This is a genomic window from Pseudomonas faucium (assembly GCF_021602585.1).
Classification (GTDB): Bacteria; Pseudomonadota; Gammaproteobacteria; order Pseudomonadales; family Pseudomonadaceae; genus Aquipseudomonas; species Aquipseudomonas faucium.
Genome location: NZ_BQIP01000002.1, coordinates 224404 through 447438, shown reverse-complemented (window position 1 = coordinate 447438; position 223035 = coordinate 224404). Strand labels below are relative to the sequence as shown.

The window sequence follows — 223035 nt, the reverse complement described above, 5'->3', positions numbered from 1 at the left end:
CCGATCCCCACCGGCAACCGCCTGGAACTGTTCCTTGGCGCGGCCATCGGTGCCATCACCTTCTCCGGTTCGGTGATCGCCTTCGGCAAGCTGTCGGGCAAGTACAAGTTCCGCCTGTTCCAGGGCGCACCGGTACAGTTTGCCGGCCAGCACAAGCTGAACCTGATCCTCGGCCTGACCACCATCGCCCTGGGCCTGCTGTTCACCTTCACCGGCCACTACAGCGCCTTCACCCTGATGCTGATCCTGGCCTTCGTCATGGGCGTGCTGATCATTATTCCGATCGGTGGCGCCGACATGCCGGTGGTGGTGTCGATGCTCAACAGCTACTCGGGCTGGGCGGCGGCCGGTATCGGCTTCTCGCTGAACAACTCGATGCTGATCATCGCCGGCTCCCTGGTGGGCTCCAGCGGTGCGATCCTCTCGTACATCATGTGCAAGGCGATGAACCGCTCGTTCTTCAACGTCATCCTCGGCGGCTTCGGCGGCGATACCGATACCGGCGCGGCGCAAGGCGCCAAGGAGCAGCGCCCGGTGAAATCCGGCTCGGCCGACGATGCCACCTTCCTGCTCAGCAACGCCGACAGCGTGATCATCGTGCCGGGCTACGGCCTGGCGGTGGCCCGCGCCCAGCACGCGCTCAAGGAACTGACCGAGAAGCTGACCCACAACGGCGTGACCGTGAAGTATGCGATCCACCCGGTGGCGGGGCGCATGCCCGGGCACATGAACGTGCTGCTGGCCGAGGCCGAAGTGCCGTATGACCAGGTGTTCGAGATGGAGGACATCAACGCCGAGTTCGGCCAGGCCGACGTGGTCCTGGTGCTGGGCGCCAACGACGTGGTCAACCCCGCGGCGAAGAACGATCCCAAGTCGCCGATCGCCGGCATGCCGATCCTCGAGGCGTTCAAGGCCAAGACCATCATCGTCAACAAGCGCTCCATGGCCAGCGGCTATGCCGGCCTGGACAACGAACTGTTCTACCTGGACAAGACCATGATGGTGTTCGGTGACGCGAAGAAGGTCATCGAGGATATGGTCAAAGCGGTCGAGTAGGTTGCGATCGAACGTTGCGGATATGAAAACCCCGGCGGATATTCCCCGGGGTTTTCATTTCACTGATCCAGATCAACGGCTCTATTTCCAGGCTTCTCATACGACCATGGTCGTGGGACGGCGACGGGCGAAATCTCTAGACTGCGCTGCAGTAGCCTCTGTAGCCCGAGATAACAATCCATGTACCGTGATCGTATCCGCTTGTCCTCCCTGCACAGCAAGGTAATGAGTGCGGCTGATGCCGCTGGCCTGATCGAGGACGGCATGACCGTCGGCATGAGCGGTTTCACCCGCGCCGGCGAAGCCAAGGCTGTGCCCCACGCCCTGGCCGAACGCGCCAAGCTGTCGCCGTTGAAAATCAGCCTGATGACCGGCGCCAGCCTGGGCAACGACCTCGACAAGCAGCTGACCGAAGCCGGCGTGCTGGCGCGTCGCATGCCATTCCAGGTCGACAGCACCCTGCGCAAGGCCATCAACGACGGCCAGGTCATGTTCATCGACCAGCACCTGTCGGAAACCGTCGAGCAACTGCGCAACCAGCAGCTCAAGCTGCCGGACATCGCGGTCATCGAAGCCGTGGCCATCACCGAACAAGGCCACATCGTGCCGACCACCTCGGTGGGCAACTCGGCCAGCTTCGCGATCTTCGCCAAGCAAGTGATCGTCGAGATCAACCTGTCGCACAACGCCAACCTCGAAGGCCTGCACGACATCTATATCCCGACCTACCGCCCGACCCGCACGCCGATCCCGTTGGTGAAAGTCGATGACCGCATCGGCAGCACCGCCATCCCGATCGACCCGGCCAAGATCGTCGGTATCGTCATCAGCGACCAACCCGACTCGCCGTCCACCGTGCTGCCGCCGGACGACGAAACCCAGGGTATCGCCGACCACCTGATCAACTTCCTCAAGAACGAAGTGCAGGCTGGCCGCATGACCAACAAGCTCGGCCCGCTGCAAGCTGGTATCGGCAGCATTGCCAACGCGGTGATGTGCGGCCTGATCGAGTCGCCGTTCGAAGACCTGACCATGTACTCCGAAGTGCTGCAGGATTCGACCTTCGACCTGATCGACGCCGGCAAGCTGAGCTTCGCCTCGGGCAGCTCGATCACCCTGTCGAGCCGCCGCAATGCGGACGTGTTCGGCAACCTCGAGCGCTACAAGGACAAGCTGGTACTGCGCCCGCAGGAAATCTCCAACCACCCTGAAGTGGTACGCCGCCTGGGCATCATCGGCATCAACACGGCGCTGGAGTTCGACATCTACGGTAACGTCAACTCCACGCACGTGTGCGGCACCCGGATGATGAACGGCATCGGCGGCTCCGGCGACTTCGCTCGCAACGCTCACCTGGCGGTGTTCGTCACCAAATCGATCGCCAAGGGCGGCGCGATTTCCAGCGTGGTGCCGATGGTCAGCCACGTCGACCACACCGAGCACGACGTGGACATCCTCGTCACCGAGCAAGGCCTGGCCGACCTGCGTGGCCTGGCGCCTCGCGAGCGGGCCCGGGCGATCATCGACAACTGCGTGCACCCAGACTACCGCGCAGCGCTGAACGACTACTTCGAGCGCGCCTGCCAACGTGGCGGCCACACCCCGCACATCCTGCGCGAGGCGTTGAGCTGGCACGAAAATCTGGAAGAAAGCGGCCGCATGCTGGCTAGCTGATCCACGCGGTACTTTTCGCCGGCAAGCCGGCTCTCACAAGGACAAAGCTGTACCTGTGGGAGCCGGCTTGCCGGCGATAAGCTTCCACCAGAAAAAACTGTTCTACTGTACTGGTATCAATCCCAGTCTCCCCTAGAAAAATCCCCTCACCCCCACAAAATGCACTACAACAGTGCAGACCAGTACAGTTGCGCCAATTTCGAGTGCAACAGTAGGTTTACACAGTTAACTGAGCCATCGTCTTTCACATGAACTGTATCTACTGTTATGGACAACACAGGAGGATCATGGGCACCAGTTAAATCACTACCTAATCCCGCCACAAGCGGAAGGATGAAGCATCATGGAACGTACCCTCAGTTCCGGTCTGGTTTTTGAAAGCAACGCCCAGCAATCCAACGCCTCGCTGCCGCTGCGCGCCCTGTCGACCCTGCTCCTGTGGCAGCGCCGCATGGCCAGCCGCCGCCAACTGGCTCGCCTGGACTCCCGCCTGCTGGCCGACGCCGGTATCAGCGAGTCGCAGCGCTACGAAGAGCTCAGCAAGCCGTTCTGGCGCTAAGCTCCGGTTCGCCGGCTTCGGCTGGCACCGCGAAATTCCAAACCCGTTGCAGGACGCTGCAACGGGTTTTTTATTGCCCGGCCCCCGTGCTAGAGCGCCGCAAATCTTGATAGGTACAGTTTTAGAAAAATCTAAAACAACCAATACAGTTGCTTTGAGCGTCGTTCGCCGACCTCCGCACCTACTGCCGCGTGATACGCTTGGCTTAAACAGTCTGGTGAAAACCAGTTGTCCCTGTACCGTGACGAACCGTGTGAACGTCCGATAAGCAGATTCACTCGACCCTTTTCCAGGAGTCCACGACCATGTCCCGCAAACACCTGATCGGCGCCGCCCTGTTGCTAGGCCTGGCCGGCACCGCCCACGCCAGCAGCTTCGTCGTCACCACCGATGCCGTAGTGCGCGCCTTTGCAGCATCCACCGACGCCACTTCCGACCTGACCTCGTCGTTCCGTGACGACAAGATCGTCCAGGCCGCCCGCGACGACGCCGCCAGCTTCGTCGGCAGCGAAGGCGCCATCCGCGGCGCCAAGCTGGAAAGCGCCTTCATGCACATCCGCTCGACGCTGCCGGCCCTGCAGGCCAGCGATGCGCAGCTGGCCCAGGCCATCCTGGTTATCTGACAAGCCATCTGATAAACAGGCTGTAAAACGAATGCGCTGGCTGCGGCCGGCGCATTCGTTTTAGCCTTAGCAGCCCAGTCGCAGTCGTTAAGTAGCCCCATGCGTTATCTGTTGCCGATGCTGTTCGCCGCCGTTGCCATGGGCAATGCCCATGCCATGGACACCACTACCCAAGGCCTGGTCATCACAGGCTACGTCACCAGCCAGGTGACGACCGCGCCCTTCGACCGAAAGCTGCTTCGCCAAGCCCGCGACGATGCCGCCGCATTCGTGGCCACCGATGGCCTGATCCGCGGTGCGCGCCTGGAGGCGGCACTCGATGCGCTGCGCCACAACTGTGCCCGGCACTCCGTCGGCGACCTTGAACTGGCGCAAGCAATTCTCGTCCAATGACCACACCTGACTCCCTGTATTTTTCGGAGATGCTCCATGCGTAAACCGCTGATCGCCGCTTCCCTCGGCATGCTGTTGCTGGCCGACCTGGCCCATGCACAGACCTTGGTGGCCACCAGCAACATCATCGTGCGTGCCTTTGGTCGCTCGATCGATTTCACGTCCGACACCACCACCTCCATCCGCGATTCGAAAGTGGTGCGCGAAGCCCATGACGATGCCGCCAGCTTCGTCGCCAGCAACGGCGACATCCGCGGCGCGCAACTGGAAGCGGCCTTCGACACCCTGCGCGAGCGCGTGCCTGAAGCGCGTGGCGCCAGCGACCAAGTGCTGGCCGAAGCCATCCTGGCGCTGTGACCCGCGTGCGTGCCTGGCTGCTCGGCTGCGTGCTCACGCTGCTGGGCACGCCCGCCCTGGCCGACCTGCAGCTCGATCTGCAGGCGTCCGGCCTCGCCCCACGACAGGTGCAAGCCTCCCAGGCCCTGCTCGACGAGGCCATGAGCAAGCTGCCGCCGCGTTTCAAGCAGCAGCTGGATCGGCGCATCCAGGTCAGCTGGACCGACAAGATGCCCGCCGACGCCTATGGCCAAGCGTCGCTGGTCTCGACCCTTGAGCTCAACCGCCGCCTGCTGCCGAGCCTGGCTGACGGCAGCGCAGCGACGCAGGCCACCGGCCGCCCCCACGGCACCGTCCGCCAGGAGCTGCTGGCCACCGTGCTGCACGAACTCACCCACATCTACGACCGCGCACGGCTGTGGCCCGGCGCCGAACGCTCGAAGATCACCCGCTGCATGCGCCAGCAGGGCACCCTGGGCAGGGTCGGCCTGCCGGAAGACTGCCGCGGCCAGGCCGAGCGGCGCTTCACCCTCAGCGATGACCCACGCCTGCTCGACCTGGCCGGATGGCAGCAATACGTCGGCCGCCGCGGCGAGCGCGAGCAGCACAATGGCCAGTTCGTGCGCAGCCCCGACAGCTACGAGCTGAGCAGCCCCAAGGAATTCATCGCGGTCAACATGGAGTATTTCCTCCTCGACCCGAGCTACGGCTGCCGCCGCCCGGCCTTGAACCAGTACCTGCGCGACCACTTCGGCTGGGAGCCCACGCAAGACAGCTGCACCAAGGGCCTGCCATTTCTCAACGCCGGCAGTGATTTCGCCCGCCAGCCGCTGGGCGAGATCGACCCCGAGCGGGTCTATGAAGTGGACTACCTGCTGGCCGAGGCCAACCAAAACTGGGTCAGCCGCTGGGGCCACAGCATGCTGCGCCTGGTCATCTGCAAGCCCGGCCGGCCACGCGGGCCGGACTGTCGCCTGGACCTCGACCAGCACCTGGTGCTGTCGTACCGCGCCTTCGTCAACGATGTGCAGCTCTCCAGCTGGGACGGCCTGGTCGGCTCCTACCCGTCGCGGTTGTTCGTGTTGCCCCTCAACCAGGTCATCGATGAATACACCAAGACCGAACTGCGCAGCCTCGCCTCGGTTCCATTGAAACTCGACCGCCGCGAGATCGAGAACCTGGTGCGCCAGGCCGCTGAGATGCACTGGAGCTACGACGGCAACTACTACTTCCTGTCCAACAACTGCGCGGTGGAGTCGTTGAAGCTGTTGCGCAGCGGCACCGGCAACCCGCGCCTGAACGACCTCGACAGCATCATGCCCAATGGCCTGCTCGAGGTGCTCAAGGCCAGGGGGCTGGCCGACACCAGCGTGCTCGACAACCCGCGCGAGGCCTTGCGCCTGGGCTACCGCTTCGACTCCTACCGTGACCGTTACCAGGCCATGTTCGAGGTGCTCAAGCAGCAGCTGCCGATCAAGCAGGACAAGGTCGAGGACTGGCTGGAGCAGGGCGCCGAACAGCGCCGCAACTGGTTCTCCCAGGCCAACCTGCGCACCAGCGCGGCGTTGCTGCTGCTGGAGCAGGCGAGCCTGCGCAGGCAGTTGCTGCTGGCCCAGGACGAAGTGAAGCAGCGTTACCTGAATGCCGCCGCGCTCAAGGACGGCACCATAGACAAGGCCAACGACACCCTGCAGCAGATGCTCGCCAACAGCGGCTTCCTCAGTCGCCCGGCAGAGTTGCTCGATGCTGGCGGCTATGGGCTGCCGCAGCCGGATGAGCGCAAGCACCTGGAGAAGGTCAGCAGCGAGCGCCAGGCGCAGTTGCTGAGGCTGAGCACCGACCTGGACAAAGAGGTGAGGGCGCTGCTGGAGCCATCGCGGGCCAAGGAAATCGCTGCCGTCGAGGCCAATGTGAAGATGGTCGGCGAGCACCTGCGGGCACTGCACAAGGCAGCTGGAGGCCTGGAGCTGCCGTAGTACCTGTTCTGGCCCCATCGCTGGCAAGCCAGCTCCCACAGGTGCCTTGATCGTGGGAGCCGGCTTGCCGGCGATGGAGCCCGAGAGCACACCACAAGGCTTACAGCTGCTCCTCGGCCTCTCCCGGCAACTGCTCATCCAGATGCACCCAGGGCAACCGGCTGCTGGTCCAGATATGCCGCGCCGCCCGCACCTGCTCAGGATGATCCAGCGTCCCCACCGTCACATCGATGCTGCCCGGGCTGTGCTCGGTCACCAACGCCACATGCGCCCCGCATTCCCCGCAGAAATAGCGCTTGCAGCTGGCCGGCGCCACATAGCATTGCGGCCGCCCAGCCATCCAGCGAAACCCCGAGCGGGGCAGGGTGAGCCAGGTCACCACCAGCCCTCCACTGACCCGCCGGCAGATCGAACAATGGCAATGGGCGATGTCCGTCAACTCGCCCTGGAGCCGATAGCGCAAGGCGCCGCAATGGCAGCCTCCCTCGGTTACATCCGGCATCACTACCTCCTGTCGCCCTTTTTGCGGCGAAAGCTGGCTGAAAGCTTGCCCCCCTAGGATAGCCGCCACCACCGGCAGCAGACCGGTCAGCCAGGGCACCCGGATTTTTCCGCGCCCGGCCCAATCAACAACAACAATGGTGATTCCGATGTTCTTCTGTGCCCGCCTTTTCGCAGCCTCCCTCCGCGTGCTCCCTGCGCAGCGCCCTTCGCGCTGACTCGCCCGAACAGCCTTTTCTTTCGCCGCGCCACGCCTGGAGTACTGCCATGCTGACCTTCCTCGGCTTTGCCATGGTCATCACCTTCATGTACCTGATCATGACCAAGCGCCTGTCGGCCTTGATCGCGCTGATCCTGGTACCGATCCTGTTCGCCCTGTTCGGTGGTTTTTCCGCCAAGATCGGCCCAATGATGCTCGAAGGCATCAGCAAGCTCGCGCCCACCGGCGTGATGCTGATGTTCGCCATTCTGTATTTCGCCCTGATGATCGACTCCGGCCTGTTCGACCCGGCCGTGCGCAAGATCCTCAAGCTGGTCAAGGGTGACCCGCTGAAAGTCTCGGTCGGCACCGCCGTGCTGGCCCTGGTGGTGTCGCTCGACGGCGATGGCGCCACCACCTACATGATCTGCTGCGCCGCCATGCTGCCGCTGTACAGCCGCCTGGGCATGAGCCCGCGGATCATGGCCGGCCTGATCATCCTGGCCGGCGGAGTGATGAACATGACCCCCTGGGGCGGCCCGACCGCCCGCGCCGCCAGCGCCCTGCACGTGGACCCGTCGGACATCTTCGTGCCGATGATCCCGGCCATGCTGTTCGGCGTCGTCGCAATCCTGGCCATCGCCTACCTGTACGGCAAGCGCGAGCGTGCCCGCCTGGGCGAGCTGCACCTGCCCACCGACGACATCGACCACAGTGAAATCAGCGTCTCGCAGTTCCCCGAAGCGCGCCGGCCCAAGCTGCTGTGGTTCAACGGCGCACTGACCGCGGTGCTGATGGTCGCGCTGATCGCCGGCCTGCTGCCGCTGCCGGTACTGTTCATGATCGCCTTCAGTATCGCCATGATCGTCAACTACCCCTGCCTGCAACAGCAGAAAGACCGCATCGCCGCCCATGCCGGCAGCGTACTGGCAGTGACCGGGCTGATCTTTGCGGCCGGTATCTTCACTGGGATCCTGTCGGGTACCGGCATGGTCGAAGCCATGTCCAAGAGCTTGCTGGCAGTCATCCCGGAAGCCCTGGGCCCTTACCTGGCGGTGATTACCGCGATCGTGAGCATGCCGTTCACCTTCTTCATGTCCAACGATGCGTTCTACTACGGCGTGCTGCCGGTGCTGTCGGAAGCGGCCAGCCACTACGGCATCAGCCCGGTGGAAATGGCCCGCGCGTCGATCGTCGGGCAGCCGGTACACCTGCTGAGCCCGCTGGTACCCTCCACCTACCTGCTGGTAGCCCTGGCCGGAATCGAGTTCGGCGACCACCAGCGCTTCACCCTCAAGTGGGCAGTGCTGGTCTGCCTGTGCATAATGGCCGCCGCGCTGATGATGGGCATTTTCCCGCTGTTCAGTAGTCTTTAATCAAGTACGCACCACCCCAACGCGAAACGCCCGTTCCTGGGCGTTTCGCCATTACCGTTCGAAGGAAGTACACATGGAATGGCTGACCAGCCCGGAAATCTGGGTTGCCTTTTTTACCCTTACAGCGCTTGAGATCGTTCTCGGTATCGACAACATCATCATGATCTCGATCCTGGTCAGCCGCATGCCCAAGCACATGCAGCCGCGCACGCGGATCTTCGGCCTGGCGCTGGCGATGGTCACCCGCATCATGCTGCTGCTGTCGATCACCTGGGTCATGCGCCTGACCGCCGACCTGTTCGTGGTCTTCGGCCAGGGCATTTCCGGGCGTGACCTGATCCTGTTCTTCGGCGGCCTGTTCCTGCTGTGGAAAAGCTCCCAGGAGATCTACCACGGCCTGGAAGGCGAGGACGAAAGCAGCGATGCGCCAAAGGGCGCGGGCGGCAAGTTCTTCTACACCATCATCCAGATCGCCATCATCGACATCGTGTTCTCGCTGGACTCGGTGATCACCGCGGTGGGCATGGTTTCGCACGTGCCGGTGATGATTGCCGCGATCGTCGTGGCGGTGCTGGTGATGATGCTGTGCGCCGGCGCCATCAGCAATTTCATCGACAAGCACCCGTCGCTGAAGATGCTCGCGCTGTCGTTCCTGATCGTCGTCGGCACCGTGCTGATCGCCGAAGCCTTCGACGTGCATGTGCCCAAGGGCTACGTGTACTTCGCCATGGCGTTCTCGCTGGCGGTGGAGGCGATCAACATCAAGATGCGCACGGCCATGGCGCGTAAAGCGGGCAAGGACCACGACCCGGTGAAACTGCGCAAGGACATTCCAGGTCAATAAGCCCTGGAAGCGCTGCAGAAAAAGGCCCTTCGGGGCCTTTTTTCATGCCCGGGTTTTCATCACAAGCTTCATGACGGAAATATTTCAAATAGCTGCAGAGCGTGCCAAGCTGGCGCGAGGTCCGCAAAACAACTAAAGCTTGAGTGAGCACTGGATAAAAACGCCCACCCCCGGGCCAGGCTCACGGCTTCACCCATTTGGCTCCGCTTCTGGAGCCCGGATAAAAAGGGGGGCTCGACCATGCTGACCCTGCTCAACCTGCTCTCCGCCGTGGCTTTGCTGGTGTGGGGCACTCATATCGTGCGTACCGGCATCCTGCGGGTGTTCGGCTCCAACCTGCGCCGGGTGCTCGGCCAGAACATGAACCGGCGGCCACTGGCGTTCATCGCCGGCATCGTGGTCACGGCCGTGGTGCAGAGCAGCAACGCCACCGCGATGCTGGTGACCTCCTTCGTCGGCCAGGGCCTGATGGCCATGACCCCGGCCCTGGCGATCATGCTCGGCGCCGACGTGGGTACCGCGCTGATGGCGCGGGTGCTCACCCTGGACTTGTCGTGGCTGTCGCCGCTGCTGGTGTTCCTTGGCGTGATCTTCTTCCTCTCGCGCAAGCAGACGCGTGCCGGCCAGCTGGGGCGGGTGGCCATCGGCCTGGGCCTGATCATCCTGGCCCTGCAGCTGATCGTGCAGGCCGCCGCGCCCATCACCCATGCCCAGGGCGTGAAAGTGCTGTTCGCCTCGCTGACCGGCGACATCCTGCTCGATGCCCTGGTCGGCGCGCTGTTCGCCATGATTTCCTACTCGAGCCTTGCCGCAGTGCTGCTGACCGCGACCCTGGCCGGCGCCGAGGTGATCAGCCTGCCGGTGGCCATCGGCCTGGTGGTCGGCGCCAACATCGGCAGCGGCCTGCTGGCATTTCTCAGCACCAGCATGCAGAACGCCGCCGGCCGCCGCGTGGCCCTGGGCAGCCTACTGTACAAGCTGATCGGGCTGCTTTTGATCATCCCGGTGCTGCACCCGCTGGTGGAGTGGATGGATTCGCTGAGCTTCAGCCCGCAGGAGCTGGTGATCGGCTTCCACTTGCTCTACAACACCTTGCGCTGCCTGATCATGCTGCCCACGGTCAACCCCATGGGCCGCCTGTGCAACCGCCTGCTGCCCGAGCGCGAGGTCGGCAACGGCCAGGTGCGCCCGCGCCACCTCGATGCCTCGGCGCTCACCACCCCGAGCCTGGCCCTGGCCAACGCGGCGCGCGAAACGCTGCGCCTGGGCGATATCGTCGACAGCCTGCTCGAAGCCATGCTCGGCGCCCTGCGCGGCACCCACACCGCCATGCCGCAGCAGGTACGCGCCCTGGGCGAGGACGGCGAGGCTTTGTACAGCGCGATCAAGCTGTACTTGGCGCAGATGCCCCGGGAAGACCTCAGCGACCAGGACAACCGGCGCTGGGCCGAGATCATCGAGCTGGCGATCAACCTCAAGCTCGCCTGCGACCTGATCGAGCGCATGCTGCGCAAGGTGCAGCAGCAGAAGACCAGCCAGCGCCGGGAGTTTTCCCAGGTCGGCCTGGAGGAGCTCACCGGCCTGCAGGAGCAATTGCTGGCCAACCTGCGCCTGGGCCTGTCGGTGTTCCTCAGCGCCGACCCCGAGAGCGCGCAGCTGCTGTTGCGCGAAAAACGCCGCTTCCGCGCCCAGGAGCGGCGCCTGGCGCACGCCCATGTCAGCCGCCTGCAACGCAAGGTGGTGCAAAGTATCGAGACCAGTTCGCTACACTTGGAGCTGATCGCCGACATGAAGCGGTTGAACTCTTTGTTCTGCAGCAGTGCCTATGTGGTACTGGGTGGCTCGGACACCGGCGGGCTGATGCTCGACGCGGTACCGGACGAAGCCCGCCTGTCCTGACCCTGCCTACCCGGAGACACACGCTCGCCCATGCGTTGCCTGATGTTCGTTTGCCTGCTGATCTGCAGCCTGCCCACGCTTGCCCTCGATCGTTCGCGGGTCGAGGGCTACCTGTTGCCCAATGGCCTGCAGGTGATCCTCAAGTCCGGCTACGAGCGCGACCATGTCGCCATCCGCCTGGTGGTGGGGGTTGGCCTGGACGACTTCGACTGCGAGCAGAAAGAACTGCCGCACCTGCTCGAACACCTGCTGTTCAGCGGCATCGACGAAACCGGCGAGGGCGGCCTCGAAGAGCGCCTGCAGTCGCTGGGCGGGGAGTGGAACGCCTACACCAGCAGCGCCGACACCACCTTCGTCATCGAAGCGCCGGCGCGCAACCAGCGCAAGGTCCTCGACCTGCTGCTGGCGGTGCTTCGCGATACCCGCATCGACGCCAAGAGCCTGGCCACCGCCAAGCGCATCATCGAGCGCGAGGATGGCGGCCACTACGGCCACCTGCAACGCTGGCTCGACCGCCAGGACATCGGCCACCCCGCCAGCGACCAGCTGGCCACCGAGCTGGGCCTGAAATGCCCCGAGCGCTCCAACCTCGACGACATGACCCTGGAGCAGGTGCAGGCCCTGCGTGACCGCTGGTATGCCGCCAACAACATGACCCTGATCATGGTCGGCGGCCTCGACCGCCTGCTGCCGGCCTACCTGGAGCGCACCTATGGCGAACTGCCAGCCACCGAGCCTGAAGAGCGGCGCAATCTCGAAAGCATCAGCCAGCAGGCCGAACAGCGTCGCGACCTGAGCCGTGGCGTGCTGGGCGACAGCGCCAAGCTGCACTGGCTGTTCATCGAGCCGGTGCTGGACAACGACCACCAGCAGACCCTCGACCTGCTCTCGCGCTACCTGGACTGGGCGCTGTACGACCAGCTGCGGCTGCGCAACGGCCTGTCCTATGGCCCCTCGGTGCAGCGCGAGAGCTTTGGCGACAGCGGCATGCTCAGTTTCAATGCCGACCTCGAACGCGACGACATCGACGCAGCGGTCAAGGTGATGCAGCAACTGTTCGACCACTTGCGCGAGCAAGGCCTCGACCCGGAGACCTTCGCCCGCATCAAGGATGCTGCCGTGGCCAAGGAGAGCTGGAGCAGCCAGGGCAACAGTGCGCTGGCCGACTATTACTGGGGCGCGCTGAACGACTACAGCAACGGGCGCTTTACCGACCCGGCGCGCAAGCTGCGCCAGGTGACCCTGGCCCAGGCCAACGATGCGCTCAAGCAATTGCTCAAGGACCAGGGCTACCTGCGGATCGAGAAGCCGTTGCTGGGGTATGACGAGTTGTACGGGCTGATTGCGCTGCTGGTGGGGGTGATCCTCGCGGCCGGGCTGCTGCGCTGGCGGCATCACACGCCCCGACGGCCGAGTGGTGCTACACGGGAGCGGTAGTTCGGCGGTATCCTTTTGCCAGTACCGGCCCTATCGCCGGCAAGCTGGCTCCCACAGGAAAAACCACAGGCAGTGGCGTTCTGTGGGAGCTGGCTTGCCAGCGATAGGGCCGGCAGCCTTTCCCTAAAATCGTTGCAGCCCCAATGCCCCCTATCCCCCATTTCGTCCAGCGCGTCATCGAACTGCTCAAACGCTACCCCGGCGTCATCGCCCTCGGCGGTTTTCTCTCCGGCATCGGCAGCTTCATCCTCGTCGACCGCCAGGCCGGCCTGGCCAGCTGGGTCGCCATCCTGTTGCTGGTCAGCTGGGTCTGGCTGATGCTGGAGAACGCCCTCACCGGCCTGTTCGCCCGCACCTTCAAACGCGAGATCCCCCAGCCGCTGCTGCGCTATGCGACGCAGATGATCCACCAGGAAAGCCTGTTCTTCGTCTTGCCGTTCTTCTTCATCACCACCACCTGGAACAGCCTGCAGCTGGTGTTCACCGGCCTGCTCGGTGCTGCCGGGCTGGTGTCGATCATCGACCCGCTGTACTACAAGTGGCTGGCGCCGCGGCGCTGGCTGTTCATGGCGTTTCACACCCTGACGCTGTTCGCGGCGCTGCTGACCGCGCTGCCGATCATCCTGCACCTGACCACCGCGCAAAGCTTCAAGCTGGCGTTGATCGCGGCGATGGCGCTGTCGTTCCCCAGCCTGATCAGCAGCTTCCCGATCAGTACCTGGCGCCGTGGCGTGGCGCTGGTGCTGGTGACCCTGGCCGTGGGCGGCGGCGGCTGGCTGTTGCGCTCGTGGGTGCCGCCGGCAACCTTGTGGATGACCGAGGTGGCGGTCAGCACCGAAGTGCTCAATCGCCAGCCCGGCGAGTCGCTGGAAGAAATCGCCGCCAGCCGCATCCGCAGCGCCGGCCTGTATGCCTATACCGCCATCAACGCACCGCGCGGGCTCAACGAGCGCATCTACCACGTGTGGCAGAAGGACGGCCAGGAGGTCGACCGCATTGCCCTGGATATCCACGGCGGGCGCAAGGAAGGCTACCGGGCCTGGACCCACAAGCAGAACTTCCCGCCCAACCCGGTGGGCAAGTGGCAGGTGCGGGTGCTGACCGAGGATGGCCAGGTGATCGGCGTGCTGCGCTTCAAGGTGGTCGACGACGCCCCGGCGGGCTGATGCAAAAGGGCTGCTTTGCAGCCCCATCGCCGGCAAGCCGGCTCCCACAGGCAAGTGCAGTGAGGTCCCTGTGGGAGCCGGCTTGCCGGCGATGGGGCCAAGACAGGCACGCTGCGCTATGATCAGCCTCTACGCCCCCACGGGCTGTCAGATGCATGGAGCCTATGACCACTCCCAGCGCCTCCCTGGACACCAGCTGCCAACCGGCCTGCCTGCGTATCGCCGGTGACTGGACCCTGGCCCACTACGCCAGCCTCAGGCGCGACAGCGAACAGCTGCGCGCGCAGGCCACAGGCGACGCCATCGCCGACCTCAGCCAACTGGGCCGCCTGGACACCGCCGGGGCCGCGCTGCTGGCCGAGCTGCTCGGCACCGAGCGCCTGAACCACTGCACCAACGAGCTGCCCGAGGCCAGCCGCGCCCTGCTCAAGACCGTCTACACCTCGGTGCAGGACTATTGCATCCCGGTCAAGGCGCCCGAACGCAACGTGCTGCTGCAACTGCTGGAGCGCATCGGTTGCGCGGTCGGCACGCTGTGGCAAGACAGCATGCAGCTGCTCGGCTTCGTCGGCCTGATCCTCGAAACCCTGCTGCGCCGGCTGTTCCAGCCCCACCGCTGGCGCGTCACCCCGGTGGTCGCGCACATCGAGCAGACCGGCCTCGACGCCGCCCCCATCGTCGCCTTGCTGACCTTTCTGGTGGGCGCGGTGGTGGCCTTTCTCGGCGCCACGGTGCTCGCCGCTTTCGGCGCGACCATCTTCACCGTCGACCTGGTGGCCTTCTCGTTCCTGCGCGAATTCGCCGTGCTGCTGACCGCCATCCTCATGGCCGGGCGCACCGCCAGCTCGTTCACCGCGCAGATCGGCTCGATGAAGGCCAACGAAGAAATCGACGCCATCCGCACCCTGGGCCTGAACCCCATCGAATTGCTGGTGGTGCCGCGGGTGCTGGCGCTGCTGATTTCGCTGCCGCTCTTGACCTTCGTGGCGATGATCTGCGGCATCGTCGGCGGCGCGGTGGTGTGCGCCCTGACCCTGGATATTTCACCGGCGATGTTCCTTTCGCTGCTGCAGAGCGACATCGGCGTGCAGCACTTTCTGGTCGGCCTGGCCAAGGCCCCGTTCTTCGCCTTCCTGATCGCCGCCATCGGCTGCCTGGAAGGCTTCAAGGTCAGCGGCAGCGCCGAGTCGGTCGGCGCCCACACCACCTCCAGCGTGGTGCAATCGATTTTCGTGGTCATCGTGCTGGATGCCGTGGCCGCGCTGTTCTGCATGGAGATGGGCTGGTGACGGGCCAACAAGCGGTGATCGAGGCGCGTGGCATCTGCAACCGCTTCGGCAGCCAGGTCGTGCACGAGCACCTGGACCTGGACCTGTACCGTGGCGAAATCCTCGCCGTGGTCGGTGGCTCGGGCAGCGGCAAGTCGGTGCTGCTACGCAGCATCATCGGCCTGCGCCGGCCCAACGAGGGGCTGATCAAGGTGTTCGGCGAAGACCTGGCGAGCCTGGGCGAGGAGCAACGTTCGCTGGTCGAGCGGCGCTTTGGCGTGCTGTTTCAGAAGGGCGCGCTGTTCTCCTCGCTGACCGTCACCGAGAACGTGGCCCTGCCGCTGATCGAGCATGCCGGGTTGTCGCGCGACGATGCCGAGCACCTGGCCGGGGTCAAGCTGGCCCTGGCCGGCCTGCCGCTGTCGGCTGCCGACAAGTACCCGTCGTCGCTTTCCGGCGGCATGATCAAGCGCGCCGCACTGGCCCGGGCGCTGGCCCTGGACCCGGACATCCTGTTCCTCGACGAACCTACCGCCGGCCTCGACCCGATCGGCGCCGCCGCTTTCGACCAGTTGATCCTGACCTTGCGCGACGCCCTGGGCCTGAGCGTGTTCCTCATCACCCACGACCTGGACACCCTCTACACCATCACCGACCGCGTCGCCGTGCTGTCGCAGAAAAAAGTGCTGGTCGCCGGCCCCTTGGCCGAGGTCGAGCAAACCAACGACCCGTGGATTCACGAATACTTTCACGGCCCACGCGGGCGCGCTGCCGAACAGGCCGCCGCCAGCGCCGGGCAGGAGCGCTGAACGATGGAAACCCGAGCTCATCACGTTCTCATCGGCCTGGTCACCGTGGTGGTGGTGGTCGGTGCCATGCTGTTCGGCCTGTGGCTGACCAAGTCCAGTGTCGACGACGCCTTCAAGGACTACGAAGTGGTCTTCAACGAGGCCGTCTCCGGCCTGTCGCGCGGCAGCCCGGTGCAGTACAACGGCATCAAGGTGGGCGATGTGACCAGCCTGCGCCTGGACCCCAAGGACCCGCGCCGGGTGCTGGCGCGTGTGCGCCTGAGCGGCGACACCCCGGTGAAGGAAGATACCCAGGCCAAGCTGACCCTGGCCGGGGTTACCGGCAACTCGTTCATCCAGCTCAGCGGCGGCACCCCGCAAAGCCCGGAGCTCAAGAGCAAGGATGGGCACCTGCCGGTGATCGTCGCCTCGCCCTCGCCGATCTCGCGCCTGCTCAATGACAGCAGCGACCTGGTGACCAACATCAACCTGCTGCTGCACAACGCCAACCTGATGTTCTCCGAGCGCAATATCGAGCGCCTGAGCAACACCCTGGCCAACCTCGAGCAAACCACCGGCGCCTTCGCCAACCAGAAGGGCGGCATTGGCGCGGCCATCGAGCAACTGGCCCAGGTCGGCAAGCAGGCCAATGCCACCCTGGCCGAAACCCAGGCACTGATGCGCAACGCCAACGGCCTGCTCGGCAACGAGGGCAAGCAGGCCATCGGCAGCGCCGAGCAGGCCATGCAGTCACTGGCGCAAAGCACGGCAACCATCAACAGCCTGCTGCAGGACAACCGCCAGTCGATCGACGACGGCGCGCAAGGGCTGAACCAGCTGACCCCCGCCATCCGCGAGCTGCGCGAGACACTCAATTCGCTCAAGGGCATTTCCCGGCGCCTGGAGGCCGACCCGAGCGGCTACCTGCTCGGCCGCGACAACAACAAGGAGTTCCAGCCATGAATCCGTCGCTGCGCCTGCTGGCCCTGGCGGCCACCCTGAGCCTGGCCGCCGCCTGCTCGATCCTGCCGCAGCCGGCGCCGGTGGACATGTACCGGCTGCCGGTCAACCAGGCCAGCCGCAACGCAGCGCCGTTGGACTGGTCGCTGCGCCTGAACAAGCCGCTGGCCAGCGAAGCACTGAGCGGCCCGCGCATCGCGGTGGTGCCCGAGGGTGACGTGATCAGCAACTACAAAGGCGCGCGCTGGAGCGACCCGGTGCCCTTGCTGGTGCGCAACCGCCTGCTCGATGGGTTCCAGCGCGATGGCCGGGTGCAGCGCCTGAGCGCCGACGACAGCAACCTGCAGGCCGACTACGAACTGGTGGGCGAGCTGCAGGCGTTCCAGAGCGAGTACCGCTCAGGCGGCGCGGTGGAAGTGGTGGTCCGCTATGACGCGCGCCTGGTCCAGGGGCGCAGCCAGCGCATTCTCGCCAGCAAGCGCTTCGAAGTGCACCAGCCGCTGGCCGACCGCCAGGTGGCCGCGGTGGTGGCGGGCTTTGGGGCGGCCAGCGACAGGCTGGCCGGGCAGGTCATCGACTGGACCGTGGCCCAGGGAACCCAGGCTCAGGCGAAGAACCAGTAGCAGATGCAGATGGCCGCGATCACGCCCGACAGCTCGGCCAGCAAGGCGCAGCCCACGGCGTGGCGCACCCGCTGGATGCCCACCGCGCCGAAGTACACCGCCAGCACGTAGAAGGTGGTTTCGGTACTGCCCTGGATGGTCGCTGCCACCAGCGCCGGGAAGCTGTCGACACCGTGGGTCTGCATGGTCTCGATCAGCATCGCCCGGGCGGCGCTGCCGGAGAACGGCTTGACCAGCGCCGTCGGCAGGCCTTCGACGAAACGGGTGTCCATGCCTAGCCAGTTGACCGCGTGGCGAATGCCGTCCAGCAGCAGCTCCAGCGCCCCGGAGGCACGCAGCACGCCCACCGCCACCAGCATCGCCACCAGGTAGGGCAACAGGCTCTTGGCCACGTCGAAGCCTTCCTTGGCGCCGTCCACGAACGCTTCGTAGACCTTCACCCGTTTCAGCGCGCCGATCACCAGGAACAGCACGATCACACCGAACAGCGTGAGGTTGCCGAGGATCGACGACAGGCTGGCCAGCGCCGCCGCCGACAGGGTGCCGAGAAAAGCCATGAAACCGCCCAGCAGCAGCGCGCCCGGGATCATGTAGGCGAGCACCACCGGGTCCCACAGGCGCAGGCGCTGCATCACCGCCACCGACAGCAGGCCGACCAGGGTCGACACGCTGGTGGCCAGCAGGATGGGCAGGAACACCAGGGTGGGGTCGGTGGCGCCTTGCTGCGCCCGGTACATGAAGATGGTCACCGGCAGCAGGGTCAGCGACGAGGCGTTGAGCACCAGGAACAGGATCTGCGCGTTGCTTGCCGTGGTGCTGCTGGGGTTGAGCTCCTGCAGGGCACGCATGGCCTTGAGGCCAATCGGCGTGGCGGCGTTGTCCAGGCCCAGGCCGTTGGCGGCGAAGTTCATGGTGATCAGGCCCAGGGCCGGGTGGCCGGGCGGCACCTCGGGCATCAGCCGGGCGAACAGCGGGCCGAGCACCTTGGCCAGCCATTCGACGATGCCGGCCTGTTCGGCGATCTTCAGAAAGCCCAGCCACAGGGTCAGGGTGCCGAACAGCAGGACCATCACCTCCACCGACAGCTTGGCCATGGCGAAGATGCTCTCGACCATCGCGGCGAAGATGCCGGCGTTGCCGCCGACCAGCCATTGGGCCAGGGCGGAGACGGCCGCCACCAGGAAAAAGCCGAGCCAAAGGCCGTTTAGCATCCGTGTGATCCCCCTGAAAAATGCTCGAATGATAACTGGTTTGGGCTGTACCGGCCTCATCGCCGGCAAGCCGGCTCCCACAGGTATAGCGCTGGGCTTCAGCCGAAAACAAAAAGCCCCGACAGGTCGGGGCTCTTCGTTCAATACGTCAGGCTCAGCGCTTGGCGTGCTCGCCTACCGCTGCAGTTTCCTGCTTGTCGGCCATCAGCGAGGCATAGTACTGCTCGCCCTTGGCCGCGTCGTACATGCCTTCCCAACGGGCGATCACCAGGGCCGCCAGGGCGTTGCCGATCACGTTCAAAGCGGTACGCGCCATGTCCATGATGCGGTCGACACCGGCAATGAAGGCCAGGCCTTCCAGCGGGATGCCCACGCTGCCCAGGGTGGCCAGCAGTACCACGAAGGACACGCCCGGCACGCCGGCGATGCCTTTGGAGGTGACCATCAGGGTCAGCACCAGCAGCAGCTGCTGGCTCCAGGACAGGTCGATGCCGTAGAGCTGGGCGATGAAGATGGCCGCGATGCTCTGGTACAGGGTCGAACCGTCGAGGTTGAACGAGTAGCCGGTCGGTACCACGAACGAGCAGATCGACTTCGGCGCACCGTACTTCTCCATCTTCTCGATCACGCGCGGCAGCACGGTTTCGGAGCTGGAGGTGGAGTAGGCGAGGATCAGCTCATCTTTCATGATGCGCATGATCTTGATCACCGAGAAGCCGAACAGGCGCGCCACCAGGCCCAGCACCATGAAGGCGAAGAAGGCGATGGCGAAGTATACCAGCAGCACCAGCTTGGCCAGCGGCAGCAGCGAGCTGAAGCCGAAGTTGGCGACCGTCACGGCGATCAGGGCGAACACGCCGATCGGGGCGTAGTTCATGATCATGTGGGTGACCTTGAACATGGTCTCCGACACGCCCTGGAAGGTACGTACCAGCGGCTCGCGCAGGTCTGCCTGCAGGCTGGAGAGGCCCAGGCCGAACAGCACCGAGAAGAAGATGATCGGCAGCATTTCGCCACGCATCAGCGCCGCGAAGATGTTCGACGGGATCAGGTTGAGCAGGGTCTCGATGAACGCATGCTCATGCTGCACCTCGGCCGCGGTGGCCTGGTACTTGGAGATGTCCACGGTGCCCAGGGTGCTCATGTCGATGCCGGCACCTGGGTGGAACACGTTGGCCAACACCAGGCCGACGACGATGGCGATGGTGGTCACCACCTCGAAGTAGATGATGGTCTTCAGGCCGATACTGCCCAGTTTCTTCGCGTCGCCAACCCCGGCGATGCCCACGATCAGCGACGAAATCACGATCGGGACGACGATCATCTTGATCAGGCGAATGAAGATGTCACCGGCAGGCTGGAGAACGTTGCTGATCCACCATGCCTTTTCCGCACTGAAGTGGTTCAGCAGCGCGCCGATTGCAACGCCCAGGACCAGACCGATGACGATCTGCCAGGCGAGGCTCAGTTTTGCCTTCTTCATGTCTTTACCCTTTGTTCTAGTGGTCACGGGCACCGACCGGAAAAGCGCGTAACAGAGCCGTTGGCAACGTCACGGGCAGCATGCAGCTTCCGTCCGGAGACCCCATGTAGGGATACCGCGAGCGAGCGACTGAGCGCTCGGGCCAGCGAAAAGGCGGCAACTATTGCGATGGGAAAGGATGAAATCTAATGCCGGAAGCGTATACCCCATACCGATTATGCATACTGATCTGCGTCAAAATGAGGCACTCGCAAGCCCTTGATTTATAACGTTCGGATTCCCGAACAGGGCCAAAGCGCCATTTTTAGGCATATATGGCAGGGCAGAAAGGGTGGCAGAGATGGCTTGTTCGACAATCCGAATGGCGTAAATGCCGCTTGCGCGGCCACTCGATTGGACGAAAAAAAATTGATGTACGGTCAAGACAAAATGTGTCCTGACAGCAAATTCCTGAAAGGAGGATGGAAAGATGGACATGGCGCCTCGGAAGCCAGGCCTCAATAGTGTGGGATCACCCGCACCTGACCTGAAGCTTCCGATTCTGCCTTTTCCTGACCCGGCCCAATCCTGGAGGCACTCCCTGTACCCCTAGGCCACTCCGATCCTGCAACAATCAGAACAGCCCGGCCCCTTGGTCATGTGTCGCCCCTCCTCGGGGCGGCGCATCATAGAAGCGAGAACGATAGAAAGGTTCCGCTTCTATTACATGACAGCGCGCGACCGCTGGTCAGTAACGCTCAATACCACTTCGGATCGCGCTTGAGTTGCTCCTGCAGCATGGCCTTCATGCCATCGTCCGGCTTGCCCAGCCAGCGGTACTGGGCGTGGCGGGTCGGCGACTTGTCGCTGGGCAGGCCTTCGGGCACTTCCACGAGCATCCCGTAGGCATCGTCCTTGTCCCAGCTGAAAGCCACGATCAGGCGCTTGTAGGTGCAGTTGTCCTGGGACTCGCAGAGCGGGCCGACCAGGTACTTGTCGCCGTCTTCGGTGACTGCCGACATCTGCTCCTGGGCGCTGCCGGTGAGGTTGATCACCCACTCGGGCAGGCGCTCTTCGCCTTTGATCGTGTGCTGCCAGGTTTCCCGGTATTCGGGGTCCGAGCCGAGCAACTGGTCGACCCGGACCTGGCCGTCATTGGCCGCCATGGCCCCTGCGCTAGCGCCCAACAGCAGGGCGGTAGCCAGGGCGGTACGTAGCATCCTGCTCATCGTCAACCTCGATTGCGTCCAAAGAAGAAGGAGGCTACGAACAGGACCAGGAAGACAATGAACAGGATCTTCGCGATACCCGTGGCGGCGCCAGCGATACCACCGAAGCCCAGTACGGCAGCGACAATGGCGATGATGAGGAAAGTGATAGCCCAGCTCAGCATGATGCTTCTCCTTTCTTTTTTGAGATCAGTCCGGCCTTGCCGTCAGAACACCCAGCGTTCTTGCGGCACGACATTTTCAACGGTGGCCGGCGAGGTATTGGCAGTCGGCAGCGGTTGGGCTGCCTTCACCAAGGTATTGGCACGTGTTGCCTGCATATGGGTCAGCAGTGCGGTCTGCGCGGCGACCTGATCGGCCAGCCGGGCGGTCTGCACGCTGTAGTAGAAGAGGCCGGCGGCCAAGGTCAGCAGCATCGCCATCCCAAGTAACAGGACCTGGCGCAGGGGGAGTGCGACATTTTGCGAGCGGTTGACGTGTTGGCGGTTCATGCCGGTTCTCCTGCTGTAATTTTTCTTCAAACCTGAAGGGGTAATTGCAGCCTGCGTGCCAGCCATTTACATCAAATAAAATCCTTTAAAATCATGTAGTTACGTAATCTCCGCATAGCACTTGAGGACGTATCCTGCACGATGACCGATTTGGCGTCGTGCGAATTGCACGATTCAACCCTCGACCTTGGTAGCCACTTTCAGCAGGTCGGCATCCACACCGCGCACGCCGATGATCTGCCGGGCGATTTCCACCGCGATGGTTTTCTGCTCGCTGCTGACCACCTCGCCAGACAGCCGCACCATGCCTTCTTCACTGGCCACCTTGATGTTCAGGCCGTCCAGGTTGCGGCTGAAACGGAAGCTGCTCTGGATCTTGTCGACCACCCAGCCATCACTGGGCTGCGGCCCCGTGGGGGCATCGACCGGGGTTTCGCGGGCCTTGGCCATGGCCACGGTATCCAGGCTCACCAGGTTGTTGACCAGGTGCACGCCATCGGTGGTGCGCGCCAGCACACCGGCCAGCTCCTTGGCTTCGGCGCTGTCGACCTTGCCGCGCAAGGTCACCACGCCCTCGCTGCTCTGCACTTCGATGGCCGCCTTTTCGGTGATCCGGCTCCACAGCAGCCGCGCACGGATCACCGCAGCCAAGGTGGCATCGCTCAAGCGCTGGGCGTAGGCCCGCGACTCCAGCGGCCGCTCGACCAGCTGGGCATTGACCCGCAGCTGGTTGTCGACCTGCTCGATGCCACGGGTGGCCAGCGCGACCTGTTCAGCCAGGTGGCGCTCGACCTCATTCTCCACCTCGCCCGACAGGCGCGCCGTCGGCCCCTCGACCGCCACCTGGATTCGAAACGGGTTGAGCATCTGGTTCAGGGAAAGCGCCGTTTGCAACGAACCCTCCAGGCGCGCGTCCTTGACCGGGTCGGCCATGGCAGTGGTGCAAATGGACAGGAGGCCGACCGTCAATGCGGCCGTTCGGATGGAAAAGGGCATGGTTGCACTCCTTTTGTGGGCAAAATCCATAAATCGTCGCAACCAATGTGCCATCGCCAAGCTCTAACAAAATCATCGAGATATCGGGGCTTGCGGGGGCTGTTTGGCCATTGGCTAGCATGCAAAGGACAGAATCCTTCAGAATTGACCATGCAACTTGCCCGATTTTCCCCACACTAATTGAAGACCTACCCTAAGGAGCTCAGGAAAATGGAATCCGCCCAGGACAACCAAGGCCGCATTCTGCTGGTGGACGACGAGTCCGCGATCCTGCGCACCTTCCGCTACTGCCTGGAAGACGAAGGCTACAGCGTGGCCACCGCCAACAGTGCGGCGCAGGCCGAAGCCTTGTTGCAGCGCCAGGTGTTCGACCTGTGCTTCCTCGACCTGCGCCTGGGCGAGGACAACGGCCTGGATGTACTGGCGCAGATGCGCGTCCAGGCGCCCTGGATGCGCGTGGTGATCGTTACCGCGCATTCGGCGATCGACACCGCGGTCGACGCCATCCAGGCGGGCGCCGCCGATTACCTGGTCAAGCCTTGCAGCCCCGACCAACTGCGCCTGGCCACGGCCAAGCAGCTGGAAGTGCGCCAGCTGTCGGCGCGCCTGGAAGCCCTCGAAGGCGAGGTGCGCAAACCCAAGGACGGCCTCGACTCGCACAGCCCGGCGATGATGGCGGTGCTGGAAACCGCCCGGCAGGTGGCCACCACCGATGCCAACATCCTCATTCTCGGCGAGTCGGGTACCGGTAAGGGCGAACTGGCCCGGGCCATCCATGGCTGGAGCAAGCGCGCGCGCAAAGCCTGCGTGACCATCAACTGCCCATCGCTCAATGCCGAGCTGATGGAAAGCGAACTGTTCGGCCACACCCGCGGCGCCTTCACCGGCGCCAGCGAGAGCACCCTTGGCCGGGTCAGCCAGGCCGACGGCGGCACGCTGTTCCTCGATGAAATCGGCGACTTCCCGCTGGCGTTGCAGCCCAAACTGCTGCGTTTCATCCAGGACAAGGAGTACGAGCGGGTCGGTGACCCGGTGACCCGCCGCGCCGATGTGCGCATCCTCGCGGCGACCAACCTGAACCTCGAGGAAATGGTGCGCGAAAGCCGCTTCCGCGAAGACCTGCTGTACCGCCTCAACGTCATCACCCTGCACCTGCCGCCCCTGCGCGAGCGCAGCGAAGACATCCTGACCCTGGCCGACCGCTTCCTCGCCCGCTTCGTCAAGGAGTACTCGCGCCCGGCCCGAGGCTTCAGCGATGAGGCCCGCGCCGCGCTGCTCAACTACCGCTGGCCGGGCAACATCCGCGAGCTGCGCAACGTGATCGAGCGGGCCAGCATCATCTGCCCGCAGGAGCGGGTCGAGATCAGCCACCTGGGCATGGGCGAGCAGCCCGCCAGCAATGCCCCGCGCGTGGGCGCGGCGCTGAGCCTGGATGAGCTGGAGCGCGCCCACATCGGCGCGGTGCTGGCGGCCAGCGATACCCTCGACCAGGCGGCCAAGACCTTGGGCATCGACGCCTCGACCCTCTATCGCAAACGCAAGCAGTACAACTTATGAGATGGCCGATGAAGCTGCGCACGCGGCTTTTCCTGAGCATTTCGGCACTGGTCACGGTGGCCTTGCTGGGCTTGCTGCTGGGCCTGGTGAGCGTACTGCAGATGGCCACGATGCAGCAGCAGTCGGTGCGCGATACTACCCAGGCGCTGGAAACCGGCCTGAAGCTGCGCCAGAACCTGGGTGAACAGCTGACCCTGATGCTCGACCAGGACACGGCCCCGCAAAGCCTGCAAACCTTGCAGCAGAACTTTCAGAGCCTGCTTCACCAAGGGCTGGAGCAAGGGGGCGAGCGCACCGGTTTCAGCAAGGCCAGCAGCAACTACCAGGCCTTCCTCCAGGCCTACCGCGACAGCCCGGCGCCGGCCGTCAGCCTGGGCGTCGACCAACCACTGGGCGCCGCTTTCAACCAGGTCCGCACCGACCTGATCGATTCCCACAAGCAGGCCCTCGACCAGATTACCCGCAGCGAAGAAATCAGCCGCGACCGGGCCATGCTGGTCAGCGGTGTGCTCGGCCTGATGGGCCTGGTGGTGCTGGTGCTGGGCTTCATTACTGCGCACAACATCGCCCGGCGCTTCGGCCAGCCGATCGAAGCCCTGGCCAAGGCGGCCGACCAGCTTGGCCAGGGCAACTTCGATGTCACCCTGCCGGTGACCCAGGCCGTCGAGCTCAACCAGCTGACGCGGCGCTTTGGCCTGATGGCCGATGCCCTGCGCAAGCACCAGGCCACCAATGTCGATGAACTGCTGGCCGGCCAGCAGCGCCTGCAGGCGGTGCTCGACAGCATCGACGATGGCTTGCTGATCATCGACCGCCAAGGCCGCCTGGAACACCTCAACCCGGTTGCCCAGCGCCAGCTGGGCTGGAGCGACAGCCGTGTCGGCACAGGCCTGGCCCAGGCCCTGCAGCGCCCGGAGCTGGAGCAGCAGCTGCGCCAGGTGCTGCGTGGCGGCAACCTGGACCGGCCGCCGGACGACTTGAGCATCGAAGTCGATGAAGAATCGCGCCTGCTGACCTACAGCCTGACCCCGGTCAGCCACCCGCAGGGGCCGATCCTGGGCGCGGTGATGGTGCTGCACGATGTCACCGAGCAGCGCGCCTTCGAGCGCGTGCGCAGCGAGTTCGTGCTGCGCGCCTCCCATGAACTGCGCACGCCGGTCACCGGCATGCACATGGCCTTCGGCCTGCTGCGCGAGCGCATCAAGTTCCCGCCCGAGGCCCGCGAGAGCGACCTTCTGGACACCATTGGCGAGGAAATGCAGCGCCTGACCCAGCTGATCAACGACCTGCTCAACTTCTCGCGCTACCAGAGCGGGCTACAAAAGCTGGAGCTTGCGCCCTGCGCCATCGACGAGCTGCTGGCACATGCCCAGGCCCGCTTCAGCGAGCAGGCGGCGGCCAAGCAGATCGAGCTGGTCAAGGAGCTGGACCTGCCGCTGCCACGGATTCAGGCCGATGTCGCCCAGCTCGACCGGGTGCTCGACAACCTGCTGCACAACGCCATCCGCCATACCGCCAGCGGCGGGCGCATCCGCCTGCATGCCCGGCGCCATGCCGAGCGGGTGATCGTCAGCGTCGAGGACAATGGCGAAGGCATCGCCTATGGGCAACAGGGGCGGATCTTCGAGCCGTTCGTACAGGTCGGGCGCAAAAAGGGCGGGGCCGGGCTTGGCCTGGCGCTGTGCAAGGAAATCGTGCAACTGCATGGCGGGCGCATGGGGGTGTTTTCGCGCCCGGGCCAGGGCACGCAGTTCTATATGGCCTTGCCGGTCTGAGGGCCGCCCTCAGGGCTCGTCATCCAGGCGCTGGCGCCCGACTTGCCGGCCGCGGGTGACCAGCTCGGCGAATTGCCGGGCATTGAGCGGGTGGGCGAACAGCCACCCCTGCCCGTAATTGACCCCTTCGCTGTTGAGCAGCACTGCCTGGGCCTCGCATTCGATGCCCTCGGCAATCACCCGCAGGTGCAGGTCATGGGCCATGCGGATGATGTGCGGGGCCACGCCGCTGCTGGCGGCATCGTGCCCGAGGGCATCGATGAAGGCCTTGTCGATCTTCAGGCAGTCCACCGGCAAGGTCTGCAGGTAGGCCAGGCTGCAATAGCCGGTGCCGAAATCGTCGATCAGCACCTGATGCCCGACGGCGCGCAGGGCTTGCAGGTTGTCACGGGCCACCACCACATCGATCAGCCCGCGCTCGGTCACCTCGAAGGCGATCTGGCTGGCCGCTACCCGGTGCAGTGCCAGCAAGCGTGCCGCCACCCGGCCGATGCGCGGCGCCATCACATCGCAGGCGGCGAGGTTCACCGAGATATAAAGGTTGCGGTGCGAGCGCAGCAACTGGCCCAACTGCTCCAGCACCCGCTGCAGGACAAAATCGGTGATCTGGCGAATCTGGCCGGTGTTTTCGGCCAGCGGGATGAACAGATCCGGGCTGGTCAGGGTGCCGTCCGGCCTTCGCCAGCGCACCAGCGCTTCGGCGCCCACGCAGCGGCGGCTGTCGAGTTCGATGATGGGCTGGTAGAGCACCTGTAATTCGCCGCGGCGCAACGCGGTCTGCAATTCCGAACTCATCGAGCGGCGCTGCTGGATCAGCTGCAGCACCAGCCAGCCAATGCAGCAGGCTGCCAGCACACTGCCGGGGAACAGCAGCCAGAGCATGCCGTTCATCCTCAGCGGCAGACTGGCCCGTGGCGCGATCAACACCAGCTGGTAGTCCGGGGATTTGGTCGGCATGCGATAAACCAGGCGGTCATGCAGCTCGAACAGCGCGTTGTTGCTGGGCGGCGGCCAGGTGCTTGCCGGAGGCCAGACCTGCGGCGGGCCCAGCACCGGGATCGCCCGGGTGCCATTGTCGAGCACCACCAGCAGGCTGCCACCCGGCGGCAGGTCGACCACATCGGTGAGGTGCCCGCGTGAGGTGGACACCAGGAAATTGCCCCGCGCGAGCATCAGCGCGGCGAGGTTCTCGTTGGGTTCGGTGGTGGTGTTGAGCCAGTAGCTGTAGGTCGGGCCCTGGATATCCGGCGCCCGCGTGGGCACGAAGGCCCTGGCGCCGCCGCGGTTGGAGCAGGCGACATTGCTGTCGACATAAGCCGCCTCATAGATGAAGCGTGACCCCAAGCCCACCTGTTGCAGCAATGCCAGCATGGCCGGGCTGCATCCACGCAGTGGCTGCGACTGAAGCTCGTCGACGCCTTCGCGCAGTTGGCCGAACACCTGCTCGAGGCGGTCGAGAAAGCGCTCGCCCTGGGCGTTCATCTGCGCGCTCTCGCTTTCCTTCATCTGTTGCAGGGCAATGGCGATGCTGGCGGTGAGCAAGACTGCGGCGCTGGCCACCGCTGCCAAGGTGGCCAGCATCCAGGGTTGGTAAAAAAATTGGCGCAGTGCAGTTATCAGGGCCGACATGGGCAGCATCCAGTTGATATACAAGGTATAGCAACTGGATGGAGGATTGCCCTGGCCGTTGGGCGGAGGAGTCAGCGGGTGCGGTTGAGCACTTGCAGCATCGCTGCCGTCTGGGCATCAGGCGTGCCATCGAAGCGCTGTGGGCGGAAGCGCATCTGGAAGGCCGCGATGACGTGACGGGTGGCGACATCGAGCACCCCGGTCTGCTCGATCGCGTAGCCAAAGCGCGCCAGCTCCTGCTGGAACCAGCCGATGCTCGGCGGGTTGGCGCTGAAATAGGCCTGCTGGCGGGCCACGGCATTGGCCTCGGGCCATACCCCAAGCCCCTCGTCGGCCAGGCGCTTCCAGGGGAACAGCGGCCCCGGGTCGAGCTTGCGCAGCGGCGCGATGTCACTGTGGCCGATGATGTGCCGTGGCTCGATGTTGTTGCGCTTGACGATGTCCTTGAGCAGGGCGATCAGCGACTGGATCTGCGCCTCGCTGTAGGGGTACCACACGCGGCCGTTGGGGGTATCGTCGAACCCGGGGTTGACGATCTCGATGCCGATGGAGCTGGAGTTGAGCCAGGTGCGCCCCTGCCATTGGCTGTCGCCGGCGTGCCAGGCGCGGCGGTTTTCGTCGACCAGCTGATAGACCGTGGCCGGGCCGTCGCCGATCAGGTAGTGGGCGCTGACTTCACCCTGGGTCAGCAGCGCCAGCGAACGCTCCAGCGACGCATTGGTGTAATGCAGGACGACGAACTGGATGCGGTTGTCCTGGTTGGCCGAAGGGTGGCTGCGATCGATCCGCAGGCCTGTGGAGCAGCCCGTCAGGATCAGCAGAGCGAGCGCGGTGAAAAGCGTTTTCATCAGGAGGGGCACGTCGATTTGAAGTAAGCGTGCCCATCAGTATAACGAGCCCCTGCCCGGCGTTCTGGATATCCTTGTATCAGCGCGTGCACATCAGCAGGAATTCCATCGAATTGTCGCCACTGGGGCCGTCGACATCGACCAGCTGCGTATTGACCGTAACGCTCTCGTAGGTTGGCTTGCCGACTACCTTGGCGTGGCCATGCACAAGGCGTTGCTCGGAGCTGGCGTCAATTGCAGACACCGCGCAGAAGCCGGGGTCCTGGTGCACGATGCGCTTGTTGAAATGCAGCTTGTACTGGCTGAAATAGTTGTCTTGAGGGGTGTGCTCCACCCGCTCGATCCATGCAGGCCATGCCCGCACCACCTCGCCAGCGGCATTGATGTGCGCGGTCCAGAGCACGTCCCTGGCCATCGCAGCGGAGTGAAAGGCGAAACCTGACAGCAACACCAAAAACCATTTTTTCATCATGAGTCTCCTGAAGCAGTGGGTAGATAACCGGGGCATCGAAGCCTCGACACCCGGCCAGCCAGTCTCGGCTCACCACTGCTCAGGAAGGTGCTACATGTCTACCACCCGATTACGCCCCAGGTCCTTGGCCTTGTAGAGCGCCGCATCGGCACGCTTGAGCACCTGGTCGCCGCGCTCGCCGGAGCGGAAGGCGCTCACGCCGATGGACGTGGTGATGACCACGCGCTCGCCTTTGAAATGGAACGGGCAGGCCTCGATCGCGGCGCGCAGCACTTCGGCGACCTGGGCAGCGGCGGCAGGCGAGGTCTGCGGCAGCAGCACGACGAACTCCTCGCCGCCGAAACGGGCGATGAAGTCGCGTGCCCGCAGGCGCTTGCGCAGCTGATCGGCGACGATCTTCAGCACCTTGTCGCCGGCCAGGTGGCCGTAGCTGTCGTTGATGCGCTTGAAGTGGTCGAGGTCGAGAATCGCCATCGCCAGGTGGCCGCCATGCTCCTGCCAGTCGAGCATCTCGCGCTCGACCTGCTCGCTCCAGGCGGCGCGGTTGGGCAGGCCGGTCAGGGGGTCGATCAGGGCCTTCTGGCGCTGCTCTTCGAGGTGCTCGCGATAGCCCAGGGCTTCCTGCTCCATGCTCGCCACGCGTTCGGCCAAACCTTGCAGGCGCCCGGCCAGTTCCTGCTCGCGGCGGTCGCGTTCCTGCTGGTGGTCGTCCATGGTGACCAGCAGGCCTTCCAGGCGGTTTTCCAGAATGTGCTTGAGGCTGTCGACGTCGGCCGCGCCCTGCACGCTGCTCTGCAGGCCATCGACCTGCTCGCGCAGCTGGCTGTCCAGTTCACGCGCGGCGGTGCTGTTGTCGGCATGGCCGGCGCTGGCTTCGTGCAGGTGGCTCTGGAAGGTTTCCAGGCGCTCGTTGAGCTGCTGCAGATAGGTTTCGAACTCGTGCTGGCCGCTGTCGGTGATGGCCAGCATGAGCACGGCCAGGTCATCGAGCACCGGAATCAGTTCGTACCAGTTCAGCCCGCGCGCCACCCGCTCGCGCATCGCCAGGGCCTGGGCCTTGTGGCGCTCGGGCAGGCTGAGGTCATCCAGCAGGCCGATCAGCGTCTGCTCGATATGCGCGGCCACCTGGCTGTAAGGCGGCTCGACCGCGTCCGGGAGCGAGTAGGGGCCGTCTTCGTCGAAGGTTTCCTCGAGGCTCGCCAGGACCTCAGGTTCGGCTGTCGCGTCCTCAGGCGATGCCTGCTCATCTGCCGCAGGCTCGGCGATGGCTGCCTGCTCCACGACGGCTGCCTCGGGCTCTGGCTGTGCAGGCTCTTCTGGCGGCGGCGGTGCAAGCGGGCTCAGCTCATCGGCATCCCTTGGCGGCAGGTCCACCAGCACGGGGCCGTCAGGCAATGGCCGCTGCGGCGCTTCAGCCGGCGCATCGGCAACCACGGGCGCCGGGTGGGTATCGCTCGGTTCCTGCGGCTCGTCTTCGCGGTTACCGAACAGGCGCTGCAAAAGCCCAGGCTTGGCTTGATCGTCCGGCTTGCCCAGCGACGCCAACGCGCGCCCTTGCAGGCCGCTGAGTTCACCCAACAGCGGGGGCAGCTCGCGTGACTGGCTGACACCCCCATCGAGTTTTTTCGCCAGCTTCTTCAGCGGCCTGGAAACCTCACCGGGCAGCGGCAGGCCTTGAAGTTGGGTCACCAGCGCGGTCAGCGCATCGCTGACCTGGTTCATGCGCGTTTCGCGGCGTTGCTCGGAGTCGAGCACGGCCTTTTCCAGGCGTGGAATCAGCCCGGCAAGCCCGGCGTCCATGTTGTCGGTGCGGATGACCTCGCGCATTTCCTTCATGCACTGGTCAACGACCTTGTCGCTGCCTTCTGCGGCAAGGGAGCTGCGCACCAGGCCACGGCGCAGCAAGTCGAGGCGGGCAGCCCAGCGGCGCTCGAGCTTTTCCTGCTGTTCGATGCTTTTTAGGTATTTTTCTTTCCAGCGCTCGGCTTCTTCGGTCATGCCTGGATCCGCAACGGGTAATGCATCTGGGGGACGTGATGACACGCTGTCGGCGCGCGCCCGGAACACTTGAGGGTTCAGGCGGCTTTTGCTGATCTAGCGCAAGACCGGCAGCGTATCCACAGTCAGTGCATCAGGCAATCGGATCTCCACGGCGACCGGGAGGTGGTCGGATATCGGCTGCGCCAGCACCTCGACCCGCTCCAGGGTCAGGCTCGAGCTGAGCAGGATATGGTCCAGGCAGCGCTGCGGGCGCCAGCTGGGGAAGGTTGCTTCGACCTGCGGGGCAATCAGGCCCAGGTCGCGCAAGGGGGAATGGTCGAGCAGGTCGGTGGCATGGGTATTCATGTCGCCCATCAGCACCTGATGGCGGTAGCCGCCGATCAGCTCGCGGATGTAGGCCAGCTGGCGGGCGCGGGTCTTGGCACCCAGGGCCAGGTGCATCATCACCACGATCAGCGCATCTTCACCTTCGCCGAAGCGCACCAGAATCGCACCACGGCCGGCCGGGCCGGGCAGGGGGTGGTCTTCGAGCAGTTGTGGCTTGAGGCGGCTGAGCACGCCGTTGCTGTGCTGGGCGAAGCGCCCGAGGTTGCGGTTGAGCTGCTGGTACCAATAGGGGAAGGCCCCCAGGTGGGCGAGATGTTCGACCTGGTTGACGTAGCCTGAACGCAGGCTGCCGCCGTCGGCTTCCTGCAGGGCCACCAGGTCGAACTCGCCAAGCAGCTCGCCAATCTTCTGCAGGTTGCCGGCACGCCCGTTGTGCGGCAGCAGGTGCTGCCAGCTGCGGGTCAGGTAATGGCGATAACGCTCGGTGCTGATGCCCACCTGGATATTGAAGCTGAGCAGCCGCAGGCGACCATCCTCAGGCAGGCCGGGAGCCTGCAGGTGATGCTCGTTGACCTGCGGCTGGTGCAGGCCAATGCCACGCGCGGATCGGAAACGGCGCATGGGGTTCGCCGCTTACTTAGCGGCGCGCTCCTTGGCGATCAGCTGGTCGGCGACGTTCAGCACGCCGTCCGGGCCACCGGCGGTGCCCAGGTCGAAGCGGTACTTGCCGTTGACCACCATGCTCGGTACACCGGTGATTTCATACTTCTTCGCCAGTTCCTTGGCCTGGGCGACCTGGCCCTTGATGGCGAAGGAGTTGAAGGTCGCGAGGAACTTGTCCTTGTCGACACCCTGGGTGGCGAGGAAGTCGGCCATGTCTTTAGGGTCGGTCAGGCGCTTGTGCTGGTTCTGGATGGCGTCGAAGACGGCAGCGTGAACCTTCTGCTCGACGCCCATGGCTTCGAGGGTCAGGAACATCTGGCCGTGGGCGTCCCAAGGGCCGCCGAACATGGCTGGTACGCGCTTGAAGTTGACGTCCTTGGGCAGTTTTTCCGCCCATGGGTTGATGGTCGGCTCGAAGTGGTAGCAGTGGGGGCAGCCATACCAGAACAGCTCGACCACTTCGATCTTGCCGGGCACGGATACCGGAACAGGGTTGCTCAGCTCGATGTATTCCTTGCCGGCCGTGGCAGGTTCTGCTGCCTGTACGGCGGCCATACCGAATACGCTGGCAGCGACCAGCGCAGCGCTGAGAATCAGTTTACGCATGCTTTACTCCTGAGCAGTCATTGGTCGCCTCGACGCGACCTGTGGTTCAGACAGGTCGGGAAGGGCCCGAGTTCTGTAGTGTACCGGCTGCGGACAGAAAAAAGGGCGGCCCGCGCCGCCCTTTCATCTTTACAGTTGGCGCATTAACCGAATGTTAATGCAGGCCCTGGATGTAGCTGGACAGCGCCTGGATGTCCTTGTTGCTCAGCTTGCTGGAGATGGAGCGCATGATGGCCGCATCGCCATCGTTGGTGCGCTCGCCTTCGCGGAAGTCGGTCAGCTGCTTGGCCACGTACTGGGAATGCTGGCCACCCAGGTGGGGGAAGCCTGCCAGGGCGATGCCCGCGCCATTGGGCGAGTGGCAACCGATACAGGCCGGCATGCCTTTCTCCAGGTCGCCCCCGTTGAACAAGGCCTTGCCGCGCTCGACCAGTGCCGGGTCGGCGGCGCCCACGCTGCCTTTCTGGCTGGAGAAGTAGGCGGCGATGTCGGCCAGGTCCTGATCGCTGAAATTGGCCAGCATGCCGGTCATTTCCAGCACGGTGCGCTTGCCCGACTTGATGTCGTGCAGCTGTTTCTCCAGGTAGCGCTGGCCCTGGCCGGCCAGTTTCGGGAAGTTCGGCGCCAGGCTGTTGCCGTCGGGGTTGTGGCAGGCCCCACAAACGGCCGTTTTGGCCTGGCCGGCGGCGGCATCGCCTTTGATGGGGTCAGCAGCAGTGGCTGCACCGGCGACACCCATGGTCAACAGCAGACTCACGACTAGTTTGTTCATCAGCTAATCCAACACGGCTAAGGGTGAAATGTTATGTATCGGGACTGCCGCTCATCCAAAGGATGACCAAACGGTAGTCCTCGGCACTGCAGTCCATGCACAATCCACGCGGCGGCATAGCCTTGAAACCCTGTGTAACATGCGCCTGAAGTACCTCCATGCCTTTCGCCAGCCTTGGCTCCCATGCTGCCCGGTCACCCCGCTTGGGTGCCTGTGGCAACTGCCCGGCGTGACAGGCCGCACATGTGCGGTTGTACAACGCCTCGGGATCCTGTGTAGCCTGTGCGCTGAAAAACGGCAGGAACATACCGACAGCTAGCAGCCATTTCGCCATGCGAAACGACCTGACAGGGTTGGGGGACGCGCTGCGTTCTGATGCGCGAGCTATTGTTCGACACCCCATGCCCGTTCTCCTTCGCTGGGAGAATGAGCACACAAAAACTGGGGCATTATATACTTCCGCCATCCAAACGGAAACGACACCGCTTGCCGGCCTAGGCTTTGGCAACACCCACATCGGAAATCCCATGCAAGTCAAGAACCCCATCCTCGGCCTCTGCCAGAAAGCCAAATTCGCCCTCAGTGCTGCCAAGGTCGAACAATGCCCGGACGACCAGGGTTACGAGGTGGCTTTCGCCGGCCGTTCCAACGCCGGCAAATCCAGCGCCCTCAATACCCTGACTCATGCCAGCCTGGCGCGTACCTCGAAAACTCCAGGGCGCACCCAGCTGTTGAATTTCTTCAGTCTGGACGATGAACGGCGTTTGGTCGACCTGCCGGGCTACGGATATGCAAAAGTCCCGATTCCGCTCAAGCAGCACTGGCAGCGTCACCTGGAAGCCTACCTGGGCAGCCGCGAGTGCCTGCGCGGCGTGATCCTGATGATGGACGTGCGCCATCCGATGACCGACTTCGACAAGATGATGCTCGACTGGGCCAAGGCCAGCGGCATGCCGATGCACATCCTGCTGACCAAGGCCGACAAGCTGACCCACGGCGCCGGCAAGAACACCCTGCTCAAGGTGCAGTCGGAAATTCGCAAGGGCTGGGGCGATGGCGTGACCATCCAGCTGTTCTCGGCACCCAAGCGCCTGGGCCTGGAAGAGGCCTACAAGGTGCTGGCGGACTGGATGGAGCTGGAAGACAAGCCGGTGGCCTGAAGGCGCCCTTTTTGTAGGAGCGGCCTTGTGTCGCGACAGGGGCGCGAAGCGGCCCCTGCAACCTGTGCAGCGCTGCTGAAATCCTGGGGCTGCTTTGCAGCCCTTTCGCGACACGAGGCCGCTCCTACCAGGGACTGCGCAGGGCCCTTTAATCAAATTCCGGGCAAAAAAAACCCCGGACTTCGTATGGGGAGGGGGAAGTTCGGGGTTCAAGTCCGGACCGCTAGGGCGGGGCCCGGGTATCTGCCAACACTTAACACAACATAGGAGCATCGAAAGGCTTCACCAGCCGTTCAGTTACTCTGAGTGGCGCTTCACCACTTTAGTTCCGAAGCCCTCAAAACTATTTGCGATAGTTTCATGAAACCTCCGAACTAATGGCATCGAGCCATGCCAGGATCCGCGTCACTACGTCGCAGATCCTACACAGCTTTCCCGGCTCAATCAGTGAGCTTCGTCCCAATTCGCGCCAATACCCACTTCGACCAGCAGCGGAACATCCAGTTGCGCCGCACGGCTCATGTGCCCGCGAATTTCATCTTTGACCTGCTCGACCAAATTCTCACGCACCTCCAGCACCAGTTCATCGTGCACCTGCAGGATCACGCGCGCATCCAGGCCGCTCTCGCTAAGCCAGTTGTCGACGTTGACCATCGCCCGCTTGATGATGTCGGCCGCCGTGCCCTGCATCGGCGCGTTGATCGCCGTGCGCTCGGCGCCTTTGCGCAGGGCCGGGTTCTTGGCATTGATATCGGGCAGGTACAGGCGCCGGCCGAACAGGGTTTCGACGAAACCTTGCTCGGCGGCCTGGGCGCGGGTGCGCTCCATGTAGGCCAGCACGCCCGGGTAGCGGGCGAAGTAGCGGTCGATGTAGTCCTGGGACTGCTTGCGATCGACGCCGATCTGCTTGGCCAGGCCAAACGCGCTCATGCCGTAGATCAGGCCGAAGTTGATGGCCTTGGCGCTGCGCCGCTGGTCGGTGGTCACCGCTTCCAGGGCGACGCCGAACACTTCCGCCGCAGTGGCGCGATGCACGTCCAGGTCGTTGCGGAAGGCGTGCAGCAAGCCTTCATCCTTGGCCAGGTGGGCCATGATGCGCAGCTCGATCTGCGAATAGTCCGCCGCCAGCAGCTTGTAGCCCGGGCTGGCGACGAAGGCCTGGCGAATGCGCCGGCCTTCGGCGGTGCGGATCGGGATGTTCTGCAGGTTCGGGTCGCTGGACGACAGCCGCCCGGTGGCGGCCACGGCCTGCTGGTACGAGGTGTGGATACGCCCGGTGCGCGGGTTGATCTGCCCCGGCAGCTTGTCGGTGTAGGTGCTCTTGAGCTTGCTTAAGCTGCGGTACTGCATCAGCACTTCAGGCAGCGGGTAGCCTTGTTCGGCCAGCTCGTCGAGCACCGCTTCGGCAGTCGATGGCTGGCCCTTGGCGGTCTTGCTCAGCACCGGCATGCCCAGCTTGTCGTAGAGGATCGAGCCCAGCTGCTTGGGCGAACCCAGGTTGAATTCCTCACCGGCCAGCTCGAAGGCGCGGCGCTCCAGCTCGGCCATCTTCACCCCAAGCTCGCCACTTTGCACCTGCAGCAGCGCGGCATCGACCAGCGCCCCCTGGCGCTCGATCTTGGCCAGCACCGGCACCAGCGGCATCTCGATGTCCATCAACACCGGCTGCACGCTCGGCGTCTTGGCCAGGCGCGCCTGCAGGGCCTGGTGCAGGCGCAGGGTGATGTCGGCGTCTTCGGCGGCGTAGGGGCCGGCCTTTTCCAGGTCGATCTGGTTGAAAGTCAGCTGCTTGGCGCCCTTGCCGGCGATGTCCTCGAAGGCGATGGTGGTGTGGTCGAGGTACTTCTGCGCCAGGCTGTCCATGTCGTGGCGGGTGGCGGTGGAGTTGAGCACGTAGGACTCGAGCATGGTGTCGTAGGCCACGCCGCGCATCTCGATGGCCGGGCTGCCATTGGCCAGGATGTTGATGTCGTACTTGGCGTTCTGCCCGACCTTGGCCTTGGCCGGGTCTTCCAGCAGCGGTTTCAACGCCAGCAGCACGGCCTCGCGGTCCAGCTGTGCGGGAGCCCCCTCGTAGTCGTGGCCCAGCGGCACGTAGGCGGCTTCATGGGCATCGACCGCGAACGACAGGCCGACCAGTTGCGCCTGTTGTGCATCGAGGCTGGTGGTTTCGGTGTCGAAGGCGAACAGCGGCGCCTGGCGCAGTTTCTCCAGCCAGGCGTCGAAGCGGGCCTGGTCGAGAATGGTCTCGTACTTGGGCTCGACCTTGGCCGCCGGCTCCTCGGCCGGGGCGATGTCATCGCCGGCCCTGGCCGCGTCGCGCTGCACGTCGGCGATCCAGCTCTTGAACTCCATATCGGTGTACAGCGCCAGCAGGGCCTCGCGGTCCGGCTCGCCGCACACCAGCGCGTCCACTTCGATATCCAGCGGCACATCGACCTTGATGGTCGCCAGTTCGTAGGACAAGAACGCCGCGTCGCGGTGTTCCTGCAGCTTGGCGGGCAGGGTCTTGGCACCCCGGATGGCCAGCGTCGGCACCTTGTCGAGGTTGGCGTAGAGGTCGCTGAGGCCGCCGCCGATACCGGTCAGCAGGCCGACCGCGGTCTTCTCGCCCACGCCAGGCACGCCAGGGATGTTGTCGACCTTGTCGCCCATCAGGGCGAGGAAATCGATGATGTGCTCCGGGCCCACGCCGAATTTTTCGTGCACGCCGGCAACGTCCAGCACGCTGCCGGTCATGGTGTTGACCAGGGTCACGTGGCCGTCCACCAGCTGCGCCATGTCCTTGTCGCCGGTCGAGATGATCACCGGCCGGCCCATGGCTGCGCTGCTGCGCGCCAGGGTGCCGATCACGTCGTCCGCCTCCACGCCCTCGACGCACAGCAGCGGGTAGCCCAGCGCCTTGACGCTGGCGTGCAAAGGCTCGACCTGGACCCGCAAGTCGTCGGGCATGCTCGGGCGGTTGGCCTTGTATTCGGCGAACATGGCGTCGCGGAAGGTGCCGCCCTTGGCGTCGAACACCACGGCGAACAGGCTGTCGGGGTACTGTTTGCGCAAGCTCTTGAGCATGTTCAGCACACCCTTGACCGCGCCGGTGGGCATGCCCTTGGAGGTGGTCAGCGGCGGCAGCGCGTGGAAGGCGCGATAAAGGTAGGAGGAACCGTCCACCAGGACGAGGGGCGCTTGGCTCATGAGCAGAATCAACCTTTTCGGCGGGTCCGGAGCTAGAATAGCCGGATCAATGACGACAAAGGGACAAGGTTATCATGCGTACACTCAATCGCCTGTTACTGCTCGGCCTGTTGGCAACCATGCCAGTCGTCACCCTGGCGGCGGACGACGCCCCCTCGGCAGATCCCGAGGTGACCATTCGCACGGAAGGCGACAAAACCATCCAGGAATACCGGCAGAACGGCTTCCTGTATGCGATCAAGATCACGCCGAAAAACGGCAAGCCTTATTTTCTGGTACGCGCCGATGGCTCTGATGGCAATTTCATTCGTTCCGACCAGCCGGACATGCTGATCCCGTCCTGGAAGATCTTCGAGTGGTAATCTGACGCGTATCGTTCACATCAACCCGGCACTTCCCGGCGGAAGTGCCCGTATGGGCATTTTTTCATCATGTCAGTCTTCACCCCCGTGACCCGGCCTGAGCTGGAAACCTTTCTGGCGCCTTACGAGCTGGGCCGTCTGCTCGACTTCCAGGGCATTGCCGCCGGCACCGAAAACAGCAACTTCTTCGTCAGCCTCGAACAGGGGGAGTTCGTCCTGACGCTGATCGAACGCGGCCCCAGCGAGGACATGCCGTTCTTCATCGAGCTGCTCGACACCCTGCACGGCGCCGACATGCCGGTGCCCTATGCCATCCGCGACCGCGACGGCAACGGCCTGCGCGAGCTGTGCGGCAAGCCGGCGCTGCTGCAGCCGCGGCTGTCGGGCAAGCACATCAAGGCGCCGAACAACCAGCACTGCGCCCAGGTTGGCGAGCTGCTGGCGCACATCCACCTGGCCACCCGCGACCACGTCATCGAACGCAAGACCGACCGTGGCCTGGACTGGATGCTGGCATCCGGCGCCGAGCTGATGCCGCGCCTGAGCGCCGAACAGGTGGCGCTGCTGCAGCCGGCACTGGCTGAAATCACCGCGCACAAGGCGCAGATCCTGGCCCTGCCACGGGCCAACCTGCATGCCGACCTGTTCCGCGACAACGTGATGTTCGAGGGCACCCACCTGACCGGTGTGATCGACTTCTACAACGCCTGCTCGGGCCCGATGCTGTATGACATCGCCATCACCGTGAACGACTGGTGCCTGGATGAGCAGGGCGCGATCGACCTGCCACGCGCCCAGGCGCTGCTGGCGGCCTACGCGGCGCTGCGGCCGTTCACGGCAGCCGAGGCCGAGCTGTGGCCGGAAATGTTGCGGGTAGGCTGTGTGCGCTTCTGGCTGTCGCGCCTGATTGCCGCGGAATCGTTTGCCGGGATGGATGTGATGATCCATGACCCGAGCGAGTTCGAGGTGCGCCTGGCGCAGCGTCAGCAGGTGGCCTTGAAGCTGCCGATCGCGCTCTGAGCGTAGCGGCCCTATCGCCGGCAAGCCGGCTCCCACAGGTTGATCACCGCCCGCAATGACGGTGCAGTACCTGTGGGAGCCGGTTTGCCGGCGATAGGGCCAGCCCAGCCATCACAACTGCTCCAGGCACCCCGCCAAATCGCTGCCCAGTTTTTCCAGCAAGCGCTCATAGCCCTTGGCATCCACCGGGTCGGTACCGCCCAGGGCATCCAGCTCCGCCAAGCGCACCGGCAACCCGGCCGTCAGCGTCTCGGCCAAGCGCGGACGCAGCGGCGGCTCACTGAACACACAGGTCTTGCCCACTTCCTGCAGGCGCTTGCGCATGGCCGCCACATGCTGCGCGCCAGGCTGCACTTCCGCCGCCACGCTGAACACGCCGGTGTGCTTCAGGCCATAGGCAGACTCGAAGTAGTCGAACGCTTCGTGGAACACGAAATAAGGCTTGTCGGCGATGCCGGCCACTCGCGCTTTGATGCGCGCATCCAGGCCATCGAGGCGCTCGGTGAAGGCCTTCAGGTTGCTCTGGTAACGCGCCGCGTTGGCCGGGTCGGCCGCCGCCAGGTCCGCCGCCATCTTCGCCGCGATCACCCGCGCGTTGAGCGACGACAGCCACAGGTGCGCATCCAGGCTGCCCGGGCGGTGGTCGTGGTCATGCTCGTCTGCGTCGTCCGCCTCGTGGGAATGGCTGTCCTCGCCGAAATGGCGCAGATGCAGGCCAGGCAACGCCTGCACGGCGACCGTTGGCTTGCTGCGGCTGCCCAGCACCCGCGGCAGGAAGTTCTCCATGTCGGGGCCGATCCAGTACAGCAGGTCGGCCTCGCCCACCTTGCGCACATCGGAGGGGCGCAGCGCATAGTGGTGCGGCGAGGCGCCCGGCGGTAGCAGCACGTCAGGGCTGCCGACACCGTCCTGCACCGCGGCGGCGATCTGCTGCAACGGCTTGATACTGGTCAGCACGCGCACGTCGGCCTGCGCCGAGCAGGCGATGAATGCGACAAAAAGCACAAGGAATCGGGACACGATGAATACTCGACTCGTCAGAAACAGGTAACATAATAACGTCTCCATCCAGAACCGTCGCTGCCCATGTCCATCACGCCGCTGGCTCACCGTCCCCACGATCACTCCCATTGCGTGCACAGCGCCCTGGCCGAAGCCGACGCCTTGTGCGCCCGCCAGGGCCTGCGCCTGACCGCGCTGCGCCGCCGCGTGCTGGAACTGGTGTGGCAGAGCCACAAGCCGCTGGGCGCCTACGACATCCTCGCCGTGCTCAGCGAGCAGGATGGCCGCCGCGCCGCGCCGCCCACGGTGTACCGCGCCCTCGACTTCCTTCTGGAAAACGGCCTGGTGCACCGCATCGCCTCGCTCAACGCCTTCATCGGCTGCAGCCACCCGGAGCACGCCCACCATGGCCAGTTCCTGATCTGCCGCGTGTGCCACGTGGCCATCGAGCTGGAGCAGGACAGCATCAGCGATGCCATCGTCACCAGCGCCAAGGGCGTGGGCTTCACGGTCGAGACGCAGACGGTGGAAATCGTCGGCCTGTGCGGCAACTGCCGGAGCGCGGCATGAGCGACGCCCTGATCCGCCTCGAGCAGGTCGGCGTCACCTTTGGCGGCGAGGCGGTGCTCGACAGCATCGACCTGGCGGTCGCTCCCGGCCAGATCGTGACCCTGATCGGCCCCAACGGCGCCGGCAAGACCACCCTGGTGCGTGCCGTGCTCGGGCTGCTCAAGCCGCACCGCGGCAGCGTGTGGCGCAAGCCGAAGCTGCGCATCGGCTACATGCCGCAGAAGATTCAGGTAGACCCGACCCTGCCGCTCTCGGTGCTGCGCTTTCTGCGCCTGGTGCCCGGCGTAGACCGCGCGGCAGCCTTGTCGGCGCTGCAGGAAGTGGGGGCCGAGCAGGTGATCGACAACCCGATCCAGACCATTTCCGGTGGCGAGATGCAGCGTGTGCTGCTGGCCCGGGCGCTGCTGCGTGAACCGCAGTTGCTGGTGCTGGACGAGCCCGTGCAGGGCGTCGACGTGGTCGGCCAGACCGAGCTGTACAACCTCATCACCCGCCTGCGCGACCGCCACGGCTGCGGCGTGCTGATGGTCTCGCACGACCTGCACCTGGTGATGAGCGCCACCGACCAGGTGGTGTGCCTCAACCGCCATGTGTGCTGCTCGGGCCACCCCGAGCAGGTCAGCAACGACCCGGCCTTCGTCGAGCTGTTCGGCCAGAACGCCCCGAGCCTGGCCATCTATCACCACCATCACGACCACAGCCACGACCTGCACGGCTCGGTCGTCGCCCCTGGCGCCCATGTTCACGGAGAGCACTGCAAGCATGGCTGATTTTCTTCTCTACGCCTTGCTTGCAGGCCTTTCCCTGGCGCTGGTGGCGGGCCCGCTGGGCTCCTTCGTGGTGTGGCGGCGCATGGCCTATTTTGGCGACACCCTGTCCCACGCCGCCCTGCTGGGCGTGGCCCTGGGCTTCGTGCTGGATGTCAGCCCGGCGCTGGCGGTCACCGTCGGCTGCCTGTTGCTGGCCATCCTCCTGGTGACCTTGCAGCAGCGCCAGCCACTGGCCTCGGACACGCTGCTCGGCATCCTCGCGCCCAGCACCCTGTCGCTGGGCCTGGTGGTGCTGAGCTTCATGAAGGACGTGCGCATCGACCTGATGGCCTACCTGTTCGGCGACCTGCTGGCGATCAGCCCTGGCGACCTGGGCTGGATCCTCGGCGGCAGCGCCCTGGTGCTGCTGTTGCTGGCCGCATTGTGGCGGCCGCTGCTGGCAATCACCGTGCACGAAGAGCTGGCCATGGTCGAAGGCCTGCCAGTGGCCGCCCTGCGCATGGCATTGATGCTGCTGATTGCCGTGGTGATCGCCGTGGCCATGAAGATCGTCGGCGTGCTGCTGATCACCTCGCTGCTGATCATCCCGGCGGCTGCGGCGCAGCGCCACGCCCGCTCGCCCGAGCAGATGGCACTGGGTGCCAGCCTGCTGGGCGTGACCGCGGTTTGCGGGGGCCTGGCCATGTCCTGGTTCAAGGACACCCCGGCCGGCCCGTCGATCGTGGTCTGCGCGGCAGTGCTATTCTTGCTGAGCCTGGCCCTGCCAAAACGCTGAAAAGCGGGGTGCGCATCGGCGTGCCCTGCAACCTTTTCGCGGGTAAAGGGTCTGTAAGACCTGTTTTCGAGCGTGCGCACCTGGGTGTAGACTTGCTCGCTTTTTGCGCAAATAGAGAGTCGCAGGAATGAAGCCGTTCGCATCCCGTTATCTGCTTGTTGCCGCGTTTTCCCTGTTCCTGGCCGCCTGTTCCAGTGCGCCGGTGGAGCAGGCCAGTGCACCTGCCCAAGCCGATGCCTGGCAGCAGCTGCAGCAGAATATCGCCAGCAATGAGCTGGCCACCGCCGAAGACCAGCTGGCTGCCTTGCAGGCCCAGTCGCCGAACGACGCGCGCCTGGAGCAATACCAGCGCCAGTTGGCCGAGGCCTACCTCAAACGCAGCCAGATCGTGCTGCAAAAAGGCGATGTCAACGCCGCCGCAACCGCGCTGGCGCGCGCCCGTGCGCTGATGCCGCAGGCCCCGGCAGTCACCGGTGGCGACGCCGTTGGCCAGGCCCGCAAGGCCGAGCTGGAGAAAGCCGAGGCGGCCTTGAAAGCTGCCGAGGCCAAGCCCCAGGCGCGGGTGATCGACCCAACGGCGCCGAGCACGGTAATCGCGCTGAAGACCACCGACATCGCCGCGATGCGCCGTCAGCTCGATGAAATTGCCAAGGATGTGGTGAATTACCAGTGCGAGGTGGTGTTCCAGGTGCCGCGCACCGAGGACGCGCCGTGGCTGAAGAACCTGCTGGAGAAGCGGGTGCACAAGATCGACAGTGGCTTCAAGCTGAAGCAGAAGCATGAGATTCAGCGCAAGATGCCGGCTCAGGTGGTATTGGTCCCGCATCAGCGGTGACGTTTCAGGGCCTCATCGCCGGCAAGCCGGCTCCCACAGAGAGCTCCACAGGCCCTCGAGACCTGTGGTTGGCCCTGTGGGAGCCGGCTTGCCGGCGATGAAGGCGCCGCCGATCAGGCAGGCACACCCTCTGCAGCCGCCTCCCGCTCCCACACCCGATGCCCTTCCACTGCTTTGACAAAGGCCTCCACGGCCTTCTGCTCATCCCCCAGCAGCAACCCCTTGTCTTCCTTGAGCCCCAGGCCGGCGAGCAATGCCTTGGCATCCTTGGCCAGCATGATCGCCTTCAGGTGCTTGTAGCCCTCGAGCAGGAAATGCTTGGCCACGCCGCTGGCGCTCAACGCATCGATCGAGGCCTTGCCGCCCGCGACGACGATCCCGTCGAACATCACCGAAGGCATCCCTTCGATCGAGGCATCCACTTTCAACGGCTTGCCATCGGCCATCTTCACAGGCGCCGAAGTAGGCCCCAGCAGCATCGGCCGCGCGCTCTTGGCCTCGAGCGCCTTGACCAGCCTGTCGACGCTGGCCGCATCCACGCCATCGGCCACCAGCACGGCAATCTTGCGCCCCTTGATGCCCACGTCGCCGGGGTGGTTCATCTGGCTCAAAGCCTTGGACTGCGCGGGTTTGCTGCCTTTTACCTGGACCGTGCCCTGCTTGGGCGCCGGTAGCCCCAGGTTGGCCGCCACCGCCGCCGCCAGCTTCAGGTCGATGTTGGCCAGGATCTCGTTCACCTGGCGAGCCCGGATCGCCTCGCGCTCCACCTTGCCCAGCTCGAAGCTGTAGGCCTTGATGATGTGCTGCTGCTCGGTCGGGCTCATGCTCTGGAAGAACAGCCGCGCCTGGGAGAAGTGGTCGCCGAACGACTCGCTGCGCTGGCGGATCTTGTGCGCCTCGATGCGCTCCTGGTAGCTCTCGAAGCCGCCATCCTGCGCGGCGGGTGGGGTTTCTTTCGGCCAGCCGCCATCGATCGAATTGGGCTCGTAAGACGCGCGGCCCTTGTCGATGGTCATGCGGTGCATGGCATCACGCTGGCTGCTGTGGTTGGGCGCCACCGGCCGGTTGATCGGGATTTCATGGAAGTTCGGCCCGCCCAGGCGGCTGATCTGGGTATCGGTGTAGGAGAACAGCCGGCCCTGCAGCAGCGGGTCGTTGCTGAAATCGATGCCCGGCACGATATGCCCGGGGCAGAAGGCCACCTGCTCGGTTTCGGCGAAGAAGTTGTCCGGGTTGCGGTTTAGCACCATCTTGCCCAGCGGCGTCACCGGCACCAGCTCTTCGGGGATGAGCTTGGTGGGGTCGAGCAGGTCGAAGTCGAACTTGTGCTCGTCGGCCTCCGGCACGATCTGCACGCCCAGCTCCCATTCCGGGTAGTCGCCGGTCTCGATCGCGTCCCACAGGTCGCGGCGGTGGTAGTCGGTGTCCTTGCCGGCCAGCTTCTGGGCTTCGTCCCAGAGCACCGAATGCACGCCCTGGCGCGGCTTCCAGTGGAACTTGACGAAGCTGGCCACGCCTTGGGCGTTGATCAGGCGGAAAGTGTGCACGCCAAAGCCCTCCATCATCCGCAGGCTGCGCGGGATGGCGCGGTCGGACATGGCCCAGATGACCATGTGCGCCGATTCCGGCACCAGCGAGACGAAGTCCCAGAAGGTGTCGTGGGCCGAGCCGCCGGTGGGCATCTCGTTGTGCGGCTCGGGTTTGACCGCATGCACGAAGTCGGGGAACTTGATCGCATCCTGGATGAAGAACACCGGCATGTTGTTGCCCACCAGGTCGAAATTGCCCTCATCGGTGTAGAACTTCACGGCAAAACCGCGCACATCGCGCACCGTGTCACCCGAGCCGCGCGGCCCCTGCACGGTGGAAAAGCGCACGAACACCGGGGTGATCTTCTGCGGGTCCTGCAGGAAACCGGCCTTGGTCAGCTCGGCATGGTTGCCGTAGCTCTGGAAGTAGCCATGGGCCCCGGTGCCGCGGGCGTGGACGATGCGTTCGGGGATGCGCTCGTGGTCGAAGTGGGTGATCTTCTCGCGCATGATGAAGTCTTCGAGCAACGATGGCCCGCGCGCTCCGGCCTTCAGGCTGTTCTGGTTGTCGGCGACCTTCACCCCCTGGTTGGTGCGCAGCGCCTGGCCGGTGGCATCGCTGCGAAACGCCTCCAGGCTCTGCAGCTTGGCGTTGGTATTGGCCCGGTCGGGGGTCTGGGTGCCGGCGGCCTCGCTGTGCTTGGGCGCATCCGTTTTCTTGCTGGGCATGGTCGGCTCTCCTCGTCAGTCATCAGGCGTGCCCTTGGTCGGGCTTGTTCAAGTAGTGACTGGAGGGCTTTGCCGAGCGTTCAATCGGGATTACCAGTTGTCGTGTTATGCCCGATGGATTGGTCCGTTACGAAATAAATGCTAAGAACAACTATGGGAAAAGGCTAAAATGCGCCACCCCAGCCAACCGCTGACCCCAAATTCCATGCGCCCCACAAGGTTCGCTACGTGATCGAGTTCCAACATGTACACAAGACCTACCGCGTCGCCGGTAGGGAAATCCCCGCCCTGAACCCGACCAGCCTGGCCATCGAAGACGGCCAGGTGTTCGGCCTGATCGGCCATTCCGGCGCCGGCAAGAGCACCCTGCTGCGCCTGATCAACCGCCTGGAAGAGCCTTCCGGCGGCAAGATCATCGTCGACGGCGAAGACGTCACCGCGTTCAACGCCAACCAGCTGCGCGGCTTCCGCCAGCAGGTGGGCATGATCTTCCAGCACTTCAACCTGCTGGCGTCCAAGACCGTGGCCGACAACGTGGCCCTGCCGCTGACCCTTGCCGGCGAGCTGTCGCGCAGCGCAATCGACAAGCGTGTCAGCGAGCTGCTGGCCCGTGTCGGCCTGCAGGACCACGCCAAGAAGTACCCGGCGCAGTTGTCCGGCGGCCAGAAACAGCGCGTCGGCATCGCCCGCGCCCTGTCCACCAACCCCAAGATCCTGCTGTGCGACGAGGCCACCAGCGCCCTCGACCCACAGACCACGGCCTCGGTGCTGCAATTGCTGGCCGAGATCAACCGCGAGCTGAAGCTGACCATCGTGCTGATCACCCACGAGATGGACGTGATCCGCCGGGTCTGCGACCGCGTGGCGGTGATGGATGCCGGGCAGATCGTCGAGCAAGGCTCGGTGGCCGAGGTGTTCCTGCACCCGCAGCACCCGACCACCAAGCGTTTCGTCCAGGAAGACGAACAGGTCGACGAAGGCGAGCAGCGTGATGACTTCGCCCACGTGCCAGGGCGCATCATCCGCCTGACCTTCCAGGGCGACGCCACCTACGCGCCGCTGCTGGGCACCGTGGCCCGCGAAACCGGCGTGGACTACAGCATCCTCGCCGGGCGTATCGACCGCATCAAGGATGTGCCCTATGGGCAGCTGACCCTGGCCGTGACTGGCGGCGACATGGAAGCGGCGTTCGACCGCTTCAAGGCAGCTGACGTACATATGGAGGTACTGCGTTGATGGACGCCCTGAATTTCTTTGCCAACGTCGACTGGGCCGAAATCTGGCTGGCGACCATCGACACCATGATCATGCTGTTCGGCTCGCTGTTCTTCACCGTGCTGCTGGGCCTGCCGCTGGGCGTGCTGCTGTTCCTCTGCGGGCCGCGCCAGATGTTCGAGCAGAAGGGCGTGTACGCGCTGCTGTCGCTGGTGGTCAACATCCTGCGCTCGCTGCCGTTCATCATCCTGTTGATCGTGATGATCCCGATCACCGTGCTGATCACCGGCACCTCGCTGGGCGTGGCCGGTGCCATCCCGCCGCTGGTGGTGGGCGCCACGCCGTTCTTCGCGCGCCTGGTGGAAACCGCCCTGCGTGAAGTGGACCGCGGCATCATCGAGGCCACCCAGTCGATGGGCGCCACCACCCGCCAGATCATCACCAACGCACTGCTGCCGGAAGCCCGCCCGGGCATCTTCGCCGCCATCACCGTCACCGCCATCACCCTGGTGTCGTACACCGCCATGGCCGGCGTGGTCGGCGCCGGCGGCCTGGGCGACCTGGCCATCCGCTTCGGCTACCAGCGCTTCCAGACCGACGTCATGGTGGTCACCGTGGTGCTGTTGCTGGTACTGGTTCAAGTCCTGCAGAGCGTGGGCGACAAACTGGTGGTGCATTTTTCCCGTAAGTAACCCCAATGGGGTCGGCCCGGCCGACCCGTTCGGGGGCCGTCGCGGCCCTCACAAGGAGTGATTCATGAAGAAGCTGCTTGCTGTTGCTGCCGCTGTCGCGGCCTTCTCGGTCCATGCCGGTGACCTGACCGTCGCCGCCACCCCGGTGCCGCACGCCGAGATCCTCAACTTCGTCAAACCCCAGCTGGAAAAAGAGGGTGTGAACCTGAAGGTGAAGGAATTCACCGATTACATCCAGCCGAACGTGCAAGTGGCCGAAAAGCGCCTGGACGCCAACTTCTTCCAGCACCAGCCGTACCTGGATGAGTTCAACAAGGCCAAGGGCACCCACCTGGTCAGCGTGACCGGCGTGCACATCGAGCCGCTGGGCGTGTACTCGTCCAAGATCAAGAAGCTCGACGAGCTGCCGTCCGGCGCCACCGTGGTCATCCCCAACGACGCCACCAACGGCGGCCGCGCCCTGCTGCTGCTGGACAAGGCCGGGGTGATCAAGCTCAAGGACAACAGCAACATCCTGTCGACCGTGAAGGACGTTGCCCAGAACCCGAAGAACGTGAAGTTCCGCGAGCTGGAAGCGGCCACCATCCCGCGCGTGCTGACCCAGGTCGATATCGCCCTGATCAACACCAACTACGCGCTGGAAGCCAAGCTGAACCCGGAGCAGGACGCGCTGGCCATCGAAGGCAGCGACTCGCCTTACGTCAACATCCTGGTTGCCCGTCCAGACAACAAGGACTCCGAAGACATGAAGAAACTGGCAGCAGCGCTGCACTCGCCTGAGGTGAAGCAGTTCATCACCGAGAAGTACAAGGGCGCTGTGGTACCGGCGTTCTAAGCCTCAGCATTTCGTTGCCCCCATCGCCGGCAAGCCGGCTCCCACAGGCACGTGTGGGAGCCGGCTTGCCGGCGATGCTTTTTGCGGCTTGCATCAATCGCGCTTGACCAGCCCCGGCAACTGCGCCACCAGCTTCTGGTTGTTGAACGGCGCGCGAATGAAGCCGCGCTGGCGCCCATCCGGCCCCACGACGGCCAGGTTGCCGCTGTGATCCACGGTATACCCAGGCTTGCTGGTATCGGCCGGAATGAACGGAATGCTCAAGGCATTGGCGAGCTTCTGGGTATCCTCGATCGACCCCGCCACCCCCACGAAATCCTTGTCGAAGTAGCCCAGGTACTGCTTGAGCTGGTTGGGCGTATCGCGATTCGGGTCCACGCTCACCAGCACCACCTGCAGGCGGTCGACGGCTTCCTTGGGCAGCTCGCTCTTCACTTGGCGCAGCTGCGCCAGGGTGGTCGGGCAGATGTCCGGGCAGTAGGTGTAGCCGAAGAACAGCAGCGACCATTTGCCCTTGAGGTCGTCCAGCTTCACCGGCTGGCCGTCCTGGTTGGTCATGGTCACATCCGCCACCGTGCGGCTTTGCGGCAGCAGGATGATGCCGGCGTCGATCAGCTCGGCAGGGTTGGGCTGGTTGCGGCCATTGAGCACCTTGTTGACGGTCAGGCCCATGATCAAGGCGACCACGGCAACGAGGATGAAGACGGTTTTCTGGGTTCGGGTCATAAGCTCAGCAACAAGTAGTGGTCAACGAGCAACGCGATGAACAGCGCGAACAGGTAGCCGATAGAGTACTTGAAGGTGCCGATCGCCGCGTGCGGCCGGCTGCCACGGTACAACACCCAGGCCCATTGCAGGAAGCGCAGGCCCAGGGCGAGGGCGCAGGCCAGGTACAGCGGGCCGCTCATGTGGATGGCATAGGGCAGCAGCGTCACGGCCAGCAGAATCAGGCTGTAGAGCAGGATATGCAGCTTGGTGTAGCGCTCGCCGTGGGTCACCGGCAGCATCGGGATATCGGCCTTGGCGTACTCCGCCTTGCGGTGGATGGCCAGGGCCCAGAAGTGCGGGGGCGTCCAGGCGAAGATGATCAGCACCAGCAGCAACGGCTCGGCGCTGATGTGGCCGCTCACCGCCACCCAGCCGAGCAGCGGCGGGGCGGCCCCGGCCAGGCCGCCGATGACGATGTTCTGCGGCGTGGCGCGCTTGAGAAAGCCGGTGTAGAGCACCGCATAGCCGAGCAGCGAGGCCAGGGTGAGCCAGGCGGTGAGGGCATTGGTGAACACCAGCAGCAGGGTCATGCCCAGCAGCGCCAGGGCCAGCGCGAACAGCAGCGCCGGCAGCGGCTCCACCCGGCCCTCGGCCAGCGGGCGTTTGTGGGTGCGCGCCATCAGCGCGTCGATACGCCGGTCCACCACATGGTTGACCACCGCCGCGCCGCCCGCGCACAGGCCAATGCCCAGGTTGCCGAACAGCAGCACGTTCCAGCTCACCCCCGCGCGGGTGGCGAGCAGCATGCCCACCAGCGAGGTGATCAGCATCAGCACCACGACCTTGGGCTTGGTCAGTTCCAGGTAGTCGCGCCAGCCGGCACGCCGGGCACTCAGAAGCGTCGCCACGAGCCATTCCTCATGTGTTGGGAGACGGCCACGCCAGCAACCGGCCGCAGGCGCCAACCCTGGCCGACGCCGACGCGCACCTTGTCGACCACGCGGATGCGGTAGTTGACCAGCACCATGCTCAGCAGCAGCAGTGCGCCGCCGGCGTTGTGCGCCACGGCCACCGCCAACGGCAGGTGCAGCAGCACGTTGCTGATGCCCAGCCCGACCTGCAGCGTCAAGGCGCCCAGCACCAGCCGCGACAGGCCCGGCAGGCCGCAGCGGTACAGCTTCCAGCTGAGCATCAGCAGCACCGCAGTGACCATCAGCGCACCCAGGCGGTGGCTGATATGGATGGCGGTACGTGCATCGCTGTCCAGTTGCCCGCCCAGGTAGTTGGGGCCCACGTGCTGGGTCAGGTGGAAGCCGTTGCTGAAGTCTGCCGCCGGCCACCACTGGCCATGGCAGGTGGGCAGATCGATACAGGCGACCGCTGCGTAGTTGGCGCTGACCCAGCCGCCCAGGGCGATCTGGCCGATCACCACCAACAGGGCCAGGGCAGCGATGCGGCGCAGGCTCAGGGGCAGTTTCGGCAAGGGCGCAAAGGCCCGGGATAGACGCAGGGATAACAGGAACAGCAAGCTCAGGGTGGTGAAGCCGCCAAGCAGGTGCGCGGTGACCACCTGCGGCCACAGCTTCAGCGTCACTGTCCACATGCCGAAGGCCGCCTGGGCCAGTACCACCCCCAGCAACAGCACCGGCAGGCGATAGGGTTGCCCCTCCCGGGCATGCCGGCGCAGCGCCTGGAAGGCCAGCAAGGCGATCACCACGGCCAGCGTGCCGGCGAAATAGCGGTGCACCATCTCGGCCCAGCCCTTGGCCGCTTCCACCGGGTGCTCGGGGAAGTTCAGCTCGGCATGGGCCAGCTGGGCGTCGGTCTTGGGCACGCTGATGAAGCCGTAGCAACCTGGCCAGTCCGGGCAGCCGAGGCCGGCGTGGGTCAGGCGGGTGTAGGCCCCGAGCATGACGACCAGCAAGGCCAGCAGGGTGGCGAACACAGCAAGGCGAAATCCAGGTCTGGCCATGGCAGGCTCCTAGCCGATGTTGGACAGCTTGAGCAGGTGGCGCAGGTCGTCCAGCACATGCTTGCCGTTGACCTTGGCGTCGTAGCGCAGCACCAGGTTGCCGTGGGGGTCGACGATCCACAGCTGCGGGCCGGGCTCGGCGACTTTCTGTGCATAACGCTGGGCGTCCATGGGGTAACGCTGCAGCTGCGGGTATTCACGCCCCAGCAGCGCCTGGTAGTCCGCGCTCAACGGCTGGGCAGCGGCCAGGGCATGGCTGGCCCGGCTGGCGTCGCGGCCCAGGCCGACCTGGATCTGCCGGGCCAGGTACACCAGTTGCTGGCAGTCCGCGGCGCACCCGGCAGGCGCGCTGACCAGCAATTGCCAGCGCGCATCCTCGCCGGCGATGCCGATGTCGGCCCGGCTCTGGCCATTGCCGATCATCGCGCCGTGGTAGCTGCGCCCGTCCGGCACCCAGAATTTGAGCTTGTACATGCTGGTGGCCAGGATCATCGGGCCAAGCACCACCAGGAGAATCAAAATCAGCTGCAAACGCCCGCGGGCTGTGGGTTTTCGACGTTCAGGCGGGTCCAGTGGAGTGGTGGCGGCGGCCATGGTTGTTCTCCTTTTTCCTGTTGTGCCAGCCGAAGTAGAGGTAGAGCAGCACCAGCGCCGTGGCCAGGGCAAACCACTGCACGGCATAGCCCAGGTGCTTTTCCGGGCCCAGGGCAACCACCGGCCAGTCCAGGCGGTAGCTGGCCGGGCCAGGCTCAAGGCGCAGTTCATGGGCAAAACCTTCGCGGTCGAGCTGCTGCCACAGCTGCTCAGGGTGGATGGCCGTCAGCAGGTGCGGCCACTGGCCGCCCTCCGGGTCCGGGCGCAGCTGGAAGGTATGGCCGGGCTCCACGTACACCGAGGCATCCAGGGCCAGCGCCTGGGCCGGGGTGTCGAAATGCACCGGCACGCGGCGGTCGGGCCATGCCAGCCAGCCGCGGTTGACCAGCAGCCACAGGCCGCTGGGCTGATCGTGGAAGGGTTGCAGCAGCTCGACGCCGGCCTGGCCATCGCGCATGCGGTTGTCCAGCAGCAGGCTGTGCTCGGCATCAAAGCGCCCGTACAGGTGGACCCGGCGGAAGGCCGTGTCGTCGTTCTGCTGCAGCATGGCGGTGGCCAGCGGCGCGTCGGCACTGCGCTGGGCGTAGGTGTCGAGCAGCGCGCGCTTTTCATCGGCGCGGCCGAGTTGCCAGCAGCCCAGCGCAATCAACCCCGGCAGCAGCGCGAGCACCACCAGGGTCGGTATCCAGCCTGGGCGAAAGGGCCTCATCGCAGGCTCGCCAGGTCAATCGCTATACTTGTAGTCATCACTGCATCCCCCCGGAGTTGACGCCATGCTCAAGGCCGCGATTGTCCTGATGCTGTTGGCCACGGTTGCCAGCCTGTTCAGTGGCTTGGTGTTTCTGGTCAAGGACGATGAGAACTCCACCCGGCTGCTCAAGGCCCTGACCGTGCGTGTCACTCTGGCCAGCTTGACTATTGGCCTGGTGGCGTATGGCTTCATCAGTGGCCAGCTGGTTTCTCATGCGCCTTTCTAGTCATGCATCTTGGGGCCGCTTCGCGGCCCATCGCGACACAAGGCCGCTCCTACAGCACATACACAAAGATGAACAACCCCACCCAGACCACGTCGACGAAGTGCCAGTACCAGCTGGCGGCTTCGAAGCCGAAGTGTTTCTCCGGGTTGAAATGCCCGCGCAGGATGCGCACGAACATGACGATCAGGATGATCGTGCCCAAGGTCACGTGGGCACCGTGGAAGCCCGTGAGCATGAAGAACGTCGCGCCGTAGATCCCCGAACCCAGGGTCAGCCCCAGCTTTGTGTAGGCCTCGTGGTATTCGTAGGCCTGCAAGGTGATGAAGCTGATGCCCAGCAGGATGGTCAGCGCCATCCACAGCTTCAGCGCCCCACGATGGTCACGCCGCAGGGCGTGGTGGGCGATGGTGATGGTCACGCTCGAGCTGACCAGCAAGATGGTGTTGATCAGCGGCAGGTGCCAGGGGTTGATGACTTCCTTGGGCGGCGGGAACAGCTTGGGGTCCGGGGTGTGCAGCAGCGGCCAGGTGAATTCGAAGCTGGGCCAGAGCATGTGCGCAACGCCCTTGGCCCCCTCGCCGCCGAGCCAGGGCCCGGCCAGCACGCGCACGTAGAACAGCGCGCCGAAAAAGGCCATGAAGAACATCACCTCGGAGAAGATGAACCAGCTCATGCCCCAGCGGAACGAGCGGTCCAGCTGCGGGCTGTAGAGCCCCGCGCGGCTTTCCCTGACCACCGAGCCGAACCAGCCGAACAGCATGTAGGCCAGGAACAGCGCGCCGACGAAGAAGATCAGCGGCCCGTGGGAGTCGGGGTGGCCGGCCTTGAGGTCATTGAACCAGGTGCCCAGGCCGAACACCGTGATGAACATGCCGATGGTGGCGATGATCGGCCACTTGCTCTGCGCCGGAACATAGTAGTGCTCATGACTTGCCATTGCTGTTCTCCTTCCCTTAACGGGCGCTTTGGACGCCCTGGGCCGCGTTGTGGGCGACCGGCGGGTGGCGAGCGGTGATGTCGAACAAGGTGTAGGCCAGGGTCAGGTGCTTCACGCTGGCCGGCAGGTCGCGGTCGACGATGAAGCGCACCGGCATTTCGATGCGCTCACCCGGCTGCAGCACCTGCTGGGTAAAGCAGAAGCACTCGGTCTTGTGGAAATACGCCGCCGCCTCGGCCGGGGTGATGCTGGGGATGGCCTGGGCGCTCATGGGCCGGTTGGTCGGGTTGTGGGCAACGAAGATCATCTGGTTGACCGCGCCCGGGTTGACCTCCAGCTGGTCGGCGGTGGAGTAGAAGTCCCAGACCATGTCGCTGGCGTTGGTGGACATGAACTGCACCCGCACCGAGCGCGTGGTGTCGCTGACCTGGCTGCCCTCGTACTGCCCGCCGGTCTTGCCGTTGATGCCGAAGGCCTTGCACATCACGTCGTAGATCGGCACCAGGGCGAAGCCGAAGGCGAACATCACCACGGTCAGCATCAGCAGGCGCAGCACCAGGCGTTTGAGCGGTTGGCCGTTCATGGGCGGTTACCTATTTCACTTCCGGCGGTGTCTGGAAGGTGTGGTAGGGCGCAGGCGAAGGGATCGACCACTCCAGGCCCTCGGCGCCATCCCAGGGCTTGGCCGGGGCCGGCGCGCCACCGCGGATGCACTTGATGACGATGAACAGGAAGAAGACCTGGGTGGCGCCGAAGATGAACGCGCCGATCGACGACACCATGTTGAAGTCGGCGAACTGCAGGTTGTAGTCGGGGATACGCCGCGGCATGCCGGCAAGGCCAACGAAATGCATGGGGAAGAAGGCCATGTTCATGCCGATGAACGACAGCCAGAAGTGCAGCTTGCCGAGGGTTTCGTCGTACATGTGGCCGGTCCATTTCGGCAGCCAGAAGTAGGCCGAGGCGAAGATGCCGAAAATCGCCCCCGGCACCAGCACATAGTGGAAGTGCGCCACCACGAAGTAGGTGTCGTGGTACTGGAAGTCGGCCGGGGCGATGGCCAGCATCAACCCGGAGAAGCCGCCGATGGTGAACAGGATGACGAAGGCGATGGCGAACAGCATCGGCGTCTCGAAGGTCAGCGAGCCCTCCCACATGGTGCTGACCCAGTTGAACACCTTCACCCCGGTGGGCACGGCGATCAGCATGGTGGCGTACATGAAGAACAGCTCGCCGACCACCGGGATGCCGACCACGAACATGTGGTGGGCCCAGACGATGAACGACAGGAAGGCGATCGCGCCGGTGGCGTAGACCATCGAGGTGTAGCCGAACAGCGGCTTGCGCGAGAACGCCGGGATGATCGAGCTGACCGCGCCGAACGCCGGCAGGATCATGATGTACACCTCGGGGTGGCCGAAGAACCAGAACACGTGCTGGAACAGGACCGGGTCGCCGCCGCCGGCGGCGCTGAAGAAGCTGGTGCCGAAGTGGATGTCCATCAGCATCATGGTCACCACCCCGGCCAGCACCGGCATCACCGCAATCAGCAGGAACGCGGTGATCAGCCAGGTCCAGACGAACAGCGGCATTTTCATCAAGGTCATGCCGGGTGCGCGCAGGTTGAGGATGGTGGCGATCACGTTGATCGCGCCCATGATCGAGCTGATGCCCATCAGGTGGATGGCGAAGATGAAGAAGGTCACGCTGGCCGGGGCGTAGGTGGTCGACAGCGGGGCGTAGAAGGTCCAGCCGAAGTTGGGCCCGCCGCCGGGGCTGAACAGCGTCGAGACCAGCAGCAGGAACGCCGCCGGCAGCAGCCAGAAGCTGAAGTTGTTCATCCGTGGCAGGGCCATGTCCGGCGCCCCGATCATCAGCGGGATCATCCAGTTGGCCAGGCCGACGAAGGCCGGCATCACCGCGCCGAACACCATGATCAGGCCGTGCATGGTGGTCATCTGGTTGAAGAACGCCGGCTCCACGATCTGCAGCCCGGGCTGGAACAGCTCGGCGCGGATGACCATGGCGAACGAGCCGCCGAGCAGGAACATCATGAAGCTGAACCACAGGTACATCGTGCCGATGTCCTTGTGGTTGGTGGTCAGCACCCAGCGCATCAGGCCCTTGGCGGGGCCGTGCGCGTGGTCATGGCCGTGGGCGTGGTCGTCGATCACTGCACTCATGTCCTGTCTCCTGCAATCCACTGACTGCGGCGAATGGCCCGGCTCATTTCGCTTCTGCCTGCTTGAGCGCCAGCACGTCCTTCGGCGTGACCATGTCACCCTTGTTGTTGCCCCAGGCGTTGCGCTCGTAAGTGACCACGGCGGCGATGTCGACTTCCGAGAGCTGCTTGCCGAACGCCGCCATGGCCGTGCCCGGGCGGCCATGGAAGACCACGCTCAGGTGTTCTTCCTTCGGCCCGGTGGCCACCTTCGAGCCCTTGAGCGCCGGGAACATCGGCGGCAGGCCCTGGCCTTCGGCCTGGTGACAGGCCACGCAGGTGGTGTGGTAGATCTTGTCGCCACGCTCGACCAGCTCCTGCAGCGTCCATTCCTTGCTGGTCAGCTCCTTGAGCTTGGCCGCCTCGGCCTTGCGCTCGCCGAGCCAGGTGTCGTAGTCGGCCTTGGACTTGACCTCGACCACCACTGGCATGAAGCCGTGGTCCTTGCCGCACAGCTCGGTGCACTGGCCGCGGTAGATGCCGGGCTTGTCGATGCGCGCCCAGGCTTCGTTGACGAAGCCCGGGATGGCGTCACGCTTGACCGCGAACGCCGGCACCCACCAGGAATGGATCACGTCGGCGGCGGTCACCAGAAAGCGCACCTTGGCGCCGACCGGCAGCACCAGCGGCTGGTCGACCTCGAGCAGGTAGTGCTCGTCCTTGGGGGCCTTGTTGTGGATCTGCTCGGTAGGGGTGGCCAGGTTGCTGAAGAACTCCACATCCTGGCCCAGGTATTTGTAGTGCCACTTCCACTGGTAGCCGGTGACCTGGATGTCGATGTCCGACTCGCTGGCGTCGTAGATGTCGATCAGGGTCTTGGTGGCAGGGATGGCCATGGCCACCAGAATCAGGAACGGGACAACGGTCCAGAGGATTTCCACCCAGGTATGCTCGTGGAAATGCGCCGCCTGCTGGCCGGTGGAACGCCGATGCAGGACCATCGACCAGAACATCGCGCCGAACACCACGATGCCGATGATCACGCAGATCCAGAAGATGGTCATGTGCAGGTCGAACACGGCGTTGGAGACTTCCGTCGCCCCTGGCGCCATGTTCACGGTCCAGGCGGCGTTGGCCTGACCGAAAACCGACCACAACAGAAGGCCCATCCAGACATGTGGATGTCGCATCATTGCGGGTTCCCCTTTTAATTCTTGTTGTCCCGAAGGCATGGCCTGCGGCAAGCGGGAACGGCGGTCAAGACTGCCTGGCTTCGACGACCGAGCCCCTGCGAAAGCAGACGGGCCTCATCAACGAATCACGTTCAACCCGAGTATAGACACCGACCAATGGCACGCAACGCGAGGGGAGTAATGAACTGCACGAAATCGTGAAATGGCACGCAACGCGCGTGCTAGAGAGGGTCTGGCATAATGGTGGCACTTGGTTATACCCAACAGCGCACACGTTTGCGAGATTTATAACAAATGAGTCTTAGGTATTCGGTATACCGAGCTAATTTAGTGTCTTCCGTTTGAAACGTCTTGTCCCTGGAGTTGTCATGAACATCGCTGCTGTACGCGAGCAGATTAGCCAAGCCCACGATCACGAAGGCCGGACCGGCCAACTGAAAGAGCGTCTCGAGCTGCAACTGCCCCACCTGCACCCCTCGATCCAACTGCCTGAGCAGGACGCCCAGGGTACTTTGGCGCGCTTCGTCAGCGCTTACATCGACCAGGTTCCAGAACTGCTCGAGGCCGCCCACGAGGTAGCCCGCGAGGCTGGCATCGAGTCGCAGATCAAGCCGGTGCTGAAAATTGCCGAGGCTTATTTCCTGCAGCCGCCGAGCATGATGCAGGGCCATGTGGGCCTGGATTGCCTGCTGGATGAAGCCTACCTCGCCCATCGCCTGGTGGAGGAGGTGAACGACCTGTACATCCGCCACTTCCAGCAGCCGCTGATCCCCTTCGATACCACCCTGGCCAACCTGATCGCTCACCAGCTGATCGGCGAGACCTTCGCCAACCAGCTCGATGAGGTGGTGCACCATTCGGTGGACGAGATGCTCGATGACGAGAGTTTCGCCGCCGAGTCGGTGGAGGCCTACCGCGAGGCCCTGTGCAGCCCGCAAACCGGCGCAGCCTGGAAGCGCTGGCCGTGCCTGTCGCGCCAGCTCGGCGTGGAGCTGGGCCAACCCGCCTGACCGCTTCCCCGCCGCTCGCCTGCGGGCGGCGGGGCGCCGCGCGGTAATAGCACTTTCGAATCAACGGCCAATAGTGGCAAAATGCCTCATACCCTGATTCGAGGCATGGATGCTTACGTCTTCGCGCTTTTCCTTGCGCCAAATGCTGTTCGGCCTTTCGCTGATACTGATCGCACTGCTCGACCCGATCGGCCTGGCCAGCTCCACCGATGAGGCTTCATCGCGCTGGCTGAACCGCTTGCTGGCGAACTGGTACGCCGATGCGGGGCAGCGCCAGGTCGTGGTGGTGCTGATCGACGACGAGTACCTGCAACAGAACGACACTTTCTGGCCTCTGCCCTATGCCGAGCAGAGCCGGCTGTTCAAACGCCTGCTGGCCTACCAGCCCGGGGCAGTGTTCATCGACCTGCTCTACAGCCACGACCATTCCCAGGCCACCCCCGGCCAGGCGCCGCGCGTGCAGAGCCAGGCCCTGGCCAACGTCTTCGAACGCTACTGGCAGCAAGGCATCCCGCTGATCGTGGCGAATACCGGCGTCGAGCGCGGGGCCCAGGGCGGGGTCAACACGTTGCCCAGCCTGGCCCAGGTCAGCACGCCGGCGCTGGTCAGCTGGAGCGGGTTCGGCAGCCAGTATCCGCTTGCCGTCAACACCGACCTGGGCGCCATGGAAACCCCGGCGCTGGTGATGTACCGCCAGTACTGCCACCTGCATGGCTGCCCCGAACTGCCCGCCGACGCCCAGGCGGCAGCCCTTCGCCCGCCCATGGCCGTGCAGTGGGGCGTGCACCAGTCGCCGCTGCAGGCGCAGGTGTCGGACATCAGCGACTGCAAGGTGCCTGGCCTGTTCGATCAACTGCTGCAGGCGCTGTTCTGGAAACTGGGCAGCAACGCCCAGGCCAACTGTGCCTACAACCTGACCCTCAATGCCCGCGACCTCGAGGTGACCGACCCCGATGAGCAAGCCCTGCTCAGGCAACTGCTGCAGGGCAAGCAAGTACTGGTCGGCGCGCGCATCGCCGGTACCGGCGACGTCACCCAATCGCCCCTGCACGGCAAGGTCCCGGGCGTGTACCTGCATGCCATGGCACTGGACAACCTGATCAACTGGGGCATGGGCTACTACCGCGCCACGCCCAGCCTGCCCGGCAGCGTTTCGGTGGATGTGCTGGACGTCATCGAACTGGCCTTGCTGGGCCTGCTCACCTACCTCAAAGGCACGCTCGATGCGCCCCTGCTGGCCGGCAACGGCCGGCACGCCCGCCTGCGGCTCCGGCCACTGACCGCCTGGGCCCTGGTCGTCGTGCTGCTCGGCAGCCTGAGCGCCGGCCTGTGGCTCAACAACTTCACCCCCGCCAACGTGCTCGGCCTGTTGCTGCTGTCGATGACGCTGTTCAGCCAGCGCATCCAGGCCGCGATCGAAAGCGATGTGCCCGGCCGTTCGATTTTCTCCAGCCAAGGAACCCAGCGATGAGCAAGACCTTCCTATTCCTGTTTTCCCTGTTGTTCAGCCACAGCCTGCTCGCCGCCGGCCCCATGGTCGATGCCTTCCTCCAGGACCCGGTGCCGGTGCTCGATGACCAGGGCAAGTCGCTGCGCGACATCGCCCGCGCCAGCCTGCCCAAGCAGGCGCTGCCGGTGCTGCAGTACAACAAGGAGCTGGACCTGGTGCAGGTCGACCTGGGGAGTGAAAAAGTCTGGCTGGACCCAATGACCGTGCGCGTCAACCCGCCGCTGAACGTGGTCAAGCTGCCCTGCCAGAAACTCTCCAGCAGCCTTGCCGAGGATCACCAGAACAACTCCACCATCGGCTTCGGCGCCGGGTGCGCCAAATGAAGGGCATCAAGCGCATCGCCGCCGTGCTTGGCGCCGCCACCCTGGCCCAGCTGGCCGGCTGCCAGACGCTCAATGGCGCCAATGATGCCTTCCAGAACCTGGTCGGCCCCTCGACCCAGTCGCGCCTGCAGGGCCGCTACCTGGACCAGCCCGAAGTCCACCAGTACTACCGCCTGGACCCACAGCATGCCGGCCAGCTGCGCCTGAGCTTCGATGGCCGCACATTGCCTGCAGACGAAATCCGCCAGCAGAACCTGGTGCAGATCCCCGAGCTTCAGGCCTACCTGCAACGCATCGTCGTGCGCCTGGCCAAGGGCTGGCCGGGCGAAGCGCCGGCGTTGCAGGTGCGTATCGTCGACAGCTACGCCTTCGGCCCCTCGGCAGACCCTTACGGCAACGTGTTCGTGCCCCTGGGCATGCTCGACAACGTCGAGAGCGAGGACGAGATCGCCGCCATGCTCGGCCACGAGATGAGCCATGTGCTGCTGCGCCATCACGACCGCCTGGCGGCGTTCCAGCAGCAGAAAGAGCTGGTGACCAACATCGCCAGCACCGTGGTGATCGCCGCCGTGGTCAAGAACACCGGCAGAAACAGCGCCACCGGCCAGTTCTTCAGCAAAGACCCGCAAGCCACGCAGAAGACCATCGGCAACACCGTGCTCTATACCGCGCTGGCCAACAGCTTCTCCGACAACGTCTGGAGCACGGCCTGGGGCCGTACCCAGGAAGACCAGGCCGACCTCTTGGGCGCCGACCTGATGGTGCGGGCCGGCTATGCGCCGCGCGCCTCCAGCGTGAGCCTGCAGCGGCTGAACGATTTCCAGGGCAAGCAGAAGCCGCTGTTGAGCAGCTTCCTGCAAGAGCGCCAGCTGGCCGTGACCGAGTCGCTCAAGCAGTTCGACATCAACCGCACCACCCGCGAGATCCAGACCTTGCTCAACCAGGGCGTGGGTACCGCCCTGGCCTCCACGGGCCAGTACTTCAACCGCTCGCACATGTCGCCCGTGCAGCGCGACGAGGAGCTGCGCCAGTACCTGCAACGCGAGTACAAGCAGCAGTCGCGGGCACGCGTGGACCGCCGCAGCTGGCCGCAGGTGCGCGACAGCGCCGCCGTGCAGCGCGCGTTGCAGGGCTACCGGGACGCCTATGCGGCCACTACTGCGCTCGATCAGAAAAAGCTCCCGGAGGCCTCGACCTTCGTCAGCCGCGCCCTGGCCTCACCGGTTGCCGACCAGCCAGGCATCCGCCGCGCCGCCTTCAGCCTGCACATGGCCCAGGGCAAGAGCCGCGAGGCGCTGGCCGATCTGCAATCGATCCGCGACTGGACCCTGGCCAGCCCCTCGATCTACGACCTGATGATTGGCCACCACCTGCGCAACGGCGACCCGCAAGCTGCGCTGGCGATGATCGACAAGGCCGAGCGCACCCTGGGTTCGGAGGAGCTGTTCATCACCGAAAAGCTCATGGCCAACCGGCAGCTCAAGGCCGGCAACGAGGTGCAGGAGGTACTGCGCAAGTGCGAGCAGTACCCAAGCCGCAAGGAAGGCTGCCGCAAGCTGGTGCCGAAATCGGCGTGATGCCGGTCAGTGCTCGGGGACGGCGCGCAAGCGCCCCTCGACCCTGCGCTTGAGGCCCCGTGGCTCGATGATCAGGCGCGAGCCGCAGTGGCGCTGGGTGCGCGCCCAGTCTTCCAGCAGCTCCATCACCGAGTGGTCGATGTAGCGCAGGTGAGTCATCGGCACATGCAGCTGGGTGCCCGCCGGTACGCTTTCCAGTACCTGCGTCAGCGCCGGCACCTTGAGGAACGTGGCCGCACCGCCCAGGCGCAGCTCCATGTGCCCCGGCTGCTCCAGGCTCACCAGGCTGATCTTCAGCCGCGCCGCCTTGAAAGCCAGTTTCAGCAAGGTCAGCCCGAAGCCCACCAGCACACCGGTGAGCAGGTCGGTGAAGATGATCGCCAGCGCCGTTGCCGCGTAGGTGAACATCGGCATCCGCCCGTAGCGCCCCAGCCCGCGCAAGGCCTTCACATCCACCAGCTTGATGCCCGTGTACACCAGCACACCGGCCAGGCTGGCCACCGGTATCTGCTGCAGCACGCTGCTGAGCACCACCACGAACGCCAGCAGCCACAGGCCATGCAGGATGGCCGAAGCGCGGGTCTGGGCGCCGGCCTGGACATTCGCCGAACTGCGCACGATCACCCCGGTCATCGGCAGCGCACCCAGCACCCCGCAGAGCATGTTGCCGATGCCCTGGGCCGACAGCTCGCGGTCGAAGTCCGAACGCTGGCCGCTGTGCATGCGGTCTACCGCTGCGGCCGAGAGCAGCGTCTCGGCACTGGCGATGAAGGCCAGGGCGAAGGCCGCCACCAGCAAGGTGGGGTCGACGAGTTTGAGCAGGTCGCCAGGGCGCAGCCAGTCGATAGCTTGCGACAAGTCGGCTGGCACCTGCACGCGGTTGACCGGCAGCGCCAGCCACAGGCTGACCGCCGTCATCGCCGCCACCCCCAGCAGGGCGCCGGGGATGAAGCGCAGCTTCTGCGGGCGCAAGCGCTCCCAGCCCCACATCAGGGCGATGGTGCCCAGGCCCAGCGCGCCAGCTTGCCAGCCCGCGCCTGCGCTTTCGATCGGCAGGGCATCGGCGACGGTCACCGGAAACGCCAGCAGGTTCTGCAGGCCCGAGGGCTGCGGCGTGGTGTCGAACATCACATGCACCTGTGACAGCACGATCAGCACGCCAATGCCGGCCAGCATGCCGTACACCACCGCCGGCGCCGTGACGCGGAACCAGCAGCCCAGGCGCAGGCGCCCGGCCAGCAATTGCAACAGCCCGGCCAGCAGCAGGATCGGCCCGAGCATGGCCATGCCATGCTGGCGCACCAGCTCGAACACCAGCACGGCCAGGCCCGCCGCGGGGCCGCTGACCTGCAGCGGCGAGCCGGCCAGAAAGCCCACCACGATGCCACCGATGATGCCGGTGATCAGGCCCTTGGCCGGCGGCATGCCCGAGGCGATGGCAATGCCCATGCACAACGGCAGGGCCACCAGAAACACCACCACCGAGGCCAGCAACTCACGCGGCAGGGCCGCTTTCAACTGTGTCATGTTCACTGTGTTTCTCCTTTCTCAATCGCACGGCCATTCCTCTGGCCGTGGGCACGTTGGCCCCTGACGAACGCGCAGGCGCGGGCCGCCAGCGGGTTTGCCGGCAGGGCAGTCAGGGAATTCAAGGCAGCCGAAGGCCGCGCCACACCCTAACGGGTGCAGCCGGCTATCAAGGTTCTAGCGTTGGATGGGTCGCTTAGTAGCGGCCTCTCGGCGTGGCGCAGGGTACCGGTTCGCCGGCAGCCAGGGGCAGGAAGCTGTCGCTGAGGGCGTCGTAGGCTTCGATCTTGCTGGTCTCGATGTCGTACACCCAGCCGTGGATGTACAGCTCGCCCGCCGCCAGGCGCGATGCCACGGACGGGTGGGTGCGCAGGTGGTGCAGCTGGGCGATGACGTTTTCTTTGGTCAGCACCTGCATGGTTTCGTGCTCGCTGCCGCAGGAGCAGTTGTTCTCGACCACGGTGCGCGCCACTTCGGCATGCCGCAGCCAGGCGGAAACGGTCGGCATCTTGGCCAGCGACTGCGGGTTGAGTACCGCGCGCATGGCGCCACAGTCGGAGTGGCCGCAGATGATGATGTGGTGAACCTTCAGCGCCGAGACGGCGTATTCGATGGCGCTGGAAACACCGCCGTTCATCTGGCCATAGGGCGGTACCACGTTACCGACGTTACGGGTCACGAACAGGTCGCCTGGCGAGCTCTGGGTGATCAGCTCGGGGACGATGCGCGAGTCGGCACAGGTGATGAACATGGCGCGCGGGGTTTGCGCGGTGGCGAGCTTCTTGAACAGCTCTTGTTGCTCGGGAAAGACGTCATGGTGAAAACGCAGGAAGCCGTCGACGATGTGCTTCAGGGCGGCATCGGCGCTTTCCGCCGGAGCCTGCGGAATGACCTTGGATGGGTCCTTGACGGGCATGATTCATCCTCTTGACGGTGTTGTGGTAAATCCAGTTTACCGGTGAAAGATTCTGGCTATGCAGGGTTTTAGATGACACGCACGAGCCATAGATCACAGTCTTCGTGGACTGGTTTCCTACGCTAGCGGGGAAAACTTAACTGAAACTTAATTCGAAGGCTCTAGAACAGGCGTTCCAGAAGGAAAAGGCGGGAGCTGAATAATAGCAAAAAAGCATCAGCTGCCAAGACCCTCGAATGGAATTATGTGCTTGGATTAGCCAGGCTGAGGATCAGAACAGCGCCATCTGCCCACCCGGCGGGCAGAATGCCGAGCAGTCCAGCGCCTGCGCCTCGCGCCCGGAGAATTCCAGCCGCCGCATGGCCTTGGCAAAGCGTTGCGCCAGCAGTTCGGCGAACACACCTTCCCCGCGCATCCGCGAGCCGAACCGGCTGTCGTAAAGCTCGCCACCGCGGCTCTGCCTGATGAGGCTGAGCACATGGGCCGCACGCTGGGGGTAGTGGTCCTGCAGCCATTGCTCGAACAGCGGCGCCACCTCCAGCGGCAGGCGCAGCATCATGTAGGCCGCGCTTTGCGCGCCAGCCTCCTTGGCGGCCTCGAGCAGGCGTTCCAGCTCGCTGTCGTTGATCATCGGAATCATCGGCGAGCACAGCACCCCCACCGGCACCCCCGCCTCGCGCAGCACCCGAATCGCCCGCAGCCTGGCCTTGGGCGATGCCGCGCGCGGTTCGAGCACGCGCTTGAGGTCGTCATCCAGGGTGGTCAGGCTGATCATCACCCGCGCCAGGCGCTGGCGGGCCATCTCGGCCAGCAGGTCGAGGTCGCGCAGCACCAGCGAGCCCTTGGTGACGATGGTTACCGGATGGCGAAAGCGCAGCAGCACCTCCAGCAGGCGCCGGCTCAGTTGCTGCTCGCGCTCGATCGGCTGGTAGGGGTCGGTGTTGGCGCCCAGGTTGATCGGCGCGCAGACGTAGCCCGGCTTGCTCAACTGTTGCGCGAGCACCTCGGCGGCGTTGGTCTTGGCGATCAGCTTGGTTTCGAAGTCCAGCCCCGGGGAAAGGTCCCAATAGGCATGGGAAGGGCGGGCGTAGCAGTAGATGCAGCCATGCTCGCAGCCCCGATAGGGGTTGATCGAGCGGTCGAAGGGCAGGTCGGGCGAGGTATTGCGGGCGATGATGGTCTTGGCGGTTTCGATCCGCACCTCGGTGCCCTGGGTGAAGGGCACTTCCTGGTACCAGCCGTCATCCTCCACCACCGAATGGCTCGGGGCGAAGCGGTTGTGCGGGTTGTGTGCCGTGCCACGGCCTTTCTGCGGTGCTGGAGGCATCATTGCTCACCCCGATACTGTACCTATATACAGTATCGCGGCGAGCAGGATTGTTCCAGCGCCTCTGGTCAGCCAGGCAGCTTTCAGTCGGCCGGTTTCTTCAGCTTCGGATTAGGGAAGAACTGCACCGTCTGCACCTTGGCGGGGGCGGCCTTGGGCGCGAGGTGGTTGACCCGGGTACCCAGTTCCTTGGGTACCGACAGGCCCTGTTCGTTGAGGGTGTCGGTGAAGCCGCAGGCCACGCATTCGCGGTGCGGCACACCGTCCTCGTTCCACATCATCAGCTTGTCCGGCTCGCTGCACGCCGGGCATACGGCCCCGGCGATGAAGCGCTTCTTGGTCTTGTTCACGACTACCTCGCTCATGCCGCCGCGTCCTCGCTCAGGCCGCTGTGGCGCAACAGTGCATCGATGGAAGGCGCGCGGCCACGGAAGTCGACGAACAGCACCATCGGCTCGCGCGAACCGCCACGGGCCAGGATCGCCTCGCGGAAGGCGCGGCCGGTTTCAGCGTTGAGCACACCTTCTTCCTCGAAGCGCGAGAAGGCATCGGCCGACAGCACTTCGGCCCACTTGTAGCTGTAGTAGCCCGCGGCGTAACCGCCGGCGAAGATGTGCGCAAAGCTGTTGGGGAAGCGGTTGTACGCCGGCGGGCGCATGACCGACACCTCGTCGCGCACCCCTTCGAGCACCTGCAGCACGCTGCGCCCGTCGCCGTGGCTGGCGTGCAGCTCGAAGTCGAACAGCGAGAACTCCAGTTGGCGCACCATCATCATGCCCGACTGGAAGTTCTTCGCCGCCAGCATCTTGTCCAGCAGGTCCTGGGGCAGGGCGGCGCCGGTCTCGTAGTGGCCGGAAATCAGCGCCAGGCCTTGCGGCTCCCAGCACCAGTTTTCCATGAACTGGCTCGGCAGCTCGACGGCATCCCAGGCCACGCCGTTGATGCCGGAAACGCCGGCATGCTCGATGCGGGTGAGCAGGTGGTGCAGGCCGTGGCCGAACTCGTGGAACAGGGTGGTGACTTCGTCGTGGGTCAGCAGCGCAGGCTTGCCGGGCGCGGCCGGGGTGAAGTTGCACACCAGGTTGGCCACCGGGCTCTGCAGCGCGCCTTCGGCGGTGCGGCGGCGGTCGCGGGCGCCGTCCATCCAGGCGCCGCCACGCTTGTTGGCGCGGGCATAGAGGTCGAAGAAGAAGCGCCCGACATGCTGGCCGTTTTCCTTGATCTCGAACAGGCGCACGTCCGGGTGCCAGCTGTCGAAGCCCTTGAGTTCGGCGATTTCGATGCCGTACAGGCGCTGGACGATGTTGAACAGGCCTGACAGCACCTTGTCGATCGGGAAGTAGGCGCGCAGGGCTTCCTGCGAGACGCTGTAGCGCTGCTCGCGCAGTTTTTCGCCAAAGTAGCCGGCGTCCCAGCTGGCCAGCTCGGCGCAGCCTTGCTCGGCGGCATAAGCCTTGAGCTGCGCCAGGTCCTGGGCGGCAAAGGGCTTGGAACGCTTGGCCAGGTCACGCAGGAAGCTCAGCACCTGGTCGCTGGACTCGGCCATCTTGGTCGCCAGGCTCAGTTCGGCGTAGTTCGGGTAGCCCAGCAGCTCGGCCAGCTCCTGGCGCAGGTCGAGGATCTCGCGCATCACCGGGCCATTGTCGAACTGGCCGGCATTCGGGCCCTGGTCGGAGGCGCGGGTGCAGTAGGCGGCGTACAGCTCTTCACGCAGGGCGCGGTCGCTGGCGTAGGTCATCACCGCGTAGTAGCTGGGGAACTCCAGGGTGATCAGCCAGCCGTCGAGGCCCTTGGCCTGGGCGGCGGCGGCCATCTGCGCCTTGGCCGAATCGGTCAGGCCGGCGAGGGCGGCTTCGTCGGTGACGTGCTTGCTCCAGGCCTGGGTGGCGTCGAGCAGCTGGTTGGAGAAGCGGCTGCCCAGTTCGCTGAGCTTGCTCTGCACTTCGGCGTAGCGCTGCTGCTTGTCGGCCGGCAGGTCGATACCCGACAGGCGGAAGTCACGCAGGGCATGCTCGAGAATGGTCTTCTGCGCCACGTCGAAGCCTTTGGCCTCGGGGCTGTTCACCAACGCCTGGTAGGCGTCGAACAGTGCGCGGTTCTGGCCAAGCTCGGTGGAGTAGGCGCTCAACGCCGGCAGGCACGACTCATAGGCCTCGCGCAGCTCGGGGCTGTTGCACACCGCATTGAGGTGGCTGACCGGGCTCCAGGCTGCGCCCAGGCGGTCGTTGAGTTCGTCCATGGCCAGCACCAGGCCGGCCCAGGTGGGCTGCTGGCCTTGCTTTTCGAGGATCTGGGCAATGGCCTTGCGGTTATCGGCCAGGATCTGTTCGATGGCCGGCAGCACGTGTTCGGCACGGATCGCCGAGAAGGGCGGCAGATCATAGGATTGCAGAAGCGGGTTGTTGGCACTCACGGTTTGGATACCTTGGCAGAAGAAACACTTCACCATCTTAATTACAATCGACGCCGACCGCAGCAGGCAGCCTGCCTATCGGCACAGATGAGAGACGCTATCATGGCCATCCGACGCTTCCAGCAACACACTCCGAAAGTTGCACCACGGGCCTTTGTCGACCGTTCGGCGGTGGTGCTGGGCGATGTGGAAATCGGCGAGGACAGCTCAGTGTGGCCGCTGACGGTAATCCGCGGCGACATGCACCGCATCCGCATTGGCGCGCGCACCAGCGTGCAGGACGGCAGCGTTCTGCACATCACCCATGCCGGGCCGTTCAACCCAGACGGCTTCGCGCTGATCATCGGCGACGAGGTGACCATCGGTCACAAAGTCATGCTGCATGGCTGTACCCTGGGCAGCCGCATCCTGGTGGGCATGGGCAGCACCATCATGGACGGCGCCATCGTCGAGGACGAGGTGATCATCGGTGCCGGCAGCCTGGTGCCGCCGGGCAAGCGCCTGGAAAGCGGCTACCTGTACGTGGGCAGCCCGGTGAAACAGGCCAGGGCGCTGACCGACAAGGAACGGGCGTTTTTCCCCTACAGCGCCAGCAACTACGTGAAGCTCAAGGACCAGCACCTGGCCGAAGGCTACGACCAACCTGAATGACTTGAGTGGACCCTCAGACATGCACCAGCAGAACATCCTTTTCGACCTCGACGGCACCCTGACCGACCCGCGCCTGGGCATCACCCGCTCGATCCAGTACGCCTTGGCCAAGCTGGGCATCGACGAGCCGGACCTGACGCGCCTCGAGCACTTCATCGGCCCACCCCTGCTGCAGGCGTTCATGCAGTACTACAGCTTCGACGAAGCCAAGGCGTGGGACGCGGTGAACTTCTACCGGGAACGTTTCCGCGTTACCGGCCTGTACGAGAACCTGGTGTTCGACGGCGTGCCCGAGCTGCTGCAGGCGCTCAATGGCCAGGGCCGCACCCTGTACATCGCCACTTCCAAGCCTTGGGAGTTCGCCCGCGAAATCGCCCGGCACTTTGCCTTCGACCATCACTTCAAGGTGATCTACGGCAGCGAGCTGGACGGTACGCGCACCAACAAGGTCGAGCTGATTCGTCACCTGCTCGACGAAGAAGGGCTGGACCCGGCGCAGACGCTGATGATCGGTGACCGCAAGCACGACCTGATCGGCGCCCGCAGCAATGGGCTGCAGGCGGTGGCGGTGGGGTACGGGTTCGGTAGCGAGGAAGAACTGAGGGCCGAGGAACCGGCCTTCCACTTTGCCACCGTGGCAGATATGCACCAGGCCTTCATCAAGGGCTGAGTCCATTGCGGCTGCTTTGCAGCCGCAAAATCTCACTGCCTCCCCACCAATCGCATCAACGCCGCCTTGCGTTCCTCAGCCGGCAACCGCCCCAATGCCTCAACCCGCTGATAGAACCGCGCCCAGTCCCCGCCAACCTCGCCAAACAGCGCCGCAAACGCCGGCACCCACTGGTCATACAACCCAAACGGCAACAGCTTGGCATTGCTCATGGGCCCATACATCCAGGCGTCATAGCGCTTGTCCCCAGCCCACTGTTCGTCACGCACCTGCCGGTACTCACGCCGTAACCGCTCGAACTCCGCCCGCTTGGCCGCACGCTTGTGCGCGTCATCCAGCGGCCCGGCATAAATCGCCTGCAGCCGATCACGGCTCGCCAACACCAGGCCAATGAACTGGTCCTGCTGCCCTGGCAGCTGGCTCTCGCTGGCCGCAAGCCCACGCGCTGCGCGCCATTGCCGCGTGCCTTCCTGCTCGACGAAGGTGGCGAACGACTCGTTGAACGCCGTGTCGTCCTGCAGGTAGAAGCGCTGGTGCGCCAGCTCATGGAAGATCAACGTGGCCAGGCGTTCGTCACCCCAGCCCAGCATCGTCGACAAGATCGGGTCATCGAACCAGCCAAGCGTCGAGTACGCCTCGACACCGCCCACATACACATCCATGCCGTCCTCGCGCATCAAGGCCGCCGCGCCTCGGGCCGCGCCCTTCTGGTAATAGCCGCGGTAGGCGACGCAGCCGGCAACCGGGAAGCAGTGGGTCACAGGTTGCAGGGACAGCTCGGGCGTGGCGAACACGTTCCACACCACGTAGGGGCGGCCCAGGTCGGCATACACCCGGTAACTGCGGTTATCCGGCAGTTTCAGGTGCTCGCTGGCGAACACCCTGGCCTGTTCGGCGTGCTGCAGCCGGGCCCGCAACTGCGCGCTGCTGGCCGGGTCGTCAATCACCTGCTGCACCGGTTGGCGTGCATGCAACAGCTGCCACTGCCCCTCGGCCAGCTGGCCGTAATAGCCCAGGGTGCTGCAACCGCCCAGCAGAAAAGCGCCCAGCACGGGAACCAAAGCGCTGAAAACGCGGTCGAGTGGCCCAGGGCCTGAGCGCTTCAAAAGAAAAAACCACACCATCTTGGGCTGTCCAGATCGCTCACGGCCGATGCGCTCCAAGACTATCCGCCACGGGGGAGTTTCGCCATGCGTGCATTGTTCGTCGCCGGTTCACTGTTGCTGGTCTCGGCCTGTTCGACCCTGCCCGACCCAGACCCGAACCAGGCCTGGATCGACCTGACCCCGCACGACAACACCTCGCTGCACGCGGTGCAGGTGGACGAACGCGACTGGGCCGACAACCGCTATTTCGAAGTGCAGCCCGGCAGCCACGAACTGACCGTGCGCTACCAGTTCCCGGTTGCCCCGAGCAACATCGGCCCGGTCGACGAGCCCCTGTGGCGCGACTGCCAGCTCAACCTGACCTTCAAGGACTTCAACGCCGGCCAGCGCTACGAGCTGCAAGCGGGCAGCATCGGCTTCCGGCCGTGGGTCAAGCTGTATGACCAGCAGCAGAAACTGCTCGGCCAGGGCATGCCGGCAGGCTGCCAACGCACCTGAACGGCGCAAACGGCGCTATGCTTGTAGCTTGTGAGTTGCAAGTGGAGTTTCACCATGCGCCAGCCCATGATGCTGATCGCCCTCAGTGCACTGGGGGCTTGCGCCAGCCCCTTGCCCCCCGTCGACCCCAAGCAGGCCTGGGTCGACCTCTACACCATGACCCCCGGCCGCGTGATCATGGCCGACCGCCTCGACGGCAAGCGCCTGGACGACGGGCGCTACTTCCAGGTGACGCCTGGCAAGCACGAATTGGTGGTGCGTTTCGATTATGAAATCTACGCCGGCGGCATGCTGACCTCGCCCAAAGACCGCACCTGCTACCTGACGGTACGCTTCGACGACTTCAAGGCCGGCGAACGCTATCGCCTGGAGGCCCGCGCCCCGGTGATGGAGCCGCAGGTGCTGCTGTACGACGCCAGCCGCAAGGTCCTGGTCAACGAGCCCAGCGACGTGTTCTGCATCCCATGAAGAAAGGGCCGCCAGGCGGCCCCCTCAGCTACCGGTCATTTTTCTGGTAGATGATTTTCTTGGTGCCGGCATCGCAGCTGCCAACGACCATGTTCTGGTCCTTGACCTCGTTGTTGGGCACGATCTCCAAGGTGTATGACGGCACGCCCTGGGCCTGGATCTTGGCTTCGATCTCGGCCTTCAGTTCCTCGCACGGTTTGACCGCCGCCAGTGCAGATGTGGCCAGCAGGGATGCCAGCACGGCGATTGCTACGCGAATCATGGAACGGCTCCTGGAAGGGCAGCATTGGCTGCCGACACCTTTTAGACTACAGGAAACCGCCCCCGTTGCGCCGCTCAGCCCACCAGCGTGGCGTCCAGGCTGATCTTGGCATTGAGCACCTTGGAGACCGGGCACCCGGCCTTGGCCTTGTTGGCGATTTCCACAAACTGCGCCTCGTTCGCCCCCGGCACCTTGGCCTTGAGAATCAGGTGCACGGCGGTGATGGCAAAGCCATCGGGCTGTTTGTCGAGGGTGACCTCGGCAATGGTGTCGATCCGCTCAGGGGTCAGCCCGGCCTCGCCGAGCATCATCGACAGCGCCATCGAGAAGCAGCCGGCATGGGCCGCGCCGATCAGTTCCTCCGGGTTGGTCCCGGGCGAGCCCTCGAACCGCGTGTTGAACCCATAGGGGTTCTGCTTGAGCGCGCCACTCTCCGTCGAGAGCAGGCCCTTGCCATCCTTAAGGCCACCTTGCCAGATCGCCGATGCTGTCTTTTTCATGCTGCCTCCTGGTCACTCGGTTACTTGCCTAAGGTTCAGAGGACAGCGCCCTACGGCAAGTTCAGCCCAATCTCGCTGCAGGCATTGAATACGCCGAATGTGCCCATACACAGATAAAAAGGCCTCAGGCCTTCCCCCTTCATGGAGGCTTCGATGACGACGCTGCGTGACCTGAAAATTTCCACCCTCGACCTGGTGCCCGTGCGCGCCGACGCGGGGCCTGCACAATCGCTGCGCAACTCCCTGGACCTGGCCCAGCACGCCGAGCGCTTCGGCTACCACCGCTTCTGGGTGGCCGAGCACCACAACATGGATGGCATCGCCAGTTCGGCCACCTCGGTGCTGATCGGTTACCTGGCCGGCGGCACCTCGACCATCCGCGTGGGTTCCGGCGGGGTCATGCTGCCCAACCACGCGCCACTGGTGATCGCCGAGCAGTTCGGCACCCTGGCCAGCCTGTACCCGGGGCGCATCGACCTGGGCCTGGGCCGAGCGCCCGGCTCCGACCAGATGACCGCGCGCGCCCTGCGCCGCGAGCGCTCGGGCAGCGCCGACGACTTCCCGGACGATGTCGAGGAGCTGTCACGCTACCTCGGCCCGCGCACCGATGATCAAAAAGTGATCGCCGTGCCCGGCCACGACACCGAGGTGCCGATGTGGCTGCTCGGCTCCAGCCTGTTCAGTGCGCAATTGGCCGGCATGCGCGGCATGCCCTACGCCTTTGCCTCGCACTTCGCGCCGCGCTACATGCACGAGGCGATTCGCATCTACCGCGACCACTTCAAGCCTTCGACCACGCTGGACAAGCCTTACGTGATGCTGGGCATTCCGATGGTGGTGGCCGAAACCGACGAGAAGGCCGAATACCTGGCCACTTCGGTGTACCAGCGCATCCTGGCGCTGATTCGCGGGCAGAGCTTGATGCAGCGCCCGCCGGTGGCGAGCATGGATGGGCTGTGGCTGCCCCATGAGCGGGACGCGGTGGGTAGTTTCCTGGGCCTGGCGATGGTGGGCAGCCCGCAGAAGGTGCGGGCCAAAATTGAGGTGCTGCTGGAGCAGACCGGGGCGGATGAGCTGATCTTCACCTGCGACCTGTATGAGCATGCGGACCGGGTGCGGTCTTATGAATTGCTGGCGCAGGCCTTGAAAGCCGAGTAGGCCGCAATCGCCGGCAAGCCGGCTCCCACGCGGTCATTGTGGGAGCCGGCTTGCCGGCGATCGGGCCACCGCTCAATTGCGTCGATAGATGATTTCCTTGGTACCGGCTTCACAGCTACCAATCACCTTGCCAGCCCCTTTACCCTTCTCGGCGATCTCCAAGGTGTAGCCCTTCACCCCCTTGGCATCCAGCTTCGCCGCAAGCTCCGCCTTCAAATCCTCGCAAGGCTTGCCCGCCGCCAGCGCACCACCGGCCAGCACCATCAGACCTACTGCCAGAACCAACTTCTTCATCACTCGCTTTCCTTGTGCAGATGAAAATCGAAAAGGGCGCCGGCCGGGCGCCCCTTTGACTGTATTACGCCATCACGCCGGGCATTACCAGCCCGGCGCTGTTTCAGCTGTTGGCGATACGGAAGCCCACCTTGAGCGTGACCTGAAAATGCGCCGCCTTGCCGTCGCGGATATGGCCACGGGTATCGATCACCTCGAACCACTCCAGGTGCTTGATGCTCTTGCCGGCTTCGGCCAGGGCATTGTTGATCGCCTCTTCGATGCTGGTAGGCGAAGACCCCACCAGCTCGATCTTCTTGTAGGTGTGATGATCGGACATGAGCGCTCTCCTTGATTGACGGTGAGATTGAGCCTAGCAGCGCAGGCCTGGTTTACCTGCGAGCCGTCGCCCAGGGTGAAAGTTCGATCGCACTTTCGGCGCAGCGCGCAGTCGCAATCCTTACAGTCCATTCTGCAAAGGAGAGTCAACATGCACCGCAACTCGCTGCGTAAAACGTCCCTGGAAAGCATGGAAGCGGAGATCGAAAGCCTTCTGAAAAGCCTGGAAACCCTCAAGCATGACGCTTCGGAGGAATCCCAGAAGTCGGTGAAGGCCATCCGCAGCAACGCGGAAAGCGCGCTGAAACACTCGCGCAGCCTGCTCAGCGATGCCTACGAGGAAGTGAAGACCCGCACCCGCCAGACCGGCATCGCCACCCGCGACTATGCCCAGGAGCACCCCGTCACCACCGCCGGCGTGGCAATCGGCGCGCTGGGCCTGCTGGCCGCCTATCTGCTGTACCGCCGCAACTAACCCGCCTGCCGTTCCAGTTCACGGCGCAGCCACTGCGCCAACTGCTCGGCGCGCCCGTCTGCGGCGCGCCGTGGCACCCACAGCGCCAGCGCTGCGGGGGTCGGTGAAAACCCCCAGGGTGCGCACAACCTGCCTGCGCGCAAGTCGTCAGCCACCAGTGGCTGGGGCGCAATTGCGACGCCAAGGCCGGCTACTGCGGCTTCGAGCAAGTAGTACAAGTGCTCGAAAGCCTGGCCGTATTGCAGCTCAGCCACTTCCAAACCCTGTTCTTCAGCCCAGGTCGGCCATGCCTGCGGCCGCGAAGTGGTGTGCAGCAAACTCTCGCCGAGCAAGGCCTTGGCCGGGGCGCCGCGCAAACGTTCGAAGCCCGCGTAGTGGGGGCTGAGAACCGGCCCGATGCGCTCCTCGGCCAGCACATGCACCTGCATGTCTGCAGGCCACGGCGGCTCGGCGTACACCAGCAGCGCATCCAGCCCTGGCCGGCGGGGGTCAAGGTCGCCTTCGCCCGCCGACAGGTGCAGTCGCAGCTCGGGCAGGTCGGCCTTGAGCCGGCCGAGCCTGGGTATGAACCAGCGCGCCAGCAGGCTGCCCGAGCACCCCAGCACGAACGGCGCCTCGCTGTTGTCGCGGCTCAACTCGGCACACACCCCGCGCAGCTTGTCGAATGCCTCGCCACTGGCATCGCGCAGCCGGGCGCCGGCATCTGTGAGTTTGATGCCGCGCCCGTCCTTGACGAACAGGGCCACGCCCAAGTGCGCCTCAAGCACCTTGATCTGCCGGCTCACCGCCCCATGGGTCACGTGCAGCACTTCGGCAGCCTGGCTGACGCTGTTGAGCCGGGCGGTGGCCTCGAAGGCCCGCAGGGCATTGAGGGGAGGGAGGTCGTGGGCCATTTACGTGTGAGTTTTCCTGACAGGTTTGCGCAATCTTATCGGTTTTCAGCCGGGCTTGCCGTGGTTAGAGTAAAGCCCATCACTCATTCATCACGCCCTGGAGCGACCCATGACCCAGACCCAATACCGCGCCGGCCCAGACGCCAACGGCCTGTTCGGCTCGTTCGGCGGCCGCTACGTGGCCGAAACCCTGATGCCGCTGGTGCTGGACCTGGCCCGCGAGTACGAAGCGGCCAAGGCCGACCCGAAATTCCTCGAAGAGCTGGCCTACTTCCAGCGCGACTACATCGGCCGCCCCAACCCGCTGTACTTCGCCGAGCGCCTGACCGAGCACTGCGGCGGCGCCAAGATCTTCTTCAAGCGTGAAGAGCTCAACCACACCGGCGCGCACAAGGTGAACAACTGCATCGGCCAGGTGCTGCTGGCCAAGCGCATGGGCAAGAAACGCCTGATCGCCGAAACCGGCGCCGGCATGCACGGCGTGGCCACCGCCACCGTCGCGGCGCGCTTCGGCCTGCCCTGCGTGATCTACATGGGCGCCACCGACATCGAGCGCCAGCAGGCCAACGTGTTCCGCATGAAGCTGCTGGGCGCCGAAATCGTGCCGGTCACCGCCGGTACCGGCACCTTGAAGGACGCCATGAACGAGGCCCTGCGCGACTGGGTCACCAACGTCGACGACACCTTCTACCTGATCGGCACCGTTGCCGGCCCGCACCCGTACCCGGCCATGGTCCGCGACTTCCAGTCGATCATCGGCAAGGAAACCCGCGCCCAGCTGCAAGAAAAGGAAGGCCGCCTGCCTGACAGCCTGATCGCCTGCGTGGGCGGTGGCTCCAACGCCATGGGCCTGTTCCACGACTTCCTCGACGATGCCAGCGTGCAGATCATCGGCGTCGAAGCCGGCGGCCACGGTGTCGATACCGACAAGCACGCTGCCAGCCTCAATGGCGGGGTACCGGGCGTGCTGCACGGCAACCGCACCTACCTGCTGCAGGACGACGATGGCCAGATCACCGACGCCCACTCGATTTCCGCCGGCCTCGACTACCCAGGCATCGGCCCGGAGCACGCCTACCTGCACGAAGTGAAGCGCGTGGAATACGTCAGCATCACCGATGACGAAGCCCTCGACGCGTTCCATGCCACCTGCCGCCTGGAAGGCATCATCCCGGCCCTGGAAAGCTCCCACGCGCTGGCCGAAGCGATCAAGCGCGCGCCGCAGCTGCCCAAGGACCACCTGATGGTGATCTGCCTGTCCGGCCGCGGCGACAAAGACATGCAAACCGTGATGAACCACATGGCAGCCCAGGAGAAACAGGCATGAGCCGTCTTGAACAACGCTTCGCCGAGCTGAAGGCCGAAGGCCGCGCCGCCCTGGTCACCTTCGTCACCGCTGGCGACCCTGGCTACGACGCCTCGCTGCAGATCCTCAAGGGCCTGCCGGCGGCCGGTGCCGACGTGATCGAACTGGGCATGCCGTTCACCGACCCGATGGCCGATGGCGTGGCCATCCAGCTGGCCACCCTGCGCGCACTGGAAGCCGGCCAGACCCTGGCCAAGACCTTGCAGATGGTGCGTGAATTCCGCATCGGCAACCAGGCCACGCCCATCGTGCTGATGGGTTACTACAACCCGATCCACCGCTTTGGTGTGGACACGTTCGTCGCCGAGGCGAAAGAGGCCGGTGTCGATGGCCTGATCATCGTCGACCTGCCACCTGAGCATGACGCCGAACTGGCCGCCCCGGCCCAGGCCGCAGGCATCGATTTCATTCGCCTGACCACCCCGACCACCGACGATGCACGCCTGCCGCGCGTGCTGGAGCGCAGCTCCGGGTTCGTCTACTACGTGTCGGTGGCCGGTGTGACCGGTGCTGGCTCGGCAACCACCGAGCACGTGACCGAGGCGATTGCCCGCCTGCGCCGGCATACCGCTTTGCCGATCAGCGTGGGTTTCGGTATTCGCACGCCGGAGCAGGCCGCGGCAATCGCACGCCTGGCCGATGGTGTGGTGGTGGGCTCGGCGCTGGTCGACAAGATTGCCCAGGCCAAGGATGCCGACCAGGCCGTTGGCGATGTATTGAGCCTGTGCTCGGCACTGGCGGAAGGGGTGCGCGGCGCTCGCCGCTGATCCGCGTCGCCTTCATCGCCGGCAAGCCGGCTCCCACAGGGTCAGTGCTGCACATGCCCACTGTGGGAGCCGGCTTGCCGGCGATAGGGCCAGCAAAACCAACCTATTACTCAAAGATCGACAGATCCAAGGGCCGCACGGCCCCCATCCAGATCGCATGATCGCGGTGGTCCGCCAACTCATCCCCGGTCAGCGGATGCAGAAACACCACCAACCCCTTCCGGTACAACGCCAACCACGGCAGCACCACCCCCACCACCTCCGGCCCGAACGCCAGCTGGCAGCTCCAGTCCGGGTGCGGCCCGACCGGTTTCTGGTGCATGCGGCCCATGGTCACGGGAAACAGCCGCGTGGCCTCTTCGCACAGCTCGCGGGCCTGCTCGAGGGTCGCTGCGTCGTAATAGATGTGGGCGTGGTAACCCTTGATCCTCTGCACGATAACTCCTGATTGCGGTCAAACCATCACCACCTGCAAAGGGAGTGACGTGGTGAAAAATGCCGAAACCCCAGTGTTCAAACTGGTGCTGTTCGGGGCTGAAAGCAGCCTGGGCAGTGCCCTGATGGTCGAGCTGCTGTCGCGCCAGCACGAGGTCACCGCAGTGGTCGACGACCTCAACCGCCATGCGCCGCGCCCGGGCCTGCATTTCAAGATAGGCGGGCTGGCCAGCGCTGACCAGGCCGAACAAGGCGCCGCAGGGGGCTCGGCGGTGATTGCCTTGCTGCCGGCGCTGGCGCCGGGCGACCTGCCTGGGCAGTGGCGGATGGCCGAGGCGCTGGTGGCCGGGCTGGGCCGCACGACTATACGCCGGCTGTTGCTGGTGGGCGATTTTGCCGTGCTCGATACGCCAGGCCGCTACAGCGATGAACAGCGTGGAGGGGCGGACCAGGTGGTCGATACCCTGCAGCGCAGTGCCCTGCACTGGACGCTGATCAATGCGCCGGCGGATTGGCCTGGCATGGGCATGGAGCACTTTCGCACGGCCAGCGGCACGGTGGATCCGCAGCTGGAGGCGCCGTTGCGGCGCTTGGCCGGGGTGGCGGCGGGGATGGTCGACATGCTGGAGCTGGGGCTGCATCGGGGCGAGCACCTTAACTTCGTATCCTGAGGCCCCACCGCCGGCAAGCCGGCTCCCACGGGGCCTTGTGGGAGCCGGCTTGCCGGCGATGGGCTGCACAGCAGCCCCTGTCACACCCCGCGCTCATTTTCCAACCAATCCACAAACCGCTCGATCAACGCCCCCCGCCGCTTGCGCGGCGGCAGCACCGCGTAATACCCCCGCTGCGAGCGCAAGCTCCCCTCCAGCGGCCGGCACAAAAGCCCTTGCTCGACCAGCCCATCAACCAAATGCCCCCAGCCAATCGCCACCCCCTGGCCGGCAATCGCCGCCTGGATCAGCAAGGTGTAGTTATCGAACCGCAACTGCCCCGGCGGCGGCGGGCTAGCCAGGCCGAACCCACGAAACACTCCCGCCCAATCGAACCAGCGGCTGGCCTGCTCGCCCCGCAAATGAAGCAACGGCAAACGCTGCAAAGCCACGGCTGACAAGGGTTTGCCATGAATCAAGCGAGGGCTGCAGACCGGGAAGACCTCCTCATCGAACAACCAGCGGCTCTCGCCCTGATGAAAACGCCCATCACCGAACAGCACCGCCACATCGATGTCCGGGCGCAACATCGCCTGGCTGCGCTCGCCGGTCACCAGGCTCACGTCCACCTGTGGATAAGCCTCATGAAAGCGCTGCAGGCGGGGCATCAGCCAGAACGCCGCAAAGGCGAAGTCGGTGGCCACCTGCAACACCTCGCGCTGGCCGCGCCCGCTGACTTCGGCAATGCCATCGTCCATGGCCTGCAAGCCTTGGTGAACCTGCTCGAACAGCAACTGGCCCGCTTCGGTCAGCTCGATACCCCGGTAGATGCGGTCGAACAACCGCGTGCCCAGCTGCGCCTCCAGGCGTTTGACCTGCTGGCTCACCGCCGGCTGCGTGGTGCCCAGCTCCAGCGCGGCAGCCGTGAAGCCGCGCAGGCGGGCAGCGGCCTCGAACACGCGCAAGGTATCCAGTGACAGCTCGGCAAGGTGGTCAAACATAAGCGTGGCTAATCCCAGTCATTGCCCGGCATGGGCTTTACCCATGTTAGCCACAGCCGCATCTTGGTAGGCAAGCGGTTCGCATAACCCAAAACAATGGAAGCCTCCCATGACGCGCCCGAATATCCTGTTCATCATGGCCGACCAGATGGCCGCCCCGCTGTTGCCGATCTACGCCCCTTCGCCCATCCAGATGCCGCACCTGAGCCGCCTGGCCGAACAGGCGGTGGTGTTCGATTCGGCCTACTGCAACAGCCCACTCTGTGCACCCTCACGTTTCACCCTGGTCAGCGGCCAGTTGCCCAGCCGGATCGGCGCCTACGACAATGCCGCTGATTTCCCCGCCGATATCCCGACTTATGCCCACTACCTGCGCCGCCTGGGCTACCGCACGGCGCTGTCGGGCAAGATGCATTTCTGCGGCCCCGACCAGCTGCACGGCTACGAACAGCGCTTGACCTGCGACATCTACCCCGCCGACTACGGCTGGGCGGTGAACTGGGATGCCCCGGACGAACGCCCCAGCTGGTACCACAACATGTCGTCGGTGCTGCAGGCCGGCCCCTGCGTGCGCACCAACCAGCTGGATTTCGACGAAGAAGTGGTGTTCAAGGCCCGCCAATACCTCTACGACCATGTGCGCGAAAACGACGGCCGGCCGTTCTGCCTGACCGTGTCCATGACCCACCCCCACGACCCGTACACCATCCCCAGGCGCTACTGGGATCGCTACGAGGGTGTGGATATCCCCATGCCGCGCGACGTGTACGCCCAGCAAGCACTCGACCCCCATTCACAACGCCTGCTCAAGGTTTACGACCTGTGGGACAAGCCCCTGCCTGTGGACAAGATCCGCGATGCCCGCCGCGCCTACTTCGGCGCCTGCAGCTACATCGACGACAACATCGGCCTGCTGCTGCAGACCCTGGAGGAATGCAACCTGGCCGACGACACCCTGATCGTGTTCTCCGGCGACCACGGCGACATGCTTGGCGAGCGCGGGCTCTGGTACAAGATGCACTGGTTCGAGATGTCGGCGCGGGTGCCGCTGCTGATCCACGCGCCCAAGCGCTTTGCCGCCGCGCGCGTGAGCGCCTCGGTGTCCACCTGCGACCTGCTGCCGACCCTGGTCGAGCTGGCCGGCGGGGCTGTGGATAAAACGCTGCACCTGGATGGCCGCTCGCTGCTCGGCCATCTGCAAGGGCAGGGCGGCCACGACGAAGTGATTGGCGAATACATGGCCGAAGGCACGGTCGGCCCGCTGATGATGATCCGCCGCGGCGCCTACAAGTTCATATACAGCGAAGATGACCCCTGGCTACTCTATGACCTGAGCCGCGACCCGCACGAGCGGGAGAACCTCGCCGGCAGCCCCGACCACCAGGCGCTGCTGCAGGCATTTGCCGATGAAGCCCGGCAGCGCTGGGATATCCCCAGCCTGCGTCAGCAGGTACTGGCCAGCCAACGGCGCCGCCGCCTGGTGGCCGAAGCGTTGGCCATCGGCACGCTGAAAAGCTGGGACCACCAACCCTGGGTGGACGCCAGCCAACAGTACATGCGCAACCACATCGACCTCGACGACCTCGAGCGCAAGGCACGTTATCCACAGCCCGCACCCATGGATTGATGAAGAGAGGCCGCCATGCACAAGTTCTCCACCGCCGTGTTCGCCCTGGCCCTGGGCCTGGGCACTGCCGGCGCCCACGCCGACGACGCGCAATGCCGCACCGTGAAACTGGCCGACCCCGGCTGGAGCGACATTGCCGCCACCAACGCTGTCGCCCGGGTGCTTCTGGAAAGCCAGGGCTACCAGGTCAAGGTCGACAGCCTGGCGGTGCCGATCATCTATGGCGGCCTCAAAGACGGCAAGGTCGATGCCTTCCTCGGCAACTGGATGCCGGCGCAACAGGGCTTTCATGACAAGTTCGTCGCCAATGGCGACGTGCAGCGGCTCTCGCGCAACCTGGAGGGAACCGAATTCACCCTGGCGGTGCCCGACTACGTGTGGAATGCCGGGGTGAAGGATTTCGCCGACCTGCAGAAACACGCAGGCGAGTTCGACAAGAAACTCTACGGCATCGGCTCCGGCGCCCCGGCCAACTTGTCGCTCAAGCAGATCATCGACCACAACGACTTCAACCTCGGCCAGTGGAAGCTGGTGGAGTCGAGCGAGCAGGCGATGCTGGCGCAGGTGGACCGGGCGGTGAAGAAGAACCAGTTCATCGTCTTCCTCGGCTGGACACCGCACCCGATGAACGTGAAGCTCAAGATGCACTACCTGACGGGCGGGGAGCAGTGGTTCGGCAGCAAGGGCGAGGTCTATACCCTGACCCGCAAGGGTTATCCACAAGCCTGCCCGAATGCGGCTAAGCTGCTGGGCAATCTGCAATTCACCCTGGACATGGAAAACAGCATCATGGCCGAGGTTGTGGATAAGAAGATCAGCTTCGATGAAGCGGCCAAGGCTTGGGTCAAGGCGCATCCGCAGGTAGTCGAGGGTTGGTTGGCTGGGGTGCAGCCGCAGTGAACCCAGCCCTTGTGCAATCCCTGTAGGAGCCGGCTTGCCGGCGATGAGGCCAGAACAGCCAGCACAAGCCCCCCAATGCGAGTTACCCAATGATTCACCTGACCCACCTACTGCCCTTCCTCACCTGGCTGCCCCGCCAATCGGGCCGCAGCCTGCGCCAGGACCTGCTGGTGGGCCTGAGCGGGGCGATCCTCGCCCTGCCGCAATCGATCGCCTACGCCCTGATCGCCGGCCTGCCTGCCGAATATGGCCTGTACGCGGCGATCGTGCCGGTGCTGATCGCCTGCTTGTGGGGCTCCTCCTGGCACCTGATCTGCGGCCCGACCGCCGCCATCTCCATCGTCCTCTACGCCAGCATCAGCCCCTTGGCCGTGGCCGGCAGCGCCGACTACGTGACCTTGGTGCTGCTGCTGACGTTCCTCGGCGGCGTCTTCCAGCTGCTGCTCGGCCTGCTGCGCTTCGGCGCGCTGGTGAACTTCGTCTCCCATTCGGTGGTGCTCGGCTTCACCCTGGGCGCGGCCATCGTCATTGCCCTGGGCCAGTTGCCCAACCTGCTGGGCATGGACCTGCCGAGCCAGGCCACGGCGCTGAAGACCGTGCAGGACCTGGCCAGGCATGCCGGCGAGGTCGATGTGCCGTCGCTGCTGCTTGGCCTGGCGACCGTGGTGATCGGCGTGGCTTTGAAACTCTGGCGCCCGCGCTGGCCGAGCCTGTTGATAAGCCTGATGGTGGTCAGCGGGGGCGCCTGGCTGCTGCCGAGCTTCTTCGGCCATGTGGCGCGGGTACCGGCGTTCACCGGCCAGTTACCGCCGCTCAGCCCCTTGCCGTTGCTGGACCTGGAACTGATCCTGCGCCTGCTGCCCAGCGCCGTTGCGGTGGGCATGCTTGGTCTTGTAACCAGCTTGTCGATCGCCCGCTCGCTATCGGCGCGCTCGGAGCAGTTGATCGACGCCGACCAGGAAATCCGCGCCCAGGGCCTGTCGAACATCGTCGGTGCGTTCTTCTCGGGCTACCTGTCATCCGGCTCGTTCACCCGTTCGGGCCTGAGCTACGACGCCGGCGCCCGCTCGCCCCTGGCCGGCGTGTTCTCGGCGCTGTGGGTGGCGCTGTTCGCGGTGACCGGGGCCGGGCTGATCGCGCACCTGCCGATCCCGGCCATGGCCGGCAGCATCCTGCTGATCTGCTGGGGGCTGGTGGACCACCGGGCGATTCGTGCGCTGTTCCGGGTCAGCCGCTCGGAGTTTCTGGTGATGGCGCTGACGGCGGCGGCGACTTTGCTGCTGGAGCTGCAGACGGCGATTTATGCCGGGGTGCTGGCATCGCTGTTCTTCTACCTCAAGCGCACGTCGCGCCCGCGCGTGCAGCAGAGCCGGGAAGGGCAGGCGGATGTGCTGCGGGTGGGTGGGTCGATCTTCTTTGGTGCGGCGCATTACCTGCAGGTGCGCTTGCAGCGCTGCCAGGGGCCGCATGTGGTGATCGATGCGCGGCAGGTGAACTTCATCGATTATTCGGGGGTGGATATGTTGCACCGCGAGGCGCGGCGGCTGCGCCGGGCGGGGGGGAGTTTGACCTTGCAGCGGGCCAGGCCGCAGGTGATCGAGGAATTGCAGAAGTTGGAGGGGGTGGAGCTGTGTCCCATTCGATTTATTGAGTGATCGTGGGGGCTGCTTTGCAGCCCTTTCGCGACACAAGGCCGCTCCTACAGGGGATTGCGGTGCCTTGTAGGAGCGGCCTTGTGTCGCGAAAGGGCCGCAAAGCGGCCCCAAAACATCAACCCCGCGCCAGCTGCCGACGCAACTCGTCCAGCACCGGCCGCGTGTCCGGCCGAATCCCACGCCAGATGTAGAACGCCTCGGCCGCCTGCTCGGCCAGCATGCCCAGCCCATCCATCACCTTCACCGCCCCCAGCTTGCTCGCCCACTGGCAGAACGGCGTCGGCTCCTTGCCGTACATCATGTCGTAGCACACCGTGCGCCCGGCCTCGACCAGGCTTTCGGCAATCGGCGGCAACTCGCCGGCCAGGCTGGCCGAGGTGGCGTTGATGATCACGTCCACCGGCTCCTGCAGCCAGCCATACCCACTGGCCACCACCGGCCCCAGTTCGGCGAATTCGCGCGCCAGCAGCTCGGCCTTTTCCACCGTGCGGTTGGCGACCACCAGCGATTGCGGGTCCAGCGCCAGGATCGGCTCCAGCACACCGCGTACCGCACCGCCCGCGCCGAGGATGAGGACGCGCTTGCCGGCCAGCTCGACCCCGGCATTCACCGTCAGGTCACGCACCAGCCCGGCGCCATCGGTGTTGTCGCCCTGCAGCGTGCCGTCGGCCAGCTTCTTCAGGGTATTCACCGCCCCGGCGCGCTGGGCGCGTGGGGTCAGGCTATCGCACAGGCGGTAGGCCTCTTCCTTGAACGGCACGGTCACGTTGGCACCGCTGCCTTGCTTGAAGAAACCGCGGGCGCAGTCGCTGAACTCGTCCAGCGGCGCCAGCAAGGTGCTGTACTCCAGGTCCTGGCCGGTCTGCTCGGCGAACAGCCGGTGAATCAACGGCGACTTGCTGTGGCCGATGGGGTTGCCGAAAACGACGTACTGGTCCATGGGAGCTCCTCGGTTATCCACAGGCTTACTGGGCGAGCCAGTCGCGATCTTGCAGGAAGTAGTCGGTCAGGCGCGCTTCCTCGCTGCCGGGCGCGGCCTTCCAATCGTAACCCCAGCGTACCTGCGGCGGCAGCGACATGAGGATCGACTCGGTACGCCCACCGGACTGCAGCCCGAACAGGGTGCCGCGGTCGTAGACCAGGTTGAACTCCACGTAGCGGCCGCGGCGGTACTCCTGGAATTCGCGCTGTTCGGCAGTGTAGGGCGTGTGCTTGCGGCGCTGCACGATCGGCAGGTAGGCGTCGACATAGGCATCGCCGATGGCGCGGATGAAGGCGAAGCAGGTGTCGAAGTCCCACTCGTTCAGGTCGTCGAAGAACAGGCCGCCGATACCGCGTGGCTCGCCGCGGTGCTTGATGTGGAAGTAGCGGTCGCACCAGGCCTTGTAGCGCGGGTACACGTCGGCGCCGAACGGCGCGCAAGCCTGCTCGGCCACGCGGTGCCAGTGGATGCAGTCTTCTTCATTGCCGTAGTACGGGGTCAGGTCGAAGCCGCCACCGAACCACCAGACCGCTTCTTCGCCTTCTTTCTCGGCGATGAAAAAGCGCACATTGGCGTGGGAAGTGGGCACATGCGGGTTGTGCGGGTGGATCACCAGCGACACGCCCAGGGCCTCGAAGCCGCGGCCCGCCAGCTCGGGGCGGTGGGCACTGGCCGACGGCGGCAGGCCGGCGCCGAACACGTGGGAGAAGTTCACCCCGCCTTTCTCGATCACCTGGCCCTCGCCGATCACCCGCGTGCGCCCCCCGCCACCGGCTTCGCGCACCCAGGCATCCTCGACGAAGCGGGCGCCGCCGTCTTCGGCTTCGAGGGCAGAGCAGATGCGGTCTTGCAGGTCGAGCAGGTAGGCTTTCACGGCCTCGGTGCGGCTAGTCATCGGGTCACCAGGAACGGGCAGGGAAGAATTCGGCGCGTAGCATACCACCGCCAACCCGCGCGCCGCAGTTGACGGCGATCAAGCAAAGGCGTCCGATAGAAGGCCTTTCCCGATCCCGACAACAGGAGTGCGAGATGGCCAAGCGTATCCAGTTCAGCCAGCATGGCGGCCCGGAAGTACTGCAGTTCGTGGAGTTCGACCCGCCAGCCCCCGGCCCGCAGCAAGTGCGTGTGCGTAACCATGCGGTCGGCTTGAACTTCATCGACACCTATTTCCGCAGCGGGCTGTACGCCCCACCGGCGCTGCCTTCTGGCCTGGGCACCGAAGGTGCCGGGGTGGTCGAGGCCGTGGGCGAGGGCGTCACCCGCTTGAAGGTGGGTGACCGCGTGGCCTACGCCGGCGGCCCGCTGGGCGCCTACAGCGAGGTGCATACGCTGCCCGAAGCCAACCTGGTGAAGCTGCCCGACGACATCAGCTTCGAACAGGCGGCGGCGGTGATGCTCAAGGGTTTGACCGTGCAGTACCTGCTCAAGCAGACCTACGCCGTGCAGCCGGGCGATGTGATCCTGTTCCACGCTGCTGCCGGGGGCGTCGGCTCGCTGGCCTGCCAGTGGGCCAAGGCGCTCGGGGCCAAGTTGATCGGCACCGTCAGCTCCGCCGAAAAGGCCGAGCGGGCCAAGGCGCTGGGGGCGTGGGCGACCATCGACTACAGCCGCGAGGACGTGGCCAAGCGCGTGCTTGAACTGACCGACGGCAAGAAATGCCCGGTGGTGTATGACGGCGTCGGCGCCGACACCTGGCTGACCTCGCTCGACTGCCTGCAGCCGCGCGGGTTGATGGTGAGCTTTGGCAATGCGTCCGGCGCAGTGACTGGGGTGAACTTGGGGATCTTGTCGCAGAAGGGTTCGCTGTATGTCACCCGGCCGACCCTGGCCGGCTATGCCAACAATGCCGAGAACACCCAGGCCATGGCCGATGACCTGTTTGCCATGATTGGCAGTGGCAAGCTGGTGGTGGATATCCAGCAGCGGTATCCGCTGAGCGAGGCGGCCAAGGCGCAGACCGAGCTGTCGGCGCGGCGGACGGTGGGGTCGACTGTTCTACTGCCCTGAACCTTGGGGCCGCTTGCGGCCCCTTCGCGGGCTTTTCCACGAGGACAGGCAGCACGATCAGTCGTAGTGGTATCGGCACTGCAAGATGGTCATCTGCCCTCCTTCAAAGAGGTAGACCAGCCGGTGCTCGCGGGTAATGCGACGGGACCAGAATCCTGAAAGATCTCCCTTCAGAGGCTCAGGTTTGCCTGTGCCTTTGAAAGGCGTACGTAGGCATTCCTTGATCAGGGTGTTGATCGTAGCAAACACATCAGCGTCAGCATCTTTCCAGTGACAGTAGTCATCCCAACCTTCCGCAGTAAACGCAACGCTCACGCAATTGCGGGCTTCAGTCTTGTTCCGCTGCTTTGACTTCATGTTCATCTATGGACAGCTCATGGGTTACAGCTGTACCCGACCGCAACTGCTCGATGGAGGCGCGCAAGCGCTTGGCGTTAGTGGAAGAGCCCAGCAAATACAGGGTCTCTTGCATGCCGTTGTAGTCTTCAAGCGAAATCAGGACCACCGGCTCGCCACGTTGGCGAGTGATGATCGCAGGCTCATGATCTCGACATACATCATCCATCGTCTGCTTCAGGTCGGCGCGAGCCTGGCTAAAAGTCAGTACATGCATTTTTCAAATCCTTCCCAGGCGTAGCCTGGATCAGGTTCTTCTCGACCCAGCCAGGGTAAATGGATGGGCAATAGGCTTGGTTCTGCAAACACAAACATTGTACAAGCCTAGGTACAAACCTCAACTTCCCATGGTCGGAAACCATGAGATCGCGGAGCTTAGGGCGAACGGCTTAGGGCAGGAAGGTGATGGTGCTCAACAGCATGCGTAGGAAATATCTATGTTCCTAACAATCGCCGGCAAGCCGGCTCCCACAGGTTGAGTGGCGCTCTTGCAGGCGGCGGGGTACCACTTCAGAAAAGCCAGCGCCCCTTTGTAGGAGCGGCCTTGTGTCGCGAAAGGGCCGCAAAGCGGCCCCCGAGTGCAATACCGGTGCGGAAATTGATGGGGCTGCTGCGCAGCCCTTTCGCGACACAAGGCCGCTCCTACAGCAATTAGCGCTCACCCAAGAGGATCAACCCGGGCGCACGACCTCGCCGGTCACCAGGTCACGAATCACGCTCGGATTCTTCCGCCCACCCAGCGCCCCACCGAGCACCAGGTCCAGTTGGCCATGGAAGTACTGCTCCACGCGCAACCGCGTCTTCGCCGCCGGCCGCCCACCCGGGTTGCACGACGTGGAAATCAGCGGCCCCACCAACGCACACAACTCGCGCACCTGGGGATGATCACTGACCCGCAGCGCCACCGTGTCATGCTGCCCCGTCACCCACTCCGGCAACAGGTCCTGATGCGGTACCAGCCAGGTATTGGGCCCGGGCCAGGTACTGCCCATGCGGTCGATCCAGTCTTCCGGGAAATCCTCGAACAGGAAATCGAACTGGCGGATGTTGTCGGCCACCAGAATCAGCCCTTTATCCACAGGCCGCGACTTCAGCGCCAGCAGGCGATACACCGCGTCCTCGTTCCATGGGTCGCAGCCCAGGCCCCAGACCGCTTCCGTCGGGTAGGCGATTACCGCGCCGGCCCGGATCTCACGTGCGGCTTGTTGCACACGCCAACTGCTCACCATTTTGTATCTCCGCATTTAAGCCATGGGCGCAGTTTACTTAGCCCACGCGGGCAAACCAACGCCCGGCTTCATTACTGACCCGGCCTTCGAGCTCCAGCTCGGTCAATTGCGCCAGCACCTGGGCCAAGGGTAGCTCGCTACCGGCGGCCAGCGCCTCGCTGGTCTGCGGCGCGGCATGTAGCAAAGCGAGCAGGGGATGGGAGGGTTTATCCACAACGGGCGGCGGCAGGTTCTGCCATCCCTGCAAGGTTTCCAGGATCTGCTCCACACTCTCCACCAGCAGCGCGCCATCGCGAATCAGCTGGTGGCAACCCTTGGCGCCGGGGTGGTGGATGGAGCCGGGGATGGCATACACCTCGCGGCCCTGTTCGGCTGCCAGGCGTGCAGTGATCAACGAGCCGCTGGCAAGGCTGGCCTCGACCACCAGCACACCCAGCGACAAACCACTGATGATGCGATTGCGCCGCGGGAAGTTGCCCGGCAGCGGGCCGGCATCCAGCGGGTACTCGGAAACCAGCGCGCCACCGCTGTCGATCATGGCCTTGGCCAAGTCGCGGTGGCGCTGTGGATAAAGTTTTTGCAGGCCCGTGCCCAGCACCCCGATCGTGCTCCCCCCAGCCTGCAGCGCCGCCCGATGAGCGGCACCGTCGATGCCCAGGGCAAGGCCACTGGTGATGGTGAACCCGGCCTGCGCCAGGTAACGCGAGAATGCCCGGGCGGTGTCGAGTGCCGGCGGTGAAGCACGCCTGCTGCCCACTATCGCCAGCTGAGGTCGCTCGAGCACGGCAGGGTCGCCGGCAACGAACAACAGCGGCGGGGGATCATCGATTTCGGCCAGCAAGGCCGGGTAGCCAGGGCTGTCCCACATCAGCAAATGCTGGCCGGGGCGCTCTAACCAGGCCATCGCGGCCAGTGCGGCGTCGCGCACGGCGGCGCTGCGCCGGGCATCGACGGCGGCCTGCCCAAGACCCAGGGCACGCCAGGCACCCGCCGGCGCACTGAGCGCCGAAGAGGCACTGCCGAACGCTTCGAGCAGGGTGTGAAACCTTCGCAATCCGGTTTCCGGCAGGCAATGCAGGCGCAATCGGGCCTCAAGCTCGGCCGGCGGACAAAGCGACAAATGGTGAAACGGCATGGTGATCATCCTTGATCGAAACAGGGCCATCTACGTGGCACAACCTGTGGATAACTGTGTGGGTAACACTTTGAAAAGCTGTCCATTAAATGCGGGCTATCAAGCCTATAGACACCCTAGACGAGCTTGCCAGGTGCCGAAATCGTCGATTCCCTTTATTATGTGTGTTCAGTTTTCAACCGAACGCACAGTGACTGCCTGACCTTATGGCCATCTTGAACATTCTCGAATTCCCGGACCCGCGCCTGCGCACCCTTGCCAAACCGGTGACGGAGTTCGACGACGCCCTGCGTCAGCTGATCGACGACATGTTTGAAACCATGTACGAAGCCCCTGGCATCGGCCTGGCCGCGACCCAGGTCAACGTGCACAAGCAGGTCGTGGTCATGGACCTGAGCGAAGACCGCAGCGAACCGCGCGTCTTCATCAACCCCACCGTCGAAGAGCTGACCCACGACATGGGCCAGTACCAGGAAGGCTGCCTGTCGGTACCGGGCTTCTACGAGAACGTCGACCGCCCCCTGCGCGTGCGGGTCAAGGCCCAGGACCGCGACGGCAAGCCGTTCGAACTGGAATGCGAAGGCCTGTTGGCGGTGTGCGTGCAGCACGAGTTCGATCACCTCAACGGCAAGCTGTTCGTCGACTACCTGTCGCAACTCAAACGCGACCGGATCAAGAAGAAGCTGGAAAAGCAGCACCGCCAGCAAGCCTGATCCCCACCTTCCAGAAGGCTTGCTCCGGCAAGCCTTTTTCTTTTTTGAAGCGAGAACTCCATGCGCATCGTCTTTGCAGGCACTCCAGAGTTTGCCGCCGAACACCTCAAGGCCCTGCTCGACAGCCCGTACCAGATCGTGGCTGTCTACACCCAGCCCGACCGCCCTGCCGGCCGCGGGCAGAAGCTCATGCCGAGCCCGGTCAAGCAATTGGCCATGGCCCATGACATCCCGGTGTTCCAGCCGCCAACCCTGCGCAACGAAGACGCCCAGGCCGAACTCGCCGCGCTCAAGCCAGACTTGATGGTGGTGGTGGCCTACGGCCTGATCCTGCCCCAGGCCGTGCTGGATATCCCGCGCCTGGGCTGCATCAACAGCCACGCCTCGCTGCTGCCACGCTGGCGCGGCGCGGCGCCGATCCAGCGCGCCGTGGAAGCCGGCGATGCCGAGAGCGGCGTGACCGTGATGCGCATGGAAGCGGGCCTGGACACCGGCCCCATGCTGCTCAAGGTGGTGACCCCGATCAGCGCCGACGACACCGGCGGCAGCCTGCACGACCGCCTCGCCGAAATGGGCCCGCCGGCTGTAGTCCAGGCCATCGCCGGCCTGGCAGACGGTTCGCTGCAAGGTGAAGTGCAGGACGATGCCCTGGCCACTTATGCACACAAGCTGAACAAAGACGAAGCGCGCATCGACTGGAACCGCCCGGCTGCGGAACTGGAGCGCCTGATCCGCGCCTTCAACCCCTGGCCGGTGTGCCACAGCACCCTGGACGGCGAGAGCGTGAAGGTGCTGGCCGCCAAGTTGTCCACAGGCCAGGGCGCCCCCGGCGAAATTCTCGAAGCCAGCAAGGACGGCCTGGTGGTTGCTTGCGCCGACCAGGCGCTGAGCCTCACCCGCCTGCAACTGCCCGGCGGCAAGGCCCTGGCCTTCAGTGACCTGTTCAACAGCCGCCGCGAGAAGTTCGCCAGTGGCAAGGTGCTCGGCCAATGAACCCACGCCTCGCCGCCGCCCGTGCCTTGGCCGCTGTCCTCAGCGGCAAGGCCTCGCTGAACAGCTCGCTGCCGGCGCAACTGGACAAGGTCGAAGAACGCGACCGTGGCCTCACCCAGGACCTGGCGTTCGGCACCGCCCGCTGGCAGCCGCGCCTGGACCTGCTCGCCGCCCAGTTGCTGCAAAAACCCTTCAAGGCCGCCGATGCCGATGTGCAGGCACTGCTGCTGGTCGGCCTGTACCAGCTGTTCTACACGCGCATTCCGGCCCACGCCGCCATCGGTGAAACCGTCGGGTGCGCCGACAAGCTGAAAAAGCCCTGGGCCAAGGGCCTGCTCAATGCTGTGCTGCGCCGCGCCCAGCGCGAAGGCGAGGCGCTGCTGGCCGACATGGAGCGCGACCCGGTGGTGCGCACCGCCCACCCGCGCTGGCTGCAAAAGCAGCTCAAGGCGTTCTGGCCAGAGCAGTGGGAAGCGATCTGCGCGGCCAACAACGCGCACCCGCCGATGATCCTGCGGGTCAACTGTCGCCATCACAGCCGTGACGCCTACCTGGCGCTGCTGGCCGAAGCCGGCATTGCCGCCAGCGCTTGCCAGTACAGCCGCGATGGCATCGTGCTGGGCGAAGCCTGCGACGTGCGTGGCCTGCCGGGCTTCGCCGAAGGCTGGGTGAGCGTGCAGGACGAGGCGGCGCAGCTGTCTGCCGACCTGCTCGAGCTGGCCCCCGGCCAGCGCGTGCTCGACGCCTGCTGCGCCCCCGGCGGCAAGACCTGCCACCTGCTCGAAGCGGAAGCAGGCCTGGCGCACGTGGTGGCCATCGACCTGGAAGCCAAGCGCCTGACCCGCGTGCGCGAAAACCTCGAGCGCCTCAAGCTGGACGCCGAACTGATCGCCTGCGATGCCCGCGATACCGCCAGCTGGTGGGACGGCAAACCGTTCCAGCGCATCCTGCTCGACGCCCCGTGCTCGGCCACCGGCGTGATCCGCCGCCACCCGGACATCAAGCTGACCCGCCAGGCCGATGACATCCCCGCCCTGGCCACGCTGCAAGGCGAGCTGCTCGATGCCCTGTGGCCGACCCTGGAAGTGGGCGGCATGCTGCTGTACGCCACCTGCTCCAGCCTGCCGACCGAGAACACCGAGGTGATCGGCGCCTTCCTCGCCCGCACCCCCGGTGCCCGCGAACTGGCCCTGGCCACCGAAGCCGGCCTGCGCCAGCCGCACGGGCGCCAGCTGCTGGCCCAGGAAGGCGGCCACGACGGCTTCTACTATGCCAAGCTGATCAAGATCGCCGCCTCGCGCGGGTAAGCACACGTTAGGGAGTAGCGGATGAAGATCATCATCCTCGGCGCAGGGCAGGTGGGCGGTACGCTGGCGGAGCACCTGGCGAGCGAAGCCAACGACATCACCGTGGTCGATACCGACGGCGAGCGCCTGCGCGACCTGGGCGACCGCCTCGACATCCGCACCGTGCAGGGCCGTGGCTCGCTGCCCACGGTGCTGCGCCAGGCCGGTGCCGACGACGCCGACATGCTGGTGGCAGTGACCAACAGCGACGAAACCAACATGGTCGCCTGCCAGGTGGCCTACACGCTGTTCCACACCCCGACCAAGATCGCCCGGGTGCGCGAATCGGCCTACCTCACCCGCGAAGAACTGTTCGACAACGACCACATCCCGGTGGACGTGCTGATCAGCCCCGAGCAGGTGGTGACCAACTACATCAAGCGCCTGATCGAGCACCCAGGCTCGCTGCAGGTGATCGACTTCGCCGAAGGCAAGGCCCAGCTGGTGGCGGTCAAGGCGTACTACGGCGGGCCGCTGGTGGGCCAGCAGCTGCGCCAGATCCGCGCGCACATGCCCAACGTCGACACCCGCGTGGCGGCGATCTTCCGCCGCGACCGGCCGATCACGCCACGCGGCGATACCTTGATCGAAGCGGACGACGAGGTGTTCTTCATTGCCGCACGCAAGGACATCCGCGCGGTGATGGGCGAGCTGCGGCGCATCGATGAAACCAACAAGCGTGTGGTCATCGCCGGTGGCGGGCAGATCGGCGAGCGCCTGGCCGAGGCCATCGAAAGCCGCTACCAGGTGAAGATCATCGAGATGAGCCCGGCCCGCTGCCGCCACCTCTCCGACACCCTGGAAAGCACCGTGGTGCTGCAGGGCAGTGCCTCGGACAAGGACCTGATGCTCGAAGAGAACATCGCCGATGCCGACATCTTCCTGGCCCTGACCAACGACGACGAGGCCAACATCATGTCGTCGCTGCTGGCCAAGCGCCTTGGCGCGCGCAAGGTGATGACCATCATCAACAACCCGGCCTACGTCGACCTGGTGCAAGGCGGCGACATCGATATCGCCATCAGCCCGCAGCTGGCCACCATCGGCACCTTGCTGGCGCACGTGCGCCGGGGCGATATCGTCAGCGTGCACTCGCTGCGCCGCGGCGCGGCCGAGGCCATCGAGGCGGTGGCGCATGGCGATTCGAAGTCGAGCAAGGTGGTCGGCAAGGCCATCGAGGACATCGCCCTGCCGCCGGGCACCACCATCGGCGCGATCATCCGCGACGAAGAAGTGATGATCGCCCACGACGACACGGTGATCGAGTCGGGCGACCATGTGATCCTGTTCGTTGTGGATAAAAAGCATATTCGGGATGTGGAGAAGCTGTTCCACGTCGGCTTGAGTTTCTTCTAGGGGAAGAGGGCATGCGCGAATCGCTGGAGAAGATGCTGGCCAAGGGTGTGGATAACCCTTTGCTGAGGTTTGGGTTGGGCAAGGCCTGGCTGGACGAGGGCAATGGGGCCGAGGCGGCGGTGCACCTGGCGCGCTGTGTGGAGCAGGACCCGAAGTATTCGGCGGCCTGGAAGCTGCTGGGCAAGGCGTATCAGTTGCAGGGCGATGTGGCGGCGGCGCGCACGGCCTGGGAGGACGGGATCGTGGCGGCGCAGGCCCATGGCGACAAGCAGGCCGAGAAGGAAATGGCGGTGTTTCTCAGGAAGCTGAACAAGGTTTGAGATTGCTGGGGCTGCTTTGCAGCCCTTTCGCGACACAAGGCCGCTCCTACAGGGACCGCGATCCTCTGTAGGAGCGGCCTTGTGTCGCGAAAGGGGCGCAAAGCGCCCCCAAAAACCTCAATACCAGCGCGGCTCCCCGGCCGGCCGCTTCTTGAAGCGCTTCATGCTCCACATGTACTGGCTCGGGTACTCACGCACATAACGCTCGACCACCTTGCTCATGGCCGCCGCCGACACGTTCACATCGGTGCTGTACATCTCTTCCGGCGCCGCCTCCAGAAACACCTTGAAGCCCGAACCATCCGGCAGCCGCAGGGCATGCAGGAACACCCCCACCGCCTTGCCCCCGGCCAGCATGTTCGGCACGAACTTGCTGGTCAGCGCCTGGGTCCCGAGAAACGGCACGAACACCCCCGCCGACTCGGCCGGCTCCGGGTCGGCAGGGATGCCCACCTGGCCACCGCGGCGCACTTCCTTGATCACGCTGAGGATGCCTTCCTTGGTCGAAGGTGCCACGCGGTTGCCCATCTGCACGCGCTGCTCGCGCAGCAGGTCATCCACCGCCTTGAGCTTCGGCGGGCGGTAGAAGATGATCGGTTTGCACTGGCTGCAATAGAAGTGGTTGAGCACTTCCCAGTTGCCCAGGTGGCTGGTGATGCCGACCACGCCCTTGCCCGAGGCCAGGGCCTGCTCCAGCACTTCCAGGCCGTGCACTTCCTTGACCAGGTCCAGCGAACGCTGCGGCGGCCAGATCCAGGCACAGGCGCTTTCGACAAAGGACTTGCCGATATCTTTCAGCGCGCGGCCCACCAGCTGCTCGCGTTCGACCGGGTCCATCTGCGGGAAGCACTTGGCCAGGTTGATGCGCACCACGTTGCGCGAGCCATTGGGGACCTTCCACATCAGCCAGCCGATACCGGCGCCAACGCGCTGTACAGCGCCCCAGGGCAGCTTGGCGAACAGGCGTAGCACCCCGACCATCAGGGCGCCCTTGAACTTTTCCACAGGCGAATTCCTTATTTCAGCAAGGCGCGCATTGTAACCCCTCAGCGCAGCAAGGCGGCGTAGCGATCGCAATCGGTGGTGTGGTCCATGACCATGCCGGTGGCCTGCATGAAGGCGTAGCAGATGGTCGGGCCGACGAAGGTGAAGCCGGCTTTCTGCAGGGCCTTGCTCATTGCCTTGGCCTCGTCGGTGACGGCCGGCACTTCGCCGCGGCTGGTGAAGTGGTTGATCTTCGGCTCGCCGCCGACGAACGACCACAGCCATTGGCCGGGGTTGTCCAGCGCCAGCCAGGCCTGGGCATTGCGGCGCACGGCCTTGAGCTTGAGGCGGTTGCGGATGATGCCGGTATCGAGCATCAGCTCTTCGACCCGTTCGTCGCTCATCTGCGCCAGCAGGTGCGGGTCGAAGCCGTGCAGAACCTCGCGATAGCGCTCGCGTTTGCGCAGCACGGTGATCCATGACAACCCCGCCTGGAACCCTTCGAGCAAAAGCATCTCGAAGAGCAACGCCGGGTCACGCTGTGGCGTTCCCCATTCCTGGTCGTGGTAGGCCTGGTACAACGGATCGTCGGTACACCAAAAGCAGCGTGGCATAAGGCTCCAATGAGTAGAGGGCGAAGCGAATCAGGTTATACTCCCGCTCTTTACATCCGCATCCCCAGATACAGGTGAATTTCGTGAGCCAGCCTACGCCAGCCGTGCGTACCTTCCAAGACCTGATCCTCGCCCTGCAGAACTACTGGGCAGCTCAAGGTTGTGTGGTGCTTCAGCCCTACGATATGGAAGTAGGCGCCGGCACTTTCCACACCGCTACATTCCTGCGCGCCGTCGGCCCGGAGACCTGGAACGCCGCCTACGTGCAGCCCAGCCGTCGTCCTGCCGACGGGCGGTATGGCGAAAACCCAAACCGCCTGCAGCACTACTACCAGTTCCAGGTGGTGCTCAAGCCGAACCCGGCCAACTTCCAGGAGCTGTACCTCGGCTCGCTGAAAGCCATCGGCCTGGATCCGCTGGTCCACGATATCCGCTTCGTCGAAGACAACTGGGAATCGCCGACCCTGGGCGCCTGGGGCCTGGGCTGGGAAATCTGGCTCAACGGCATGGAGGTGACCCAGTTCACCTACTTCCAGCAAGTGGGCGGCATCGAGTGCTACCCGGTCACCGGTGAAATCACCTACGGCCTGGAGCGCCTGGCCATGTACATCCAGGGCGTCGACTCGGTGTACGACCTGGTGTGGGCCGACGGCCCGTTCGGCAAGGTCACCTACGGCGACGTGTTCCACCAGAACGAGGTGGAGCAGTCGACCTACAACTTCGAGCACGCCAACGTCGAGAAGCTGTTCGAACTGTTCGACTTCTACGAAAGCGAAGCGAACCGCCTGATCAAGCTGGACCTGCCGCTGCCGACCTATGAAATGGTGCTGAAGGCTTCGCACACCTTCAACCTGCTGGACGCCCGCCGCGCCATCTCGGTGACCGAGCGCCAGCGCTACATCCTGCGTGTCCGTACCCTGGCCCGGGACGTGGCGCAAAGCTATCTGCAAGCCCGCGCACGCCTGGGCTTCCCGATGGCCACCCCTGAACTGCGTGACGAAGTGTTGGCGAAGCTGGAGGCTGCACAATGAGTGCTCAAGATTTCCTGGTTGAACTGGGCACCGAAGAGCTGCCACCCAAAGCCCTGGCAACCCTCGGCGACGCCTTCCTGGCCGGCATCGAGAAGGGCCTGCAGGCCGCTGGCCTGAACTACACCGGCAAGCAGGTGTACGCCGCGCCGCGCCGCCTTGCCGTGCTGATCCGCCAGCTCGACGTGCAGCAGCCAGACCGCAGCATCAACATCGACGGCCCGCCCATGCAGGCTGCCTTCAAGGACGGCGAGCCGACCCAGGCTGCCCTGGGCTTTGCCAAGAAGTGCGGCGTGGAGCTGTCGGAAATCGACCAGAGCGGCGCCAAGCTGCGCTTCTCCCAGCACATCCCGGGCAAGGCCACTGCCAGCCTGCTGCCGACCATCGTCGAGGATTCGCTCAACGACCTGCCGATCCCCAAGCGCATGCGCTGGGCGGCCAGCCGTGAAGAGTTCGTGCGCCCGACCCAGTGGCTGGTGATGCTGCTCGGCGACCAGGTGGTCGACTGCACCATCCTGTCCCAGCAGGCCGGCCGTGAATCCCGTGGCCACCGTTTCCACCACCCGGAAAACGTGGTCATCACCACCCCGGCCAACTACGTCGAAGACCTGCGCAAAGCCTACGTGCTGGCCGACTTCGCCGAGCGCCGCGAGCTGATCGGCAAGCGTACCGCCGAGCTGGCCCTGCAGCAGGAAGGCACTGCCATCGTGCCGCCGGCGCTACTGGACGAAGTGACCGCGCTGGTCGAGTGGCCGGTGCCGCTGGTGTGCTCGTTCGAGGAGCGTTTCCTCGAGGTGCCGCAGGAAGCCCTGATCACCACCATGCAGGACAACCAGAAGTACTTCTGCCTGCTCGACAGCGAAGGCAAGCTGCTGCCGCGCTTCATCACCGTGGCCAACGTCGAGAGCCGTGACCCCAAGCAGATCGTGCAGGGTAACGAGAAGGTCGTGCGCCCGCGCCTGACCGACGCCGAGTTCTTCTTCAAGCAGGACAAGAAGCAGCCGCTGGAAACCTTCAACGAGCGCCTGAAGAACGTGGTGTTCCAGGCTCAGCTGGGCACTGTCTACGACAAGGCCGAGCGTGTGTCCAAGCTGGCCGCGTTCATCGCCCCGCTGATCGGCGGCGACGCCCAGCGCGCCGGCCGTGCCGGCCTGCTGTCCAAGTGCGACCTGGCCACCGAGATGGTTGGCGAGTTCCCTGAGATGCAGGGCGTTGCCGGTTACTACTACGCGCTCAACGATGGCGAGCCGCAAGACGTCGCCCAGGCCCTGAACGAGCAGTACATGCCGCGCGGTGCTGGCGCCGAGCTGCCGCAGACCCTCACCGGTGCGGCCGTGGCCATCGCCGACAAGCTCGACACCCTGGTCGGCATCTTCGGCATCGGCATGCTGCCCACCGGCAGCAAGGACCCGTACGCCCTGCGCCGTGCCGCCCTGGGCGTGCTGCGCATCCTGATCGAGAAGCAGCTGGACCTGGACCTGACCACCGCGGTCGAGTTCGCGGTCAAGCAGTTCGGTGCCAAGGTCAAGGCCGCCGGCCTGGCCGAGCAGGTGCTGGAATTCATCTTCGACCGCCTGCGTGCGCGCTACGAAGACGAAGGCATCGACGTTGCCACCTACCTGTCGGTACGTGCCCTGAAGCCGGGCTCGGCCCTGGACTTCGACCAGCGCGTGCAGGCCGTGCAGGCCTTCCGCAAGCTGCCGGAAGCCGAGGCCCTGGCCGCGGTGAACAAGCGTGTGTCGAACTTGCTGAGCAAGGCCGAAGGCGCCATCGCCGAGCAGGTCGAGCCGAAGTACTTCGACAACGCCAACGAGTTCTCCCTGTACTCGGCCATCCAGCAGGCCGACCAGGCCGTGCAACCGATGGCTGCGGCACGCCAGTACAGCGAATCGCTGGCTCGCCTGGCCGCCCTGCGCGACCCGGTCGACGCCTTCTTCGAGGCGGTGATGGTCAATGCCGAGGACGCCAAGGTACGCGCCAACCGTTATGCCCTGCTCAGCCGCCTGCGCGGCCTGTTCCTGGGCGTTGCCGACATTTCGCTGCTGGGGTAAGCCTTGAAACTGCTGATTCTCGATCGTGACGGGGTGATCAACCAGGACTCCGACGCCTACATCAAGTCGCTGGAAGAGTGGATCCCGATACCCGGCTCGATCGAGGCGATCGCGCAGTTGAGCAAGGCGGGCTGGACGGTGGCCGTGGCCACCAACCAGTCCGGCATCGCCCGTGGCTACTACTCGCTGGCAACCCTGGAGGCCATGCATGCGCGCTTGCGCGAGCGGGTGGCCGAGCAGGGCGGTGAAGTGGGCCACATCGTGTACTGCCCGCACGGGCCAGACGAAGGCTGCGCTTGCCGCAAGCCCAAGCCGGGCATGCTGCGGGCGATTGCCGAGCACTACCAGGCCGACCTTCACGGCGTGTGGTTCGTCGGCGACAGCACGGGTGACCTGCAGGCCGCCCTGGCCGTCGGAGCTCAACCGGTGCTGGTGAAAACCGGCAAGGGCGAGCGGACCCTGGAAAAAGGCGTCGGTGAAACTACACTGATTTTCGACGATCTGGCAGCTATCGCCAGAGAACTAATTTAAACAATGCGCCTACGGGCGCATTTTTCTCAGGCGGGCACGCCCCGCAACGGTACTTGCCACTATGTCGATCCTGCAGGCGATCAGAATCTTTCTTTTTTACCTGCTGCTGGGCACCAGTTCGCTGTTGTGGTGCTCGCTTTGCTTCTTCGTTGCGCCCTTTTTGTCGTTCCCCAAGCGCTACAAGTTCATCAACGTCTACTGGTGCCGCTGCGCGTTGTTCTTGAGCCGTAGCATTCTGGGCATCGACTACAAGATCACCGGTGCGCAGAACGTGCCCAGCGAGCCTTGCGTGATTCTTTCCAATCACCAGAGCACCTGGGAGACCTTCTTCCTGTCGGCGTACTTCTCGCCGCTGAGCCAGGTGCTCAAGCGTGAGCTGCTGTACGTGCCGTTTTTCGGCTGGGCAATGGCCATGCTGCGGCCGATCGCGATCAACCGCGACAACCCCAAGGAAGCCCTGCGCCAGGTCGCCAGCCAGGGTGACGAGCTGCTCAAGCAGAAGGTGTGGGTGCTGATCTTCCCGGAAGGGACGCGCGTGCCGTTTGGCACCGTGGGCAAGTTCTCCCGTGGCGGTACCGCGCTGGCGGTGAATGCCGGGTTGCCGGTGCTGCCGATTGCGCACAACGCTGGCAAGTTCTGGCCGAAGGCTGGCTGGGGCAAGCGCGCAGGCACCATCGAGGTGGTGATCGGCGAACCGATGTACGCCAACGGCACTGGCCCTCGCGCCATCGCCGAGCTCAACGACCGCGCTGCCGCCTGGAACGAGGCGACCCAGCGGGCCATGGGCTCGCTGCCGCCAGTGGATGAAAAACCGCAGGAGCAGATGGCTTGAGCTTCTGTGGATAAGTTGTTAGCAATTTTTGGACTAAATGCCGTAAGTGATAGCTAAGTATTTGAATTGGCTGTTTATTTCTCTGTATGACATTTTTCCGAAAATCGTGCATAAGTTTTTTCGGGGCATAAGAAAACCGGCTTTTACAGCCGGTTTTTTTATGGGTTGTAGGAGCGGCCTTGTGTCGCGAAAGGGCTGCAAGGCAGCCCCCGGCGATTTCAGCAATGGCTGATAATTTGGGGCCGCTGCGCGCCCCTTTCGCGACACAAGGCCGCTCCTACAAAGCCTCAGATCTTGTCGATATCCACATCCTTGGTTTCTTTGAGGCAGAAGATCCCCACCACCAGGCTGATCCCGGTCACCAGCACCGGGTACCACAGCCCATAGAAGATATCCCCGGTGTACACCACCAACGCAAACGACACGGTCGGCAAAAAGCCCCCGAACCAGCCGTTGCCGATGTGGTAGGGCAGGGACATCGAGGTGTAGCGGATGCGCGTGGGGAACAGCTCGACCATCACCGCCGCCAATGGCCCGTAGGTCATGGTGGCAATCAGGATCATCGCCACGATCAGCACCACCACCATCACCTGGTTGACCTGCGCCGGGTCTGCCTTGGCCGGGTAGCCCGCCTGTTCCACCGCCGTGCGCATGGCGGCTTCGTCGAAGCCGTTGATGGTCTTGTCGCCAATGTTCACCACGACCTGGCTGCCCGCCACATCCACCGAGCTGTAGGGCAGGCCCTGCTTGACCAGGAAGGTCTTGACCTTGTCACACGGGCTGTCGAAACGCGCCTTGCCCACCGGGTCGAACTGGAAGGTGCAGCTCTGCGGGTCGGCGGTGACGACGATGGGCGCCTGGCGGCTGGCAGCGTCGATCTGCGGGTTGGCGTAGTGGCTGAGCGCCTTGAACAGCGGGAAGTACAGCACCGTGGCCAGCAGCAGGCCGAGCATCAGGATCGGCTTGCGCCCGATGCGGTCGGACAGCCAGCCGAAGAACACGAAGAACGGCGCGCCGATCACCACGCTGATGATCAGCAGGGTGTTGGCCTGGGCCGGGTCCATCTTGAGCATCTGGGTCATGAAGAACAGCACGTAGAACTGCGCGGTGTAGAAGGTCACCGCCTGCCCGGCGTTGATGCTGAACAGCGCAGTGAGCACCACCTTGAGGTTCGGCCAGGAGGTGAACGACTCACGGATCGGCGACTTGCTGACCTTGCCCTGGGCTTTCATTTTCACGAAGGCCGGCGACTCGTGCATGCTCATGCGGATCCAGGTGGAAATCGCCAGCAGCACGATCGACAGCAGGAACGGCAGGCGCCAGCCCCAGGTTTCGAACTGGTCGCCACTGATGTAGCGGCTGCCCAGCACCACCAGCAACGACAACAGCAGGCCGAGGGTAGCCGTGGACTGGATGAAACCGGTGTGGAAACCACGCTTGCCCGCTGGCGCGTGCTCGGCAACGTAGGTGGCGGCGCCACCGTATTCGCCGCCCAGGGCCAGGCCCTGGAGCATGCGCAGCACCACCAGGATGATCGGCGCAGCGATGCCGATGCTGGCGTAGGTGGGCAGCAGGCCGACCGCGAAGGTGGACAGGCCCATCAGCACGATGGTCACCAGGAAGGTGTACTTGCGCCCGATCATGTCGCCCAGGCGGCCGAACACCAGGGCGCCGAAAGGCCGCACCAGAAAGCCGGCGGCAAAGGCCATCAGGGCGAAGATGAAGGCGGTGGTGTCATTCACGCCAGCGAAGAACTGCTTGCTGATGACCGCTGCCAGCGCGCCATAGAGAAAAAAGTCATACCACTCGAAAACCGTCCCGAGGGATGACGCGAAAATGATCTTGCGTTCTTCACGGCGGCTGGGGCTGCTCGCCGTCGCCCCCTGCTCTTGGATGTAATCCGACATCGTTGCTGTCCTCGGCCCACAGGCCACAGTGATTATTCTTTTTGTTCCACTGTCGGCAGCCTCTGACCACAGCCGCCGGTACTGCACGCACCCGGGTCAGGGCGTCGGTATCGCGTCTTCGTTTAGGTAGGTCTGGGTAGCCGCTCCTTTGAGGATCAGTTGCGCCGCCTTCTCGGCGATCATCAGGGTGGGGGAACAGGTATTGCCGGAGGTGATCTGCGGCATGATCGAGGCATCCGCCACGCGCAGGCCGGGGATGCCGTGCACGCGCAGCTGGTTATCCACAACGTCCAGCGCGCCGTTGCCCATGCGGCAGGTGCCCACCGGGTGGAAGATGGTGGTGCCGATCTTGCCGGCGGCTTCGAACAGTTGTTCTTCGCTCTGCAGCGCCGGCCCCGGCAGGTATTCCTCGGGGGCGAAGGCGGCCAGGGCAGGGGCCTGGACGATGCGCCGGGTGATGCGAATGGCATCGGCGGCGACGCGCAAGTCCTGGGGGTCGCTCAGGTAGTTGGGGTCGATCAGCGGGGCGCTGTGCATATCTGCGCTGGCGATGTCGATGCGCCCGCGGCTTGCCGGGCGCAGGTTGCACACCGACGCGGTAAAGGCCGGGAACTGATGCAGCGGCTCGCCGAAGCGCTCCAGCGAAAGCGGTTGCACGTGGTATTGCAGGTTGGGCGTGGCCTGCTCGGGGCTCGAGCGCACGAACGCGCCGAGCTGGCTTGGCGCCATGGCCAACGGGCCGCTGCGGTCGTACAGGTAGCGCAGGCCCATGCCCATCTTGCCCCACAAGCTGTTGGCCATCTGGTTGAGGGTGCGGGTGTTGCGGATCTGGTAGATCAGGCGCAGCTGCAGGTGGTCCTGCAGGTTGCCGCCCACCCCGGGCATGTCGTGGCGCACGGCGATCCCCAGGCTTTGCAGCAGCTTGCTCGGGCCGATGCCCGAACGCTGGAGAATGCCAGGCGAACCCACGGCGCCAGCGCACAGAATGATCTCGCGGCGCGCGGCAAACTCATGCCAGGCGCCTTGCCAGCGGGCTTTCACTGCCCGCGCACGGGTGTTGTTGAGCAGTACCTGGTCGACCTGCACGTCCGTGAGCACGGTGAGGTTGGCGCGGCCTTTTATCGGCCGCAGGAACGCCTTGGAGGCATTCCAGCGCACGCCGCTGCGCTGGTTGACCTGAAAGTATCCACAGCCCTGGTTGTCACCGGTGTTGAAGTCGTCGACCTTGCCGATGCCGGCCTGCTCGGCGGCATCGCGGAAGGCATCGAGGATCGGCCAGCTGTAGCGCTGGCGCTCGACCCGCCATTCACCGTCGCCGCCATGGTGCTCGCTGCTGCCGGCAAAGTGGCTTTCGCTGGCCTTGAACAGTGGCAGCACGTCTTTCCAGGCCCAGCCATCGTTGCCTTGCTCGGCCCAATGGTCGTAGTCGGCAGCCTGGCCGCGCATGTAGATCATGCCGTTGATCGAGGAACAGCCGCCCAGCACCTTGCCCCGCGGGTAACCCAGGCTGCGCCCGCCCAGGCCGGGTTGTGCCTCGGTCTTGAAGCACCAGTCGGTGCGTGGGTTGCCGATGCAGTAGAGGTAACCGACGGGGATGTGAATCCAGGGATAGTTGTCGCGGCCGCCCGCTTCGAGCAGCAATACCCGGCAGGTGGGGTCGGCGGACAAACGATTGGCCAACAGGCAGCCGGCGGGACCGGCACCTACGACCACGTAATCGAAGACAGAATCGGCTGACGGCATGTGCAACCTCGCGCCTGATTATTGTTCTTGTCGTCCTACATCTTATTGATTAATTTCGCAGAGGAAACACGAGATTTCGCGCAGCCGTTGTGCGTTTTAGCACAGCGGTAAGCCTGTACCGGCCCTATCGCCGGCAAGCCGGCTCCCACAGGTAAAGCCCAGGCTTCGAGCCATGTGGTGAACCTGTGGGAGCCGGCTTGCCGGCGATAGGGCCGGAACGAACAGCACAAAGGGACAAGCATGTTCGACTGGAATGATCTGCGGTTTTTCCTCGAATTGCAGCGCAGCGGCCGCCTGCTCACTGCCGCCAAACGCCTCAACACCACCCACAGCACCGTTGCCCGGCATATCGAAAGCATCGAGAAAAGCCTCGGCACGCCGCTGTTCGTGCAGCATGCCCAGGGCTACGAGCTGACCTCGTCCGGCCAGGCACTGCTCAAGCACGCCGAAGCCATGGAAAACGTCGCCCTGCTGGCGCAGGAAGAAATCACCCAGGCCATCACCCCGCTGGGCAAGATCCGCCTGGGCGTCACCGAAGGCATCGGCATCATGTTTTTCACGCCGCGCATGGGCGAGCTGTTCGAGCGCTACCCGGGCCTCGAGGTGGAACTGGTGGCCGTGCCGCGCTTCGTCAGCATCCTCAACCGCGAAGCGGAAATCAGCATTCACCTGGAACGGCCCAGCGCCGACCTGTTGATCACCCGCAAGCTCACCGACTACCGCCTGGCGCTGTATGCCAGCCAAGCCTACCTGGACCGCGCCCCGCCACTGCGCCACCGCGAGGATTTGGCCCAGCACAGCTGGATCGGCTACGTCGATGACCTGTTGTTCAGCCAGGAGCTGCTGTTTCTCAATAGCTTCTGCCGTTCACCCAACGTCGCCTTTCGCAGCACCAGCGTGATTGCCCAGCAGACCGCCGCCCGCGCAGGGCTGGGCATTGCCGTGCTGCCCAACTACATGGCCCGCCACGACCCCACGCTGGTGCGCGTGCTGCCCAGCGAGACCATCCAGCGCAGCTACTGGATCTGCACCCGCCGCGAGCTGCACAAGTCGGTGCGCCTGCGGGTGGTGTGGGACTACCTGCTGGCGCTGTGCGCTGCGCAACAAGGCGAACTGCTAGCCGAGTAGCGCCTTGCCGGCCAACAGCAACGCCGCCGACCAACCGGCCACGGCAAACATCTGCTGCAGGCGTGGCCCGGCGAGTTTGGCGGCCAGCGGCCGGGCCGCCAGCAAGCCGAGCACCGCGCCGACGGCGAACGGTGCACCCACGCGCCAGTGCATCACGCCTGCCAGGCTGGCGCTGACCACACTGCCCGTGGACACCAGGGCGATCACCGCCAGCGAGGTGGAAACGATGCTTTTCATGCGCAAGTTGGTGTAGCGGTTCAACGCCGGAATGATCACGAACCCGCCCCCCACGCCGAGCAAACCGGACAGCAGCCCGGACAACGCCCCGGTGAAAGCCAGGGCGCGTGCGCACGGCAAGGTCCAGCGCAAGCGGCCCTGCAGCGGGTTGAGCACGCAGGGTTCGATGTAGCGGTGAGCTTCCGACGCTTCGCCGCGCAGCTCCTTGGCTGCCTTGCGCCAGATGCGCAGGCAGGCATACACCAGCACCGCGGCGAACACCAAGGCCAGGGGCGTGTTGGGCAAGCGGTGGGCGAGCATCAAGCCGAACGGCGCTGCCGCGATGCCGATCAAGGCGATGAACAGGGCAGCGCGATAACGCACCAGGCCTTGCCGCAACCCCAGCACTGCGCCCACGGCCGCCGCCATCCCCACCGCCAGCAACCCGATCGGCGCCGCTTCGACCATCGACAAGCCCAGGCCGAACACCAGCAGCGGCACCGCCAGGATGCCACCGCCGGCGCCAGTCAGCGCCAGCACCGCACCGATGATGGCGCCGAGGCCGGCGCCCAACAGTTCGTGTTCGATCACTGGCGTGCCTCGACCAGCGGCTGCGGCCGTGCCAACCACTCACGCCCCTTGAGCATGCCCTGCCAATACAGCGGTGGTAGCACCCGCGCCTTGAGCAGCCAGGCCAGGCGGGTAGGCTTGCGACCGTCGAGCAGCCAGCGCGGGAAGCTGGGCGCGACCTTGCCGCCATAGGTGAACTCGGCCAGCACGATCTTGCCGCGCTCGACGGTCAGCGGGCAGGAGCCGTAGCCATCGTACTGGGCCAGGGTCGGCAGCCTGCCGAGCGCCACCAGCACATTGTTGGCCACCACCGGTGCCTGCTTGCGGGCAGCGGCGGCGGTCTTGGCGTTGCTGGTGTTGGCCACGTCGCCCAGGGCATGAACATTGGAGAACTGGCGATGGCGCAAGGTCTGCGGGTCGACGTCGACCCAGCCGGCGGCATCGGCCAACGGGCTCTGGCGGATGAAGTCAGGGGCGACCTGCGGCGGTACCACGTGCAGCATGTCGAAGGCTTCGGTGCGGGTTTCGCTGCTGCCGTCGGCGAGGGTGCGGGCGAAGGTCGCGCGCTTGTTGGGGCCATCCACCGCCACCAGGCGGTGGCTGTAGTTGAGGTCGACCCCGTACTTGTCGATGTAGGCCATCAGCGCCGGTACATAGTCGGGCACGCCGAACAGCACGGCGCCGGCATTGAAGAAGCTGGCCTTGACGTTACCCAGATGGCCGTGGCGCAGCCAGTGGTCGCACGACAGGTACAACGCTTTTTGCGGTGCGCCCGCGCACTTGATCGGCATGGGCGGCTGGGTGAACAGCGCGCGGCCCTGCTTGAGTTTTTGCACCAGCTGCCAGGTGTAGGGCGCCAGGTCGTAACGGTAGTTGGAGGTCACCCCATTGCGGCCAAGGGTTTCGCTGAGCCCGGCAATGGCCTCCCAGTCGAGCTTGAGGCCAGGGCAGACCACCAGCTGTTCGTAACTGATGGCGCGGCCGTCTTCGAGCATCACCAGCTGGGCCGACGGGTCGAAGCCCTGAACCCGAGCCTTCACCCAGTGCACACCACGGGGGATGGCCGAGGCCATGGTGCGGGCGGTGCTTGGCGCCTTGAACACACCCGCACCGACCATGGTCCAGCCGGGCTGGTAGTAGTGCACGTCGGCGGGGTCGATGAGGGCGATGTCCAGCGACGGGTCGCGGCTGATCAGGCTTGAGGCGGTGGCGATACCGGCGGCGCCGGCACCGACGATGACCACTTTGTGGTGGTCGGCATGAGGGGAGGACAACAAGGCAGGCATGACGGAATTTCCTGGATTTCTAATGATGGAGCAGGGCAGTCAGAGCTTGTTCAGCGGGATCTTCAGGTAGCTCACGCCGTTTTCCTCGGGCTCGGGGAAATGGCCGCTGCGCATGTTCACCTGCACCGAAGGCAGGATCAGCACTGGCATGTCGAGTGTCTTGTCGCGGGCTTCGCGCATGGCGACGAAGCTGTCCTCGTCGATGCCGTGGTGGATGTGGATGTTGCTGGCGCGCTGCTCGGCCACGGTGGTCACGTAGCGCATGTCACGGCCACCTGGCAGGTAGTCGTGGCACATGAACAGCTGGGTCTGGTCGGGGAATGCCAGCAAGCGGCGGATGGAGCGATACAGGGTGCGGGCGTCGGCACCGGGGAAGTCGCAGCGCGCCGTGCCGTAGTCGGGCATGAACAGGGTGTCGCCAACGAACACCGCCTTCTCCCCGGCATCGGTGACCACATAGCTCATGCAGGCGGGGGTATGCCCAGGGGTGTGCAGGGCACGGGCATGCAGGTTGCCGATGCGAAACCCTTCCTCGTCTTCGAGCAGCACATCGAACTGGCTGCCATCGCGGGCGAAGCCAGGTTCGGCGTTGAACAGCGAACCGAAGACTTTCTGCACCTGGGTGATGTGCGCACCAATGGCGGTATGCCCGCCCAGATGTTCCTTGAGATAGGCCGCCGCAGAAAGGTGGTCGGCATGCACGTGGGTTTCCAGCACCCACTGCACCTCGGCACCCAGCGCCTTTACCCGGGCAATCAGCAAGTCGGCCGAATCGGTGCAGGTGCGCCCGGACTTGGGGTCGTAGTCGAGGACGCTGTCGATCAGTGCGCACTTGCGCGTCTCGCCGTCCATGACCAGGTAGCTGATGGTCGAGGTCGCCTTGTCGAAGAAGGCTTCCACGTGAAGGTTGTTGCCGATGATCATCACGTTCTCCAATTTATCCACCGCACCTTGGCAGGCGCAGGCAGTGCCAGGAGGTTTATCAAGATGCATGCCAGGCCGCCCGGGCTGCAATGGCCAATGAAACCGGGCGCTGCTGACGCAAGGTTGGCCAGTATGGCAGCGCCATTGGCAGTCGACTGACAGCCAATGGCAGTGTTTGGCAGTCCTTGTTACCCTGCATCGGTCATCCATCGGTGCCGTCATGCCTGAATCCCGTTCCATCATCCTAGCCCTGGTTTCCTACCTCGAACACGATGCACTGCCTACGATCGTGCTGGATACCGACTACAACATCCTCGCGGCCAACGCGGCCTATCGCCGGTTGTTCGGCCGTGACCAGCAAGCGCCACTGGGCGAGAAGTGCCACCGCGTCTCCCATCACTACGCGGTGCCGTGCGACCAGGCCGGTGAGCATTGCCCGATGCGCAAAGCGTGGGACAGCAAAGTGCCGGAGCGGGTCCTGCACATTCATCACACCCCACGCGGGCCGGAACACGTGGATGTGGAGTTGCGCCCGATCCTCGATGAACAGGGCAGGGTGGTGGCCTTCGTCGAGCGCCTGACCACCGTCACCCTGGCCTCGGCGCAACCTCAGCAGCAAGGGCTGGTCGGGCGCGCGCCGGCCTTCAAGCATGCCTTGGCCAGCCTGCAGCGTGCGGCACCCGCGCAAATCCCGGTGCTGCTGCAGGGCGAATCGGGCACCGGCAAGGAGCTGTTCGCCCGCGCCATCCACATGGGCAGCCCACGGGCCAACGGCCCCTTGGTGGTGGTCGACTGCACCGGCCTGACCGAGTCGCTGTTCGAGAGCGAATTGTTCGGCTACGAGAAAGGCGCCTTCACCGGTGCCAACCAGCGCAAGATCGGCCTGGCCGAAGCGGCCCATGGCGGCACGCTGTTTCTTGATGAAATCGGCGAAGTGCCGTTGGCCATGCAGGTCAAGTTGCTGCGCCTGATCGAGTCCGGCAGCTTCCGCCCGGTTGGCAGCCTGCGTACCGTGCATTCGGATTTCCGCCTGGTGTCGGCGACGCACAAGCCATTGAAGCAGATGGTGGCTGAGGGCACGTTCCGGGAAGACCTGTACTACCGCATCAGCGGTTTCCCCATCCGCTTGCCCGCGCTACGCGAACGTGTGGAAGACCTGCCGCTGCTTGCCGAAAGCCTGCTGCAGCGCATGCCAGGCAACCCGGCGCCGAAGCTGAGCCGCGAAGCGCAGCAGCACCTTGAGCTGCATCCTTTCCCGGGCAATATCCGCGAGCTGCGCAACATCCTGGAACAGGCTCGCCTGTTTGCCGACGACGGGCTGATACGGCCTGAACACCTGCCGGAAGATATAGGCCCGGAGCAGGTTTGCGGCCCTGGCGGCGGGCGAGGGCGCAATGGCCTGGGTGAGCTGGCGCAGGCGCTGGAGCAGTTCCAGGGGCCGCGCAGTGAGTTGGCGCGCCACCTTGGCATGAGCGAGCGCACCTTGTATCGGCGCCTGAAGGCGTTGGGGTTGTCCTAGCCCTTGCAAGATCGAGCAGCCAAAAAAAAAGCCCGCTTACGCGGGCTTTCTTTTGTGCGGTTTCTACACCTGATCAGAAGTCCAGGTTCGATACCGACAGGGCATTGCTTTCAATGAACTCACGGCGCGGCTCGACCGCATCACCCATCAGGGTGTTGAAGATCTGGTCGGCAGCGATCGCATCTTCGATGGTGACCTTCAGCATGCGGCGCACGGTTGGGTCCATGGTGGTTTCCCACAGCTGGTCCGGGTTCATCTCACCCAGCCCTTTATAGCGCTGGATGGTGTGGCGCTTGGTGGTCTCGTTCATCAGCCAGTCCAGGCCTTCCTTGAACTCGACGATCGCCTTGCGGCGCTCACCACGCTGAACATAGGCACCTTCGCCCAGCAGGCTGGACAGCTTGGCGCCGATGTTGACCACGGTGCGGTAGTCGTTGCTGCCGAAGAAGTCGCGGTTGAAGGTGATGTAGCTGGCCAGGCCGTGGGAGGTGATTTCCACTTCCGGCAGCCAGACATTGCGTTCCTTGTCTTCGCGCAGGCTGGCCTTGTACGCCAGGCCCGACTTCTGGCTGTTGTTCAGGCGCTGCTGGAAGCTGTCCAGCCAGGCCTGCATCACGGCATGGTCGCCCAACTGCTCGAGGGTGACTTCAGGCAGGTAGATGAAGTGCTCGGTCAGCTCTTCCGGGTACAGACGCGACAGACGCTTGAGGGTCTTCATCACGCTGCGGAATTCGTTGACCAGCGCTTCCAGCTGAACGCCGGAAACGGCTGGCGCCGATTCGTCCAGGTGCAGGCTGGCATCTTCGAGGGCCGACTGGGTCATGTACTCTTCCATGGCCTCGTCGTCCTTGATGTACTGCTCCTGCTTGCCTTTCTTCACCTTGTACAGCGGCGGCTGGGCGATGTAGATGTAGCCACGCTCGACCAGTTCCGGCAGTTGGCGGAAGAAGAAGGTCAGCAGCAGGGTACGGATGTGCGAACCGTCGACGTCAGCATCGGTCATGATGATGATGTTGTGATAACGCAGCTTGTCGATGTTGTACTCTTCGCGGCCGATGCCGCAGCCCAGCGCAGTGATCAGCGTGCCCACTTCCTGGGACGAGATCATCTTGTCGAAACGGGCTTTCTCGACGTTGAGGATCTTGCCCTTGAGCGGCAGGATCGCCTGGGTACGGCGGTTACGACCTTGCTTGGCCGAGCCACCTGCGGAGTCACCCTCCACCAGGTACAGTTCGGAAAGGGCAGGGTCCTTCTCCTGGCAGTCCGCCAGTTTTCCCGGCAGGCCGGCAATATCCAGCGCGCCTTTGCGGCGAGTCATTTCACGCGCTTTACGCGCCGCTTCGCGGGCACGGGCTGCGTCGATCATCTTGCCGACGACGGCCTTGGCTTCGTTGGGGTTTTCCAACAGGAAGTCGGCGAAGTACTTGTTCATCTCCTGTTCCACGGCGGTTTTCACCTCCGAGGAAACCAGCTTGTCCTTGGTCTGGGAGCTGAACTTCGGGTCCGGCACTTTTACCGAAATGATCGCGGTCAGGCCTTCACGGGCGTCATCACCGGTGGTGGCAACCTTGTTCTTCTTGGCCAGGCCTTCCTGCTCGATGTAGTTGTTCAGGCTACGGGTCAGGGAAGAACGGAAGCCCACCAGGTGAGTGCCGCCGTCGCGCTGCGGAATGTTGTTGGTGAAGCACAGCAGGTTTTCGTTGAAGCTGTCGTTCCACTGCAGCGCAACTTCAACACCCACGCCATCGTCGCGCTGGATGTTGAAGTGGAACACCTGGGAGTTGACCGGGGTCTTGTTGGTGTTCAGGTACTCGACGAATGCACGCAGGCCGCCTTCGTATTTGAAGAACTCTTCTTTGCCCGAGCGCTCGTCCTTCAGCAGGATGCCAACGCCGGAGTTGAGGAACGACAACTCCCGGATGCGCTTGGCCAGGATGTCCCAGCTGAAGTGAATGTTCTTGAAGGTTTCAGCCGACGGCTTGAAGTGGATGTGGGTACCGGTGGTTTCGCTTTCACCGACCACGGCCATCGGCGCCTGTGGCACACCGTGCACGTAGGTCTGTTCCCAGATCTTGCCGCTGCGGCGAACGGTCAGCACCAGCTTTTCGGACAGGGCGTTTACTACCGAAACACCCACACCGTGCAGACCACCGGAAACCTTGTACGAGTTGTCGTCGAACTTACCGCCGGCGTGCAGCACGGTCATGATGACCTCGGCTGCCGAAACGCCTTCTTCTTTATGCACGTCTACCGGAATACCGCGGCCGTTGTCGCGCACGCTGATGGATTCGTCGGTGTGAATGATGACGGTGATGTCATCGCAGTGACCCGCGAGGGCTTCGTCGATCGAGTTGTCGACCACCTCGAAGACCATGTGGTGCAGGCCGCTACCATCATCGGTGTCGCCAATGTACATGCCGGGGCGCTTGCGCACGGCATCCAAACCTTTCAGCACCTTGATGCTGGAGGAGTCGTACGTTTGATTTTCGCTCATGCCTTCACTCCCGATGGTCGTGGGTCTGGGTGATACGGCCCTGTTCCACGTGGAACAAAGCAACTGGCGTTTCCGTTTGCCAGCCTTCCCTCAGTAATTCGTGATCTACACAGGTGATGAACACCTGGCAGCGTAATTCTTCAAGCAAGCGGCACAATGCGCGGCGGTGCTGGTCGTCCAGCTCCGACGGCAAGTCATCCACGAGATAAATACAGTGACCGCGGCGAGCCTGGCTGACGAGGTGGCCCTGGGCGATGCGCAATGCGCACACCACCAACTTTTGCTGACCGCGCGACAAAATGTCCGCTGCATTATTGGCAGCCAGACGAAGACGCAAATCAGCACGTTGCGGACCGGCCTGGGTATGGCCCATCTGCTGATCGCGAAGGAGAGAGGAGGCGAGGACTTCTTGCAGTTCCCGGTCCTTGTCCCAGCCTCGGTAATAGCTCAGGGTCAACCCGTCCAGCTCGACCAGTTCGCTCAGGGTTCGCTCGAAGACGGGCTTCAAGGCCTTGATGTAGTTGCGACGGTATTCATCTATTTCCGCGCTGGCCAGGCACAATTCCCGGTCCCAGGCGGCTTGCGAAGCTGGGTCAAGTGTACCATGACGCAACCACGAGTTCCGCTGCCGCAGCGCCTTCTGCAGGCGTTGCCAGGCGGGCAGGAAGCGAGGTTCCACGTGGAACACCCCCCAATCGAGGAACTGCCGACGTATTTTCGGCGCGCCTTCCAGCAAGCGGAAACTGTCTGGGTTGATCAGCTGCAAGGGCAGCAGCTCAGCCAATTGGGCTGCGCTCCTGGCATTCTGGCCATCAATGCGAATGGTGAACTCCCCCTGGCGCTCCCGTGAAACACCAAGGTTGCTGGTGCCACCCTCGGCCAGCTGCACTTCGCCAAATACCGTGCACGCCGGTTGTTCGTATTGAATGACCGGATTCAGGCGAGTGCTGCGAAATGAGCGAGCCAGGCCGAGCAGGTGCACAGCTTCGAGCACGCTGGTCTTACCGCTGCCGTTGGCGCCGTAGAGAATATTGATGCGGGGGGAGGGTGTGAGGGTCACCGGGTGCAGGTTGCGCACCGCGGTGACCATGATACGTCGAAGGGACATTTGGCCTGCTACGTTACAGGCGCATCGGCATAACTACGTAGGAAGAATCGTCGTTGCCGGCTTCCTGCAGCAGGGCACTGCTGTTGGAGTCGGACAGGATCAGACGAACTTGCTCGGTAGTCATGACACCCAGCACGTCGAGCAGATAGCTGACGTTGAAGCCGATTTCCAGCGAGCTGCCTTCGTAGTCGACGCTGATTTCTTCTTCGGCTTCTTCCTGCTCAGGGTTGTTGGCCTGGATCTTCAGCTGGCCGGCAGCCAGTTGCAGGCGAATGCCGCGGTACTTTTCGTTGGAAAGAATCGCGGTACGGCTGAAGGCTTCACGCAGCGCCTGACGATCGCCCACCACCAGCTTGTCACCACCTTTAGGCAGCACGCGCTCGTAGTCCGGGAATTTGCCGTCGACCAGTTTCGAGGTGAAGGTGAACTCACCGGTGGTCGCGCGGATGTGATGCTGGCCGAGCACGATGCTGACCATGCCTTCAGGGTCGGTGAGCAGGCGCGCCAGCTCGAGGATACCCTTGCGCGGCACGATGACCTGGTGACGCTCATCCTGTTCGATCGCGGCGCTCATCGAGCACAGGGCCAGGCGATGGCCATCGGTGGACACTGCGCGCAAGGTATTGCGCGACACTTCCAGCAGCATGCCGTTGAGGTAGTAGCGCACGTCCTGCTGAGCCATGGCGAAGCTGGTGCGCTCGATCAGGCGGCGCAGCTTGCTCTGCTCCAGGTTGCAGGTCAGCGAACCCGGGCCTTCTTCCACCGTCGGGAAGTCGTTGGCAGGCAGGGTCGACAGGGTGAAACGGCTACGGCCGGCCTTGACCAACAGCTTCTGCTCATCGACCTTGATATCGATCAGAACGTCGTTGGGCAGGCTCTTGCAGATGTCCATCAGCTTGCGCGCCGGGACAGTGATTTCGCCAGGCTCGGCCGGCTCTTCGAGTTGCACGCGGCCTACCAGTTCGACTTCCAGGTCGGTACCGGTCAACGACAGCTGCTGGCCTTGTACGACCAGCAGTACGTTGGACAGGACCGGCAAGGTCTGGCGGCGCTCGACGACACCGGCGACCAGTTGCAGGGGTTTCAACAGGGCTTCGCGTTGAATGGTGAAATGCATGGTCTAGTCCCTTGCCTTCAATTAGCTGGGCTGACGGCCATCAGGTCGTCAGCGTGCGCAGCAGGTTCTTGTAGTCCTCGCGGATGTCCGCGTCGGATTCCTTCAATTCGTTGATCTTGCGGCAGGCGTGCAGCACGGTGGTGTGGTCGCGGCCGCCAAACATGTCGCCGATTTCCGGCAGGCTATGGTTGGTCAGCTCCTTGGACAACGCCATGGCCACCTGACGCGGGCGCGCGACGGAACGCGAGCGGCGTTTGGACAACAGATCGGCGATCTTGATCTTGTAGTACTCGGCCACGGTGCGCTGAATGTTATCCACACTCACCAGCTTGTCTTGCAGCGCCAGCAGGTCTTTCAGCGACTCGCGAATCAGCTCGATGGTGATGTCGCGGCCCATGAAGTGCGAGTGGGCAATCACCCGCTTCAGGGCGCCTTCCAGTTCACGCACGTTGGAGCGGATGCGCTGGGCGATGAAGAACGCTGCGTCGTGCGGCAGCTCGACCTTGGCCTGGTCGGCCTTCTTCATCAGGATCGCGACACGGGTTTCCAGTTCCGGCGGCTCCACGGCCACCGTCAGGCCCCAGCCGAAGCGCGACTTCAGACGCTCTTCCAGGCCTTCGATTTCCTTGGGGTAGCGGTCGCTGGTGAGAATCACCTGCTGGCCACCTTCGAGCAAGGCGTTGAAGGTGTGGAAAAACTCTTCCTGCGAACGCTCCTTGCGGGCGAAGAACTGGATGTCGTCGATCAGCAGCGCATCCACCGAGCGGTAGAACCGCTTGAATTCGTTGATCGCGTTCAGCTGCAGCGCCTTGACCATGTCTGCGACGAAGCGCTCGGAATGCAGGTAGACCACCTTGGCATTCGGGTTCTTCTTCAGCAGGTGGTTACCCACAGCATGCATCAGGTGCGTCTTGCCCAAGCCTACGCCGCCATACAGGAACAGCGGGTTGTAGCCGTGCTTGGGGTTGTCGGCCACCTGCCAGGCCGCGGCGCGCGCCAGCTGGTTCGACTTGCCTTCGACAAAGGTTTCGAAGGTGAAGGTGCGGTTCAGGTAGCTGGTGTGCTTGAGCGCACCTTCGACCTGGACGGTGCGTTGTTCGGTACGCCCGCTGGCAGCGGGTGCCGCGTTGCTGTCGGCCATGGCATCGAAGCTGTCCCGCGAGGACGACTCGGCGCTATCGGTCACCAGCACAGGTTCGACAACGCTGGCCATGACCGGCTCGGCAACAGCTGCGGCCGGGGCATTGGCAGCCTGGGGCTGGCTTTGCGCGAGCGAGGCTGCCACTGCAGCACTGACCGGGGCGTTGGGCGCAGCGCGCGGCGCAGAGCTGCGACGGCTGCCTATTAATAAGGAAAGGGCAGGCGCGATGCCGCTGCCGTTCTCACCCAACAGTTCGAGCAGGCGGCCGAGGTACTTTTCATTCACCCAATCGAGAACGAAGCGGTTAGGCGCATAGACGCGCAACTCGTCGCCTTCGGCTTCGACCTGTAGCGGACGGATCCAGGTGTTGAATTGCTGGGCAGGCAGTTCATCGCGCAGAAGCTCCACGCACTGCTGCCAAAGTTCCACTGACACGGATATCCCCTGAGTTTGAAAGCCGGATGAGGCAAAAACAAACCGCCATTGTACCGGTCGAGCGCTCAGTTATCCACATGTGGAAACATTCTGAGCCATGACAAATCACCCATTTAGCGACCAAAACACCCTTTCAAGGCGGTGGATAAGCCCTGTGGATAAGCGCACATGAGGGCTATGCACAACCCTGAGTCGAGCCGTGTGGATAACTCTCCTGTGGATAAGCGGCGTTTTCATCCACAACTTGTGCGCATGCGCAGCACAGGCGCAGCACCCGTTGTGGACAAGGTTTTGAAATTCTGTACAGCCCATGAATAAAGGGCTGCAAGAGGTTATCCACAGATACTTATCCACTTAAGAGTTATAAGTTCTTCAGAAAAGCTTTTTATATGTCTCTTCTTTTTTTTCATTTTGTCGTCCGTTTGCCTGCACGGGCAAGCCTTGGCCGGAGGAACGCCAGCGATCACCTTCCATAAGGAATGACTGGTTGGAAATTGACCTATTGGCTTGCTTTCTCTAGAATCGCCGATCTCTTAAAAAGGGGGCCATCCCGGCCCGTTGTCGACAAACCCAGGTAACACGCCATGAAACGTACTTTCCAACCAAGCACCATCAAGCGCGCTCGCACCCACGGCTTCCGTGCCCGTATGGCTACCAAGAACGGCCGCGCTGTTCTGTCGCGTCGTCGTGCCAAAGGCCGTAAGCGTCTGGCCATTTGATTTTTCGGCACAGGTGGTGAGTCAGGACTTCAGTCGGGAAAAGCGACTGCTTACACCCCGGCATTTCAAAGCGGTCTTCGACTCCCCAACCGGCAAGGTTCCAGGGAAAAACCTGCTGATCCTTGCTCGCGAGAACGGGCTCGATCATCCACGCCTCGGCCTGGTGATCGGCAAGAAGAGCGTCAAGCTCGCCGTTCAACGCAATCGCCTCAAGCGCTTGATGCGCGATTCCTTCCGTCTGAACCAGCAAATGCTCGCTGGCTTGGACATAGTGATCGTCGCGCGCAAGGGATTGGGTGAGATAGAAAACCCGGAATTGCACCAACACTTTGGCAAGCTCTGGAAACGCCTGGCCCGCAGCCGGCCCTCTCCAGCGGCAAACGCCGATTCCGCAGGGGTAGACAGTCAAGATGCGTAAACTGGCACTCGTTCCGATCCAGTTTTACCGTTACGCCATTAGTCCTCTGATGGCCAGCCACTGTCGTTTCTACCCCAGTTGCTCCTGTTACGCTTACGAAGCCATTGAAAACCATGGTCTCTGGCGTGGCGGGTGGCTAGCCGTTCGTCGCCTGGGGCGTTGTCATCCGTGGAACGACGGCGGTTTCGATCCCGTTCCTCCCGCTCCTTCCTCCCGAACTTCTTCGATAGCCGAGTAATCATGGATATTAAACGCACGATCCTGATCGCCGCCCTGGCAATCGTGTCCTACGTCATGGTCCTGAAGTGGAACGATGACTACGGCCAGGCTGCCTTGCCGACTCAGAATACTGCTGCCAGCACTGTTGCTCCGGGCTTGCCCGATGGCGTACCCGCCGCCAACAACGGCGCCAGCGCCGATGTACCGAGCGCCAACGGCGAGTCGAGCCCTGCAGAACTGGCACCTGTTGCACTCAGCAAGGATCTGATCAAGGTCAAGACCGATGTCCTGGAACTGGCTATCGACCCAGTCGGTGGTGACATCGTCCAGCTGAACCTGCCGAAATACCCACGCCGCCAGGACCATCCGGACATTCCGTTCCAGCTGTTCGACAACGGTGGCGAGCGCGTGTACCTGGCCCAGAGCGGCCTGACCGGCGCCAATGGCCCGGACGCCCGTTCCACTGGCCGTCCGCTGTACGCTGCCGAGCAGAAGTCCTACCAGATGGCCGACGGCCAGGAACAACTGGTGGTCGACCTGAAGTTCAGCGACAACGGTGTGAACTACATCAAGCGCTTCAGCTTCAAGCGCGGCGAGTACGACCTGACCGTCAGCTACCTGATCGACAACCAGAGCGCTCAGGCCTGGAGCGGCAACATGTTTGCCCAGCTCAAGCGTGACGCCAGTGGCGATCCGTCCTCGAGCACTGCCACCGGCACCGCGACCTACCTGGGCGCCGCCATGTGGACCGCGTCCGAGCCGTACAAGAAAGTGTCGATGAAGGACATCGACAAAGGTAGTTTGAAAGAAAATGTGTCCGGCGGCTGGGTCGCCTGGCTGCAGCACTACTTCGTGACCGCCTGGATTCCTGCCAAGTCCGACAACAACGTTGTGCAGACCCGCAAGGACAGCCAGGGCAACTACATCATCGGCTACACCGGCCCGGCCATCAGCGTACCTGCTGGCGGCAAGGTCGAAACCAGCGCCATGCTGTACGCCGGCCCGAAGATCCAGTCCAAGCTCAAGGAGTTGTCCCCAGGCCTGGAACTGACCGTCGACTACGGCTTCCTGTGGTTCATCGCCCAGCCGATCTTCTGGCTGCTGCAACATATCCACAGCCTGCTGGGCAACTGGGGCTGGTCGATCATCGTCCTGACCATGCTCATCAAGGGCCTGTTCTTCCCGCTGTCGGCTGCCAGCTACCGCTCGATGGCGCGCATGCGTGCCGTGGCGCCGAAGCTTGCCGCGCTGAAGGAACGCTTCGGTGACGATCGCCAGAAGATGTCCCAGGCGATGATGGAGCTGTACAAGAAAGAGAAGATCAACCCGCTGGGCGGCTGCCTGCCGATTCTGGTCCAGATGCCGGTGTTCCTGGCCCTGTACTGGGTACTGCTGGAAAGCGTAGAAATGCGCCAGGCCCCGTGGATGCTGTGGATCACCGACCTGTCGATCAAGGATCCGTTCTTCATCCTGCCGATCATCATGGGCGCGACCATGTTCATCCAGCAGCGCCTGAACCCGACTCCGCCGGATCCGATGCAGGCCAAGGTGATGAAAATGATGCCGATCATCTTCACCTTCTTCTTCCTGTGGTTCCCAGCGGGCCTGGTGCTGTACTGGGTTGTGAACAACTGCTTGTCGATCACCCAGCAGTGGTACATCACCCGCCGTATCGAAGCAGCGACGAAAAAAGCTGCTGCTTGACGGGCTACTCAGCTAGCCTGTGAATAAAAACGCCCCCTCGGGGGCGTTTTTGCTATCTGTCGTATTTGTCGTAGAGGCTTTCGAGCATGAACACTGTGCGTGAAACCATCGCAGCCATCGCCACCGCCCAGGGCCGCGGCGGTGTCGGCATCGTCCGCCTGTCCGGGCCACTGGCGGCCAAGGCTGGCCAACTCATCACCGGCCGCAGCCTGACCCCGCGCCATGCCCACTACGGCCCGTTCCGCGACGAGCAAGGGCTGGTGCTGGATGAAGGCATCGCGCTGTTCTTCCCGGGGCCGAACTCGTTCACCGGTGAGGATGTGCTGGAGCTGCAGGGCCATGGCGGCCCGGTGGTGCTGGATATGCTGCTGCAGCGCTGCGTCGAGGTCGGTTGCCGTCTGGCGCGCCCGGGCGAGTTCAGCGAGCGGGCATTTCTCAACGACAAGCTCGACCTGGCCCAGGCCGAGGCCATTGCCGACCTCATCGAGGCCAGCTCCAGCCAGGCGGCGCGCAATGCGTTGCGCTCGCTGCAGGGCGAATTCTCCAAGCGTGTGCACAGCCTGACCGAGGCGCTGATTGCCCTGCGCATCTACGTCGAGGCGGCCATCGACTTCCCGGAAGAAGAAATCGACTTCCTCGCTGACGGGCATGTGCTGTCGATGCTCGACACCGTGCGTGGCGAGTTGTCCACAGTGCAGCGCGAAGCCGGGCAGGGCGCCTTGCTGCGTGACGGCATGACCGTGGTGATCGCCGGCAGGCCCAACGCCGGCAAGTCGAGCCTGCTCAATACCCTGGCCGGCCGCGAGGCGGCGATCGTCACCGATATCGCCGGCACCACCCGGGACATCCTGCGCGAACATATCCACATCGATGGCATGCCGCTGCACGTGGTCGACACGGCAGGCCTGCGCGACACCGATGACCATGTGGAAAAGATCGGCGTGGAACGCGCGCTCAAGGCCATTGGCGAAGCCGACCGGGTGTTGCTGGTGGTGGACTCCACCGCCCCCGAGGCGAGCGACCCGTTTGCCCTGTGGCCGGAGTTCCTGGACCAGCGGCCAGACCCGGCCAAGGTCACGCTGATTCGCAACAAGGCCGACCTCAGTGGCGAGCGGGTAGCGCTGGAACAATGCGACGACGGGCACGTGACGATCACCCTGAGCGCCAAGGGCGACGACCAGGGGCTGCAGCTGCTGCGCGAACACCTCAAGGCCTGCATGGGCTACGAGCAGACCGCAGAGAGCGGCTTCAGCGCCCGCCGGCGCCACCTGGATGCACTGCGCCAGGCCAGCGACCACCTGGAACACGGGCGTGCCCAATTGACCCTGGCCGGGGCCGGAGAGCTGCTGGCAGAAGATTTGCGACAGGCACAGCAGGCACTGGGTGAAATCACCGGAGCCTTCAGTTCGGATGACCTGCTCGGCAGGATTTTCTCGAGTTTCTGCATCGGCAAGTAGTCCACAACCTGCCAGACCCAGGCCGCTCCTTCATGGAGCGGCTTTTTTTTGCCCGCAGGAGCCCTGTGGGTAACTCGCCTTCAGGTCAGTTGATAAGCAGGCCTTTTTTCTGAGGACAAAGCGGCCTGTGGGTAAAGAGGCATTTAATCCACAGGCTAAAACCGGTTATCCAGAACCCTCATGGCCATCCAGACACAGGGTTTAATTTCTCTCTACACAACGGTTGATAAGGGATACAGAACGTTATCCACAGATATCCGTGTGCATAAGAATAAACATAAAAACAAAGCTTTTTTAAATTTCTCTTCTTTGATTTCTGTTGTCTGCCACTCATCCACAGCCTGGTCAAAATTTGCGCAAAAGGTTTCTTTAGAGGGGGTGAAGTCCCTATACTTGTCGGCTTACCTTCTCTATTCGCAAAAACAGGCACGAGGTGCGTGGTGGATTTCCCTTCCCGTTTTGAAGTGATCGTCATCGGCGGCGGCCATGCCGGTACCGAGGCTGCGCTTGCGTCTGCACGCATGGGTGTGAAAACCCTGCTGTTGACCCATAACGTGGAAACCCTCGGTCACATGAGCTGCAACCCCGCGATCGGTGGTATTGGCAAGAGCCATCTGGTCAAAGAGATCGATGCCCTCGGCGGCGCGATGGCATTGGCCACCGACAAGAGCGGTATCCAGTTCCGCATCCTGAACAACCGCAAGGGTCCGGCCGTGCGCGCCACCCGAGCGCAGGCAGACCGCGCCATCTACAAGGCGGTGGTGCGCGAGATCCTGGAAAACCAGCCGAACCTGTGGATATTCCAGCAGTCGTGCGACGACCTGATCGTCGAGCAGGACCAGGTCAAAGGCGTGGTCACCCAGATGGGCCTGCGCTTCTTCGCCGAACAAGTGGTACTGACCACCGGTACCTTCCTCGGTGGGCTTATCCACATCGGTTTGCAAAACCACTCCGGTGGCCGCGCCGGTGACCCACCCTCGATCGCCCTGGCCCACCGCATGCGTGAACTGCCGCTGCGCGTCGGCCGCTTGAAAACCGGTACGCCGCCGCGTATCGACGGGCGTTCGGTAGATTTCTCGGTGATGACCGAGCAGCCAGGCGACACGCCGATCCCGGTGATGTCGTTCATGGGCAATGCGCAGATGCACCCGCGCCAGGTCAGCTGCTGGATCACCCACACCAACGCCCGCACCCACGAGATCATCGCCTCGAACCTCGACCGTTCGCCGATGTACTCCGGGGTCATCGAAGGCGTCGGCCCGCGCTACTGCCCGTCGATCGAAGACAAGATCCACCGCTTCGCCGACAAGGAAAGCCACCAGGTGTTCATCGAGCCGGAAGGCCTGACCACCCACGAGCTGTACCCCAACGGCATTTCCACTTCGCTGCCGTTCGACGTGCAGCTGGAACTGGTGCGCTCGATCCGCGGCATGGAAAATGCCCACATCGTGCGCCCCGGCTACGCCATCGAGTACGACTACTTCGACCCGCGCGACCTCAAGTACAGCCTGGAGACCAAGGTCATCGGCGGCCTGTACTTCGCCGGCCAGATCAACGGCACCACCGGTTACGAAGAAGCTGGCGCCCAGGGCCTGCTGGCCGGGACCAACGCCGCGCTGCGCGCCCAGGGCCGCGAAAGCTGGTGCCCGCGCCGCGACGAGGCGTACATCGGTGTGCTGGTCGACGACCTGATCACCCTGGGTACCCAGGAGCCTTACCGCATGTTCACTTCGCGCGCCGAGTACCGGCTGATCCTGCGCGAAGACAACGCCGACCTGCGCCTGACCGAAAAAGGCCGTGAACTGGGCCTGATCGATGACCAGCGCTGGGCCGCCTTCTGCGCCAAGCGCGATGGCATCGAGCGTGAGGAACAGCGCCTGAAGTCGACCTGGGTACGCCCCAATACCCCGCAAGGTCAGGCCGTTGTGGATAAGTTCGGCACCCCGCTGAGCCACGAGTACAGCCTGCTCAACCTGCTCGCCCGCCCGGAAATCGACTACGCCGGGCTGATCGAGGCGACCGGCGGTGAGGTCATCGACCCGCAGGTTGCCGAGCAGGTCGAGATCAAGACCAAGTACGCCGGCTACATCGACCGCCAGCAGGATGAAATCGCCCGCCTGCGCGCCAGCGAAGACACGCGCCTGCCTGTGGATATCGACTACGCCACGATTTCCGGCCTGTCCAAGGAAATCCAGGGCAAGCTGGGCCAGACCCGCCCAGAGACGCTGGGCCAGGCTTCGCGTATCCCGGGCGTTACCCCGGCGGCGATTTCCCTGTTGCTGATTCATCTGAAAAAACGCGGCGCTGGCCGCGAATTGGAGCAAAGCGCTTGAGTTCCCTGGTCACCCCGCAGCACGCAGAAGAGTTGTCCACAGGCGCGCGCCAGCTCGGCATCGAGCTGAGCGCGCAGCAGCACGAAGCGCTGCTGGGCTACCTGGCCCTGTTGATCAAGTGGAACAAAGCCTACAACCTGACCGCCGTGCGCGATCCGGACGAGATGGTCTCGCGCCATCTGCTCGACAGCCTCAGCGTCATGGGGTTTATCCACAGCGACCGCGAAACCTGGCTGGATGTGGGCAGCGGCGGTGGCATGCCGGGCATTCCGTTGGCTATCCTGCACCCGCACAAACAGGTGACGGTGCTGGATGCCAACGGCAAGAAGACGCGCTTTCTGACCCAGGTCAAAATGGAGCTGAAACTGGAAAACCTCACGGTTATCCACAGCCGCGTCGAGGCCTTCCAGCCCGCGCAGCCGTTCAGCGGCATCATCTCCCGCGCCTTCAGCAGCATGGAGAACTTCACCAACTGGACCCGCCACTTGGGCGACACCGGGACGCAATGGCTTGCAATGAAGGGGCTGCATCCTGCCGATGAACTGGTAGCATTGCCCGCAGACTTCACAGTGGAAAGCGAGCAGGCCCTGACCGTTCCAGGTTGCCAGGGCCAGCGCCATCTGCTGATACTGCGCCGCAAGGCATGACTGGGAACACACGCAACAATGGCTAAGGTATTCGCAATCGCGAACCAGAAAGGTGGAGTGGGCAAAACCACCACCTGTATCAATCTTGCTGCATCGCTGGCCGCGACCAAGCGTCGTGTGCTGCTGATCGACCTCGATCCGCAGGGCAACGCCACCATGGGCAGCGGTGTGGACAAACACGAACTCGAGCATTCGGTCTACGACCTGTTGATCGGCGAATGCGACCTTGCCCAGGCCATGCACTACTCCGAGCACGGCGGCTTCCAGCTGCTGCCGGCCAACCGCGACCTGACTGCCGCGGAAGTGGTGCTGCTGGAGATGCAGGTCAAGGAGAGCCGCCTGCGCAATGCCCTGGCGCCGATCCGCGAGAGCTACGACTACATCCTCATCGACTGCCCACCGTCGCTGTCGATGCTGACGCTCAACGCCCTGGTCGCCTCCGATGGCGTGATCATCCCGATGCAGTGCGAGTACTACGCACTGGAAGGTCTCAGCGACCTTGTGGATAACATCAAGCGCATCGCCGCCCGCCTGAACCCGCAACTGAAGATCGAAGGCCTGCTGCGGACCATGTACGACCCGCGCCTGAGCCTGAACAACGATGTTTCGGCGCAGCTCAAGGAGCACTTCGGCGAGCAGCTGTACGACACGGTCATCCCGCGCAACATCCGCCTGGCGGAGGCGCCGAGCTTCGGCATGCCGGCACTGGCCTACGACAAGCAATCGCGTGGTGCACTCGCCTACCTGGCCCTGGCCGGGGAACTGGTGCGCCGTCAACGCCGTCAATTACGCACTGCACAAACAACTTAAGGAATCCGCATGGCCGTTAAGAAACGGGGTCTCGGACGTGGGTTGGATGCACTGCTCAGTGGTCCGTCCGTCAGCGCGCTCGAAGAGCAGGCTGTGAAGATCGACCAGAAAGAACTGCAACACCTGCCGGTCGAACTGATCCAGCGCGGCAAGTATCAGCCGCGCCGCGACATGGATCCGGTGGCGCTGGAAGAACTGGCGCACTCGATTCGCAGCCATGGCGTGATGCAGCCGATCGTGGTCCGCCCGATCGATGGCAACCGCTATGAAATCATCGCCGGTGAACGCCGCTGGCGCGCCACCCAGCAGGCCGGCCTGGACACCATCCCGGCGATGGTCCGCGAAGTGCCCGACGAAGCGGCCATCGCCATGGCCCTGATCGAGAACATCCAGCGCGAGGACCTCAACCCGCTGGAAGAGGCCCTGGCCCTGCAGCGGCTGCAGCAGGAGTTCGAACTGACCCAGCAACAGGTGGCGGATGCCGTGGGCAAGTCGCGGGTCACCGTGGCCAACCTGCTGCGTCTGATCTCGCTGCCGGAAGCGATCAAGACCATGCTCGCCCACGGCGACCTGGAGATGGGCCACGCACGTGCTTTGCTCGGCCTGGAAGAAGATCGCCAGGAAGAAGGGGCGCGACATGTTGTCGCACGTGGCCTCACCGTGCGCCAAACCGAGGCACTGGTGCGCCAGTGGCTCAGCGGCAAACCTGATCCGGTCGAACCGAGCAAACCTGATCCGGATATCGAGCGCCTTGAACAGCGGCTTGCAGAGCGCCTGGGCTCGCCCGTGCAGATACGCCACGGGAACAAGGGAAAAGGGCAATTGGTTATTCGTTACAACTCGCTTGACGAGTTGCAAGGTGTGCTTGCTCACATCCGCTGAAACAATTCCTGTTGTAGCGCTCAGTCGGAAATCACTACGAAGAGTTGAATAGGGGTTAATCCACCCCTATACTCTGCGCGCATTTTGTCGGCACAAATTATGCCAAGTCGTTGCTGACTTGTTGGTCGACTTTCGAGGAGCAGTTTTGATGGAAATCCGCACGCCAAACCGCCTGCCTTTCCATCGCTGGGCGGTTTTCCCGGTACTGCTGGCTCAATTTGTAGTACTGCTGCTGGCAACGCTGGTGTTGTGGCAGTGGAAAGGGGTGGTCAGTGGATATTCAGGCCTTTGCGGAGGTTTGATTGCCTGGCTGCCCAATTTGTATTTCGCCTGGAAGGCTTTTCGCTTCAGCGGAGCCCGGGCGGCGCAGGCCATCGTCAAGTCGTTCTACGCAGGCGAGGCAGGCAAGATGATTTTGACGGCAGTGCTGTTCGCACTGACCTTCGCAGGAGTGAAGCCACTGGCGCCGTTAGCAGTATTCGGCGTCTTCGTGTTGACCCTTTTGGTCAGCTGGTTCGCGCCCCTGCTGATGAATAAAAGACTTTCGAGACCTTAGGGCGTTTGAGGCAACCATGGCAGCAGAAACCGCTTCGGGCTATATCCAGCACCACTTGCAGAACCTGACCTACGGTCAACTACCAGACGGCAGCTGGGGCTTCGCCCATTCGGCTGCAGAAGCCAAGGCAATGGGCTTCTGGGCGTTCCACCTGGACACCCTGGGTTGGTCCGTCGCGCTGGGTCTGATCTTCCTGTTCATTTTCCGCATGGCGGCGAAGAAGGCGACTTCCGGCCAGCCTGGCGGTCTGCAGAACTTCGTTGAAGTGATGGTGGACTTCGTACACGGCAGCGTGAAGGATTCCTTCCACGGCCGTAGCCCGGTGATTGCTCCGCTGGCGCTGACCATCTTCGTCTGGGTGTTCCTGATGAACGCCATCGACCTGGTACCGGTCGACTGGATTCCTCAGCTGGCCATCCTGATCTCCGGTGACCCGCACATTCCGTTCCGCGCCGTGTCGACCACCGACCCGAACGCGACCCTGGCCATGGCCTTCTGCGTGTTCGCCCTGATCATCTTCTACAGCATCAAGGTCAAGGGCCTGGGCGGCTTCATCGGTGAGCTGACCCTGCACCCGTTCGGCAGCAAGAACATCTTCCTGCAGATCCTGCTGATTCCGGTCAACTTCCTGCTCGAATTCGTCACCCTGATCGCCAAGCCGATCTCGCTGGCACTGCGACTGTTCGGCAACATGTACGCCGGCGAGCTGGTGTTCATCCTGATCGCGGTGATGTTCGGCGCCGGCATCCTCTGGCTCAGCGGCCTGGGTGTGGTGCTGCAGTGGGCGTGGGCTGTGTTCCACATCCTGATCATCACCCTGCAAGCTTTCATCTTCATGATGCTTACCATCGTCTACCTGTCGATGGCTCACGAAGATAACCATTAAGACCGCCTGGCGTGTCTGATAGCCTTCCCCGCTCGTTTGGGGGGAGGGCTTTAAAAGTCCGCAAGGGCAGCTGTACCAAACGATTTGTTTTACCGCTTCAAACTAAAAACCTAACCAATACGACGTAAAAGTCGGGAGGAAAGATGGAAACTGTAGTTGGTCTGACCGCTATCGCTGTTGCTCTGCTGATCGGCCTGGGTGCTCTGGGTACCGCCATTGGTTTCGGCCTGCTGGGCGGCAAGTTCCTGGAAGGCGCTGCTCGTCAGCCTGAGATGGTGCCGATGCTGCAGGTCAAAATGTTCATCGTTGCCGGTCTGCTCGACGCCGTAACCATGATCGGTGTTGGTATCGCTCTGTTCTTCACCTTCGCGAATCCGTTCGTTGGTCAGATCGCCGGCTAATCACTCGTATTCACGAGTTGATGGCTGTATGAATTAAGACCGAGCGAGGTGTTGGCGTGAACATTAATGCAACCCTGATTGGCCAATCCGTTGCTTTTCTGATTTTTGTACTCTTCTGCATGAAGTATGTATGGCCTCCGGTCATCACTGCTCTGCACGAGCGCCAAAAGAAGATTGCCGACGGCTTGGACGCTGCCAACCGCGCAGCTCGCGACCTGGAGCTGGCCCAAGAGAAAGTGGGTCAGCAACTGCGTGAAGCTAAAGCACAGGCAGCCGAAATCATTGAGCAAAGCAAGAAACGCGCTGCTCAGCTTGTCGAGGAAGCCCGTGATCAGGCCCGCGTCGAAGCTGACCGTGTGAAGGCTCAGGCTCTGGCCGAGATCGAACAGGAACTGAACAGCGCCAAAGACGCTCTGCGTGCCCAAGTGGGTGCTCTGGCCGTTGACGGTGCTGAAAAGATCCTTGGCGCCACAATCGATCAAAACGCGCATGCGGAGCTGGTTAACAAACTGGCCGCTGAAATTTAAGCGAGGGCGATCATGGCAGAACTGACCACGTTGGCCCGACCTTACGCTAAGGCTGCCTTTGAGCATGCCCAGGCCCATCAGCAACTGGCCAATTGGTCAGCCATGCTCGGCCTGGCTGCTGCGGTGTCGCAAGACGACACCATGCAGCGCCTGCTCAAGGCCCCGCGACTGACGAGCGCAGAAAAGGCCGCCACGTTCATTGACGTGTGCGGTGACAAGTTCAATGCACAGGCACAGAATTTCATTCGTGTTGCCGCGGAAAACGACCGTCTCCTGCTTCTGCCGGAGATTGCCGCTCTGTTCGACCTGCTGAAGGCCGAGCAAGAGAAATCCGTGGACGTGGAAGTCACCAGTGCCTTCGCGTTGAACCAAGAACAGCAAGACAAACTCGCCAAGGTTCTCAGTGCACGGTTAGGCCAGGAAGTGCGCCTGCACGCGTCGGAGGATGCCAGCCTGATTGGCGGCGTCGTCATCCGCGCTGGTGACCTGGTAATCGATGGCTCTGTTCGCGGCAAAATCGCGAAACTGGCCGAAGCATTGAAATCTTGAGTTTGAAGGGGCAGCAGAGCAATGCAGCAACTCAATCCTTCCGAAATTAGTGAAATCATCAAGGGCCGCATCGACAACCTCGATGTGAGCTCCCAAGCCCGTAACGAAGGTACCGTTGTTTCGGTATCCGACGGTATCGTGCGGATCCACGGTCTGGCCGACGTCATGTACGGCGAAATGATCGAGTTCCCTGGCGGCGTCTACGGCATGGCACTGAACCTGGAGCAAGACTCCGTGGGTGCAGTGATCCTGGGTGCCTATGACACCCTCGCCGAAGGCATGAGCGCCAAGTGCACCGGCCGCATCCTGGAAGTTCCCGTTGGTAAGGAACTGCTGGGCCGCGTCGTCGACGCACTGGGCAACCCGATCGACGGCAAAGGTCCACTGGGTCACACCCAGACCGACGCGGTCGAGAAAGTAGCTCCAGGCGTGATCTGGCGTAAGTCGGTAGACCAGCCTGTACAGACTGGCTACAAGTCCGTCGACGCCATGATCCCTGTCGGCCGTGGCCAGCGCGAGCTGATCATCGGTGACCGTCAGATCGGCAAGACCGCCATGGCCATCGACGCCATCATCAACCAGAAAGACTCCGGTATTTTCTGTGTGTATGTGGCTGTCGGCCAGAAGCGTTCCACCGTTGCCAACATCGTTCGCAAGCTGGAAGAAAACGGCGCCCTGGCCAACACCATCGTGGTCGTTGCCAGTGCTTCGGAATCCGCCGCACTGCAGTTCCTGGCACCTTACGCCGGCTGCACCATGGGCGAGTTCTTCCGTGACCGCGGTGAAGACGCCCTGATCGTTTACGATGACCTGTCCAAGCAGGCCGTTGCCTACCGTCAGATCTCCCTGCTGCTGCGCCGTCCACCAGGACGTGAAGCGTACCCAGGTGACGTGTTCTATCTCCACTCCCGTCTGCTGGAGCGTGCATCGCGCGTTTCCGAAGAGTACGTCGAGAAGTTCACCAATGGCGCAGTCACTGGCAAAACCGGTTCCCTGACCGCTCTGCCGATCATCGAAACCCAGGCTGGCGACGTTTCCGCGTTCGTTCCGACCAACGTGATTTCCATCACCGACGGTCAGATCTTCCTGGAATCGGCCATGTTCAACTCGGGCATCCGCCCTGCAGTGAACGCCGGTGTTTCGGTATCCCGCGTAGGTGGTGCCGCTCAGACCAAGATCATCAAGAAGCTGTCCGGTGGTATTCGTACCGCTCTGGCTCAGTACCGTGAACTGGCGGCATTCGCCCAGTTCGCTTCCGATCTGGACGAAGCGACCCGCAAGCAGCTCGAGCATGGTCAGCGCGTTACCGAGCTGATGAAGCAGAAGCAGTACGCGCCGATGTCCATCGCGGACATGGCTCTGTCGCTGTACGCCGCTGAGCGTGGTTTCCTGACTGACGTAGAAGTCTCCAAGATCGGCAGCTTCGAGCAAGCACTGATCGCCTTCTTCAACCGTGATCACGCCGAACTGATGGCGAAGATCAACGTGAAGGGTGACTTCAACGACGAAATCGACGCAGGCCTGAAAGCCGGTATCGAGAAGTTCAAGGCCACCCAGACCTGGTAAGCCGCAGCGGGGGCCCAGGCCCCCGCTTGCTAACCTGATAGGTGATACATGGCAGGCGCAAAAGAGATTCGCAGTAAGATTGCGAGCATCAAAAGCACGCAAAAAATTACCAGCGCCATGGAGAAAGTGGCGGTCAGCAAGATGCGCAAGGCACAAATGCGCATGGCTGCTAGCCGTCCTTACGCGGAGCGTATCCGCCAGGTGATCGGTCATCTGGCCAACGCCAACCCGGAATACCGCCACCCGTTCATGATCGAGCGCCCTGTAAAGCGCGTCGGTTATATCGTGGTGAGCAGTGACCGTGGTCTGTGCGGTGGCTTGAACACCAACCTGTTCAAGGCCCTGGTCAAGGACATGAACGTAAACCGCGAACAGGGCGTTGAAATCGACCTGTGCGTGATCGGCAGCAAGGGTGCGACTTTCTTCCGCATCTTTGGCGGCAACGTCGTAGCCGCGATCAGCCACCTGGGCGAAGAGCCATCGATCAACGATCTGATCGGCTCCGTCAAAGTGATGCTGGACGCCTACCTGGACGGCCGTATCGATCGCCTTTCGGTGGTTTCGAACAAGTTCATCAACACCATGACCCAAACTCCAACGGTCGAGCAATTGGTACCGTTGGTGGCAACCCCGGATCAGGATCTCAAGCATCACTGGGATTACCTGTACGAACCCGACGCAAAAGAGCTGCTGGACGGCTTGATGGTGCGTTACGTGGAGTCGCAGGTGTACCAGGCGGTGGTCGAGAACAACGCTGCTGAACAAGCGGCCCGGATGATCGCGATGAAGAACGCCACAGACAACGCCGGTGATTTGATCAAAGAGCTTCAGTTGATCTACAACAAGGCGCGTCAGGCTGCGATCACCCAGGAGATCTCGGAAATCGTCGGCGGCGCTGCCGCGGTTTAACGGTTCAAAAATTCAGAGGATCCAGCTATGAGTAGCGGACGTATCGTTCAAATCATCGGCGCCGTCATCGACGTGGAATTCCCACGTGACGTCGTGCCGAGTGTATACAACGCGCTGAAAGTACAAGGCGCGGAAACCACCCTCGAAGTTCAGCAGCAGCTGGGCGACGGCGTGGTTCGTACCATTGCGATGGGCTCCACCGAAGGCCTGAAGCGCGGTCTGGATGTCGTTGACACCGGCGCTGCCATTTCCGTTCCTGTTGGTAAGGCCACTCTGGGCCGCATCATGGACGTTCTGGGCAACCCGATCGACGAAGCCGGCCCGATCGGCGAAGAAGAGCGTCGCGGTATCCACCAGCCAGCGCCTTCGTTCGCTGACCAGGCAGGCGGCAACGACCTGCTGGAAACCGGCATCAAGGTTATCGACCTGGTTTGCCCGTTCGCCAAGGGTGGTAAGGTTGGTCTGTTCGGTGGTGCCGGTGTCGGCAAGACCGTAAACATGATGGAACTGATCCGTAACATCGCCATGGAACACAGCGGTTACTCCGTGTTCGCTGGTGTGGGTGAGCGTACTCGTGAGGGTAACGACTTCTACCACGAGATGAAGGACTCCAACGTTCTCGACAAGGTAGCGCTGGTCTACGGTCAGATGAACGAGCCACCAGGAAACCGTCTGCGCGTAGCGCTGACCGGCCTGACCATGGCTGAGAAATTCCGTGACGAAGGTAACGACGTTCTGCTGTTCGTCGACAACATCTATCGTTACACCCTGGCCGGTACCGAAGTATCCGCACTGCTGGGCCGTATGCCTTCGGCAGTAGGTTACCAGCCGACCCTGGCTGAAGAGATGGGCGTTCTGCAAGAGCGCATCACCTCCACCAAGGAAGGTTCGATCACCTCCGTGCAGGCCGTATACGTACCTGCGGACGACTTGACCGACCCGTCGCCAGCCACCACCTTCGCCCACTTGGACGCCACCGTCGTTCTGTCCCGTGACATCGCCTCCCTGGGTATCTACCCAGCGGTCGACCCACTGGACTCGACTTCGCGCCAGCTGGACCCGAACGTGATCGGCAACGAGCACTACGACACCGCGCGTGGCGTTCAGTATGTTCTGCAGCGCTACAAAGAGCTGAAGGACATCATCGCGATCCTGGGTATGGACGAACTGTCCGAAAGCGACAAGCAACTGGTAGCCCGCGCTCGTAAGATCCAGCGCTTCCTGTCGCAGCCGTTCTTCGTGGCCGAAGTCTTCACCGGCTCGCCAGGCAAGTACGTGTCCCTCAAAGACACCATCGCTGGCTTCAGCGGCATCCTCAAAGGTGACTACGACCACCTGCCAGAACAAGCGTTCTACATGGTCGGCAGCATCGACGAAGCGATCGAGAAAGCCAAGAAACTGTAATTCCTGCGCCCCGCAAGGGGCGCTATCAGGTTGAGGCAAGCAGATGGCTATGACAGTCCATTGCGATATCGTCAGCGCGGAAGGAGAGATTTTCTCCGGCCTGGTCGAGATGGTGGTTGCGCACGGTAACCTGGGTGATCTTGGTATCGCTCCAGGCCACGCGCCGCTGATCACCAATCTGAAGCCTGGTCCGATCACGCTGACCAAGCAGGGTGGCGCCCAAGAGGTGTTCTACATCTCTGGTGGTTTCCTCGAGGTTCAGCCGAACATGGTCAAGGTGCTTGCCGATACCGTGCAACGTGCTGCAGACCTGGATGAAGCTCAGGCCCAGGAAGCCCTCAAGGCTGCCGAAAACGCCCTGAGTCTGAAAGGCGCGGACTTCGACTACAGCGCCGCCGCCGCACGTCTGGCCGAGGCCGCAGCCCAGCTGCGTACCGTCCAGCAAATGCGCAGAGGCAAGTAATCGGCCCCGGCTGATCACTTCTGTAGCGATTGAGTAAAAGGGTAGCCTCGGCTACCCTTTTTCTTTTTCCGTTTTTCCCTCCCGGTCATTTCACTGACCACCCAGGATTGGTAGCCAGTCAATGTCACTCGATATCGTTATTCTCGCCGCCGGCCAAGGCACCCGCATGCGCTCGGCGCTGCCCAAGGTGCTGCACCCGGTTGCCGGCAACTCCATGCTTGGCCATGTTATCCACAGCGCGCGCCAGCTTCAGCCGCAAGGCATCCATGTGGTCATTGGCCACGGCGCCGAGCAGGTGCGCGAGCGCCTGGGTGCTGACGACCTCAATTTCGTGATGCAGGACAAGCAGCTGGGTACCGGCCATGCCGTGGCCCAGGCGCTGCCGGCCATCAGCGCCGATACGGTGCTGGTGCTGTATGGCGATGTGCCGCTGATCGAAGTGGAAACCTTGCAGCGCCTGCTGGCCAAGGTCAGTGACACGCAACTGGGCCTGCTCACCGTCACCCTGCAGGACCCGACGGGCTACGGCCGCATCGTGCGTGATGGCAACGGGCAGGTCACTGCCATCGTCGAGCACAAGGATGCCAGCGAAGCGCAGAAGGCGATCAAGGAAGGCAACACCGGTATCCTTGCCATGCCTGCTGCGCGCCTGGCCGAGTGGATGGGGCGCCTGTCGAACAACAATGCCCAGGGCGAGTATTACCTGACCGACGTCATCGCCATGGCGGTCAACGATGGCCTGGTGGTCGCGACCGAACAGCCACACGACCCGATGGAAGTGCAGGGCGCCAACGACCGCCGCCAGCTGTCCGAGCTCGAACGCCATTACCAGCTGCGCGAAGGCCGCCGGCTGATGGCCCAGGGCGTCACCCTGCGCGACCCGGCGCGCTTCGATGTGCGCGGCGAGGTGACCGTTGGTCGCGATGTGCTGATCGATATCAACGTGATCCTCGAAGGCAAGGTGGTGATCGAGGACGACGTGCAGATCGGCCCCAACTGCGTCATCAAGAACAGCACGCTGCGCAAAGGCGCGGTGGTCAAGGCCAACAGCCACCTCGAAGGCGCGGTGATGGGCGAGGGCAGCGATGCCGGCCCGTTCGCTCGCCTGCGCCCGGGCACTGTGCTCGATGCCAAGGCCCATGTGGGTAACTTCGTCGAACTGAAGAACGCACACCTGGGCGAGGGTGCCAAGGCCGGGCACCTGACCTACCTGGGCGATGCCGAGGTTGGCGCGCGCACCAATATTGGTGCGGGCACCATCACCTGCAACTATGACGGCGCCAACAAGTTCAAGACCGTGATGGGCGAGGACGTGTTCATCGGCTCCAACAACTCGCTGGTGGCGCCTGTGGATATCAAGGATGGTGCGACCACGGCAGCGGGTTCGACCGTTACCCAGACTGTCGAAGCGGGTGAGCTGGCGGTGGCTCGGGCGCGTCAACGCAATATCTCGGGGTGGAAGCGCCCGGAGAAAATCAAGAAGAGCTGAGTTATACACAGCTGTTTCGATCGGAAGCCGACTTGTGTGAATAAGTCGGCTTTTTTTATTGGGTGATGGGTAGGGGAGGGCTTTGCCCTCCTTTCGCGACACAAGGCCGCTCCTACAGAACAGACTCAGGATTTTATCCACAGGTCAGCGGCAGCTTGACGAAACGGCCATCTTAGGTTTTGATTGCAACCGTTATCTTTCGAATCGAAACTTAAGCGCCCATGTCGAAACGCAATACACCCCAACGCCGCCATAACATCCTGGCCCTGCTCAGCGAGCAAGGCGAGGTGAGCGTGGACGCCTTGGCCAAGCGCTTCGAAACCTCGGAAGTCACCATACGCAAGGACCTGGCAGCGCTCGAGGCCAATGGCCTGTTGCTGCGTCGTTACGGCGGCGCGGTACCGGTGCCGCAGGAAATGCTCGGCGAGTCGGCCCAGCCCGTGTCCGCCTACAAGCGGGCCATTGCCCGTGCTGCTGTGGGACGCATCCGTGAACACGCACGCATCATCATCGACAGCGGCAGCACCACTGCCGCCATGATCCCGGAACTCGGCCGCCAGCCAGGCCTGGTGGTGATGACCAATTCGCTGAACGTGGCGCGTGCCATCAGCGAACTCGAACACGAGCCCGTGCTGCTGATGACCGGCGGCACCTGGGACCCGCACTCCGAATCGTTCCAGGGCCAGGTCGCCGAGCAGGTACTACGCTCCTACGATTTCGACCAGCTGTTCATCGGTGCCGATGGCATCGACCTCAGCCGCGGCACCACCACCTTCAATGAACTGCTCGGCCTGAGCCGGGTCATGGCCGAGGTGGCGCGCGAGGTGATCGTGATGGTCGAGTCCGACAAGGTCGGGCGCAAGATCCCCAACCTCGAGCTGCCCTGGGGCAGCGTGCACACCCTTATTACAGACGAACGCCTGCCCGCAGCGGCACGCGAACACATTCAAGCTCGCGGCATCAACCTGATCTGCGCCGCGATCAGCCAGGAGAAATAACCATGTGTGGAATCGTTGGTGCGGTAGCCGAGCGCAATATCACCGCCATCCTCATCGAAGGCCTCAAGCGGCTTGAGTACCGTGGCTATGACAGCGCCGGCCTGGCGGTCTACACCCAGCAGGGTGAGCTGCAGCGCCTGCGCCGCATTGGCAAGGTTGCCGAGCTGGAAGCCGCCAATACTGTCGAGCCGCTGGTTGGCCAGCTGGGCATCGCCCACACCCGCTGGGCCACCCACGGCGCGCCGACCGAAGGCAATGCCCACCCGCATTTCTCCGGCAACGAAGTGGCGGTGGTGCACAACGGCATCATCGAAAACCACGAAGAGCTGCGTGAAGAGCTCAAGGGCCTGGGTTACGTGTTTGCCTCGCAGACCGACACCGAGGTCATCGTCCACCTGATCCACCACACCCTCAAGACCATCCCGGACCTGGCCGACGCCCTCAAGGCCGCGATCAAGCGCCTGCACGGCGCCTATGGCCTGGCGCTGATCAGCGTGAAACAACCGGACCGCCTGGTGGCCGCGCGCAGTGGCAGCCCGCTGGTGATCGGCCTGGGCCATGGCGAGAACTTCCTGGCCTCCGACCAGCTGGCGCTGCGCCAGGTCACCGACCGCTTCATGTACCTGGAAGAGGGCGATGTCGCCGAGATCCGCCGTGACCAGGTGAAGATCTGGGACCAGGATGGCAACGCCGTGCAGCGCGAAACCGTGCAGTACCACGAAGGTGCCGAAGCTGCCGACAAGGGCGCCTACCGCCACTTCATGCTCAAGGAAATCCACGAGCAGCCGGCCGTGGTCCAGCGCACCCTGGAAAGCCGCCTGGGCAACGACCACGTGCTGGTGCAGGCTTTCGGCCCGCAGGCTGCCGAGCTGTTCGCCAAGGTGCGCAACGTGCAGATCGTCGCCTGCGGCACCAGCTACCACGCCGGCATGGTCGCCCGTTACTGGCTGGAGAGCCTGGCGGGTATCCCATGCCAGGTCGAAGTGGCCAGCGAGTTCCGCTACCGCAAGGTGGTGGTGCAGCCCGACACCCTGTTCGTGTCGATCTCCCAGTCCGGCGAAACCGCCGACACCCTGGCCGCCCTGCGCAACGCCAAGGCACTGGGTTTCCTTGGCAGCCTGGCGATCTGCAACGTCGGCATCAGCTCGCTGGTGCGTGAATCCGACCTGACCCTGCTGACCCTGGCCGGCCCGGAAATCGGCGTGGCCTCGACCAAGGCGTTCACCACCCAGCTGGTCTCGCTGATGCTGCTGACCCTGGCCCTGGGCCAGGTGCGTGGCACCCTCGAAGCGGGCGTGGAAGCGGAACTGGTGGAAGAACTACGCCGCCTGCCAGCCCGCCTGGGCGAAGCATTGGCCATGGACGCCACCGTCGAGAAGATCGCCGAGCTGTTCGCCGACAAGCACCACACCCTGTTCCTGGGCCGTGGCGCCCAGTACCCGGTGGCGATGGAAGGTGCGCTCAAGCTCAAGGAAATCTCCTACATCCACGCCGAAGCCTACCCAGCCGGCGAGCTCAAGCACGGCCCATTGGCACTGGTGGACAACGACATGCCAGTGGTCACCGTGGCGCCGAACAACGAGCTGCTGGAAAAGCTCAAGTCGAACCTGCAGGAAGTGCGTGCACGGGGTGGCGAGCTGGTGGTGTTCGCCGACGAGCACGCCGGCATGAGCAATGGCGAAGGCACCCACGTGATCAAGGTGCCGCACATCTCCGATGCGCTGGCGCCGATCCTCTACACCATCCCGCTGCAGCTGCTGTCTTACTACGTTGCTGTGCTCAAAGGGACTGACGTCGACCAGCCGCGTAACCTGGCCAAGTCGGTGACTGTGGAGTAAGGCCAGGCGTTGGTACGCGTCCAAACGACGTTGAAGCTTTAGAACTGTCGTCAAAGACTGTCGCAGAATGAGGGAGCCACCCCCGGCTCTACCCGTTCTGCGACAGTTTTGCTTTCCGTATTCGCAAGGGTTGAGATAGTTTTCCTACCAATGGTAGGCTACCAAAAGTAATCTCTACCTCCCGGCGATGAAAGCAAAATGCGCAATGCCATGCCCCTCAATCCTTTTCGTCTGCGTGCCGGTATGTGCACGCATTGTCCGCCTCGTACGCCTGAATCAGATCTGGCCTTTTGCCCAACAGAGTGATTTCAAGCGATTACGGAGAAGACGAAAATGCAAGGCTGGAAACGCAGGCTCACCTATGTGGTGTTCTATGAATTGATCACCCTGCTCATCATTAGCACGGCTTTCTATCTTTCATCCGAAAAGGACGCGGCCCACGCCGCTGTTCTGGGTGTTGTAACGGTGGTGCTGGCCATTGTCTGGAACACGCTCTACAACACCGTGTTCGAGTGGTGGGAGTCGGGCTTGGTCAAGCGTGGCCGCGACGCCTGGCGCAGGGTGATCCATGCCGTGGGGTTCGAGGCTGGATTTGTGCTTATCACGCTTCCTCTGTTTGCCTGGTGGTTGAACCTTTCTTTGTGGGACGCCTTCGTGCTGGACATGGGGCTTACGCTGTTCTTCATGTTCTTCACGCTGTTTTACAACTGGGTGTTTGACCACCTGTTCGGGCTGCCGCTGTCGGCGCAGTGATTGACCAAGGAGAATGAATGGCTAGTCGGATGTCCAAGGCTGATCGCCGCGATCAGTTATTGGCGATCGCAGAGGGCATCGTCAGGGACCAAGGCACCGATGCCCTGACGCTGATCACGCTCGCCCAGCAGGCGGGCGTGAGCAAGCCGGTGACGTATGAGCACTTTTCCACGCGTGAAGGGCTGCTGGTCGAGCTTTATCAGCAGTACGACAAGCGATTCGTCTCTGGCCTGCGTGGCAGCCTCGGGGAGAAGGCGCTGTCGTTGCACGACACCGCGCATGTGGTGGCCAACGCATTCATCGATTGCGCCTGCAATTGCGGGCCTGTGTATGAGCGGGTGATCGCGGCGTTGGCTGCCTATCCGGAGTACCGCGACCTCAAGATCCGCATACGGCAATTCATGGTGGACGCGTTCCTGGAGATATTTGCCGCCCATGTGCACGATCAGAACATGCCCGCGCGGGTCGTGTTCGCCGCGATGTACGGTGCCATGGAGGAGCTGGCGCAAGGCGTCATCCATCATGAGTTCGACAGGCAGGAAGCGGTCGCGTGCATCACCCGCCTGCTGGCGTTTTCCGTCACGCCCCAGCCAGCCTGAAGGCGGCAGCCGCCGGCGCACATTGATGTGTGCCGGCATTATCAGCGTCACTTCGCGGCTTTTGCATTCAGATGGCCGCAATATCCCCCTCAAGTCACTCCTTATACCTCCCTCTTTCCCGCACAGCCTTGGCATACCAGGGATGAAAGGTTCTTGCGAAAGCCAAAAATTGTCAGCAGACTGTTAACCACGGGATAGCAGTTAACCAATGGTTACGAAGTAAAGGAAAGCGTCGTCATCCCGAGCCTGCGTTGGATGTGACAAAAAAACAAAAACGTCCTGGAGTCGCCTGATGTTCTACCTCAACAAAAAGGTTGATGTGTTCCTCATCACCATGAGCCTTGTCGCCGTGCTGCTGACAGTGGTCGGCCTGGCCGCCTTCCCCGAGCAAGCCGGCGTTGCTGCCAATCAACTCTTCGAATGGGCCACACGATCCTTCGGCACGGCCGTGCAGCTGATCATCTTCGGCAGCACCCTGGCGGTGCTGCTGGTCGCGTTCAGCAAGTACGGCAATATCCGCCTGGGTTCGGGCAAGCCCGAATACTCCACCACCACCTGGGTGTTCATGTTCATCTGCGCGGGCATGGGCTCTTCCACCCTGTACTGGGGCGTGATGGAGTGGGCGTACTACTACCAGACCCCCGGCCTGAACATCGCCCCGCAATCGCGCGAGGCCCTGGAGTACAGCGTCGGCTATTCCTTCTTCCACTGGGGCATCAGCGCCTGGTCGATCTACGCCCTGGCGTCGCTGGCCATGGCCTATCACTTCCATGTACGCAAGAAGAGCGGCCTGAACCTGGCCTCGATCGTCGAGGCGGTCACCGGGCTCAAGGCCACCGGGCCGGTGGGCCGGGTGGTGGATTTGATCTTCCTGCTGACCATGATGGGGGCGCTCACCGTTTCCCTGGCCCTCACTGCATCGACCCTGACCCGCGGCCTGTCGGGCCTGGTCGGCACGCCCGACACCTTCACCGTGCAGGTCATGCTGATCGGCGTGATCGCCGTGCTGTTCTCGCTGAGTTCCTACATCGGCATCGATGGTGGCCTGCAAAAGCTCAGCAAGATCGTCTGCTACGGCGCGCTGGTCTTCGCCGCGGTGGTGCTGCTGATTGGCCCGACCCAGTTCACCATCAACAACACGGCCAATGGCATTGGCCTGATGATCCAGAACTACGTGCACATGAGCCTGTTCACCGACCCCGCCGGCGAGGGCGAATTCACCCGCAACTGGACGGTGTTCTACTGGCTCTGGTGGATTTCCTACGCCCCAGGCGTGGCAATGTTCGTGACGCGCGTGTCGCGCGGCCGGCAGATCAAGGAAGTGGTGCTGGCGCTGATCCTGGGCGGCAGCGTCGGTTGCTGGTTCTTCTTCGGCGCGCTGGAAAGCTACAGCATGCACCAGTTCATCACCGGCGCCATCGACGTGCCCCGGATCCTCACCGAACACGGCGGCGAAAGTGCCGTTGAAGCCGTGATCCTGGGCATGCCTTGGGGCAAGGTGTTCCTGGCGGTGTACCTGTTCATCATGGCGGTGTTCTGCGCCTCGCACATGGACGCAGCCGCCTACGCCGTGGCCGCAACCAGTACCCGCAACCTGCAGGAAGGCGAAGACCCGTCGCCCACCCACCGCCTGTTCTGGTGCGTGACCCTGACCCTGGTGCCACTGGCCATGCTGTTCGCCAAGGCCTCGCTGTCCACCATGAAGACGGCTGTGGTGCTGACCGCCATCCCGTTCACCGTGATCCTGCTGATCAAGGTGTATGGCTTCTTCAAATGGATGCTCGCCGACTACGGCTCGGTGCCGGCCCACCTCATCGAGGAAGAGGCCGCGGCCATGGCGCGGGACGAGCGCCCTGCAACCCCGAACCCAGTGGCCACGCCAGCGGCAACCGCAGCGGCATTGGCTCAATGATTTTGCCTGCGCGGTGTCGCCTACCCCTCGGTTGATGCCGCGACAGGTTTTTTTTGCCCGTAATGTTAACTGCCAGATGACGGTTAACCAAAGCTTACAAGACGCGCTACGCGCAGCCTGGAGATTACAGATGACCAAGTTCCAACGCCTGCCAGCTGATTTCTGCAGCGATCACGAAAAGGCGTTCACCATTCCGGCCACGTTCTACACCAGCGGGGATGTGTTCGAGCACGAGAAAGAGCAGATTTTCGCCAAGAGCTGGATCTGCGTCGGCCATCGCAGCGAAGTGGCGCAGAACAACGACTACATCACCCGTGAAGTGATCGGCGAGAGCATCATCGTTATCCGTGGGCGCGACAGCGTGCTGCGCGCCTTCTACAACGTGTGCCCGCACCGTGGCCACCAGCTGCTCGAAGGCAGCGGCAAGGCCAAGAACGTCATCGCCTGCCCGTACCACGCCTGGACCTTCAAGCTCGATGGCGACCTGACCCACGTGCGCAACTGCGACCAGGTCGAGGCGTTCGACAAGGGCGATTTCAGCCTCGTCCAGCTGCGTGTCGAAGAATACGCAGGCTTCATTTTCATCAACATGGACAACGAAGCTGGGCCGGTCGAAGAGCAGCTGCCAGGCCTGCAGAAAAGCATGCGCGAGGCCTGCACCGTCATCGACGACCTGCAGCTGGCTGCGCGCTTCGTCAGCCACACGCCGGCGAACTGGAAGTCGATCGTCGACAACTACCTGGAGTGCTACCACTGCGGCCCGGCGCACCCAAGCTTCGCCGACTCGGTGGACGTCGGCCAGTACGGCCACACCCTGCACGGCAACTGGACCTTGCAGTACGGCGTGGCGAAATCGTCCGAGCAGTCGTTCAAGGTCGATGAGTCAGTCAAGGATCCGTCCTTCGCAGGCTACTGGGCCTGGCCGTGCACCATGTTCAACGTGCCGCCGGGCGCCAACTTCATGACCGTGATCTACGAGTTCCCGGTCGATGCCGAAACCACCCTGCAGCACTACGACATCTATTTCCTGAACAAGGAAATCACCCCAGAGCAGCAAGTGCTGATCGACTGGTACCGCGAAGTGTTCCGCCCTGAAGACCTGCGCCTGGTCGAGAGCGTGCAGAAGGGCCTGAAGTCGCGGGGCTACCGCGGCCAGGGCCGGATCATGGTCGACAAGGAGCGCTCCGGGATCAGCGAGCACGGTATCGCTCACTTCCACAACCTCATCGCTGTGGCCCACCTGGACTAAGCATGAGCGCCCGGCTGCAAAGGCCGGGCAATCCCTTTCTATCTATTTCCGGACCCCACGATCCGAAAGCGTGATGCCAGGGCGGCGAGGCCGCCGCCCTGCGCGCAGTTGAGGTGCAAGATGGCCAATGCTTACGAGATGTTTAGTGTGCAAGTGACCGAGGTTGAACAGGCGACGGCGCAGATCAAGCGCTTCACGCTTGCGCGGGCCGATGGTCAGCCCATGCCGGCCTTCACAGGTGGCAGCCACGTGATCGTGAAGATGGCGGACGGCCTCAGCAACGCGTATTCCTTGATGAGTGACCCGCGGGATTTGTCTCGCTACCAGATCGGCGTGCGCCTGGAAGAGCAGTCCAAAGGTGGCTCCGCCTTCATGCACGAGCGCGTGCAAGTGGGCAGCGAGCTCACCATCTCCACGCCAAACAACCTCTTCGGCCTCGACCCCACTGCCGGCAAGCACGTGATGATCGCCGGCGGCATCGGCATCACGCCGTTCCTGTCGCAGCTTCACGAGCTGGAAGGGGGCGAGGTGCCCTACGAGCTGCATTACGCCTTCCGCAGCCCCGACCATGGGGCGTTCCAGGGCCAATTGGCCGACGGCCCGCATGCTGCGAATGTCAGCTTGTACGTCGACAGCCTTGGGCGTCGCCTCGACCTGCCCGCGCTGTACGCAGGCCTGAGCGAGGATGCGCACATCTATGTGTGCGGCCCCAAGCCCTTGATCGACGCGGTCATCGAAGGCGCCAAGGCGGCGGGCATCGCCGATGCGCGGGTGCATTTCGAGCAGTTTGCGGCTACCCCGGCCGAGGGCGGTGCCTTTACCCTGGTGCTCGGCAGGTCGGGCCGGGAGCTTCAGGTCGAGGAAGGCATGACCATCATCCAGGCCATCGAGAACGTCAAGGCCGCCCAGGTCGAATGCCTGTGCCGTGAAGGCGTCTGCGGCACCTGCGAGACGGCGATCCTCGAAGGTGAAGCCGAACACTTCGACCAGTACCTGTCCGACGAAGAAAAAGCGTCCCAGCAAACCCTGATGATCTGCGTCTCCCGCGCCCGTGGCTCGAGGCTGGTCATCGACCTCTGAGGCCGCTTCCCCTCGAGCGGCGGCGCCCGGCCTGGCGCGCCGCTGCTCGCCGAGTCCCGCACAGGGCAGGCCGCGCGCGTCTGTAATCCATGGGTTAACAGATGTGTATACTGGCGGCCAAGCCCTTCACGGACCGTTCCCCATGCAGGAAAACAGCTTCGCCTTCCGCCTCAAGGAACTGCTTGAACACAACAAGTTGACCCTCCAGGCGGTCGGCACCGCACTTGGCATCTCCCGCACCGCGGTGCACAAATGGACCAAGGGCGGCGAAATCGACTACGACAACCTGCGCAAGCTTGCCGACTTTCTCCGGGTCAACTGGCTGTGGCTGCGCTATGGCCAGGAGGCGCTGAACAGCGTCCAGCAGGCCGAGCCTGTCGAGCTGCCGATGACCGACCTGCGCCGGCGCTATGCCGCTGAAATCATGGAAAGCGAAGCGCGCATGAAGCTTGCCCAGGAGGGCGCGCGGATCGTCACCTGGGAATGGAACCTGATCAGCGACGAGGTGACCTATTCCTCCAACGTCAAGGACGTCTACGGCTGGGCCATCAGTTCGAACGAGGATTTCTGGAGCCATCTGCCCGGCGAGGACGTACAGGCGATGCAGGCCATGTACGAGCGGATGATCTGCAGCGGCGAGCACTGCGATTACGAGTACCGGCTGTACCAGCCCGATGGCAGCGTGCGCTGGATTTCGTCGCGCTCGACGGTGATACACGACGCTGCCGATCGCCCGGTCAAGGTGGTCGGCATCAGCATGGACAGCACTGCGGCCAAGGTCGAACAGCAGGCGCTGCTGCAGAGGATCAAGGACCTGGAAACCAAGCTGAGTGCGCTTGGCGTCGCCTAGCCGACAGGGCCGCACACGCAGCCCCTCAAACATGGCAAAGCCCCGCGCTGCGGGGCTTTGACACGATCAGAGCAGCGCGGCAACCGCCTCGCCCACTTCCGTCGTCGATGCAGAACCGCCCAGGTCCCGCGTTCTTGGGCCGCTTTTGAGCACCTGCTCGATCGCCCGCAGAATCGCATCGTGCGCTTCGCGCTGCCCCAGGAAGTCCAGCATCAGCGCGCCCGACCAGATCATCGCGATCGGGTTGGCGATGTTCTGCCCGTAGATGTCTGGCGCGGAGCCGTGCACGGGTTCGAAGAGGCTCGGGAAGGCGCGTTCGGGGTTGAGGTTCGCCGACGGCGCGATACCAATGGTGCCCGTCGTGGCAGGGCCCAGGTCGGAGAGGATGTCGCCGAACAGGTTGGTGGCGGCAACCACGTCGAAACGGCCGGGCTGCAGCACGAAGCGCGCCGCCAGGATGTCGATGTGCTGCTTGTCCAGGGTGATGTCCGGGTAATCCTTGGCCACGTCATCGGCGCGGGCATCCCACCACGGCATGCTGATCGCCACGCCATTGCTCTTGGTCGCCAGCGTTACGTGCTTGCGAGGGCGGCTTTGCGCGAGGTCGAAGGCGTACTTCAGCAGGCGATTGGCGCCGTGGCGCGAGTACACCGACTCCTGGATGACGATCTCGCGGTCGGTGTTTTCGTACATGATCCCGCCCAGCGAGGTATACTCGCCTTCGGTGTTTTCACGCACGACGTAATAGTCGATATCACCGGGCTTGCGATTGGCCAGCGGGCACGGCACGCCTTCGAAAAGCCGGACCGGGCGCAGGTTGATGTACTGGTCGAATTCGCGGCGGAACTTGAGCAGCGAACCCCACAGCGAGATGTGGTCGGGCACGGTGTCGGGCCAGCCGACGGCGCCGAAGAAAATCGCATCCATGCCCGAGAGCTGTTGTTTCCAGTCATCGGGCATCATCTTGCCGTGGGCCAGGTAGTAGTCGCAGCTCGCCCATTCGAAGTGGTGGTATTCAAGGGTGAAATCAAAGCGCCGGGCAGCCGCTTCCAGCACCCTCAGGCCTTCTGGCATTACTTCCTTGCCGATACCGTCACCGGCGATTGCGGCGATCTTCAGGGTCTTTGTCATTGCTCGGGTACTCCCATTCTTGTAAGGCTGCGACGCTGTTTGACTCAGCTTAAGTGTTTCCTGTAAGAGATCAATCGAGCCTCTGGGGAATGAGTATTCACGAATCATGAACAATATGCCGTTGAACGAGGACCTTCGGGTATTCGTTGCCGTTGCCCGCAAAACCAGCTTCAACGCAGTGGCGCAAGAGTTCGGCGTCTCCGCCGGCTACGTCAGCAAGCGCATTCGGGTGCTGGAGGAGTCGCTGGGCACCAAGTTGCTGCACCGCAGTACGCGACGGGTGTCGATCACCGAGGAAGGCGAGCGGGTGTTCCACTGGGCGTTGCGTGTGCTGGACGACCTCGACCAGCTGATCCAGGAAGTGTCCACGGCCCAGGGCGAACCTCGCGGGCTGCTGCGCATCTGCAGCAGCTTTGGCTTCGGCCACAAGGTCGTCGCCCCGCTGATCTCGCAGATGACGGCGGCGCATCCGGGGCTCAGCGTGCGCTTCGAGATGTTCGACCGCATCGTCGACATCGCCTCGGAAGGCTTCGACCTGGATGTGCGGATCGGCGATGAGATTGCGCCACACCTGATCGCCAGGAAGCTTGCCGCCAACCGCCGCATCCTGTGCGCGGCCCCGGCTTACCTGGCACGCAGGGGCACGCCGAAAACGCTGGAGGACCTGGCGCGGCATGACTGCCTGGTGATCAAGGAGCGCGATCACCCCTTTGGGGTCTGGCGCCTGAAAAATGGGGCAACTACCGCAAGCGTGAAGGTGACAGGGCCGCTCTCGACCAACCACGGCGAAGTGGCGATGGAATGGTGCGTCGATGGCCGTGGGATTCTGCTTCGTTCGCTGTGGGACGTGGGTGCGCAATTGCAATCCGGCGGGCTCGTGCAGGTGCTGCCGCAGTGGGACCAGGAAGCCAACGTCTGGGCGGTGTACCCCAATCGCCTGAACCGTTCGGCCAAGGTGCGCACCTGCGTCGAGTTCCTTGCCGCGCACCTTGCCGCCATGGACGAGGGCAGGGCAGCCTCATCATGAGCAAAACTACAGTTGCTCTTCAAAATAATGAGTTTGTCTCAGCGCGCCCGCATCCCGACAATTCCCTTCATCGAATTTATCGTTCAAGGGACAAGGCACCATGGCACTGGCACACACCCTCGGTTTCCCGCGCATCGGCCGTGACCGCGAGCTGAAAATAGCCCAGGAGGCATTCTGCAAGGGCGAGCTGAGCGAGGCGGGGCTGCATGCGATCGGCCGTGAGCTGCGTGCCACCCATTGGCAAGCGCAGAAGGATGCCGGCATCGAGTTGCTGCCAGTGGGCGACTTCGCCTGGTACGACCAGATGCTCACCCATTCGCTGACCTTCGGCGTGATCCCCGCGCACCTGCGCGCCCACGAAGGTGCCAAGCCAACCCTGAAAACCTTGTTCGGCATGGCTCGGGAGGCTGTGGATAACTGCGCTGGCGCTGACCATGCGCCGGGCATTTCCCAGTGGTTCGACAGCAGCCACCATTACCTGGTACCTGAATTCACCGCCGACCAGCAATTTGCCCTGAGCTGGGAGCAGCTGTTCGAAGAGGTCGATGAAGCCAAGGCCCAGGGCCACGCGGTCAAGCCTGTGGTGATCGGCCCGCTGACCTACCTGTGGCTCGGCAAGACCAAGGGCGCCGACTTCGACAAGCTGGAGCTGGTCGAGCGCCTGCTGCCGCTGTACGACGAAATCTTCAACCGCCTGGCCGCGCAAGGCGTGGAGTGGGTACAGATCGACGAGCCGATCCTGGTGCTGGACCTGCCGCAAGCATGGAAAAACGCCTACGAGCGTGTGTACAACATCCTGCAGCGGGCGCCGCTGAAGAAACTCATCGCCACCTACTTCGGTGGCCTGGAAGATAACCTCGGCCTGGCGGCCAACTTGCCTGTCGATGGCCTGCACATCGACCTGGTACGCGCCCCGGACCGCTACCCGGCCATTCTCGATCGCTTGCCGGCCTACAAGGTCCTGTCGCTGGGGCTGGTCGATGGCGACAGCGTCAAGGCCTGTGCCCCCGAGCGCGCCGTGGACCTGCTGCAGGATGCTGCCGAACGCCTGGGCGATCGCCTGTGGGTCGCGCCGTCTTGCGCGCTGCTCTACAGCCCGGCCGAGCAGGCGGCGGCGAAAGGCTGGCTGAGCTTTGCGGTGCAAACGTGCCAGGCCGTGGCCGAGCTGGCCAAGGCCGCCAACGCCACCGCGGCAGTGCGCGCCGCCGCCTGATTGAGTGGCTCGCTCAGCGCATGCCCAAGCTGGTCTTCAACCAATCGATGAACCAGATCGCATCGTCGCTGAGCATCGGGGTGGGGGAAAGCACCTGGTAGCTTTCCAGGGGCGTACTGTGGCGCGTGCAGCGCACCAGCGTGCCTTCGGCAAGCTGCCGGCTGACCAGCACCTCGGTTGCCAGCGCAATGCCCTGACCTTCTTCCGCCAGTTTCAGCACGATGTCGTTGCTCACGTGCGAGGCATCGGCCTTCACCCGCACGCGCACGCCATTGGCGGTGAACCAGGAGCTCCACCAACTGCCATTGTCGACATGGATCAGGCGGCACTGGGCGAGCGCCTCCACGCTCAAGTCCTGGGCCAGGCCCTGGCGATAGAGCGGTGAGCAGACGGCAAACACCTCAGGCCGGATCAGCAGCGCCTGGACCCCGGCAAACTCCCCCGGGAAGCCATAGCTGATGCCCAAATCCGCGTGGCGGGCGTCGACGCTGGTGAACGTCGCGTTGGGCTCGATGGCAATCTTCAGTTCCGGGCGCAGTGTGCGCAGCTCGTCGATACGGGGCGTCAGCCAGCGCGAGGCGAAGGCCGGGACGCACAAGATGCGCAACCAGCGCTCAGGCTTGCGGCGGCTGATGTGCATGCCGGCGTCGGCCAGCAATCTCAGCGATTGCGAAACCGACTGGTAGTAGTAGGCGCCATCCCGGGTCAGGCTCACCCCTCTGGAGGAGCGATCGAGCAGGCGCACGCCCAGCCAGTCTTCGAGGATTTTCACGTGGCGGCCTATGGCCGGCTGGGTCACGTGCAGGGCCTGGGCCGCAGCGACGTAGGTACCCAGGCGGGCGGCGGCCTCGAAGGCACGGACTGCGTTCAGCGGGGGGAGCCGTTCTGTGGTCATGGGCGCTCGGTGCTGTTAGTTTTTCTTATAGTCACGGCAAATTTATTGTGCTTTCGCGGCGCGTACAAGATGCAGACACTTGGCTGGACGCAATCGCGTGCCATCCGAGGATCAGCTGATGCAGGCCATGAAGAAAACGTTCACCGTGCTTTCCGTACTCGCTGCCATGTCCGGCGCGGCATACGCCCAGGATGCCAAGGGGCCTTGCGGGGTACCGGGGCTCACCACCTGCCCGCAGCCGTTCGACAAGACCCTGCCGCCTGCCAAGGACATGCTGAACTGGGACCAGGACACCCGCGTGGTGGGCTTTCGCAACACCTACCGGCTCTACGGGGGTGATGTCTTCAGCACCCGCGGCGCTACCCCGTACCCCTTGCCCGACGCCACGCACAAGCTGAGCGAGGTGCACTATTCGGTCGATGGCAAGCCCCAGGGCCTGGACGACTACCTGCGCAACCAGAGCGTCACCGGCCTGCTGGTGCTCAAGGACGGCAAAGTTGCCTACGAGCACTACGCCAAAGGCAACACGCCCCAAACCCTCTGGACTTCCCGCTCGGTGGCCAAATCCGTCGTCAGCGTGCTGGTGGGCATCGCGATCAAGGAAGGCAAGATCCACTCGGTGGACGACAAGATCACCCAGTACATCCCCGAACTCGAAGGCAGCGCCTGGCAGGACGTGACCCTGCACCAACTGATGCAGCACACCTCGGGGGTGGTCTGGGACGAGAACTATGCCTCGAAGGATTCCGACTTCTCGCACATGACCCAGTGCGAGGCCAAGCCCGACCCCTATGCATGCGTGCTGAACCTGGTGAAGTCGGTCAAACGCAAGCCGGGCGTGAAGCCTGGCGAGGTGTGGTCCTACAACACTGGCGGCGCCTGGCTGGTAGGCCGGGTGCTGGAGAATGCCACCGGCAAGACCATTGCCCAGAACCTGCAGGACAAGGTCTGGAGCCGCTATGGCATGCAGCAGGACGGTGTCTGGCACGCGCTGGTACCCGGCAAGGTCGACATGGGGGGCCACGGCTTCAACGCCACCCTGCGCGACTGGGGCCGGTTTGGCCAGTTCGTGCTGAGCGGCGGCCAGCTGCCCGGTGGAGAGAAACTGCTGCCCGATGACTGGATCGCCCGCTCCACCCACTGGACCCAGGCCAAAGGCTCGGTCACCGCTGCCGCGCCCAAGGGCCAGTATGGCTACCAGTGGTGGTACAACGCGCCAGCCCCGGATGCCAACCTCGAACCCAAGCACACCGCCGACAGCGACCAGACCTTCTGGGCCCTGGGCATCTACGGGCAGACCATCGCGATAAACCCGGCCGAACACCTGGTGATGGTGCAATGGTCGACGTGGAAAAACGCCGAGACGCCTAGCGCTTTGTATGACGAGCAAGCAGTATTCTTCAACGCAGTGGCAGGTGCGCTGAAGTAACGGCCTTGCTGTACCGATAGGCCAGCTGGCCACGACCGCGCCCCGAACACTCGGGGCGTTTTCATTTACGTTTGCCCGCGCGAAGGTGCGTTTGCATGAAGGCCGTCCATCTCACCCTGATCAGCCACGCAGCGACCGAGGCGCAGCGCCTGGGCCGCTTTCATGGCGATGCCGATGAAACCCTGGCCACCTCGGCTCAGCCCGTGCTGCTGCCTGATGGCGCCACCGGCCTGGCCGGCCCCGAGCTGCGCACCACGCAGACGGCGCAGTGGCTGGGGCTGCGGGCCAGCGTCGAGCCGGCGCTGCGCGACTGCGATTTCGGCTGGTGGAAGGGCGTGTCGTTGAAGGCGTTGCAGCGTGATGAGCCGGCGCTGTTGCAGGCGTGGTTGAGCGACCCGCACTCGGCGCCCCATGGCGGCGAGTCGATCGCCGATGTCTGCCAACGCGTGGCGCGCTGGCTGGAGGGCTTCACCACGCCCGGCCACTGGGTTGCCGTGACCCACCCGATGATCATCCGCGCGGCGATGATGCATGTGCTGCAGTGCCCCTTGGCGGCGTTCCATCGCATCGACGTGCAACCGCTTTCGCAGCTGCACCTCGGCCATTACGGCATGTGGCGGGTCAGGCTGGCTGGCGCTGACTGACGGCCGGGCGCCTCAACGCTCGGCGCGATTCCAGGCGAAGCGGTAGACGCTTGTAGGCAGCGCAGCGCGGCAGCGGCCATTGTCGGCATCGGCGCCGACCACGTACCAGTCGGCACGCGATGTTGCCCCCAGGGGGTGGGCCTTGTCGGGGTTGAAGCAGCGCGCCAGTTGCGGCTCTGGTACCAGGGCGTAGGCAGCCGGATACTGCTGCAGCCAGCCGGCGGCCTGTTCCACCGAAGAGTGGCGGATGAAGCCGAAGTGCACCAGCGGCTGGCGCGCATACAGCCAATGGCCTTCACGCCAGTTGACCAGCACCAGGTCGGCGCCGTGGGTGAGCTCGGCGGCCTGGGCCATCACCCGTTCGTGGGGGTTCATGCCGTCCTTGAGCGGTTCGATGAAGCCGCGCACGAACCACAGGCCGAACCACAGCACGGCCACGCCGGTGAACACGCGCCGCGCCAGCGGCCGATGCACGAACCAGCGCTTGAGCAGCCAGGGCAGCAGCGGCGCGCTGACCAGCACCAGGCCCGGCAGGGCGGGGTAGATGTACAGCTTGCGCTTGCCGGTCGAGAGGCAGAAGAACAGCACCACCAGCACGACCCAGCCGAGCAGCACCAGGGTGCGGCCATCGTGCTTGAGCAACTGCCGGCGCCAGGCCGGGATCAGCCAGGGCAGGGCCAGCACCAGCGGCAGCCAGTACTTGGGGATGACATGCACGAAGAAGTACCAGAAGGGTTCGCGGTGGTCCCAGGCATTGGCGTAGCGGTTGGCGGTCTGGTGCAGGAGGATTTCGCGCAGGTACGCCATGCCTTCCGGGTTGCCGTCACGCATCACGGCAATCACCATCGGCGCCAGCCACACGCAGCACGCGGCCAGTAGCACCAGCAGCCCCAGCGCCCAGCGGCCCGCCTGCCCCGGCATCGCCACCACCCCGCGCCAGCCTTTGCGCACCGCGTAGGCGTAAGGGATGAGCATCAGCGCCGGCACGAAGCCCACGCCTTTGCTGATGATGCCAAGGCCCATGGCCGCGCAGCCGGCATAGAACCAGCCCCAGGCCGGGCCGAGCAGCAGGTGCCTGACCAGCCCGTAGAAGCCCAGCGCCACCCACAGGCACAGGAAGCTGTCGATCTGGCCGGTGCGCAGGATGCTGTAGGTCTGGTAGGTGGCCAGGAACAGCAGCGCCGCGTTGCGCCCGGTGCGCCGGTTCCACAGGCGCCGGCCGAGGTCGTAGAGCACGGCGGTGGCGGTGCCGGCCGACATCAGGCCGGGCAGGTACAGGGCGACGTTGGGGCTGCCGGTCAGCCAGGTGAAGAACGCCACGGTCCACATGAACAGCGGCGGTTTGTCGCCGTAGATTTCCGCGGCCCGGTGCGGTACCAGCCAGCTGCCGCTCTGCAGCATTTCCAGGGCCACGCCGAGGAAGCGTTCCTCGTCGACGTTCTGCGGCAGGCGCAGGCCGAGCCCGGCACCGACCAGCACCAGGGCCAGCACGACCAGCAACGACCCTTCAAGGCGTGGAGATAGAAATGCGCGCACGGTGTCATTCTTCCTTGAGCGGCTTGGCCTGTTGATTGATCAACTGCAGATTTCGCAGGTACACCAACAGCCCGAAGGACTGCCCGGCGATGAACACCGGGTCCTGGCGGTAGATCGCATAGAGCAGCAGCAAGGCGCTGCCGAGCATGCTCAGGTACCAGAACCCCACGGGGATCACGCTGCGCTTCTTGTATTCGCTGTACAGCCATTGCAGGACGAAACGGCCGGTGAACACCGCCTGCCCGACGAAGCCGAGCACCAGCCACAAGGTTTCACTTTGCAGCTTCATGGCTGGACCTCTTCGACCATCGCCTGCAAGCGTGTCCTGCGAATCAGCCACCACACGCCGAACAGGTCGACGATGCCGACCAGCGCGCGGTCCAGGTTGCCGTACTTGGACACACCTGCCTGGCGGTGCCGGTGATTGACCGGATGCACCAGCATGCGCCCGTTGTGGCGCTGGATCAGGGCCGGGATGTAGCGGTGCATGTGGTCGAAGTAGGGCAGGGCGAGAAACGCCTCGCGGTTGATCAGCTTGAGCCCGCAGCCGGTGTCTGGCGTGGCGTCCTTGAGCAGGCGCCGGCGCAGGCCGTTGGCCAGGCGCGAGGCCCAGCGCTTGCTGGCGCTGTCCTGGCGGTTGACCCGGTGCCCGGCAATCAGCTGCAGCCGGCCCTCGCCGTGTTGCGGGGCACGGGCCAGCGCCAGCATGCCGGGGATGTCTGCCGGGTCGTTCTGCCCGTCGCCATCCAGGGTGGCCAGCCAGGTGCCGCTGGCAAGCTTGGCGGCGTGGTAGATCGAGGTGCTCTGGCCGAGCGAGCGCTCATGGCGCAGCACCCGCAGTTCGGGGACCTGGTTGCGCTTGAGCTCGCCCAGCAGCTGCAACGTGCCGTCGCTGCTGCCGTCGTCGACCACGATGATTTCGTACTGCTCGCCCTGCAGCGCGGCGCGCACTTCCAGGAGCAGCCCTGGCAAGTTCGCCGCTTCGTTCTTGGCCGGTATCAGTACGGAGAGGGACGTGCGCTCGGTCATCGGCATTCCTGTAGTGAAAGAGTCGGGCAGGGCAGGGCCTGGAAATGCTCGCGGTACCAATCGACGAACGCTTGCACGCCCGCCTCGACCGGCACGCGGGGCTGGTAGCCCACCCAGTGGGCCAGGGCCGAAACATCCGCCCAGGTTTTCATCACATCACCTGGCTGCAGCGGCAGCAGCCGGCGCTCGGCGCGGATGCCCAGCGCCTTCTCCAGCGCCTGGACGAATGCCAGCAACGGCACGGGCTGGCCGCGGCCGATGTTGAACAGGTGGTAGGGCGGGGTGCTGGCGCTGGCCACCGGTGGGCGCAGGCGAAGGCGGCAGATGCTTTCGACGATGTCGTCGATGTAGGTGAAGTCGCGAGCCATTTCACCTTGGTTGTAGAGGTCGATGGGTTTGCCGGCGAGCATGGCTTCGGTGAACTTGAACAGCGCCATGTCCGGGCGGCCCCAGGGGCCGTACACGGTGAAGAAGCGCAGGCCGCTGGTCGGCAGGCCGTACAGGTGCGCGTAGGTGTAGGCCATCAGTTCGTTCGAGCGTTTGGTCGCGGCGTACAGCGAGATAGGGTGGTCGACGGCGTCGCTGACCTTGAACGGCATCTGCTCGTTGCTGCCGTACACCGAGCTGCTGGAGGCATAGATCAGGTGGCTGGGCGCTCGCTGGCGGCAGGCCTCGAGCAGGTTGATGAACCCCACCAGGTTGGCCTGGCCATAGGCGTGCGGGTTGTCCAGCGAGTAGCGCACACCGGCTTGTGCAGCCAGGTGAATGACCTGCTCGAAGTGGTGCGCGGCGAACAGCGTCGCCAGGCCGGCGGCGTCGGTGATGTCCAGGGGCAGGAAGGTGAAGCCAGGCAGCTCGCGCAGGATGGCCAGCCGCGCTTGCTTGAGCGATACGCTGTAGTAGTCGTTGAGGTTATCGATGCCGACGACGTCGATGCCTTGTTCACACAGCCGTCGAGCCACATGGAAACCAATGAAACCGGCGGAGCCGGTGACCAGCACCGTCATGATCTGCATCCATTTCAAGCAATCGGACGACAGTAGCTGCGGTTGATTTCGGTTTGGTGACAGCGCAAACCCGACGCCCCTTCAGGGCGCGCCGGGTCGTGGGGCAAGGGGGTCAGATTTGCATGGCCATGCCTTCGACGTTCATCGCTGCCTGGCGCAGGGCTTCGGAACGGGTAGGGTGCGGGTGGCAGGTGAGGGCGATGTCCTCGGCCGAGGCGGAGAACTCCATGGCCACGCAGAACTCGCCGATCATCTCGCTGACGCTCGGGCCGACCAGGTGCACGCCCAGCACTTCATCGGTATTGGCATCGGCGATGACCTTGGCGAAGCCTTCGGTCTCGTGGTTGATCTTGGCCCGGCTGTTGGCGGTGAACGGGAACTTGCCCACCTTGTAGGCGCGGCCTTCGGCCTTGAGCTGCTCTTCGGTCTTGCCGACGGTGGCCAGCTCCGGGCGGGTATAGATGACGCCTGGGATCAGATTGTAGTTGACCTCGTGGGGCTTGCCGGCGATGCGCTCGATGCAGGCCACCGCTTCGTCTTCTGCCTTGTGCGCCAGCATCGGCCCGGAGGTGACGTCGCCGATGACCCAGATGCCCGGCACCGAGGAGCGGTGGTGGTCGTTGGCGAGCATGCCGCGCTTGTCGGTCTCAAGGCCTACGCTCTCCAGGTTCAGGCCCTTGGTGTAAGGACGACGCCCGATGGCGACCAGCACGTAGTCGGCCTGCAGGGTTTCGGCGGCGCCGCCGGCAGCCGGTTCGAGAGTCAGGCTGACGCCGTCGGCCGATGGCGTGGCCTGGGTCACCTTGCTGCCCAGCTTGAAGCTCATGCCTTGCTTGGCCAGCGCTTTTTGCAGGGTCTTGGCGGTTTCTTCATCGGTACCCGGGCAGATCCGGTCGAGGTACTCGATCACCGTGACCTGGCTGCCCAGGCGGCGCCACACCGAACCCAGCTCCAGGCCGATCACGCCGGCACCGATCACCACCAGGTGCTTGGGCACCTGCGGCAGGGCCAGGGCACCGGTGGAGTCGATGATGCGCTGGTTGTCGATGGTCACGCCGGGCAGGGGGGTTGGCTCGGAGCCGGTGGCGATGACCACGTCCTTGGCCTGCAGCGTGGTTTCGCTGCCATCCTCGGCCTTGACAATGACCTTGCCAACGCCATCCAGGCGGCCCCAGCCTTTGACCCAGTCGACCTTGTTCTTGCGGAACAGGTACTCGATGCCCTTGGTCAGGCCGGTGACGCTCTCGTCCTTCTGTTTCATCATCTGGGCGAGGTTCAGGGTGGGCTTGACCTCGATACCGAGGTGGGCGAACTCGGCGCCGCTGGCCGCCTCGTAGAGTTCGGAGGCGTGCAGCAAGGCCTTGGACGGCATGCAGCCGACATTCAGGCAGGTGCCGCCGAGGGTCGAGCGGCCTTCCACACAGGCGACGCTCAGGCCCAGTTGCCCGGCGCGAATCGCCGCGTTGTAGCCGCCAGGGCCGCCACCGATGATCACCACGTCATAGGATTTCATGGATTCAATACTCCAGATGAGGAAGCGCGAGAGGGGCACAAGGTTAAGCTGAGCGAGGCGGATTGTATACAATCTAGCTTAAGATCATTCGGTTCTAGACCATGGTCTCGTTTAGCGGAAAGCTCGCACGAATGAACTACTCTGTTTCGGTGGCGTTCGAAATTACCAGGCGCCATGCCAAATATGGAAAGGAGGATCGTTCATGCTCGCGCAACTTCCGCCGGCATTGCAGAGTCTTCATCTACCTCTGCGCCTTAAACTATGGGACGGCAACCAGTTCGACCTGGGCCCTAGCCCGCAGGTCACCATCCTGGTCAAGGAGCCTCAGCTGATCAGCCAGCTGACTCACCCGAGCATGGACCAGCTGGGCACCGCTTTCGTCGAGGGCAAGCTGGAGCTGGAAGGCGACATCGGCGAAGCCATCCGGGTATGCGACGAGCTGAGCGAGGCGCTGCTGAGCGATGAGGATGAGGCTCCACCACCGCGGGTGGCGCATGACAAGCGCACCGATGCCAAGTCCATTTCCTACCACTACGACGTTTCCAACGCGTTCTATCAGCTCTGGCTCGACCAGGACATGGCCTATTCCTGTGCCTACTTCCGCGAGCCGGACAACACCCTCGAGCAAGCCCAGCAGGACAAGTTCGACCACCTATGCCGCAAGCTGCGCCTGCAGGCAGGTGACTACCTGCTCGACGTCGGTTGCGGCTGGGGCGGGCTGTCGCGCTTCGCCGCGCGAGAGTATGGCGCCAAGGTGTTCGGCATCACCTTGAGCAAGGAGCAGCTCAAGCTGGGCAAGCAGCGGGTCAAGGCCGAGGGCCTGGGCGACAAGGTCGACCTGCAGATCCTCGACTATCGCGACCTGCCCCAGGATGGCCGCTTCGACAAGGTGGTCAGCGTGGGCATGTTCGAACATGTCGGCCATGCCAACCTGGCACTGTACTGCCAGAAGCTGTTCGGCGCCGTGCGCGAGGGTGGCCTGGTGATGAACCACGGCATCACCGCCAAGCATGTCGATGGCCGGCCGGTGGGCCGAGGTGCGGGTGAGTTCATCGACCGCTATGTGTTCCCCAACGGCGAGCTGCCGCACTTGTCGATGATCAGCGCGAACATCTGTGAGGCGGGCCTGGAAGTGGTGGACGTGGAAAGCCTGCGCCTGCACTACGCCAAGACCTTGCACCACTGGAGCGAGAACCTGGAGAACCAGCTGCACAAGGCTGCGGCCTTGGTGCCGGAAAAAACCCTGCGCATCTGGCGGCTGTACCTGGCCGGTTGTGCCTATGCGTTCCAGAAGGGCTGGATCAACCTGCACCAGATCCTGGCAGTGAAACCTTATGCCGATGGGCACCATGACCTGCCCTGGACCCGCGAAGACCTGTATCGCTGAATAGCCAGCGAGTTAAAAAAGGGGCCGCATCAGCGGCCCCTTTTGTATTACAGGATCGGTGAAATCAGCCGTGCGATGCGCATCCCCAGTTGCTGGATGCGGTGGGTGTCCTGGCTGTCCTCGGCGGTGATTTCCCTGGCCTGCTCGAAGTCGGCCAAGAGCATGGCCTCGACCTGGTCGGCGAAGGCGCGGTCGACGGTCAGCAGGGTGATCTCGAAGTTGAGGCGGAACGAGCGGTTGTCCAGGTTGGCGCTGCCGATGGCGCTGACCTCATCGTCCACCAGCACCACCTTCTGATGCAGGAAGCCCGGCTGGTAGCGGAACATGCGCACACCGGCGCGTACTGCCTCGAACGCGAACAGGCTGGAGGCGGCATAGACGATGCGGTGGTCGGGGCGGGCCGGGATGAGGATGCGCACATCCACCCCCCGCAGCACGGCCAGGCGCATGGCGGCGAACACGGCTTCGTCGGGGATGAAGTACGGGCTGGTGATCCACACCCGCCGGGTGGCGGAATGGATCGCTTCGAGGAAGAACAGCGAACAGGTTTCCTGCGGGTCGGCCGGGCCGCTGGCCAGGGCCTGGCAGAGCACGCCGTTGTCGGGGTAGGTGTCGGGCAGTATCAGCGGCGGCAGCTCGCGGGTGGCCCAGTACCAGTCTTCGGCGAACGACTCCTGCAGGCACGCCAGCACCGGGCCGCTGATCTGCACGTGGGTGTCGCGCCAGGGTGAGAGCCGCGGGTTGCCGCCCAGGTATTCGTCGCCCACGTTGTGCCCGCCGATGAACCCGGCGACGCCATCGACCACGACGATCTTGCGGTGGTTGCGGAAATTGACCTGGAAGCGGTTGAACAAGCCGCGGCGGGTGGCGAAGGCGTGGATCTGCACGCCGCCTTCGCGCAGCTGCTGGCTGTAGCGGGCAGGCAGGGCATGGCTGCCGACCCGGTCATACAACACGAAAACCTGCACCCCTTCGGCCGCCTTGCGCAGCAGCAGTTGCTGCAGGGCCTTGCCGATCTTGTCGTCGTGGATGATGAAGAACTGCACCAGCACCACTTCGCGGGCCTGTTCGATGGCGGCGAAAATGGCGTCGAAGGTGGCCTGGCCATCGACCAGCAGCTTGACGTTGTTGTTGGCCAGGCAGGGCATGCGGCCGAGTTTTGGCATGGCCCGCAAGGCCGCGTAGCCGCCTGACTCTCGGGCGGTGAGCGCCTCTTCTACCCAGGGCCGCCAGTTGAGGTTGGCCATGGCCACGTGCATTTCCTGGTTGGCCTGGCGGCGTGCCTGGATATAGGCGTAGAACGAGCGGGCGCCGAAGATCAGGTAGGGAATGAGGGTGAAGTAGGGGATGAAGATCAGCGACATGGCCCAGGCGATTGCACCTTGGGCGGTACGCACGGTGAACACTGCATGCAGCGCTGCGGTGATGCCAAGCAAATGAATGATGCCGAGCACGTAGCCGAAGAAGTAGGGGCTGTGGTAATCCATACGCATCCTGCTTGGCGAATATACAGCGGGTAACAGAACACGTTCCAGGCCCGCCTTGCAACCTGAAAGCGGATTTGGCGTCTAAGGCTCAGCCCGGCCCGTTGGCCGGCTTTTTCGAGGAGCGTTGGTCCATGAAGATTCGTCTGCCACTGCTGGCACTGGCCCTTGGCCTGAGCAGCCCATTGGTGCACGCGCAGATGTTGCAACCCGGCTTGTGGGAGCTGACCACCAGCAACATGCAGGTCGATGGCAAGCCGTTGCCGGACATGCAGTTCATGCTGGGGCAGTTGAAGAACCTGCCGCCTGAGCAACGGGCAATGATGGAAGGCGTACTGGCCAAGCAAGGCATCACGGTGGGCGGCAATGGCGTGCGCTCGTGCCTGACGCCGGAGCAGGTGCAGACCAACGACATCCCGCTGCAGGATCCGAAGTCTGGCTGCACCCAGAAGATCACTGACCGCACGGGCAATGTCTGGAAGTTCCAGTTCAGCTGCCCCAAGGCCCAGGGGAGCGGCCAGGCGACCTTCCTGAGTGACAAGGAATTCACCACCCAGGTAAACGGCACGTTCAATGCCTCCGGCGTGCAGCAACAGGGCAGCATGAATACCCGGGCGGTGTGGCTCGGCAGCGACTGCGGAACCGTCAAGCCGCGCAGCTGACGCCTACCATTGCCACTGGCTGCTGGCGACTGCGTCGTGGGCATGCAGGCTTTCTGCATGTTCCACGCGAAGCTTGAAGCCGGTGGCCCAGCCCAGTTTTCTCAGCGCCCGATGAATCCGTCGGGCCGCGTCCTCGCAGAACATCAGGTTCTGCCCATTGGCCAAGGCGAACGCTTGTTCGTCGGCACGCTTCACTGCCGTTTGCACGGCGGTACCCAGGCTCGCTTCAACGGTGTCGATCAGCTCGGTTATGGGCAAGTTATCCAGATCGCTGCGCAAACGCAGCTGCAGTGTGGCCTGGCTGCGCTGGCTGTGTGGCGTTGCGACGATGCCTTCGCTGCGGCCCAGCCATTCGAGAACGGCGTGCCGATCCAGAATCTGCGCGCTGAAATCTTCCTGGAATTGGCGCTGAATTAACTGCCGGGCCAGTGCTGCAGAGCAGGGGCAGGTGGAGGAATAAGGCACGCGCACGGATAGTTCCACGTGGAACATTTCGTTTTCTAGCTTGGCATCCACGCTTACCGGATAACTTTTCCAGCCTGCCAAAGGGCTGACCAGCGCTGGGCGTTTTAGCAAATGATCGAAGCTCAATCGCAGATTGGCTGCCGTTGAAAGCCCTTCGTGGCTATCGAGAAAGCCTGCCAGCAAGAGGCGAATGGCGTGTGGCGTCAGCGCCTGATGCTCCAGTTGTTCCAGCGCCAGGTAGAGCCTGGACATGTGAATGCCGCGTGAATGGCCATCCACCAGATTGACGCCTGCGTCGGCCAGGGCCGCCACACTTCGCCCTTGCAACTGAATGGGCAGGGCAATTGCGCACATGCCGACCCAGTTCAAGGTCGTGGCGTGCGGCTGCGTTTGTGCGGCGATATCGGGGAGCGTCAGGCTGTTCATGGCGGCACCAGGCAAGGGAGTGACAGCGGCATCTTCGAAAACCTTCCGACGAATACGGCTTGGCGAAATTGTATTGTTACTTTATAACATTATGCAATGCATCGTTCGAATGCGCCTGCCTGAAGAGGTTTCGCCATGCCCCATCGCTTACCCGTCACCGTGCTGTCCGGCTTCCTCGGCGCCGGCAAGAGCACCTTGCTCAACCATGTGCTGCGTAACCGCGACGACCTTCGGGTCGCGGTGATCGTCAACGACATGAGTGAAATCAACATCGACGCCAGTGAGGTGCAGCGCAACGTCAGCCTCAACCGTGCCGAGGAAAAACTGGTCGAGATGAGCAACGGCTGCATCTGCTGCACCTTGCGCGAGGACTTGCTGGAAGAAGTGGCGCGCTTGGCCGAGGAAGGCCGCTTCGATTATCTGCTGATCGAGTCCACCGGCATCTCGGAGCCGTTGCCGGTTGCCGAGACCTTCACCTTCCGCGATGAGCAGGGCCGCAGCCTGTCCGACATGGCGCGCCTGGACACCATGGTCACCGTGGTCGATGGGGTGAATTTCTTGCGCGACTACCAGGCTGCCGACAGCCTCGCGAGCCGCGGCGAAACCCTGGGTGAAGACGACGAGCGTTCGATCAGCGACTTGCTGATCGAACAGGTCGAGTTCGCCGACGTGCTGCTGCTGAGCAAGATCGACCTCATCAGCCGTCACGAGCGTGAAGAGCTCACGGCCATTTTGCGCAGCCTCAATGCGCGTGCGCAGATCGTGCCGATGGTCATGGGCCAGGTGCCCTTGGGGCGCATCCTCGACACCGGGCTGTTCGACTTCGACCAGGCGGCGCAGGCGCCCGGCTGGCTGCAGGAGCTGCGCGGGGCGCATGTACCGGAAACCGAAGAGTACGGCATTGCCTCCAGCACCTGGACAGCGCGCAGGCCCCTGCACCCGCAACGCTTTTTCGATTTCATCCACAACGACTGGGACAACGGCCGGCTGCTGCGCTCGAAGGGCTTCTTCTGGCTGGCGAGCAAATTCCAGGAGGCCGGCAGCTGGTCGCAGGCAGGCGGCATGATGCGCCATGGGCTGGCGGGCCGCTGGTGGCGTTTTGTGCCGCGTGAGCAGTGGCCGCAGGACGAACAGAGCACGGCGGAAATCCTCAAGCACTGGTGCGTGGAGAGCGGCGATTGCCGCCAGGAGCTGGTGTTCATTGGCCAGAATATCGACTTCGCCAAGTTATCCACAGCGCTGGACGCCTGCCTGCTGAACGACGAAGAGATGGCGCTGGGGCCCATGGGGTGGCTGCGGCTGGCCGACCCGTTCGGACCCTGGCACGCCGAGGAGGCCGCATGAAACTGGCGCAGCGGCCTGTGGATATCTGCCAGGCCTTTGGCGAATCGCCCACGGTGCTGACGGAAATCCTGCAGGACGGCGTCAACCTCGCAGTCTGGCAGCGGCGTTTGCCGGCACAGCTGGAAGACTTCGCAGCGCTGGTGGTCAGCCTCGGGCAACCGTTGGCTGACCAACGGGTGCTAGATGTGCACGAACAGCAACCACCGGTATTGCCAGGCCTGTTGCGCGAGGCCAGTGACTTGCAGGGTTATGAAGGTTTTGTCGCCGATGTGGCCTGGTTGGTGTCGGCCTACACCTGCCTATTGGGGGCGCGGCGGGTTGGGCTGCGGCTGCGGGTGCTGCAGGGGGCGATGTGCCCGCGTTTCCATGTGGATAACGTGCCTGTGCGCTTGCTCGCCACCTACATCGGCCCTGGCAGTGAATGGCTCGAGGAAGGCGCAATAGCGCGGCCTGGCCTGCAGCACGCCGAGCCCCCTGTGGATAACATTCGCCAGCTGCAGGCGGGTGATGTGGCGGTGCTCAAGGGGGAGAAATGGCTGGGCAACGAAGGGGCGGGGCTGATCCATCGCTCGCCCGCCAGCCAGGCCCGGCGCCTGTTGCTGAGCCTTGACTGGCTGGCCTGACGGGGCATAGTGGGGGCAAATCCGCCGCGAAGTGATCGCATGCTGCAGAACATCCCCACCCATGTCATCGCCGGCCCGCTGGGCGCTGGCAAGACCAGCCTGATTCGCCAGCTCATGGCCCAACGCCCGGCGGGTGAGCGCTGGGCGGTGCTGGTCAATGAGTTCGGCCAGATCGGCCTCGATGCGGCATTGTTGGCCAGCGACCAGGACGGCATTGCCATTGCCGAGGTGGCGGGCGGGTGCCTGTGCTGTGTCAATGGCATGCCGTTTCAGGTCGGCTTGGGCCGGCTGCTGCGCAAGGCGCGGCCGGATCGTGTGTTCATCGAGCCTTCCGGGCTTGGCCACCCGCTGCAACTGCTGGATCAGCTGCGCCGTGCCCCTTGGCTCGGCGTATTGGCCGTGCAGCCGCTGGTGATGGTGGTGGATGCCCAGGCACTGGCGCGCGGGGAACGGCTTGGCGAGGCTCAACGGCAGGCGTTGGAGGCTGCTGAACGGGTGGTCATGAACAAGAGCGAGGGTGTGGACGAAAATTCTAAGCTGTTGATAACTAAGGAATTTTCTGGAAAGCAGATGACCTGGACCGAACACGGTCGGCTGCCATTCGAGCAGCTTCCGGTGTCATCCACAGGGCAGTTTCCCACTGTATATGTTGATAACTGCGCTGTGGATATTCCCGCCGGGCAACCAGGGCGCCTGTGGACAGATCCGCGCAAGCCAATCTGCATCGAGCGCAGCGGCGAGGGTGGCTGGAGTATCGGCTGGCGCTGGCATCCCAGCCAACAATTTGATCCACAGGGCCTGCGCGACGTTCTTCAAGCCTGGCCATGGCGCCGGGCCAAAGGTGTTATCCACAGCCCCGCTGGCTGGCAGTCATTCAACGGTTTGGACGGCAACCTGCCCGATTGGCAGGCAAGTGAATGGCGCCGCGACACTCGCATCGAACTGATCTTCGACCAGCCGCAAGCCGCGCAGGCATTGCAGCAGGCTGTGGATAACTGCCGGATGGGTTGATCAGTTGCGCCAGCGGTTGTGTTCCTGGCGCCACTGCTGCATCTCGATCACGTTGCCGGCCCGCGGTGGCGTCTTGATTTCGAACGGGTAGGGCGCCAGTTCGATCTGCACGCTGTGGGCGCCGAACTGGGTCACCGTGCCGGGGTGGCGTTGTTCACCGGTGACGGTGAACTCGAAGGCATACACCCGCGCCAGGCGCTTGCGGCCGTTGGCGTCGCGCACGAAGGCGATGCGCTTGAGCGCGACGGCGTCGTCGAGCAGTTCCAGGTCCAGTTTGGCGCAGTGTTGCTTGACCCGCTCCAGGGCCTTCTCGCGCAGCCCATGGTTGTGCCATAACCAAGCGCCTGCCGTGGCCACCAGCATCAGGACGAAGAGATTCTCCAGGGTCAACATTTGCGTATGCTCCAAACAGGTCGAACCAGCTTAACTGCGTCCCTGGCCTGTCGTACAGGTGGCAATCGAGTTCATACTGCGCGACGCACAATCCGTGAAACAGCTTTGGAAACCTTGCGCATGAAACGTACCCCGCACTTGCTCGCCATCCAGTCCCACGTGGTGTTCGGCCACGCCGGAAACAGCGCCGCGGTGTTTCCCATGCAGCGTATAGGGGTCAATGTCTGGCCACTGAATACCGTGCAATTTTCCAATCACACTCAGTATGGCCAGTGGGCGGGCGAAGTGCTTGCCCCAGCGCAAATTCCTGCGTTGGTGGAAGGGATTTCCAACATTGGCGAGCTGGGCCACTGCGATGCCGTGCTGTCCGGCTACCTGGGCAGCGCCGAACAGGGCCGGGCGATCCTCGCCGGGGTAGCGCGGATCAAGGCCGTGAACCCCAAGGCGCTGTACTTGTGCGACCCGGTCATGGGCCACCCGGAGAAGGGTTGCATCGTGCCCCAGGAAGTCAGCGAATTCCTGCTCGACGAGGCCGCCGCCAGGGCCGATATCCTCTGCCCCAACCAGCTCGAGCTGGACAGCTTCTGTGGCCGTCGGGCGCAGTCCCTGGAGGATTGCGTGAGCATGGCGCGCAGCCTGCTCGCGCGCGGCCCGCAGGTGGTGCTGGTCAAGCACCTGGCGTACCCGGGGCGTGAAGAGGGCATGTTCGAGATGCTGCTGGTGACCCGCGACGAGAGCTGGCACCTGCGCCGCCCGCTGCTGGCCTTCCCGCGCCAGCCGGTCGGGGTCGGCGACCTGACCTCGGGGCTGTTCCTGGCGCGGGTGCTGCTGGGCGACAGCTGGACGCAAGCGTTCGAGTTCACCGCCGCAGCGGTGCATGAAGTGCTGCTGGAAACCCAGGCCTGCGCCAGCTACGAACTGCAACTGGTGCGGGCCCAGGACCGCATTGCCCACCCTCGCGTGCGCTTCGAGGCGCAGCGCCTGGCGTACTAGATCGAATCGGTCTTCAGGTTCTGGTAGCGCTGTTCCAGTTCCTGGCGGATCTGCCGGCGCTGCTGGCCCTGCAGGAAGCGGCGCTTCTCTTCGCTGGAGTGCGGCTGGCGCGGCGGCACCGGCACCGGGCGGCGGTTGTCGTCGACCGCGACCATGGTGAAGAAGCAGCTGTTGGAATGGCGCACCGAGCGCTCGCGGATGTTTTCGGTGACCACCTTGATGCCCACTTCCATCGACGTGTTGCCGGTGTAGTTGACCGAGGCCAGGAATGTCACCAGCTCGCCGACATGCACCGGCTCGCGGAAGATCACCTGGTCGACCGACAGGGTCACCACGTAGCTGCCGGCATAGCGGCTGGCGCACGCATAGGCCACTTCGTCGAGGTACTTGAGCAGGGTGCCGCCATGTACGTTGCCAGAAAAGTTGGCCATGTCCGGGGTCATCAGGACGGTCATGCTCAGCTGGGCGTTTCCAGGTTCCATAGTGTGCTCACGGTGAGGTTGCGCTGTATCGGGGTCGTTATCTGCTGACACTTCTGTTTCCCCTTCTTGAAGTTTTGCCTTCTGGTACGGGACGTTGGCTGCGGCGCCATGGTCACGCCGATCGCGCCATCGCAGGCCGTTAACCCGCCGATCTGTTTCTACATATTGCACCGGCTTTTTGCGGCGGGGTGCGATGTTAACCTGAGTACGCCCATGCAATATGGGCTTACCTGCATTCAATACAGTATGTACTTGCTGCTCGCTCGAGGTTGCCTCGGCAGAGGAGCGGTCTGCCTGGGCATCTATCAACAGGGCACCGAAAAGGAGTATCGCGCCATGCATGCCATCAGCTTCATCCAGGATCTGGCAGTGATCATGCTGGTCGCGGGGGTGGTGACGATCCTCTTTCATCGCCTCAAGCAGCCCGTGGTGCTGGGCTACATCGTCGCCGGCTTCATCATCGGCCCGCACACACCGCCGTTCGGCCTGATCCACGATGAAGACACGATCAAGACCCTGGCCGAGCTGGGGGTGATTTTCCTGATGTTCTGCCTGGGGCTCGAGTTCAGCCTGCGCAAGCTGTTCAAGGTGGGCGCAACGGCGTTCATCGCGGCGTTCCTGGAAATCGTCCTGATGATCTGGATCGGTTTCGAGATCGGCCGCTGGTTCGGCTGGAACACCATGGACTCCTTGTTCCTCGGCGCCATCCTGGCGATCTCCTCGACCACCATCATCGTCAAGGCGCTCAACGACCTGAAGATGAAGAACGAGCGCTTTGCCCAGCTGATCTTTGGCGTGCTGATCGTCGAGGACATTCTTGGCATCGGCATCATTGCCTTGCTCTCGGGCATCGCGGTCAGCGGCACGGTGAGCTCCGGCGAGGTGTTCTCCACCGTGGGCAAGCTCTCACTGTTCATGATCGTCGCGCTGGTCATCGGCATCCTGCTGGTGCCGCGGCTGCTGGCCTATGTGGCCAAGTTCGAGAGCAACGAGATGTTGCTGATCACCGTGCTGGGGCTGTGCTTCGGCTTCTGCCTGCTGGTGGTCAAACTTGAGTACAGCATGGTGCTGGGCGCCTTCCTGATCGGTGCGATCATGGCCGAGTCGCGTCAGCTGCTGAAGATCGAGCGGTTGATCGAGCCGGTGCGCGACCTGTTCAGCGCCATCTTCTTCGTGGCCATCGGCTTGATGATCGACCCCCAGGTACTGCTCGATTACGCCTGGCCGATCGTGGTGATTACCCTGGCGGTGGTGCTGGGCAAGATGCTGTCGTGCGGCATGGGCGCGTTCATTGCCGGCAACGATGGCCGTACTTCCCTGCGCGTGGGCATGGGGCTGTCACAGATTGGCGAATTTTCGTTCATCATCGCGGCGCTGGGGATGACCCTGCAGGTCACCAGCGACTTCCTCTACCCAGTTGCCGTGGCGGTATCGGCCATTACCACGCTGCTCACGCCCTACCTGATTCGCGCTGCCGACCCGCTGTCGCTGAAGCTCGGCAAGGTGATGCCAACCCGGCTTTCACGCGTGCTGTCGCTGTATGGCGAGTGGCTGCGCAGCATTCAACCGCAAGGTGAGGGGGCCATGCTGGCGGCGATGATCCGGCGCATCCTGCTGCAGGTGGGGGTCAACCTGGCGCTGGTGATCGCGATCTTCTTCAGCGGCGGTTATTTCGCCAGCCGAATCGGCGCTTGGCTGGCTGAATGGGTCAGTGATGTGAGCCAGCAGAAGGCGGTGATCTGGGGGGCGGCGCTATTGCTGTCGCTGCCGTTCCTGATTGCGGCGTACCGCAAGCTCAAGGCGCTGTCGATGTTGCTGGCGGAGATGGGCGTCAAGCCGGAAATGGCCGGGCGGCATACCCAGCGCGTGCGTCGGGTGGTGGCCGAGGTGATTCCGCTGCTGTCGCTGCTGGTGATTTTCCTGCTGCTGTCGGCGCTGTCGGCGAGCATTCTGCCGACCAATGAGCTCTTGCTCATCATTGCGGTGGTGGCGGCGGCGGTGGTGGCAGTGCTGTGGCGCTGGTTCATCCGCGTGCATTCGCGCATGCAGATCGCCTTGCTGGAGACGCTGGAGAACAGCCGCGACCATACCCACTGAGGGGCATGCCCCCTGCGCGAGATTTCACCGAAGGCCGAGGGGATTAGGCGGTAGCGATGTCGCCAGGCGCAGAAGGCCTGGCGATTTTACGAGCCTTGGTGGCTCGTAGCCATCATTTTGTGCGGTTGCTTCTCGATCAGCTTTCCAGCCAGACGTCGCGCGCCCAGTGCCACACCGATTCCCAGCTGTCTTCGCCCACTGCTTCCTCGTCGCCATCCCACAGCACCACGGTGCCGTCTTCCTCGACGCAGTAGTAGTTGTCGCCATCCTGGCACAGCGGGATCAGGTCACGTGGAACACCCGCGTCCCAGGCATTGGCCGCGACGTCGGGCAGGTAGGTGTGCGATTGCGGGTCGGTGGCGGTCACCGGCTCCAGCGAGCCATACACCACATCGCTGACGGTCAGCAGGAACTCCTTGAACACGAACGGGATGTTGATGAACAGTTGCTCCTCGATCTCGACCAGTTGGTCTTCGTCGGGAAGCTCCAGCGGCACCGGCACGGGTTCATTGGCTTCACGGAGTTGTTCGATCACTTCTTCCACGGTTCACATCCTCTAACCTTGATGACAACGCTGCGCGTTATACCCTAGTAGGCCGCTCTGGCAAAAGCAAAAACCCCGGGACAGGCCCGGGGTTTTTTGTGCAGCGTGCGACGGTTAGCCGTTTTGGCGGATACCGGCGACCAGCCAAGGCTGGTTCTCGCCCTGGGCGCGAACCATGTGCCAGCTTTCGCTGAAGGCTTCGCCCTGGTCGAAGCGCGAGGTCTTCGACACGCCACGGAAGGTCAGGGTGGCGTCGGTACGGTCGGAGCGATCGTCCAGGCCGTCCAGTTGCACATCGAGGTTGTCGATGTAGGTGGCCTGGAAGCCATCACCCAGGTCGGCGCGCTCACGCTTGAGGAACTCGAGCATTTGCGGGGTGACGAACTCGGCGATCTTGTCCATCTCGTTGGCATCCCAGTGCTGCTGCAGCGACTGGAAGTGGTTACGCGCAGCGGCCAGGAAGTTCTGCTCGTTGAACCATGCCGGGGCGTTGATGACCGGAGCGGCAGACGCGGCAGGTGCGGCCGAACCCCCGAAGATCGACGGCTGGGCAGGCTGGGCGTGAGCTTCACGCTGGAATGGCGCGTGGCCCGGTGCGGCCATTTGCGGCTGTTGCTGGCGACGGCGCGCGGCAATGAAGCGGAACACCAGGAAGGCGATCAGCGCGACGATCAGGAAGTCCATGATCTGGAAGCCCTCGAAACCGTCACCCATGAACATGGACGCCAGCAGGCCACCGGCGGCGAGGCCGGCCAGTGGGCCCAGCCAGCGCGAAGCACCGCTGGCGGCGGCCGGAGCACGGCCCGGAGCGGTCGGCGCGGCGGCAGGCGTGGTTGGCGTGGCCTGGCGAGTCTGGTGGATAGGCGCGGAGCCCGAGCTCTTGCCGCCGCCGAAGCGCTTGGCGTTGGCGTCCAGGCTCAGCGTCAGGCCGACGCAGAGCGCCAGTGCGATGCTAAGAAAACGTTGCATAAATGGGATATCCCCTGTTGTGGATTGCACGCGCGTCATGGTGCACAGGTTCCCTGGCACATGACCAGCGACATAATGTTTCGAGCTTTTGCCTGAATGTTACAAACCAGGCCGAGCCGGCGCCTGCGGGAGCCGGCTACATCGACAGCCTCAGAGGGCCTCGAGCTTGGCGTACCCCAGCATCAGCCACTTGCTGCCTTCGGCAAAGTTCACCTGCACCCGTGCCTGGGCGCCAGACCCCTCGAAGTTGAGGATGGTGCCTTCACCAAATACCGAATGTTGCACGCGCTGGCCGAGGCTGAAGGCCGTCTGCGGAATGCTGGCATTGGCGAACAGGCTGCTGGTGCTGCTTTGCGAGCCACCGAACGGGCGGCTGACACTGTTGGACAAGCGTACTTCCTGAACCAGCCCCGCCGGGATTTCCCTGACGAACCGCGACACCTTGTTGTACGTCTCGCTGCCATAAAGGCGGCGCGTTTCGGCGTAGGTCATGATCAGCTGGCGCATGGCGCGGGTAATGCCCACGTAGGCCAGGCGGCGTTCCTCTTCGAGGCGGCCGGGCTCTTCCAGGCTCATCTTGTGCGGGAACAGGCCTTCTTCCATGCCCACCAGGAACACGTAGGGGAATTCCAGGCCCTTGGCACTGTGCAGGGTCATCAGCTGGATGCTGTCTTCATGCTCGTCGGCCTGAGCTTCGCCAGCTTCCAGCGAGGCGTGGCCGAGGAAGGCCGACAGCGGCGAAAGGTCGGCGTCGTCTTCGCCGGCTTCGAAGTTGCGCGCGGCGCTGACCAGTTCCTCAAGGTTTTCTACCCGAGCCTGGCCCTTTTCGCCTTTTTCTTCCTGGTGATAGATGATCAGCCCGGACTGCTCGATGACCGTTTGGGTCATGGTGTGCAAGGGCATGTCCGCGACCTTGCCGGCCAGGTTCTCGATCAGTTCGATGAAGGCGCCCAGGGCGCTGGCCGCACGGCCCTTGAGGGCCTTGGCGGCAATCAGCTGGCACATCGCTTGCCACATCGACAGCTGGCTGTGGCGGGCATGCTCACGGATGGCTTCGACGGTCTTCTCGCCGATGCCGCGCGGCGGCACGTTGATCACCCGCTCCAGCGCCGCGTCGTTGCCGCGGCCTTCGAGCAGGCGCAGGTAGGCCATGGCGTTCTTGATTTCGGCACGTTCGAAGAAGCGCTGGCCGCCATAGATGCGGTAGGGAATGCGTTCGCGCAGCAGGGCCTCCTCCAGCACCCGCGACTGGGCGTTGGAGCGATAGAGGATGGCGATATCGCTGCGCGAGCTGCCGCCCTTGATCAGGCTCTCGATGGTTTCCACTACATAACGGGCTTCATCGTGCTCGTTGTAGGCCGCGTACAGGGTCAGCGGCTCGCCTTCGCCCAGGTCGGTCCACAGTTCCTTGCCCAGGCGGCCACTGTTGTTGGCGATCAAGGCGTTGGCGGCCTTGAGGATGCCGCCGGTGGAGCGGTAGTTCTGCTCCAGGCGGATCAGCTCGGCGTCGGGGAAGTCGGCGGTGTACTGGTGGATGTTCTCGATCTTCGCCCCGCGCCAGCCGTAGATCGACTGGTCGTCGTCGCCCACCGCCATCAGGCTGTCGCCACCGCCCGCGAGCAGGCGCAGCCAGGCGTACTGCACGGCGTTGGTGTCCTGGAATTCGTCCACCAGCACATGGCGGAAGCGCCGCTGGTAGTGCTTGAGCAGGTCGGGGTGGTCGCGCCAGAGGTCCAGGGCACGCAGCAGCAATTCGGAGAAATCGATGACCCCGGCGCGCTCGCAGGCCTGTTCGTAGGCGCTGTAGACATCGCGCATGGTCTGCAGGAACAGGTCGCCGCTGGCCTGGATATGTTGCGGGCGCAGGCCCTCGTCCTTTTGCCCGTTGATGAACCACTGGGCCTGGCGCGCCGGCCATTTCTGCTCGTCCAGGCCGAGTTCGCGCATGACGCGCTTGACCAGGCGCTGCTGGTCGTCGCTGTCGAGGATCTGGAAGTTCTGCACCAGGCGCGCTTCCTGCCAGTGCGCGCGCAACAGGCGGTGCGCCAGGCCGTGGAAGGTGCCGACCCACATGCCCGCCGGGTTTATGCCCAGCAATTGCTCGATCCGCTGGCGCATCTCGGCGGCAGCCTTGTTGGTGAAGGTCACCGACAGGATCGAGTGCGGCGAGGCCTGCTCGACCTGGATCAGCCAGGCGATGCGGTGCACCAGCACGCGGGTTTTACCGGAACCGGCGCCCGCGAGCACCAGCTGACGCCCGAGCGTGGCCGCGACGGCCTGGCGCTGGGCATCGTTGAGGGAATTGAGCAGGAGGGAGAGGTCATCTGTGTGCATCCGGCCATTCTAGGGGGAGGCCGGTTAAGGGGCAAACACCTACTGTATAAATATTCACCTTCAGCTGCTGTCGCTCATCGGTTTGTCGCGGCGTGCCATGCCAGATCGACGGGTGGCGATCTGGCATGGGCCACTTCAGTCGACGGCTACGCGGTGCCCGATCTCAACCATCTGCGACCCTTCGGCTGAAATGATTTCCAGCCTTTTCCACGAAGAAGCGCCTTCGCGCGTGAAAAATACCGGTTTCTCGGTCAGAACCTGGAGCGACGCCTGTTCGCTTTCCACCAGCGTCAGCTGCAGCACTTCCCAGCCGCCTTTGTGGCGGATCTTGGGTTCCGCCAGCACGGGTTCGACACCTGAGTTATGGACGGTCACGCTTCCCTGAACGACGAAGCACACTGGCTGGCCCGGCACTTCGCTGTTGTAGGCGACAAGGTTTTCGATTTTGCTCATGATCAATGCCTTTGCAGTTGAAAGTAGCGCCAATCGGCGCCGCGCTACTTTCGCCACTGCAACGCAACAGTGGGATCGGGCAGGATTTCAGCTATGCCAATGCCTGCCATGGCCGGCCAGCAGGCTGTTGGCCTGATCGGGCCCGTTGCTGCCGGCGGCATAGTGGCGGGGCGGCTGGAAGTGCTCGTCCCAGCCTTTGAGGATGGCGTCGATCCAGGCCCAGGCGGCCTCCACTTCGTCGCGGCGCATGAACAGCGTCGAGTCGCCTTCCAGCACATCCAGCAACAGGCGCTCGTAGGCTTCCCAGCGGCGTGTCTGGCCGAACACCTGGGCCAGGTTGAGGTCCAGGTCCACCGGCTCCAGGCGCATGCCCTTGCCGGGGCTCTTGGTCATCATGCGCAGGCTGATGCGCTCGTCCGGCTGCAGCTGGATCAGCAGCTGGTTGACCTGGCCGCCGCTGAACAGCTCATGAGGCACGGGCTTGAATTGTATGACGATCTGCGACGAGCGCCGCGCCATGCGCTTGCCGGTGCGCAGGTAGAAAGGCACGCCGGCCCAGCGCCAGTTGTCGACATGCGCCTGCACGGCGACGAAGGTTTCGGTGTCGCTGTCGTTGTCCACGTCCTTTTCGAAGTAGTAGGCCGGCACTTCCTGGCCGCCGATGTGGCCGGCGCCGTACTGGCCGCGCACGGTCTTGTCCTGCACGTCCTGGCCGTTGATCGGCTTGAGCGCGCGCAGGATCTTCACCTTCTCGTCACGCACGGCCTCGGCTTCGAACTGCGCAGGCGGCTCCATGGCCACCAGGCACAACAGCTGCAACAAGTGGTTTTGCAGCATGTCGCGGGTCGCGCCGGCGCGGTCGTAATAGCCGCCGCGGTTTTCCACGCCCAGGGTCTCGCACACGCTGATCTGCACATGGTCGACCTGGCCATTGCGCCACACAGGTTCCAGCAGGGCATTGGCGAAGCGCAGGGCCATGAGGTTCTGCACGGTTTCCTTGCCCAGGTAGTGGTCGATGCGAAACACCTGGCGCTCTTCGAACACGCTGCCGATCGCTTCGTTGATGGCAATGGCCGATTCCAGCGAATGGCCAATCGGTTTTTCCAGCACGATGCGCGCTTCGCTGTCGGCCAGCCCGGCAATGCGCAGGTGCCGGGCAATCGGCACGAACAGGTTGGGCGCGGTTGCCAGGTAATAGATGCGAGTGAGCCCGCCGGGCTCGCCGAGGTAGCGCGCCAGGCGGCCGAAGTCGGCGCTCTGGGAGGCGTCCATGGGGAAGTAGTCCAGGCGTGCGGAAAAGCGCCGCCACACTTCTTCTTCGAAGTCGTGGCGGGCAATCTGCGCCCGGCAATGGCGCTCGGCGAGCAGCAGGTATTCATCGCGCGACAAGTTGCGCCGGGCCAGGGCGATGATGCGCACGGCAATGTTCAGACGCCCCTCGCGATACAGGTGATAGAGCGCCGGCAGCAGTTTGTGCAGGGCCAGGTCGCCGGTGCCACCGAACACCAGAATGTCGCAAGGAATAGTCAAACCACCACTCTCCACGTTCGTTTAACTGGGCGGGTTGGCGTCCATGTAGTATAACTACAAGAAAGCTACATCCCGGCCAGCCGATCATAACCGAGTCCAGCCCGTGAATCTGTTGCAACATATCGCCCAATCGCGCCACCTGCTGCGCAAATCGGAACTCAAAGTCGCGGACCATGTGCTGCTCGACCCGGCTGCCGTCATGCACAGCTCCATGGCCGACCTGGCGCACAGCGTGGGCATCAGCGAGCCGACCATCGTGCGCTTTTGCCGGGCGATCGGTTGTTCGGGCTTCCAGGACCTCAAGCTCAAGCTGGCGCAAAGCCTGGCGGCGGGCGCCAGTTTCGGCCAGTTCGCCATTCACGAAGACGACTCGGTCGCCGACTACAGCCTGAAGATCTTCGACACCACCCTGCACACCCTGATGGAAGTGCGCGAGCAGCTCGATCCGCAGGCGTTGCAGCAGGCCGTGAGCGCCATGGCCCAGGCGCAGCGCGTGGAGTTCTACGGCTTTGGCGCATCGGGCGCGGTGGCCGCCGATGCCCAGCACAAGTTCTTCCGCCTGCTGCTCAACGCTGCCGCCTATTCCGACCCGCACATGCAGGCGATGTCGGCGGTGACGCTCAAGCCGGGCGATGTGGCCGTGTGCATTTCCCAGTCGGGGCGCTCCAAAGATCTGCTGATCACCGCCAACCTGGTGCGCGAGAGCGGTGCCAACCTGATCACCCTGTGCCCGAGCCAGACGCCGCTGGCGGAGCTGTCGACCGTCAACCTGGCCATCGACGTGCACGAAGACACCGAAATCTACACCCCGCTGACCTCGCGTATCGCCCACCTGGTGGTGATCGACGTGCTGGCCATGGGCGTGGCCATGGCGCGCGGGCCGAGCCTGGTCAACCACCTCAAGAGCGTGAAGCGCAGCTTGCGCAGCCTGCGCCTGTCGCCGAAGTCGATCAAGGCCATGGATGACTGAACCCGGCCGTGAAATTTCACGGTTTTGTCACTGTTCCACAGCCAAACGGTAAAGCGCCCGAGCCAGTCTGAAACTCCCCGCACTCGATCAGGGAGACAGAAAATGGCTCGTGACTTCGATGGCTCTTACCTTCCCAGCGCCAAATCCCGCAAGCAGCAGGAAAAAGATCAGCGTCGCATGGAGTACCGCCGCGCGATCGAAAGCTATTGCGACCAACGCCAGCTGCTGCGCGAACTCGCCGATTACCCCGAGCTGCAAGAGCTCACGGTGTGGCAGGCGTCGGCGGCAGCTTCCCCGAAAAACGTTCAACAAGCGCGCTGATCAGCGCACGTTCGCTGCGGATGAACGCCAGAAAAGCCAAGGCTACCGGCGACTGTCGCTTGGCTTTGGACTGCACCACGCACCAGCTTCGGTACAGCGGCAGTTCCTCGACCGGCAACTCCTTGAGCACGCCCACGGCCAGCTCCATGTTCACCGCATGGCGCGTCAGCAGGGCGATGCCAAGGCCGGCGATCACGCATTCACGCTGGGCATCGGCCGAGGCCACTTCCAGGGTTTGGGTAAAGTGCACGCGCTTGTCCTTGAAGTACTCCTCGCAGGCCTTGCGGGTGCCCGAGCCCTGTTCACGGACCAGCAGGGTATGAGGCTCCAGGTCTTGCAGGCGCAGCTGTTCGAGCTTGCTCAGCGGGTGGTCGGGCGGCGCCACGGCGACGATCGGGTTGTTGAGGAAGGGCAGAAACTCCAGCCCCATGTCCTGGGGCACCATGGACATGATGATCAGGTCGTCACGGTTGTCGGAGAGGCGCCGGATCGCCTGGGCGCGGTTGACCACGGTGAGGGTCAGGTTGACCTCCGGGTGGCGTTGCTTGAAGGCGGCGAACAGGTGTGGCACGAAGTACTTGGCGCTGGATTCGATGGCCAGCTTCAACTGACCCTGCAGTGAGCCCTGCATGTCCGACAGTTGCATGTCGAGGCTTTCCAGGCGCCCGAAGATATCGCGGCTGGCCCGCTGCAGCGCCTCGGCCGCTTCGGTCAGGTAAAGTTTCTTGCCGACGTACTCGAACAACGGCTGGCCAACCAGCTCCTCGAGCTGACGGATCTGTAGACTAACGGCGGGTTGCGTCAGCGCCATCTCCTCCGCAGCGCGGCTGTAGGAGCGTAAATCACACACTTCGTTAAAGATCTGCAATTGACGCAAAGTCATACGCATCAAGGACTTACGCATTTCTACCCCGGCTTTGGCAAAACCTTGTTACCGAACTATAAGGCTTTGCTAATACTGCCCCTAACAAATATTGATTTTTGTTTATCGACCCGCAGCGCTAGGGTGAATGTGCGACTGGCCAACGACGATTGGTCACGCGCCGACCGGTAAAACCGGATCGTCTGTTCCTACGGCTTTGGGAAGACTCCAGTGATAAAAAAAATCCTGATCGCCAACCGGGGTGAAATCGCAGTTCGGATCGTGCGTGCCTGCGCCGAGATGGGCATTCGCTCTGTCGCGATCTATTCCGACGCCGACCGTCACGCCTTGCACGTCAAGCGCGCCGACGAGGCCTACAGCATTGGTGCCGAGCCACTGGCCGGTTACCTGAACCCGCGCAAGCTGGTCAACCTTGCTGTGGAAACCGGCTGTGATGCCCTGCACCCGGGTTACGGTTTCCTGTCGGAAAATGCCGAGTTGGCAGAGATCTGCGCCGAGCGCGGGATCAAGTTCATCGGCCCGGCCGCCGACGTCATTCGCCGCATGGGCGACAAGACCGAAGCGCGTCGCACCATGATCCAGGCCGGTGTGCCGGTGACCCCAGGCACCGAAGGCAACGTTGCCGACATCCACGAAGCCCTGAGCGAAGGCGAGCGCATCGGTTACCCGGTGATGCTCAAGGCCACCTCCGGCGGTGGCGGGCGCGGCATCCGCCGCTGCAATAGCCGCGAAGAACTGGAACAGAACTTCCCACGGGTGATTTCCGAGGCCACCAAGGCCTTCGGCTCGGCCGAAGTGTTCCTGGAAAAGTGCATCGTCAACCCCAAGCACATCGAGGCGCAGATCCTTGGTGACAGCTTCGGCAACGTGGTGCACCTGTTCGAGCGCGACTGCTCGATCCAGCGCCGCAACCAGAAGCTCATCGAAATCGCCCCGAGCCCGCAGCTCACCCCCGAACAGCGCGCCTACATCGGCGACCTGGCGGTGCGTGCGGCCAAGGCGGTGAACTACGAGAACGCCGGTACCGTGGAGTTTCTGCTCGCCGATGGCGAGGTGTACTTCATGGAGATGAACACCCGGGTGCAGGTGGAACACACCATCACCGAGGAAATCACCGGTATCGACATCGTCCGCGAGCAGATCCGCATCGCCTCGGGCCTGCCGCTGTCGGTCAAGCAGGAAGATATCCAGCACCGCGGCTACGCGCTGCAGTTCCGTATCAACGCCGAAGACCCGAAGAACAACTTCCTGCCAAGCTTCGGCAAGATCACCCGTTACTACGCCCCCGGCGGGCCGGGCGTGCGTACCGACACCGCGATCTACACCGGCTACACCATTCCACCGTTCTACGACTCCATGTGCCTGAAGCTGGTGGTGTGGGCGTTGACCTGGGAAGAAGCCATGGACCGCGGCCTGCGGGCCCTGGACGACATGCGCGTGCAAGGGGTGAAGACCACCGCCGCGTACTACCAGGAAATCCTGCGCAATCCGGAATTCCGTAGCGGCCAGTTCAATACCAGCTTCGTCGAAAGCCACCCTGAACTGACCAACTACTCGATCAAGCGCAAACCCGAAGAGCTGGCCCTGGCCATCGCCGCCGCCATCGCCGCCCACGCAGGCCTGTGAGGAACCCCATAATGTCCAAGAAAATTCACGTAACCGACACGATCCTGCGCGACGCCCACCAGTCCCTGCTGGCCACCCGCATGCGTACCGAAGACATGCTGCCGATCTGCGACAAGCTCGACAAGGTCGGCTACTGGTCGCTGGAAGTCTGGGGCGGCGCCACCTTCGACGCCTGCGTGCGCTTCCTCAAGGAAGACCCGTGGGAGCGCCTGCGCAAACTGCGCAATGCCTTGCCCAACACCCGCTTGCAGATGCTCCTGCGCGGCCAGAACCTTTTGGGCTACCGCCACTACAGCGATGACGTGGTCAAGGCGTTCGTGGCCAAGGCTGCGGTCAACGGCATCGACGTGTTCCGCATCTTCGACGCGATGAACGACGTGCGTAACCTGCGCGTGGCCATCGAGGCGGTCAAGGCGGCCGGCAAGCATGCCCAGGGCACCATCGCCTACACCACCAGCCCGGTGCACACCATCGAGGCCTTCGTGAACCAGGCCAAGCAGATGGAAGCCATGGGTTGCGATTCGGTGGCGATCAAGGACATGGCCGGCCTGCTGACCCCGTATGCCACCGGCGAGCTGGTCAAGGCGCTGAAGGCCGAGCAGTCGCTGCCGGTGTTCATCCACTCCCACGACACCGCCGGCCTGGCTGCCATGTGCCAGCTCAAGGCGGTGGAAAACGGCGCCGACCACATCGACACCGCCATCTCCAGCTTCGCCTGGGGCACCAGCCACCCGGGCACCGAGTCGATGGTCGCCGCGCTGAAGGGCAGCGAGTTCGACACCGGCCTGGACCTGGAGCTGCTGCAGGAAATCGGCCTGTACTTCTACGCCGTGCGCAAGAAGTACCACCAGTTCGAAAGCGAATTCACCTCCGTGGACACCCGCGTGCAGGTCAACCAGGTGCCAGGCGGCATGATTTCCAACCTGGCCAACCAGCTCAAGGAGCAGGGCGCGCTCAACCGCATGAACGAAGTGCTGGCCGAGATCCCACGGGTTCGCGAAGACCTCGGCTTCCCGCCGCTGGTGACCCCGACCTCGCAGATCGTCGGCACCCAGGCGTTCTTCAACGTGCTCGCCGGCGAGCGCTACAAGACCATCACCAACGAGGTGAAGCTGTACCTGCAAGGCGGTTACGGCAAGGCCCCGGGTGTGGTCAACGAGCAGCTGCGGCGCCAGGCGATCGGCAGCGAAGAAGTGATCGACGTGCGCCCGGCCGACCTGCTCAAGCCGGAAATGGCCAAGCTGCGTGCCGACATCGGCGCCCTGGCCCGCAGCGAGGAAGACGTGCTGACCTTCGCCATGTTCCCGGACATCGGCCGCAAGTTCCTCGAAGAGCGCGAAGCCGGCACCCTGACCCCTGAAGCGCTGCTGCCGATCCCGGAAGCAGGCGCTGCGGTGGCCCATGGTGGCGAAGGCGTGCCGACCGAGTTCGTCATCGACGTGCATGGCGAGACCTACCGCGTCGACATCACCGGCGTGGGCGTGAAGGCCGAAGGCAAGCGCCACTTCTACCTGTCGATCGACGGCATGCCGGAAGAGGTGGTGTTCGAGCCGCTCAACGAGTTCGTCGGCGGCGGCAGCAGCAAGCGCAAGCAGGCCAGCGCACCGGGCCACGTCAGCACCACCATGCCGGGCAACATCGTCGATGTGCTGGTCAAGGAAGGCGATGTGGTCAAGGCCGGCCAGGCGGTGCTGATCACCGAGGCGATGAAGATGGAAACCGAAGTGCAGGCGGCCATCGCCGGCAAGGTCGTGGCCATCCATGTGGCCAAGGGCGACCGTGTGACGCCGGGTGAAATCCTGATCGAGATCGAAGGCTGACAGAAGCCTTCATCTACAAGCGGTTAACCTCTGGGGAGCGGATGCTCCCCTTTTTTTGTGCTGCCTTTACTGGCCCTATCGCCGGCAAGCCGGCTCCCACGGGGCCATCACAGCCCTTGAGGCTTGCGGGGTACCTGTGTGGGAGCCGGCTTGCCGGCGATAGGGCCGGTAAAACCAACGCAATACTCAGCCCTTGCGACACTGCTCCAACGTCCGCACCTGCCCCTCAGGCTGCTGGTTCTGCTCGCTCAACCAGCGCTCGAACCCCGCTGCCACCTGCGGCCACTCATCATCGGTAATCGAATACCACGCCGTATCCCGGTTGTGGTCCTTGACCACCAGGTGCTTGCGAAACACCCCTTCGAACTGGAAGCCAAACCGCTCTGCCGCACGCTTGGAGCGGGCATTGGCGTTGTTGCACTTCCATTCCAGCCGGCGGTTGCCCAGCTCGAAACTCAACTTGCCCAGCAGGTACACCGCCTCGGTGCTCTTTGGCGTGCGCTGCATGGGTGCGCCGAAGGCGATGTGGCCGATCTCGATGCGGCCGTGGTCGGGCACCATCGACATCAGCGTGAGCACCCCCTGGGCCTGGCCGCTGGCGCGGTCGAGCACGGTGTAGTACAGCGGATCGTGGCCGGCGGCGTTGCCTTCGAGCCAGCGGTCGAAGGCGGCGCGCTCGGCGAAGGGGCCGTAGGGCAGGTAGTCCCACAGCAGCGGATCGGCTTGCGGGCCCTGCAGGGCCTGCCACAAATCGTCGGCGTGGCGGGCCGGGTCGAGTTTCTCCAGGCGTATGAAGCGGCCTTCGATGGTCGCAGCCTTGGGCGCTGCAGCGGGTTTCCAGTTCAGTGCGTCAGTCATGTTGGCCTACAGCCCTTTGCGAAATTGGATGAAGCCTGGCCGCTCGGCAACCTGTTCATACAGGCTGATGGCGGTGGCGTTGGTTTCGTGGGTCAGCCAATGCACCTTGATGCAGCCGGCCGCCTTGGCGGTGGCGTAGACGTGCTCGATCAGCTGGCGGCCGATGCCCAGGCCACGCTGATTGCCGTCGACGTACAGGTCCTGCAGGTAGCACGAGTTTTCGATGCTCCAGTTGGAGCGGTGGTAGATCCAGTTGACCATGCCCACCGCCTTGCCATCGACCCAGGCCAGGGCCGAATGGGTCGGCTCGCTGGGGTCGAGCAGGCGCTGCCAGGTACTGGCGCTGACCGCCTCGGGCAGCTCGGTTTGGTAGAAGCGCAAATAGGCCTGCCACAGGGCGAGCCAGGCTGCATGGTCGTTGGCGCCGACAGGGCGCAGGGTAACGCTGGGCATGGGGCTTTTCCTTCAGAGCTGGCGCATCTGCGCCGCGAGTTGGTTGTCGAGGTAATCGGGGCTGCTGGCCAGGCCTTCGCGCACGCCGGCGATGTCTTGCGCCGAGCGGTTCTGGCTGAGCTTGCGCGCGCCTTGCAGGCGGGCGATGGGCAGGCGGATGCCGACAATGGCGCGGAGCATGCCGTCGAGGTAGTCGCGGGGCGCGTCGGCCACTTGCCACGGGTTATCGCGGCCTTGCTCATGGCGCTCGGTCAGCCGGGTGACGATGCTCAGCAGCGGCGCGGCGTCGTGGATCACTTCGGCCGGGCCATAGGCATGCACGGCCAGGTAGTTCCAGGTCGGCACCACCTTGGGGTTGTCGGCTTTGCTGGGGTAGTAGCTGGGGCTGACATAGGCATCGGCACCCGGGAACACCAGCAAGGCCTCGGCACCGCGCTCCAGGTCCTGCCACTGGCGATTGGCGCGCGCCAAGTGGGCGTAGACGGTGCCGAATTCGCCTTCGGCAGTGTCCGCCAGCACCGGCAGGTGGGTGGCCAGCAAGCCCTGCTCGCCGTGGCTGACCAGCACTGCCAGGCGGGTGTCGAGCATGTGCTGGTGCAAGCGTTGCAGGTCGTGTTCCTGGTGAGGTTTGCTGTTGTACATGCGCAGGTTCCTTGTCCAATGGCTCCATCCTAGGCAGGCTATTGGCTCAGTGTAAGATCCATTTCAGGCTGTTTTGATAGGTCCAATGCCATGAGCGAACGTCCTCTTGTACTTCCGTTCGACCCCGCCGGGATTGTGCTCGACCGCCGCCGGGGCTTGAGCCAGCAGCTCTACCAGGCACTGCGTGCGCGGGTGCTGGACGGGCGCCTGAGCAGTGGCACGCGGCTGCCGGCCAGCCGCGATCTGGCCAACATCCTGGCGCTGTCGCGCAATAGCGTAGTCCGCGCCTACGACCAGCTTTATGCCGAGGGCTATATCGAAAGCCGGGTAGGGGATGGCACTTATGTGAGCCGCCAGGCAAAACTATCCACACAACTATCCACAGGGTTATCCCGGGGTTTATCAACAGGGTTATCCACATTTCCACCGGAAAATACTGAGGATTTATCCAGCAACACGCTGTCCAGCGAGCCGTTGGAGCGTCTGAAAAGTAACCACTTGCCGCTGCCAAGAAGCGGCGCGCCGCGCGCTTTTCGCGTGGGCATCCCGGCCTTCGACCTGTTCCCGTTCGACGTCTGGGCCAAGCTGCAAGCGGGTTTCTGGCGAAACCCCGAGCCTGCGCAGCTGGGCTACGGTGACCCGGCCGGCGAGTGGACGCTGCGTGAGTTGATCGCCGCCTACCTGCGCCGCTCCCGGGGGCTTTCGTGCACTGCTGAACAAATTGTGATCACCAGTGGCGCACAGCAGGCCATCAGCCTTTGTGCACAGTTGCTGTTGCAGCCGGGCGACACCGTGGCTGTGGAAAACCCAGGCTATCGGGCGGCAGGGCATACCTTCGCCGTGGCCGGTGGCAAGGTGACGGGCATCGCGGTGGATGAGGAAGGCATGGATTGCCGGCGCCTGGAGCAGTTGCAGGACTGCCGGCTGGCTTACGTGACGCCCGCTCACCAGTACCCCACCGGGGTGACCATGAGCCTGGCCCGGCGCCTGGCGCTGCTGGCCTGGGCCGAGCGCGGCGATGGCTGGATCATCGAGGACGACTACGACGGCGAGTACCGCTACAGCGGCGCGCCGCTGGCCCCGTTGGCGGCGCTGGACCGCCAGGGGCGGGTGCTGTACGTGGGCACCTTCGGCAAGATCGCTTTCCCTGCGCTGCGCCTTGGCTACCTGGTGCTGCCGGCGCGGCTGGTACAGGCCTTCAGCCAGGGCAGGGCGTTGGCGATGCGCCATTCCGAGGTGGGTACCCAGTGCGTGATGGCCGAGTTCATGGCCCAGGGGCACTTCCAGCGGCATATCCGCCGCATGCGCCGGGCGGCGTTGAGCCGGCGCAATGTGCTCAAGGCCGGTTGGCCTGTGGATGTGCCGGGGCTGGCGGCAATGCCGGAAGTGGCGGCGGGGCTGCATGTGAAGGTGGATGTGGATAACTTTGCCCGCGAGCAGGAGCTGGTGGCCAGGGCGGAGGCGGTGGGGGTGGAGGTGAATCCGCTGAGTGGTTACTGGCTGGAGGACAGCGAGGTGCCTGTGGATAAGCGTGCGGGGCTGGTGCTGGGGTTTGCGGCAGTGCCGGAGGGGGAGATTGCCGAGGCGTTGATGCGTTTGCGCAAGGCCTGGCGGTAGGAGCGGCCTTGTGTCGCGAAAGGGCCGCAAGGCGGCCCCAGATCTACGGTTCTGCTGGTATTTCTGGGGCTGCCATGCAGCCCTTTCGCGACACAAGGCCGCTCCTACAGGGTTCGCAGGTCTCTGTAATGGAGCAGCCTTCAGCAGGTATCAGGTCCCGGACTTGATCTTGGTCCAGGCCCGCGTGCGCGCCCGCTCTGCCTCACGCGACAAGGGCTTGAGCGTGTACAGCTTGGCCATCGCCTCGGCCGTCGGATACAAGTTGGGGTTGTTGCGAATCGCCGGGCTGACCTTGTCGGTCGCGTCCTTGTTCGGGTTCGGGTACCCGACAAAGTCACTGATCGGCGCAATCACCTCCGGCCTCAGCAGGTAGTTGATGAAGGCGTGCGCATCCTCCGGGTTGGCTGCCCCCTTCGGAATCGCCAGCATGTCGAACCAGATCGGCGCGCCTTCCTTGGGCAGGCGCATGTCCACCACCACGCCATTCTTCGCATCCCGTGCCCGGTTGGCGGCCTGGGAGAAACTGCCGGAATAGCCGACGGCGACGCAGATGTCGCCGTTGGCGATGTCGGCCATGTACTTGGAGGAGTGGAAGTAGGTGACGTGCGGGCGAATTTTCAGCAGCAGCGCTTCGGCCTGCTTGTAGTCGTCCGGCTTGTCGCTGTTCGGGTCCAGGCCCAGGTACTTCAAGGCCAGCGGCAGGATCTCCGACGGCGAGTCGAGCAGCGCCACGCCGCATTGCTTGAGCTTGGCGATGTTCTCTTCCTTGAAGATCAGGTCCCAGCTGTCCACCGGCGCGTTGGCGCCGAGCACGGCCTTGACCTTGTCCGGGTTGAAGCCGATCAGCACGGTGCCGTACATGTAGGGCACGGCGAACTTGTTGCCCGGGTCGTTGGCCTCGATCAGCTTCATCAGCGCCGGGTCCAGGTGCTGCCAGTTCGGCAGCTTGCTGCGGTCCAGCGGCTGGAAGACCCCGGCCTCGATCTGCTTGGCGAGGAACACGTTGGACGGCACCACCACGTCATAGCCGGAGTTGCCGGTCAGCAGCTTGGCTTCCAGGGCCTCGTTGGTGTCGAAGATGTCGTAGACCAGCTTGACCCCGCTGTCTTTCTGGAAGTCACTCAAGGTCTGCGGCGTGATGTAGTCGAACCAGTTGTACACCCGCAGGGTGCGCTGTTCGGCCTGGGCCTGGAAGGCGCCGGTGAACAGGGTGGCAGCGATGAACGGGGCGAGCAGACGCTTGAGTCGGACCATTTACCGGGCTCCTGGCTGGGCACGCTGGAAACCTTCCAGCACGTTGACTGCGTTGATACCGATTTCTTCCACAGCGTAGCCACCTTCCATCACGAACAAGGTCGGCTTGCCGAGCTGTGCGATGCGCTTGCCCATTTCCAGGTAGTCCGGGCTGTCCAGCTTGAACTGGGAGATCGGGTCGTCCTTGAAGGTGTCCACGCCCAGCGAAATCACCAGCACATCGGCGTCGTAGGCGGCGATGCGCTGGCAGGCGTCTTCCAGGGCGGCGCTCCAGGCGGCCCAGTCACTGCCGGCGGGCAGCGGGTAGTTGATGTTGCAACCAGCACCTGCGCCTTCGCCGGTTTCGTCGGCATAACCGAGGAAGAACGGGAATTCGGCCTGTGGGTCGCCGTGGATCGAGGCGAAGAACACGTCGCTGCGCGCGTAGAAGATGTCCTGGGTGCCGTTGCCGTGGTGGTAGTCGACATCGAGGATGGCCACTTTGCCGCGGCCCTGGTCGAGGAACGCCTGGGCGGCGATGGCCGCGTTGTTCAGGTAGCAGTAGCCGCCCATGACTTCGCCGGCGGCGTGGTGCCCTGGTGGGCGGCACAGGGCGAAGGCCGAATGCGCGCCTTGCTGGATTGCGGCCTGGGCGGTCAGCGCCACTTGCGCGGCGCTGTAGGCGGCTTGCCAGGTGCCGGCGGTGATCGGCGCGCCGGCGTCGAAGCTGTAGTAGCCCAGCTCGCCGTGCAGGCCGGTCGGCTTGACCTGGCGCAGGGTGCGCGCCGGCCAGGTGAAGGGCAGCAGGTCGCCTTCGTGGCCCAGCGCAGCCCAGCGGCCCCAGGCGCCCTGGAAGAAGTCGAGGTAGTCGGCGCTGTGGATGCGCTGGATGGGTGCGCGGCCGAAATCGGTCGGGCCTTGAACGTCGCCGAGGTTGCGCTTTTTCACCTGCTCGAGCACATGGTCGGCGCGCGAAGGCATTTCGAAGCAGGGCATCAGCTTGCCGTCGATCAGCTCGCAGCGGCCGTGGTGCAGGCGGTGGTCATCGGAATAGATTGTCAGCATTGTTGTTCTCCGGGGGTACAGGCGTGGGCCCATTCTCGTGGGCGGCCTGCAGGGGGAGAACGACGCAAACGGCCAAAAGGGGATCGATGTGGCCAAGGTCGCTGGCCTGTACCGGCCCTATCGCCGGCAAGCCGGCTCCCACAAGGCCCGGTGCGCGCGCTGCAGAGCTACGGTCAGCCGCGAAAATGGCTGGGCGCTACACCACTCCAACGCTGGAACGCATGCCGAAAACTGGCGGTTTCGCTGAAACCCAAGGTCTCGGCAATCCGGTAGATCGGCATCTGCTCATCGGCCAGCAACTGCTTGGCCCGTTCGAAGCGCAGCTCATCGAGCAGCTGCTGGTAACTGCTGCCCAGCGCCTGCAAATGCCGGCGCAAGGTGCGCGAGGAGCAGTTCATCTGCCGCGCCAGGCCTTCGAGCCCCGGCGCCGCATCCAGTTGCTGCAGCAACAGTTGGCGGATTCGCCCCAGCCACGCCTGGCGCCCGGTGAATTCCAGGTTCAGCCGCCGGCAGCGTTCGCTCATGGCCTTGTGGGTGATCGGGTCGGCCAATGGCAACGGGGTGTCGAGCCAGCGCCGCTCGAAGGCGAAGGCGTTGTCTTCGTCGGCGAAGCTCAGCGGGCAGTGGAATGCCCGGGTATAGAGCGCGTGGTAGCCGGGCCGGGCATGTTCGAAGCGGGCGCCGAGCAATGGCAGCGGGCGGCCGAGCAGGTCGTCGCAGATGACTTTCAGCGACACCAGGCAGAACTCGGCATTGAAAGCGGCCAGCGCCGGGCTGTCGTGATAGTCGCTGGCGCTGAACCAGACCCGCTGGCCATCGTCGATCAGGCGCAGCTGGAAGACTGTTCCCAGCAGTGCCGGATACTGCAGCGCCAGGCGCAGGGCGTCACCCAAAGTGGCACTGGAGAGCAGCGCGTAACCGAGCATGCCGTAGCACGACACATGCATGCGCCGGCCCAGTTCCAGGCCAATGTCCTCGCGCCGCGCCACGGCATTGGCACACACCTGCAGCTCCTGCTGGGTGGTGATGCGCGCATCGGCATGCCCCAGGTCCGCCGGGCCTATGCCGCTGCCGGCGAGCAACGCCGTGGCCTCGCAACCGTCTTCCTGGAACAGGTTGAGGATCAGCGAAACCGCATTCAGGGTGGTCAGGTGGCTATGCAGCATGCTCGGTAATCCCGTTTGGCTGGGAGGCATTATGGAGCAAGTTGTGTGCCGGGCTGCGGCAGACGAAAAAAAGGGCCCGAAGCGTGCGCTCGGGCCCTTGAAAGGTTGAGAGGTGTCTAGTCCCTCGACCTGGTGAGACTGTTTGCAGCGGCCGGGTTACGCCTTCAGCGGAACCAGACGTGGAGCGATCATGTTTTCCGGACGCAGGATGTCGTTGAGCATCTCTTCATCCAGCAGCTTCTCTTCGCGCACCAGTTCCAGCACGCCGCGGCCTGTTTCCAGGGCTACACGGGCGATACGGGTGGCGTTTTCGTAGCCGATGTACGGGTTCAGGGCGGTGACCAGGCCGATCGAGTGCTCGACCAGTTCACGGCAGCGCTGTTCGTTGGCGGTGATGCCGACGATGCAGTGCTCGCGCAGCATGTCCATGGCGCGTTGCAGCAGGCGGATCGAGTCGAAGATCTTGTAGGCGATCAGCGGTTCCATCACGTTCAGCTGCAGCTGGCCACCTTCGGCGGCGACGGTCAGGGCCAGGTCGTTGCCCATGATGGCGAAGGCCACCTGGTTGACCGCTTCCGGGATAACCGGGTTGACCTTGCCTGGCATGATCGAGCTGCCTGGCTGACGCGCTGGCAGGTTGATCTCGTTGATGCCGGTGCGCGGGCCGCTGGACAGCAGGCGCAGGTCGTTGCAGATCTTCGACAGCTTGACCGCAGTACGCTTGAGCATGCCGGAGAACAGCACGAAGGCGCCCATGTCGGAGGTGGCTTCGATCAGGTCGGCAGCCGGTACCAGCGGCTGGCCGCTGATGGTGGCCAGGCGCTGTACGGCCAGGGCCTGGTAGCCCGGGTCGGCGTTGATGCCGGTACCGATGGCGGTGCCGCCCAGGTTGATTTCGGTCAGCAGTTCCGGAGCCAGCGAGCGCAGGCGCTGCAGGTCTTCGGTCATGGTGGTGGCGAAGGCGCGGAATTCCTGGCCCAGGGTCATCGGCACGGCGTCCTGCAGCTGGGTACGGCCCATCTTCAGTACGTGGTCGAATTCCTTGCCCTTGGCAGCGAAGGCCTGGATCAGGCTGTCGAGGCTGGCCAGCAGGGCGTCGTGGCCCAGCAGCAGGCCCAGGCGGATGGCGGTCGGGTAGGCGTCGTTGGTCGACTGGGCCATGTTCACATCGTTGTTCGGGTGCAGGTACTGGTACTCACCCTTCTGGTGGCCCATGGCCTCCAGCGCGATGTTGGCGATGACTTCGTTGGCGTTCATGTTGGTGGAAGTACCAGCACCGCCTTGGATCATGTCCACCACGAACTGCTCGTGGTAGTCGCCCTTGATCAGTCGTGCGCAGGCTGCGCTGATCGCGGCGTGCTTGGCATCGCTCAGGTGCCCCAGCTCACGGTTGGCGTCAGCAGCTGCCTGCTTGACCATCGCCAGGCCGACTACCAGTTTCGGGTAGTGCGACAGCGGAACACCGGAGAGGTGGAAGTTGTTGGCAGCGCGCAGGGTCTGGATGCCGTAGTAGGCATCGGCAGGGACTTCAAGGGTACCAAGCAGATCTTTTTCGACGCGGAACGATGCAGCGGAGGACATGATGGATATCATCTCGATTTTGACCCGGCACCTGCCGGAATGGCGCCAATCCTAGGCCTGAAGGGGATTTTGCGGCCAATGCTGTTGCACGCTAACCTATGCACAAACGGCATAGTGTTTCGTGTGACGCCAATTGACAATCGAGCGTGTTCCATTTTGGTGCATGCCGGGAGACTCGCTTCATGAACCTTGAAAGCAAGTGGCTGGAAGACTTCAGCGCCCTCGCCGCGACCCGCAGTTTTTCCCAGGCGGCGGAGCGCCGTTTCGTCACCCAGCCGGCCTTCAGCCGGCGTATTCGCAGCCTCGAAGCAGCCCTTGGCCTGACCCTGGTGAATCGTTCCCGCACCCCGATTGAATTGACCGAGGCCGGGCAGCTGTTTCTGGTCACCGCGCGCACCGTGGTCGACCAGCTGGGCGAGGTGCTGCGCCATCTTCATCACCTTGAAGGCGGGCAGGGCGAGGTGGTCCAGGTGGCCGCCGCGCACTCCCTGGCTTCGGGCTTTTTCCCACGTTGGGTTGCGCAATTGCGCAACGATGGCCTGAACATCGCCACCCGCCTGGTTGCGACTAACGTCGGAGATGCGGTGCATGCCTTGCGCGAAGGTGGCTGCGACTTGATGCTGGCGTTCTACGACCCGGATGCCGCGCTGCAGATGGATGCCGAGATCTTCCCCTGGCTGCACATGGGCAATACCGAAATGCTGCCGGTGTGCGCGGTGGGGGCCGATGGCAAGCCACTGTTCGACCTCGAAGGCGACAGCAGCGTGCCGCTGCTGGCCTACAGCGCCGGCGCCTTCCTCGGCCGCTCGGTCAACCTGCTGCTGCGCCAGCGCAGCCTGCGCTACACCACTGTCTATGAAACGGCCATGGCCGACAGCCTCAAGAGCATGGCGCTGGAAGGCATGGGCATTGCCTGGGTGCCGCAGCTGTCGATGCGCGGCGAGCTGGAGCGGGGCGAGCTGGCCATCTGCGGCGGCAGCCAATGGCACGTGCCGCTGGAGATCCGCCTGTACCGCTGCGCCCTGGTGCGCAAGGCCAACGTGAGGCTGTTGTGGCGCAAGCTCGAAGGGGGCGCCGCGGTTGACCCAAAAGTCAGCCAAAGCCCCGAAAAATAAGGCCGACAGTTGGTCGCCAGGGGTGCCAGCAACGGCCTTGGTTACGCTATACTGCGCGGCCTTTCGACCGGACAGCTCCGGTCCGGATCAGCAAACAAGCCACGCCGGTCGTCCCGCGTGGCTTGTTGTTTTTTGACGCGCCTGCGGGCGCAACAAGCGAAGAGGCTCGACGATGAGTGCACTGGTTGGCGTGATCATGGGCTCCAAGTCCGATTGGTCCACCCTTAGCCACACCGCCGATATGCTGGAAAAACTCGGCATTCCCTACGAAGTGAAGGTGGTTTCCGCCCACCGCACCCCGGACTTGCTGTTCCAGTACGCCGAAGAGGCAGAAGGGCGTGGCATCGAGGTGATCATTGCCGGTGCCGGTGGCGCTGCCCACCTGCCAGGCATGTGCGCCGCCAAGACCCACCTGCCGGTGCTGGGCGTGCCGGTGCAGTCGTCGATGCTGTCGGGTGTCGACTCGCTGCTGTCGATCGTGCAGATGCCGGCCGGTGTGCCGGTCGCCACGCTGGCCATCGGCCGCGCCGGTGCGGTCAATGCTGCCCTGCTGTCGGCGAGCATCCTCGGCGCCAAGTACCCGCAGTACCACGCCGCGCTCAAGCAATTCCGCACGGAACAGACCGACACCGTGCTGGACAACCCAGATCCACGCCAGGCTTGAGGCCCAACCCATGAAGATCGGTGTAATCGGTGGCGGCCAGCTGGGCCGCATGCTGGCCTTGGCGGGCACTCCGCTGGGCATGAACTTCGCCTTCCTCGACCCGGCACCGGATGCCTGTGCCGCGCCCCTGGGTGAACACCTGCGGGCCGACTACAGCGACCAGGACCACCTGCGCCAGCTGGCCGACGAAGTCGACCTGGTGACCTTCGAGTTCGAAAGCGTCCCGGCCGAAACCGTGGCCTTCCTTTCGCAGTTCGTCCCGGTCTATCCCAGTGCCGAGGCGCTGCGCATCGCCCGCGACCGCCTGTTCGAAAAGAGCATGTTCCGCGACCTGGGTATCCCGACCCCGGCCTTCGCCGACATCCTCTCGCAACAGGACCTGGATGCCGCGGTCGCCAGCATCGGCCTGCCAGCCGTGCTCAAGACCCGCACCCTGGGTTACGACGGCAAGGGCCAGAAGGTGCTGCGCACCCCTGACGATGTGCTGGGTACCTTCGCCGAGCTGGGCAGCGTGCCTTGCCTGCTCGAAGGCTTCGTGCCCTTCACCGGCGAAGTGTCGCTGGTGGCGGTGCGTGCCCGCGATGGCGAAACCCGCTTCTACCCGCTGGTGCACAACACCCACGAAAGCGGCATCCTGCGCCTGTCGGTGGCCAGCGAGGCGCACCCGCTGCAGGCGCTGGCCGAAGACTACGTCGGCCGTGTGCTCAAGCAGCTGGACTACGTGGGCGTGATGGCTTTCGAGTTCTTCGAAGTCGACGGTGGCCTGAAGGCCAACGAAATCGCCCCGCGCGTGCACAACTCCGGGCACTGGACCATCGAAGGCGCCGAGTGCAGCCAGTTCGAGAACCACCTGCGCGCCGTTGCCGGCCTGCCGCTGGGCTCGACCGCCAAGGTGGGCGAGAGCGCGATGCTCAACTTCATCGGTGAAGTGCCGGCGGTGGACAAGGTCGTCGCCATCGACGACTGCCACCTGCACCACTACGGCAAGGCCTTCAAGGTCGGGCGCAAGGTCGGCCACGCCACCCTGCGTTGCCAGGACATGGCCACCCTGCAGGCCAAGATCGCCGAAGTAGAGGCGTTGATCAGCAACTGATCGAACTTCTCCAGGCGCCTTGCCCTCTGAACATGGCAACAAGCCAAAGCGCTGACTAGGCTTTGGCTTGTTCCATTTTCACTGCAGAGGGAATGCCATGGGCATCATTGGAACCATCTTCATCGGCCTCATCGTTGGCCTGCTGGCCCGCTTCATCAAGCCGGGCGACGACAGCATGGGCTGGATCATGACCATCCTCCTGGGTATTGCCGGCTCCCTGCTCGCCACTTATGGCGGCCAGGCACTGGGCATCTACCAGGCAGGCCAGGCCGCAGGCTTCTTCGGTGCGCTGGTGGGTGCCGTGGTGCTGCTTGTGATCTACGGATTCATCAAGAAACGCTGATTAGTGGTTAGAATGCCCGGCAATTCATCCGAGTTGCCGAGCATTTTCATGCGTGCGTTTTTCCTCATTCCCTTGCTGCTTGCCAGCACCCTGGCCCATGCCGAGCTGCCCGAAACCGATTGGCTGGAGCTGATGCCCAAGTCGGACCAGAAGGCGCTGGAGCAGATGCCGGAGATCGACCACAACTCCCCCGAAGCCATGGGCACCTTCACCGACAAGGGTGGCCTCAAGCAGAGCAAAGGCCTGCCGGCGGTGATGTATTCGACCAAGACCGTGGCCAGCATGAATGGCAAGGCCATCCGCCTGGGCGGCTACCCGGTGCCGCTGGAGAGCGACGCCAAGGGCAACAGCACGCTGTTCTTCCTGGTGCCGTACCCGGGCGCCTGCATCCACGTGCCGCCACCGCCGCCGAACCAGCTGGTGCTGGTGCGTTACCCCAAGGGGCTGAAGATCGACGATATCTACACGCCGCTGTGGGTCAGCGGGACGTTGAAGGTTGAGAAGGTCAGCAATGACCTGGCCGATGCGGCCTATGCCCTGGATGCGGGGAAGGTGAGGGTGGTGGAGGATGCTGACCTGTAGGGGCATTGCGCTGGCCCGATCGCCGGCTTGCCGGCGATCGGGTCGGTAGAAAAATCAGATCACTTCACTGCCAATAATGACCTTGAGCACACTGCTCGCCCCAGGTCGCAACTCCACCACATCATCCCAGACATTCGCCGTCTCGATGCACAGCATGCGCTGCCAGCCATCGTCGGCCATGTCCGCCAGCTCCTTGGCCCGTTCGGTCCATGGGTTCCAGATCACCGCCGAACGCGAGCCGCTGCTGGCCAGGGTGATGCGCCGGTTCCAGTGCGGGTCGACGATGCTCAGCGTGGGTGGGGTATCCAGGTAGATGCGGTCGGTTTCCCCGGCAAAGCCCAGTGCACCCTCTTGCTGGCGCTGCTCCCAGTCGGCCAGGGTCTCGATGTAGCTCAGCCCTTCGACGCCTTCGACCCGCGCCTGGCGCACGTCGCTGACGGCAAAGTAGCTGTGCAGGGCCTGGCTGATGGTCACCGGCGCATTGCCGTGGTTGTGGCTGGTGAGGCTCAGTTCGAGTGCGTCGCCCAACACCACGCGCAGCTTCAGCTCGACATCGTGCGGCCAGCCCGGCAGCTCGCCCTGGGCCTCGGGCAGGGCGAATTCGATGCGCAGTTCACTGCCCGCTTCTTCGATGCCCAGCAACTGCCAGTCACGCGTGCGCGCCAGCCCGTGGGCCGGGGCCTGCTCGGCGTGATACATGGCTTGCACCGCTTGCGGGTTGCGCTGCAGGTTGCCGAACCAGGGCCAGCACACCGGCACGCCGGCGCGCACCGACTTGCCCTGGCGGAAGATCGCCTGGTCGCTCAGCCACAGCAGCGGTGGCTCGCCAACACGCTGGTAGCTGAGGATCTGCGCACCCTGCTGGGCGATCAGTAGTTCGGCGTGGTCGCTGCTGATGCGCCAGCAGTTGAGTTCGCCGTGTTGCTCGGTTTCGACCTTGAAGCTAGCCATTGCGCTGTTCTCATTGATTGCCTGTGGGCCTTCGACCCGGTGGCCTGCAATGAGTTTAACGCCCGCATGGCTCAGCGACGAGGCACCGAGCGGGTGCGGCCACTGCCGTCGATGGCGACGAACACGAAGACGGCCTCGGTGACCTTGCGCCATTCGCTGGACAGCGGGTCGTCGCTCCACACTTCCACCATCATCTGGATCGAGCTGCGGCCGATCTCCAGGGTCTGGGTATAGAAGGACAGTTGCGCGCCCACGGCCACCGGCACCAGGAACGCCATGCGGTCGATGGCCACCGTGGCCACTCGGCCACCGGCGACGCGGCTGGCCATGGCCGTGCCGGCCAGGTCCATCTGGGCAACCAGCCAGCCGCCGAAGATATCGCCGAAACCATTGGTTTCGCGTGGCAGTGCGGTGATCTGCAAGGCCAGGTCGCCTTGCGGGATGGGGTCTTCTTGTTCGAGTTCGATCATGCGGTGGGGCCTCTGACCCGTGACGCTTTCGTTGGTGTGGCGAGGGAAAACGAACCTGCGCAAAACAGACTACGCCGATATCGCTTCGCTGGACGGCCATAGGGAAACTCTGCGAAACCGTCTGACATCAAGACCGGCGTTTTCGCACAACATCCCAAGCTGGCGGCAACCTTTTCCTACGAACGGCCAGTATATATAGCCAAACGGCCAGCGACGACCGCGCATTCATGAATATCTGTATGGATTTTGTATCGCTTTCGGCGTGGCTCGGCAATTTGCTATCTTCGCCTGTCCGCCCAATCCAGAAGCCGCGTTGCAAGCGGCCTGCATGACCTACAAGAGAACAACCAGCGATGACTTCCGTGCCGAGCAGTATCGAGCAGCCCTCGCGGCCGCTGACCCGCAGTGACTACAAAACCCTCTCACTGTCCGCCCTGGGCGGAGCGCTGGAGTTCTACGACTTCATCATCTTCGTGTTTTTCGCCACCGTGGTCGGCAAGTTGTTCTTCCCCGCCGACATGCCCGAATGGCTACGCCTGATGCAGACCTTCGGCATTTTCGCCGCCGGCTACCTGGCGCGGCCGCTGGGCGGCATCGTCATGGCCCACTTCGGCGACCTGCTGGGGCGCAAGAAGATGTTCACCCTGAGCATCTTCATGATGGCCTTGCCAACCCTGATCATGGGCCTGCTGCCGACCTATGCGCAGATCGGCATGTGGGCGCCGATCCTGTTGCTGCTGATGCGCGTGATCCAGGGCGCGGCCATCGGCGGTGAAGTGCCGGGTGCCTGGGTATTCGTCTCCGAGCACGTTCCAGCGCGCAACACCGGCTATGCCTGCGGCACCCTGACTGCCGGCCTGACCGCGGGCATCCTGCTGGGCTCGCTGGTGGCGACGCTGATCAACAGCGTCTACACCCCCGAAGAAGTGGCTGACTACGCCTGGCGCGTGCCGTTCCTGCTGGGCGGGGTGTTCGGGCTGTTTGCCGTGTACCTGCGCCGCTGGCTGCACGAAACCCCGGTGTTCGCCGAGATGCAGCAGCGCAAGGCGCTGGCCGAGGAGCTGCCGCTGCGCGCGGTGCTGCGCGATCACCGTGGCCCGATCATCCTGTCGATGCTGCTGACCTGGCTGCTGTCGGCAGGCATCGTGGTGATCATCCTGATGACCCCGGCGCTGCTGCAGAGCATCTACCACATCAGCCCGACCGACTCGCTCAAGGCCAACAGCCTGGCCATCGTGCTGCTCAGCCTGGGCTGCGTCGCCTCGGGCAGCCTGGCCGATCGCTTTGGCGCCGGGCGGGTGTTCGTCATCGGCAGCCTGATGCTGCTGGTGAGTTCCTGGACCTTCTACCACAGCCTGGCCACGCACCCGGAGCTGCTGTTCCCGCTGTACGCCGTGACCGGCCTGTGCGTGGGCGTGATCGGTGCGGTGCCTTACGTGATGGTCAAGGCGTTCCCACCGGTGGTGCGTTTCACCGGGCTGTCGTTCTCCTACAACATGGCTTACGCGATCTTTGGCGGTTTGACGCCGATGGTGGTGACGGCGCTGCTCAAGGTCAGCCCGATGGCACCGGCCTATTACGTGGCCGGCCTGTGCGCCGTCGGTCTGATCGTTGGCCTCTATCTGCTCGCCAACAAACGCTAAGGCTCAGGCCTTGCTGGCCTCATCGCCGGCAAGCCGGCTCCCACAGGATTGCCGCAGACCTTGTGGGAGCCGGCTTGCCGGCGACTGCGCAGCACACCTCTGCAACATTTTGAAAGGCCATCCTGGGTTTCCAGTGATGGCCTTTCATCCAATTGTCATATTGGAGTCATATCGTGTTCATGCGGCCTGCAGATACTGGGCCCCGATCCATCCAACACCCCCAATATTCCTGCTAGGAGCAAGGCATGAAACTGAAGCGTTTGATGGCGGCCCTCACCTTTGCCGCCGCTGGCGTTGCGACCGCCAACGCGGTAGCCGCCGTCGACCCTGCGATCCCGACCTACACCAAGACCACCGGTGTTTCGGGCAACCTCTCCAGCGTCGGTTCCGACACCCTCGCGAACCTGATGACTCTGTGGGCCGAGGCCTACAAGAAGGAATATCCGAACGTAAACATCCAGATCCAGGCTGCCGGCTCCTCCACCGCGCCACCCGCGCTGACCGAAGGTACCGCCAACCTCGGCCCGATGAGCCGCAAGATGAAGGACGTCGAGCTGCAGGCCTTCGAGCAGAAGTACGGCTACAAGCCGACCGCCATCCCGGTCGCCGTCGACGCCCTGGCCGTGTTCGTGCACAAGGACAACCCGATCAAAGGCCTGACCATGGCCCAGGTCGATGCAATCTTCTCCTCCACCCGCCTGTGCGGCGCCAAAACCGAAGTCAAGACCTGGGGCGACCTGGGCGTGACCGGCGACCTGGCCAACAAGCCAGTGCAGCTGTTCGGCCGCAACTCGGTATCGGGCACCTACGGCTACTTCAAGGAAGAAGCCCTGTGCAAAGGCGACTTCAAGGCTAACGTCAACGAACAGCCTGGCTCGGCTTCGGTCGTGCAGTCGATCAGCTCCTCGCTGAACGGCATCGGCTACTCGGGCATCGGCTACAAGACTGCCAGCGTCAAGACTGTCGCCCTGGCCAAGAAAGAAGGCGGCGAGTTCATCGAAGACAACGAAGCCAACGCTCTGAACGGCTCGTACCCGCTGTCGCGCTTCCTCTACGTCTACGTCAACAAGGCGCCGAACAAGCCTCTGGCCCCGCTGGAAGCCGAGTTCGTCAAACTGGTCCTGTCGCAGGCAGGCCAGCAGGTCGTGGTGAAGGATGGCTACATCCCGCTGCCAGCCAAAGTGGTCGACAAGACCCTGGCTGACCTGGGCCTGTCCCACACGGACAACGTCGCAAAAAAGTAACTAACTGAGGAAGAGGCCGGTGCAGATGCCCGGCCTTTTCCAAGCATTCTTGGTCCGCAGCCAGGGCTCCTGAGCGGCGGGCTTTTTTGCGTCAACGCACTGTCATGTTTTTGTCATACGGGACCGCTAGGGTGTGCGCATGAATGATCTGGCCAACTCCACAATGACCCAAAATTCCCCTCCCGTGCGGATTGATTTCAATACGCCCGAGTTGCAACGCAAGCGCCGCATGCGCGCTCTCAAGGATCGCCTGACCCGCTGGTATGTACTGGTGGGCGGGCTTGCCGTGCTGGCAGCCATCACCCTGATCTTCTTCTACCTGGCCTACGTGGTGCTGCCGCTGTTCCAGGGCGCCGAACTGACCAGCAAGAAGGCCCTGGAGCCGACCTGGCTGCAGCAGGATGCCGGCAAGCCGCTGATGATCGCCCTTGAAGAGCAGAACCTGGTCGGCATGCGCGTTTCGGACAAGGGTCAGGCACTGTTCTTCGATACCAAGACCGGCAAGGAACTCAACCGCGTCGACCTGCCGCTGCCGGCAGGCACCCAGGTTTCCTCGATCAGCACCGACCAGCCGGGTAGCCCGCTGGTGGTACTGGGCCTGTCCGACGGCAAGGCAGTGGTGTTCCACCACACCTACAAGATCACCTACCCGGACAACAAGAAGACCATCACCCCCGGCATCGACTACCCCTACGGCCAGGAGCCGTTCGTGCTCGACGACCAGGGCCGTGCGCTGGAGCACGTCAGCGTCAACGTCAATGGCGACACCCTGCTGCTGGCCGGCTCCACCGGCGCGCACCTGCAGGTGGTGGAGCTGACGCGCACTGAAAACATGATGACCGACGAGGTCACCACCGAGCAGAACCGCATCGAGCTGCCACAGATGACCGAGGCGGTGAAGAATATCTTCATCGACCCGCGCCAGCAGTGGCTGTACGTGATCAACGGCCGCGCCACCGCGGACGTCTTCAGCCTGCGCGACAAGAGCCTCAACGGTCGCTACAAGCTGTCCGACAGCGCCGACACCGAAATCACCGCGACCGCCCAGCTGGTTGGCGGCATCTCGCTGATCGTCGGTGACTCCAAGGGCGGCCTGGCCCAGTGGTTCATGGCCCGCGACCCGGATGGCGAGCAGCGCTTCAAGCAGATTCGCACCTTCCAGATGGGCAAGGCGCCGGTCGTGCAGATCGATGCCGAAGAGCGCCGCAAGGGCTTCATCGCCCTGGACGCCGACGGCAAGCTGGGTGTGTTCCACAGCACCGCGCACCGCACCCTGCTGGTCGAGCAGGCGGCCGAAGGCCCTGGCGTGCTGGCCCTGTCGCCACGTGCCAACCGCATCATCATCGAAGAAGGCGGCAAGCTGCTGCCGCTGAGCCTGAAGAACCCGCACCCTGAAGTGTCCTTCAGCGCGCTGTGGGGCAAGGTCTGGTACGAGAACTACGACGAGCCCAAGTACGTCTGGCAGTCGACCGCGTCTAACACCGACTTCGAGCCCAAGCTGAGCCTGTCGCCACTGACCTTCGGTACCCTGAAGGCAGCGTTCTACGCGATGATCCTGGCTGCGCCTCTGGCCATCGCCGCGGCCATCTACACCGCCTACTTCATGGCCCCTGGCATGCGCCGCAAGGTCAAGCCGGTGATCGAGCTGATGGAAGCGATGCCGACGGTGATCCTCGGCTTCTTCGCCGGCCTGTTCCTCGCGCCATACCTTGAAGGCCACCTGCCGGGCGTGTTCAGCCTGCTGCTGATCCTGCCGATCGGCATCCTGGTTGCAGGCTTTGCCTGGAGCCGCCTGCCGGAGTCGATCCGCCTGCGCATTCCGGATGGCTGGGAGGCGGCGATCCTGATCCCGGTGATCCTGTTCATCGGTTGGTTCGCCCTGTACATGAGCCCGTTCATGGAGACCTGGTTCTTCGGCGGTGACATGCGCCTGTGGATCACCAACGACCTGGGCATCACCTACGACCAGCGCAACGCCCTGGTGGTGGGTATCGCCATGGGCTTCGCGGTCATCCCGAACATCTACTCGATCGCCGAAGACGCCGTGTTCAGCGTGCCGCGCAGCCTGACCCTGGGCTCCCTGGCCCTGGGTGCGACGCCGTGGCAGACCCTGACCCGCGTGGTCATCCTCACCGCCAGCCCGGGTATCTTCTCGGCGCTGATGATCGGCATGGGCCGTGCGGTGGGCGAGACCATGATCGTGCTCATGGCTACCGGCAACACGCCGGTGATGGAGATGAACCTGTTCGAAGGCATGCGTACCCTGGCCGCCAACGTGGCGGTGGAAATGCCCGAATCGGAAGTCGGCGGCAGCCACTATCGCGTGCTGTTCCTCGCCGCCCTCGTGCTGCTGATGTTCACCTTCATCATGAACACCTTGGCCGAGCTGATTCGCCAGCGTCTGCGCAAGAAATACTCGTCGCTTTGATAGAAAGGTAGAGATCCGTGAAAAAGGATTCCCTCAAAGGCTGGTTCAAGAGCGGCGCCCCCGGCGTCTGGATCAGCGGTGGCGCGGTCGCCATGGCGGTGATCATGACCATCGGCCTGCTGGCGGTGATCGCCGTGCGCGGCCTCGGCCACTTCTGGCCGGCCGACCTGGTCCAGGCCACCTACAAGGTGCCGGGCCAGGCCGACCACGTCATCATCGGTGAAGTGGTGCAGAAGGAAGAAGTGCCCCGGGCACGCCTGAAGGGGGCCGGCCTGCCGGTACCCGAGCAAGGCCCGGAGTTCATGACCCGCGAGCTGATCAAGGTGGGTAACCGCGACCTCAACGGCAGCGACTTCACCTGGGTGGTCGGCGAGTGGCTGGTGGACGAGCAGCGTCCGGCCGACCTGATTGCCCTGGAGCGCCGCGAGTGGGGCAACTTCTATGGCTACCTGGTCAGCGTCAAGGAAGAAGGCCGCGTGGTCGCCGAAGGCCCTGCCGCGTGGAACGAGCTGCAGGCCCGCCTCAAGCGTGCCAGCCAGCTCAACAGCGAGCTGCAGACTCTGGAGAAGAAGGACATCGGTGCCATCAACCATGGCCTCGAACGCCTGCGCCTGCACAGCCGCAAGCTGGAGCTGGACGGCAAGCTGGATGCCGCGGCCCAGGCCGACATGGAAGCCGAGCGCGCCGAGCTCAACAGCCGCTACAAGGCCATCGAAGACCGCCTCAGCGGCCTGCACCAGGCCTTCGCCCGTGACAGCCTGGTGGCCCGTGACGGCAACGGCCGCGAAGTGGAGATCAACCTGAGCAAGGTGGTGCACGCCATCCAGCCGAACGCCATGTCCGGCTTGACCAAGATGGGCACCTACTTCGCCAAGGTCTGGGAATTCCTCAGCGACGACCCGCGTGAGGCCAACACCGAAGGCGGCATCTTCCCGGCCATCTTCGGCACCGTGATGATGACCCTGATCATGGCCGTGATCGTCACCCCGTTCGGCGTGCTGGCGGCCGTGTACCTGCGCGAGTACGCCAAACAGGGCCCGGTGACGCGCCTGATCCGCATCGCCGTGAACAACCTGGCGGGCGTGCCGGCGATCGTCTACGGCGTGTTCGGCCTGGGCTTCTTCGTCTATGTACTGGGCGGCTCGATCGACCGGCTGTTCTTCGCCGAAGCATTGCCGGCCCCGACCCTGGGTACCCCGGGCCTGCTGTGGGCCTCGCTGACCCTGGCGCTGCTGGCGGTACCGGTGGTGATCGTGGCCACCGAAGAAGGCCTGGCGCGCATTCCGCGCACCGTGCGCGAAGGCTCGCTGGCCCTCGGTGCGACCAAGGCCGAGACCCTGTGGAAGATCGTATTGCCGATGGCCAGCCCGGCCATGATGACCGGCATGATCCTCGCCGTGGCCCGCGCCGCCGGTGAAGTGGCGCCGCTGATGCTGGTGGGTGTGGTCAAGCTGGCGCCATCGCTGCCGGTGGATGGCAACTACCCGTACCTGCACCTGGACCAGAAGATCATGCACCTGGGCTTCCACATCTACGACGTCGGCTTCCAGAGCCCCAACGTCGAGGCCGCGCGGCCGCTGGTTTACGCCACCGCGCTGCTGCTGGTGATGGTGATCGCCACCCTCAACCTCTCGGCGGTGTGGATCCGTAACCACCTGCGCGAGAAGTACAAGGCGCTCGACCACTGAGCCTGAATTGCAAGCGAGCCGCCCGCAGCCGGGCGGCCCTTTGAAACGAATTGATAGCGTATGGAGTTGACCATGCAGCATGAATCCCACACCCACGGCATCGACATGTCTGCCCTGGGCCGCGACAAGCAGAGCCTGCGCCTGGCCGAAGAGACCGTGGCCATCGAAGTGCCTGGCCTGAGCCTCTACTACGGCGACAAGCAGGCGCTGTTCGACGTCAGCATGAACATCCCCAAGCAGCGCGTGACCGCCTTCATCGGCCCGTCCGGCTGCGGCAAGTCGACCCTGCTGCGCACCTTCAACCGCATGAACGACCTGGTTGACGGCTGCCGCGTGGAAGGCGCCATCAACCTGTACGGCAACGACATCTACCGCAAGGGCGAGGACGTTGCCGAGCTGCGCCGCCGCGTGGGCATGGTGTTCCAGAAGCCCAACCCGTTCCCCAAGACCATCTACGAGAACGTGGTGTACGGCCTGCGCATCCAGGGCATCAACAAGAAGCGCGTGCTCGACGAAGCGGTCGAGTGGGCACTGAAGGGCGCGGCCCTGTGGGACGAGGTCAAGGACCGCCTGCACGACTCGGCGCTGGGCCTGTCCGGCGGCCAGCAGCAGCGTCTGGTGATTGCCCGCACCATCGCCGTCGAGCCTGAAGTGTTGCTGCTCGACGAACCGTGCTCGGCACTGGACCCGATCTCGACGCTGAAGGTCGAAGAGCTGATCTACGAGTTGAAATCCAAGTACACCATCGTCATCGTCACCCACAACATGCAGCAGGCCGCGCGGGTGTCCGACTACACCGCGTTCATGTACATGGGCAAACTGGTCGAATTCGGGGATACCGACACCCTGTTCACCAACCCGGCGAAGAAGCAGACCGAAGACTACATCACCGGTCGCTACGGCTAAGCAGCCCTGCCAGGGAACGACACGAACCACTTGAAGCTTGCAGCTGCTTCGCGGAGCCAGACGATGATCAACAAAGAAAGCCTTACGCACCACATTTCCCAGCAGTTCAACGCCGAACTCGAAGAGGTGCGCAGCCACCTCCTGGCCATGGGCGGCCTGGTCGAGAAGCAGGTCAACGACGCGGTCACCGCGCTGATCGAGGCCGATTCGGGCCTGGCCCAGCAAGTGCGCGAAGTCGATGAGCAGATCAACCAGATGGAGCGCAACATCGACGAGGAGTGCGTGCGCATCCTCGCCCGTCGCCAGCCGGCGGCCTCCGACCTGCGCCTGATCATCAGCATCTCCAAGTCGGTGATCGACCTGGAGCGCATTGGCGACGAATCGACCAAGATCGCCCGCCGCGCCATCCAGCTGTGCGAGGAAGGCGAGTCGCCACGCGGCTACGTCGAGGTGCGCCACATCGGCGACCAGGTGCGCAACATGGTGCGCGATGCGCTCGATGCCTTCGCCCGCTTCGATGCCGACCTGGCGCTGTCGGTGGCCCAGTACGACAAGACCATCGACCGCGAGTACAAGACCGCGCTGCGCGAGCTGGTGACCTACATGATGGAAGACCCGCGCTCGATCTCGCGGGTCTTGAGCGTGATCTGGGCCCTGCGTTCGCTGGAGCGTATCGGCGACCACGCGCGCAACATCTCGGAGCTGGTGATCTACCTGGTCCGCGGCACCGACGTGCGCCACATGGGCCTCAAGCGCATGAAGGCGGAAGTCGAGGGCAGCGCTGGCCTTGAGGCCGAAATCGCTAATGTTCCGGGCGAACCTGACGATAAATAGGATTGCTCCCGAGCATCGACGCCCGGCCTTGGCCGGGCGTTTTCGTTTGTGCTCGAGCAGCCGGCAGGCACCCGCGTTTGATGCGACGAAGTCCCGGCGTGACGCAAAGATTGGCAAAAGGCCACCACTGAGCGGTAGGCTAGTCGGGATTCAAGAGGAGTATCGATGAGTAAAGTGAATGTGCTGGTCGTGGATGATGCTCCGTTCATCCGTGACCTGGTCAGAAAGTGCCTGCGCAACGCCTTCCCGGGCATGGTCATCGAAGATGCGGTGAACGGCCGCAAGGCCATGGCCATGCTGGCCAAGGAAACATTCGACCTGGTCCTGTGCGACTGGGAAATGCCGGAAATGTCTGGCCTGGAGCTGCTCACCTGGTGCCGCCAGCAGCCCGAGATGAAAGCGCTGCAGTTCATCATGGTGACCAGCCGCGGTGACAAGGAGAACGTGATCCAGGCCATCCAGGCCGGGGTGTCCGACTTTGTCGGCAAGCCGTTCACCAATGAGCAACTGCTGACCAAGGTGAAAAAGGCCCTGGCCAAGACCGGCAAGCTGGAAAGCCTGGTAGCCGGTGCGCCGGCGCGGGCCAATTCGGCGTTCGCCAACGATTCGCTCAGTGCCCTGACCGGCGGCAAGCCGGAAGCGGTCAAGGTGGCGGCGGCCCCGGCCAAGCCGTTGATCAATGCCCCCGCGCCGCAAACGGCGGCAGCGGCCGCGCAGTCCGGGCGTGGCCAGGGCCAGTTGCGCCTGGCCAGCGGCATCCAACCCTGCGTGATCAAGGCCCTGAGCCTCAAGGAGGCGCTGCTGGTGGTGCGCCGCAGCGCCGCGTTGCCTCAGGTGCTGGAAGGGGCGGTGCTGGACCTGGAGCAGGGCGAGAGCGCCGAAGTGGCGCGCCTTAATGGCTACCTGCACGCCGTGGCGGCGCTGGAGCCCAAGCCTGAAAGCGACTGGCTGCAACTGACCTTCAAGTTCGTCGACCAGGATGCACAGAAGCTCGACTACCTGTCGCGGCTGATTGCCCGCGGCACGGCGCAGAAGCACTTCACCCCGGGCGCCTGATGCCCGACGGCTCAAGTTTGACGGCGCAACTGCCGGAGGGCGCGGGCTTGCCCCGCGAACACCGGCGAAGCCGGTGCCATCCACCGCGCTGCCTGTTTCGCGGGGCAAGCCCGCCCCACACGTTACCCATCTTCCGACCAGCTGTAATACCGCGGCGAATACCTGCTGCTAGGCTTCGACAGACCACACCTGTCAAAAAGCCACTATCATGCCCGCCGCCGCCCGCTTGCTGCTGTTCTGTGCCTTGCTCTCGGCCTCGGCGTCGAGCCTGGGCGTGACCCTCTACAAGACCGTCGACAACCTCGGCGTGGCCTCGTACTCCGACCGCTACAGCCCTGGGGCGAAAACCTTCGAGCTGCGCGAGCCGATGCTCGAGCGCATCGATGGCCAGGTGCGCCTGCAGGCCGAGACCTTCCCGGGCGGTGTGCGCTTTCTGGTGCGCAACGAGCTGTATGTGCCGATGCAGGTCGAACTGCGCATCGATAAGCTGGCCAATGCCTTTGGCGGCAACAAGCCGCGCATCGTGGTCGCGGTGGTAGGGCCGCGCTCGACCCGGGTGCTGAGCTCGGTGCTGGCGGCGCCGGGTGGCAAACTGCAGTACGCCAGCAATTTCCAATACGCCATGGGTGACCCCGGGCTGCGCTCCCAGGGCTACCGCTATCCCTTCCCATGGAAAGGCGGGCCGTTCCGCCTGACCCAAGGCCCCAACGGGCGCTTCAGCCATTTCGGCCCCAAGGCCCGCTATGCCATGGACATCGCCATGCCCGAGGGCACCCCGATCATCGCGGCGCGCGGCGGTATGGTGGTGAAGGTCGAGAACAACCAGAGCGGGCGCGGCAGCAACCCATCGGGCAATTTCGTGCGCATCCTGCACCCGGACGGCACCATGGGCGTGTACCTGCACCTGATGCGCGGCTCGGTGGTGGTGGCGGAGGGGCAGCAGGTGGTGTTGGGGCAGGCGCTGGCCAAGTCGGGCAACACCGGCAACAGCACCGGCCCGCACCTGCACTTCGTGGTGCAGCGCAACGTGGGCCTGGCGCTGGAGTCGATACCGTTCCAGTTCGACCGACCGATCGGCGGGTTGCCGGACTTTACTGCCGGCAACCCGTGAGGCGGCTCAATCGAGCTTGAGCACCTTGGCCAGCACGATCTTCGGCCCTTTCATCTTCTTGATGATGATGCGCAGGCCTTCGACTTCCAGCACTTCCTCTTCTTCAGGCACGCGCTTGAGGGTCTCGTAGATCAGGCCGGCGAGGGTTTCCGCCTCGATGTGGTCCAGGTCGATGCCGAGCAGGCGCTCGACCTTGAACAAGGGCGTGTCGCCGCGTACCAGCAGCTTGCCGGGCTGGTAGGCGAGGATGCCGCGTTCGGTCTTGCGGTGCTCGTCCTGGATATCGCCCACCAGCACTTCCAGCACGTCTTCCATGGTCAGGTAGCCGATCACCTTGCCATCGGCTTCCTCCACCAGCACGAAGTGCGCGCCGCCCTTGCGGAACTGCTCCAGCAGCTGGGCCAGCGGCATGTGCCGGGATACGCGCTCCAGCGGCCGGGCCAGGTCTTCGAGGTCGACGGTTTCCGGCAGGTGTTCAAGCTCCGCCAGCTCCAGCAGCAGGTCCTTGATGTGCAAGAGGCCTGTGAACTCCTCGCGCGCGGCGTCGTACAGCGGGTAGCGGCTGAACTTGTGGCGGCGCACCAGGGCGAGCACTTCCTTGAGCGGAGCGTGGGCGTCGATGCTGACCATGTCTTCACGCGAGTTGGCCCAGTCGACCACTTCCAGTTCGCCCATTTCCACGGCCGAGGCCAGCACGCGCATGCCCTGATCGCTTGGGTCCTGGCCACGGCTGGAGTGCAGGATCAGCTTGAGTTCTTCGCGGCTGTAGTGGTGCTCGTGGTGCGGGCCTGGCTCACCTTGCCCGGCGATGCGCAGGATGGTGTTGGCGCTGGCGTTGAGCAGGTAGATGGCCGGGTACATCAGCCAGTAGAACAGGTACAGCGGCACGGCCGTCCACAGCGACAGCAGCTCGGGCTTGCGGATCGCCCACGACTTGGGCGCCAGTTCGCCGACTACGATGTGCAGGTACGAGATGACGAAGAAGGCGATGAAGAACGACACGGCCTTGATCAGCTCGGGGGTGTTCACGCCCAGGTAGTCGAGCAGCGGTTCGAGCAGGTGGGCGAAGGCCGGCTCACCGACCCAGCCCAGGCCCAGCGAGGCCAGGGTAATACCCAGCTGGCAGGCCGAGAGGTAGGCGTCGAGCTGGTTGTGTACCTTGCGCAGGATGCTGCCGCGCCAGCCATGCAGCTCGGCGATGGACTCGACGCGCGTGGAGCGCAGCTTGACCATGGCGAACTCGGCGGCAACGAAGAAGCCGTTGAGCAGCACCAGGAACAGGGCAAAGAGAATCATGCCGAAATCGGCGAAGAGCGAGGTGAGGCTGATACCAGGGGAAGGGTCCATGATGGAGTTTTTACGGGGTCCGTCTTCGAGAAAGGTTGAAAGTAAAGTGCCAGCGTTGGCTGGCACAGGGGATCCAATGTAGCGGCTGGGGCGGCAAAAGCAAAGTAACCCGTTGCTCAGCCCTTGCCGTTGGCCAGTTGCACCGGGGCAAAGTGGCAGGTGAAGGTGCTGCCGTGCCCGGGCACGCTGCTGATTTCCAGCTTGCCCCGGTGGCGCATCAGCACATGCTTGACGATTGCCAGCCCCAGGCCGGTGCCGCCGGTATTGGAGGCGCGGCTGGAATCGACCCGATAGAAGCGCTCGGTCAGGCGTGGCAGGTGCTTGGCATCGATGCCGACCCCCGAATCCTGCACCGACAGGTGCGCGCCCTGGGCATCGGCCCACCAGCGGATACGGATGCTGCCTTGGTCCTGGGTGTACTTCACCGCATTGAACACCAGGTTGGAGAAGGCGCTGCGCAGTTCCGACTCGCTGCCCTTGAGCTTCAGGCCCGGCGCGGCTTCCAGGGTGATGCGCTGGTTGCGCGGCCCGGACAGCGCCTGGGCGTCGTTGTAGATCGACTGCAGCAGGCCATCGACCGCCACCGGCTGGTTGTCGGAGGGGTAGTCGGTGGCTTCGAGCTTGGCCAGCAGCAGCAGGTCGTTGAGCAGCGTCTGCATGCGCGCGCCTTGCTGGTTCATCTGCTGCAATGCCCGGGCCCAGCGCGGGTTCACGTCTTCGACGTTGTCCAGCAGGGTTTCCAGGTAGCCGGTGATGACGGTCAGCGGGGTGCGCAGCTCGTGGGAGACGTTGGCGACGAAGTCCTTGCGCATCTGCTCGAGCTGGTGAATGCGGGTGACGTCGCGCACCAGCATCAGGTGCTCGTTGTTGCCGTAGCGGGTCAGGTGCAGTTGCACACGCAGGCGGTCGTTGATCGGTGAGGGGATTTCCAGCGGTTCGGCGTAGTTTTCCGACTCGAAGTATTCCTTGAAGCGCGGGTGGCGCACCAGGTTGGTCACTGGCTGCCCGCCGTCTTGCGGGGTCTTGAAGCCGAGCAGGGTTTCCGCGGCGCGGTTCCACCACTCAAGGTTGCCGTCGCTGTCGAGCATGATCACCGCGTCTCGCAGTGCGGCGGTGGACTCCTGCACCCGGTCGATCACCGCCTGCAGGCGCCCGCGCACGCGCTGGTCGCGGCGTTGCAGGTGGTAGATGCTGTCGAACACCTCGCCCCACAGGCCGTAGCCGTCGGGCGGGGCTTCGTCGGGCTGGTGGTTGCGCAGCCAGTCATGCAGGCGCAGCAGCTGCTTGAGGGTCCAGCCCAGGTAGAGCGCCAGGCCGATGGCCAGGCTCCAGCCGTAGTAACCGCTGACCAGGCCGCCGATCAGGCAGACGGTGATCAGCAGCAGCAGGTGGCGAATCAGGGTCGCGTGCCAGTTCTGGTTCAATTGACGGTCCTTGTACAACGACGTGCGGCGTGGCGCTGGTGGCCCGATCAGCTCTTGGTCGAGAAGCGGTAGCCAGTGCCGCGCACGGTTTGTACCAGATTTTCGTAGGCTTCACCCAGTGCCTTGCGCAAGCGACGGATGTGTACGTCCACGGTGCGCTCCTCGACATACACGTTGCCGCCCCAGACCTGGTCGAGCAATTGGCCGCGGGTGTAGGCGCGCTCCTGGTGGGTCATGAAGAACTGCAGCAGGCGGTATTCGGTGGGGCCCATTTCCGCAGGCTTGCCATCGATGGTCACGCGGTGGCTGATCGGGTCGAGCAGCAGGCCGCCGACTTCGATCGGCGCTTCGCTGTCACTCGGGCCGGTGCGACGCAGCACGGCCTTGAGGCGGGCGACCAGCTCGCGCGGGGAGAACGGCTTGGTGATGTAGTCGTCGGCGCCCACTTCCAGGCCCTGGATCTTGTTGTCTTCCTCGCCCTTGGCGGTGAGCATGATGATCGGGATGTCGCCGGTCAGCTCGTCACGCTTGAGGCGGCGCGCCAGCTCGATGCCGGAGGTGCCAGGCAGCATCCAGTCGAGCAGGATCAGGTCCGGCTTGCGGTCGACGATGATGGCGTGGGCCTGCTGGGAGTTCTCGGCTTCCAGGCAGTCATAGCCGGCCATTTCCAAGGCAACGGCGATCATCTCGCGAATGGGCGCTTCGTCGTCGACGATCAGAATGTTCCTGCCAACCATGCTCAAAACCTCTCCCGGATAATCGTGTCTGGCCCGCATTAGATAACGGAATTATTGCAGCTGTGTGACAGGGCGTTGGCCGTTCTGGCGACATTGCATGACTGGGCTAGGCTAGAAAGGGCCGCTGCGCCGGCATATCGAACCTATTCCACCCCCGAACCAATGGTGAATCCAATGACACGACATACGCTGAGCTGGATGGCCCTTTTCGCTGCACTGGCGCTCCCGGGGGTGGCGTCTGCCCACCATGCGATGGAGAAGGACGGCATGTTCGTCGATCACAAGGGCATGACGCTGTACACCTTCGACAAGGATGCGGGCGGCAAGTCGATGTGCAATGGCGAGTGCGCTACCAACTGGCCGCCTTTGATGGCCGATAAGAGCGAGAAGGCCGAAGGCAAGTGGACCAAGATCGAGCGCGACGACGGCAAGATGCAGTGGGCGTATGACGGCAAGCCGCTGTATACCTTCGTCAAGGACAAGAAAGCCGGTGACATGACCGGTGATGGCATGAAGGACGTCTGGCACGTCGCCAAGCCTTGAAATTGCCGGGGCCGCGTTGCGGCCCTATCGCGACACAAGGCCGCTCCTACAGAGGACCGTGGTGTTCTGTAGGAGCGGCCTTGTGTCGCGAAAGGGCTGCAAAGCAGCCCCAAACATTCAGCGCAGTGCGTAGTCGAGCACTACGCCCATGAAGATGATCAACCCCGCCCAGTGGTTGTGCAGAAACGCCTTGAAGCACGACTCGCGGTCCAGCTTGCGCGTCGACCAGAACTCCCAGGCAAAGCACAGCACCGCCCCCAGCAGCCCCAGGTGGAACCACCCCCCCAGGTCGAAGCGGCTACCGGCCAGCAACAGGCACCCCAGCGACAGCAGCTGCAGGGTCAGGATGATCACCCGGTCAGCCTCGCCGAACAGGATCGCCGTCGATTTCACGCCAATCTTCAGGTCGTCGTCGCGATCGACCATGGCGTAGTAGGTGTCATACCCCACCGTCCACAGCAGGTTGGCGATGTACAGCAGCCAGGCACTGGCCGGCAGCTCGCCGCCAGCGGCCGTGAAGGCCATGGGGATGCCCCAGGAATACGCCGCGCCCAGCACCACCTGCGGGTAGTAGGTGTAGCGCTTCATGAACGGGTAGCAGAACGCCAGCGCCACCGCGCCGAACGACAGCCACACGGTCTGGCTGTTGGTGCACAGCACCAGCAGGAAGCTCACCGCGACCAGGATGGCGCACAGCGCCAGCGCCTCGCGCGGCTTGACCCGGCCGCTGGCCAAGGGCCGGTCGGCAGTGCGCTTGACGTGGCCATCGACCTTGCGGTCGGCGAAGTCGTTGATGCAGCAGCCGGCAGCCCGCATCAGCACCACGCCGAGGCCGAAGATCAGCACGTTGGCCAGCGTCGGCGAACCTTGCCCGGCAATCCACACTGCAGTCAGCGTGGGCCACAGCAGCAGGTAGATGCCGATCGGCCGGTCCATGCGGCTGAGCTGGACGAAGTCCCACGCGCGCGGGTGCACGCGGTTGAGCGACTTGAGCAGTTGCAGGTACATCAGCGGGTTTCCTCCTTGGCCGCTTGCCACAAGGTCGGCAGGAACACTTCGGCCACCAGCAGGTCGAGGCCGTCGCGGGCGAAGCGCGAGCGCCGCCCCCACAAGCCTTCTGCGGCGGCCTGGTCAGGCAGCCAGGCGTGCGGATAGGTACACACTTCGATGGGGTGGCGGATGAACGCCTGGTCGCAGAATAGCAACTCGCCCAGCGAGCGGCTGCCCAGGGTTTCCAGGTCCAGGCCGCCGCGCTCCAGCGCGCTGCGGCTGGCCACGCTGCGGGCGAATACCCAGGCCTGGCCATGGCCACGCAGGTACACCTCGCGCACCCAGCCTTCCGCGCCCGGGGCGATGCCCAGCGCCTGGCATTCGTCATCGCGCAGCGGCTGCCAGCCCTCGAACAGGGGGGTGACACTGAAGTGGTCGTGGGACAGGCGGGTCAGGCGGCGAGTCAGGGAGCCTTCGTCGAACAGCCAGTCGAGGGTAGGCTGGTCGATATCGGTCGCCAGCTGTGAATACGGCAGCCACGCGACAGCGGCTGCTTGCGGGGATTCGTACGACACGTCGGTATGCTTGTTACAGCCAGAGAGGCGGCGAGCTTAGCATGATTGCCCCAAGTGCTTGCATAATGCCCGCGAAAGGGCCTCGAGCCCCCTTACAAAGCCTGAGCCTGTACCGAGGAACGACCAACCATGAAGAAGTGGCAATGTATTGTCTGTGGCCTGATCTATGACGAAGCCGAAGGCTGGCCGGACGACGGCATCGCCCCCGGCACCCGCTGGGAAGATGTGCCGCAGGACTGGCTGTGCCCCGACTGCGGCGTCGGCAAGAGCGACTTCGAAATGATCGCCATCGGCTGATCCCACCCCCCTGCAACGAGAGGAACGCACGACATGACGCTCCCTGTGGTAATCATCGGTACCGGCCTTGCGGGCTACAACCTGGCCCGTGAATTTCGCAAGCTCGATGGCGAGACGCCGCTGCTGCTGATCACCGCCGATGACGGTCGCTCCTATTCCAAGCCCATGCTCTCCACCGGTTTTGCCAAGCAAAAGGACGCTGATGGCCTGTGCATGGCCGAGCCGGGCGCCATGGCCGAGCAACTCAAGGCCGAGGTGCGCACCCACACCCGCATCAGCGGCATCGACCCCGGGCACAAGCGCCTGTGGATCGGTGAAGAGGCCGTGGCGTACCGCGACCTGGTGCTGGCCTGGGGCGCGCAGACCGTGCAGGTACCGGTCGAAGGTGACGGTGCCGACCGGGTGTTCCCGATCAACGACCTGGAGGACTACGCGCGTTTTCGCGCCGCCGCCGCTGGCCGGCAGCGCGTGCTGATCCTGGGTGCCGGCCTGATCGGCTGTGAATTCGCCAACGACATGAGCCTGGGCGGGTTCCAGGTCGATGTGGTGGCACCCTGCGAACAGGTCATGCCGACCCTCCTGCACCCTGCTGCCGCGGCCGCGGTACAGGCCGGGCTGCAAGGGCTGGGGGTGCGCTTTCACCTGGGCCCGGTGCTGACCCGCCTGGAGCGGCAGGGTGAGGGGCTGCTGGCGCATCTGTCCGACGGCACGCAGCTCGCCTGTGACCTGGTGGTCTCGGCCATCGGCCTGCGCCCGCGTATCGACCTGGCCGCCGCCGCCGGGCTGCAGACCAACCGGGGCGTGGTGGTGGACCGCCACCTGCGGACCTCGCATAACAACATCTACGCCCTGGGCGACTGCGCCGAGGTCGACGGCATCAACCTGCTCTACGTGATGCCGCTGATGTCCTGCGCCCGCGCGCTGGCCCAGACCCTGGCCGGCAACCCGGCGCAAGTCAGCTACGGCCCGATGCCCATCACCGTGAAAACCCCGGCGTGCCCGCTGGTGGTTTCGCCTGTGCCCCAGGGCCTTGAAGGCACTTGGCAGGTAGAGGGGCAGGGCAGCGACCTGAAAGTGCTCTGTCACGCGGCTGACGGCCAGCTGCTGGGTTACGCCCTGACCGGCAGCGCGGTGCTGGAGAAGCTGGCGCTGAACAGGCAGTTACCCGCGCTCATGGCGTAAATAGCGGGCGTTCTGTCGGATTTATCCTGTTGTTGCCCGCACAATGGCCGCCCTGATACTGGCGCGGCCTCGGGGAGCGTGCCATCCTCACTTCCGTCTGCCGCAGATTAGAGCCTGCGGTGCCTTGAACGCTGCTTCAATGGCAGCACGGCATAACAACAAGAAATCCCGTCAAAGAGGCTTCACTATGCGTAAACCAGATCTCACCGCCGTCATCGCCGAAAAGGCCGATCTGACCAAGGAAAAGGCCAACGAGGTGCTGAATGCGATTCTCGACAGCATCACCGGTGCCCTAGACAAGGACACGGTCACGCTGGTCGGCTTCGGTACCTTCGAAAAACGTCATCGTGGTGCCCGCACCGGGAAAAACCCGCAAACCGGCGAGCCGGTGAAAATCAAGGCCAGCAACACCGTTGCCTTCAAGCCTGGCAAGAACCTGCGCGACAGCGTCAACACGCAGCCTGCCAAGGCGGCCAAGAAGGCCAAGTGATCGATTCCTGACATCCCCAGTGTCGGTTCAGCGGGCGCCCGAGGGCGCCCGTTGTGCTTTCTGCGGCCAACGTGCGGCGAACTTGCATTAATAGTTCAAGAAAAGGATAAACTGCGCGCTTCAGTCATATTTCATTCGAGGCGCGTTGATGAAGTTTCGCTTTCTTCTCTGGGCCATGGGGCTGCTGATGGCCAGGGCCAGCCGCAACAACCCGGCGTTCCAGCAGCAACTCAAGGACAAGGACCTGGTGTTCCAGATGCAGACGCTGGACGGCAAGGTGGCCCGGCACTTCATCGTCAGTGGCGAGCGCATCAGCAGCAAGGGCGGCATGCACCCGCAGCCGGCCTTTGCCGTCGCCTTCAAGGACGCCGCCTATGGCTTTGCCACGATGCAGGCGGGCAACAAGCAGCTGGCGTTCATGCAGGGGATTCAGGACAAGAACATCCAGATCAAGGGCAATCCGGCTTTGGTGATGTGGTTCCAGGGCTTGATGAAGTACCTGAAGCCGAAGAAGAAGAAGGGCTGAAATGGTTGGGGCCGCGTAGCGGCCCTTCGCGACACAAGGCCGCTCCTACAGGGCATGCGATCTCCTGTAGGAGCGGCCTTGTGTCGCGAAAGGGCTGCAAAGCAGCCCCAAAGGCCTCAATGCGGCGCGTTGAACTGCGAAGCCAGTTCGCGCAACAAGGTCTCGGCCTCGAGCACCTTGTTCACCACATCCTCAGCCTTGTCCCGGGTAATCCCCAGGCGCTCCAGCAATTCATCGGGAATCGCCTCCTGCGGCCCCGAGCCAATCCCGCGCATGCGCAGCAGGCGAGTCGCCAGGCACACCAGGTTCGGGTACGCCGCGTACTCACCCTCATACGCCGGGTCGTGCTGGAAGCGCAGCGCCGTGGACAGCTCTTCGGGCATGTCCCACAGCTTCATCAGCCAGGCGCCGATCTGTTCGCGGCTGATGCCCAGCAGGTGTTGCTCGACGAAGGTGTGGCACAGGTGCGGGTTGACCTCCAGGTGCCGGCAGATCAGCGAGAAGTGCGGCGGAAACACGTGCGCCAGCAGCAGGTAGCCGAAGTTGTGCAGCAGCCCGGCCAGGTAGGTCAGGCCCGCTTCCGGGCGCTCGGCGCGCGGCATGGCGCGGGTCAGGCCCTCGATGATCGCCGCGGTGTAGATCGACTGCTGCCAGTACGGCGTCGCCTGCTGCGGATGGTCCTTGGGCAAGCTCAGGGTCTTGCCCAAGGCCAGGCCCAGGGCCAGGTTGATCACCAGGTCGAAGCCCAGCACGCGGACGATGGCATCTTCCACCGAGCGGATCTTGCCGGGTGAGGCGTAGTAGGGCGATGCGGCCCAGCTCACCACCTGTGCGGCCAGCGCCGGGTCGGTTTCGACCACGCCGGTGATGTCGTCGATGCTGGCATTGGGGTCGACGCGCAGCTTGATGATCTTTTGCGCGGTGTCGGCCAGCGGCGGGATCTCGATGGTTTCTTCCAGGCGCTTCTGGATGCGCCGCGCGGTGAAGGCCTGGACGGCCTGGGTGATTTCCCGGGAGTCGTCGTCTGGCCGGTCGAGGTTGGGGCGGATGTCCCTGACCGGTTGGCCGAAACTGCCGGCGCTGGCCTTTTTCAGCATGCGCTTGAAGTCATCCTGCTGGATTTCCAGCAACAGCCCGGCTTCGCCAGACTGGACATACAGTTTTTGCGCAGCGAGCAACTTGTCTTCGTACAGGCACGGCGAGCTGGTCAGTGCCGGAATGGCAGGCAGGGCCTTGAGCTGGTGCTTGTCGAGCATCTGCTTGAGGCGGGCCACTGGCACGGCCTTGAGTTTGCGGCCGGTCAACTCTTCCAGGCGGTTGAGGTCCAGCAGCTTGCTCTGCGGGAACAGCACCATCAGGGCGCCGATCTCGTCGTCGAGCAGGATCGCCTGCACCCGCGATGCGGCGGGCAGCTGCGGATGCTCCGCCACTTCGCGGTAGGCCACGCCCAGTTTTTCGAGCAACAGCCGGATGACAGACGGTGCGTGGGGGGTTGCGGTGTCCAAAGCAACTTCAGTCATGGTCTGTATCCACTAATTCTTTTAAACGCGAAGTATAACCAGCCTGACCGCAAAGCTGGATCCATTCTGGGACTGGCGTCACACCTGGCCATATTGCTGGCCGTGACGCAGCCAGCGGTCGAGCAGCGGGCTGACGTGGTCCGGCCAGCGCGCCAGCAAGGCTTGCGCGGCGTCGCGCACGGCCGGCAGCAGGTCGGCGTCGCGCATCAGGTCGGCGACCTTGAACTGCAACAGCCCGGTCTGGCGTGTGCCGAGCATCTCCCCGGGGCCGCGCAGCTCCAGGTCCTTTTCGGCAATGACGAAGCCATCGTTGGTTTCACGCATGATCCCCAGCCGTTCGCGGCCGATCTGCGACAGTGGCGGGTGATACAGCAGCACGCAGTGGCTCACCGCGCTGCCCCGGCCGACCCGACCGCGCAGCTGGTGGAGCTGGGCCAGGCCCAGGCGCTCGGGGTTCTCGATGATCATCAGGCTGGCGTTGGGCACGTCGACGCCCACTTCGATCACCGTGGTGGCCACCAGCAGTTGCAGGTTGCCTTGCTTGAATTCGGCCATCACCGCGGCTTTTTCTGCAGGCTTCATGCGACCGTGGATCAGGCCCACGCGCAGCTCGCCCAGGGCGCTGCCGAGCTCTTCATAGGTGCTTTCGGCGGCCTGGCAGGTGAGCTCCTCGGATTCCTCGATCAGGGTGCACACCCAGTACGCCTGGCGCCCTTCGGCACAGGCGGCGCGCACGCGCTCGACCACTTCGAAGCGGCGGCTGTCGGCGACCAGCACGGTGTTCACCGGCGTGCGGCCTGGCGGCAGTTCGTCGAGCACCGAGGTGTCGAGGTCGGCATAGGCGCTCATGGCCAGGGTGCGCGGGATCGGCGTGGCGGTCATGATCAGCTGGTGCGGGCACAGCTCGCCGGCCACGCCCTTCTTGCGCAAGGCCAGGCGCTGCTGCACGCCGAAGCGGTGCTGTTCGTCGATGATCGCCAGGGCCAGGTGCTTGAACTGCACCTCTTCCTGGAACAATGCATGGGTGCCGACCACCATCGGTGCGCCGCCGGCGATCTGTTCGAGCGCGCTGGCGCGGGCCTTGCCCTTGAGCTTGCCTGCCAGCCAGGCGACTTCCAGGCCCAGCGGCTCCAGCCAGCGCTTGAAGGTGATGTAGTGCTGCTCGGCGAGAATCTCGGTGGGCGCCATCAGCGCCACCTGGTAGCCGGCTTCCAGGGCTTGCAGCGCGGCGAGGGCGGCGACCACGGTCTTGCCGGCGCCGACATCGCCTTGTACCAGGCGCATCATCGGCTCGGCCTGGCTCAGGTCGTAGGCGATCTCGTTGGCCACCCGCTGCTGGGCGCCGGTCGGCTGGAAGCCCAGGTTGGCCAGGTACTGCGCCTGCAGGCGCTTGGCCTTGGGCAAAACGGGCGCGCGCAGGCTGCGCAGGCTCTCGCGCAGGCGCTGCTGGGACAGCTGGTGGGTCAACAGTTCTTCGAAAGCCAGGCGGTGCTGGGCCCAGTGATGGCCTTCGGCGAGCTCGTCGAGGTCGGCATCGGCCGGCGGGTTGTGCAGGTAGCGGATGGCGTCGTCCAGCGGCGCCAGCTGGTAGTCGCGGGCCAGTTCGTCGGGCAGCCAGTCCGGCAGGCTGCGCGGGCCGAGCATGCCCAGGCTCTGCTGGCAGAGCAGGCGCAGGCGCTGCTGGGTGAGGCCCTCGGTGGACGGGTAGATCGGCGTCAGGGTCTGCTCGACCGGGGGAGGCGGTTCGTCGCCATTGAGCGCACGGTACTCGGGGTGGTAGATCTCCAGGCCCGAGGCGCCGGGGCGGGCCTCGCCGTAGCAGCGCAGGTGGGTACCACGCTTGAGGCCTTCCTTCTGCGCATTGCTGAAGTGATAGAAGCGCAGGCTCAGCACGCCGCTGCCATCACCCAGGCGCACCACCAGGCTGCGGCGCTTGCCCATGGTCACATCGGCGCCGCTGACCACGCCTTCGATTACTGCATCCTGCCCAGGGCGCAATTGGCCGATGGGCACCACGCGGGTGCGGTCCTGGTAGCGCAGGGGCAGGTGGAACAGCACATCCTGCAGGTTTTCCAGGCCGACCTTGGCGAGCTTTTCCGCCATGGCTTCGCCAACGCCCTTGAGCGCGGTGACCGAGACCTTCGACAGCTCAGTCATGGATCAGGCCGGCTGTTCCACGGGCGGCTTGGCCACCGAGCAGAGGCGGATCGAGTCGGCAAGGATCTCGATGGCCTTCGGCCGCGGGAAGCTGGCGCGCCAGGCGATGGCCACGGTGCGGAACGGCGCGGGCGCGGTCAGCGGGCGAACTTCGATCACCCCGGGCGCGTAGTGGTGGCTGTGCACCGCCGACAGCGGCAGGATCGACACGCCCAGGCCCGAGGCGACCATGTGGCGGATGGTTTCCAGCGAGCTGGACTCGACCGTGGTGTGCTTGGAGCCTTCGCCGCCCTTGTTCAGCGTCGGGCAGGCTTCCAGGACCTGGTCGCGGAAGCAGTGGCCCTCGCCCAGCAGCAGCAGGCTCTTGTCGTTGAGCATGGCGGTGTCGATGGTCTTTTTCGCCGTCCATGGGTGGTCGGCGGGCATCAGCGCGCAGAAGGGTTCGTCGTACAGCGGCAGGGTCAGCACGTCGGCCTCGTTGAACGGCAGGGCGATGATCACTGCGTCCAGTTCGCCATTGCGCAGTTTCTCGCGCAGCACGTGGGTGAAGTTTTCTTCGATGTACAGCGGCATCTGCGGCGCCACGCGGTGCAGCTGCGGAATCAGATGGGGGAACAGGTAGGGGCCGACGGTATAGATGGCACCGACCTTGAGCGGTGCGGTCAGCTGGTTCTTGCCGGCCTGGGCCAGTTCGCGAATGCCCTGGGCCTGCTCCAGCACCTTCTGCGCCTGGGCGACGATGCTCTCGCCGACCGGGGTCAGGCGTACCGCGCTCTTGCTGCGCTCGAAGATCAGCACACCAAGCTCGTCCTCAAGCTTTTTCACGCCCACCGACAGGGTCGGCTGGCTGACATGGCAGCGCTCGGCCGCGTGGCCGAAATGCTGCTCTTGGGCAAGGGTGACGATGTAGCGAAGTTCAGTGAGGGTCATAACGTGCGTCCATGAAGTTGCCGGCCCAGCATAGCGGCTGCAATCGATAGACGCACGTTATCAGACTTGCTGATTTGTGACAGAAACAAAAGTATCAGCGACGGTCCAGCGAGTAGACGAACGGTGCCACGACCTCGATCGTGCCGTTGTTCAACAGCTCCGGTGGAGGCTTGGGCACTGTGCCGGCGCGGCGGATCATCTCCAGGGTCGCCCGGTCCAGCGCTGCGCTACCGGAACCGCCGGCCATCGAGTACGACACCACCTTGCCTTCGGCGTCGACCACGAAGCGCAGCCGGTTGATGCCTTGCAGGCCACGACGGCGAGCGTCTTCCGGGTAGCGCTTGTACTTCGCCAGGTGGCGCAGCAGGTCGCTCTGCCAGGTCGGCAACGCTTGGCTGTTGGAGGCAATGCTCGGCGCCGGTGCCGCCGACTTCTGCGGTGGCGAGTTGCTTGGCGGCGTGTCCGCTACCTGCTCCTTGGCCGGTGGCTCATCCTTCGGCGGCTCAGGCTTTTTCTCGGGCTTGGGCGGCTGTGGCTTGGGCTTTGGCTTGGGCGGCTTGGCGATGGCGATTTTCGGTTTCGGCGCCTCGACCAGCTTGGGCAGCGGTGGTTCCTCGACCGGTGCCGGCGGCTGTGGGGCGGCCTTCGGAGGTGGTGGCGGTGCAGGCTCAGGCAGCGGCGCCAGCTCGACCATCATGGCTGCCGGGGGCAGCTCGATGGCCTGGGGCACCGACCAGTTGAGCGTCAGCAGCACAGCGACCACGTGCACGCCCAGCACGATCGCCAGGCTGCCGCCGTAGCGCGCCATGTTTGAGCGCGGTTTCGTCATTTCTTGGCTGCCGTCTCGAGACCTACCAGACCGACCTTGAGGTAGCCGGCCGCGCGCATGTTGTTCATCACTTCCATCAGGTCACCGTAATCCACGCCCTTGTCGGCCTGGAAGAAGATGGTGGTTTCCTTGTCACCCTTGGTCTTGGCGTCGAGCATCGGGCCAAGCTGTTCCGGGGCAGGCACCTGATCGTCGCCGACGTACAGCTTCTGGTCGGCCTTGACGCTGACGAACACCGGTTTCTCGGGCCTCGGCGCCGGCTTGGCGGTCGAGGCCGGCAGGTCGACCTTGATGTCGACCGTGGCCAGGGGGGCGGCGACCATGAAGATGATCAGCAGCACCAGCATCACGTCGATGAACGGCGTGACGTTGATTTCGTGGTTTTCGGCGAGGTCGTCGCCACCTTCGTTGAGATGCAGGCCCATGGCTTACCCCACTTTCACCATGTGCGGGGCAGCGCGCTCGCTGCCCTGGTGGTCCAGGTCACGGCTGACCAGCAGCAGTACCTGCGCCGAAGCGTCGGACACCTGTGCCTTGTAGCCGGCGATGGAGCGGGCGAAGACGTTGTAGATGACCACGGCGGGGATTGCCGCGACCAGGCCCAGCGCGGTGGCCAGCAGGGCTTCGGCGATGCCTGGGGCAACCACGGCCAGGTTGGTGGTCTGGGTCTTGGCGATGCCGATGAAGCTGTTCATGATGCCCCACACGGTGCCGAACAGGCCGACGAACGGTGCGGTGGAGCCGATGGTGGCCAGTACGCCGGTGCCGCTGCTCATGTTGCGACCGCTGGCGTGCACCAGGCGCTCCAGGCGGAAGCTGACGCGTTCCTTGATGCCTTCTTTCTCGCGGGCGTTGGCCGACAGGCGCATCTCTTCGAGGGCGTCGTGGACCAGGGTGTGGGCCAGGGTGCCTTCCTTGTTGGAGACGTCGCTGGCTTCCTTGAGGGTGGCGGACTTCTTCAGCTGGGCGATTTCGCCGCGCAGGCGACGCTTGGCGCCCATCAGCTCGAAGCCTTTGGCGATCCAGATGGTCCAGGTGATGATCGAGGCGATGGCCAGGCCGATCATCACCGCTTTCACCACCACGTCGGCGTTCTTGTACATGCCCCATGGCGACAGGTCGTGGGCCATGCCCAGGGAAGTGTCCTCAACCAGCGCTTCGGTGGCCGGGTCGACCGCTACCGGTACAGCGGCCTGGGCGTCGGCGGCAGGTGCCTGGCCTTCGGCGGCCGGGGCAGCCGGTGCGGTGGCGGCGGCTGGAGCGCTGGCGGCGGTGGTTGGCTCATCGGCCATGGCCACTGGGGCCAGCACCAGGCTGAACATCAGCGCGGCGATGGCGCGCCAGGCGCGCGACGGGGTTGGCGAAGCGGAAGGTTGAGTACGTGTCATGCTGGCCGGACCTGATGAAGAAAAAATGTGAGCGTTCTCCAAGGCCTCGAGATAGGCCGAGAACAGATAGGGGTGCCATTATTGCAAGTAATTCTTGTTAACAAAAGTAATCTTGTTGCTTTTTTCGCCTATGGTCTAGCCGCTTATCGTGTAATCCGGCTAGCCTGATTCTTTGGTCTAGGGAGTTTTGTGATGTCAGACCTTTCTGCTTTGATCGTAGGTTGTGGTGATGTAGGGGGGCGTTTGGCCCAGCAACTGCTGGCCCGAGGCTGGCAGGTTCGCGGGCTGCGGCGCTCGGTCGAGCAGCTACCGCCAGGCGTCGACCCGATCGCCGCCGACCTCGGCGATGCACGCATGCCCCAGGCCTGGCCACAGCGTTCACCGGATTACCTGGTGTACTGCGTGGCGGCCAGCCAGCACGATGAGGCGGGTTATCAGGCGGCTTATGTCGAGGGGTTGCGCAATGTATTGGCGTGGCTGGCCGCGCGTGGGCAGCGCCCTCGGCGCTTGCTGTTCGTCTCCAGCAGCAGCGTGTTCGCGCAAAAGGACGGGGAGTGGATCGACGAGACGGCCGCCACCGAGCCTGAGGGCTATTCCGGGCGGGTGATGCTGGAGGCCGAGCGGCTGGCGCTGGAAAGCGGCATCCCGGCCAGCATCGTGCGCTTGACCGGGATCTACGGCCCCGGTCGCGAATGGTTGTTGAGCCAGGTGCGCCAGGGGTATCGGGTGGCTGAAGAGCCGCCGCTCTATGGCAACCGCATTCATGCCGAGGATGCAGCGAGCCTGCTGGCGTTCTTGCTGCACAAGGATGCCGATGGCGTCGCGCTGGATGACTGCTATATCGGCGTGGATGACGACCCGGCGCCGCTGGCCGACGTGGTGGCCTGGCTGCGGGCGTACATGGGGGTTACCGAGTGGTCGCAGGAGCAGCGGGTGCGGCGCACCGGCAGCAAGCGCTGCAGCAATGCCCGGGTGCGGGCGTTGGGCTGGGTGCCGGCGTATCCGAGCTACAAGGAAGGGTACGCGGAGATTCTCCAGGGCAAGGGATGAAGCTGATGGCCCTATCGCCGGCAAGCCGGCTCCCACAGGTACACCACTGCCCTCAAGGGCTGCACAGTCCTGTGGGAGCCGGCTTGCCGGCGATCAGGGCCCTTGAAGTCAGTCGCGCTCCAGCACCCACTGCCGGTTACCCGCCGCCAATTGCGGCATCTCATCCGGCTGTGCACGGTTCACCGCCTGGAAAATCTCCAGCTTGTCGCCATCTCGCTTGAAGATGAACGGCGCGCCGCGCTGGTTGCGCTCCAGCCACAGGCTGTCGTTGCTGCCACCCATGCTGGCGCAGTCGCCGGCCAGGCACAGGGCATAGCGGTCGGGGCCGGGCAGGCCGGTCACGCTGCCGTTGTCGGCGAAGCGCACCACGCTGCCGGTGCCCTGGCCTTCGATGATCTTCCACTCACCGCCCAGGTACGCCTGGTACAGCGCTTTCTCGAAGCTGCCGCCCAGTGGCGCATTGCCGGGCTGCTTGACGCGCACGAAGGCTTGCTCGGCGCCGCTGGCATCGGTGGTTTTCAGCTCGTCGCCGTCCAGCGCCAGCTGCTCGGTCTGGCCGCCCTGGAAGCTGGCCTGCCATTGCTTGTCATTGGCGCTCAGCTGGCCGTCGGCGGCCTCGAAACCGTTGCTGTAGCTGGCCTGCTGGTTGGCCACGTCGAGCTTCCACTCGAATACCGGGCCGTGCTCGTTCAGGGCCTGGCGCAGGCTGCCATCCTTGACGGCGGCCTTGATGGCGGCCTGGTTGATCCAGGTGCCGTTGAAATCTTCAGGTTTGTGGCTGGCGCAGCCGCTCAGAAGCAGGGCTGCCAGCGCGAGGGGCAGTGCTTGACGCATGATGGGTAACCTTGAGCAGGAAGGTGACGGGCAGGGCGCCCGTCACCAGTGGCATCATTCGATGACCAGGATGGCGTCCATTTCGACCTGGGCGCCCTTAGGCAGCGCAGCAACGCCAATGGCGGCGCGGGCTGGGTAAGGCTGCTCGAAGTAGCGGCCCATGACTTCGTTGACCTTGGCGAAGTGGCTCAGGTCGGTGAGGAAGATGTTCAGCTTGACGATGTCCTTGAACGAACCGCCAGCGGCTTCGGCCACCGACTTGAGGTTCTCGAACACTTGCACGGTCTGGGCTTCGAAGCCTTCGACCAGTTCCATGGTCTTGGGGTCCAGCGGGATCTGGCCTGACATGTACACGGTATTGCCGGCCTTGATCGCTTGCGAGTAGGTACCGATGGCGGCAGGGGCCTTGTCGCTGTTGATGACGGTCTTGCTCATGATGACTCCTTGCGGTTGGCGGACTACGTACGCATGCGGGTGATGCGAACCACGCCGGTCAGCGTACGCAGCTTCTTGATCACACGAGCCAGGTGCACGCGGTCGTGCACGCTGACCACCAGTTGGACAACGCTGATACGGCCGTCGCGTTCGTCCATGCTGATCTTCTCGATATTGCCGTCGGCGGCATTGACGCTGCTGGCCAGCAGGGCGATCAGGCCGCGCTGGTGTTCAAGCTCCACGCGCAGCTCGACGTTGAATTCGCCGGTGATGTCCTTGGCCCAGGAGAGTTGCACGCACTTCTCCGGGTTATGGCGGATTTCACTGATGTTGCGGCAGTTTTCCAGGTGCACGACCATGCCTTTGCCAGCCGACAGGTGGCCGACGATCGGGTCGCCCGGAATCGGCGTACAGCACTTGGCGTAGCTCAGCACCAGGCCTTCGGTGCCGCGGATCGCCAGTGGGCCTTCCGGTGCCGGCAACGGTTCGCCTTCGGCCGACAGCAGGCGGCGGGCCACCACGTAGGCCATGCGGTTGCCCAGGCCGATGTCTTCGAGCAGGTCTTCGATCAGCTCCAGGCGGTACTCGGCAAGGATCGACTGCACGCGCTCCTGGGGGATCTGCTCCAGGCTGCTGTCGAAGCCGGTCAGCACCTTGTTCAGCAGGCGTTCGCCCAGGCTGATCGACTCGGAGCGGCGCTGTTGCTTGAGCGCGTGGCGAATGTGCGTGCGCGCCTTGCCGGTGACCACGAAGTTGAGCCAGGCCGGGTTGGGCCGCGCGCCGGGGGCGCTGACGATTTCCACCGTGGAGCCGCTCTGCAGCGGCTCGGACAGGGGCGCCAGGCGCCGGTTGATGCGGCAGGCGATGCAGCTGTTGCCGACGTCGGTGTGCACCGCGTAGGCAAAGTCGACGGCGGTGGAGCCTTTGGGCAGCTCCATGATCCGCCCTTTCGGGGTGAACACGTAGACCTCGTCCGGGAACAGGTCGATCTTCACGCTCTCGATGAATTCCAGCGAGTTGCCAGCACGCTGCTGCAGCTCGAGGATGCCCTTGACCCACTGGCGGGCGCGGGCATGGCTGCCCTTGGGCTGTTCGTCGTCGTTGGACTTGTACAGCCAGTGCGCGGCGATGCCGTTGTTGGCCATCTCTTCCATTTCGCGGGTGCGAATCTGGATCTCGATGGGTACCCCGTGCATGCCGAACAAGGTGGTATGCAGCGACTGGTAGCCGTTGGCCTTGGGGATCGCGATGTAATCCTTGAAGCGCCCGGGCAGCGGCTTGTACAGGTTGTGCACGGCGCCGAGCACGCGGTAGCAGGTGTCGACCTTGTCGACGATGATGCGGAAGGCGTACACGTCCATGATCTCGTTGAAGGCGCGGCGCTTGCCACGCATCTTCTTGTAGATGCCATAGAGGTGCTTCTGCCGGCCGCTGACCTCGCCCTGGATACCGTCGGCCGCCAGGCAGTTGGCCAGCGAGTGCTCGATCTTGGCGACGATTTCCTTGCGGTTGCCGCGTGCGCTCTTGACCGCCCGATGGATCAGCGACGAGCGCATCGGGTGCATGGCCTTGAAACCGAGGTCTTCGAATTCCACGCGCACGGTGTGCATGCCCAGGCGGTTGGCGATGGGGGCGTAGATCTCGAGGGTTTCCTTGGCGATGCGCCGGCGTTTCTCGCCCGACAGCACTTCCAGGGTGCGCATGTTGTGCAGGCGGTCGGCCAGCTTGACCAGGATCACGCGGATATCGCGGGCCATGGCCATGGCCATCTTCTGGAAGTTCTCGGCTTGCGCCTCGGCCTTGGTTTCGAAGTTCATCTGGGTCAGCTTGCTGACCCCATCGACCAGTTCGGCCACCGTCTCGCCAAACTGCTGGCTGAGGGCTTCCTTGGCGATGCCGGTGTCTTCGATCACGTCGTGCAGCATGGCCGCCATCAGGCTCTGATGGTCCATGTGCATGTCGGCGAGGATGCTGGCCACGGCCAGCGGGTGGGTCACGTAGGGCTCGCCGCTGCGGCGGCGTTGCCCATCGTGTGCCTGTTCGGCGTAGAAGTAGGCCCGGCGAACCAGGTTGACCTGTTCGGGGCCCAGGTAGGTCGACAGCCGTTCGGCTAAGGCTTCTATGCCCGGCATGATTTCACCTCTTGCCGAGGAAGAGGGCCTTGTGCCGCGCAACGTCGACCAGGCATGGATCAGACAGCCTCGTTGGACTCGTCCTCGAACGCGGCGAAGACCGGATCCTCGGTGACGATCTCTTCGGCGGCGATGAACTCAGGGGTGACGATACCTTCGGCGATCTCGCGCAGGGCGACCACGGTCGGTTTGTCGTTTTCCCACGCTACGCGCGGCTCTTTACCGCCGGTAGCCAGCTGACGGGCGCGCTTGGTCGAGAGCATGACCAGCTCAAAACGGTTATCCACGTGTTCCAGGCAGTCTTCAACAGTTACGCGGGCCATGGTCTTCCTCAGTAGCAAATGCGATGGGCGTGCAGCCCAAGATGGGCAGGCGGACTCGATAGTTTAAAAAATCACCAGCCAATAGGGAAGCGCTGTTTTACCCGGCAGACCTGTGGTGGCGGCATCGCTGGCAAGCCAGTAACCACCGATACCTCAGGCGCCGCCATCCCCGTGGGAGCCGGCTTGCCGGCGAAAGGGCCGGAACAGACGCATCGAGTCATTGAATCCGACGATAACGCTTCCCACCTCGGGAACACAACACCCTCAGAGCATGGCGTCGCGCAAGCGCGGCGTCAGCTCCTCGAACAGCGTCTGCACCGAACGCAACGCCCGGCAATCGGGCCGTGTCAGCAGCCATAGCTGGGTGTCGCAGCCGGGCAGCGGCCCGCTCAGCGCTTCTACCCCGGGCAACGGGTCGACCATATAGTCAGGCAACGCCGCCACCCCCAGGCCGGTGCTCACCAGCTGGGCGATGGTCGACATGCTGCTGCACTGATAGCGCGGGCTCAGCCCCGGGTACTGCTGGTTGCGCCAGACCACCGTGGGGTGGTCCTGCATCGAGTCGTCCGGGGCGATCCAGGGCACGCTGCCGGCGCTTTCGGCCAGGCGCTCGCGCCATTGCGGCTGGCCACAGATCACATAGGATGTGGAGCCCAGGCAACGCCCGACCAGGTGCTCTGGCGGCGTGTTGGTCAGGCGCAAGGCGATGTCGGCATCGCGCCGGCTGAGGTTGGCGAAGGTGTTGGAGGTGCCCATCTCCAGCGACAAGGCCGGATAACTCGGCATGAAGGCCGCCAGCGCCGGCAGCAGAAGGCTGTGCATTACCGCTTCGGTGCAGGTCAGGCGCACGGTGCCGCTGACTACCTGCTCGCCGCTGCTCATGGCGATGCGTGCGGCATCCAGCGCCTGTTCGGCGCGTTCGGCCTGCTCGGCCAGGGCCTGGGCGGTATCGGTCGGCAGGTAGCCTTTGCGGCTCTTGACGAAAAGCGCCGTGCCCAGCGCCGACTCGAGGCGACGGATCGAACGAAATACCGTGGAAACGTCGACTTTCAGCAGCTCGGCGGCCTTGGCCAGCGAGCGACCGCGCTCCAGGGCCAGGACCAGGGAGAGGTCGGCGTGGGTGATCTGATATTGCATTGATGCACGCTCTGCTTGCTGAATTGCCAATGTCTGTTGCGTTGAGGCCATTTTATAGTGGAACCGCCCCTGGGAATCAATGCGCCCGGTCGGGTAACCAATCCCCACGATGGGAAAGTGAAAAGAACAACAGCTGCAACCATCGTCGCCCGTGTGGCGCCAGCCGTATCCCCACATCGCCGCAGCACATCAAAGGATGTACACCATGACGTCGGTCACCCCGTGCGCCAGTTCTTCCAGCGAGATGAAAGACTTCCTCCAGGCCCATCCGGACACTCAGTACGTCGATCTGCTGATCTCCGACATGAATGGCGTGGTACGTGGCAAGCGCATCGAGCGGGCCAGCCTGCACAAGGTGTACGAGAAGGGTATCAACCTGCCGGCGTCGCTGTTCGCCCTGGACATCAACGGCTCGACCGTTGAGAGCACCGGGCTGGGCCTGGACATCGGCGATGCCGACCGCATCTGCTTCCCGATCCCTGGCTCGCTGTCCGACGAGCCGTGGCAGAAGCGCCCGACCGCGCAGCTGTTGATGACCATGCACGAACTGGACGGCGCGCCGTTCTTTGCCGACCCGCGTGAAGTGCTGCGCCAGGTGGTGAGCAAGTTCGACGACCTGGGCCTGGACATCTGCGCCGCG

General features: G+C 63.9%; 219 protein-coding genes and 1 pseudogene (2 of these 220 cut by a window edge). 120 read left to right on the top strand and 100 right to left on the bottom strand.

Annotation, left to right across the window (positions count from 1 at the left end; genetic code table 11):
• The 7 genes from L6D75_RS04805 to L6D75_RS04775 all read left to right on the top strand — a co-directional run.
• On the top strand, positions 1–1056 hold the 3' portion of the coding sequence (locus L6D75_RS04805; protein WP_176515870.1) for an NAD(P)(+) transhydrogenase (Re/Si-specific) subunit beta. 381 nt of this gene lie to the left of the window's left edge; only the last 1056 of its 1437 coding nucleotides appear in the window; its start codon lies beyond the left edge, outside the window; its stop codon occupies positions 1054–1056.
• Between the two features lie 180 nt (positions 1057–1236).
• On the top strand, positions 1237–2730 hold the full coding sequence (locus L6D75_RS04800) for an acetyl-CoA hydrolase/transferase family protein (RefSeq protein ID WP_176515872.1): 1494 nt from the start codon (positions 1237–1239) through the stop codon (positions 2728–2730).
• 343 nt (positions 2731–3073) lie between these two features.
• Positions 3074–3289, top strand: coding sequence for a DUF1127 domain-containing protein (locus L6D75_RS04795; RefSeq protein WP_176515874.1), 216 nt, complete (start codon positions 3074–3076; stop codon positions 3287–3289).
• Between the two features lie 305 nt (positions 3290–3594).
• Entirely contained in the window at positions 3595–3912 is a 318-nt protein-coding gene (locus L6D75_RS04790; RefSeq protein ID WP_176515876.1) for a DUF2388 domain-containing protein, read from the top strand.
• A 99-nt stretch (positions 3913–4011) separates the two neighbouring features.
• Positions 4012–4305: a DUF2388 domain-containing protein gene (locus tag L6D75_RS04785; RefSeq protein WP_176515878.1), complete on the top strand. Its 294-nt coding sequence runs from the start codon at positions 4012–4014 to the stop codon at positions 4303–4305.
• A 36-nt stretch (positions 4306–4341) separates the two neighbouring features.
• Positions 4342–4662 carry a DUF2388 domain-containing protein gene (locus L6D75_RS04780; RefSeq protein ID WP_176515880.1) on the top strand — a complete coding sequence of 107 codons (321 nt, stop codon included), beginning with the start codon at positions 4342–4344 and terminating at the stop codon, positions 4660–4662.
• A complete protein-coding gene (locus L6D75_RS04775) occupies positions 4659–6617 on the top strand; it encodes a DUF7844 domain-containing protein (RefSeq protein ID WP_176515882.1) in 1959 nt (652 codons plus the stop codon). Before L6D75_RS04780 ends, L6D75_RS04775 begins: the two co-directional genes overlap by 4 nt.
• A 100-nt stretch (positions 6618–6717) precedes the next feature.
• Here the strand turns inward: L6D75_RS04775 and L6D75_RS04770 are convergent, their stop codons facing one another.
• Entirely contained in the window at positions 6718–7119 is a 402-nt protein-coding gene (locus L6D75_RS04770) for a GFA family protein (RefSeq protein ID WP_176515884.1), read from the bottom strand.
• 266 nt (positions 7120–7385) lie between these two features.
• Here L6D75_RS04770 and L6D75_RS04765 point away from each other — a divergent pair, with 266 nt between their 5' ends.
• The 9 genes from L6D75_RS04765 to L6D75_RS04725 all read left to right on the top strand — a co-directional run bounded on the left by L6D75_RS04765 (position 7386) and on the right by L6D75_RS04725 (position 17678).
• Complete coding sequence (locus tag L6D75_RS04765) at positions 7386–8693, top strand: CitMHS family transporter (protein WP_176515886.1); 1308 nt, start codon at positions 7386–7388, stop codon at positions 8691–8693.
• Between the two features lie 73 nt (positions 8694–8766).
• Positions 8767–9537 carry a TerC family protein gene (locus tag L6D75_RS04760; protein WP_176515888.1) on the top strand — a complete coding sequence of 257 codons (771 nt, stop codon included), beginning with the start codon at positions 8767–8769 and terminating at the stop codon, positions 9535–9537.
• Positions 9538–9777: 240 nt separating this feature from the next.
• Complete coding sequence (locus L6D75_RS04755) at positions 9778–11436, top strand: Na/Pi cotransporter family protein (protein ID WP_176515890.1); 1659 nt, start codon at positions 9778–9780, stop codon at positions 11434–11436.
• Between the two features lie 30 nt (positions 11437–11466).
• Complete coding sequence (locus L6D75_RS04750; RefSeq protein WP_176515892.1) at positions 11467–12873, top strand: M16 family metallopeptidase; 1407 nt, start codon at positions 11467–11469, stop codon at positions 12871–12873.
• Between the two features lie 143 nt (positions 12874–13016).
• Positions 13017–14039: a DUF5924 family protein gene (locus L6D75_RS04745; RefSeq protein WP_176515894.1), complete on the top strand. Its 1023-nt coding sequence runs from the start codon at positions 13017–13019 to the stop codon at positions 14037–14039.
• Between the two features lie 155 nt (positions 14040–14194).
• Positions 14195–15328 carry an MlaE family ABC transporter permease gene (locus L6D75_RS04740; protein WP_176515897.1) on the top strand — a complete coding sequence of 378 codons (1134 nt, stop codon included), beginning with the start codon at positions 14195–14197 and terminating at the stop codon, positions 15326–15328.
• Positions 15325–16116 (top strand): ABC transporter ATP-binding protein, encoded by a 792-nt coding sequence (locus L6D75_RS04735; RefSeq protein WP_176515899.1) that lies wholly within the window; start codon positions 15325–15327, stop codon positions 16114–16116. The genes L6D75_RS04740 and L6D75_RS04735 overlap by 4 nt, the downstream gene beginning before the upstream one ends.
• Positions 16117–16119: 3 nt before the next feature.
• Positions 16120–17058, top strand: a complete 939-nt coding sequence (locus L6D75_RS04730; protein ID WP_176515901.1) for an MlaD family protein — start codon at positions 16120–16122, stop codon at positions 17056–17058.
• On the top strand, positions 17055–17678 hold the full coding sequence (locus L6D75_RS04725; RefSeq protein ID WP_176515903.1) for an ABC-type transport auxiliary lipoprotein family protein: 624 nt from the start codon (positions 17055–17057) through the stop codon (positions 17676–17678). The genes L6D75_RS04730 and L6D75_RS04725 overlap by 4 nt, the downstream gene beginning before the upstream one ends.
• Here the strand turns inward: L6D75_RS04725 and L6D75_RS04720 are convergent.
• From L6D75_RS04720 to L6D75_RS04690, 7 genes are all read right to left on the bottom strand, one after another.
• Positions 17660–18889: a nucleoside recognition domain-containing protein gene (locus L6D75_RS04720; RefSeq protein ID WP_176515905.1), complete on the bottom strand. Its 1230-nt coding sequence runs from the start codon at positions 18887–18889 to the stop codon at positions 17660–17662. The genes L6D75_RS04725 and L6D75_RS04720 overlap by 19 nt on opposite strands.
• A gap of 154 nt (positions 18890–19043) precedes the next feature.
• Positions 19044–20372, bottom strand: a complete 1329-nt coding sequence (gltP, locus tag L6D75_RS04715; protein WP_176515907.1) for a glutamate/aspartate:proton symporter GltP — start codon at positions 20370–20372, stop codon at positions 19044–19046.
• A 234-nt stretch (positions 20373–20606) separates the two neighbouring features.
• Positions 20607–20849 (bottom strand): hypothetical protein, encoded by a 243-nt coding sequence (locus L6D75_RS04710; RefSeq protein ID WP_176515909.1) that lies wholly within the window; start codon positions 20847–20849, stop codon positions 20607–20609.
• 260 nt (positions 20850–21109) lie between these two features.
• Positions 21110–21580, bottom strand: coding sequence for an inhibitor of vertebrate lysozyme family protein (locus L6D75_RS04705; RefSeq protein ID WP_176515911.1), 471 nt, complete (start codon positions 21578–21580; stop codon positions 21110–21112).
• A gap of 2 nt (positions 21581–21582) precedes the next feature.
• Positions 21583–21744, bottom strand: coding sequence for a DUF1328 domain-containing protein (locus L6D75_RS04700; RefSeq protein ID WP_176515913.1), 162 nt, complete (start codon positions 21742–21744; stop codon positions 21583–21585).
• 42 nt (positions 21745–21786) lie between these two features.
• On the bottom strand, positions 21787–22071 hold the full coding sequence (locus tag L6D75_RS04695; protein WP_176515915.1) for a hypothetical protein: 285 nt from the start codon (positions 22069–22071) through the stop codon (positions 21787–21789).
• A 174-nt stretch (positions 22072–22245) separates the two neighbouring features.
• The gene (locus tag L6D75_RS04690; protein ID WP_176515917.1) at positions 22246–23067 is read right to left on the bottom strand and encodes a BON domain-containing protein; all 822 of its coding nucleotides are present in this window, start codon (positions 23065–23067) and stop codon (positions 22246–22248) included.
• 210 nt (positions 23068–23277) lie between these two features.
• Between L6D75_RS04690 and algB the strand changes: the two genes are divergently transcribed.
• Both algB and L6D75_RS04680 read left to right on the top strand, forming a co-directional pair.
• Complete coding sequence (gene algB / locus L6D75_RS04685) at positions 23278–24624, top strand: sigma-54-dependent response regulator transcription factor AlgB (protein ID WP_176515919.1); 1347 nt, start codon at positions 23278–23280, stop codon at positions 24622–24624.
• Positions 24621–26399, top strand: a complete 1779-nt coding sequence (locus tag L6D75_RS04680; protein ID WP_176515921.1) for a KinB sensor domain-containing domain — start codon at positions 24621–24623, stop codon at positions 26397–26399. The genes algB and L6D75_RS04680 overlap by 4 nt, the downstream gene beginning before the upstream one ends.
• A gap of 9 nt (positions 26400–26408) precedes the next feature.
• On the opposite strand, the gene L6D75_RS04675 is transcribed toward L6D75_RS04680, so the two are convergent.
• The 8 genes from L6D75_RS04675 to L6D75_RS04640 form a co-directional block, all read right to left on the bottom strand.
• A complete protein-coding gene (locus L6D75_RS04675) occupies positions 26409–28028 on the bottom strand; it encodes an EAL domain-containing protein (RefSeq protein WP_176515924.1) in 1620 nt (539 codons plus the stop codon).
• Between the two features lie 71 nt (positions 28029–28099).
• On the bottom strand, positions 28100–28876 hold the full coding sequence (locus L6D75_RS04670) for an N-acetylmuramoyl-L-alanine amidase (protein WP_176515926.1): 777 nt from the start codon (positions 28874–28876) through the stop codon (positions 28100–28102).
• 79 nt (positions 28877–28955) lie between these two features.
• Positions 28956–29345 (bottom strand): hypothetical protein, encoded by a 390-nt coding sequence (locus tag L6D75_RS04665; protein ID WP_176515929.1) that lies wholly within the window; start codon positions 29343–29345, stop codon positions 28956–28958.
• A gap of 93 nt (positions 29346–29438) precedes the next feature.
• On the bottom strand, positions 29439–31346 hold the full coding sequence (locus L6D75_RS04660) for a GGDEF domain-containing protein (protein WP_176515930.1): 1908 nt from the start codon (positions 31344–31346) through the stop codon (positions 29439–29441).
• Positions 31347–31442: 96 nt separating this feature from the next.
• Positions 31443–32297 (bottom strand): endonuclease/exonuclease/phosphatase family protein, encoded by an 855-nt coding sequence (locus L6D75_RS04655; RefSeq protein ID WP_176515933.1) that lies wholly within the window; start codon positions 32295–32297, stop codon positions 31443–31445.
• Positions 32298–32309: 12 nt separating this feature from the next.
• Positions 32310–32945, bottom strand: a complete 636-nt coding sequence (dsbA, locus tag L6D75_RS04650) for a thiol:disulfide interchange protein DsbA (protein ID WP_176515935.1) — start codon at positions 32943–32945, stop codon at positions 32310–32312.
• A gap of 154 nt (positions 32946–33099) precedes the next feature.
• Positions 33100–33717, bottom strand: a complete 618-nt coding sequence (locus tag L6D75_RS04645; RefSeq protein WP_176515937.1) for a c-type cytochrome — start codon at positions 33715–33717, stop codon at positions 33100–33102.
• A 31-nt stretch (positions 33718–33748) separates the two neighbouring features.
• Positions 33749–34051, bottom strand: a complete 303-nt coding sequence (locus L6D75_RS04640) for a c-type cytochrome (protein ID WP_176515939.1) — start codon at positions 34049–34051, stop codon at positions 33749–33751.
• A gap of 193 nt (positions 34052–34244) precedes the next feature.
• On the opposite strand from L6D75_RS04640, the gene yihA reads away from it, so the two are divergent.
• Positions 34245–34877, top strand: coding sequence for a ribosome biogenesis GTP-binding protein YihA/YsxC (yihA, locus tag L6D75_RS04635; protein ID WP_016394236.1), 633 nt, complete (start codon positions 34245–34247; stop codon positions 34875–34877).
• Positions 34878–35321: 444 nt separating this feature from the next.
• Here yihA and polA read toward each other — a convergent pair whose 3' ends face one another.
• Positions 35322–38069, bottom strand: a complete 2748-nt coding sequence (gene polA, locus L6D75_RS04630; RefSeq protein ID WP_176515941.1) for a DNA polymerase I — start codon at positions 38067–38069, stop codon at positions 35322–35324.
• A gap of 74 nt (positions 38070–38143) precedes the next feature.
• On the opposite strand from polA, the gene L6D75_RS04625 reads away from it, so the two are divergent.
• Both L6D75_RS04625 and L6D75_RS04620 read left to right on the top strand, forming a co-directional pair.
• Positions 38144–38431 (top strand): DUF2782 domain-containing protein, encoded by a 288-nt coding sequence (locus L6D75_RS04625; protein WP_013970316.1) that lies wholly within the window; start codon positions 38144–38146, stop codon positions 38429–38431.
• Positions 38432–38500: 69 nt separating this feature from the next.
• Complete coding sequence (locus L6D75_RS04620; protein ID WP_176515943.1) at positions 38501–39451, top strand: homoserine kinase; 951 nt, start codon at positions 38501–38503, stop codon at positions 39449–39451.
• 111 nt (positions 39452–39562) lie between these two features.
• On the opposite strand, the gene L6D75_RS04615 is transcribed toward L6D75_RS04620, so the two are convergent.
• Positions 39563–40519: a zinc ABC transporter substrate-binding protein gene (locus tag L6D75_RS04615; protein ID WP_176515945.1), complete on the bottom strand. Its 957-nt coding sequence runs from the start codon at positions 40517–40519 to the stop codon at positions 39563–39565.
• 18 nt (positions 40520–40537) lie between these two features.
• On the opposite strand from L6D75_RS04615, the gene zur reads away from it, so the two are divergent.
• From zur to L6D75_RS04595, 4 genes are all read left to right on the top strand, one after another.
• Positions 40538–41023, top strand: a complete 486-nt coding sequence (zur, locus tag L6D75_RS04610; protein WP_176515947.1) for a zinc uptake transcriptional repressor Zur — start codon at positions 40538–40540, stop codon at positions 41021–41023.
• On the top strand, positions 41020–41793 hold the full coding sequence (gene znuC / locus L6D75_RS04605; protein WP_176515949.1) for a zinc ABC transporter ATP-binding protein ZnuC: 774 nt from the start codon (positions 41020–41022) through the stop codon (positions 41791–41793). Before zur ends, znuC begins: the two co-directional genes overlap by 4 nt.
• Positions 41786–42568 carry a zinc ABC transporter permease subunit ZnuB gene (gene znuB, locus L6D75_RS04600; RefSeq protein ID WP_176515951.1) on the top strand — a complete coding sequence of 261 codons (783 nt, stop codon included), beginning with the start codon at positions 41786–41788 and terminating at the stop codon, positions 42566–42568. Before znuC ends, znuB begins: the two co-directional genes overlap by 8 nt.
• A 127-nt stretch (positions 42569–42695) precedes the next feature.
• Positions 42696–43403 carry a PA5502 family lipoprotein gene (locus L6D75_RS04595; RefSeq protein ID WP_176515954.1) on the top strand — a complete coding sequence of 236 codons (708 nt, stop codon included), beginning with the start codon at positions 42696–42698 and terminating at the stop codon, positions 43401–43403.
• Positions 43404–43516: 113 nt separating this feature from the next.
• On the opposite strand, the gene katE is transcribed toward L6D75_RS04595, so the two are convergent.
• Positions 43517–45661: a catalase HPII gene (katE, locus tag L6D75_RS04590; protein WP_176515956.1), complete on the bottom strand. Its 2145-nt coding sequence runs from the start codon at positions 45659–45661 to the stop codon at positions 43517–43519.
• A 228-nt stretch (positions 45662–45889) separates the two neighbouring features.
• On the opposite strand from katE, the gene L6D75_RS04585 reads away from it, so the two are divergent.
• The 3 genes from L6D75_RS04585 to L6D75_RS04575 all read left to right on the top strand — a co-directional run bounded on the left by L6D75_RS04585 (position 45890) and on the right by L6D75_RS04575 (position 48403).
• Positions 45890–46897 (top strand): methionine ABC transporter ATP-binding protein, encoded by a 1008-nt coding sequence (locus L6D75_RS04585; protein WP_176515959.1) that lies wholly within the window; start codon positions 45890–45892, stop codon positions 46895–46897.
• On the top strand, positions 46897–47568 hold the full coding sequence (locus L6D75_RS04580; RefSeq protein WP_176515961.1) for a methionine ABC transporter permease: 672 nt from the start codon (positions 46897–46899) through the stop codon (positions 47566–47568). The genes L6D75_RS04585 and L6D75_RS04580 overlap by 1 nt, the downstream gene beginning before the upstream one ends.
• Positions 47569–47632: 64 nt before the next feature.
• The gene (locus L6D75_RS04575; protein ID WP_176515963.1) at positions 47633–48403 is read left to right on the top strand and encodes a MetQ/NlpA family ABC transporter substrate-binding protein; all 771 of its coding nucleotides are present in this window, start codon (positions 47633–47635) and stop codon (positions 48401–48403) included.
• A 93-nt stretch (positions 48404–48496) separates the two neighbouring features.
• On the opposite strand, the gene L6D75_RS04570 is transcribed toward L6D75_RS04575, so the two are convergent.
• Genes L6D75_RS04570 through L6D75_RS04550 form a run of 5 tightly spaced genes read right to left on the bottom strand, consistent with a single transcriptional unit; the run spans position 48497 to position 52386 of the window.
• Positions 48497–49129, bottom strand: coding sequence for an SCO family protein (locus L6D75_RS04570; protein WP_236193428.1), 633 nt, complete (start codon positions 49127–49129; stop codon positions 48497–48499).
• Complete coding sequence (cyoE, locus tag L6D75_RS04565; protein WP_176511693.1) at positions 49126–50019, bottom strand: heme o synthase; 894 nt, start codon at positions 50017–50019, stop codon at positions 49126–49128. The genes L6D75_RS04570 and cyoE overlap by 4 nt, the downstream gene beginning before the upstream one ends.
• Positions 50004–51083, bottom strand: coding sequence for a COX15/CtaA family protein (locus L6D75_RS04560; RefSeq protein ID WP_176511694.1), 1080 nt, complete (start codon positions 51081–51083; stop codon positions 50004–50006). The genes cyoE and L6D75_RS04560 overlap by 16 nt, the downstream gene beginning before the upstream one ends.
• A 9-nt stretch (positions 51084–51092) precedes the next feature.
• Positions 51093–51677, bottom strand: a complete 585-nt coding sequence (locus tag L6D75_RS04555) for a hypothetical protein (protein ID WP_176511695.1) — start codon at positions 51675–51677, stop codon at positions 51093–51095.
• Positions 51643–52386 (bottom strand): SURF1 family protein, encoded by a 744-nt coding sequence (locus L6D75_RS04550; RefSeq protein WP_176511696.1) that lies wholly within the window; start codon positions 52384–52386, stop codon positions 51643–51645. The genes L6D75_RS04555 and L6D75_RS04550 overlap by 35 nt, the downstream gene beginning before the upstream one ends.
• Before the next feature lie 64 nt (positions 52387–52450).
• Between L6D75_RS04550 and L6D75_RS04545 the strand changes: the two genes are divergently transcribed.
• A complete protein-coding gene (locus L6D75_RS04545; protein ID WP_016394254.1) occupies positions 52451–52654 on the top strand; it encodes a twin transmembrane helix small protein in 204 nt (67 codons plus the stop codon).
• A 49-nt stretch (positions 52655–52703) separates the two neighbouring features.
• Here L6D75_RS04545 and L6D75_RS04540 read toward each other — a convergent pair whose 3' ends face one another.
• Genes L6D75_RS04540 through coxB form a run of 4 tightly spaced genes read right to left on the bottom strand, consistent with a single transcriptional unit; the run spans position 52704 to position 56945 of the window.
• Positions 52704–53591, bottom strand: a complete 888-nt coding sequence (locus L6D75_RS04540) for a cytochrome c oxidase subunit 3 (protein ID WP_176511697.1) — start codon at positions 53589–53591, stop codon at positions 52704–52706.
• Positions 53592–53607: 16 nt separating this feature from the next.
• A complete protein-coding gene (locus L6D75_RS04535) occupies positions 53608–54174 on the bottom strand; it encodes a cytochrome c oxidase assembly protein (protein ID WP_176511698.1) in 567 nt (188 codons plus the stop codon).
• 10 nt (positions 54175–54184) lie between these two features.
• Complete coding sequence (ctaD, locus tag L6D75_RS04530) at positions 54185–55774, bottom strand: cytochrome c oxidase subunit I (protein WP_176511699.1); 1590 nt, start codon at positions 55772–55774, stop codon at positions 54185–54187.
• 43 nt (positions 55775–55817) lie between these two features.
• Positions 55818–56945 (bottom strand): cytochrome c oxidase subunit II, encoded by a 1128-nt coding sequence (coxB, locus tag L6D75_RS04525; protein WP_176511700.1) that lies wholly within the window; start codon positions 56943–56945, stop codon positions 55818–55820.
• 368 nt (positions 56946–57313) lie between these two features.
• Here coxB and L6D75_RS04520 point away from each other — a divergent pair, with 368 nt between their 5' ends.
• The 4 genes from L6D75_RS04520 to L6D75_RS04505 all read left to right on the top strand — a co-directional run bounded on the left by L6D75_RS04520 (position 57314) and on the right by L6D75_RS04505 (position 61365).
• Entirely contained in the window at positions 57314–57955 is a 642-nt protein-coding gene (locus L6D75_RS04520; protein ID WP_176511701.1) for a hypothetical protein, read from the top strand.
• A 109-nt stretch (positions 57956–58064) separates the two neighbouring features.
• Positions 58065–59426 (top strand): CHASE2 domain-containing protein, encoded by a 1362-nt coding sequence (locus L6D75_RS04515; protein ID WP_176511702.1) that lies wholly within the window; start codon positions 58065–58067, stop codon positions 59424–59426.
• The gene (locus tag L6D75_RS04510; protein ID WP_176511703.1) at positions 59423–59788 is read left to right on the top strand and encodes a hypothetical protein; all 366 of its coding nucleotides are present in this window, start codon (positions 59423–59425) and stop codon (positions 59786–59788) included. The genes L6D75_RS04515 and L6D75_RS04510 overlap by 4 nt, the downstream gene beginning before the upstream one ends.
• Positions 59785–61365: a M48 family metallopeptidase gene (locus L6D75_RS04505; protein ID WP_176511704.1), complete on the top strand. Its 1581-nt coding sequence runs from the start codon at positions 59785–59787 to the stop codon at positions 61363–61365. Before L6D75_RS04510 ends, L6D75_RS04505 begins: the two co-directional genes overlap by 4 nt.
• Before the next feature lie 6 nt (positions 61366–61371).
• Here the strand turns inward: L6D75_RS04505 and L6D75_RS04500 are convergent, their stop codons facing one another.
• The 5 genes from L6D75_RS04500 to prlC all read right to left on the bottom strand — a co-directional run bounded on the left by L6D75_RS04500 (position 61372) and on the right by prlC (position 67584).
• Positions 61372–62892, bottom strand: coding sequence for a SulP family inorganic anion transporter (locus L6D75_RS04500; RefSeq protein ID WP_176511705.1), 1521 nt, complete (start codon positions 62890–62892; stop codon positions 61372–61374).
• Between the two features lie 196 nt (positions 62893–63088).
• Complete coding sequence (locus tag L6D75_RS04495) at positions 63089–63808, bottom strand: carbonic anhydrase (RefSeq protein WP_008092112.1); 720 nt, start codon at positions 63806–63808, stop codon at positions 63089–63091.
• Between the two features lie 271 nt (positions 63809–64079).
• On the bottom strand, positions 64080–65138 hold the full coding sequence (locus tag L6D75_RS04490; protein WP_176511706.1) for a PA0069 family radical SAM protein: 1059 nt from the start codon (positions 65136–65138) through the stop codon (positions 64080–64082).
• An 80-nt stretch (positions 65139–65218) separates the two neighbouring features.
• A complete protein-coding gene (locus tag L6D75_RS04485) occupies positions 65219–65500 on the bottom strand; it encodes a YheV family putative zinc ribbon protein (RefSeq protein WP_176511707.1) in 282 nt (93 codons plus the stop codon).
• Positions 65497–67584: an oligopeptidase A gene (prlC, locus tag L6D75_RS04480; protein WP_176511708.1), complete on the bottom strand. Its 2088-nt coding sequence runs from the start codon at positions 67582–67584 to the stop codon at positions 65497–65499. Before prlC ends, L6D75_RS04485 begins: the two co-directional genes overlap by 4 nt.
• Positions 67585–67650: 66 nt before the next feature.
• Here prlC and L6D75_RS04475 point away from each other — a divergent pair, with 66 nt between their 5' ends.
• Both L6D75_RS04475 and L6D75_RS04470 read left to right on the top strand, forming a co-directional pair.
• Positions 67651–68199 (top strand): gamma carbonic anhydrase family protein, encoded by a 549-nt coding sequence (locus tag L6D75_RS04475; protein WP_176511709.1) that lies wholly within the window; start codon positions 67651–67653, stop codon positions 68197–68199.
• Positions 68200–68218: 19 nt separating this feature from the next.
• Positions 68219–68869, top strand: coding sequence for an HAD family hydrolase (locus tag L6D75_RS04470; RefSeq protein ID WP_176511710.1), 651 nt, complete (start codon positions 68219–68221; stop codon positions 68867–68869).
• Between the two features lie 32 nt (positions 68870–68901).
• Here the strand turns inward: L6D75_RS04470 and L6D75_RS04465 are convergent, their stop codons facing one another.
• On the bottom strand, positions 68902–69975 hold the full coding sequence (locus tag L6D75_RS04465; RefSeq protein WP_176511711.1) for an aminopeptidase: 1074 nt from the start codon (positions 69973–69975) through the stop codon (positions 68902–68904).
• 84 nt (positions 69976–70059) lie between these two features.
• On the opposite strand from L6D75_RS04465, the gene L6D75_RS04460 reads away from it, so the two are divergent.
• Both L6D75_RS04460 and L6D75_RS04455 read left to right on the top strand, forming a co-directional pair.
• Positions 70060–70473 (top strand): PA0061/PA0062 family lipoprotein, encoded by a 414-nt coding sequence (locus L6D75_RS04460; RefSeq protein WP_176511712.1) that lies wholly within the window; start codon positions 70060–70062, stop codon positions 70471–70473.
• A gap of 54 nt (positions 70474–70527) precedes the next feature.
• Positions 70528–70941: a PA0061/PA0062 family lipoprotein gene (locus L6D75_RS04455; protein ID WP_176511713.1), complete on the top strand. Its 414-nt coding sequence runs from the start codon at positions 70528–70530 to the stop codon at positions 70939–70941.
• Positions 70942–70969: 28 nt separating this feature from the next.
• Here L6D75_RS04455 and L6D75_RS04450 read toward each other — a convergent pair whose 3' ends face one another.
• Together L6D75_RS04450 and L6D75_RS04445 are read right to left on the bottom strand one after the other, a co-directional pair.
• A complete protein-coding gene (locus L6D75_RS04450; protein WP_176511714.1) occupies positions 70970–71203 on the bottom strand; it encodes a DUF1161 domain-containing protein in 234 nt (77 codons plus the stop codon).
• Between the two features lie 74 nt (positions 71204–71277).
• Entirely contained in the window at positions 71278–71703 is a 426-nt protein-coding gene (locus L6D75_RS04445; RefSeq protein ID WP_176511715.1) for an OsmC family protein, read from the bottom strand.
• Between the two features lie 153 nt (positions 71704–71856).
• Here L6D75_RS04445 and L6D75_RS04440 point away from each other — a divergent pair, with 153 nt between their 5' ends.
• Positions 71857–72861 carry an LLM class flavin-dependent oxidoreductase gene (locus L6D75_RS04440; protein WP_176511716.1) on the top strand — a complete coding sequence of 335 codons (1005 nt, stop codon included), beginning with the start codon at positions 71857–71859 and terminating at the stop codon, positions 72859–72861.
• A 72-nt stretch (positions 72862–72933) separates the two neighbouring features.
• Here L6D75_RS04440 and L6D75_RS04435 read toward each other — a convergent pair whose 3' ends face one another.
• Entirely contained in the window at positions 72934–73155 is a 222-nt protein-coding gene (locus L6D75_RS04435; protein ID WP_176511717.1) for a DUF1161 domain-containing protein, read from the bottom strand.
• 103 nt (positions 73156–73258) lie between these two features.
• Complete coding sequence (locus tag L6D75_RS04430) at positions 73259–73474, bottom strand: dodecin (protein ID WP_176511718.1); 216 nt, start codon at positions 73472–73474, stop codon at positions 73259–73261.
• 150 nt (positions 73475–73624) lie between these two features.
• Here L6D75_RS04430 and L6D75_RS04425 point away from each other — a divergent pair, with 150 nt between their 5' ends.
• Positions 73625–73948: an ElaB/YgaM/YqjD family protein gene (locus L6D75_RS04425; protein ID WP_176511719.1), complete on the top strand. Its 324-nt coding sequence runs from the start codon at positions 73625–73627 to the stop codon at positions 73946–73948.
• On the opposite strand, the gene L6D75_RS04420 is transcribed toward L6D75_RS04425, so the two are convergent.
• The gene (locus L6D75_RS04420) at positions 73945–74841 is read right to left on the bottom strand and encodes a LysR family transcriptional regulator (protein WP_176511720.1); all 897 of its coding nucleotides are present in this window, start codon (positions 74839–74841) and stop codon (positions 73945–73947) included. The two genes, L6D75_RS04425 and L6D75_RS04420, sit on opposite strands and share 4 nt — an antisense overlap.
• Before the next feature lie 109 nt (positions 74842–74950).
• Between L6D75_RS04420 and trpB the strand changes: the two genes are divergently transcribed.
• Positions 74951–76168 carry a tryptophan synthase subunit beta gene (gene trpB / locus L6D75_RS04415; RefSeq protein ID WP_176511721.1) on the top strand — a complete coding sequence of 406 codons (1218 nt, stop codon included), beginning with the start codon at positions 74951–74953 and terminating at the stop codon, positions 76166–76168.
• A complete protein-coding gene (trpA, locus tag L6D75_RS04410; RefSeq protein WP_176511722.1) occupies positions 76165–76974 on the top strand; it encodes a tryptophan synthase subunit alpha in 810 nt (269 codons plus the stop codon). The genes trpB and trpA overlap by 4 nt, the downstream gene beginning before the upstream one ends.
• A 106-nt stretch (positions 76975–77080) precedes the next feature.
• Here the strand turns inward: trpA and L6D75_RS04405 are convergent, their stop codons facing one another.
• Positions 77081–77410 carry a DOPA 4,5-dioxygenase family protein gene (locus tag L6D75_RS04405; RefSeq protein WP_176511723.1) on the bottom strand — a complete coding sequence of 110 codons (330 nt, stop codon included), beginning with the start codon at positions 77408–77410 and terminating at the stop codon, positions 77081–77083.
• Positions 77411–77462: 52 nt separating this feature from the next.
• Between L6D75_RS04405 and L6D75_RS04400 the strand changes: the two genes are divergently transcribed.
• Positions 77463–78080 (top strand): NAD(P)-dependent oxidoreductase, encoded by a 618-nt coding sequence (locus L6D75_RS04400; RefSeq protein ID WP_176511724.1) that lies wholly within the window; start codon positions 77463–77465, stop codon positions 78078–78080.
• Between the two features lie 80 nt (positions 78081–78160).
• Here L6D75_RS04400 and L6D75_RS04395 read toward each other — a convergent pair whose 3' ends face one another.
• Positions 78161–79060, bottom strand: a complete 900-nt coding sequence (locus L6D75_RS04395) for a choline sulfate utilization transcriptional regulator (protein ID WP_176511725.1) — start codon at positions 79058–79060, stop codon at positions 78161–78163.
• Positions 79061–79169: 109 nt separating this feature from the next.
• Between L6D75_RS04395 and betC the strand changes: the two genes are divergently transcribed.
• The 3 genes from betC (at position 79170) to L6D75_RS04380 (ending at position 83242) form a co-directional block, all read left to right on the top strand.
• The gene (gene betC, locus L6D75_RS04390) at positions 79170–80687 is read left to right on the top strand and encodes a choline-sulfatase (RefSeq protein WP_176511726.1); all 1518 of its coding nucleotides are present in this window, start codon (positions 79170–79172) and stop codon (positions 80685–80687) included.
• A gap of 15 nt (positions 80688–80702) precedes the next feature.
• Positions 80703–81587, top strand: coding sequence for a choline ABC transporter substrate-binding protein (gene choX / locus L6D75_RS04385; protein ID WP_176511727.1), 885 nt, complete (start codon positions 80703–80705; stop codon positions 81585–81587).
• Positions 81588–81676: 89 nt separating this feature from the next.
• Entirely contained in the window at positions 81677–83242 is a 1566-nt protein-coding gene (locus tag L6D75_RS04380) for a SulP family inorganic anion transporter (protein ID WP_176511728.1), read from the top strand.
• Positions 83243–83357: 115 nt separating this feature from the next.
• On the opposite strand, the gene aroE is transcribed toward L6D75_RS04380, so the two are convergent.
• Positions 83358–84182, bottom strand: a complete 825-nt coding sequence (aroE, locus tag L6D75_RS04375; protein ID WP_176511729.1) for a shikimate dehydrogenase — start codon at positions 84180–84182, stop codon at positions 83358–83360.
• 25 nt (positions 84183–84207) lie between these two features.
• Entirely contained in the window at positions 84208–85119 is a 912-nt protein-coding gene (hemF, locus tag L6D75_RS04370) for an oxygen-dependent coproporphyrinogen oxidase (protein WP_176511730.1), read from the bottom strand.
• 134 nt (positions 85120–85253) lie between these two features.
• On the opposite strand from hemF, the gene L6D75_RS04365 reads away from it, so the two are divergent.
• Positions 85254–86231 (top strand): NADPH:quinone reductase, encoded by a 978-nt coding sequence (locus tag L6D75_RS04365; protein WP_176511731.1) that lies wholly within the window; start codon positions 85254–85256, stop codon positions 86229–86231.
• A gap of 57 nt (positions 86232–86288) precedes the next feature.
• Here the strand turns inward: L6D75_RS04365 and L6D75_RS04360 are convergent, their stop codons facing one another.
• From L6D75_RS04360 to dprA, 4 genes are all read right to left on the bottom strand, one after another.
• On the bottom strand, positions 86289–86594 hold the full coding sequence (locus tag L6D75_RS04360; RefSeq protein ID WP_276574725.1) for a Txe/YoeB family addiction module toxin: 306 nt from the start codon (positions 86592–86594) through the stop codon (positions 86289–86291).
• Positions 86560–86844 (bottom strand): type II toxin-antitoxin system Phd/YefM family antitoxin, encoded by a 285-nt coding sequence (locus tag L6D75_RS04355; protein WP_176511732.1) that lies wholly within the window; start codon positions 86842–86844, stop codon positions 86560–86562. The genes L6D75_RS04360 and L6D75_RS04355 overlap by 35 nt, the downstream gene beginning before the upstream one ends.
• Positions 86845–87298: 454 nt before the next feature.
• A complete protein-coding gene (gene tsaC, locus L6D75_RS04350) occupies positions 87299–87856 on the bottom strand; it encodes an L-threonylcarbamoyladenylate synthase type 1 TsaC (protein ID WP_176511733.1) in 558 nt (185 codons plus the stop codon).
• A gap of 37 nt (positions 87857–87893) precedes the next feature.
• Positions 87894–88991 carry a DNA-processing protein DprA gene (dprA, locus tag L6D75_RS04345; protein WP_176511734.1) on the bottom strand — a complete coding sequence of 366 codons (1098 nt, stop codon included), beginning with the start codon at positions 88989–88991 and terminating at the stop codon, positions 87894–87896.
• Positions 88992–89197: 206 nt separating this feature from the next.
• On the opposite strand from dprA, the gene def reads away from it, so the two are divergent.
• From def to L6D75_RS04320, 5 genes are read left to right on the top strand one after another with little or no spacing between them, the layout of a single operon-like run.
• Complete coding sequence (def, locus tag L6D75_RS04340; RefSeq protein WP_176511735.1) at positions 89198–89704, top strand: peptide deformylase; 507 nt, start codon at positions 89198–89200, stop codon at positions 89702–89704.
• 60 nt (positions 89705–89764) lie between these two features.
• Complete coding sequence (gene fmt, locus L6D75_RS04335) at positions 89765–90697, top strand: methionyl-tRNA formyltransferase (RefSeq protein ID WP_176511736.1); 933 nt, start codon at positions 89765–89767, stop codon at positions 90695–90697.
• Positions 90694–92004, top strand: coding sequence for a 16S rRNA (cytosine(967)-C(5))-methyltransferase RsmB (rsmB, locus tag L6D75_RS04330; RefSeq protein ID WP_176511737.1), 1311 nt, complete (start codon positions 90694–90696; stop codon positions 92002–92004). Before fmt ends, rsmB begins: the two co-directional genes overlap by 4 nt.
• A gap of 21 nt (positions 92005–92025) precedes the next feature.
• The gene (trkA, locus tag L6D75_RS04325; RefSeq protein WP_176511738.1) at positions 92026–93399 is read left to right on the top strand and encodes a Trk system potassium transporter TrkA; all 1374 of its coding nucleotides are present in this window, start codon (positions 92026–92028) and stop codon (positions 93397–93399) included.
• A gap of 11 nt (positions 93400–93410) precedes the next feature.
• Positions 93411–93719: a tetratricopeptide repeat protein gene (locus L6D75_RS04320; RefSeq protein ID WP_176511739.1), complete on the top strand. Its 309-nt coding sequence runs from the start codon at positions 93411–93413 to the stop codon at positions 93717–93719.
• 117 nt (positions 93720–93836) lie between these two features.
• Here L6D75_RS04320 and L6D75_RS04315 read toward each other — a convergent pair whose 3' ends face one another.
• On the bottom strand, positions 93837–94724 hold the full coding sequence (locus L6D75_RS04315) for a lysophospholipid acyltransferase (RefSeq protein WP_176511740.1): 888 nt from the start codon (positions 94722–94724) through the stop codon (positions 93837–93839).
• 41 nt (positions 94725–94765) lie between these two features.
• Positions 94766–95317, bottom strand: a complete 552-nt coding sequence (locus L6D75_RS04310; protein ID WP_176511741.1) for a DNA-3-methyladenine glycosylase I — start codon at positions 95315–95317, stop codon at positions 94766–94768.
• 83 nt (positions 95318–95400) lie between these two features.
• On the opposite strand from L6D75_RS04310, the gene glyQ reads away from it, so the two are divergent.
• From glyQ to L6D75_RS04290, 4 genes are all read left to right on the top strand, one after another.
• Entirely contained in the window at positions 95401–96348 is a 948-nt protein-coding gene (gene glyQ / locus L6D75_RS04305; protein ID WP_012312032.1) for a glycine--tRNA ligase subunit alpha, read from the top strand.
• A complete protein-coding gene (gene glyS / locus L6D75_RS04300; protein ID WP_176511742.1) occupies positions 96345–98396 on the top strand; it encodes a glycine--tRNA ligase subunit beta in 2052 nt (683 codons plus the stop codon). Before glyQ ends, glyS begins: the two co-directional genes overlap by 4 nt.
• A gap of 3 nt (positions 98397–98399) precedes the next feature.
• Positions 98400–98927: a D-glycero-beta-D-manno-heptose 1,7-bisphosphate 7-phosphatase gene (gene gmhB, locus L6D75_RS04295; RefSeq protein ID WP_176511743.1), complete on the top strand. Its 528-nt coding sequence runs from the start codon at positions 98400–98402 to the stop codon at positions 98925–98927.
• A gap of 61 nt (positions 98928–98988) precedes the next feature.
• On the top strand, positions 98989–99759 hold the full coding sequence (locus L6D75_RS04290; RefSeq protein WP_176511744.1) for a lysophospholipid acyltransferase family protein: 771 nt from the start codon (positions 98989–98991) through the stop codon (positions 99757–99759).
• A gap of 287 nt (positions 99760–100046) precedes the next feature.
• On the opposite strand, the gene L6D75_RS04285 is transcribed toward L6D75_RS04290, so the two are convergent.
• Both L6D75_RS04285 and L6D75_RS04280 read right to left on the bottom strand, forming a co-directional pair.
• Positions 100047–101666 (bottom strand): MFS transporter, encoded by a 1620-nt coding sequence (locus tag L6D75_RS04285; RefSeq protein ID WP_176511745.1) that lies wholly within the window; start codon positions 101664–101666, stop codon positions 100047–100049.
• Between the two features lie 96 nt (positions 101667–101762).
• Positions 101763–103409 carry a GMC family oxidoreductase gene (locus tag L6D75_RS04280; RefSeq protein ID WP_176511746.1) on the bottom strand — a complete coding sequence of 549 codons (1647 nt, stop codon included), beginning with the start codon at positions 103407–103409 and terminating at the stop codon, positions 101763–101765.
• Positions 103410–103649: 240 nt separating this feature from the next.
• Between L6D75_RS04280 and L6D75_RS04275 the strand changes: the two genes are divergently transcribed.
• Positions 103650–104537 (top strand): LysR family transcriptional regulator, encoded by an 888-nt coding sequence (locus L6D75_RS04275; protein WP_176511747.1) that lies wholly within the window; start codon positions 103650–103652, stop codon positions 104535–104537.
• On the opposite strand, the gene L6D75_RS04270 is transcribed toward L6D75_RS04275, so the two are convergent.
• The 3 genes from L6D75_RS04270 to L6D75_RS04260 are packed head-to-tail and all read right to left on the bottom strand — an operon-like array spanning position 104526 to position 107533.
• A complete protein-coding gene (locus L6D75_RS04270; RefSeq protein ID WP_176511748.1) occupies positions 104526–105344 on the bottom strand; it encodes a sulfite exporter TauE/SafE family protein in 819 nt (272 codons plus the stop codon). The genes L6D75_RS04275 and L6D75_RS04270 overlap by 12 nt on opposite strands.
• Positions 105341–106609: an NAD(P)/FAD-dependent oxidoreductase gene (locus L6D75_RS04265; protein ID WP_176511749.1), complete on the bottom strand. Its 1269-nt coding sequence runs from the start codon at positions 106607–106609 to the stop codon at positions 105341–105343. The genes L6D75_RS04270 and L6D75_RS04265 overlap by 4 nt, the downstream gene beginning before the upstream one ends.
• 39 nt (positions 106610–106648) lie before the next feature.
• Complete coding sequence (locus L6D75_RS04260) at positions 106649–107533, bottom strand: MBL fold metallo-hydrolase (RefSeq protein WP_176511750.1); 885 nt, start codon at positions 107531–107533, stop codon at positions 106649–106651.
• Positions 107534–107753: 220 nt separating this feature from the next.
• Here L6D75_RS04260 and L6D75_RS04255 point away from each other — a divergent pair, with 220 nt between their 5' ends.
• Entirely contained in the window at positions 107754–109052 is a 1299-nt protein-coding gene (locus tag L6D75_RS04255; RefSeq protein WP_176511751.1) for a sigma-54 interaction domain-containing protein, read from the top strand.
• Between the two features lie 73 nt (positions 109053–109125).
• Here L6D75_RS04255 and gyrB read toward each other — a convergent pair whose 3' ends face one another.
• From gyrB to dnaA, 4 genes are read right to left on the bottom strand one after another with little or no spacing between them, the layout of a single operon-like run.
• Positions 109126–111546: a DNA topoisomerase (ATP-hydrolyzing) subunit B gene (gene gyrB, locus L6D75_RS04250; RefSeq protein WP_176511752.1), complete on the bottom strand. Its 2421-nt coding sequence runs from the start codon at positions 111544–111546 to the stop codon at positions 109126–109128.
• 4 nt (positions 111547–111550) lie between these two features.
• On the bottom strand, positions 111551–112654 hold the full coding sequence (recF, locus tag L6D75_RS04245; protein WP_176511753.1) for a DNA replication/repair protein RecF: 1104 nt from the start codon (positions 112652–112654) through the stop codon (positions 111551–111553).
• A 13-nt stretch (positions 112655–112667) separates the two neighbouring features.
• A complete protein-coding gene (gene dnaN, locus L6D75_RS04240) occupies positions 112668–113771 on the bottom strand; it encodes a DNA polymerase III subunit beta (protein WP_176511754.1) in 1104 nt (367 codons plus the stop codon).
• Positions 113772–113811: 40 nt separating this feature from the next.
• The gene (dnaA, locus tag L6D75_RS04235) at positions 113812–115347 is read right to left on the bottom strand and encodes a chromosomal replication initiator protein DnaA (protein ID WP_176511755.1); all 1536 of its coding nucleotides are present in this window, start codon (positions 115345–115347) and stop codon (positions 113812–113814) included.
• A 584-nt stretch (positions 115348–115931) separates the two neighbouring features.
• On the opposite strand from dnaA, the gene rpmH reads away from it, so the two are divergent.
• The 27 genes from rpmH to L6D75_RS04100 all read left to right on the top strand — a co-directional run bounded on the left by rpmH (position 115932) and on the right by L6D75_RS04100 (position 142565).
• Positions 115932–116066 (top strand): 50S ribosomal protein L34, encoded by a 135-nt coding sequence (gene rpmH / locus L6D75_RS04230; RefSeq protein ID WP_003253163.1) that lies wholly within the window; start codon positions 115932–115934, stop codon positions 116064–116066.
• A gap of 13 nt (positions 116067–116079) precedes the next feature.
• The gene (gene rnpA, locus L6D75_RS04225; protein ID WP_176511810.1) at positions 116080–116484 is read left to right on the top strand and encodes a ribonuclease P protein component; all 405 of its coding nucleotides are present in this window, start codon (positions 116080–116082) and stop codon (positions 116482–116484) included.
• Positions 116477–116722: a membrane protein insertion efficiency factor YidD gene (gene yidD, locus L6D75_RS04220; RefSeq protein ID WP_078477749.1), complete on the top strand. Its 246-nt coding sequence runs from the start codon at positions 116477–116479 to the stop codon at positions 116720–116722. Before rnpA ends, yidD begins: the two co-directional genes overlap by 8 nt.
• 2 nt (positions 116723–116724) lie before the next feature.
• A complete protein-coding gene (yidC, locus tag L6D75_RS04215) occupies positions 116725–118407 on the top strand; it encodes a membrane protein insertase YidC (protein WP_176511756.1) in 1683 nt (560 codons plus the stop codon).
• Between the two features lie 86 nt (positions 118408–118493).
• Positions 118494–119864 carry a tRNA uridine-5-carboxymethylaminomethyl(34) synthesis GTPase MnmE gene (gene mnmE / locus L6D75_RS04210; RefSeq protein ID WP_176511757.1) on the top strand — a complete coding sequence of 457 codons (1371 nt, stop codon included), beginning with the start codon at positions 118494–118496 and terminating at the stop codon, positions 119862–119864.
• Positions 119865–120304: 440 nt separating this feature from the next.
• Positions 120305–122197 (top strand): tRNA uridine-5-carboxymethylaminomethyl(34) synthesis enzyme MnmG, encoded by a 1893-nt coding sequence (gene mnmG, locus L6D75_RS04205; protein ID WP_176511758.1) that lies wholly within the window; start codon positions 120305–120307, stop codon positions 122195–122197.
• A complete protein-coding gene (gene rsmG / locus L6D75_RS04200; RefSeq protein ID WP_176511759.1) occupies positions 122194–122844 on the top strand; it encodes a 16S rRNA (guanine(527)-N(7))-methyltransferase RsmG in 651 nt (216 codons plus the stop codon). The genes mnmG and rsmG overlap by 4 nt, the downstream gene beginning before the upstream one ends.
• Before the next feature lie 18 nt (positions 122845–122862).
• Positions 122863–123654 (top strand): ParA family protein, encoded by a 792-nt coding sequence (locus L6D75_RS04195; RefSeq protein WP_176511760.1) that lies wholly within the window; start codon positions 122863–122865, stop codon positions 123652–123654.
• A gap of 9 nt (positions 123655–123663) precedes the next feature.
• Positions 123664–124536 (top strand): ParB/RepB/Spo0J family partition protein, encoded by an 873-nt coding sequence (locus L6D75_RS04190; RefSeq protein WP_176511761.1) that lies wholly within the window; start codon positions 123664–123666, stop codon positions 124534–124536.
• A gap of 148 nt (positions 124537–124684) precedes the next feature.
• The gene (locus L6D75_RS04185) at positions 124685–125092 is read left to right on the top strand and encodes a F0F1 ATP synthase subunit I (protein WP_176511762.1); all 408 of its coding nucleotides are present in this window, start codon (positions 124685–124687) and stop codon (positions 125090–125092) included.
• A gap of 16 nt (positions 125093–125108) precedes the next feature.
• Positions 125109–125978 (top strand): F0F1 ATP synthase subunit A, encoded by an 870-nt coding sequence (gene atpB / locus L6D75_RS04180; RefSeq protein WP_016394319.1) that lies wholly within the window; start codon positions 125109–125111, stop codon positions 125976–125978.
• A gap of 143 nt (positions 125979–126121) precedes the next feature.
• Positions 126122–126379 carry a F0F1 ATP synthase subunit C gene (gene atpE / locus L6D75_RS04175; protein ID WP_003097235.1) on the top strand — a complete coding sequence of 86 codons (258 nt, stop codon included), beginning with the start codon at positions 126122–126124 and terminating at the stop codon, positions 126377–126379.
• A gap of 56 nt (positions 126380–126435) precedes the next feature.
• Positions 126436–126906, top strand: coding sequence for a F0F1 ATP synthase subunit B (locus tag L6D75_RS04170; protein ID WP_176511763.1), 471 nt, complete (start codon positions 126436–126438; stop codon positions 126904–126906).
• A 12-nt stretch (positions 126907–126918) separates the two neighbouring features.
• Entirely contained in the window at positions 126919–127455 is a 537-nt protein-coding gene (locus L6D75_RS04165) for a F0F1 ATP synthase subunit delta (protein WP_176511764.1), read from the top strand.
• A 21-nt stretch (positions 127456–127476) separates the two neighbouring features.
• Positions 127477–129021: a F0F1 ATP synthase subunit alpha gene (atpA, locus tag L6D75_RS04160; RefSeq protein ID WP_176511765.1), complete on the top strand. Its 1545-nt coding sequence runs from the start codon at positions 127477–127479 to the stop codon at positions 129019–129021.
• A 48-nt stretch (positions 129022–129069) separates the two neighbouring features.
• Positions 129070–129930, top strand: coding sequence for a F0F1 ATP synthase subunit gamma (gene atpG, locus L6D75_RS04155; protein ID WP_176511766.1), 861 nt, complete (start codon positions 129070–129072; stop codon positions 129928–129930).
• 27 nt (positions 129931–129957) lie between these two features.
• A complete protein-coding gene (atpD, locus tag L6D75_RS04150) occupies positions 129958–131334 on the top strand; it encodes a F0F1 ATP synthase subunit beta (RefSeq protein WP_008092236.1) in 1377 nt (458 codons plus the stop codon).
• Between the two features lie 43 nt (positions 131335–131377).
• Positions 131378–131797 carry a F0F1 ATP synthase subunit epsilon gene (locus L6D75_RS04145; protein ID WP_176511767.1) on the top strand — a complete coding sequence of 140 codons (420 nt, stop codon included), beginning with the start codon at positions 131378–131380 and terminating at the stop codon, positions 131795–131797.
• Positions 131798–131918: 121 nt separating this feature from the next.
• Positions 131919–133286 (top strand): bifunctional UDP-N-acetylglucosamine diphosphorylase/glucosamine-1-phosphate N-acetyltransferase GlmU, encoded by a 1368-nt coding sequence (gene glmU / locus L6D75_RS04140; RefSeq protein ID WP_176511768.1) that lies wholly within the window; start codon positions 131919–131921, stop codon positions 133284–133286.
• Positions 133287–133507: 221 nt separating this feature from the next.
• Positions 133508–134284, top strand: a complete 777-nt coding sequence (locus L6D75_RS04135; RefSeq protein WP_176511769.1) for a DeoR/GlpR family DNA-binding transcription regulator — start codon at positions 133508–133510, stop codon at positions 134282–134284.
• Between the two features lie 2 nt (positions 134285–134286).
• On the top strand, positions 134287–136122 hold the full coding sequence (gene glmS / locus L6D75_RS04130) for a glutamine--fructose-6-phosphate transaminase (isomerizing) (RefSeq protein WP_176511770.1): 1836 nt from the start codon (positions 134287–134289) through the stop codon (positions 136120–136122).
• Between the two features lie 333 nt (positions 136123–136455).
• On the top strand, positions 136456–136875 hold the full coding sequence (locus L6D75_RS04125) for a PACE efflux transporter (RefSeq protein WP_176511771.1): 420 nt from the start codon (positions 136456–136458) through the stop codon (positions 136873–136875).
• Between the two features lie 17 nt (positions 136876–136892).
• Positions 136893–137474, top strand: coding sequence for a TetR/AcrR family transcriptional regulator (locus L6D75_RS04120; RefSeq protein WP_219824847.1), 582 nt, complete (start codon positions 136893–136895; stop codon positions 137472–137474).
• Between the two features lie 292 nt (positions 137475–137766).
• Positions 137767–139386, top strand: a complete 1620-nt coding sequence (locus L6D75_RS04115; RefSeq protein WP_176511773.1) for a BCCT family transporter — start codon at positions 137767–137769, stop codon at positions 139384–139386.
• Positions 139387–139516: 130 nt separating this feature from the next.
• Positions 139517–140635, top strand: coding sequence for an aromatic ring-hydroxylating oxygenase subunit alpha (locus L6D75_RS04110; RefSeq protein WP_176511774.1), 1119 nt, complete (start codon positions 139517–139519; stop codon positions 140633–140635).
• Positions 140636–140755: 120 nt separating this feature from the next.
• Positions 140756–141715: a PDR/VanB family oxidoreductase gene (locus tag L6D75_RS04105; protein WP_176511775.1), complete on the top strand. Its 960-nt coding sequence runs from the start codon at positions 140756–140758 to the stop codon at positions 141713–141715.
• Between the two features lie 142 nt (positions 141716–141857).
• Positions 141858–142565 (top strand): helix-turn-helix domain-containing protein, encoded by a 708-nt coding sequence (locus tag L6D75_RS04100; protein ID WP_176511776.1) that lies wholly within the window; start codon positions 141858–141860, stop codon positions 142563–142565.
• 66 nt (positions 142566–142631) lie between these two features.
• Here L6D75_RS04100 and L6D75_RS04095 read toward each other — a convergent pair whose 3' ends face one another.
• Positions 142632–143696 (bottom strand): tartrate dehydrogenase, encoded by a 1065-nt coding sequence (locus L6D75_RS04095; RefSeq protein WP_176511777.1) that lies wholly within the window; start codon positions 143694–143696, stop codon positions 142632–142634.
• Positions 143697–143802: 106 nt separating this feature from the next.
• Between L6D75_RS04095 and L6D75_RS04090 the strand changes: the two genes are divergently transcribed.
• Both L6D75_RS04090 and L6D75_RS04085 read left to right on the top strand, forming a co-directional pair.
• Positions 143803–144723 (top strand): LysR substrate-binding domain-containing protein, encoded by a 921-nt coding sequence (locus tag L6D75_RS04090; RefSeq protein WP_176511778.1) that lies wholly within the window; start codon positions 143803–143805, stop codon positions 144721–144723.
• A 100-nt stretch (positions 144724–144823) separates the two neighbouring features.
• A pseudogene (locus tag L6D75_RS04085) lies at positions 144824–145933 on the top strand (5-methyltetrahydropteroyltriglutamate--homocysteine S-methyltransferase); the annotation flags it as partial.
• Positions 145934–145949: 16 nt separating this feature from the next.
• Here L6D75_RS04085 and L6D75_RS04080 read toward each other — a convergent pair.
• On the bottom strand, positions 145950–146831 hold the full coding sequence (locus tag L6D75_RS04080; protein ID WP_176511779.1) for a LysR substrate-binding domain-containing protein: 882 nt from the start codon (positions 146829–146831) through the stop codon (positions 145950–145952).
• 97 nt (positions 146832–146928) lie between these two features.
• On the opposite strand from L6D75_RS04080, the gene L6D75_RS04075 reads away from it, so the two are divergent.
• Positions 146929–148260: a serine hydrolase domain-containing protein gene (locus tag L6D75_RS04075; RefSeq protein ID WP_236193426.1), complete on the top strand. Its 1332-nt coding sequence runs from the start codon at positions 146929–146931 to the stop codon at positions 148258–148260.
• 95 nt (positions 148261–148355) lie between these two features.
• Entirely contained in the window at positions 148356–148904 is a 549-nt protein-coding gene (locus L6D75_RS04070) for a histidine phosphatase family protein (protein WP_176511780.1), read from the top strand.
• A 12-nt stretch (positions 148905–148916) separates the two neighbouring features.
• Here the strand turns inward: L6D75_RS04070 and L6D75_RS04065 are convergent, their stop codons facing one another.
• From L6D75_RS04065 to lpdA, 5 genes are all read right to left on the bottom strand, one after another.
• Entirely contained in the window at positions 148917–150440 is a 1524-nt protein-coding gene (locus L6D75_RS04065; RefSeq protein WP_176511781.1) for an ArnT family glycosyltransferase, read from the bottom strand.
• 4 nt (positions 150441–150444) lie between these two features.
• A complete protein-coding gene (locus L6D75_RS04060; RefSeq protein ID WP_176511782.1) occupies positions 150445–150729 on the bottom strand; it encodes a lipid-A-disaccharide synthase N-terminal domain-containing protein in 285 nt (94 codons plus the stop codon).
• Complete coding sequence (locus L6D75_RS04055) at positions 150726–151469, bottom strand: glycosyltransferase family 2 protein (protein WP_176511783.1); 744 nt, start codon at positions 151467–151469, stop codon at positions 150726–150728. The genes L6D75_RS04060 and L6D75_RS04055 overlap by 4 nt, the downstream gene beginning before the upstream one ends.
• Positions 151466–152476 carry an NAD-dependent epimerase gene (locus L6D75_RS04050; protein ID WP_176511784.1) on the bottom strand — a complete coding sequence of 337 codons (1011 nt, stop codon included), beginning with the start codon at positions 152474–152476 and terminating at the stop codon, positions 151466–151468. The genes L6D75_RS04055 and L6D75_RS04050 overlap by 4 nt, the downstream gene beginning before the upstream one ends.
• Positions 152477–152588: 112 nt before the next feature.
• The gene (gene lpdA, locus L6D75_RS04045; protein ID WP_176511785.1) at positions 152589–153989 is read right to left on the bottom strand and encodes a dihydrolipoyl dehydrogenase; all 1401 of its coding nucleotides are present in this window, start codon (positions 153987–153989) and stop codon (positions 152589–152591) included.
• 202 nt (positions 153990–154191) lie between these two features.
• On the opposite strand from lpdA, the gene cfaB reads away from it, so the two are divergent.
• Complete coding sequence (gene cfaB, locus L6D75_RS04040) at positions 154192–155376, top strand: C17 cyclopropane fatty acid synthase CfaB (protein ID WP_176511786.1); 1185 nt, start codon at positions 154192–154194, stop codon at positions 155374–155376.
• A 47-nt stretch (positions 155377–155423) separates the two neighbouring features.
• On the opposite strand, the gene cls is transcribed toward cfaB, so the two are convergent.
• A complete protein-coding gene (cls, locus tag L6D75_RS04035) occupies positions 155424–156863 on the bottom strand; it encodes a cardiolipin synthase (RefSeq protein ID WP_176511787.1) in 1440 nt (479 codons plus the stop codon).
• Between the two features lie 131 nt (positions 156864–156994).
• On the opposite strand from cls, the gene L6D75_RS04030 reads away from it, so the two are divergent.
• Complete coding sequence (locus tag L6D75_RS04030) at positions 156995–157522, top strand: DUF3617 domain-containing protein (RefSeq protein ID WP_176511788.1); 528 nt, start codon at positions 156995–156997, stop codon at positions 157520–157522.
• 3 nt (positions 157523–157525) lie between these two features.
• Here the strand turns inward: L6D75_RS04030 and folE2 are convergent, their stop codons facing one another.
• Positions 157526–158413 carry a GTP cyclohydrolase FolE2 gene (gene folE2 / locus L6D75_RS04025; RefSeq protein ID WP_176511789.1) on the bottom strand — a complete coding sequence of 296 codons (888 nt, stop codon included), beginning with the start codon at positions 158411–158413 and terminating at the stop codon, positions 157526–157528.
• A 135-nt stretch (positions 158414–158548) separates the two neighbouring features.
• Between folE2 and zigA the strand changes: the two genes are divergently transcribed.
• The 3 genes from zigA to L6D75_RS04010 are packed head-to-tail and all read left to right on the top strand — an operon-like array spanning position 158549 to position 161391.
• A complete protein-coding gene (zigA, locus tag L6D75_RS04020) occupies positions 158549–159757 on the top strand; it encodes a zinc metallochaperone GTPase ZigA (protein WP_176511790.1) in 1209 nt (402 codons plus the stop codon).
• On the top strand, positions 159754–160380 hold the full coding sequence (locus tag L6D75_RS04015) for a DUF1826 domain-containing protein (protein ID WP_176511791.1): 627 nt from the start codon (positions 159754–159756) through the stop codon (positions 160378–160380). The genes zigA and L6D75_RS04015 overlap by 4 nt, the downstream gene beginning before the upstream one ends.
• 39 nt (positions 160381–160419) lie before the next feature.
• Positions 160420–161391 carry a CobW family GTP-binding protein gene (locus L6D75_RS04010; protein ID WP_176511792.1) on the top strand — a complete coding sequence of 324 codons (972 nt, stop codon included), beginning with the start codon at positions 160420–160422 and terminating at the stop codon, positions 161389–161391.
• On the opposite strand, the gene L6D75_RS04005 is transcribed toward L6D75_RS04010, so the two are convergent.
• Positions 161392–161784, bottom strand: a complete 393-nt coding sequence (locus tag L6D75_RS04005) for a DUF3301 domain-containing protein (RefSeq protein ID WP_176511793.1) — start codon at positions 161782–161784, stop codon at positions 161392–161394. It abuts the gene before it with no gap.
• Between the two features lie 120 nt (positions 161785–161904).
• Here L6D75_RS04005 and pdxY point away from each other — a divergent pair, with 120 nt between their 5' ends.
• The gene (gene pdxY / locus L6D75_RS04000; protein ID WP_176511794.1) at positions 161905–162777 is read left to right on the top strand and encodes a pyridoxal kinase PdxY; all 873 of its coding nucleotides are present in this window, start codon (positions 161905–161907) and stop codon (positions 162775–162777) included.
• On the opposite strand, the gene L6D75_RS03995 is transcribed toward pdxY, so the two are convergent.
• Positions 162774–163259 (bottom strand): acyl-CoA thioesterase, encoded by a 486-nt coding sequence (locus L6D75_RS03995; protein WP_176511795.1) that lies wholly within the window; start codon positions 163257–163259, stop codon positions 162774–162776. The genes pdxY and L6D75_RS03995 overlap by 4 nt on opposite strands.
• A gap of 336 nt (positions 163260–163595) precedes the next feature.
• Between L6D75_RS03995 and L6D75_RS03990 the strand changes: the two genes are divergently transcribed.
• Positions 163596–165356 (top strand): cation:proton antiporter, encoded by a 1761-nt coding sequence (locus L6D75_RS03990; RefSeq protein WP_176511796.1) that lies wholly within the window; start codon positions 163596–163598, stop codon positions 165354–165356.
• A 136-nt stretch (positions 165357–165492) separates the two neighbouring features.
• Here the strand turns inward: L6D75_RS03990 and L6D75_RS03985 are convergent, their stop codons facing one another.
• The 5 genes from L6D75_RS03985 to zwf form a co-directional block, all read right to left on the bottom strand.
• The gene (locus tag L6D75_RS03985; RefSeq protein ID WP_176511797.1) at positions 165493–165900 is read right to left on the bottom strand and encodes an SMI1/KNR4 family protein; all 408 of its coding nucleotides are present in this window, start codon (positions 165898–165900) and stop codon (positions 165493–165495) included.
• 114 nt (positions 165901–166014) lie between these two features.
• Positions 166015–166869, bottom strand: coding sequence for a Tim44 domain-containing protein (locus L6D75_RS03980; protein WP_176511798.1), 855 nt, complete (start codon positions 166867–166869; stop codon positions 166015–166017).
• A 150-nt stretch (positions 166870–167019) separates the two neighbouring features.
• Positions 167020–169203 carry a DNA helicase II gene (gene uvrD, locus L6D75_RS03975; protein ID WP_176511799.1) on the bottom strand — a complete coding sequence of 728 codons (2184 nt, stop codon included), beginning with the start codon at positions 169201–169203 and terminating at the stop codon, positions 167020–167022.
• 135 nt (positions 169204–169338) lie between these two features.
• Entirely contained in the window at positions 169339–169656 is a 318-nt protein-coding gene (locus tag L6D75_RS03970; RefSeq protein WP_176511800.1) for a hypothetical protein, read from the bottom strand.
• Positions 169657–169743: 87 nt separating this feature from the next.
• Positions 169744–171186: a glucose-6-phosphate dehydrogenase gene (gene zwf, locus L6D75_RS03965; RefSeq protein WP_176511801.1), complete on the bottom strand. Its 1443-nt coding sequence runs from the start codon at positions 171184–171186 to the stop codon at positions 169744–169746.
• A gap of 103 nt (positions 171187–171289) precedes the next feature.
• Between zwf and hexR the strand changes: the two genes are divergently transcribed.
• Positions 171290–172156 carry a transcriptional regulator HexR gene (gene hexR, locus L6D75_RS03960; RefSeq protein WP_176511802.1) on the top strand — a complete coding sequence of 289 codons (867 nt, stop codon included), beginning with the start codon at positions 171290–171292 and terminating at the stop codon, positions 172154–172156.
• Between the two features lie 102 nt (positions 172157–172258).
• Complete coding sequence (locus L6D75_RS03955) at positions 172259–172477, top strand: PA3496 family putative envelope integrity protein (protein WP_176511803.1); 219 nt, start codon at positions 172259–172261, stop codon at positions 172475–172477.
• Here L6D75_RS03955 and L6D75_RS03950 read toward each other — a convergent pair.
• Positions 172419–173381 (bottom strand): LysR family transcriptional regulator, encoded by a 963-nt coding sequence (locus L6D75_RS03950; protein WP_176511804.1) that lies wholly within the window; start codon positions 173379–173381, stop codon positions 172419–172421. The two genes, L6D75_RS03955 and L6D75_RS03950, sit on opposite strands and share 59 nt — an antisense overlap.
• A 189-nt stretch (positions 173382–173570) precedes the next feature.
• On the opposite strand from L6D75_RS03950, the gene L6D75_RS03945 reads away from it, so the two are divergent.
• Both L6D75_RS03945 and oadA read left to right on the top strand, forming a co-directional pair.
• On the top strand, positions 173571–174986 hold the full coding sequence (locus L6D75_RS03945; protein WP_016394359.1) for an acetyl-CoA carboxylase biotin carboxylase subunit: 1416 nt from the start codon (positions 173571–173573) through the stop codon (positions 174984–174986).
• A gap of 11 nt (positions 174987–174997) precedes the next feature.
• The gene (gene oadA, locus L6D75_RS03940; RefSeq protein WP_176511805.1) at positions 174998–176806 is read left to right on the top strand and encodes a sodium-extruding oxaloacetate decarboxylase subunit alpha; all 1809 of its coding nucleotides are present in this window, start codon (positions 174998–175000) and stop codon (positions 176804–176806) included.
• A 186-nt stretch (positions 176807–176992) separates the two neighbouring features.
• On the opposite strand, the gene L6D75_RS03935 is transcribed toward oadA, so the two are convergent.
• From L6D75_RS03935 to L6D75_RS03925, 3 genes are read right to left on the bottom strand one after another with little or no spacing between them, the layout of a single operon-like run.
• Positions 176993–177664 carry a GNAT family N-acetyltransferase gene (locus L6D75_RS03935; protein ID WP_176511806.1) on the bottom strand — a complete coding sequence of 224 codons (672 nt, stop codon included), beginning with the start codon at positions 177662–177664 and terminating at the stop codon, positions 176993–176995.
• Positions 177665–177670: 6 nt separating this feature from the next.
• Complete coding sequence (locus L6D75_RS03930; protein WP_176511807.1) at positions 177671–178117, bottom strand: GNAT family N-acetyltransferase; 447 nt, start codon at positions 178115–178117, stop codon at positions 177671–177673.
• A gap of 12 nt (positions 178118–178129) precedes the next feature.
• Positions 178130–178759 carry an FMN-binding negative transcriptional regulator gene (locus L6D75_RS03925; RefSeq protein WP_176511808.1) on the bottom strand — a complete coding sequence of 210 codons (630 nt, stop codon included), beginning with the start codon at positions 178757–178759 and terminating at the stop codon, positions 178130–178132.
• 90 nt (positions 178760–178849) lie between these two features.
• On the opposite strand from L6D75_RS03925, the gene pdxR reads away from it, so the two are divergent.
• The gene (gene pdxR, locus L6D75_RS03920; protein WP_236193423.1) at positions 178850–180376 is read left to right on the top strand and encodes a MocR-like pyridoxine biosynthesis transcription factor PdxR; all 1527 of its coding nucleotides are present in this window, start codon (positions 178850–178852) and stop codon (positions 180374–180376) included.
• 150 nt (positions 180377–180526) lie between these two features.
• On the opposite strand, the gene L6D75_RS03915 is transcribed toward pdxR, so the two are convergent.
• The 4 genes from L6D75_RS03915 to aspA form a co-directional block, all read right to left on the bottom strand.
• Positions 180527–181630 carry a polyamine ABC transporter substrate-binding protein gene (locus L6D75_RS03915; protein ID WP_176517934.1) on the bottom strand — a complete coding sequence of 368 codons (1104 nt, stop codon included), beginning with the start codon at positions 181628–181630 and terminating at the stop codon, positions 180527–180529.
• Positions 181631–182674: a histone deacetylase family protein gene (locus tag L6D75_RS03910; RefSeq protein ID WP_176517935.1), complete on the bottom strand. Its 1044-nt coding sequence runs from the start codon at positions 182672–182674 to the stop codon at positions 181631–181633. It abuts the gene before it with no gap.
• 173 nt (positions 182675–182847) lie between these two features.
• Complete coding sequence (locus tag L6D75_RS03905) at positions 182848–183840, bottom strand: AraC family transcriptional regulator (protein WP_176517936.1); 993 nt, start codon at positions 183838–183840, stop codon at positions 182848–182850.
• 156 nt (positions 183841–183996) lie between these two features.
• Positions 183997–185421: an aspartate ammonia-lyase gene (gene aspA, locus L6D75_RS03900; protein ID WP_176517937.1), complete on the bottom strand. Its 1425-nt coding sequence runs from the start codon at positions 185419–185421 to the stop codon at positions 183997–183999.
• A 182-nt stretch (positions 185422–185603) separates the two neighbouring features.
• On the opposite strand from aspA, the gene L6D75_RS03895 reads away from it, so the two are divergent.
• From L6D75_RS03895 to L6D75_RS03875, 5 genes are all read left to right on the top strand, one after another.
• Positions 185604–186536, top strand: coding sequence for a LysR substrate-binding domain-containing protein (locus tag L6D75_RS03895; protein ID WP_176517938.1), 933 nt, complete (start codon positions 185604–185606; stop codon positions 186534–186536).
• Positions 186537–186708: 172 nt separating this feature from the next.
• Positions 186709–187200: a 5-(carboxyamino)imidazole ribonucleotide mutase gene (gene purE / locus L6D75_RS03890; protein WP_003253304.1), complete on the top strand. Its 492-nt coding sequence runs from the start codon at positions 186709–186711 to the stop codon at positions 187198–187200.
• Between the two features lie 10 nt (positions 187201–187210).
• Positions 187211–188293 (top strand): 5-(carboxyamino)imidazole ribonucleotide synthase, encoded by a 1083-nt coding sequence (locus L6D75_RS03885; protein WP_176517939.1) that lies wholly within the window; start codon positions 187211–187213, stop codon positions 188291–188293.
• A gap of 97 nt (positions 188294–188390) precedes the next feature.
• Positions 188391–188636 (top strand): GlsB/YeaQ/YmgE family stress response membrane protein, encoded by a 246-nt coding sequence (locus tag L6D75_RS03880; protein ID WP_010955824.1) that lies wholly within the window; start codon positions 188391–188393, stop codon positions 188634–188636.
• Between the two features lie 48 nt (positions 188637–188684).
• Positions 188685–189218 (top strand): DUF3299 domain-containing protein, encoded by a 534-nt coding sequence (locus tag L6D75_RS03875; protein ID WP_371871995.1) that lies wholly within the window; start codon positions 188685–188687, stop codon positions 189216–189218.
• A 54-nt stretch (positions 189219–189272) separates the two neighbouring features.
• Here L6D75_RS03875 and L6D75_RS03870 read toward each other — a convergent pair whose 3' ends face one another.
• Both L6D75_RS03870 and L6D75_RS03865 read right to left on the bottom strand, forming a co-directional pair.
• On the bottom strand, positions 189273–190169 hold the full coding sequence (locus tag L6D75_RS03870) for a D-hexose-6-phosphate mutarotase (protein WP_176517941.1): 897 nt from the start codon (positions 190167–190169) through the stop codon (positions 189273–189275).
• 71 nt (positions 190170–190240) lie between these two features.
• The gene (locus L6D75_RS03865; RefSeq protein ID WP_003253317.1) at positions 190241–190639 is read right to left on the bottom strand and encodes an acyl-CoA thioesterase; all 399 of its coding nucleotides are present in this window, start codon (positions 190637–190639) and stop codon (positions 190241–190243) included.
• A gap of 353 nt (positions 190640–190992) precedes the next feature.
• Here L6D75_RS03865 and L6D75_RS03860 point away from each other — a divergent pair, with 353 nt between their 5' ends.
• The 8 genes from L6D75_RS03860 (at position 190993) to L6D75_RS03825 (ending at position 201549) form a co-directional block, all read left to right on the top strand.
• Positions 190993–192282: an MFS transporter gene (locus L6D75_RS03860; protein WP_176517942.1), complete on the top strand. Its 1290-nt coding sequence runs from the start codon at positions 190993–190995 to the stop codon at positions 192280–192282.
• A 245-nt stretch (positions 192283–192527) separates the two neighbouring features.
• A complete protein-coding gene (locus tag L6D75_RS03855; protein WP_176517637.1) occupies positions 192528–193526 on the top strand; it encodes a phosphate ABC transporter substrate-binding protein PstS in 999 nt (332 codons plus the stop codon).
• 139 nt (positions 193527–193665) lie between these two features.
• A complete protein-coding gene (locus tag L6D75_RS03850) occupies positions 193666–195954 on the top strand; it encodes an ABC transporter permease subunit (protein WP_176517638.1) in 2289 nt (762 codons plus the stop codon).
• A gap of 17 nt (positions 195955–195971) precedes the next feature.
• The gene (pstA, locus tag L6D75_RS03845; protein ID WP_176517639.1) at positions 195972–197642 is read left to right on the top strand and encodes a phosphate ABC transporter permease PstA; all 1671 of its coding nucleotides are present in this window, start codon (positions 195972–195974) and stop codon (positions 197640–197642) included.
• 72 nt (positions 197643–197714) lie between these two features.
• Positions 197715–198548, top strand: a complete 834-nt coding sequence (gene pstB, locus L6D75_RS03840) for a phosphate ABC transporter ATP-binding protein PstB (RefSeq protein WP_176517640.1) — start codon at positions 197715–197717, stop codon at positions 198546–198548.
• Positions 198549–198611: 63 nt separating this feature from the next.
• Positions 198612–199382, top strand: coding sequence for a phosphate signaling complex protein PhoU (gene phoU / locus L6D75_RS03835; protein ID WP_176517641.1), 771 nt, complete (start codon positions 198612–198614; stop codon positions 199380–199382).
• A 165-nt stretch (positions 199383–199547) separates the two neighbouring features.
• The gene (locus L6D75_RS03830; RefSeq protein ID WP_176517642.1) at positions 199548–200438 is read left to right on the top strand and encodes a response regulator; all 891 of its coding nucleotides are present in this window, start codon (positions 199548–199550) and stop codon (positions 200436–200438) included.
• 208 nt (positions 200439–200646) lie between these two features.
• Positions 200647–201549, top strand: a complete 903-nt coding sequence (locus L6D75_RS03825) for a M23 family metallopeptidase (RefSeq protein ID WP_176517643.1) — start codon at positions 200647–200649, stop codon at positions 201547–201549.
• A 6-nt stretch (positions 201550–201555) separates the two neighbouring features.
• On the opposite strand, the gene L6D75_RS03820 is transcribed toward L6D75_RS03825, so the two are convergent.
• The 3 genes from L6D75_RS03820 to phoB all read right to left on the bottom strand — a co-directional run bounded on the left by L6D75_RS03820 (position 201556) and on the right by phoB (position 205057).
• The gene (locus L6D75_RS03820) at positions 201556–202896 is read right to left on the bottom strand and encodes a hemolysin family protein (protein ID WP_176517644.1); all 1341 of its coding nucleotides are present in this window, start codon (positions 202894–202896) and stop codon (positions 201556–201558) included.
• A gap of 116 nt (positions 202897–203012) precedes the next feature.
• Positions 203013–204320: a phosphate regulon sensor histidine kinase PhoR gene (phoR, locus tag L6D75_RS03815; protein ID WP_176517645.1), complete on the bottom strand. Its 1308-nt coding sequence runs from the start codon at positions 204318–204320 to the stop codon at positions 203013–203015.
• Positions 204321–204367: 47 nt separating this feature from the next.
• Complete coding sequence (gene phoB, locus L6D75_RS03810; RefSeq protein WP_003253341.1) at positions 204368–205057, bottom strand: phosphate regulon transcriptional regulator PhoB; 690 nt, start codon at positions 205055–205057, stop codon at positions 204368–204370.
• 174 nt (positions 205058–205231) lie between these two features.
• Between phoB and L6D75_RS03805 the strand changes: the two genes are divergently transcribed.
• The gene (locus L6D75_RS03805; protein ID WP_176517646.1) at positions 205232–205600 is read left to right on the top strand and encodes a COG4315 family predicted lipoprotein; all 369 of its coding nucleotides are present in this window, start codon (positions 205232–205234) and stop codon (positions 205598–205600) included.
• Between the two features lie 117 nt (positions 205601–205717).
• Here L6D75_RS03805 and ubiA read toward each other — a convergent pair whose 3' ends face one another.
• Complete coding sequence (gene ubiA, locus L6D75_RS03800) at positions 205718–206608, bottom strand: 4-hydroxybenzoate octaprenyltransferase (protein WP_176517647.1); 891 nt, start codon at positions 206606–206608, stop codon at positions 205718–205720.
• Positions 206608–207165 carry a chorismate--pyruvate lyase family protein gene (locus L6D75_RS03795; RefSeq protein WP_176517648.1) on the bottom strand — a complete coding sequence of 186 codons (558 nt, stop codon included), beginning with the start codon at positions 207163–207165 and terminating at the stop codon, positions 206608–206610. Before L6D75_RS03795 ends, ubiA begins: the two co-directional genes overlap by 1 nt.
• A gap of 129 nt (positions 207166–207294) precedes the next feature.
• Between L6D75_RS03795 and L6D75_RS03790 the strand changes: the two genes are divergently transcribed.
• The 4 genes from L6D75_RS03790 to L6D75_RS03775 all read left to right on the top strand — a co-directional run bounded on the left by L6D75_RS03790 (position 207295) and on the right by L6D75_RS03775 (position 209660).
• On the top strand, positions 207295–207462 hold the full coding sequence (locus L6D75_RS03790) for a rubredoxin (protein ID WP_008091623.1): 168 nt from the start codon (positions 207295–207297) through the stop codon (positions 207460–207462).
• Between the two features lie 33 nt (positions 207463–207495).
• Entirely contained in the window at positions 207496–208644 is a 1149-nt protein-coding gene (locus L6D75_RS03785; RefSeq protein ID WP_176517649.1) for an NAD(P)/FAD-dependent oxidoreductase, read from the top strand.
• Between the two features lie 187 nt (positions 208645–208831).
• The gene (locus L6D75_RS03780; RefSeq protein WP_176517650.1) at positions 208832–209134 is read left to right on the top strand and encodes an HU family DNA-binding protein; all 303 of its coding nucleotides are present in this window, start codon (positions 208832–208834) and stop codon (positions 209132–209134) included.
• A gap of 148 nt (positions 209135–209282) precedes the next feature.
• Positions 209283–209660 carry a helicase gene (locus L6D75_RS03775; RefSeq protein ID WP_176517651.1) on the top strand — a complete coding sequence of 126 codons (378 nt, stop codon included), beginning with the start codon at positions 209283–209285 and terminating at the stop codon, positions 209658–209660.
• Positions 209661–209776: 116 nt separating this feature from the next.
• Here the strand turns inward: L6D75_RS03775 and L6D75_RS03770 are convergent, their stop codons facing one another.
• The 6 genes from L6D75_RS03770 to exbB form a co-directional block, all read right to left on the bottom strand.
• A complete protein-coding gene (locus L6D75_RS03770; RefSeq protein ID WP_176517652.1) occupies positions 209777–211180 on the bottom strand; it encodes an aminoacyl-tRNA deacylase and HDOD domain-containing protein in 1404 nt (467 codons plus the stop codon).
• Positions 211181–211258: 78 nt separating this feature from the next.
• Positions 211259–213337 (bottom strand): ATP-dependent DNA helicase RecG, encoded by a 2079-nt coding sequence (gene recG, locus L6D75_RS03765; protein WP_176517653.1) that lies wholly within the window; start codon positions 213335–213337, stop codon positions 211259–211261.
• Between the two features lie 3 nt (positions 213338–213340).
• Positions 213341–214267, bottom strand: coding sequence for a hydrogen peroxide-inducible genes activator (locus L6D75_RS03760; RefSeq protein WP_176517654.1), 927 nt, complete (start codon positions 214265–214267; stop codon positions 213341–213343).
• Positions 214268–214361: 94 nt separating this feature from the next.
• Positions 214362–215096 carry an energy transducer TonB gene (locus L6D75_RS03755; RefSeq protein ID WP_176517655.1) on the bottom strand — a complete coding sequence of 245 codons (735 nt, stop codon included), beginning with the start codon at positions 215094–215096 and terminating at the stop codon, positions 214362–214364.
• Positions 215093–215521: a TonB system transport protein ExbD gene (gene exbD / locus L6D75_RS03750; protein ID WP_054884743.1), complete on the bottom strand. Its 429-nt coding sequence runs from the start codon at positions 215519–215521 to the stop codon at positions 215093–215095. The genes L6D75_RS03755 and exbD overlap by 4 nt, the downstream gene beginning before the upstream one ends.
• Before the next feature lie 3 nt (positions 215522–215524).
• Positions 215525–216484, bottom strand: a complete 960-nt coding sequence (gene exbB / locus L6D75_RS03745; protein WP_176517656.1) for a tonB-system energizer ExbB — start codon at positions 216482–216484, stop codon at positions 215525–215527.
• A gap of 192 nt (positions 216485–216676) precedes the next feature.
• Here exbB and L6D75_RS03740 point away from each other — a divergent pair, with 192 nt between their 5' ends.
• The gene (locus tag L6D75_RS03740; protein WP_236193421.1) at positions 216677–217534 is read left to right on the top strand and encodes an SDR family oxidoreductase; all 858 of its coding nucleotides are present in this window, start codon (positions 216677–216679) and stop codon (positions 217532–217534) included.
• Between the two features lie 108 nt (positions 217535–217642).
• Here L6D75_RS03740 and L6D75_RS03735 read toward each other — a convergent pair whose 3' ends face one another.
• The 5 genes from L6D75_RS03735 to L6D75_RS03715 all read right to left on the bottom strand — a co-directional run bounded on the left by L6D75_RS03735 (position 217643) and on the right by L6D75_RS03715 (position 222395).
• A complete protein-coding gene (locus L6D75_RS03735) occupies positions 217643–218368 on the bottom strand; it encodes a hypothetical protein (RefSeq protein WP_176511836.1) in 726 nt (241 codons plus the stop codon).
• 54 nt (positions 218369–218422) lie between these two features.
• Positions 218423–218803: a RidA family protein gene (locus L6D75_RS03730; protein WP_043199829.1), complete on the bottom strand. Its 381-nt coding sequence runs from the start codon at positions 218801–218803 to the stop codon at positions 218423–218425.
• Positions 218804–218826: 23 nt separating this feature from the next.
• Positions 218827–220935, bottom strand: a complete 2109-nt coding sequence (gene spoT / locus L6D75_RS03725) for a bifunctional GTP diphosphokinase/guanosine-3',5'-bis pyrophosphate 3'-pyrophosphohydrolase (protein ID WP_176511835.1) — start codon at positions 220933–220935, stop codon at positions 218827–218829.
• A 59-nt stretch (positions 220936–220994) separates the two neighbouring features.
• Positions 220995–221258 (bottom strand): DNA-directed RNA polymerase subunit omega, encoded by a 264-nt coding sequence (gene rpoZ, locus L6D75_RS03720; protein ID WP_016394025.1) that lies wholly within the window; start codon positions 221256–221258, stop codon positions 220995–220997.
• A gap of 264 nt (positions 221259–221522) precedes the next feature.
• Entirely contained in the window at positions 221523–222395 is an 873-nt protein-coding gene (locus tag L6D75_RS03715; RefSeq protein ID WP_176511834.1) for a LysR family transcriptional regulator, read from the bottom strand.
• 244 nt (positions 222396–222639) lie between these two features.
• Here L6D75_RS03715 and L6D75_RS03710 point away from each other — a divergent pair, with 244 nt between their 5' ends.
• Positions 222640–223035, top strand: partial view of a glutamine synthetase family protein gene (locus L6D75_RS03710; protein ID WP_371871924.1) — the 5' end (the start) only. It continues 948 nt past the right edge of the window; the window shows 396 of its 1344 coding nt (coding positions 1–396); the start codon lies at positions 222640–222642; its stop codon lies off the right edge, out of view.

Bases quoted from the DNA above. Each gene is read 5' to 3' on its own strand.
- L6D75_RS04800 (WP_176515872.1), top strand. From the start codon at position 1,237: ATGTACCGTGATCGTATCCGCTTGTCCTCCCTGCACAGCAAGGTAATG.
- L6D75_RS04795 (WP_176515874.1), top strand. From the start codon at position 3,074: ATGGAACGTACCCTCAGTTCCGGTCTGGTTTTTGAAAGCAACGCCCAG.
- L6D75_RS04790 (WP_176515876.1), top strand. From the start codon at position 3,595: ATGTCCCGCAAACACCTGATCGGCGCCGCCCTGTTGCTAGGCCTGGCC.
- L6D75_RS04785 (WP_176515878.1), top strand. From the start codon at position 4,012: ATGCGTTATCTGTTGCCGATGCTGTTCGCCGCCGTTGCCATGGGCAAT.
- L6D75_RS04780 (WP_176515880.1), top strand. From the start codon at position 4,342: ATGCGTAAACCGCTGATCGCCGCTTCCCTCGGCATGCTGTTGCTGGCC.
- L6D75_RS04770 (WP_176515884.1), bottom strand. From the start codon at position 7,119: ATGCCGGATGTAACCGAGGGAGGCTGCCATTGCGGCGCCTTGCGCTAT.
- L6D75_RS04765 (WP_176515886.1), top strand. From the start codon at position 7,386: ATGCTGACCTTCCTCGGCTTTGCCATGGTCATCACCTTCATGTACCTG.
- L6D75_RS04760 (WP_176515888.1), top strand. From the start codon at position 8,767: ATGGAATGGCTGACCAGCCCGGAAATCTGGGTTGCCTTTTTTACCCTT.
- L6D75_RS04755 (WP_176515890.1), top strand. From the start codon at position 9,778: ATGCTGACCCTGCTCAACCTGCTCTCCGCCGTGGCTTTGCTGGTGTGG.
- L6D75_RS04750 (WP_176515892.1), top strand. From the start codon at position 11,467: ATGCGTTGCCTGATGTTCGTTTGCCTGCTGATCTGCAGCCTGCCCACG.
- L6D75_RS04745 (WP_176515894.1), top strand. From the start codon at position 13,017: ATGCCCCCTATCCCCCATTTCGTCCAGCGCGTCATCGAACTGCTCAAA.
- L6D75_RS04740 (WP_176515897.1), top strand. From the start codon at position 14,195: ATGGAGCCTATGACCACTCCCAGCGCCTCCCTGGACACCAGCTGCCAA.
- L6D75_RS04730 (WP_176515901.1), top strand. From the start codon at position 16,120: ATGGAAACCCGAGCTCATCACGTTCTCATCGGCCTGGTCACCGTGGTG.
- L6D75_RS04725 (WP_176515903.1), top strand. From the start codon at position 17,055: ATGAATCCGTCGCTGCGCCTGCTGGCCCTGGCGGCCACCCTGAGCCTG.
- L6D75_RS04720 (WP_176515905.1), bottom strand. From the start codon at position 18,889: ATGCTAAACGGCCTTTGGCTCGGCTTTTTCCTGGTGGCGGCCGTCTCC.
- gltP (WP_176515907.1), bottom strand. From the start codon at position 20,372: ATGAAGAAGGCAAAACTGAGCCTCGCCTGGCAGATCGTCATCGGTCTG.
- L6D75_RS04710 (WP_176515909.1), bottom strand. From the start codon at position 20,849: ATGTCCATCTTTCCATCCTCCTTTCAGGAATTTGCTGTCAGGACACAT.
- L6D75_RS04705 (WP_176515911.1), bottom strand. From the start codon at position 21,580: ATGAGCAGGATGCTACGTACCGCCCTGGCTACCGCCCTGCTGTTGGGC.
- L6D75_RS04700 (WP_176515913.1), bottom strand. From the start codon at position 21,744: ATGCTGAGCTGGGCTATCACTTTCCTCATCATCGCCATTGTCGCTGCC.
- L6D75_RS04695 (WP_176515915.1), bottom strand. From the start codon at position 22,071: ATGAACCGCCAACACGTCAACCGCTCGCAAAATGTCGCACTCCCCCTG.
- L6D75_RS04690 (WP_176515917.1), bottom strand. From the start codon at position 23,067: ATGCCCTTTTCCATCCGAACGGCCGCATTGACGGTCGGCCTCCTGTCC.
- algB (WP_176515919.1), top strand. From the start codon at position 23,278: ATGGAATCCGCCCAGGACAACCAAGGCCGCATTCTGCTGGTGGACGAC.
- L6D75_RS04680 (WP_176515921.1), top strand. From the start codon at position 24,621: ATGAGATGGCCGATGAAGCTGCGCACGCGGCTTTTCCTGAGCATTTCG.
- L6D75_RS04675 (WP_176515924.1), bottom strand. From the start codon at position 28,028: ATGTCGGCCCTGATAACTGCACTGCGCCAATTTTTTTACCAACCCTGG.
- L6D75_RS04670 (WP_176515926.1), bottom strand. From the start codon at position 28,876: ATGAAAACGCTTTTCACCGCGCTCGCTCTGCTGATCCTGACGGGCTGC.
- L6D75_RS04665 (WP_176515929.1), bottom strand. From the start codon at position 29,345: ATGAAAAAATGGTTTTTGGTGTTGCTGTCAGGTTTCGCCTTTCACTCC.
- L6D75_RS04660 (WP_176515930.1), bottom strand. From the start codon at position 31,346: ATGACCGAAGAAGCCGAGCGCTGGAAAGAAAAATACCTAAAAAGCATC.
- L6D75_RS04655 (WP_176515933.1), bottom strand. From the start codon at position 32,297: ATGCGCCGTTTCCGATCCGCGCGTGGCATTGGCCTGCACCAGCCGCAG.
- dsbA (WP_176515935.1), bottom strand. From the start codon at position 32,945: ATGCGTAAACTGATTCTCAGCGCTGCGCTGGTCGCTGCCAGCGTATTC.
- L6D75_RS04645 (WP_176515937.1), bottom strand. From the start codon at position 33,717: ATGAACAAACTAGTCGTGAGTCTGCTGTTGACCATGGGTGTCGCCGGT.
- L6D75_RS04640 (WP_176515939.1), bottom strand. From the start codon at position 34,051: ATGGCGAAATGGCTGCTAGCTGTCGGTATGTTCCTGCCGTTTTTCAGC.
- yihA (WP_016394236.1), top strand. From the start codon at position 34,245: ATGCAAGTCAAGAACCCCATCCTCGGCCTCTGCCAGAAAGCCAAATTC.
- polA (WP_176515941.1), bottom strand. From the start codon at position 38,069: ATGAGCCAAGCGCCCCTCGTCCTGGTGGACGGTTCCTCCTACCTTTAT.
- L6D75_RS04625 (WP_013970316.1), top strand. From the start codon at position 38,144: ATGCGTACACTCAATCGCCTGTTACTGCTCGGCCTGTTGGCAACCATG.
- L6D75_RS04620 (WP_176515943.1), top strand. From the start codon at position 38,501: ATGTCAGTCTTCACCCCCGTGACCCGGCCTGAGCTGGAAACCTTTCTG.
- L6D75_RS04615 (WP_176515945.1), bottom strand. From the start codon at position 40,519: ATGGAGACGTTATTATGTTACCTGTTTCTGACGAGTCGAGTATTCATC.
- zur (WP_176515947.1), top strand. From the start codon at position 40,538: ATGTCCATCACGCCGCTGGCTCACCGTCCCCACGATCACTCCCATTGC.
- znuC (WP_176515949.1), top strand. From the start codon at position 41,020: ATGAGCGACGCCCTGATCCGCCTCGAGCAGGTCGGCGTCACCTTTGGC.
- znuB (WP_176515951.1), top strand. From the start codon at position 41,786: ATGGCTGATTTTCTTCTCTACGCCTTGCTTGCAGGCCTTTCCCTGGCG.
- L6D75_RS04595 (WP_176515954.1), top strand. From the start codon at position 42,696: ATGAAGCCGTTCGCATCCCGTTATCTGCTTGTTGCCGCGTTTTCCCTG.
- katE (WP_176515956.1), bottom strand. From the start codon at position 45,661: ATGCCCAGCAAGAAAACGGATGCGCCCAAGCACAGCGAGGCCGCCGGC.
- L6D75_RS04580 (WP_176515961.1), top strand. From the start codon at position 46,897: ATGGACGCCCTGAATTTCTTTGCCAACGTCGACTGGGCCGAAATCTGG.
- L6D75_RS04575 (WP_176515963.1), top strand. From the start codon at position 47,633: ATGAAGAAGCTGCTTGCTGTTGCTGCCGCTGTCGCGGCCTTCTCGGTC.
- L6D75_RS04570 (WP_236193428.1), bottom strand. From the start codon at position 49,129: ATGACCCGAACCCAGAAAACCGTCTTCATCCTCGTTGCCGTGGTCGCC.
- L6D75_RS04560 (WP_176511694.1), bottom strand. From the start codon at position 51,083: ATGGCCAGACCTGGATTTCGCCTTGCTGTGTTCGCCACCCTGCTGGCC.
- L6D75_RS04555 (WP_176511695.1), bottom strand. From the start codon at position 51,677: ATGGCCGCCGCCACCACTCCACTGGACCCGCCTGAACGTCGAAAACCC.
- L6D75_RS04550 (WP_176511696.1), bottom strand. From the start codon at position 52,386: ATGAGGCCCTTTCGCCCAGGCTGGATACCGACCCTGGTGGTGCTCGCG.
- L6D75_RS04545 (WP_016394254.1), top strand. From the start codon at position 52,451: ATGCTCAAGGCCGCGATTGTCCTGATGCTGTTGGCCACGGTTGCCAGC.
- L6D75_RS04540 (WP_176511697.1), bottom strand. From the start codon at position 53,591: ATGGCAAGTCATGAGCACTACTATGTTCCGGCGCAGAGCAAGTGGCCG.
- L6D75_RS04535 (WP_176511698.1), bottom strand. From the start codon at position 54,174: ATGAACGGCCAACCGCTCAAACGCCTGGTGCTGCGCCTGCTGATGCTG.
- ctaD (WP_176511699.1), bottom strand. From the start codon at position 55,774: ATGAGTGCAGTGATCGACGACCACGCCCACGGCCATGACCACGCGCAC.
- coxB (WP_176511700.1), bottom strand. From the start codon at position 56,945: ATGATGCGACATCCACATGTCTGGATGGGCCTTCTGTTGTGGTCGGTT.
- L6D75_RS04520 (WP_176511701.1), top strand. From the start codon at position 57,314: ATGAACATCGCTGCTGTACGCGAGCAGATTAGCCAAGCCCACGATCAC.
- L6D75_RS04515 (WP_176511702.1), top strand. From the start codon at position 58,065: ATGCTTACGTCTTCGCGCTTTTCCTTGCGCCAAATGCTGTTCGGCCTT.
- L6D75_RS04510 (WP_176511703.1), top strand. From the start codon at position 59,423: ATGAGCAAGACCTTCCTATTCCTGTTTTCCCTGTTGTTCAGCCACAGC.
- L6D75_RS04505 (WP_176511704.1), top strand. From the start codon at position 59,785: ATGAAGGGCATCAAGCGCATCGCCGCCGTGCTTGGCGCCGCCACCCTG.
- L6D75_RS04500 (WP_176511705.1), bottom strand. From the start codon at position 62,892: ATGACACAGTTGAAAGCGGCCCTGCCGCGTGAGTTGCTGGCCTCGGTG.
- L6D75_RS04495 (WP_008092112.1), bottom strand. From the start codon at position 63,808: ATGCCCGTCAAGGACCCATCCAAGGTCATTCCGCAGGCTCCGGCGGAA.
- L6D75_RS04490 (WP_176511706.1), bottom strand. From the start codon at position 65,138: ATGATGCCTCCAGCACCGCAGAAAGGCCGTGGCACGGCACACAACCCG.
- L6D75_RS04485 (WP_176511707.1), bottom strand. From the start codon at position 65,500: ATGAGCGAGGTAGTCGTGAACAAGACCAAGAAGCGCTTCATCGCCGGG.
- prlC (WP_176511708.1), bottom strand. From the start codon at position 67,584: ATGGTGAAGTGTTTCTTCTGCCAAGGTATCCAAACCGTGAGTGCCAAC.
- L6D75_RS04475 (WP_176511709.1), top strand. From the start codon at position 67,651: ATGGCCATCCGACGCTTCCAGCAACACACTCCGAAAGTTGCACCACGG.
- L6D75_RS04470 (WP_176511710.1), top strand. From the start codon at position 68,219: ATGCACCAGCAGAACATCCTTTTCGACCTCGACGGCACCCTGACCGAC.
- L6D75_RS04460 (WP_176511712.1), top strand. From the start codon at position 70,060: ATGCGTGCATTGTTCGTCGCCGGTTCACTGTTGCTGGTCTCGGCCTGT.
- L6D75_RS04455 (WP_176511713.1), top strand. From the start codon at position 70,528: ATGCGCCAGCCCATGATGCTGATCGCCCTCAGTGCACTGGGGGCTTGC.
- L6D75_RS04450 (WP_176511714.1), bottom strand. From the start codon at position 71,203: ATGATTCGCGTAGCAATCGCCGTGCTGGCATCCCTGCTGGCCACATCT.
- L6D75_RS04445 (WP_176511715.1), bottom strand. From the start codon at position 71,703: ATGAAAAAGACAGCATCGGCGATCTGGCAAGGTGGCCTTAAGGATGGC.
- L6D75_RS04440 (WP_176511716.1), top strand. From the start codon at position 71,857: ATGACGACGCTGCGTGACCTGAAAATTTCCACCCTCGACCTGGTGCCC.
- L6D75_RS04435 (WP_176511717.1), bottom strand. From the start codon at position 73,155: ATGAAGAAGTTGGTTCTGGCAGTAGGTCTGATGGTGCTGGCCGGTGGT.
- L6D75_RS04430 (WP_176511718.1), bottom strand. From the start codon at position 73,474: ATGTCCGATCATCACACCTACAAGAAGATCGAGCTGGTGGGGTCTTCG.
- L6D75_RS04425 (WP_176511719.1), top strand. From the start codon at position 73,625: ATGCACCGCAACTCGCTGCGTAAAACGTCCCTGGAAAGCATGGAAGCG.
- L6D75_RS04420 (WP_176511720.1), bottom strand. From the start codon at position 74,841: ATGGCCCACGACCTCCCTCCCCTCAATGCCCTGCGGGCCTTCGAGGCC.
- trpB (WP_176511721.1), top strand. From the start codon at position 74,951: ATGACCCAGACCCAATACCGCGCCGGCCCAGACGCCAACGGCCTGTTC.
- trpA (WP_176511722.1), top strand. From the start codon at position 76,165: ATGAGCCGTCTTGAACAACGCTTCGCCGAGCTGAAGGCCGAAGGCCGC.
- L6D75_RS04395 (WP_176511725.1), bottom strand. From the start codon at position 79,060: ATGTTTGACCACCTTGCCGAGCTGTCACTGGATACCTTGCGCGTGTTC.
- betC (WP_176511726.1), top strand. From the start codon at position 79,170: ATGACGCGCCCGAATATCCTGTTCATCATGGCCGACCAGATGGCCGCC.
- choX (WP_176511727.1), top strand. From the start codon at position 80,703: ATGCACAAGTTCTCCACCGCCGTGTTCGCCCTGGCCCTGGGCCTGGGC.
- L6D75_RS04380 (WP_176511728.1), top strand. From the start codon at position 81,677: ATGATTCACCTGACCCACCTACTGCCCTTCCTCACCTGGCTGCCCCGC.
- aroE (WP_176511729.1), bottom strand. From the start codon at position 84,182: ATGGACCAGTACGTCGTTTTCGGCAACCCCATCGGCCACAGCAAGTCG.
- hemF (WP_176511730.1), bottom strand. From the start codon at position 85,119: ATGACTAGCCGCACCGAGGCCGTGAAAGCCTACCTGCTCGACCTGCAA.
- L6D75_RS04365 (WP_176511731.1), top strand. From the start codon at position 85,254: ATGGCCAAGCGTATCCAGTTCAGCCAGCATGGCGGCCCGGAAGTACTG.
- L6D75_RS04360 (WP_276574725.1), bottom strand. From the start codon at position 86,594: ATGAACATGAAGTCAAAGCAGCGGAACAAGACTGAAGCCCGCAATTGC.
- L6D75_RS04355 (WP_176511732.1), bottom strand. From the start codon at position 86,844: ATGCATGTACTGACTTTTAGCCAGGCTCGCGCCGACCTGAAGCAGACG.
- tsaC (WP_176511733.1), bottom strand. From the start codon at position 87,856: ATGGTGAGCAGTTGGCGTGTGCAACAAGCCGCACGTGAGATCCGGGCC.
- dprA (WP_176511734.1), bottom strand. From the start codon at position 88,991: ATGCCGTTTCACCATTTGTCGCTTTGTCCGCCGGCCGAGCTTGAGGCC.
- def (WP_176511735.1), top strand. From the start codon at position 89,198: ATGGCCATCTTGAACATTCTCGAATTCCCGGACCCGCGCCTGCGCACC.
- fmt (WP_176511736.1), top strand. From the start codon at position 89,765: ATGCGCATCGTCTTTGCAGGCACTCCAGAGTTTGCCGCCGAACACCTC.
- rsmB (WP_176511737.1), top strand. From the start codon at position 90,694: ATGAACCCACGCCTCGCCGCCGCCCGTGCCTTGGCCGCTGTCCTCAGC.
- trkA (WP_176511738.1), top strand. From the start codon at position 92,026: ATGAAGATCATCATCCTCGGCGCAGGGCAGGTGGGCGGTACGCTGGCG.
- L6D75_RS04320 (WP_176511739.1), top strand. From the start codon at position 93,411: ATGCGCGAATCGCTGGAGAAGATGCTGGCCAAGGGTGTGGATAACCCT.
- L6D75_RS04310 (WP_176511741.1), bottom strand. From the start codon at position 95,317: ATGCCACGCTGCTTTTGGTGTACCGACGATCCGTTGTACCAGGCCTAC.
- glyS (WP_176511742.1), top strand. From the start codon at position 96,345: ATGAGTGCTCAAGATTTCCTGGTTGAACTGGGCACCGAAGAGCTGCCA.
- L6D75_RS04290 (WP_176511744.1), top strand. From the start codon at position 98,989: ATGTCGATCCTGCAGGCGATCAGAATCTTTCTTTTTTACCTGCTGCTG.
- L6D75_RS04285 (WP_176511745.1), bottom strand. From the start codon at position 101,666: ATGTCGGATTACATCCAAGAGCAGGGGGCGACGGCGAGCAGCCCCAGC.
- L6D75_RS04280 (WP_176511746.1), bottom strand. From the start codon at position 103,409: ATGCCGTCAGCCGATTCTGTCTTCGATTACGTGGTCGTAGGTGCCGGT.
- L6D75_RS04275 (WP_176511747.1), top strand. From the start codon at position 103,650: ATGTTCGACTGGAATGATCTGCGGTTTTTCCTCGAATTGCAGCGCAGC.
- L6D75_RS04265 (WP_176511749.1), bottom strand. From the start codon at position 106,609: ATGCCTGCCTTGTTGTCCTCCCCTCATGCCGACCACCACAAAGTGGTC.
- L6D75_RS04260 (WP_176511750.1), bottom strand. From the start codon at position 107,533: ATGATCATCGGCAACAACCTTCACGTGGAAGCCTTCTTCGACAAGGCG.
- L6D75_RS04255 (WP_176511751.1), top strand. From the start codon at position 107,754: ATGCCTGAATCCCGTTCCATCATCCTAGCCCTGGTTTCCTACCTCGAA.
- gyrB (WP_176511752.1), bottom strand. From the start codon at position 111,546: ATGAGCGAAAATCAAACGTACGACTCCTCCAGCATCAAGGTGCTGAAA.
- recF (WP_176511753.1), bottom strand. From the start codon at position 112,654: ATGTCCCTTCGACGTATCATGGTCACCGCGGTGCGCAACCTGCACCCG.
- dnaN (WP_176511754.1), bottom strand. From the start codon at position 113,771: ATGCATTTCACCATTCAACGCGAAGCCCTGTTGAAACCCCTGCAACTG.
- rpmH (WP_003253163.1), top strand. From the start codon at position 115,932: ATGAAACGTACTTTCCAACCAAGCACCATCAAGCGCGCTCGCACCCAC.
- yidD (WP_078477749.1), top strand. From the start codon at position 116,477: ATGCGTAAACTGGCACTCGTTCCGATCCAGTTTTACCGTTACGCCATT.
- yidC (WP_176511756.1), top strand. From the start codon at position 116,725: ATGGATATTAAACGCACGATCCTGATCGCCGCCCTGGCAATCGTGTCC.
- mnmE (WP_176511757.1), top strand. From the start codon at position 118,494: ATGAACACTGTGCGTGAAACCATCGCAGCCATCGCCACCGCCCAGGGC.
- L6D75_RS04195 (WP_176511760.1), top strand. From the start codon at position 122,863: ATGGCTAAGGTATTCGCAATCGCGAACCAGAAAGGTGGAGTGGGCAAA.
- L6D75_RS04190 (WP_176511761.1), top strand. From the start codon at position 123,664: ATGGCCGTTAAGAAACGGGGTCTCGGACGTGGGTTGGATGCACTGCTC.
- L6D75_RS04185 (WP_176511762.1), top strand. From the start codon at position 124,685: ATGGAAATCCGCACGCCAAACCGCCTGCCTTTCCATCGCTGGGCGGTT.
- atpB (WP_016394319.1), top strand. From the start codon at position 125,109: ATGGCAGCAGAAACCGCTTCGGGCTATATCCAGCACCACTTGCAGAAC.
- atpE (WP_003097235.1), top strand. From the start codon at position 126,122: ATGGAAACTGTAGTTGGTCTGACCGCTATCGCTGTTGCTCTGCTGATC.
- L6D75_RS04165 (WP_176511764.1), top strand. From the start codon at position 126,919: ATGGCAGAACTGACCACGTTGGCCCGACCTTACGCTAAGGCTGCCTTT.
- atpA (WP_176511765.1), top strand. From the start codon at position 127,477: ATGCAGCAACTCAATCCTTCCGAAATTAGTGAAATCATCAAGGGCCGC.
- atpG (WP_176511766.1), top strand. From the start codon at position 129,070: ATGGCAGGCGCAAAAGAGATTCGCAGTAAGATTGCGAGCATCAAAAGC.
- atpD (WP_008092236.1), top strand. From the start codon at position 129,958: ATGAGTAGCGGACGTATCGTTCAAATCATCGGCGCCGTCATCGACGTG.
- L6D75_RS04145 (WP_176511767.1), top strand. From the start codon at position 131,378: ATGGCTATGACAGTCCATTGCGATATCGTCAGCGCGGAAGGAGAGATT.
- glmU (WP_176511768.1), top strand. From the start codon at position 131,919: ATGTCACTCGATATCGTTATTCTCGCCGCCGGCCAAGGCACCCGCATG.
- L6D75_RS04135 (WP_176511769.1), top strand. From the start codon at position 133,508: ATGTCGAAACGCAATACACCCCAACGCCGCCATAACATCCTGGCCCTG.
- glmS (WP_176511770.1), top strand. From the start codon at position 134,287: ATGTGTGGAATCGTTGGTGCGGTAGCCGAGCGCAATATCACCGCCATC.
- L6D75_RS04125 (WP_176511771.1), top strand. From the start codon at position 136,456: ATGCAAGGCTGGAAACGCAGGCTCACCTATGTGGTGTTCTATGAATTG.
- L6D75_RS04120 (WP_219824847.1), top strand. From the start codon at position 136,893: ATGGCTAGTCGGATGTCCAAGGCTGATCGCCGCGATCAGTTATTGGCG.
- L6D75_RS04115 (WP_176511773.1), top strand. From the start codon at position 137,767: ATGTTCTACCTCAACAAAAAGGTTGATGTGTTCCTCATCACCATGAGC.
- L6D75_RS04110 (WP_176511774.1), top strand. From the start codon at position 139,517: ATGACCAAGTTCCAACGCCTGCCAGCTGATTTCTGCAGCGATCACGAA.
- L6D75_RS04105 (WP_176511775.1), top strand. From the start codon at position 140,756: ATGGCCAATGCTTACGAGATGTTTAGTGTGCAAGTGACCGAGGTTGAA.
- L6D75_RS04100 (WP_176511776.1), top strand. From the start codon at position 141,858: ATGCAGGAAAACAGCTTCGCCTTCCGCCTCAAGGAACTGCTTGAACAC.
- L6D75_RS04095 (WP_176511777.1), bottom strand. From the start codon at position 143,696: ATGACAAAGACCCTGAAGATCGCCGCAATCGCCGGTGACGGTATCGGC.
- L6D75_RS04090 (WP_176511778.1), top strand. From the start codon at position 143,803: ATGAACAATATGCCGTTGAACGAGGACCTTCGGGTATTCGTTGCCGTT.
- L6D75_RS04080 (WP_176511779.1), bottom strand. From the start codon at position 146,831: ATGACCACAGAACGGCTCCCCCCGCTGAACGCAGTCCGTGCCTTCGAG.
- L6D75_RS04070 (WP_176511780.1), top strand. From the start codon at position 148,356: ATGAAGGCCGTCCATCTCACCCTGATCAGCCACGCAGCGACCGAGGCG.
- L6D75_RS04060 (WP_176511782.1), bottom strand. From the start codon at position 150,729: ATGAAGCTGCAAAGTGAAACCTTGTGGCTGGTGCTCGGCTTCGTCGGG.
- L6D75_RS04055 (WP_176511783.1), bottom strand. From the start codon at position 151,469: ATGACCGAGCGCACGTCCCTCTCCGTACTGATACCGGCCAAGAACGAA.
- L6D75_RS04050 (WP_176511784.1), bottom strand. From the start codon at position 152,476: ATGACGGTGCTGGTCACCGGCTCCGCCGGTTTCATTGGTTTCCATGTG.
- lpdA (WP_176511785.1), bottom strand. From the start codon at position 153,989: ATGAAATCCTATGACGTGGTGATCATCGGTGGCGGCCCTGGCGGCTAC.
- cfaB (WP_176511786.1), top strand. From the start codon at position 154,192: ATGCTCGCGCAACTTCCGCCGGCATTGCAGAGTCTTCATCTACCTCTG.
- cls (WP_176511787.1), bottom strand. From the start codon at position 156,863: ATGGATTACCACAGCCCCTACTTCTTCGGCTACGTGCTCGGCATCATT.
- L6D75_RS04030 (WP_176511788.1), top strand. From the start codon at position 156,995: ATGAAGATTCGTCTGCCACTGCTGGCACTGGCCCTTGGCCTGAGCAGC.
- folE2 (WP_176511789.1), bottom strand. From the start codon at position 158,413: ATGAACAGCCTGACGCTCCCCGATATCGCCGCACAAACGCAGCCGCAC.
- zigA (WP_176511790.1), top strand. From the start codon at position 158,549: ATGCCCCATCGCTTACCCGTCACCGTGCTGTCCGGCTTCCTCGGCGCC.
- L6D75_RS04015 (WP_176511791.1), top strand. From the start codon at position 159,754: ATGAAACTGGCGCAGCGGCCTGTGGATATCTGCCAGGCCTTTGGCGAA.
- L6D75_RS04010 (WP_176511792.1), top strand. From the start codon at position 160,420: ATGCTGCAGAACATCCCCACCCATGTCATCGCCGGCCCGCTGGGCGCT.
- L6D75_RS04005 (WP_176511793.1), bottom strand. From the start codon at position 161,784: ATGTTGACCCTGGAGAATCTCTTCGTCCTGATGCTGGTGGCCACGGCA.
- pdxY (WP_176511794.1), top strand. From the start codon at position 161,905: ATGAAACGTACCCCGCACTTGCTCGCCATCCAGTCCCACGTGGTGTTC.
- L6D75_RS03995 (WP_176511795.1), bottom strand. From the start codon at position 163,259: ATGGAACCTGGAAACGCCCAGCTGAGCATGACCGTCCTGATGACCCCG.
- L6D75_RS03990 (WP_176511796.1), top strand. From the start codon at position 163,596: ATGCATGCCATCAGCTTCATCCAGGATCTGGCAGTGATCATGCTGGTC.
- L6D75_RS03980 (WP_176511798.1), bottom strand. From the start codon at position 166,869: ATGCAACGTTTTCTTAGCATCGCACTGGCGCTCTGCGTCGGCCTGACG.
- uvrD (WP_176511799.1), bottom strand. From the start codon at position 169,203: ATGCACACAGATGACCTCTCCCTCCTGCTCAATTCCCTCAACGATGCC.
- L6D75_RS03970 (WP_176511800.1), bottom strand. From the start codon at position 169,656: ATGAGCAAAATCGAAAACCTTGTCGCCTACAACAGCGAAGTGCCGGGC.
- L6D75_RS03955 (WP_176511803.1), top strand. From the start codon at position 172,259: ATGGCTCGTGACTTCGATGGCTCTTACCTTCCCAGCGCCAAATCCCGC.
- L6D75_RS03950 (WP_176511804.1), bottom strand. From the start codon at position 173,381: ATGCGTAAGTCCTTGATGCGTATGACTTTGCGTCAATTGCAGATCTTT.
- oadA (WP_176511805.1), top strand. From the start codon at position 174,998: ATGTCCAAGAAAATTCACGTAACCGACACGATCCTGCGCGACGCCCAC.
- L6D75_RS03935 (WP_176511806.1), bottom strand. From the start codon at position 177,664: ATGACTGACGCACTGAACTGGAAACCCGCTGCAGCGCCCAAGGCTGCG.
- L6D75_RS03930 (WP_176511807.1), bottom strand. From the start codon at position 178,117: ATGCCCAGCGTTACCCTGCGCCCTGTCGGCGCCAACGACCATGCAGCC.
- L6D75_RS03925 (WP_176511808.1), bottom strand. From the start codon at position 178,759: ATGTACAACAGCAAACCTCACCAGGAACACGACCTGCAACGCTTGCAC.
- pdxR (WP_236193423.1), top strand. From the start codon at position 178,850: ATGAGCGAACGTCCTCTTGTACTTCCGTTCGACCCCGCCGGGATTGTG.
- L6D75_RS03915 (WP_176517934.1), bottom strand. From the start codon at position 181,630: ATGGTCCGACTCAAGCGTCTGCTCGCCCCGTTCATCGCTGCCACCCTG.
- L6D75_RS03910 (WP_176517935.1), bottom strand. From the start codon at position 182,674: ATGCTGACAATCTATTCCGATGACCACCGCCTGCACCACGGCCGCTGC.
- L6D75_RS03905 (WP_176517936.1), bottom strand. From the start codon at position 183,840: ATGCTGCATAGCCACCTGACCACCCTGAATGCGGTTTCGCTGATCCTC.
- aspA (WP_176517937.1), bottom strand. From the start codon at position 185,421: ATGTCCTCCGCTGCATCGTTCCGCGTCGAAAAAGATCTGCTTGGTACC.
- L6D75_RS03895 (WP_176517938.1), top strand. From the start codon at position 185,604: ATGAACCTTGAAAGCAAGTGGCTGGAAGACTTCAGCGCCCTCGCCGCG.
- purE (WP_003253304.1), top strand. From the start codon at position 186,709: ATGAGTGCACTGGTTGGCGTGATCATGGGCTCCAAGTCCGATTGGTCC.
- L6D75_RS03885 (WP_176517939.1), top strand. From the start codon at position 187,211: ATGAAGATCGGTGTAATCGGTGGCGGCCAGCTGGGCCGCATGCTGGCC.
- L6D75_RS03880 (WP_010955824.1), top strand. From the start codon at position 188,391: ATGGGCATCATTGGAACCATCTTCATCGGCCTCATCGTTGGCCTGCTG.
- L6D75_RS03875 (WP_371871995.1), top strand. From the start codon at position 188,685: ATGCGTGCGTTTTTCCTCATTCCCTTGCTGCTTGCCAGCACCCTGGCC.
- L6D75_RS03870 (WP_176517941.1), bottom strand. From the start codon at position 190,169: ATGGCTAGCTTCAAGGTCGAAACCGAGCAACACGGCGAACTCAACTGC.
- L6D75_RS03865 (WP_003253317.1), bottom strand. From the start codon at position 190,639: ATGATCGAACTCGAACAAGAAGACCCCATCCCGCAAGGCGACCTGGCC.
- L6D75_RS03860 (WP_176517942.1), top strand. From the start codon at position 190,993: ATGACTTCCGTGCCGAGCAGTATCGAGCAGCCCTCGCGGCCGCTGACC.
- L6D75_RS03855 (WP_176517637.1), top strand. From the start codon at position 192,528: ATGAAACTGAAGCGTTTGATGGCGGCCCTCACCTTTGCCGCCGCTGGC.
- L6D75_RS03850 (WP_176517638.1), top strand. From the start codon at position 193,666: ATGAATGATCTGGCCAACTCCACAATGACCCAAAATTCCCCTCCCGTG.
- pstB (WP_176517640.1), top strand. From the start codon at position 197,715: ATGCAGCATGAATCCCACACCCACGGCATCGACATGTCTGCCCTGGGC.
- phoU (WP_176517641.1), top strand. From the start codon at position 198,612: ATGATCAACAAAGAAAGCCTTACGCACCACATTTCCCAGCAGTTCAAC.
- L6D75_RS03830 (WP_176517642.1), top strand. From the start codon at position 199,548: ATGAGTAAAGTGAATGTGCTGGTCGTGGATGATGCTCCGTTCATCCGT.
- L6D75_RS03825 (WP_176517643.1), top strand. From the start codon at position 200,647: ATGCCCGCCGCCGCCCGCTTGCTGCTGTTCTGTGCCTTGCTCTCGGCC.
- L6D75_RS03820 (WP_176517644.1), bottom strand. From the start codon at position 202,896: ATGGACCCTTCCCCTGGTATCAGCCTCACCTCGCTCTTCGCCGATTTC.
- phoB (WP_003253341.1), bottom strand. From the start codon at position 205,057: ATGGTTGGCAGGAACATTCTGATCGTCGACGACGAAGCGCCCATTCGC.
- L6D75_RS03805 (WP_176517646.1), top strand. From the start codon at position 205,232: ATGACACGACATACGCTGAGCTGGATGGCCCTTTTCGCTGCACTGGCG.
- ubiA (WP_176517647.1), bottom strand. From the start codon at position 206,608: ATGTACCTGCAACTGCTCAAGTCGCTCAACCGCGTGCACCCGCGCGCG.
- L6D75_RS03790 (WP_008091623.1), top strand. From the start codon at position 207,295: ATGAAGAAGTGGCAATGTATTGTCTGTGGCCTGATCTATGACGAAGCC.
- L6D75_RS03785 (WP_176517649.1), top strand. From the start codon at position 207,496: ATGACGCTCCCTGTGGTAATCATCGGTACCGGCCTTGCGGGCTACAAC.
- L6D75_RS03780 (WP_176517650.1), top strand. From the start codon at position 208,832: ATGCGTAAACCAGATCTCACCGCCGTCATCGCCGAAAAGGCCGATCTG.
- L6D75_RS03775 (WP_176517651.1), top strand. From the start codon at position 209,283: ATGAAGTTTCGCTTTCTTCTCTGGGCCATGGGGCTGCTGATGGCCAGG.
- L6D75_RS03770 (WP_176517652.1), bottom strand. From the start codon at position 211,180: ATGACTGAAGTTGCTTTGGACACCGCAACCCCCCACGCACCGTCTGTC.
- recG (WP_176517653.1), bottom strand. From the start codon at position 213,337: ATGACTGAGCTGTCGAAGGTCTCGGTCACCGCGCTCAAGGGCGTTGGC.
- L6D75_RS03760 (WP_176517654.1), bottom strand. From the start codon at position 214,267: ATGACCCTCACTGAACTTCGCTACATCGTCACCCTTGCCCAAGAGCAG.
- L6D75_RS03755 (WP_176517655.1), bottom strand. From the start codon at position 215,096: ATGACGAAACCGCGCTCAAACATGGCGCGCTACGGCGGCAGCCTGGCG.
- exbD (WP_054884743.1), bottom strand. From the start codon at position 215,521: ATGGGCCTGCATCTCAACGAAGGTGGCGACGACCTCGCCGAAAACCAC.
- exbB (WP_176517656.1), bottom strand. From the start codon at position 216,484: ATGACACGTACTCAACCTTCCGCTTCGCCAACCCCGTCGCGCGCCTGG.
- L6D75_RS03740 (WP_236193421.1), top strand. From the start codon at position 216,677: ATGTCAGACCTTTCTGCTTTGATCGTAGGTTGTGGTGATGTAGGGGGG.
- L6D75_RS03735 (WP_176511836.1), bottom strand. From the start codon at position 218,368: ATGCGTCAAGCACTGCCCCTCGCGCTGGCAGCCCTGCTTCTGAGCGGC.
- L6D75_RS03730 (WP_043199829.1), bottom strand. From the start codon at position 218,803: ATGAGCAAGACCGTCATCAACAGCGACAAGGCCCCTGCCGCCATCGGT.
- spoT (WP_176511835.1), bottom strand. From the start codon at position 220,935: ATGCCGGGCATAGAAGCCTTAGCCGAACGGCTGTCGACCTACCTGGGC.
- rpoZ (WP_016394025.1), bottom strand. From the start codon at position 221,258: ATGGCCCGCGTAACTGTTGAAGACTGCCTGGAACACGTGGATAACCGT.
- L6D75_RS03715 (WP_176511834.1), bottom strand. From the start codon at position 222,395: ATGCAATATCAGATCACCCACGCCGACCTCTCCCTGGTCCTGGCCCTG.